We start from the raw sequence: 207,304 nt of genomic DNA, 5'->3' as shown, positions 1-207,304 counted from the left end.
CGTCAAGGACGCGCTCGGTTTCCAAGCATTATCAATAAGGTATCTACACCTGAATCCATAGGGTGTAAGAGGCGAACGCAGGGAACTGAAACATCTAAGTACCTGCAGGAAAGGACATCAACCGAGACTCCGCAAGTAGTGGCGAGCGAACGCGGACCAGGCCAGTGGCGATGATTGCTAAAGCAGAACGACTTGGAAAGGTCGGCCATAGTGGGTGATAGCCCCGTATGCGGTGATGCTTTTATCGTCCTAGAGTAAGGCGGGACACGTGAAATCCTGTCTGAACATGGGGAGACCACTCTCCAAGCCTAAGTACTCGTGCATGACCGATAGCGAACAAGTACCGTGAGGGAAAGGTGAAAAGCACCCCGACAAGGGGAGTGAAATAGAACCTGAAACCGGTTGCCTACAAACAGTCGGAGCCATTATTGGTGACGGCGTACCTTTTGTATAATGGGTCAACGACTTAGTGTGACATGCAAGCTTAAGCCGATAGGTGTAGGCGCAGCGAAAGCGAGTCTGAATAGGGCGTTTGAGTATGTCGCATTAGACCCGAAACCGAGTGATCTAGCCATGAGCAGGTTGAAGGTTGGGTAACACCAACTGGAGGACCGAACCCGCATCTGTTGCAATAGATTGGGATGACTTGTGGCTAGGGGTGAAAGGCCAATCAAACTCGGAGATAGCTGGTTCTCCGCGAAAACTATTTAGGTAGTGCGTCGAGCGAATACCTCAGGGGGTAGAGCACTGAATGGGCTATGGGGACTCACCGTCTTACTGATCCTAATCAAACTCCGAATACCTGAGAGTACTACTCGGCAGACACACGGCGGGTGCTAACGTCCGTCGTGAAGAGGGCAACAACCCTGACCTCCATCTAAGGTCCCCAAGTCATGGCTAAGTGGGAAAGGATGTGAGACTCCCAAAACAACCAGGATGTTGGCTTAGAAGCAGCCATCATTTAAAGAAAGCGTAACAGCTCACTGGTCTAATTAAGGGGTTTTGCGCCGAAAATGTAACGGGGCTAAAGCCATGCACCGAAGCTGAGGGTTCTGACGATCCTAACGGATCGCAGAGCGGTAGCGGAGCGTTCCGTAAGCCTGTGAAGGGAGACCCGTGAGGGCTCCTGGAGGTATCGGAAGTGCGAATGTTGACATGAGTAACGATAAAGAGGGTGAGAGACCCTCTCGCCGAAAGACCAAGGGTTCCTGCTTAAAGTTAATCTGAGCAGGGTTAGCCGGCCCCTAAGGCGAGGCGGAAACGCGTAGTCGATGGGAACCACGTTAATATTCGTGGGCCTGGTGGGAAGTGACGGATTGCGTAACTTGTTCTGACTTATTGGATTGTCAGGGCGGGGAAGCGGTTCCAGGAAATAGCCCCACCGTATAGACCGTACCCGAAACCGACACAGGTGGTCAGGTAGAGCATACCAAGGCGCTTGAGAGAACTATGCTGAAGGAACTCGGCAAATTGCACGCGTAACTTCGGAAGAAGCGTGACCCTTTTGTACGCAAGTATGATGGGGTGGCACAGACCAGGGGGTAGCGACTGTTTATCAAAAACACAGGGCTCTGCGAAGTCTTTAAGACGACGTATAGGGCCTGACGCCTGCCCGGTGCTGGAAGGTTAAAGGGAGAGGTGCAAGCTTTGAACTGAAGCCCCAGTAAACGGCGGCCGTAACTATAACGGTCCTAAGGTAGCGAAATTCCTTGTCGGGTAAGTTCCGACCTGCACGAATGGCGTAACGACTTCCCCGCTGTCTCCAGCATAGACTCAGTGAAATTGAATTCCCCGTGAAGATGCGGGGTTCCTGCGGTCAGACGGAAAGACCCCGTGCACCTTTACTATAGCTTTACACTGGCATTCGTGTCGGCATGTGTAGGATAGGTGGTAGGCTTTGAAGCTTGGACGCCAGTTCAGGTGGAGCCATCCTTGAAATACCACCCTTATCGTCATGGATGTCTAACCGCGGTCCGTTATCCGGATCCGGGACAGTGTATGGTGGGTAGTTTGACTGGGGCGGTCGCCTCCGAAAGAGTAACGGAGGCGCGCGATGGTGGGCTCAGAACGGTCGGAAATCGTTCGTCGAGTGCAATGGCATAAGCCCGCCTGACTGCGAGACTGACAAGTCGAGCAGAGACGAAAGTCGGTCATAGTGATCCGGTGGTCCCGCGTGGAAGGGCCATCGCTCAACGGATAAAAGGTACGCCGGGGATAACAGGCTGATGACCCCCAAGAGTCCATATCGACGGGGTTGTTTGGCACCTCGATGTCGGCTCATCGCATCCTGGGGCTGGAGCAGGTCCCAAGGGTTTGGCTGTTCGCCAATTAAAGCGGTACGTGAGCTGGGTTCAGAACGTCGTGAGACAGTTCGGTCCCTATCTGCCGTGGGTGTTGGAATATTGACAGGATCTGTCCCTAGTACGAGAGGACCGGGATGGACATATCTCTGGTGGACCTGTTGTCCTGCCAAGGGCATAGCAGGGTAGCTATATATGGACGGGATAACCGCTGAAGGCATCTAAGCGGGAAACCCCCCTGAAAACGAGTATTCCCTTGAGAACCGTGGAAGACGACCACGTTGATAGGCCGGGTGTGGACGTGCAGCAATGCATGAAGCTTACCGGTACTAATCGTTCGATCGAACTTGATCGTTCCCATTGCCCATGCTCATCGCAAGGTGAAGGCGAAAGCCTTCGCCGGTCGCCGCGAAGGCAAAGCCTTCGTCGGCTCGATCGCATGTTTTGTCCTCACGCTGTCGCGGCTTTGCCGCTTCGGCTCACGGACGGCGCGCCCAACGATGGGCGACGCGCCTTGCGCTTGCCAGACCACAGGGTCTGGGTCACAGGCGTCCGGCAAGCACTCCAAAGACGTGTTCAAATCCAGCGAAACAGACGCCACAGCAAAGTCATAACCGGCTCACTGCTTACAGCTCACCATTCGCCAACAAATCCAGCTTCTCATCGTTTGCCCTTAGCCGACCTGGTGGTTCTGGCGGGGTGGCCGCACCCGTTCCCATTCCGAACACGGCCGTGAAACGCCCCAGCGCCTATGGTACTTCGTCTTAAGACGCGGGAGAGTCGGTCGCTGCCAGGTCTGCTAAAGGCAAACATTATATCTTCTCCCACACACTCAGTCCCTTTCCCTTCCGCGGGGTGGAGCAGCCCGGTAGCTCGTCAGGCTCATAACCTGAAGGCCGCAGGTTCAAATCCTGCCCCCGCAACCACCGACACTTGTAACGCTTTCCAATCAGCCTCCGCCTCGGCGAGTACGGCAGTACGCATCCGAGGTGGGCCGCCTTGTAGGAGCTGTCGGATCTGGCACTGACTGTCCTTATTGACGTCAATATGGACAGTGCGGAATGGAACGACTTGAGATTGTCGATAGCGGGCGACGTCGTCGCTTCAGCAAAGAGATGAAGCTGCAGATTGTCGCCGAGAGCTATTCGGAACCTGGCTTGTGTGCGACGACGGCGCGGCGACATGGCATATCGCGCTCGCAGTTATATGAATGGCGCCGGCTCGCACGAGCGTGGCAACTGGATGTTGCGTCGCCTGTGAGCGGCTTTGTCCCCGCGCTGCTTGTCCCAGAGGTAGAGCCAGCAGCAGGGTCATTGCCCACCGTCGGCCGGATGGATGTTGTCAGCGCGAACGGTCGTCGCGTGATCGTGGACCGCGATGTCGACGTTGAGGCGCTGCTTCGGATCCTGCGCGGACTGGAGGCGCTGCGGTGAACCTTTTTCCGATGGGAACAGGCGTCAAGGTCTGGCTTTCGACTGGGTTCACGGACATGCGCTGTGGCTTTCCGTCGCTGGCGCTTCGGGTTCAGGAGGTTCTGAAGCACGATCCGTTGTCAGGGCATCTCTTCGTCTTCAGGGGGCGCAGATCGGATATTCTGAAGATCATCTGGCATGATGGTCTGGGTGCCTGTCTTTTTACCCGGCGGTTGGAGAAGGGCCGGTTTATCTGGCCGAATATGGAGGGCGGGGCGGTAGCGATCTCACCGGCGCAATTGTCCTATTTGTTGTCCGGGATCGACTGGCGCAATCCGCAGGAAACCTGGCGACCGACACGGGTCGGATAGCATTATTACATTGAAAATATTGAGTTAATCTGATCGAATGGCTTCATGACTTCGAAGCCTTTGGATCTTCCTGCGGACCTTGCGAGCGCCTATCTGGCGCTGCTTTCCGAGCGTGAAATATTGCAGGCTGAACATGATGGCGTTGTTGCCGAGCGCGATACTGTCGTCGCCGAGCGGGACATTGCGGTGGCGCAAGCCGCCAATGCCCAGGCGATGCTGTCCGACAGCGAGGCGTTGATCGCCAAACTGGAGCTGGCGATCGAAAAGCTGAGGCGGGAGCTTCGCGGAAAGCGTTCCGAACGCACCGCGCGATTGCTTGACCAGATGGAATTGCAGCTCGAGGAGCTGGTGATGGCCGCGACAGAGGACGAGGTTGCAGCGCAGGCTGCTGCCGCCAAGACCGCGAGCGTACGTTCGTTCACACGCAAGCGGCCGGTGCGAAAGCCTTGGCCGGAGGATGTAGAACGCAAGCGTGTGGTCATCGATCCTCCCAGCACTTGTGCATGCTGTGGCGGATCCCGGCTTTCCAAGCTGGGCGAGGATATGACCGAAACGCTGGAGGAGATCCCGCGCCGGTTTATTGTGATCGAAACCGTACGGGAAAAATTTACCTGCCGGGACTGCGAGGCGATCAGCCAGCCGCCGGCGCCGTTCCATGCCACGCCGCGTGGCTTCATCGGTCCTCATCTGCTGGCGACGATCTTGTTCGATAAGTTCGGCATGCATAGTCCGCTCAACCGGCAGAGCACCCGGTTCAAATGCGAGGGCATCGAGCTTTCGACCTCGACGTTGGCCGACCAGGTCGGGTATGGGACAGCCGCGCTGCTGCCGATCTTTGATCTGATCGAGGCGCATGTCTTCGCGGCCGAGCGCCTTTTTGGCGACGACACCACTATTCCCATTCAGGCCAAAGACAAATGCACGACCGGGCGAATATTGACCTACGTGTGCGATGACCGGCCCTACGGCGGCGCGGCTGCACCGGCGGCCATATACTATGCGTCGAGCGACCGGCGCGGCGAGCATCCGCAGAAGCACCTGGCCGGGTATGGCGGCATTCTGCAGAGTGATTGCTACAATGGCTTCGAACCGCTCAGTGTCGCCGAAAAGAAAGCCGTACCGATCACCTTCGCCTTTTGCCATGCGCACGCGCGGCGCAAATTCTTTGTGAGAGCGGCGGTGCAAAATTAGACCACGGTAGCGGCGGGATTGTCCCGCTTCGGGCGGCGTAAAAGTCGGCCACCTATTTCTCTTCTGCAATGAGCGCAGGAGGGCCTGGGGATCTATACCGTGGAATTATATCTGAAGGTTCGACTGGCTTGCTCGGAAGGCATGAGCCGGCGTCAGGCTGCAAAGCATTTCAACATATCGCGCGACAGCGTTTCCAAGATGCTGTCCTATTCGACGCCACCTGGCTATCAGCGACAATCACCGATCCGGCGGCCCAAGCTGGATGCGTTTGTCTCGACGATCGATCACTGGCTGGACGAAGACAGACAAGTGCCGCGCAAGCAGCGCCATACGGCCAAGCGGGTGTTTGACCGGCTTCGAGACGAATGCGGGTTCACTGGCGGCTATACGATCATCAAGGATTACATGCGCGAGCGGGATCAGCGCCGCCAGGAAGTGTTCGTGCCGCTGTCGCATCCGCCCGGCCATGCGCAGGCCGATTTCGGTGAGGCGATGGTGGTCATCGGCGGTGTCGAGCAGAAGGCGCATTTCTTCGTGCTCGACCTTCCGCACAGCGACGGCTGCTACGTGCGGGCCTATCCGGCGGCAGTGGCCGAGGCCTGGGTCGATGGCCATGTCCATGCGTTCGCTTTCTTCGGCGCCGTGCCGCAATCGATCGTCTACGACAACGACCGTTGCCTGGTGGCGAAGATTTTGCCTGACGGCACCCGCAAGCGCGCGACGTTGTTCAGCGGCTTCCTGTCCCACTACCTTATCCGGGATCGCTATGGCCGTCCCGGCAAGGGCAACGACAAGGGGAACGTCGAGGGTCTCGTCGGCTATGCCCGGCGCAACTTCATGGTACCGATCCCGCAGTTTGCGACATGGGAGGCGTTCAACACCTTTCTGGAGGAGCAGTGCCGGAAGCGCCAGCGCGACAGGCTGCGCGGCGAGAGCGAGACGATCGGCGAGCGCTTGCGGCGCGATCTGGCTGCCATGCGCGCCTTGCCAGCCTCGCCATTTGATGCCTGCGACCAGGCAAGTGCCAAGGTGACGGCGCAGTCGCTGGTGCGCTACAAGACCAACGACTATTCCGTCCCGGTCGCCTATGGCCATCAGGATGTGTGGGTGCGCGGCTATGTCAACGAAGTGGTCATTGGTGGCCGTGGCGAGATCATCGCCCGCCATCCTCGGTGCTGGGAACGGGAAGACGTCGTCTTCGATCCTGTCCATTACCTGCCGCTGATCGAGCAGAAGATCAATTCGCTGGATCAGGCAGCGCCCCTCCAGGGCTGGGACTTGCCGCAAGAGTTCGCTACGCTGCGCCGGTTGATGGAAGGCCGCATGGCCAAACACGGCCGGCGTGAGTACGTGCAGGTCCTCCGCCTGCTGGAGAGCTTCGAACTCGCCGATCTGCATGCGGCGGTGAAGCAGGCGATCCAGCTTGGCGCCATTGGCTTTGACGCCGTCAAGCATCTGATCCTGTGCCGGGTGGAACGCCGGCCGCCCAGACTGGACCTGTCCATCTACCCGTATTTGCCGAGGGCGACGGTCGAGACGACATCGGCGAAGGCGTATATGCGTCTCCTGTCGTCGGATGCGGGAGAAGTCGCATGAACACCCAAGCACCCGAGATCCTTCTCACCCATTATCTCAAAACCCTGAAGCTGCCGAGTTTCCAGCGCGAGTACCAGAAGCTGGCCCGGCTGTGCGCCACCGAAGGCGTCGATCATGTCGGATACCTCACCCGGCTTGCCGAGCGGGAGATGATCGAACGGGACCGTCGCAAGGTCGAGCGTCGCATCAAGGCGGCCAGGTTCCCGGTCGTCAAAAGCCTCGACAGTTTCGACTTCGCCGCCATCCCAAAGCTGAACAGGATGCAGGTGCTGGAACTGGCGCGCTGCGAATGGATCGAGCGCAGGGAGAACGTTATCGCTCTCGGCCCCAGCGGCACGGGCAAGACCCATGTGGCGCTCGGCCTCGGCCTGGCCGCCTGCCAGAAGGGCCTGTCCGTTGGGTTCACGACAGCGGCCGCACTGGTCAGCGAGATGATGGAGGCGCGCGACGAGCGGCGTCTCATCCGGTTCCAGAAGCAGATGGCCGCCTACCAGCTGTTGATCATCGATGAACTGGGCTTCGTGCCGCTGTCAAAGACCGGCGCGGAATTGCTGTTCGAGCTGATCTCGCAACGATACGAGCGAGGCGCGACCCTGATCACCAGCAACCTTCCTTTTGACGAATGGACGGAAACCTTGGGGTCCGAGCGCCTGACCGGCGCTTTGCTCGACCGCATCACCCATCACGTCAGCATCCTCGAGATGAACGGCGACAGCTATCGTCTCGCCCAAAGCCGCGCCCGAAAGGCCGGCTGACGCCCTTCGAAAATCGCAACGCGCGCATGAGACCCCCGCTCGGGCCTAAGCCCTCCCGGCGGTCTCATGCGCGCGCCACAAGTGGCCGACTTTTGCGCCGCCGCGTGGCAGGATTTTACTCCGCCGTTGACAAGAACACGGTGATCTCCATGTCCACGCTCATGCGACAGACCGGCATCATGATCCGGGTCAATCTTCTCAGCCTGCCACGCCGGCTCGCCATTTCCCTGTCGATGACTTTGTCCATCGCCTTGGTCGTCTGTGTGCTGGCGGGCTTTCTCGCTTCGGCCAAGGGTTTCGAAAGCGCCCTTGCCGGGGCAGGCTCGCCGATGGTTGCGGTCATCCTCGGTGGCGGCGCGCAGCAGGAAAACGGCTCGGATATTCCTCCCGACGTCATCCGCTCGCTGGAAGCGACGACGGGCGATATCGGCGCGATGCGCAATCGTGCGGGGCGGCTTGTCTCGTCGCGCGAGGTGATCGTCGCCGTCGATGTCGATATGGCCGACGATGATGCATTTCGCACGATTGCGATCCGCGGGATGGATGCTGCCGGAGCGTCGATGCGCGATCAGATCGCCGTGACGGAGGGCCGTTTTTTCACGCCGGGCGCGCGGGAGATCGTGATGGGTGACCAGCTTGCCACGACACTCGGCCTCACGGTCGGCCAAAGTGTGCGTCTCGGTGCTGTCGACTGGAGGGTCGTCGGGCGGTTTTCGGCCCATGGCAACGCGTTCGAATCCGAGGTCTGGGCCGATCTCGATGCGGTCCGCGCCGGGTTCGACCGGCAGAATACCGTGCAGAGCCTGCGGCTGCGGCTGATCGAGCCGGCTGGCCTGACGCGCTTGCAGGCCCGGCTTTCGACGCTCGGCACCGTGCCTCTCGTGGTGATGGCGGAGGCGGATCTTTATGCGGCGCAATCCGGCCGCACGGCGCGTCTCATCCGGCTGTTTGCCTGGCCGCTGGCGCTGCTGATGGCCATCGGCGCGACGGCCGGTGCGCTGAACACGATGATGAGTTCCGTTTCCGACAGGACGATCGAAATCGCGACGGTCCGGGCGCTGGGCTTCCAGCAGTTTGCCGCCTTTGTCGGAACCTGGGTCGAGGCTATGTGCCTTGCCGCGGTCGGCGTTGCCTTGGGTCTCGTCGTCTCCTGGCTCGGCTTTAATGGCTGGCAGGCGAGCACGATCGGGGCCAACAACGCGCGCCTGTCCTTCCAGCTATCGGTGACATACGATGTCGCGGTCGTCGCCGGCCTGCTCGGCCTTGCGATCGGTGCGCTCGGCGGCCTCATCCCGGCCTTCGTGGCCACGCGGTTGCCGCTGACCGCGGCGCTTCGGGCGCGGGGCTGAGGGACCGGTTTCCACTTATCCCTGACAAACTCCAGGCGCTATCACTTCCGCCGGAAGGTGATGACAGTCAGTTCCGAGGGGCGGCCGAGGCGCAGTGCGAAGCCGGGCCAGAGGCCGGTTCCGTTGTTGACGTAGAGTTGCAGGCCGCCGACCGTGTAAAGACCGGAGACGAAGCCGTTGTTCGGCCGCGCGAAGAGACGGTCGAGACCCAGAATCAGGCCGCCATGGGTGTGGCCCGAGAGCTGCAAGGCGACGCCGGCTGCGGCGGCGCGTGCCGCCTCGCGGGGCTGGTGGTCGAGAAGAATGATGGGCGCGTCTGCCGGCGCCCCCGTGAGGGCCTTTGCGAGATCGGGGCCGGGCAGGCCGTGGGCTCTCGCGGAAAGGTCGGTCACGCCGGCGATGGTGATCGCGGCATTGTCCCGCGTTACGGTGGTGTGCTGGTTTTCGAGCAGCTTCATACCAAGCGAGGCGAAGTGGGCCATCCATTCGGCATAGCCGAAAAAATATTCATGGTTGCCAGGGATGGCGATCACGCCGTCGCGAGCCTTCAGCTTTGCAAGCGGCGCGACATCGGCCCGGCGATCCTCAAGGCTGCCGTCGATCAGGTCGCCGGTGATGACGATCACGTCGGGCGCGAGTGCATTGGATCTCTCGACGACGGCCTCTGCCCAGGCTTGCGGGAACAGCCGGCTGATATGCATGTCGGTCAGCTGCAGCATCCGGTACCCGTCGAAGGATGGCGGCAGGTTGGGAATGGCGATCTCGATCGATTTCAGCGGGGGAACGCGGATGGCCTGGGAGACGCCGATGGCTGCCGCAGCCAGTGCCGTTGCGCCCATGGCATAGCGAATGCCGGGGGGAACCGTGATGAGACGGCCCTTGACGAGGGCGAGCAGCAGCGACACCAGATCGAGCGCGATCTGCAGGACCGCCAGCAGGGCGATGGCGCCGAAGAGAAGGTTGAAGCCGATGACCAGCCAGCGCGGGAACTCCGGCGAGAAGACGGAGCCCGAGGAGATGCGGCTGAAGAAATGGTACTGGGAGGCGAGCAGCAGCACGATCGCCAGCAGCGCCTTGGCCGACCAGAGCCATGGCAGCGGCTGGATAAAACGCACAAGAACGACCAGCCAGGGCAGTCCGAAGATGAGATGAAACATGCGGCGCCGGATGTGAGGATGAGGATGGGTCCGGTGTAGCATACGGCGCCCGAGAGGCTTTGGACTTTATGCGTTCGGACAAAGCCTGTGCCTTGATACGCGGGCAACGGTCTTCACGCGTGTCGATCAAGGGATTCCGCCTTACGGGATCGCGTTCCTTCGATCCCGCAGGCTAAGCATCGTTAGTCAATCGCAGCTTTACCGCCGTATTCCGCATCGGTCACCTTGTCGAGCCACGTCACGGCGCTGCCATCGAGGGTTTCGGCGACGGCGAAGTGGACCATGGGCGTGTCGGCGGCTGCGCCGTGCCAGTGCTTGACCAGCGGCGGGATCCAGACGACGTCTCCGGGACCGAAAGTTTCACGCGCAGCCCCTTCCTTCTGCACCCAACCCTTGCCGGAGACGAGGTAGAGCGTCTGCCCGAGCGGATGGGTGTGCCATGCGGTGCGGGCACCGGCGGGGAAGGAGACGGTGGCGCCGCTGATGCGCGCCGGGGCATCGCCCTTATACGGGGTCGAGATCTCAACCTTGCCGGTGAAATAGGCTTCGGGACCGCCTGTGGCGGCCGTGCCGGCACGGGTTAGGGTGATATCGGCTTTTTCGATCCGGTTTTCTTGGGGCATGGCTTCGGCTTTCTGTTCGTGACGGGTGGCGAGCACGCGCTCCAGGACGGGAACGGCTGACATGGCCCGGGGCCAGCCGGCGTAGAAACCGAGATGGGTCAGAACCTCCGCAGCTTCCGTCTCTGTTAACCCGTTGTCCATGGCCCTGTTGGCGTGAAATGGCAACTGTTCGGGCTGGCCGATGGCGACGAGGGCGGCCATGGTGACGAGGCTGCGGTCGCGGGGGCTCAGATCCGGTCGCGTCCAGAGGTCGCCGAAGAGGACCTTGTTCGTCAGTTCGGCAAGGGCAGGCGCTGTCGGCGCGACCGTGGTGTCCACCGTCCGGCGTCGTGTGGCCTCGGCTTTGGCATCGAGCACGACGCGCGCGGCCTCGCTGTCACGCACGGGGGCAATGTTACGGGCCTCGAACACGGTTTTTGCTTCGGTGACGGCGGATATGGCGTTCGGCCAGCCTGTGTAGAAAGCGAGATGGGTGATGAGTTCACCGATCTCGCGCGGCTCGACGCCGGTATCGAGCGCACGGCCGACATGGCTGCCGATCTGCGCTGTCTTGCCGGTGGCAACCAGCGCGGCAACGGTGACGAGGCTGCGATCGCGGGCGGCAAGCTGCGGGCGAAGCCAGACGTCGGCGAACAGCACGTCATCGGTAAAATGGCCGAGCCCCGGCGCGACATCGTTGACGGCTGCGGGCGCAACACGGGTTCGCCGGGTTTCCTCGGCTTCGACCCCGGTGGTGGCAAGGGCCGATAGGGCGATGGTGGCGGCTATGGTCTTCAAGAGAACCTCCTGTCGATCGTGCCGCACCGGGTGGATGGGAGGAAGGTACGGCATGAAGCAGGTAGGGTTCCGGGGGAAGAGGATTAGGCCATGGAAACCGCATGGACCTATCTGCTCTCGCCATGAATGCGCAGATGCGCGGAAACGACTTTGCCGCCTGTCGCCTTTGCGCCGCAAACACTTGTGACACTGGACGTCTGGATCTTGCGCCGGAGAGGCGATTGGTTCTATCGCGATCTCCCGCGGAACCGAACAGCGCGATACGGGTTCGGGATCGTGACCGAAAGCGGGGTGCCCGCTTGCGAGGCTGGTTCGATGATACCGGCATATGGAGGACATGACAGGATGACGAGGAACGGGTGGTGAGCGAGGAAACCGACATTTTCGACAAGGTTTTTCTCGTCGTTGAGGATGAATATCTGGTGGCTGCGGATATTCTGGACGTGCTGGGCCGGGCCGGGGCGGATGTCATCGGGCCGGTATCGAGCCTCGAAGGTGCCCTGAAGCTGGTGGACGAAGCGGAGCAGATCGATGCCGCCGTTCTCGACATTCATCTGCGCGGTGCGGAGGTCTATCCCGTGGCGGATGCATTGTCCCTGCGGAACGTGCCGTTTGCCTTCCTGACCGCCTATGACCGGGGCGACCTGCCGGAGCGTTTTCGCGAGGCGCCGTTTCTCCAGAAACCGGTCGATCCCGACGAACTGCTCCAACTCCTGAGCCGGTTGTAGATCGGCCCATAGACAGAGGACAAAGGCCATGACCTCTCATGACGCGCCTCGACCTCCGCTCCTTGCACCGGAGAGCGACGACCTGCTCCGTGTGGTCTTCGAAAGTGCCATCGATTTCGCGATCTTCTCGCTCGATCCCGAGGGGCGCGTGACGAGCTGGAACACCGGCGCCGAGCGCGTGCTCGGGTTCACGGAGGCCGATATTCTTGGACAGTCGGGTGACGTCATCTTCACCGCGGAAGACCGGGCGGCCGGCATGCCGGCGCTGGAGCGCGCGGATGCCATAGCCCATGGCCGGGCGGAGGACGAGCGTTGGCAGATGCGCAAGGATGGCACCTGCTTCTGGGCATCCGGGCTCACCATGCCGCTGAGCGACGGTTCGGGTTTCGTCAGGATCCTGCGCGACCGGACGGAATCGCATCTTGCCGGCCAGAGACTGACGGAGAACGAAGAGCGTTTTCGGTTGCTCGCCACCACTATTCCGCAGCTCGTCTTTCGCTGCGTGGCGGATGGGTCGCGCACATGGGGCAGCCCGCAATGGGTGGAATATTCCGGCTTCGACCAGCCGCAAAGCCTCGGGCTCGGCTGGCTGAATGCAGTGCACCCTGAAGATCGCGCCCTGACGCTTTCGGCTTGGCAGGCGGCGGCCGATACCGGTGAATGCTATGTCGAGCACCGCGTTCGCCGTGCCGCCGACGGCGCCTATCGCTGGCACCAGATGCGGGCGCTGCCCGTGCTGACGGCGTTCGGCGAGCAGACGGGCGACTGGATCGGTACCATGACCGACATTCACGAGCTGCGCGCGATGAAGGATCGGCAGGATGTGCTGGTGGCCGAACTCCAGCACCGCACGCGCAATCTTCTCGCCGTCGTCCAGTCGGTTGCCAGCCAGACGTTGCGCAGCAGCACCTCGATGGAATGTTTCGGTGCCGAGTTTTCGAGCCGGTTGCGGGCGCTCAGCCGGGTTCAGGGGATCGTGGCGCGGGTGGCGGAGACCATTTCGCTGCGAGACCTGATCGAGGGCGAGTTGCGGGCGCATGGTGCCGCGTCCCGCATGGAGGCGGTCCATGTGGAAGGGCCGCCGGTGACGATGCCGACGCCCGGCGTTCAGGCGCTCGGCCTCGCGCTGCATGAACTCGCGACAAACGCCACCAAATATGGCGCGCTCAGCCAGGAAAGCGGTGTGCTGCGCATTTCCTGGACGATCGAAGACCGTGGGGGAGAGCGGGCCGTGATGCTGGAATGGCGGGAAGAGGGGGTGAGCATGCCGAGGGATGACGCGCCCCGCCGCAAGGGCTACGGCCGCGAACTGATCGAGCGGGCGCTGCCGTATCAGCTGAATGCGAAAACCGAACTGCAGTTTCTCGACGACGGCATTCGCTGTCTGATCCGGATTCCTCTTCCATGATCCTGCAACGGCATGCTGGCGCTCTCGACCGAGAAGCGGGCGGGGATTGCCGAGCCGGGTGGTAGGCGGCGGATCGTGTTCACCCTGATAGGGCAAACGATCCGCCGCCTGCTTTTTCAAACTGAAGCGCCGATCAGACGATCAGGATATCGCCGTGATGAAGGTCCGCGATCTTCGTATCCGCCAGAACGACGCTGCCGCCGAGCCAGGAGAGGACCGCATCGGCGCCGGACTGCACGAAATGCGAAAGTGCCGCATCGGCTGTCTTGAAGAGCGAGGCGCTGAAGAGAAGCGTATCGTGCCCCTCCACCCCTTTGTTGAAGTCGGTGATGACATCACGGCCGGAGGCGATCTTCGAAAAGTCGAAGACATCGTTGCCCACCCCGCCGGACAAGCGGTCATTGCCCGCCCCGCCGGTCAGTGCATCGTTACCGATGCTGCCGAAAAGTTCGTCATCCCCGGCATCGCCGAAGAGCTGGTCGTTGCCGGTGCCGCCATGCAGAAGATCGTTGCCGCCGCCACCGCGAATGACGTCGTTGCCGGCGAGGCCGAAGATGCGGTCCACGCCTGCAGTTCCCGTGAGGGTGTTGTCACCCGCCGTACCCTCGACACGGGCGACATAGGTCTTGTCGGCGAAGAGCAGGGTATCGAGCTTGCTGTTCGTGACGGTGTAGCGCGTCGGGATGAGCGAGCCGAACTCGATCCGCTCGACCGACGTCATTTCCTTCAGGCCGTATTGTCCCGACAGGGCATGCATCACGAGCGTGCCGTCCGACAGGCGGATGGCCTCGTAATTGCCAATGGCGCCTGCCAGCTGCACCGTATCCGTGCCGTCGCCGCCGACAACCATGTCGTTGCCCGTGGACAGGCTGAAGCGATCGTTTCCGGCAAAGCCTTCAAGGAAATCGCTGGCCTTGCCATCGCGCAGCAGGTCAGCCTTTTCGGAGCCGAGAATGAAGGCCGGTGCCCCGAAATGGCTGGAGGTATCGCGTGCCACGTCCTCCACCCAGGTAACGGGGCGCAAGAGATCGCTCAGTTGCGAGACGACGATCGCGCTGTCCTGCTCCATGATGGATGCGAAGCTCGACTGGGCCATCGTCGCAAACGCGTCCGAGAACAGGTTGGTAACGTGCGAATTCCACCCGCCGACGACGTTGAAGACGCTTGTCGGTCCGAAAGGCGAGAGGGGGTTGGCGTAGAAGTCGTTGAAGAGGACGGTGTTGTCGTTCGAACTGCCGAACGCGCGGTCCTTGTGAACGAGCGCTTCGGTCACCCCTTCGATAATGCTGTCGGTCGATGTACCCAGCGAGCGGTAGACGAGGTCGTTCTCGCCGCCGAAGTTCATGATCTTCGCGCCGTTGTCGTAGATATTCGGCGAGTCGAACCCAAAGTAATTCGCGTTGTCATAGAAGCCGCCGGCGACGGCGGATGACCGCTCCGCCATGATGTTCGTCGCACCGCCGCCCAGGCTGTAGCCGGTGACGACGACATCCTCGCCTGTCAGCCCGTGGGCCGAGGCGAAGCGCGCGGCGGCTTCTAGGACGTAGACGAACTGCTCGAGATACTGACCCTTGGCCAGCGTGAGATAATCGGGCAAGTCGCCGATATCGCTGGTTCCGGCAAAGGAGATGCCGAGGCGCTCGATCGCTCCGCTGGCACCGGTATAGGCGAGGATCTTCACCTGCGCGCTGAGCGAGGTCGATCCATGGAAGAAGCCGAAACTATCGACGTCATTAGCCGATAGGTTCATATCCGCGGCTGTCAGGTCATGCCAGCCTGCCGGTGGCGAGAAATTGCCGCTCGTTCCCGTCAGCGTCGTCCCGAGCTCTCCCAAGGCTCCAAACGCTCGTAATTGTCCATAGCGCGCGAGGTTGAAGGCCTCCGATACCTCCGCGCTCGCATCTCTTCCCTTGTAGTCAAATAGTGCCATCGGTTCCTCCCGTTGACGTATACGTTAACGGAATTCAATTTACTCCTAATTCACGAACGGCGGAAGTGCCCTTGTCGTTGGCCGGGCGCGCTACGTACCAAGACTGCACGCCGGCTGGCTCGCCCTCCGGGCTGGAAGCCCCGGCTCGTCCGAGGCATGCTTGGCATCAGGTTCATCCCAGGTAGCGACAAGGCAATACCAAAAAAAACCAATTTACAAATTGCGGAATGTGCGCTTCAAAAGTTACAATTATTTATATATATCGATAATTCAACGTCTTAAGGCAGTCGTTAAAAATCACCTGCTAGGGGGCTGGACGATTGGCCTGTTTTTGGTATTGTCCGTTTCAAGGATAATACGCGGCCAGATACGGACCTATCGAAACCGCCGAACGATCCCGGGAAAAGGTCGATCAATGCGGTGGCAGGATGCCGGAATGGCCGGTTTACAATCCTGTATCGCAGCGTCGTTCGATCGTTCATGAAAATGAATTTCACGGTTGTTCATGAAGGCTGATTTTATGTTGACGAGATCGCTGATCTGACACAGGCTGCGAAAATAAATTACGAAAAAACGGGGAGCAGGCCGATATGAAGGTCGCCATTATCGGGCTTGGGTTTCGGCTGGGATATCTGGGCCGCATTTTCAGGGACATGGATCCGACGTTCGAGATCGTCGGCCATGTCGATCCGGCGCCGGCTGGTTTGCCGGGTCTTGACGAGGCGGGCATTTCTGCGGGCAAGGCCTATGCGACGCCGCAGGAGATGATCGCCTCGGAAACGTTCGATCTCCTGATGGTCGGTTCGCCGAACCACATGCATCTCGAGCATATCCGCATCGGGCTTGAGGCCGGGCTTACCGTCTTCACCGAGAAGCCGATCGTCGTCAGCATCCAGGAAAGCCTCGAACTGGCGCGTCTCCTTCATCGTTACGGTCATGACAGGCTGCTGGTCGGCCTCGTGTTGCGCTATTCGCCGCTCTACCGCGACCTGCGTCAGGCGCAGGCCGAGGGACGGCTCGGCGAGATCGTGTCGATCGAGGCGTCCGAGCATATCGAGCCTTATCACGGCGCCTTCTTCATGCGCGACTGGCGGCGTTACGGCCGCTATGCCGGCGGCTTCATGCTGGAGAAGTGCTGCCACGACCTCGACCTTTATAACGGCGTGGTCGGCGCGCGTCCGCGCTACGTTTCTTCCTTCGGCGGTCGCAAGAGCTTCATTCCGGCCAACGATCCGCGCAACGAAGGCGTCAACGACATGGACGTCTACCACCGCAAGCCGAGCGGCTGGGAAGGCTCCGACAAGGTGTTCGACAGCGATGGCGACCTGATCGATTATCAGACCGCGATCGTCGAATACGAGAACGGTGCGGCCATGACGTTCCACACCAATCTGAACGTTCCGGACCAGTTCCGTCGCTTCTGCGTCATCGGCTCCAAGGGCATGGCGGAAGGCGATTTCGTGCGCGGCTTTCTCGATGTGCACAATGCGCGCAACAACGAGAAGGTGGTCGCCAAGACCTACCAGGCGCCGTCCGAAACATCGCACCATTACGGTGCCGACGAGCAGATGGCCGAAGACGTGTTCAAGTTCATCACGGAGGGCCAGGCGCTGCCCGTGTCGGCGTTGAACGCCATCGAGGCGGGCATTCTGGCGCTGGCGATGGACGAGGCCCGGTTTGCCCGCAAGGTCGTCGATCTCGCGCCCGTCTGGGCCGAATACGATGCCTGCCTGCATGGCACAGCCGTTGCATCATCCGCACCGCAGACCAAGTCTGCTTGAGAGGTCAGGTCATGGAAGCCAAACGAAGCACCGTCCTCTTCGCCTGGCTCCTCATGGCGCCAGCCATTCTCTACGTCACCGTCATCGTGGCCTATCCGCTCGTGGATACGTTCATCCTCTCCTTCACGGATGCATCCCTGAAGAAGACGACGAACTGGGTCGGCTGGGCGAACTACAGTAAGATCTTCAACGCCACCTTCGCCGAAGTCATCATCCGGACCTTCGTCTGGACGTTTTTCTCGGTGTCGCTGAAGATGATCATCGGTACATTCGGCGCCTCCATGCTGAACGCGGCTGTGCCCGGCCGGGCGCTCTTCCGCGTGCTGACTATGCCGCCCTGGATCGTGCCCATGGCTATCGGCATCTTCATGTGGGGCTGGATGTATAATGGCCAGTTCGGCATGATTTCCGGGTTGCTCCAGCGCTTCGGTCTGTCCGACAGCCCGATCGCCTTCCTCGCGCAAGGCTCCACCGCCTTCTGGGCAACCGTCATCACCGACGTGTGGATCGGCGTTCCCATGGTCACGCTGTATATGCTGGCCGCCATGCAGTCGATCCCGCAGGATCTCTACGAGGCTGCCTGGACGGATGGTGCCGGCAGGTTCTACCGCTTCCGCCGCATCACTTTGCCGCTGCTGGTGCCGTCGATGATCACGATGTCGATGATCTCGCTGATCTCGACCTTCAACTCCTTCGACATCATCTGGATTCTCACGCGTGGCGGGCCGACCGGCGAGACGACGACGATGATCATCGACACCTACCGGACGGCGATCGGTTCCAACAAATACGGGGAAGGCGCGGCGCGGGCGGTTCTCATCTGCATCTTCCTGTCGATCTTCTGCGTCTTCTACTTCCGCATGACCAGCCGCCTTTCCTCCGGAGACAAGCGATGAAAGAGCCGTCCATCCTGATCAACCGCTATGCCTGGTACGAGATCATCGGGATCTATGCAGGCATCTTCGTCTTCCTCACCTTCCTGCTGGCGCCTTTCGTCGAAGGTTTTCTGGTGTCGCTGAAGCCGTTGAGCCAGCTGTTCTCATCGCCCTACCGCTTCATTCCGGAAAACGGGTCCTTCGAGGCTTACCGGACGATGTGGGTCAGCGTTCCCGGCTTCGCACGCTACATCTTCAATTCGCTGTTCATCTCCAGCGTCGTCACCATCGCCGTGCTGATCCTCGTGGTGCCCGCGGCCTATGCCTTTGCCCGCTTCGAGTTCAAGGGTTCCGGCCAGCTTCTCGGGGCCTTCCTTGCGGTCAACATGTTCTCCGGGGCCGTGCTGCTCATCCCTCTTTTCCGGCTGATGCGTTCGCTCGGTGTGCTCAATACCTATTTCGCGATGATCGTGCCGGGCGTCGCCTTCCTCATCCCCACGGCCATCTGGCTCTTGCGCACCTATATGATGCGCATCCCCAGGGAGCTGGACGAAGCGGCCTTCGTGGATGGCGCCAGCCATTTCTACACACTGCGCCGCGTCATCCTGCCGATTGCCATGCCCGGCATCGTGGTGGTGGCCATCACCACCTTCATCGGCTCCTATGCGCAGCAGTTTATCTATGCGCTCACCTTCAATTCCAAGTCTGAATATGCGCCGCTCCCCGTGGGACTGTTTGCCTATTTTGGACGTCAGGAAGTCGTCTGGAACGAGCTCATGGCGGCGAGCTTCGTCGGCATCGCGCCGGCCATGATCGTGATCTTCTTCCTGCAACGCTATCTCGTCAGCGGCCTGACCGCCGGCGCGGTGAAACAATAAGACCAACCACCAGAGACTGAACGGGAGCATAAACATGACATTTCACTTCAAAACCGGGCTGCTAGCCCTGTCGCTGCTCGGCTCGACCGCGCTCGGCATGCTCGGCACGGCTGTCACGGCACAGGCGGCCGATCAGGAAATCAGCTGGATCTATTGCGGCGACAAGATCGACCCGATCCACGAGAAGTACATCAAGGAATGGGAAGGCAAGAACGCGGGCTGGACCGTGAAGCCCGAACTGGTCGGCTGGGAGCAGTGCCAGGACAAGGCAACCACGTTGGCAGCCGCCGGGAACCCGGTCGGCATGGCCTATGTCGGCTCGCGCACGCTGAAGGAGTTCGCCGAGAACGACCTGATCGTTCCCGTGCCGATGACCGACGAAGAGAAGAAGAGCTACTACCCCAATATCGTCGATACCGTGACCTTCGACGACAACCAGTGGGGCGTGCCGGTCGCGTTTTCGACCAAGGCTCTCTACTGGAACAAGGACCTCTTCCAAAAGGCCGGCCTCGACCCGGAAACCCCGCCGAAGACCTGGGCCGAAGAGATCGCCTTCGCCAAGCAGATCAAGGAAAAGACCGGCATTGCAGGCTATGGTCTTCCGGCCAAGACCTTCGACAACACCATGCACCAGTTCATGCACTGGGTTTACACCAATAACGGCAAGGTTATCGATGGCGACAAGATTGTCATGGACAGCCCGGAAGTTCTGGCAGCCTTGCAGGCCGTCAAGGACATCACGCCCTATTCCGTCGAGGGTGCGACCGCCTACGAACAGAACGAAATCCGCGCCATCTTCCTCGACGGCAAGGCCGGCATGATCCAGTCCGCGTCCGGTGCCGCAGCCCTTCTCAAGAAGACCGACATGAAGTGGGGCGTTGCGCCGCTTCCGCTCGGCCCATCCGCCAAGGGCGAAGGCACGTTGTTGATCACGGACAGCCTGGCCGTCTTCAAGGGTACGGGCGTCGAGGATAAGGCGATCGAATTCGCCAAGTTCATCACCTCGCCGGGTCCGCAGGGCGAATACGAGTTGCAGGGCGGCGCTGGCCTCACCCCGCTGCGGCCTTCGGCCAAGGTTGACGAATTCGTCAAGGCCGATCCGTCGTGGAAGCCCTTCATTGACGGTATCGCCTTCGGCGGTCCCGAGCCCCTGTTCAAGGATTACAAGGGCTTCCAGAATGCCATCATCGAAATGGTGCAGTCGGTCGTGACCGGCAAGGCCGAACCGGCAGATGCTCTGAAGAAGGCCTCTGCGGCCATCGAAGAGTACAAATAAGCCAGTCCCTGCCTGCTGTCGCGGCGGCCTTTGCCGCTGCGACAGCACCTTCCCGGGAGCGGGTCCGGCCTTTGTCGTCGATCCGCCATCGCTTTTTCGTCCAGACCAACGCCGCCCGCTTCGGCGACCGGAGACCGATGTGATACAGCTCTTCCTCAACAAGGTGCAGAAGTTCTACGGCGACTTCGAAGTGCTCAAGGGCGTGCAGCTCGAGGTGATGAATGGCGAGTTCGTCGTCTTCGTCGGCCCGTCCGGCTGCGGCAAGTCCACGCTCCTGCGCATGATCGCAGGTCTCGATTCCACCACGAGCGGCGATATCGTCATCGACGGCGTGCGCGTGAACGACCTGCCGCCGGTCAAGCGCGGCATCGCCATGGTCTTCCAGTCCTACGCGCTCTACCCACACATGACCGTGTTCGAGAACATCGCCTTTCCGCTCCGCGTGGAAAAGATGGAGGAGAGCAAGCTGAAGGCCAAGGTCGAGAACGCCGCGCGCATCCTGCATCTCGAGCAGCGCCTCCAGCAGAAGCCGGGCCTGCTCTCGGGCGGCCAGCGCCAGCGCGTCGCCATCGGCCGCGCCATCGTGCGCGAACCGAAGATCTTCCTGTTCGACGAGCCCCTGTCGAACCTCGATGCCGCGCTTCGCGCCGACATGCGCATCGAGCTTGCCAAGCTCCATCGCGAACTCAAGGCAACCATGATCTACGTCACGCACGATCAGGTGGAAGCCATGACCATGGCCGACCGCATTGTCGTGCTGAATGCCGGCGATATCTCGCAGGTCGGCCCGCCGCTGGAGCTTTACCACAAGCCGAAAAACCTCTTCGTTGCCGGCTTCATCGGCAATCCGAAGATGAATTTTGTGCCGGTCACCTGCACGGCCGTCGGCCCTGCCGGCGTCACGGTGGACTATCAGGGGCAGACGGTCACGATCCCGGTAAACGGCCGCGCCGATCTCGTTGGGCAAACCCTGACACTCGGCATTCGCCCCGAACATACGATGCTGACGCCCGGCGACCTCAATATCGAGATCATTCCCTCCGTCATCGAGCGGCTGGGCATCAACACGGTTGGCTATTCCAGCCTTCCGGACGGCACGCCCTATTGCGTGCTTCTGCCCGGCTCCGCACCGCTCGCCGTCGAAAAGCCCGTCTCCACCGGCATCATGGCGGCGGATTGCCATCTGTTCGAGGCCAATGGCGAGGCGCTGGAGCGGACGGTGGACTGGCGCAACCTCGAGATCCCGGCGGCAATGACGGCGGCCTGAGGGTGTTTGGGGGTCGGTAAAGAAAGGCCCTCTCTGGCCTGCCGGCCATCTCCCCCACAAGGGGGGACACGACCCGGAGCAACGCCCCGCTACATAACTGATGGAAATGGGGAGGTGGCCACAAGTCTTCTCCCCCCTTGTGGGGGAGATGGCCGGCAGGCCAGAGAGGGTTTTGCTTTCTTAACCCCTCACCACACCAGCCCCCTCACCACACCAGGCCGCGCGCCGCGACATCCTCGACGCGCGTCGCCACCCCGTCGCGATGAAACGTCATGATATCGAACAGGTTCGACACCACGCAGGTGTGGTTCGGCACGATCATCACCTTGTCGCCGATCTCCGGCCGGGCGCCCGACACGCGTGACAGGTCCACCACGCCATGCTCTTCGGAGAGGCCCGTGATGACCGCATCGGGGTATTCGACGATCAGGCCGTAATCGGAAAATCCGAGCAGATCCGATGTCAGCGCCTTCGATCCCGCATCGAGGACGGCGCGGTCGGGTGTGGGCCGGGCGACGACGGTTGCCAGCACCTGCATGGCGCAGTCGGCGAGCGAGCAGTGGCCGGAGCGCGCCATGGCGCGGTCGTTGTAGACGTAGGTTCCGGCGCGATGTTCGGTGGCAGACGGCACGAGGTGAGCCGAGAACAGGCTCGGCGTTCCCCCGTGGCTTACAATCGGGCAGGGGATGCCGAGCGCCTTCAGGCTGGCAATGGCGCTTGAGAAGAAGGCTTCCACCGCCGCTTCGTCATGGGCCTTGGGATAGGTCAGCAGGCCGCCGAAAACGAGGCCGTCGGCAGCTGTGATCGCCTGCGCCAGGGCAACCGCTTCTGCCGGATCCTGAACGCCGCAGCGCCCGGCGCCGGTGTCGCATTCGACCAGCACGGTCAGCGGCTTCGCGCCTGCAAATCGCGTGGACAGGCCGGCAACCGTCACCGCGCTGTCGGCGACGACCTTGAGGCTGGCAACGCGCTCGTTCAGCGCCTTCAGCCGATCGAGTTTTTCGGGTCCCAGAATGTTGAAGGTGATCAGGATATCCTCGAAGCCCGCGTCCGCGAAAACCTCGGCCTCGGTGATCTTCTGGCAGTTGATGCCCCGCGCGCCGGCGGATTCCTGCGCCTTGGCGATAGCGGGGATCTTGTGGGTCTTGATGTGGGGCCGGAAGGCGAGGCCGTGGCTGTCGAGATAGGTCTGCACGCGGGCGATGTTCGCCGCCAGCCGGTCCTCGTCGATGAGGGGCAGCGGCGTCGATAGCGACAGGATGGGCTGGCCGACCTGCGGCCGGGGCGGGGTGGTCATCGGCGTCTCTCCCGGTGGTCTCGTTTTTGATAGTGCTGCTTCTTCTGCCGGTTGCCCGAGGTTTGCGCAACGGCCCCTCCGATCCGCAAGCGCCGCCTTATCCCTCATCCAACGCTAAAGTGACAAGGCGGTGCGGGTCCTCCGCGATCGGCCAGATCTCGCGCGAAGCGCGGCGGTAGGCGGTCTTTGCCGGATTGTTCGGGTAGGGCGATCCGGCCGAGCAGTAGAGGATCTCCGAGGCGATCTTCGAGAAGGCGGCATAGAAGTGATTGGTGGATTTGATCACCAGGATATGCTTTTCGCTCGGGTCGATGCCGAGCGCGGTGAAGAGCGACGGGTCGTAGCTCTGGACGCGCACCGAACTCAGGACGATGTCGATGCCATCGAGGTGGATGTGTGCGGCGTCGCCAAAGGGCGCAACGCTCTCGCCGAAGCGCATTTCGGCGTTGCGGACGACCCGCCTGACTGTGACCCGTCCATCGATCGGACTGCCGGTGCCGGGCGCGGATTTCGCGCCGAAACGCAGGGGAATTTCGGCACCGGTCCCGGCTGCCAGGCAGATCTGCACGGCGATCGGATCCCAGATCATGCCAATGGCGACGTTCCCGACGCCACGCGCGAGAAGCGCCGCGAGGATCACCGTCGCATCCCCGGCCGTGCCGCCGCCCGGATTGTCCCACATATCGGCGATGACGACGGGACCGCGCGGATTGGCCAGCGCTCGGTCGATCGCTTCCGCCTCGTCGATCTGCGGCATCATGAAGGTTCCGCGTTTGGAAAACAGTTCGAGGCCGAGTTGGCGCGTCAGCCGTTCGCCCTTTTCGGGCTGTCCGTCGGTGATGGCGATGGTCTTCGTGCCCATTTCCGGCACGTCGCCGGCCATGAAGCCGTGAATGACGGAGAGGGACAGGATCTCGGGATCATCAGCCTCCATCCGCATCAGCCGGTCCACGAAAGAGCGCATCGGCTCCCGCGAGGTCGGAAAGACGTCGATCATCCGGCAGTCGAACACGGACATGACCGGCGTCACGCGGCCCTCCAGCGTGTCCACCGCGATCCGCCAGAGATCTTCGGCGCGATCGACGAAGTCGGTATGCGGGAATTCCTTGAAGACGACGAAGAAATCAACGGCCGCGACACGCATTGCGGTGAGGTGGCTGTGGGGATCGATTTCCGCGCAGACGAGAATATCGGGGCCGACGATCTCGCGGATGCGTGTGAGAAGATCGCCTTCGGGATCGAGATAGCCATCCGCCACCATCGCGCCGTGCAGCCCCATGACCACACCATCGACCGGCATCGCGGCCTGCAGCTGGTCGAGGATCTCGTCGCGCAGGCTTTCATAGGCCTGCCGGTTGACGAGGCCGGCCGGGTCCGCCCAGGCGGCGGTGCCTTCGATCAGCGTCCAGCCTTTGTCCGCGCAGACCTTCCGTCCCACGGTGATCGGAGCAGTGCAGAGCGTCGGCGTCTCCGGGTGCTGGCCCGGAGGGGCGTAGAGGGACTCCTCGAAGGCGCGGCGGTCGATGCAGATCGGCGCGAAGGTGTTGGTTTCCGTGGCGAGGGCGGCAGTAAAAAGACGCAACGGGCTAGGCCTTCCGCAGGTTGGCAGGGCAAAGCGCGAATCTGCGCACCGCCCGATCGGGTGTCGCTCAGGCAGTCGGGTTCGGCAGATAGCCGGTGAAGCCGCAGATCTTCCAGCGGCCCTCATGCAGGCGGCAGGTATAGAGCGTCTGCCACTGCATCACGTCGAGGCTGCCATCGGTCCTGCGGATGCCGCCCTGAAACTTCTTGCGGGCAAGCGCTGTCTCGCCCTTCACCTCGATCTCTTCCAGCGTCGTCGTCGCGAAAATCGCCTGACGCGGGTCTTCGCCATAGGTCTGGCCCTGAAAGTCGCGAGCCTGCTTCAGCCATTCGTCGCGGTAGGTGTCGAGCGACGGAAAGGCGAGGCTCCAGTCGTCAGGGTTCGGTTTGTGATTGCCGCTGATGGCGAGAAAGCCCTCCTCGACGAAATCCCCCGCCACCATCGACCAGTCCGCAGCGAGAAAGGCATCGATGTCTCTGGGGACCAGCATCTCCCAGATGGAGTGGCGCGCGACGTCGCTTGCCGGAAAGGGGTTGGCATGAGGGTCACGCATGGAACGGCCTTCGGTCTAAATTATTTTCATGGAAGTTCGAAAACTCTGGCCAAGTTCGGTTTTCTATGGTCCATTGTCAATCATTGGCGAAAATAATTTGCACGAGGGCCGCAATGACCATCAAGCGATATGGCACGGAGAAAGCCGGTGCCGGGGGCCAGAGGCTGCCTTTCGCCCGCGCCGTGGAGGCTGCCGGCTGGCTGCATGTGTCCGGCCAGGTGGCCATGGAAGACGGCGAGATCATTGCCGGCGGCATCGTGGAACAGACGCACAAGACCATTGCCAATGTGCTCGCCATTCTGGATGAGGCCGGTTACGGCGTCGAGCATGTGGTGCGCTGCGGCGTCTGGCTGGACGATCCGCGCGATTTCTGGACCTTCAACAAGATCTACCAGTCATATTTTGGCGAGCATCCGCCGGCCCGCGCCTGCGTTCAGGCGTCCATGATGGTGGATTGCAAGGTCGAGATCGATTGCATCGCCTACAAGGCGCCGGTGTAAGGAACGCGGCAGGGCGCGGGTCACGTGGCTTCGGGGGAAGGCGGGATGGATATCTTCACGACGATCCAGGAGGGCCGGGCGCAGTTTTCGCCATCCGAGCAGCGGATCGCCGATATTCTCCTTGGCGACTTCGAGTTCGCGGTCAACGCCTCCATCATCGAGCTTGCCGAACGGGCGGAGGTCTCGCCGCCGACCGTCACCCGTTTCTGCCGCAATGTCGGCTGCCAGAGCTTTTCCGACTTCAAGGTAAACCTCGCAAAAACAGCCTTCATCGGCGTGCGCTACCTCAACCCGGAGGCCAAGAGCACCGAGCCGGCCGATGTGGCCGAGGATGTGATCACCAAGGCGCAGAACGCCCTGTTCAATATGCATCGCGCGCTCGATCCGGCCCTTTTGGACAAGGTGGCCGACCGTATGTCGCGTGCGGAGATGGTCTATAGCTTCGGTTCCGGCGGCAATTCCTCGATGATCGCAACCGAGATGCAGAACCGTCTGTTTCGCCTCGGCTCGCGCGTGACGGCCAGCAACGATCACAACATGCAGCTGATGCTGACGGCAGCGGCCCGCACAAACGATGTCATTTTCGGCTCGTCCTTCTCGGGCCGCAATCACGATCTTGCCCGCTGTTTCGCGCTCGCCCGCGAAAACGGCATCACCACCATCGCGCTGACGCAATCGGACAGCCCCGTGGCGCAGGCGGCCGAACTCGTCGTCGGCATCGACCTGCCGGAGGGCGTCAACATCTTCCGCCCCACCTCCACCCGCTTCGCCTTCCTCGCCGTCGTGGATGTCATCGCCAGCCTGGTTGCCTACCGAAACCGCAAGCTTTCCACCGTGACGCTGCGCCACATCAAGCAACAGCTGGTCGAGCACCGTGATGGTGACGACCGCCAGATCCTCGGAGACTGACCATGCCGCGCCTTTTTGCCCGTTCGAGCGAGACCTGCCGATGAGCCGCTCGGTCGCCGTCGTAACGGGAGCTGCCGGCGATATCGGTCGTGCGATTGCTGCTCGTCTGTCCGAAAGCCACGATGTGGTCGTTCTGGTCGATATCGATGCGTCGGCGGTCGAAGCGGCGGCCGACGCTCTTGGCCCCTCCGAGCGCTTTGCCACTGTTGTCTGCGACGTCACCGACGAGGCGAGCATTCGCGCGATGGCGAAGGAGGTGGCCGGCCATGGCCTCGTGCGGACGCTGGTCAACAATGCCGGTGCCGCCCGCGCCGTCAGCCTGCACGATACGGACGGCGCCATCTGGCGGGCCGATGCGGCGCTCAATCTGGAAGCCCCGTTTCTGGTGTTCCGCGCGCTGGAAGCGGCGCTGAAGGAGGCGCAGGGCGCGGTGGTGAATATCGCCTCCGTCAACGGCCTCGCCGTGTTCGGCCACCCGGCCTATAGCGCGGCCAAGGCCGGGCTGATCCATCTGACGCAGTCGATTGCGGTTGAATACGGCAAGTTCGGCATCCGAGCCAATGCGGTTGCGCCGGGCACGGTTCGCACGCAGGCGTGGGAGGCCCGGGCAAGCGCCAATCCGCAGGTGTTCGAGGATGTGAAGCGCTGGTATGCACTTCGCCGCATCGCGACGGCGGAGGATGTCGCCAATGCCGTCTTCTTCCTTGCCGGCGATCAGGCGCGCGCCATCACCGGCGTCTGCCTTGCCGTGGATTGCGGGCTGACGGCCGGGCAGGCCGAGCTGGCGCGGACCTTTTCGCAATCCGACCATTATTGAGATCACGACCGTCCAGAAGGGAAGCCACCATGGCAAACGCACAGGATTTCCGGCTTGAGAACAGCTGGCACCCGATTGCAGGAGAAGACTGCGGCGGCTTCGTCTTCACGCTGTTCAACCTGTCGGACGCGCCCATCTCAGGCTTCAAGCTGGCCTATACGTCGCTCACCCGTGTCATGGACAACCCGGCCTGCGACAACGCGACCTTCCTCATGCGGAACGCCAACTTCCACCAGTTCGCCCCGCCGGAAGGCTTCGTCCTGTCGCCCGGTGGCAGCTGGCGCTTCACCGTCTCCGGCCTCTGGCGTCCGGCAAAGCACCGGACGGACGGCGCGAAATCGGCCTATCTGACGCTCGATGACGGTCGCCATGTTCCTGTCGATGTGGACGACCTGCTTCTTGGCGGGCGCCCCGCCGAGCCGGCACCGGATCTGCTGCCGAAGGGGGAAGTGACGGAGCCGTTCTACCTGCTTCCCTGGCCGAAAGCCGCGAGCCTTGCGGCCGGGGAGACCGTGCCTGTCGCGCTCTACCCCGCCGAAGGCACGGGCGTCGAGGATCTCAAAGCGATCAGCACGGTCATCGCGCTCTACCGTCGCCTTTTCAAGGTGGGGCATGTGCCGCTGTCGCTCGCACCGGTCCATGAAGGACGCGCCTTGGAATTCCGGCAGGCCGCAGATCTCGGTGCTGAAGGCTACAGGCTGGACTTCGGCGATGTCGTCACGCTCACGCACGGCGGAACGGCCGGCCGGCAGTACGGGCTGACGGCTCTTGCCCAGATGCTGCACGGTGCGCGGACCGAAAAGGCCGTGTTCCGCTTTCCCTCGACCGGCGAGATCTCGGACGCGCCGCGCTATGTCTGGCGCGGTTGCCATCTCGATGTGTCGCGGCAGTTCTATCCGGTCGCCGATGTGAACAGGCTCATCGACATTCTCGCCTGGCACCGGATGAACGTGTTCCACTGGCATCTTTCGGATGACGAGGCGTGGCGTCTGGAGATCAAGGCTTATCCGACGCTGACGACGCTCGGCGTGCTGCGTGGTCCTGACGAGCCGATGCTGCCGCAACTGGGCAACGGTGCTGCACCTGTCGGCGGGTTCTATTCTCAGGAGGACGTGAAGGCGATCGTTGCGCATGCGCTGGCGCTGCATGTCGAGGTCGTGCCGGAGATCGATATTCCCGGCCACAGCACGGCAACGCTGGTGGCCCTGCCGGAGCTTGCCGACGGGCAGGAAGCGCCCGACAGCTATCGCTCCGTTCAGGGATTTCCCAACAATGCGCTGAACCCGGCGGTCGAGGAAACCTACGTGTTTCTCGGCAAGGTTTTCGATGAGATGGTTACGCTCTTCCCCTCGAAGCTTCTGCATATCGGGGGGGACGAGGTGGCGTCGAACACGTGGATGGCATCGCCGCTGGCGCGCAAGCTGATGACGGAGGAGTGCATCGAGGGCACGTTCGGGCTGCAGAGCTATTTCATGAAGCGTATCCAGCAGATGCTGTCGGAGCGTGGCCGCAGGCTTGCCGGCTGGGACGAGGTTTCCCATGGCGGTGGTGTCGACCCCAAGGGCACCCTGCTGATGGCGTGGCAGAAGCCGGAGGTCGGCGTAGAACTGGCGCGTCAGGGCTATGATGTCGTGATGACGCCGGGGCAGGCCTATTATCTGGACATGGTGCAGGACGAGGCCTTTCAGGAGCCGGGCGCAAGCTGGGCCGGCACTGTGCCGCCCGAGCACACCTATACCTATGAGGCGGTCGGAGATTTCCCGGAAGAACTGCAAGCCCGCATGCGCGGTGTTCAGGCCTGCATCTGGTCCGAGCACTTTCTCAACCGCGACTACTTCAACCACCTCGTTTTCCCCCGCCTCGCAGCGATTGCCGAAGCCGCTTGGACGCCACGGGAACGCAAGGACTGGCAGCGGTTTGCGGCGCTGGCGCCGTTGAGCCCGAAGCTTTAGAAAAAAACCCTCTCTGCCCTGCCGGGCATCTCCCCCACAAGGGGAGAGAAGACCTGGGGCGGGCCTCTCTTTCCTTCAGCAGGCGTTGAAGGGCGAAGTGGTGGGCCGACCGCGAGTCCTCTCCCCCCTTGTGGGGGAGATAGCCGGCAGGCCAGAGAGGGTTTTCCTTCCTTTCTTCTTTCTCCCGCCCAACCCGAAACCCATCCAAGGGCCAGACATCATGACCTTCCGTATCGCCGTCGGCGGCATCCATACCGAGTGCAGCACCTCTTCCCCGGTCCTGATGCGGCCCGAGGATTTTCGCGTTCTGCGCGGTTCCGATCTACTGTCGACGGAGTATTTTTCGTTCCTGCCCAATCCCGACGTCGAGGTGTTGCCGCTGCTTCATGCCCGTGCCGTGCCGGGCGGGCCGCTGGCGCGGGAGACCTATGAGGGCTTCAAGAGCGAATTCCTCGATTGTCTGAAAGCGTCGCTGCCGCTCGATGGCCTTTACCTTGCCATGCATGGCGCTATGAATGTCGAGGGCATGGACGACGCGGAGGGGGACTGGATCTCGGCGGCACGCAGTGTCGTTGGGGCTGATATTCCCGTGGCGGCGAGCTATGATCTGCATGGCAACGTCACGCAGCGCATCATCGATCAGCTGGATATGTTCGCGGCCTACCGCACCGCGCCGCATATCGATGTGCGCGAGACGATGGTCCGGGCTTGGTCGATGCTGGTGAAGGCGTTGCAGACCGGGGAGACGCCCGGTGTCGCCTGGGCGCCGGTGCCGGTGCTGTTGCCGGGTGAGCGCACCTCCACCGAGGACGAGCCGGCAAAGAGCCTCTATGACGCGTTGCCGAAGCATGATGCGGTGCCGGGGATCTGGGACGCGAACCTCATGGTCGGCTATGTCTGGGCGGACGAGCCGCGCGGAACCGCCTGCGCCGTCGTAACCGGAACGGACAAGGCGGCGGCGGAAGCTGTCGCCGCCGAGATCGCGAGATCCTACTGGAATGCCCGCGAGGCCTTCCGCTTCGGTCCTGTCACCGGACCGCTCGAGGAGATGCTCGATATTGCTCAGGGGACGGAGACGCGGCCGGTCATCCTCGCGGATTCCGGCGACAACCCGACGGGCGGCGGCGTGGGCGACCGGGCGGATGTGCTCAAGGCCCTGATCGCGCGCGATTTTCAAGGCGCCGTCATCGGCGGCATCACCGACCGGCCTGCGGTGGAGGCCTGCTTTGCGGCAGGTGAGGGCGCGACTCTGTCGCTGCGGATCGGCGGCGCGCTCGATCCCGCCAGCCCTTCGGCCGAGGTTTTCGCCATCGTCGTCCGGCTCGATGACACCGCTGGCGCAGAAGCTCGGCAGGCGGTCGTCACGGTCGGTGGCATCACGATCATTCTCGCGGCGCGCCGGCGGCCCTACCATGATATCGCCGACTTCACCCGCCACGGCATCGACCCCAAGGGCGTGCGGCTGCTCGTGGTCAAGTCCGGCTATCTCTCGCCCGAGCTTGCGCCCATCGCCCAGCCGAACCTCATGGCCCTGACGGACGGCGTCATCAATCAGGATATTGAGCGTCTGCCCAACAACCGTCGCCGGCGCCCGTCCTATCCTTTCGACCGGGATTTCGATTACGTGCCGGAGCCGCAGTCGTCCGCGCGCTGGAAGCACGCGTATCTCTGAAAGGCGTCATCTCTGAAAAATAGGCAACGGCGCCCTTTGGCCGTTGCACTTGGAGTGCGGGCGTATAAGATCGTCCGCATTCTTACATTTCCGGCGATTTTCCGCCTCTCTCTCCAGCTGGGCCGTTTCGCGCCCTGGTGTCCCCATGAGCCTATCGATCGCGACCGCCCTCCGGGACCCGTCGCTACGCGTCAGCGCGCTTGCCATCTTCTTCTTCGGGTTCTCCGGGGCGGCGACCCAGCCCTATCAGTCCATCATCGGCATCCGCGAACTCGGGTTGACCGATAGCGGCTATGCCACCCTGATGTTTGCAGCCGCTGCCGTCAGCGTCACGGCGAGCGTGCTCATGGGCATCTTCGCCGACCGGCTCGGCGATTACCGCACCTCGATCCTCTATGTCGCGCTGTTCGGCATCTCCGGCTTTGCGCTCGTTTACATCTCGGCAACGATCACGGCTTTCGTCATTGCCAAGCTCATCCTGCTGCCCGTCTTCGGCGCCCTGAACTCGCTGATCTTCGCCAATGTGCGCGCGGCCTCCGGCGGGCTGGCGCAATCGCAGCTCGTTGCGGTCAACGCGACGATGCGCGCCACCATCTCGCTTTCCTGGGTACTGGTGCCCGGCATCGTCGGCATCGCGCTGGCGGGCTCGCAGTCCATGCTGCCGGCCTATCTGATCGCGGCGCTGGCCGCCGGTGTCTGCTTCATCCTCGCGGCCTTCTACCTGCCGCGGCCTTTACCGCTTGGAACCCGTGACGATGTCGCGCGCTACCGGGTCCTTGCCTCGCTGCGTGAGGTCGTCTCTCCTCGGGTCGCGCTGCGGCTCCTTGCCATCGCGCTCATCTGCTCCATGCTGTTCGTCAACGATGCGGTGCGGTCGCTGATCATCACGGGCAAGGCCGGCGGCACGGTTCGCGATATCGGTATCGTCGTCGGCGTCGTGGCGCTTCTGGAAATCGTCTTCATCCTGTTCTGGAGTGCGGCCGAGCGGCGGATCACGTCGCTGCGCTCGCTGGTCATCGGCGCCACGCTCTATGCCATCTACATGGCGCTGCAGGGCATGGCGACGCAAACCTGGCACATCTACGCCCAGACGATCATCAGCGGCATCGCCGCCGCCGCCATCATCAGCCTGCCGATCACCTATTTGCAGGATTTGATCGCCGACCGCCCCGGCCTCGGCAGCTCCTTGATCGCGGTGAATATGTTTCTCAGTGCCGGCATCAGCGCCGTCGTCTTTGCCGCGGGTACGCGGCTTGGGGATTACAGTTTTACGTCCATCCTCGGCGGTGTTATCGGCCTCATGGGCGTCATCCTGCTGGTGGTTCTGGACGGGCGCAAGGGGCGGGCGAAGGCCTGAACTGCGGTTTGCACTGAGCCGCAACGAAAAACACCGGAGCGTCGATCGCTCCGGTGTGCTTCTTGACGCGGTTATGAGCGCTTTGGCTCAGGACGCCTTGGCGCCAGCCAGCACTTCCTCGCACCAGCTCGGGCCACCCGGCTGACGGCGGTCGCCGACGAGGCGAACCGATTTGATGATGTAATCGGAGGAGACTGTGAGCTGTACCGAGCAACTCAGATACTCGGTGCGAGCCGGCGACGTCTGCTTGCCGCGCGAGCCGTCCGCCTTCTTGGCGTAGGTCGCGGGAACCTTGCGGTTGCGGTAGCCGCCCTTCCACGAATAGAGCGTGTCGCCGCCGCTCTGCACATCGGCGATCGGCGGGCCAAACTGGGCGAAAAAGACGCCTGCCGGCTGTCCGGCCCAGCGGGCTTCGACCGCGTTCTGCTGCATTGGCGCAATGGTCGTGCATCCGGCAAGTACCAGCGCAAGGCCGGCAGCGGCGAAAACCCGCAAGGTCATATATCGTCCCCTTCGAAAGATCCTGAAACCGGACGCTTGGTCGCCTGTCGCCAGCCCCGTGCCGACATCGAGGCGCGCCGCCCGTTCGCTCACGCCTCTAGCGCCAATCGCGCCCGAAGAAAATCGGTCGGACGCTGCCGGTGCGCAATAATTTCCAAGCGTTGCCGAAAATCTCTATCACCCGCCACGGCACTCGGGCTCTGCAACATCATCCTGGCAAAAACTCACCCGAACCGATGATTTGCCGCTTGTGGAATGAAAAACGCTGTTCTATAGAAACGCCGCTGGTCACGGAGTGTAGCGCAGCCTGGTAGCGCACCACGTTCGGGACGTGGGGGTCGCAGGTTCAAATCCTGCCACTCCGACCAGCGAAATCAATGGCTTGCCCGAAGCCGACGTAATCTTTCCCAATGAACCGCACAGTTTGCGCACAGTTTCAGTAAGCGTTCGCTGCTTTCTGCTGAAACTGCGGGTCATTGTGCAGGTATGTCCGCTCGAACTCATCGGTGGTAATTCCGAGAGATGCTGCGGCTTCTTGGACGTCAATGCCGGCGTTCGCCAGCCATGTCGCGCGGGTGTGGCGCAAGATGTGAGGCGTGACGTCTTCGCCCAAACCGGCCTCTGTTCGGACCGCCCGAAAGGCTTTGTGAGGCTTGTTCACCTTGGCGCCATAGTAATTGATGACGTGAAGGCAGGGCTTGTCTTTGTCGATCGCCTTATCAGCTGCTCGCCAGTAGCGAAGCAGGTTGATCAGTCGCGGCGGGATCTTAACGGGCGTCTTGCGCTTGTTGTGCGCTACTCGCTCGCCCTGCGCTTTGCGATACAGAACGCCTTTTTCAAGGTCGATCCATCCGCCTGAAGTGTTTGGCATCCACTGCAGGCTGAGCATGGCGCCAAGGCGCGTCCCGGTATAAACACCAATCAGAACCAGTCTGGCGATATGGTCGCAGCGACTGAGCCTCCTGGCCGCCCGCACTATGCTTGCCACTTCGCTCCGTGTTAGCCAACGCTCACGCGGAAGGGACTTATCCGGTAGCGTAACCTTCGGCACGACGTCCAGCGTATATTCCCCGTGATAGTAGTTGATGGCGGCGCGCAAGACCTCAAGGTCGCGTCTCGCTCCAGAGTCCGTCTCTCGCTCGTCTGCAAACTCGCGGCAAAGCTTTCCTCGAATTTCCCCGACAGCTATCTCGCCGAAGAACTCATTCAGCCTTCCGATCCGGGCTTTCGTTTCCACTGGACGCGACGAGCCGTCGGCCTTCTCATCAAGGTAGACCAGCAGGACGTCGCCTACTGTTATCTCAGCGGCACGACCTCCGCGCTCGGGCTGGAATTTTTCCGCGAGATATTCTTGGAGCTTTCGGCCGGCTTCTTCAGCCTGAGCCTCAGCGCATCCTGTGCGGATATTGGTCGCGCCGTCTCTGATAATCCAGACTTTCCGGTCTCCGTCGTTTCGGAGGTAGAGCCTTGGCGGCTTTCGCTTCTGCGGCATTTTTCAATCATCCTGTTGACTCCGTTTCGCGTGACGAAGTCCTTATTGGCGATCCGGATGAGTTCCAGATTGCCTTTCGCGGCTTCAGTCCGCAGAGCGGACTTCGTCAGGCGGCCACGGAAGAACACTTTTGCGGCTTCGGCAAGTGGGATGGGCTCGTCGTCTCGGATATCCATGTCAGACACAGAAGAGGTCTCCTGGCTGAGAGGCAGGAACTTCCGAGATCAATCCGCTGGCATCAGCGTTGTAGATCCGCGAGATCGCGTTGGTGACTGCGATCCGCGCACCGTTGTGATCAACTTCAGATCTCTCGCTTGGGCTCGAATTGAATTTATCAGCCCTCATGGCATAGTGGATCTGGCAGCCGGCTATAATCATGTCCCCGATTGCCACGTACCAGTTCGTGCTGTTCCGATTGGTCTTGAGGCCGAGCGTTTGCTCAGCATCGACGACAGCATGAACCGTTCCGAAAACCGCCTTGTAGTTTTCACCGTCCGGCGCAAAGAACCACTGATCCGTGTTGATGAGATACTTCTGTCCGGCGCTGATCATGACGATACCTCCACATTGGAACGAGGGCGTGGGTTGCCTTCCCAATATTTGTGCGGTCGGGCCTCATGCCTGTAGAGCGGGGCATCGCGGTTCGGAATTGCATACATCAAGGCGGTGATGCGATGCGCAGTCGCAACATCAAGGCCGTCGCGGCAAGCTGTTGCCAGTGCGAAGACGGCGTCTTCTCTTACGTCTTCGAAAGTGCGGTTCACGGTCATGCCGCACCGCCGTTCGACTTGCCACTCGTTTGTTCTTGGGGCGGCAGGGTTCCGCGTAGCTTCGAGTAGGCGGCGATGACGCCTAGAGCCTGACCTTTCGCGTCATCAAGGGCGTTGTGAACCGTGCCAACGTCGGGTTGCTTTGTGTCGGTCAAGTCAAAGATCGTCCGGCAGTCGCGGTGTGTCCGGAAATGCCATGGCACGGGAAGGATGCACGCCCTGAAGGCCGCTTCGAGCAATACGAGATCGAAGGATGGGGGTTTGGCCCATACTCGACTGGCCGCTGCACTTCGGACAAATTCCGCGAACTCAATCAGGACCGGCGCCAAATGGCGCTCGCCGCAAAAGGCCGCACGGCGTGCGTCTTCCGATTGCTTCATCCACCACATCATCGTTGCGACGTCAGTGGTCAGCCCGGTTGCGACAGCGGTTTCAGGGTCAATTGCGGAATAGAACTCGTCTCCCAACTGACCTGTCTCGGCGTCAAACGTGACTGCGCCGATGCTCAAAATGACGCTTCCGGGGCGACTGCCCAGCGTCTCGATGTCAATCATAAGATCGCGCATCAAAGCGTCTCCTGCTGTTTCGTTTCGGGGGATGGGGAGAGCGCACCCTTTGCAATGGCTGACATCTCTTCGGCTATGCGGGCATAGTGTTCCCCACATGCGCTATCGACCGGCTTGCCGAAGGACCAATTGCTCTCGCTCGCGATCTTTTCCAGCGCAGCCTGCATCCGACGAACTTCCGCAACCTTCTGACATGGAAGCTCGCTAAGCCACGCTTCGATGATAGGCCCCACGTCCAGCCCGACCGCTTGATCATCAAGCGCCGCCTGTGCAGATTCATCTGCAGTGGTTTCAAACTCTCCGTCTCGCCACTTGCCTATCAAGGCCATATCGTCGGCCGGTTCCATGAACACATGATCGCTCTCGACAGTGCGGCCCGCGTACAGCTCGCAGATCGTATAGGTGCCGACCGCAATGGTCGGTTTGCTCCTCATTTCTGCCTGGGGTGATGGGGACCGGATCAAGTCGGTCTGGCGTTGAACGTCGAGCGCGGCTTGCGCGTAGCGCCGTGCCTCCTCCTGCCTTGCGGTCGTGCCGCCGGCGACCCAGGCTGGACGAAGGGTTCGGTCTGGGCCGTCGAAGGGCATCAGGTCGAAGATGCGTTCGGCGATGCCCTCGACGTCGGCGCGTGGGTACAACGGGCGTGCGGGCGTGCCGATAGACAGCATGACGGGCGGGTGCTGTTTGCCCAGCACGCAGAGAATGACCGGTGCTCCCGCGTTAAGCATTTCAAGTTCAAGCGGGCTTGCCGTCCATGCGCTTTCCATTGCCGGGGTGCCCGGACCGTTCACGGTGTCATTGAGAATGATGTCGCGCAGAGGAAGCCCGATATAGCCCTGCGACTCTCCGATGGTGCGCGTGCAGCCGTCAATGATTGCGATTTCCATGGGCTCGTCCTTTCGACGGTCAGACGTTGATGCCAGCGTCTCGCAACGCGGCGACGTGGATCGAAATGCGGGGGAGGGAGACGCGAGCGCGGACGATGCGGCGATTGTCGGACACAAGAGGATGGCGGAGCTGACGCTTCCAGTCTTCCTGGCGCACGGCAACGTAGCGGCGAACCGTTTCCGCGTGCGCATCGTACTTGATGGCCATATCGGCAAATGTCATGCCTGCGTGCCAGTCACGAAATACGATGCCTTCTTCCGGCATGCGGCGAGGCTTGAACAGCATCAGGCCTGCTCCTCGACAAGGATGGTCAGCTTGGCGGGGCGGCGCTGCCGTTCTTCCGCGATGGCGGCTTCGAGGTGTTCGGCCTCGTCGCTGACGAAATTGGAGCAGAGGGCTTCCGCCCGAAAGCCCGTTGCCTCGACAAGGCCGCGCAACCGCGCCTCGGTGGCATCATCAAGAAATATCGTGACGTGGGTCATGGCGGCATCCTGCGGTTTCAATGGCGGGGGATGCTCCCGGCGTCGCCGCCGGGAGTTTGGCGACGTCTGATCAGGCGGCCATTTCCGGATTGCCCTCGAAGGCCGGCAGCTCGGTTTCCTCCGATGCCTGATCCATATCGGAGCGCACCTGCTCGGTGATGTACTTGTCCGGCCGGTAAAGCTGGCAGCTCCACAAGAGCTTGCCGTCGCGCAGACGGTAGCGGAGGCGCACTGGCACGCGGGCGGTCTCGCCCATGAAGAACGGCGCGATATTGAGAATGAAGACGCCGGGCACGTTCAACGGATCACCGTTCGCAGTCTTGTGGTCTTCCTCGAACGTGATCTGCGATTCACCTGTCTGGAGCTTGATCGCCTGCTTCACGCGGGTTTCGGCGTGGATCTGAAGGCCGCGCGACAGACCGATGATCTCGTTGGGGAAGCCGACCTTGGCGGCAAACATGCCGCCGAAGTCTTCCTGCTCCTGCAGGTCGGGCGTCGAGAGATCGGCGATGTGGTCTTCGATGAACTCGGCGAAGGCTTCCTGCGTCATCGGCTTGTTGTCGATCGCCAGCCATGCGGCCCATTCTGCCGAAACGGGGAAGCGGTAAGCGATGCGGTGCTTGCCGTTATCCGGCGCGTCGGCAGAATGGTAGTCGATGACGGCGAGCAGGATCGGGTTCTTCCAGCTCGTGTCGGCGAAGATGACGCTATTTTCCTGCTTGTGCAGGTTGGTCAGCGCGATGAAGGATTCGAGCGTCTCCGCCTTGGCGACGCCGGCCTTGCGGGTGGGCTTCGTGCGGTACTTTTCGAACTGGTCGGCAAGGGCATGCACATGTCCGGTCTCGGCATTGAAGAGAACGGGAATGGACGATGGCACGCCCTTCATGTCGGACGGCGCGGTGACGTTCAACACTTGGCTGCCGGAGGCCTTGGCAAGTTTGGCGACGGCTTCGACGGCGCCCTGATCGAGGGTTTCCATAGGATATCCTTTTGAGTTTTGCAGGATGGATGACCGGGCGCGTTACTGCGCCTGGCGGTCGGGTGCGGAGACCTCGCGCGGGCCGAACATGTCGTGCTGGCGCGGGTGCTCGGTGGACAGTGCGCCGTCGTCGACAACCCAGAATACGGAGTTCTTGCGCGGGCGCTTGGGAACGACCGACTTGAAGTCGGTCTGGATGGTGACCATGCCGTCCTTGACGGCGAAGTCGAGCTTGAGCGTGGTCGATCCCTTGACGGTCGAGCCTTCCTTGCTTTCGGAAAGGTCGTAGAGGGCATTGAGGGTCGTGCTGATCTCGGACGACAGTGCCGGATTGAGCTGACCATTTTCCAGCAGACTGATGATCTGGCTAAAATCGCGAATTTTCTTCATGGCATGACGCCTTTCTAAAGCAGGCGCCACAAGGCCAAGGCGCCGATGACAGGGGTGAGGGCGATAATTGCGCCGCAGACTGCGCCCCGCATGAAGTCGGTTGCCTGCTCAGTGCGCTCGAACTGGCGAAGGCGCTGCGGCGTGTTTGCGTCGGGAAGGATGAAGCGGGGCGGCTGCATGGCGCGATCCGATCATGCGGCGCGCTGTGCGGCGACGCGCTGGCGGGTATGGTGCTCGGAGCGGTCGTTTGCCTCGACGCGGGCCTTGTTGCCGTAGCGGTCGAGGATGTCGTCCGAGAAGTGCGCGCTCAGCTGATCGCGCGTGCAGCCGTCGCCGTAGTGCAGCATCTTGTCTGCGATGGCCGACACGGTTTCTTTTTCGCTCATGAATTTCATCGTCACTTTCCTTCTGCTCGCTGACAAAATGAAGCTTGTCAGTTCAGGTGCAGGAAAGTGGTACACGATGCACCACCCGTGCGCAAGGCAGGTGGTGCATTTAATACCCTCGCGAGGGTATGCTTGATGACTCTCAACCAATTAGGCTGTTGGAATCGTGATGTGATTCGAAAAAATAAACCCGCCGAAGCGGGTCAGTTTACATGTTTATAATGGACCGTCTGACGCGACCTATGACGGTTACCGAACCTTGAAAATCTGGGGGTTCAATGTTTTCATCGTATGATGCGGGCTGAAACGGAGGAAGGTCGTTTGGCCGATAGCGCTTGTAGGTTGCTGCACCTGTCTCATCCGCTACTACATAACATCCATTGCTGACGAGGCGCCTGTCTCTACGGTTCGCAAAGATGATGGATTCAGGTGGGGAGATTTTGTTCATGGAATCCCCAACCACTCGAAGTGCTATCCAGTCACCCTCAGGAAGATCAATCGCTTGGATTGTCGGGAAATCCGAGAAGTCTGACAAACCATCCTGTTCGCCGAGCTGTCCGGCGCTAATCCACGAAATGAGTGGGACATCAACGACAGAAGGGATCTCTGGATCTATGTCTTCCGGAGTGCCCGTTCCGAAGAATAGCCAGTTCAGTGAAACCTTAAACGCCTTGGCATACTTTTTTGCATCAGTGATGCCGAACCCATTGCGGCCGGATTCGTGCGCTTTGTAATTGTTGACGTTCCATCCGAACGCAGCGCTGGTGAGTTTTACGCCGCCGATCTTTGCGCGCTTACGTGCTTCGACAAGCCGGGCGGCTCGCTCAGTTCTCTCAAATTGTTCTTGGTTGTGCTCCATGGTGCAAATTATACCCGCGCATGGGGGTGCAAATAATCTCCATACGCTTGACGGTCAGGGGGTATTAAGTGTACCGCCTCGCTATGACCCATGCAGATATCATCAATCTTTGGCCATCGTTGACGTTGTTCGCAGATGATCTCGGCGTTCCGTACGTCACTGCAAAGGCAATGCGGCGGCGGGCATCTATCCCTGCGCCCTACTGGATTCGTGCTGTCGAGGCGGCCTCTGTCCGTGGCTTGGTAGGCGTCTCGTTGCGGCGACTTGCTCTCTCTGTCGCGGTCGATGTTCCGGCTTCGAATGTCCCTCAGTTTTCGGAGGGAGCAGTTTCGTGAAAATGTTGGTGTTTCCTTTGTCACAAGGTCCTCCGGTGAGTTGATCTAACGAGCCGTTTTTCTTTCCTTTTTCGCATTCCCACTACGGGAATAACCCACCGGATTTCCCGGTTTGGGAATGCCTTTTTCTGTCTGGAGAATTCTCATGCAGGATAGCTTGTCGAACGCCTGGTTCTATCAGCTAAAGGCCGCCAATCGGCTGCTGATCAAGAAGAATGGTGGCATCGAAGCCGCCGCAGCCATCACGTCGCTGAGCAAGACGCAGATCGGCAGGTTCAACAACGACCGTGATACAGAGCTTATGCCCATTCCGGCAGTGTTGCGGCTGGAGGCGGAGTGCGGTGACCCGGCTGTCACTCGCGTGATGGCGACTTTGAACGGGTGCAAGCTCGTCGATCCGGAAAGCACGAAGCAGGAGGGGGCGTGTCTTTTGCGAGGCTCTCTGGAGGTTGGTGCCCGGGCTAACGAGTATCAGCGGAATGCATCGGTCGCGTATGCTGATCTGATCGTTTCGCGGTCTGAGGCCACACAGGGTATTCGTGATCTTGACTCGATTATCGAGAGCGCCGTCGAGCAGAAGCGTCGGTATGCAAATATCCTGAGTTCGGGTTCGGGCGAAACGCCTGCGCTAAAAATCGTCGGTGACGCATAATGGCCCGTCTCCAGCGCGGCCCGGCGATCACGGCACATATCGACGATTACCAGCGCGGCTTCCTGCGTCGGCTTTCCGAGCGGGACGGCAAAGAGGTTTTTTCCAAGGGAAGCCGGCAGCGGCTGGCGGGTGAGGCGCTGGTGCAGGCCGGGTATGCCCGGACGCATGCCATTTTCTCGCATGCGTTCGAGATCACACCAGCAGGTGATTACTACCTCGATCGATTGCTGGGGGTGCACTGATGGGCACGCTTTCGGCACAGCAGGCGGAGATTATCCGTGCGGCCTTGAAGGATGGTTCCTTCCGGGCCGAAACCGTTTTGGAGCGCCAGCGGATTCTTCGCATGCACGAGCGCGGGCTCGTGCGGCGGCACGAAACGGACATGGCCGTCTGCATGGCAACGGAGGAAGGCGCTGCGAAGCTGGCGGCGTTCGACGACGTCTCTCCCGCCCCGGTCGCGCAGATGCCCGCCATCATCGACACGTCAGGGCTAGTCAGGATGATCGAGAAGGCGCGTGCGCTTTTCGATGATGGCGACGTGGCTGCGGCGTCGATGCTCGCGACAGGCGCATATGATCAGTCCAAGGCTGCCGGCGGCTATGCGGCAAAATTTGGGGCTGCGGGAAAGCGGCTTGTGGCTAAGGCGCGGGAAATGCAGGGTGACGCGCTGCTGATCGAGACGCGGGCTAAGATCCGGCTTGCGGAAGAATACGACCGGGCGCAGGTGGACGGCCGGGCGCTGAAGGGTCGGCCGAAAAGTATTTCCGATGAAAATACTTTTACGCAGGAAGAGGCCGGGATCTCCGCCCAAGAAATTCACGCCGCCCGCAAGCTCGCCGCGGCCGAAGAGCGGGAGCCTGGGATTGTCGAGCGGGCGATCGCCGCACGCTTGGCGTCCGGACTGGAGCCGACCCGGACGAATATGCGCCACGCTGTTGGAACGCGTTCGGCCACGAAGGAAGAGCGCGGCGACAATCTGTATGAGACGCCTGCAGAGGCCGTGTTGACGCTGCTCGGGCTCGAACAGTTCGCGCCGGTCGTTTGGGAGCCTTCTTGCGGGCGCGGCGCGATCAGCCGGGTTTTGGAGGCGCGCGGGTTCGAGGTCCATATCTCGGATCTGATCGATTATGGCACCGTGACAGGCGAGGGGGTCTGTCAGGATGTTGGGAATTTCCTGACCAGCGAGGCGAGCGAAGGCGACATCGATATCGTCACCAACCCGCCATATGGGGACGTGCTCAACGCCTATGTCGCGCATGCGCTACGCGTGCACAAACCCCGCAAATTGGCGCTGTTGCTGAACGTCAATTTCTATGGCGGGTCGGAGAGCGCCGATCGAAAATTTGTACTCGACGGCTGCCCTCCGGCTCGGATGTACTGGTTTTCTCGGCGCTTGCCGATGATGCACCGGGATGGATGGGACGGCCCGAAGGCGTCGAGCCAGATGAATACGGCTTGGTTCGTGTGGGAGCGCCAGCCGGATGGCAGTTATGGCGACCAGACCGTGATCCGTCGTGTGGACTGGAAGGATTATCAGCCGGCGGCGCATGAAGCTGCGGATGATGCGGAAAGCGAGGCGGCATGACCGGGCCGCTGTCCGACCGCGACCGCGAAAAAGCGCGCCTTGTCCGTCATCGCGACATTGCGATGCGGTGCGAGGGCGACGCATGGTTGATGGAGGCGGACAGCGGCGGCGTGACGCTGATCACGCAGCGCAGTTCGGGTGAGAGCGTGGCCATTGCGCGCATCACCCTGGACGCGCTGCCCGACGAAATCGAGCTTCTGTCTGCAGCGCTCGACACCGTTCGGTTCTATGGGCCGCTGGTGCTGCGGGCGGCCGACACGGTGTTGCGCCTGCAAGGCATCGAGCGCCAAAAGGCCGACGATCAGCGGCGCCGCGACCCGGCGCAGCGGGCGGCGATTCTCTGCGGCGATGTCCGGTTCCACCGGTTTCTGGAGATGCGCTCGGGGCTGGGGCCTGTGCCCGACAAGGCCGCGGCGGATACGCGGCTGAAGTCCCTGCTCGCTATCTCCTCCAAGACAGAGCTTCGCGACGACGCAGATGCGCTCGCGCGGTTTCGCAAGCTCGATTCGGACTACGAACTGTGGTGGCGAGGTGCGCGGATATGAGCGTGCGCGATTTCCCCTCCGAACGGATCGACACCGACGCCCATAGCGGCGTTATCAACGCCTACCGCATGACCTGCGGGTGCGGCGCGGTCGCCTTTTACCCTTTCAAGCGCGGTGTCGTGCAGCGACCGCCTGAAGCCATCTATCGCCATTTTCGCAGCTACGGCTGGCATGTCGGGACGACGGACCGGAAGGACCGTTGCCCTGCCTGTCTGGCCCACGCGCCTTTGTCATCGGAGGAAGTTCCCATGCAGTCATCCCCTTCAAGCGCGCCGCCGAAGGCCGACCCGCCTCCCGAAATGTCGCGGGCTGATCGGCAGATCATTTTCGCGAAAATTTCCGACATCTGGGATGGTGAGCGGTATTGCGCCGGCTGGACCGACAAGCGGTTGGCGGCTGATCTCAATGTTCCCTCTGCCTGGGTAGGCGAGGTGCGCGACGGCTTTTTCGGGCCTGAGGGGTCCAACCCGCTTCTCGATCAGTACCTCGCCACGGCTGAAGAGATCCGCCGCGAGCAAGCGGGCATAGTGGAAATGCGCAAGACGGCGCTGGAGCAATCCGCAGCGCTGCGCAAGCGGTGTGATGAGCAGGAAAGTCGCATCCGGGCTGTCGAGGCTTTGTCGAAGCGCGTTGAAAAGGAGATCGGACGATGAATGAGCTTCGGCCCGAAATCGCTCTGCTGGCCTCGGCTGTGACAAATGGTGACCGCGCGCGGGCGCTGCTGGCAATGCCGTTCTCCGTGATGCTGACGTGCGAGTTCACGATCCGCAACCGGCTGATGATCGCCGGCTATCAGGATGGGTTGACCTATCTGGAAACGGAACTGACGGCTATGCGCGCACCACGCGTGGATTGCGGCATGCCTGCGAACTCCATGGCTGTCGCCGCCGCACGTGGGCGCCTTTACCGGGTCGCCCTTGACCAGCCGGCCGCATTGCCGGGCGAGGGTGCGGAATGACGCAGGAACCCACCATTCGTCGCGGCGTACGCAATGGGCGCTATGCTGCCATTCCCAACCATGTCTTCGAGGACACACGTCTTTCCATGGAAGCGCGGTGGTTGCTCGGCTATCTGCTGTCCAAGCCCGACAACTGGAGCATCATGGTCGGCGATATCATCAAGAAGGGGAATTGCGGGCGCGACAAGGGCCGCAAGATGATCGCCGAACTTGTCGAGCATGGCTATGCCGAGCGGGAGGAGCAGAACCGGGAGAACGGCAAGTTCTCCAACGCGAACCTCGTGATTTATGACGAGCCACGCGAGGGTGTGACATTTCTACCGCAGACGTGTTTACCGGCGACGGCTGCACCGTCGACGGTTCCGCCGTCGCCGGTAAAATCGGCACATAGTAATAACTCAGACTTATTAATTACTGAAAATAGCAATCTGAGAGAGGGCGTGCGCGAGCGCGAGGAAGATCAGATTGAGCCGGAAGCCCGGCGCAAGATCGAAGATGCGTTCTGGCGCGTCGTCAAGGGCTGGCCTGACGCGTTGGGCATGCCGAAGGACGAATGGTTGCGGCAGTGGATGCTGCTGACGCCGGAAGAGCGCGTCGACGCTGAGAAGCTGCGCGATGCCTGGCTGGCCTTGCTCGGCGCCAAGCGCAAACACATCCCTGTGCCGAAAACCTATTTCCGCGAAAAGCTCTGGAAGGAAGTGCCGGCCCTGCAGGAGGCGGCCAAGCCTTCCGCAGTGGTTGCGCCGCCGTTCGGCAAGCTCTGGGGCGGCACGCGACTGGCGGATCTCGCTGCCGGGCCAACGGGCCGTATCTCGCCGGTAACGCCCCTCGAAAAGAACCTGATCGAACGCGGCTCGACGACACTCGATCAGGTCGTTGCGGAAAAGCGTTTGAAGATGGGCTGGCCCTCGGTCAACCGGATGCATGAGCGTGCAAGGGACGGGCGCGGCGAGCTTTGCCCGCTTGCGCTGGAGGCGGCTGTTGCGAGCTTCCATGCCGTCCATCGTGAGGGTGCGCTGTATGCGGCGTGGAAGGCAGAGCACGTGCGTCGTGGGTGGCCTTTCCTCGACGATAGCCGGCCTATGGAGCGGGTGTACTTTCCGGCGATCGGTGAAGGGCGGACAGACTACGAGGCGGCGGTGTGCGATGCGCTCGACGGCTTCCTCGACGGGATTTCAGACTTCCTCAAGGCCAGGAGACAAGGCGATGATCATGCAGCGTGAGATCGGGTTGGGGGAGAAGGTCGATATGATGCGCGTGGTGCGCGTCATGCAGAGGACGGAAAGGGACGCACGAATCATGTGTAATCATCTGTGGGAGGCGTCGCGAGTGCGGGCGGCGAACGACGAATCGACACGTTGGTTTTGCCTGCATGTCGAGGCAGGCCGTGAGTTCGCTGTGCAAAACGTGCTCGTCGAGGCGGATATCGAAACTTTTGTCGCGACAGAAACAGCGTTCATGCGGGCACCTGGACGGTCATTCATGGTCGAGCAGGACAGGGCGTATCTGCCGGGATATGTGCTTGTCAGGTGCAGGCCTTCGGCTGAAGCCTTCGACGGATTGATCCGGGTTAAGCACGTGCTCGGCCTTGTTGGTGGTGCTCTTGAGCCTCATGTGATTCACGATGAAGAAGTGTTGCTGTTCAAGCGCATGGCTGACGGTACGGAAACACCTCGTGTGGCCACCGACAAGTCGATCTCGCAGGGATGTGAGGCCGATATCAACGGCGGCCCGTTCGGTGGGTTCCGATGCGTCGTACTTGCCGTGAAGTGGTGTAGACAGGCGCGTGCGCGTGTCCAGATCAAGGTTCGCGGTAACCCTTTCGAGATCGAGATGCCCGTTGCATTTCTGAAAAAGGTATGAGAGCAATCGGCTCACGGAAGATCCAGACAAGCGCACCCTCCGATCCCTCGGGCCTTTGAGCCCTTGGCAGAGCAGGCCTCAACAGCCTCAGGGACAGCGCCCCGGACCCACCGCCTGACAGCCTCAAGAGCGAGGCACCGATTCAGGCCCAGTGCTACCGCTATGGACAGATGAGAGGCGACCGAGAGGTCGCCTTTCGCTCGCCTATAGTATGGGCCGTCTCAAATCGCTTCCTCCCCGTCTAGCACCTGCAGCACCTCGCCTCGGCCGGTTGCCCGGTGATGAGACGGCCCGCCTTCAAGAGCGAGACAAGACCGTCTCTTGGCGCAAGCTCTACAAGACGGCTCGTTGGGAGAAGCTCAGGCGCGATGTCTTCGAGCGTGACCACTACACGTGCCGGCATACCGGCGTGATCTGTGCTGGGAAGCATCCTGCGCCAGACAGTCCAGTGTGTGACCACATCGTTCCGCATCGTGGCGATGAGGCGTTGTTCTGGGACAAGGGCAACCTTCAGACAGTGAGCAAGGCGTACCACGACAGCGAGAAGCAAAAGCAGGAGCGGGCCAAGCCCGGATGGTGAGATGGCAACAGCGAATGTCGATGCTGGTGCGGTGATGAGCGGCTTGACTCTGACCTTCACACTGACGCGCACCTATCGGGCTCGCATGTGGCTCGGCACTCGACTGATCCTCTTCGCGGGATTGGTCCTCGGCACGTCAATGGTCGTCGTCGAGGTGGGCGAGGCCCTGGACGAAGCCTGACGTCACCCCGTCGACCGGGAGGGGGGGGGTCGAAAGTCGCCAGCGGCGCTCCCTCCCGGACCCGCGTCACCCGCTTTCAGAGGTTTTTTTCCTGTGGCAGACCAAAATTCTGGCGACAAGCCTGATCTCGACATGTTTGGAAATAAGGTCCTGCCAATCCGGGATCGACGCGGCCGACCGTCTTTCAAAAAAGACAAGGATAATCAGGACTTTGTGGTGGTCCGTGTCGCGGCGGGATGGACGCATAAGCGGATTGCTGAAGACATGGGGGTCGATGAAAAGACGCTGCGGAAACATTTTTCCCGTGAGCTTGAAAACGGGGCCGTCTTCGTTGATGGCCTCATGCTCGATGTTCTGTTCAAGCGTGTTCGCGAAGGACACACCCCTTCCATCCGCCAGCTCCGCGAGCGACTGGCAGAGGCCGGGCCGATGGCGCCACGCAATAAGCCGGCCGAACTTGAAGACGACGAGGACGCCGAAGAGAAGGCAGCGCCGATCGGCAAGAAGGAGCAGCGGCTGCAGGACGCCCAGGTGATCCCGGATGACTACGGCGACATCTTCGCCAAGATGGGGCGGCGCCATTGACGGAGAACATTCCGTTTGCCTGCCCCGACTGGTTTGAAAAGCTTCAGGCAGGCAAGACACCGATCCCGCAACTGCCGCTTGACGAGGTGCGGGCGGAATGCGCGGTGGCCCTTTTCAATAAGCTCCGGGTTCCGGACATCCGGGGCATGCCGACCATGGGGCAGGCTGCTGGCGAGTGGATGCGCGATATCGTGCGGGTCGCCTTCGGGTCGATAGAGCCAAAAACCGGCAAGCGTTTTGTCGGTGAGATTTTCAATCTCGTGCCGAAGAAGAACGGCAAGACGACGAATGCTGCGGCGCTGGGCTTGATCGCGCTGATGATGAACACCCGTCCAAATATCGACGGCATGATTGTCGGGCCGACGCAGGAGGTGGCGGAAAAGTGCTTTGAGCAGGCCGTGGCCATGATCAAGGCCGACGAGTATCTTGATCGCCGCTTCAAGGTCATCGATCACAAAAAGACGATCGTCGACCAGCATGTTGATCCGGAAACTGGCGTTCGGATGAACGCGAAGCTGAAGATCAAGAGCTTTGACCCGAAGGTTGTCACAGGCTCGATCCCGGCATTCGCTATTTTGGACGAACTGCACGTCATGGCGCATGCCAGTTTCGCTAGCCGTGTCATCGGACAGATCCGCGGCGGGATGATCACCAACGAGGAAAGCTTGCTGATTATCATCACGACGCAGTCCGAGGTGCCGCCGTTCGGGGTGTTTAAAGACGAGTTGCAGTATGCGCGAGGGGTAAGGGACGGCCGGATCACAGAGGGCGTGCGAATGCTGCCGATCCTCTACGAGTTCCCCGAAGCAATGCAGATTGCGCCCGAGAAACCATGGCGAGATCCGGCCAACTGGCCTTTTGTGCTTCCGAACCTGGGGCGCTCGATCACCGTCGAGCGGCTGATGTCAGAGTGGCGCACGGCGCAGGATAAGGGTGAAGGTTCGGCACGCGAATGGGCCTCCCAGCATCTGAATATTCAGATCGGCCTTGCGATGCACTCCGACCGATGGGTCGGCTCCGACTATTGGGAGCAGGCCGGAGATAAGGCTCTTACTTATGAGTATATCAAGGCGAACAGCGATGTAGTGGTGGCTGGCGGCGATGTCGGCGGTCTTGATGACCTCTGGGGTCTCGCCATTCTTGGGCGTCACAAGGTCACGCGCCAATGGATGCTTTGGGTAAAGGCTTGGGCGCAGAAGATCCTGCTTACTCGCAACAAGGAAATCGTAGAAGCGCTCCGAGGGTTCGAGAAGGACCGGGATCTCGTCATCTGTGATCGCGTGACGCAGGATGCCGAAGAGGCAGCTGCCATCATCGTGGATCTCCGCAATGCCGGGCTTCTCCCGGAGAAAGGCGGCATTGGTCTTGACCCAGCTGGCGTGCCGGCTCTCCTCGAAGAGCTGGCGTCCTTCGGGATTGGGTCGCCTTGCACGCAGGCTGTGAGCCAAGGTTACAAGCTTTCATCCTCGATCTTCGGTGTCGAAAGAAAGCTTGCAGACGGGACGCTAAAGCATTGCGGGTCGCCTTTGCTGAACTGGTGCGTGGGTAATGTCGTGGCTGAGGCGCGAGGCAGCAATGTCTACCTCAACAAGCGCTCCAACAGCGCCAAGATTGACCCGTTGATGGCGGCATTCAATGCCGCCGAAATGATGAGCTACAACCCGGAAGCAGTCGGCCGCTCAGTCTATGAGACGCGCGGAATAAGGATGATTTAGCCGATGGGCATCATGGATTTGTTTCGAGGGAAGGCGGCTACTCCTGCATCAAGCGGTCGTGCAGAGGTTATGGCGTCCGGCGCTGGTTACGTGTCGCTTGACGATCCCCGGCTCATTGAATTTCTGCGCGACGGAATGATGACGGCAACCGGGTTCACGGTGAACCCGGAAACGGCACTTCGCAATCCGTCGATGTTCCGGGCCTGCAGCCTGATCTCCAATTCCATCGGCATGCTACCCTTGCAGCTCCTCGTGCAGGAGACAAAGCAGAAGGCGAAGGATCACTCGCTTTACCGGGTGCTCCATCGGCGCCCGAATGGCTTCCAGAGCGCCTTCGATTTTCGTGCGTCCATGCAAATGCGGGCGCTCGTTCATCGGAACGCCTTTGCACGTGTTGTGAAGTCGACTGATCTGCGGACGGGTAAGCCGAAAATCATCGGTCTCGTTCCGCTTGACTCGCGGCGGATGACGGTCAGTCTGAACGCCAGCTGGCGAATGGAGTACCTCTACGAGCCCCCTAACGGACCGAAGGTCCGCTATCAGGCGGAAGACATCTTTCATCTTCGTGGTGCATCGCTCGACGGTCTAAACGGGTTTTCCCTGATCGAGCAAGCGAAAGAGGCGATCGGGCTCGCCCTCAGCGCCGAACTTGCTGCCGGCCGCATGTTTAAGAACGGCACTTTGGTCGGCGGAGCACTCTCTCATAAGGGCACGCTTTCAGATGATGCCTTCGACCGGCTGAAGCAAAGTCTCGCGGAAAAAGAGGGCGCAGATAACGCCGGCAAGAACCTCATTCTCGAAGAGGGGATGGAGTGGAAAGCCTACGGGTCGAACGCCAAAGACTCCCAGATGACAGAGCTTCGTAAGCTTCAGATCGAAGAGATTGCCCGTGTCTCTGGCGTCCCGCGCCCTCTGCTTATGGTCGATGAAACCAGCTGGGGGTCCGGCATCGAAGCGCTGGGTCAGTTTTTTGTCGCATACGCGCTCAATCCTTGGTTCGAAGCATGGCAGCAGGCGATTGAGCGCTGCCTACTCGATGAAGATGAAGCCGAGATATACGAGGCAAAATTCAATCCCGGTGCCCTTCTCCGCGGCTCACTGAAAGAGCAGGGGGAATACCTTTCAAAAGCTCTGGGCTCAGGCGGCCATCAGCCTTGGATGCACTACGACGAGGCTCGCTCGACAATGGATCTGCCGGCACGCGAGAAGCCGATCAATCCGATGATGAACCACAACGGCGGGCCGCCCCTCGAAGAAGATCCTTCAACGCCCAAGCCGAAACAAAAGCCCGCACCGAAACAGGATGACGAAGATGACGAGTAAGCCGCTTCCCAAGCCGGTAAAGCCGGCTGCTGTCCAGATGGCAGAATCCGCGGTGAGCAAGCCGCCGCGCGGAGCGTTGACGAAGCCGCAGGCGAAGGGTCGTGCTGGCGCTCTGCCGGTGCCGGCGAACCGAGACGTTTCCGCCTACACCAAGCCGAATGTGTTCGACCGTTGGACGGACGACGCAGCCGGCATCCGGGCGCTGGAGATGGGCGACAACGTCATCACCATGTTCGACATTGTCGGCGAAGACTACTGGTCTGGCGGCGGCATCACTGCAAAGAAGGTGGCCGCGCAACTGAAGGCTATTGGGCCGAAGCCGATCGAGATCCAGATCAATAGCCCGGGCGGCGACATATTCGAGGGCATCACGATCTTCAATCTGCTGCGCGAGCATCCGCAGCCGATCACGGTCAAGGTCATGGGCATGGCAGCATCTGCCGCATCGGTGATCGCGATGGCCGGCGATACGATCGAGATCGGCGCCGCGTCGTTTCTCATGATCCACAACTGCTGGGTCTTGGCGCAGGGCAACCGCCACGACATGCGCGAGACGGCCGACTGGCTCGAGCCTTTCGATCAGGCGATGGTCGATCTCTACGCGGCCCGCTCCGGTCAGGATGCGAAGAAAATCGCGAAGTGGATGGACGACGAGACGTTCATGTCGGGATCACAGGCGATCAGCCAAGGCTTCGCCGATGCGCTGTTACCAGCCGACAGCATGAAGATTGATGACGAGGCCAAGGCTCGTGATCAGGACCTCAACGATATTCGGGCGATGGAGCTTTCCCTCGTCTCGGCGGGCATGACGCGCAGCGATGCGCGCGCCCGCCTTTCCAAGATCAAGGGCACGCCAGGCGCTGCCGTTGAAGCCACGCCCGGCGCTGGCGCTGAAGACTGGTCCGGTCTCTCCGGACTTCTTTCCACTCTCCGGTCAAAATAGGAGTTTCCCCCAATGACCATGCAATTCGCTCCGGGCGCTCTTGCGCTCGCGCGTCCGCGCGCCGTGCTGTCCATGCCCCGCGCTGACGCCAACGACCCCAAGGCCATGCTGGCCCAGATCAACGCAGCCTTCGAAGAGTTCAAGGCGGCCAACGAAAAGAGCCTGAAAGGCAAGGCTGACATCGTCCTCGCCGAGCAGGTCGAGCGCATCAACACCGACATCGGTACGATGCAGGCCAACATGCAGAAGGCCGTCGACGACCTCAATGCGAAGGTCATCGCGGGTGGCGGCGGCAACGTGATCGGCGACATTCCCAGCGACCCGGAATACGTCAACGCATTTAAGGCCCATATGCGGAAGGGCGATGTGTCCGCCGCCATGCAGAAGGGCACGGCCGAAGACGGCGGCTATCTCGCTCCGATCGAGTGGGACCGCACCATCACCGGCAAGCTCAAGCAGGTATCGCCGATCCGTGCGAACGCTCGCGTGATCACCATCTCCACGGCTGGCTTCAAGAAAAACTTTTCCGACCGCGCTGTCGGCTCCGGCTGGGTCGGTGAAACCGCATCGCGTCCGGCCACGTCCACGCCGCAGATCGGCCAGCTGGATTTCCCCCTCGGCGAAATCTATGCCAACCCCGGCATCTCCCAGCAGCTGCTGGACGACTCTGCGGTCGATCTGGAAGCGTGGCTCCGCGACGAGGTCGATACAGAGTTCTCGCGTCAGGAGGGTATCGCCTTCTTGTCCGGAAACGGCGTCAACAAGCCGCACGGCATCCTCACCTACGTCGAGGGCGCTGCGAACGCCGCGCGCCATCCCTGGGGCGCGATCGGCGTCGTGAAGTCCGGTGCAGCAGCAGGGCTCACGGCTGATGGCTTCATCGACCTGTTCTACTCCATCCCTTCGGAGTTCCGGGCCGGCGCGAAACTCTTCACCAATCGTCAGTCTCAGGGCGCCATGCGCAAACTGAAGGACGGCCAGGGCAATTACCTGTGGCAGCCGTCTTATGCTCTGGGTCAGCCGGCAACGCTGGCCGGCGAGGCGATCGTCGAGATCCCCGATATGCCGGCCGTCGCGGCAGACGCCATCGTCGCGCTCTACGGCAACATGGAAGCCACCTATCTGGTCGTTGACCGGGTTGGCATCCGCGTTCTGCGCGACCCCTTCACCAACAAGCCCTTCGTCCACTTCTACACGACGAAGCGCGTTGGTGGCGGTCTTCAGAACCCTGAGCCCATGCGCGCGCTCAAAGTAGGTCAGTAAACACCGAGCGGGCGGTTCTGCCGCCCGCCACCTCTGCCTCAGTTTCCGAAACCAAGGAGGTCATCATGACCAGCGAAAAGACCACGGCGGCCGCCGTAGCAAACCACAAGACCGAAAACGTCAAGGTCACCAACGGTGTTGGCGTTCCCTCGACTCCCGGTTCCGAGCCGGCCAACATTCAGGCGGCTACGGAGATCGATCCATCCGGGGCGCCGGTGCAGATCGTTCCCGGCGTCGATCTGGAGCATCCTGCTGTGGATGCAAACCCACGCGCCGGCACGACAGTTGCTCAGAACCAGATCGACTTCAACGATCCGAACCTGAGCGGCAGTGAGGCCGTCGCCAAGATGCTCCGCGCGCAGGGCGTGGAAATCATCGCCGATCCCGCCAACAGATAGGATCTTGCGATGGGCAACGTCGTCGTCACTGCCACCGGCCCGCTTTATACGCTGGAAGAAGTGAAGCTTCACCTCCACGTCGACGGCACGGACGACGACGTGGTTATCGCCGCATACATGGACGCGGCGGAGACCGCTATTTTGCAGTACTGCCATCTTGCGCTGGTGCCTGCAGGCAAGGAAACCGTCTTCAAGGTCGCCGCGCTCATGGCCGTCAGTGATCTCTATGAAAACCGAAGTGGCCTAGATGGGATTCCGCCGGCAAGCCGTGCGCTCATAAACCCGTACCGTTGGCTGCGCGTGTGATGTCCATCAAAAGTGGGGGCGAGCTTGATCGCCGGATCACGCTTCAGCGAGCGTCAACGGTTTTGAATGCGTTCAATGAAGAGATCAGCACTTGGCAGGATCTCGCCAGGGTCTGGGCGCGTAAACGTGATGCGTCCGATAGCCAGAAAATCGAGTTGCTGGCAGCGGGCCAAGTTGGCTCGTTTCGGGTCAGCCGTTTCACGGTTCGCTCCTCAATCCTGACACGGTCTATCACTCCGGTCGACCGCATCCTCCATGATGGAGTGGTTTGGCAGATCAACGGTGTGAAAGAGCTTGACGAAGGCCGTCATCGCTTCATCGAGATCACTGCTTCCCGGGATGCTGACAATGGCTAAGGTCACGATCAAGATCGAAGGGCTTAAGGAACTGGATCGGGCGCTGGGCCAGTTACCAAAGTCCACCGGCAAGGCCGTTCTCCGCAAGGTTTTGAAAGATGCAGGCGAGCCGGTCGCTCAAGCCGCGCGCGCGAACGCGCCCAAGCTCACGCTGCATCTGACAGAAACGACGGATGTCGGCACGAAGCTGACCCGGCGCCAGGCCTCGCTGCATAAGAAGCAGGCAAAAGATGATCGCGCCTTCTCGGAAGTCTTTATCGGCACGAGCGATCCTGCCGGCATGCAGGATGAGTTCGGCAATGAGCATCAGGCGGCCGAGCCGTGGTTGCGTCCAGCATGGGACGGCAAAAAAGAAGCCACGCTCGATCACATCAAGAACGCGCTTTGGGGTGAGATCGAGCGAGCCGCAGGACGACTGGCGCGCAGGGCCGGCAGGAGGCGTTGATGGAGGAGGCTATTATCGCGCTGCTCCTATCGGATGCAGACCTGATTGAGATCGTTGGTGGCAAGGTTCGTCCTGGCCGCGCAAGCCAGACTGATCTTGCGCCCTTCGTCGTCGTGCAGGTGATCGACAAGAACCGCTCCTACACGATGAAGGGCCATTCGGGCCTCGTCCGGAGCCGTGTGCAAATCGACGGGTATGCGGACACCTATGCTCAGGCGAAAGAGGTCTCTCGCATCATCGAGGCGCGCCTCAACGGTTACAAAGATGCGGCCTTCAAGGCGATCTTTCTGGAAGACCATCGAGACTTACCCGCAGCGGACGCGGGCGCGGTGACGACGAAGTTCCGCTCATCCCTCGACATCACAGTTCACTATGGAGAACCGCAATGACCAACGCCATGCTGGGTTATGGTACCGGCTATGAAATCTGGGACAGCACCCTGTCCACGCCTGGTTACGTTGACCTTGGGGAAGTGACAATGGTCACGCCCGGCTCGGCCACTGCCGACCGCGTCGAAGCCACGCACATGAAAAGCCCCGGGCGTCGTCGCGAATACATCGCCGGCCTGATCGACAGCGGGGAGGCGTCTTTCGAGATCAACTGGGTACCCGGAAGCCCGACGGACGAACTGATCCGCCGCGTCTTCGAGTCCGGCGAGACGGTGCTTCATCGCATCACTTTCCCGAACAAGCACCGTGTTGCCTACGACGCACAGATCACGGGCTACGAGAAAGATGTTCCGGTAGATGACAAGATGGCAGCTACGGTCACTGTCTCGGTATCCGGCGACGAAGATTGGGATGAGGCTCCCTGATGGCGAACAAAGAACGCGGCGAGGTCTCTTTCGAGGCCCTCGGCAAGTCCTGGACGATGAAGATCGGAACCGGCGCCATGTGTGAAATGGAGGATACTCTGGGCAAGGGTATCTCCGAGATCGGTCAGGAGCTGGCGGGCAAGTCCGTGAAGCTGTCGCTTCTCCGGACGATCTTCTGGGCATCGCTCCAGCGCCATCACTCCGGCACGACGGTGCAGGAGTGCGAGGACATCATAGACGAGATCGGCGTGGCTGAAGCTGGCCCGCTCATCGGCAAGGCGTTTCAGGCTGCTTTCCCCAAGAAAGAGCCGGGCACGCGCCCTCGGAAGGCGGCGGCAGCAGCTTAAGCTGGCCGTCGCGGGTATCCGAATGGGTCGCAATCGGTCAGCCCTACGAGTTGTTCTGGCAGCTCACGCTTCGCGAAATCAGCGTCATTCTCGCGGGCGAGCAGGAGCGGCAGACACGCGAGCGCAACGAGCGGATGAGCCTTGCCTGGCACATCGCCAAACTCGATCGCGTGAAGAAAATGCCGCCGCTGAAGGATATGCTGACCGTGAAGAAAACGCGGGTAAGGCAGACTCCTGAGGAGATCGAGGCTGTCACCCGGTCATGGCTTGGCGGCCGATCGAACAAGAAGAAGCGCGACGTCAGCGCTTCCGCCACTCCCAAGGCAGGGTAAACTTGCCTTGCCAGATGCCTGACATCGAAGCCTGCGCTGCAGCCTGATCTGCGGCAAAGGCGCCTTTCGAATAGCGGGGCCAGTCCAGCGCATGGCCATTGCGCACCATCCATGATGAGACGCTTTGGCCATCCGCCCGGTAGCAGTCGGCAACGAACCGCTTGTAGCGGTCTCTGCCGCGGGTCTCGCAGCGGGTGGGCCGGGATGCGGCAAGGTAGGCGTCAAGCGCATCGGCAGAAGCCCGGCCGCATCGGTAATCGACGCCATCTTTGTCAGAGCAAAGCTGCCTGCTTTCTGGAGCGTCGATCCCGTTGAACCGAATGCGCTCGCCCTGGATGTCGATGGTATCGCCATCGATGACGGAGGCACGACCGACAATCGAGGCGCCGGCAAAGACAGGGCTGCTCGCGATAAACGCCGATGCGAACAGAATGAAATGTATTGGCATCAGTATTGAAATCCGGGCTTCTTGGCCGCGGCGTTGGTTTCCTGATCGATGCATGTTGCCATGATCTGGTAGCTCCCGCCGATCGACGATGCGACAGTGTCACAGTATTCTGCGGCTCTTGATGGCAGCGTCGACCAGTTGGATTTAAGCCCGTTGTAAGCATCCTGTTCCTGCTCAATGCAGGTCTTCTCAATCTGAGAGGACCCACCAATCGAGTCTGCCACCCGTTTGCAGTACGTCTCCACGTCATACCTCGGAACTGACTGAGCTTGGGCGGCTGCAGTCATCATGGCGAAGGCTACTAAAGAGATTCTGAAAGTGAGCATAAGTTAGTCCACCGTCTTTTCGATCATGACTTCTTTGCCCTTGGTGAGAGCAACTATGAGCCCCAAAATCAAAGATCCAGTGAGCCAAATGAATAGTAGACCGCCGACAGCGATAGTTCCGCCGATTGCGGTTCCTGCCTGAAAGGCGGCGTCGGAGCTGCCTTGGTACTGTTTGCCGGTTGCAGTGATGCCTGCATACAAGCCGATAGCCATAAGAGCGTTAAAGGCCAAGAAAAGCCACCAGACGAGGGTCCCAAACAGACCCCTCTTACGTTTTGTTGTCCTAATAATTGTTGCCATGTTCCCCTCCTGGTTGAACTTGCAACTATCCTGAAAACAAATCCTTCGTAAAGGCCCCTCTGATGTCTAGTGCAGTAATTGGTGCGCTTAGGGTAAACCTTGGCATCGACACCGCTGAGTTCTGGGATGGTCTCGATAAGGCTCAGCGAGCGCTGGGCAAAGTCGGGAACTCCTTGAAGTCGGCTGGCTCGACCATGTCGACCTATGTGTCTGCGCCTCTCGCGGCAATGGGCGCCTTGACGCTGAAGACGGCTGGCGACTTCGAGGCGTCCATGAACCGGGTGCAGGCCGCAACCAACGCGTCGACATCCGATTTTGCCGCCATGCAGAAGATGGCGCTGGATCTCGGTGCGAACACGTCGAAGTCGGCATCCGAGTCCGCGGACATGATGGAGATGCTGGCCAAGAACGGCTTGACGGCGACGCAAATTCTTGATGGCGCTGCGGCGGCTTCCATCAAGTTGTCCGAGGCCACTGGTGGCGACCTTTCCACATCGGCAGACGTCGCAACCAACGTCATGGCGCAGTTCAAGATCGAGGCGAAAGACCTTGGTCGCGTCGTGGACGGGATCACGAATGTGACGCTTGCCTCGCAGTTCGGGTTCAACGACTACAAGGATGCTATCGCGCAGGCTGGCGGCGTCGCGGGCGCGCTGGGCGTAAGCTTCGAGGACTTCAACGCGGCGATCGCCGGCACGTCGTCGGTGTTCAACAGCGGCTCTGATGCGGGCACCTCATTCAAGACCTTCCTAACCACCCTGTCACCAAAGAGCAAAGCTGCAGCGGCGGCAATGAAGGATCTTGGCCTCGAGTTCTTCAACGCAGATGGATCGATGAAATCCATGGCTGCCGTGGCGGAAGAGCTGAAAACCAGTTTGTCCGGCCTGAGTGACGAGGCCAAGACCGATGCCGTGACGACGATATTCGGCTCCGATGCCATGCGAACGGCGCTGGCGCTTGCCGACCAGGGCGCGGCAGGTATCGACAAGCTCGCCGTCGCGATCGAGCGCAAGGGATCGGCCGACGCTCAGGCTGCGGCCCGGATGAAAGGCTTCAACGGTGAACTGGAGAAGCTTGGCGGCGCGCTCGAAACGTTGGCCATTAACATCGCCAACAGCGGATTGCTGGCTTTCGTTACGAGCCTCATCTCAAAGCTTGCAGAATTCGTCTCCAGTCTCTCGGAAACAAACCCTCAGCTGCTCAACTGGGGTGTAGTGGTCGCAGGCGTCGGCGCTGCACTCGGCCCGCTCCTTATCACCCTTGGCCTCGTCGCGACGGGCATTGCCGCTGTCGGCGCGCCAGTGGCTGCGGCGATCGCTGCCTTTGCCGCGCTGGCAGCCGGTGGCGTTGCGCTTTACCAGAACTGGGAACAGATCAAGACGTCGTTCCCGGCAACGGCGGCGATCATCGAAGGATCGATCTCCGTCATTCAGACGACGGCTGTCGGTTTGGCGACGCAGCTTGGCCTGGTCGGTCAATACCTCAGCCAGTTTCTTACCGGAGACCTGAAGGGTGCCGGTGATACAGCGCGGCTGATCTTCGAAAACCTCGGCACAATGTTCACCAACATTGCGAACGTCGTGTTCCCAGGCGCGCTCGATGCGATCAAGGCCAAGATTGGAGAGCTTGTTTCAAGCCTGAGCAGTTTTGCGGGGTCTATGCTGGCGACGTTTCAGGCGATCCCTGAGCAGATGAGGGCTATCGGGGAGGAGATCATCGCCGTGTTCGCCGCTCTGCCCGGTAGGATGCTGGAGATCGGCGGGCAAATCATTCAAGGGCTGATAGACGGCATCTCAGCGAAGTTTGAAGCGCTTAAGGCTAAGGTACTGAGCATCGGCAACATGCTGCCGTCATGGATCAAGGATCCGCTCGACATTAACTCCCCGTCTCGCGTCATGCACGAGATCGGTGGGCACGTCATCGACGGTTTGGCGAACGGGATAGCCGCGGCGACACCGCAGGCGAAAGCTGCGGCCGGCCGGGCAGCACAAGAGGTCGAGGCTACGCTTGGCGCGATCGGCAAGGGACCGAAAGGCGATCCATGGGCCGGCATGCGCGAGGTTACCACTGGAGCCAAAGACGAGATGACGGATATGGAGCAGGCCGGCCAGTCTCTCGCAAGCACTCTCAGCGGCGCCTTCTCTGGCCTGATTGATGGATCGAAGAAGTTCAAGGATGTGCTCAAAGATCTTGCGTCGCAGCTCGCTGAAACGTTTCTGCAAGACGGCTTCAAAGCGATCCTCGGCGCGTTCGGAATGGGCGGCACGTCCTCTGGAGGCGCCAGCATACTCGGTGGAATAGTGAGCGCCTTTACCGGCAATCTGAAGGGCTTCGCGTCAGGCGGCGAATTCAAGGTCGGCGGCGCTGGCGGCATTGACAGCCAGTTGGTGGCATTCAAGGCGAGCCCCAACGAGAAGGTTTCTATCACGAAGCCGGGGCAAGAGCGAGGCGGTGGGTTTGCGCCAACGTACAACATTGATGCGCGCGGGTCGTCGATGAGCAAGGCTGAGTTCAAAGCTATCCTGGAGCAGAACAATAGCCGGCAGATGGCTGAAGTTCGTGGCAGTGTGAGCAGCTGGGTCAGCGATGACGAAATGAGGCGCCTGTAATGGACTTCTCCGCTGCCATCGCCGCGCAGATTGCTGGCAACCGCGTATATTGCGACGTTCTTGTCGAAATGGATTTTGTGGATGGGATGCGCCGGCTTTACAACGGGTTCGGTCCTCTCACCACAAATGACGGCAAGACATGGGAAGGCATTGGAGGTCTTGGAAGCGTCAACGGCTTACGCCAGTCGATTGACGGCAAGGCCGAGCCGGTCGATCTGACGGTATCCGGTGTCGATCGCCACTTCGCTGCGCAAGCGAAGGGAAGTCGGGCGAACTGGTATATGCGATCCGTGGTCGTCTATCTCCAATTCTTTGGGGATGACTGGCAGCCGCTGGACATGCCTCTCGCTGTCGTCCTGGCTGACATGCGAACCCTTGAGATCAAGCGGGTCTCGACGGACGACGGCATGCTCTACACGGTATCTATCCGGAGCGAGGGCAAGTTCATCACCCGCAAGCGTCCACGCTACGGCTACTATTCCGACACAGACCAGCAGAAGCGCTCTCCCGGCGACAAGGGTTGTGAGCGCACGCGCGGCATCGAAAACCACATCATTCCATTTCCGGATAACTGATGAACGCAGATCTTGGCGCGTTTTTACGCGCACTGGCCGCCACCGAGTTCGCTTGGGGGACGAAGGACTGTGCGCTGGTCATAGCCGATTGGTGGGAAGCCAATCATGGATCTGACCCGGCATTCTATCTACGCGAGACATACAGTTCGCAGGCGGAGTGTCATGCTGTCCTGGAGCGTGAGGGTGGCCTAGGCAGGCTGGTTTCTCGTCTGGCTCGATCGGTCGGCGCTATTCGATCTTCTGGCGATAAAGCCGGGGACTTCGGCATCATTCGGCATGGTGGCCGACATCTTGCAGCCATCCGGACACAGTCCGGTAGGTGGGCTGTCAAAGGTGAAAAATGCGTGACGGCTCTGAAAAATCCAAAGGTTGTTGCTGCATGGCACGTTTGAAATCCCTGCTGATGGCGAGTGTCTTCCTGGGATGCCTGACGTCGCCTGTTATGGCCGATCCGGGCACGCTGATCGTAAGCTCCATTCTGGGCTCAGCAGCTGCGGCGGGAGCTATCGGCACTGCGTTGGCCGGCGTCATTAATATCGGCCTCGCATTTGGTCTCAGCTTGCTGGCACCTAAACCAGAGGCGCCCAAGCCTCAGGACGTGCAGAACGTCATCCGACAGTCCATGCCGCCGCGCACGCGGCACTACGGCCTGAAGCAGCTCGGTGGCTCGCAGCTTTTCATTGAGGCTCGGGATGGCAACGTCTGGCAAATTGTTGCTTTCGCAAGTCAGCGTTTCGATAGCGTCGTCGAATGGCTCGTCGATAGCCGGCATGTTGAGCTTGGAGCAGGCGGCGTCGTCACGACAGATCCTTACTATGAGCAGAAGGTGCGCATCACGTACCGGCCGGGCAATGTTGTTCAGACGGCATATGACGCGCTCATCGAGAAGTTCCCGACGATCTGGACGGAAGCTCATAGAGCTAACGGCATTGCGCACGCCCTGCTGGAAACGCGTGGTGTGCCGGACGAAAAGTTCTCAAAGATCTACCCGAACCGCATCGCTAAGCTGAACGGCGTGTTTCGCACGGCCCGCGTTTATGATCCACGATCGGCGGCAACCGCCTATAGCGCGAACCTGTCGCTCCACCTTCGCGACTACCTGCGGCATGAAGACGGCCTGCAGATCGAGCCTGAATACATCGACGATGCAGACTTCATCAAGGCTGCCAATGACAGCGACGTTTTGCTGCCGACAAAGTCGGGAGGAACGGTCCGGCGCTACCACGGCGCTCTCAGCTACAGTTTCGAGGCCGACCCTCAGTCGGTTCTCAACCGGTTCCTCACAGCGACGGACGGTCGCCTCTGCCTGAAATCGAATGGCAAAATCGGTTTCTCCGTTGGGGTGTGGGTCGAACCAACGGTCATCATCACTGATGATCACATCATCGATTTTTCCTTGTCAGATGGGGCCGGCCCGCTTCGGGAAAGCAACGAAATTCTCGTCAAGTATGAAGAGCCGCTGGCCGATTTCGCAGCCTCGGATGCGCAGCCTTGGCGGCAAGATGATGAGATCGCCGAGTATGGTGAGGTTCGATCCAAGACGATCGATGCCTACGAGATCCAGAACCATAATCATGCCCGCCGCATTGCGAAGATATTCGCTCACCGGGCTGCGCCTCGCTGGCAGGGGAAGATCACGACGACACTGTTCGGGATGCAGGCTTGGGACCAGCGCTGGGTGCGCGTGCAGATCCCCGACCTCGACACGGAAACGGATGTCTTCGACGAGACGATGGAGGTTTTGGATATCTCCCTCGATCACGAAAGCATGGTCGTGACGTTGCAGCTCGCAAGCTTTGGGCCGGAAGCCTACGCGTTCGATCCTGCGACCGAAGAGGGTACGGCGCCCGCTCTGCCTGATCGCCTCGAAGAGGGTTCGCTGCCCGCTATCGAGATGGCAACCGCTATCGGCACGCAGCGACAAATATCTGGAGGTGTGAAAGTGGCATTGATCAAGGCTTCCGTCGCTGCGCCCGAAGATCGTGACGACCTCCAGCTTGAGGTGGAATACACCCTAGCAGATCAAGAGAACTGGCAGGGAGCCTCGGTCGGAAAGGGTGCCTACGCCGTCGATATCGTCGGGCTCGAAGACAGTGCGCTGTATGATATCCGTTTCCGTTGGCGGGGTGGATCGGGAAGTGTTGGCCCTTATGCGCTGATCGAAAATATTCCGGCTGTAGCTGACCCGACGCCTCCCGGTCCGGTGTCGAACTTCGACGCCCTGCCTGGCCCAACGGCGGGAACGGTGGCTGTCGCATGGACGAACCCGAACAGTGAAAATTTTAAGGCTGCCCGCGTCTATCGCAACAGCACGACGAGTTTCGCAACGGCGACGGATCTGGAAGGGCCGATCTATGGTTCGCCGGGTACGGGCATGGTCTACGAAGACACACCGCCATCTGCCGGCACCTGGTACTATTGGGTTCTCGCTGAAAACGGGAGCGGCAAGCGTTCCGCAACAGTTGGTCCGGCATCGGAAGTCGTATGATGCTGAACTCAACTCGGCTTAGCGATGCCCGGCTATTTCAGCGAGCGCTTCAGAGCGTGAATACGTCGCTCGATGCGCGCTTTGAAGCCTTCAAGGCAGAGCAGACGGCGGCGATGGCTGCAGCGACGGCGCAGCTTCAGGCGCTCATCAACGAAGTGAAGGCTCGGCCTTACGCGGTGGTTGTTGGAGAGCGAAGCATAACCGTTGGCGCGCTGCTTTCCGTGACCCTAGCTGGCGTCAAGAAAACGACGATCGGCGCGGCCGGCGTTCGCCCTACAGACCACGCGATTTACCTGCAGCCTAAAGATCCGCCTCCGGATGGCTTTGGATTTCCGGGAGCGATCTGCAAGACGCCGGGCTTTATCGATGTGCGGATCACCACGCCGCAAATCGCCATCGGTGTTCAGCAGGTCATCACATTCACGGTTGTTGCCCTTCGCACGGAGGCCTCTCCATGACGATCACACAGTCGGCGGCCTTGACGCTTGTCTCCTGCAATCCGGAACTGCGTAACTTTGTTGCGTCAGGCGGGCGCACCGGGACAGGGCGTCAGCAGAACGTCTTCCGGGATGCCGGGTTCTGGGAGATAGGGGTCGCGTTTCGCACGAACAACAAAGCGTCGGTTCTCGCTTATCGGGCGATGATCGCCCGCCTGAGGCAAGGTGAGGATATCCTCGTCAGCCTTGTTGATCTTTACTGCCTTGAGGGCGAGGCGCCAAGCAAGATCCTGGCGCCTGCGGCACGTCGCGCGACGACAGTACAGGTTGAAGGGGTCGCGGCTGATTTGGAGCCGGGGCATCACATCACAATTCAGAACCGTCTGCATCGCGTGACAGAAGTTCTGGCGCAGACGGAAACGATCATTGGCACTGTTTTGGGTGCTCACGATGGTAGCACGTGGGCTGATGGATCGACATGGGTGGATGAGGGTGACTTTACGTCATCCATCAAATTTCTTCCGCCCTTGCGCGCGGCGATTGCCGCCAACACACTCGTCGAGTTCGACGACCTGAAATGCCTTTGTGTCCTCAAAGACATGGGCGATGGCGACCTTGATCTGGATCTCGGACGCTTTGGATCGCCTTCCCTGACCTTCATCGAGACAATCTAACACTCACGAGGCCAACGATGCCCATTGGAACCATCGCCAACGGCGAAGGCGGCGCAAGTGTGCGCGAAAAACTGAATGCTCTGGTCAGTCGAGCAAACGAGATTGATGGCCTCAAAGGCGCCAGTTCGTCCCTTGCGGCAGCTATCCAGGCGCTCATCAACACAGCCCTCAGCGGTTACGCGACAGATACCGAGCTTGCGGTGGCAGTCCAGAACATGGCGACTGATGCGGAGGTCGCAACAGCAATCGCAGCCGCGCTTTTGCCCTACGCGACAGACGCCGATCTTTCTGCTGCGATCGCAAATTTTGCGACCGATATCGATGTGGCCACAGCCATTTCTACTGCGCTCGGCCCTTACGCAACGGATGTAGAGGTCGCGGCTGCGCTTGCTCCACTTCAGAGTGCATTTGCGGCATCCAACAGCCTCTTAGGCCAAGCTTTTGCGCGTCCCGGTGATGCTCGTGCGCTGTTCTCATCTGCGCTAACTGGTTCCGCTCTGTCGCGCGCACCGATCACAGTTGGTCTGGTGGCTACGTCCGTGGATCTTGGATCCGTTCTGCGTATCCGAGGCGTGGATACGGATGACGTATCGGGCTATGTGGATGTGGCGCGCCGCATCGACTTCGCGATTGACGCAGGCCGGACCTATCTCGTCACGGCGACGATTGACCGGAACCTTGATCCAAGCGACCCGGCAAACAATGCTGTCGAAATCCGTTGGCAGAACCTGAACGCGAACAAGGCGAACGTCAGTAATGTACGGCTTGGCGGCATCCATCTACCAACGGTCGCAGGGGGTCCGCTTCGGCTATCGTTCGTCATCGGCAAGTCTGGCGCGCCTGGTGACATCGTATACACCATCCCGCCGAGCGCCCTCTATGGATTCCCACTCGTCCGGGTCTATGGAAACGGCGCGGAGACCGACATCGCGTCCATCGACGTGCGTGAGATTACGGATGACGTGACGGGCGACGTCGACATCAGTGAACTCTATGAAGCTGTCGCGAGTTTGCGGCAGGACACGATGAACGGCCTTGCGGAGGAAGCGGGTTTCCGACAGTCGTCGGATAACACGCTCACGCAGGGTGTGAACTCGGTAACGAGTGAAGTTGGCGCCGCGCGAGCAGGAGCATCCAGCCTTGCCGCCCGTATCGCGGCCGTTCTGCAGGCTGCATCTGATGGTATAGCGAACGAGGCGAGCCTGCGCCAAGCATCTGACAGCACACTCACCCAGGGCGTCAATTCAGTTACTTCCGAGGTGAATGCGGCGCGTGGGGCATCAGCGAGCCTTGCAGCCCGCATTGCCGTTGTTCTCCAAGCTGCTTCTGATGGCATTGCGGCAGAAGCGGGTTTCCGACAGTCGTCGGATAACACGCTCACGCAGGGTGTGAACTCGGTAACGAGTGAAGTTGGCGCCGCGCGAGCAGGAGCATCCAGCCTTGCCGCCCGTATCGCGGCCGTTCTGCAGGCTGCATCTGATGGTATAGCGAACGAGGCGAGCCTGCGCCAAGCATCTGACAGCACACTCACCCAGGGCGTCAATTCAGTTACTTCCGAGGTGAATGCGGCGCGTGGGGCATCAGCGAGCCTTGCAGCCCGCATTGCCGTTGTTCTCCAAGCTGCTTCTGATGGCATTGCGGCAGAAGCGGGTTTCCGACAGTCGTCGGATAACACGCTCACGCAGGGTGTGAACTCGGTAACGAGTGAAGTTGGCGCCGCGCGAGCAGGAGCATCCAGCCTTGCCGCCCGTATCGCGGCCGTTCTGCAGGCTGCATCTGATGGTATAGCGAACGAGGCGAGCCTGCGCCAAGCATCTGACAGCACACTCACCCAGGGCGTCAATTCAGTTACTTCCGAGGTGAATGCGGCGCGTGGGGCATCAGCGAGCCTTGCAGCCCGCATTGCCGTTGTTCTCCAAGCTGCTTCTGATGGCATTGCGGCAGAAGCGGGTTTCCGCCAATCTTCTGATAATACGCTTACGCAAGGTGTAAACCTTGTGACGTCCGAAGTTGTGGCAGCACGCGGAGTTTCCACTTCGCTTGCCGCGCGGATCGCTGCTGTTCTTCAGGCTGCGTCAGACGGCATCGCTGCGGAGGCTGGCTTTCGCCAGTCAACCGACAACGCCCTCACGACTGCTCAGAACCTCATTCTTGATCGCCTTGATCGGGTGGCTGATCGTCAGGTCATTGGCATTGCGGAAACGCCTGTCACTGGTACGACGGCGACTGACCAGACTTTCGTCCTTCCGCAGCCGGTCACGCGCGATGGTTATCTCGGCGGCTTGTTCCTGTTTGCCAAGGCGGCGGGCGTCGTGAAGGTCCGCCGTTATAAGAAGACCGGCGACAACTTCATTTCCATCGCGCAGGATTACCTCGTCCCGGTATCCGCGGGCTTGAACCTGTCGTCTGTGGATAATCTCGGCACGATCCCGGTCTTCGCCGGCGACTATCTGGGCATCTACGGCAATGGCATCCTTTGCTACCTGCTTGGGACGAACAGCGGTTTCTACGGCGCAGCCGGCGATCAGCCTTCCTTCGCGGATAACACGATCGATACGTCAGCCAAGCTTCAGGTGCAGTTCGTCGTCAACGCCGGAGCGGCGCCGGCTGCGCGCGGCTTTGTGTCGGACGCCGTCTCAGGATCTATTCAGACCATCGGCATCCGGAAGGCAGGCGTTACAGGCGATAGCCTGCCGCGCAACACCTGGGTGTTTAGCGAGCCCGTCGCCCGTGACAGCAAGCTGTCGGCCTTGCGTGCGTATGCGCATAGCGAAATCGTCGTGAAGCTTAAGCGCTTCGTCAAAGCCGGCAATTCGTTCAACCAGGTGGGCAAGGATTATCCGGTTCGTCTGCTCGGTGGGCCGAACACCCTCATCGAAGATGAAGTTGGCGCAATGGCGCTCAAGGCGGGGGAGTACATCGGGTTCTCCAACGATGGCGCGGGCTCGGATCTTGCCTTCCTCGTTGGCGCCGGCGTCGAGGCAGGATATTTCACGCCGCTGGTTGACGGCACGAACACGACGTTCCTGACAGATACGACGGCCGACTATGGCGCCCGCATCCAGATCGGCTTCGACCTTAAGGCCGACCCGATGAAGTTGGCGCAGCTGCCGGCTTCGGCTCCTCTGGCACTCGAGGAAACGATCCTCGATGCATCGATCTCCGCTGTCGTCGCGACCGGTCTGTCCATCACATGCCGTGCGCTTGTTGGCCGGTCCGGCATGGGGCTCTGGACGCCGTCTCAGACGATCGCGCTGGCTGCCACGGCATCGACGAACATCCGGTTTGATCTGCTCTACTACGATGTCTCCACCAAGCAGCTCGGCATCATTCAGGGCACGGAGCGTGCGGGCGATCCGGACGCTTTCATGCCGAAGCGTACTTCGCTCCGCCAACTGCCTATCGCGATGCTGCGCGTCTATCAGGCGACCGTGCAGTGGACGATGCTCTATGAGCTGGTCGATGGCGTCATGCCTCAGGCCAAGGCATGGCGGGACCAGATCCGCAGCGAGAACCGTCGTCGTGCAAAAACTCTGACGGCGCGTGCTGCCAGCCGGCAGGCGATCAAGCTGATCAGCTTCGGTGACAGCATCAATGCCCAGCATTCGTCCGTGCCGTCGTCCACAGCTCCGAACGGCACCATGCGTGACCGCTCCACAGCCGTCTATCTTGCTGAGGGCTACGGCTCCGACGTTCTGGCGACGATCCCGCTCTACACGGCTGTGCAGCTCGGCCGAGCCGACGACGGCGCAGGTGTCGTTCACACACGTGTAGGCATGGCCTGGGAAGTCGTATCAGCGCTCGAAAAGCAGGGCTATGTGCTCGGGCAGGATCTTGTCTACGACAACTGGTCCGTTGCCGGATGGTCCTCGGCAGATGCGGTTTCCGGTTCTACGCCTACGTCCTGGCTGACCAGTGCCGCCGCGTCCGGTGCGCATGCGGCCCTAGTGCCGCTTGGCATGAACGAACTCGGCAACCCCGACAGCGAAACGCGGCTGACCATCATCGGCCAGACCTTCCTTGCTGCCGGCATTCTGCCGATCTTCGTTGGAGTGGCCCGTCCGCGCACACTGGCGATCCACAACTGGGCATTCACGAACCGGCTGATCAAGCGTGTCGCGGATGCGCTCGATGTCCCGTTCGTGCCGGTCGATCACCTTTACGACGATCGCTTCATCGCAGCGTTGGGCGGCCTGACGACGCTCGATGTCTGCCCTTCTAATAAGATCAACCATCCGGGCCTCATCGAACTGCCGGCGATTGGCCGGGAGATCGTGGCAAACCTGCATCTCGGCATAGACGTGGTCGGATTGGGCGCCATGTCGGGTTCTACCTCGATCGGTCGCTCCTTGCTGAGAAGTGCTAGCCAGTCCGCTGCACGAACGGCCTTGGGTCTTGCCCCTGTCGCTTCATCGGGTTCTGCGGCTGATCTCACGGGGACAATCCTTGACGCTCAGCTACCTGACAGGCTTCGCTCCACAATCGTCAGTGTAACCAATTGGGACTTGGCGATTGAACCCGGTTTTTATACCGGGCTGGACACTGCGCTTAACTCGCCTGTGGCGCAATTTTGTTTTGGGATCGTTAAAGCGCGCGGCACTGCTCATTGTGAGCAGATACTCACAGAGATCGGTGGGACGCTGACGGACAGCAAAACATACCGTCGAATACGATCAAACAGCGGCGCTTTTTCGGTCTGGCAAAGAGTTCGCCAGACCGAGGAAGAACTGAACACGCTCTATGCCCGCTTATCCGCTGCCGTGTTCACCGGCCCGCCTCAACTGCCCCCTTACACCGTGGCAACACTCCCTGCCGCCAGCGCCACACCCCGTGGCAAGGCTTGGGCATCCAATGGCCGAGCATTCACCGGTCTCGGCATGCAGGAAGCGTCGGGTGCTGGAACCGGTGTCGAGGTCATCTCCAACGGGTCCGCATGGAAGATCAGCGGCACCAACGTCACCGTATCAGCCTAAGGAGTGCGATCATGGAAGTTTATGTGCATGAGTTTCTCTACCGAGGGCGCGCCTCCGATGAAAAGGAGCCATCTGCATTCCACGTCATTCTTGGAATGCGCTCTCCCAACCCGCATCGGCCGAGCGAAATGGTCACGAGTTTCAGCGACGCCTTGACTGCTGAGCAGGCGGAAGAGCTGGGCTTCCCGGCGTCGGTCCTTGTGAAGGGTGTGAACGATGCCGCCTTGGCGGAGGTAGCCGTTGCGCATGAGGCGGTGCAGGCTGCGATCGCCGATGCCAACGCCGAGCGCCAGGCACGCATAGCCGCTGAGGATCAAATCGCCGCGTTGCAGGCCGAGCTTGCGGCGCTGAATAATGCGGTCGTTTCCGACAGAGGCTTCTCAGTGGGCCCGGTCTTAGACGGCTCATGGGCCTAGAGAAGGAGACCTATGGAGGCGGATAATGCCTTCCAGCCGACCAACCACACAAACTGAAATCTAACGGAGAGGATTTTCCAAATGAGCAATGTCAACGAAACCATGATGCGCGCAGCCCAGAGCCTCGATCGCGAGGCCGAACAGTATGAGACCTATCTCGCGCATCTCAATTCCGAATTGGAAACGACGCAGGCGAAGCTGAAGCAGGCAAGAGATGACGCAGCGTCGATCCGCGAAAGCATCAGCGAATAGCTCACGGTAGTCGCGATTAATCGCGGTTATTGGATATCTAATCCGAGCTGCATCGCCCTCGCTATTACTAGGTCGCCCTAGACGCCTTACCCGACTAGGCCGAACGGAAGATCAGCACCTAGGGCCAGCAGCGCTGCGAAGCCTGCACATACCGCCACGACGGTCATACCGACAGCAACACCCTGGATGATCTTCAGCTGCCGTGTCCGCTTTCCATCCCAGTCATACGTCATCTGGCACTCCTGAAGTAGCTGGCGGCCGATAATATTGCTGCTCTAGCCAGCGGCGCCTTTCGAGCCGGATGCCCGCAGCCACCATTTTAGCCGCGTCCTTTTCGCCGCGCGTCATTTGCTCGGCGACGACGAACCACGCCATCCAGTTGATATCGTCTGAAGCCATCCCAGCCTCCTGATTGTCAGAAGGCCAGCCTACTCGTCTTCGCTGAAGCGAGGCTTGCGCACAACCACAGGAACATCATCATGAAGCACGCGACCTTCTTCGCGGGGGTGCGAACCTCTGCGCAGCTTTTCGACGGGCGCCTGACCCCAGGGCAGGTTGCCGGCATGGAGGAGATCCTGTCGGCATGGGAGGCGTCGGGGCTCACCGATCTCCGCTGGCTGGCCTACATGCTGGCCACGGCCTTCCACGAGACCGGCAGAGCCATGCAGCCGGTGGTCGAGAACTTGAACTATTCGGCGGCCGGTCTGCGCGCCACCTTCCCGAAATACTTCACGGCCGCTCAAGCTAACTCCTACGCGCGCAAGCCGGAGAAGATCGCCAATCGCGCCTACGCCAATCGGATCGGCAACGGCAGCGAGGCCAGCGGCGACGGCTGGCGCTATCGCGGGCGCGGCCTCGTGCAGATCACCGGCCGCGACAACTACCGGACCTACGGCATCGAGGGCGCGCCGGACACTGCCCTAGAGCCGAAGACTGCCGTCCGGATCATGTTCGACGGCATGGTCCATGGCCGCTTCACCGGCAAGAAGCTGAGCGACTACCTCAACAGCAAGTCGGCCGACTGGGTCGGCGCCCGTCGCATCATCAACGGCAATGACAAGGCCGAAGACATCGCCCGGCAGGCCTACGCCTTCCACGATGCCATCCTCGACGCCCACCGCTCGTGAAAGGAGCCTGAAATGAACATCACCAACTATCTCCCCATGATCTTGCGCTATGCGCTCGCGGCGATCGGCGCGGCGTTGGCCACGCGTGGTTGGATCGACGACGAGCAGAGCGCAATCCTCAGCCAGAACCTCGACGCGATCGTTGGCGGCGCCATCACGCTCGGGACAGTCGCCTGGGCGATCTACAGGCGTCCCTCGCAAAAGGGTCTCGACGCTGCCAAGGCCATCGACGAACAGCTGCCGAAGGATGCGCCGGTGGTGATCCAGACGCCGGCCAACCAGCCAGACATCATCGTTCAGTCGAAATAAGAGCAAGCCCGCATGCAGCCTGACCTCGTAAACGAAATCGCTCGCCCGTACCTGACAGAAGGCGTTCTCGGAACGAGCGTTCTCGTTCTCGCTTATGTGGTCATCAAGCTGTGGAATAAGCTCGAGGCGAAGGACACGGCCCATAAGGTCGAGCTGGCGGCGAAGGACGCGCTCATCAAGGAAATCTATGATGACCGGGTCACCGAGGCGAAGCTCGGCTATGAGTTCGCCAAGGACTACAAGAACCAGAACGACGCTCTGTTGGCCGCTGTCCGCGGAAAGGGAATGGCATGAGGCTCCTCAGGCAACTCTTCGGCGGGCACGTCGAACCGATAACGCATCTTAACGTCGCGGCAGCCGATCGCGACGAGTCCATTGAAGCCGAGATCAAACATCATCGGGCAAGAACAGCGGAGGTCGTCGTTGCGGCGGAACGCTCATCTTGGCAAATCCGCCAGCAGCTTGCCGGCAACGTCCTCAGCATCGTATCCGGAGAGCATCGATGATCCGCACCATCAGCCCGAACAAGGCCATCGTCATCACCGTACTGGCCGTTCTGGCCTATTGGATTCCGGCGATGTTCGTGCCGGCCATCATTCTACGGGATGTCTTCAACTCGCTGGCCTTCGGGACCGCTATTATCATCACGGCAACATGGTTCCCATCGGCAATGAAGTCGCTGAGGGACGGAGCCGATAGCGGCGAGTTGCAGCTCATCCTCGGCATTTTCATCGTTTGGTGCGTGCTTCTTTGCCAGAGGATTTACGTGATCCTATTCAACTATGCAGGGAGGCCCGTGTCGTGGTCAGAGAGCGCTATCTCTGGCTTCTGGCCATTTGCCTTCATGGTCTCGGGAATGCTCTTCCTGTCGGCTCCTGGCGTCAAGAACGACAAGATCGGAAGCAGGGCCATTTGGTCGATGGTTCTTGCTGTTGGGATCGGATCGCTGATCGCCGGCATCCTGATCGGAACATCGATCTCGGCAAGCTGAACGGTCCGTGCTACTGATTCTCCGCGGCGCGACCTGATCCACCCCGTGCGTGCGGTGCGCGGGGTGGGAGCGGTCACTCGACGGGGAATGTGCCGAACTCCGGCGTGCTGCTGTCGGACAAGGCCGGGTCATCCTCCGGGTCCGGATCTTCCTCATAGGCCAACGCCTTCGCCCCTGCGAGCTTCGCCAGAGCCTTAAAGATCGTCCGGTTATCCCAGCCGGCCTGAACCGCATCCTCGATCAGTTCCTGCACGGGTAGGTCTAACGCCTCCTCACATTCCAGCGCATAGTCCGGGTGGTCCTTGGTAAACTTGGGGCTGAAGATTTCTTCCATGACGGGTCTCCCTTTCGTGTGGACAACCATCAGTGTGGAGACTCGTTCCGCAGGGCTCAAAGTTCTCCGTTCTTCAGTCGCTCTTGCCAGTTCCATCCCGGCGGGTAGCTGGAAGCAGTGATAGGATGCAGGCCGGTAAATGCCTTCTTCTCGAACGTGAAGGCCGCAATCAGATCATCCGTGACCCGGCCGGTCAAAAATCTCTGAGCTTCTTCCCGCTTGTTGCCGTCCCGAATGACGGTCTCATAGGCGGCTTCTGGCGCGTATGCCTCCATTGTCGAGCAGATGACGCGTTCGAGATCAGCAACCGAGTGTGGGGCGAACGTCAGGGCATAGTCGAGCCGTGCGGCCATAGCCTTTGCCAGTTGCAGGATAACCCGTGGCTGCCTGCCTTTGCCGGGCTTTGACCCGCCGAATCCTCGCTTCTGGTATTGAGGCGAGAGCGAGTAGGCCATGCGGATCTCGAAGTAGACGTGATCGTGCGGTGTCTTCAGATCTCCCATCACCATGGCGTCAGTAGCTCATCTTCCGCTCGCCGTTCTCGTCGCGCGGGACGTGCTCACTGCACCACCAGTCGGTAACGCCTCGGCCCCGGTCATAGCCGAAGGAACCCCATGCGCGACATGAAGGCTCGACGCAGTAGTGCTCGTACATCTCCATCTTGGCGGTAGATGCCGTTCTGTTTTCGTCGCTCATGGTGGGACTCGCTGCCTGCTGACTGAGATTTCGTTCTCAGTATGTTCTCACAGCATTCCGAGTCAAGCTGCATGGGCTGATAGGGGCGTCTGGCGCAACTGAGTGAAACGCTGCCTTGAAAAGGCTCAGGGTTCTCGAAGCTTCCCAAGCTGTATATTGTTGTGGTGGTTACTGGGGTTCTACGAGCATAACTGAGTTGCTGAGGAGCCGAGTACGGAGTCCTTTCGAAAAATTTCCCCATACCTCACCGTGATGAGGGTTCTCCGGGAGTGGATCACTCCCCACTAACAGGCTTTCCGATCGAAGATATCCTGCAATGAAGCGAACCGCTCCAATGAAGGGAGGGTTGATGACGAAAATCCGCGGGTCGAGACCCGCCTCTAAAATCGACGTTTCGAGATCAACAGACATGCCGCCATTTATGCCGCTGGAACAACTGAAGGCCGCTGAGGACACGCGCATGCCTCCAACTTTCTCGTCCATCACAAGGTGATGTCGGGATATGCGGCGTATCACGCCATGTTCGTCAAGAACTTCTGGATGGTCGTGAGGTATGACCTGGCCCTGATCATCACGCGGCGGTGGTTCGAGCGGCAATTGCTGCCTCCATCTCACGCAGCCAATTGGCGACGAGAGAGAATTCATTCGTCAGCAATCGTTCTTCTATCTCACCATTGTGCACACGGCACGCGTGGACCCGAAATGGAGCCTCAACATGTAGCTCAATATCATATTCAAACGTATGCCATTCGACCTGAACGTCGCCATTGCCTGCAGGCACAATTGCGGGCGCCCTCGTCCCGTGAGGGCATGCCGAACCAAGCATCTTCATTACGAACGTAGCTAAGCCAAACCCAATTGCCGTACCCCCGTAGCCGTCCCAGTTGTAAGGCAGCCGCACGAGTTCCTCCAGCCTGGTAAGGATTAAACTTTCCCAGTCAGGTGCACGGGTCTGCAGTACCCTCTTGTTGAATGGGTCAGTTGGATATCGATGTGCGTGACTACTGGAGTAGGGTGTGTTAGTAGCGGCCTGTGCTGCCATCAGTATGTCCTGCCCCAAACTTCATGAGCATAATCTGTTGTGATCGCGGTAAACTCCTCAACGATCACTTCGTGTCCCAACTTAAGAAACCAAAGTACATCTTCAAGGCTGCCATCCGGCGGGTTGCCTCTTACGGTGAGCGACAAAACCACCATTCTCTGAAACGTTTGATTGTGAACGGCGGTTTTTGCCTCAACAATCAGACGTGCAAATGGATTTTCGCCGTTTGAAAGCACTCTTCTCATAATAAAAACGATGTCGTCTGGGTCAACGACACGTTCTAAATTCAGAACGTTTAGATAGTCAACATGTGTCGAACCAATGTCGCTATTGTTTAAGACAATATGATTGGTATATGTTATCTCAGCCTGATTGAATGTAATAGGTCGGCTTCCAATAGACGAGAAATACCTAGACAGCTCCGTGGCTTCCTCTGAAAACTTATCTAGAATGTTTTCAAATCGTGGGTATTTTACAGTGGGGGCGCCGTCCACCTGCCTCCAGTTATGCAAGAGGCGATCCTCTTGAAACTGTATCAGCTCTCGTCGGTCAGGCGTGAGAAACCAAAAGCGATCATGCTGCCCGCCGTTGACCATATTGAAGCCAAACTGCGGCGGTGCTGGTAACCCGAAGGTCTCAAACTGGGGAAGGAGAGGCGGGTGTTCTTCGTGTAGCGGGTATCGTTTCTTGAACAAAGACCACACTTCTCCGGCGCGAATCTGCGAGTATGTTTCCGCAGGATTGAACTGAACTCCGACAATCATCTCATTCAGCGGCGGGTTATCAAATTCCGGAAGATCCCGACTGCGCACTATCGCCCCCGCACATGCATTTAGTTGCCTACGCGTAAGACATGTGCCGTCGAATCGCAATGCCGAGGCTATCGAAATAATTTGCCGTCGTCTCTATCTTCCGGCTCGTTCGGGTATCCATCCAAGCAAGCCGTATTATAGATCCGTGTCGAACTGGTAGAGGTTGTGACGATCGGCCACCACCCGGCCGGAGTTCCGCGGGTTGGCATACGTGCCGAGAAACACATTGATGCTGCGCCAGCCGCCGGCATCCATCGCAGACTTGATATCTATTCCCATAGCAAGGGTATTATTCGCAAAAGCGTGCCGGCCGCATGTGTGTGACGGCTTGTAGGAAATCCCTGCGCGGGCACAGACGGCGGCAATACGCTCATTGACGGAATGCCGGTTGGTGTAGCGAAACACTCTTCCGTCAGGTGATGCATTCGGCGACGCTGCATAGAGCCGGGCGACGAGCTGGTCTGTCAAATGGCGCGTCGAGTTGTGATCCGTCTTGGTCTTGACCAGCAGCGCAGTGCGGCGCGCAAGGTCGACGTTTCGCCATTGAAGCGCGACGGCCTCTGATACGCGAGCGCCGGTTTGGCTCATGAAAAGAACGAGGTTGGCAAGATGCTCCAGGCGATCCATTGAGCACTGACGAACGAATGCGTGCAGCCATGCCTGCGACGCCGCTTTCTTTCTACGAGGCCGCTCCTCTTTCATGTTCTTGATACGGACGATGTCTCCCCATCCTCGATCGTAGGCGTGATTGAGGACGGCTCGGATCGGCGTGATCACGCATCTGTTTCGGGTGGAGTTTCGCTGCGTTGGCAAAAGCTCTTTTGCAAGTTCGCGGACATCGAACGGGTATATCGAGGTGACGTCCACATCACCAATGCGATCGATGACGTGCCGCAGATACTTCGCCTCGCCGCCATGCTCGATATAGCTGGATGCCGCTTCAGAAAATGTTTTGGGCAGTCTTACAAAGCGGGGGATCGGCGCTTGCAAAGGGCGCCTGAAGACCTCGTTCATAACCTCTCCCGTTCGATCTGCGGCGCGGCTTAGGTTGGCCGTTTTCGCACAGCTTCCGCACAGTTTTGCGGAACATGATTAGAACAAAGAGGGAAAGGTTTGCTCGCGAAAGCCCGGAGTTGCGGGCTTTCGCGAATACATACGTCGTTCGGGACGTGGGGGTCGCAGGTTCAAATCCTGCCACTCCGACCAGCGAAATCAATGGCTTTCCCGAAGCCGATCTTTTCTTTCACATTATGCGTATATTTTCACAAAATGCTTGTCGCCGGTTTGGCCAAACGCTTGCTCATGTGGTTGTTCAGATCACTGGCGCCGAGCGCAGGACTATCGGACTCGTCAGACCGTAGAGCGATCCGTCAGACCAAAAGTAGCACCGGGGCGGATACGGTAATGAGCGCAGCGCCGGCGGCGACGATAATCTTGAGGAGGCTCGCGTCGAAGGACATTTTCTGCTGATCGGTCATGCTTCACTCCCACCGCTGTCTTCTGATTTTTATGACGGGTTAACGCGTAAGGTCGGGAGAATGTTTCGAGGAATTGGTGTGTTCTGAAGCGATTGCTTGGCGTGCCGCAAAGGCGCTTTTCATGACCGAGCGCGCTACCTGTGTGAATTGCCGGCAGACAAGGCGCCAATAGCCCATGCAGAGCCTTTCTGGTAAAGTCCGGTTCACGGGAAAGGCGTCAGACCGCCTCCAGAATCCGCCGTTGAAGATCCACTGCACGCGGATCGGCCAACTCCCTGCGGGGACGGTCGAGGTCGATGTCGATGTCCAGCGCGACGGCGCCTTCGCGCAGCACGACGACGCGGTCGGCCAGCGCGACGGCTTCCGCGACGTCATGGGTGATCAGCACGGTGGTGAAACCGCGCGCGGTCCACAGCGTTTCGAGAAGCCGGTGCATCTCGATGCGCGTCAGGGCGTCGAGTGCACCGAAGGGCTCATCGAGCAGGAGGATGCGCGGCTGGCTGACGAGGGCGCGGGCGAGCGCTACGCGCTGTTTCTGCCCACCGGAGAGCACATGGGGCCAGTCGTTTTCCCGGCCTTCGAGGCCGACATCCCGCAGTGTGGTGCGGGCCGTTTCCTGCCATTGGGGACTGCGGGCGATGCCGACATTTTCCCCCACGCGCTGCCACGGCACCAGCCGGGCCTCCTGGAAGAGCAGGCGCACATCGGGATTGAGCCCTTCGACCGTCTCACCGCCGATGGCGACGGTGCCGGAGGTCGGCTTGTCCAGCCCGGCGATGAGGCGCATCAACGTGGACTTGCCGCCGCCCGAGCGCCCGACGACGGCGAGGAACCGGCCGGCGGGCACGTCCAGCGAGAACTTCTTGAGGACGCTCAGCGCACCGAAGCGCTTTTCCAGGTTCGACAGCGACAGAGGCAGTCCGTTGACCGGTGTTGCCGGCCGTCTCGTTTCCTGTTGCTGTGCGGTGTGGGAAGATTTCAGTGCGAGAGTCATGGCGTTCCCTTTTCCCGACCCTGATAGGCCGGATGCCAGGAGAGGACGCGCCGTTCGATGGCGCGCGTGGCGAGATCGGCGACCTTGCCGAGCAGGGCGTAGACGATGATGCCAAGCAGCACGACGTCGGTCTGCAGGAACTCGCGAGCGTTCATGGTCATGTAGCCGATGCCGTTAGTGGCCGAGATGGTTTCGGCAACGATCAGCGTCAGCCACATGAAGCCGAGTGCATAGCGCAGGCCCACGAGGATGGAGGGCAGGGCGCCGGGCAGGATGATGCGCAGGATCATGGCGCGGCGGTTGAGTCCGTAGACTTCGGCCATCTCGACGACCTGCGGGTCGATGGTGCGCACGCCGTAGAAGGTATTCATGTAGATCGGAAAGAACACGCCGACGGAGACGAGGAAGATCTTCGCCGTCTCGCCGATGCCGAACCAGAGGATGACGAGCGGGATGAGCGCCAGGTGCGGCACGTTGCGCACCATCTGGATCGTGCTGTCGAGGAAGGTTTCCGCCGGCCGCCACAGGCCGTTGATCACGCCCAGCGCAAAGCCGATGCCGCCGCCGATGAGGAGGCCGATCACCGCCCGCTGAGTAGAGGCGAGCGTGTGGTAGAGGAGCGAGCCGTCGAGCAGCAGCCGCCAGAAAGCGGCGGCGACGGCGGTCGGCGCGGGAATGAGACGAGCGGTGACGAGGCCGCTGCGCGAGGCGATCTCCCAGAGGACGAGGATCGCGACCGGCAATGCCCAGGGTGCGGCGCGCTGCCAGATGGCGGCGCCCGTACCGGGAGCGCGATCCGAGCGCGTTCGTTTCCGCGATGCGCCGGAGGCTTCGGTTCCGGAGCCGGCGAGCGAGGCTTCCGCCATCAGGCACCACCCTTGCGGACGTTGTCGGCAATGACGATCGGCGCGGGGATAAGGCCGAGCGTGTGGAAGGTGTCGGCGATCACCTGCTGCTGCGCGACGACCGCTTGGCTGAGCGGCGTGACGCCGAAGGACTGACGTCCGAGCGCGATGGCGAGGATATCGTTGGGAATGCCGACGATGGGGGCGAGTTCCTGTGCGGCCGTTGCGGTGTTTGCCTTTGCCCACTGGTCGATCTCGCCGATGGCGGTGATCGTCACGTCGAGCGCTTCGGCATGGGCGTCCACGAAGCTCTTCGTGCTTAGGTAGAACTGGTGGTTCGGCACGAGGTTTTCGCCGTTGCGCAAGGTGCGTGCGCCGATGGCGGCTTCGGCTGCGGCCTGAAAAGGATCCCAGATGACCCAGGCATCGACGGCGCCCTGTTCGAAGGCGGCGCGGGCATCGGCCGGCGGCAGGAACGAGGTCTTGATGTCTGTATAGGCAAGTCCCGCATCTTCCAGCGCCTTGACCAGCAGGAAGTGGACGTTCGAGCCCTTGTTCAGCGCGACGTTCTTGCCCTTGAGGTCGGCAACGGTCTTGATCGGGCTGTCGGCCGGCACGAGGATGGCCTCGCCACGGGGTGCAGGCGGCTCGTGGGCGACATAGACGAGGGGCGCGCCGGCAGCCTGCGCAAAGATCGGCGGCGTCTCGCCGGTCGAGCCGAAATCGACGGCGCCGACATTCAGCGCTTCCAGCAATTGCGGCCCCGCCGGGAATTCGGACCATTCGACGGTGTAGCCGATTTTCTCCAGCTTCTCCTCCAGAATGGCCTTGCCTTTCAGCAGCACCAGCGTGCCGTATTTTTGGTAGCCGACGCGGATAACCTTGTCGGCAGCGCGGGCGGGCAGGATGCCGAGAAGGGGAAGAAGCGCTGTGCCGGCCAAAGCGGCGGTGAGGGAACGTCTGGTGATCGGCATGATGTGCTCCGTCGCAGGTCGAAAGTCCCGAGGTCGCACCCGGGAAACTGAGTTGGTCTGTAGACTAAGCGTGGTGTTCGCCGATGACAGATATTGCATGCTCTTTTTCACGGTCTCCCGAGCATGTGTTTGTGCCGATGTGAGCGCTTACGCAAAGCTTCCACCATGATCGGCCATGAAACCTTCGGGGAGGAGCGGCGCAAACCGTCCTGCCGGCAGCATTTTGCCGGAAGGCCGCACTTGAGAAAGCGATTTCAAATATGCTCGAAAAAATAGTCTATTAAAACTGTGTATTTTTATGACTGCCTCTACGCTGTCTCCATAGGCACTCCGATACCCCTGATTTCCCCATCCCATCCGACCTCCCATGGAGACAACGTCATGACGATCCACCAACCACCAAACGTCGCTGAGCAGCAGTGTGTCGAGCATGGGCAGCCTCGGGCTTGCCCTTGGGCGCAGCGACCTTCAAGAGCCGGCATCCCGAAACGCTGGCGCTGCACGGGGGCAGCTTCCGGTTCGATCCAACGACCGGTGCCGTGGCGGTGCCGATCTACTAGACCTCGTCGTTTCAGATCTCCAACACAGAAACAGCCGATAAGCTCTTTGCGCTCGAAGCCCCGGCCCGCCATCAGCCCGCAAAACGCGTTCAACCTGATCCAGGGGCTGGAGACGCTGCCGCCGCGCCTACGCCAGCACAATGACAATGCGATCAAGGTGGCAGATTTCCTCCTGTCCCACCCGAAAGTGGACATAGTGATCTTCCCGAAGTTCCAGACGGGTCAGGCACGCGAAAGGCCGAGGCCTACTGTGTTCCGGGAAGCTATGGCGCGCTTGTGGGCTTCGAGCTGAAGAGGGGCCGCGAGGCGGGGCGCCGGTTCATCGATGCGCTGACGCTCTTCTATCATCTTGCGAATATCGGCGATGCCCGGTCGCTGGCCATCCATCCCTCGACCACGACGCACGCGCAACTGAGCACCGAGGACCAGCGGGCGGTAGGTGTGACCCCCAGCTATGTCAGTTTGTCGATCGGCATCGAGCACCCCGACGACATCATCGCCGATCTGCGCCAGGCGACCGACGCAGCCGTAAAATCAAGCAACCAACAGAGGTATATCGATGACCGAGACTGCCACGCACCGCTTCACGCCACCACCCGCCTCCCTATCGGCAAGGGTGGAATGGCCGACGGTTCTTCTCGCCGTCGGCATCCACGGCGGCTTTCTGGGCGTGACGTGGTGGTGGGCGCTGCTGCCGCTGCCGCTGGTGGTCGTCATCGGCGGTTTGCTGATCGCGTGGCACGCTTCGCTACAGCATGAGGTCATCCATCATCACCCGACGCGGAGCCGACGCATCAACGATACAATCGGCTTCGTGCCTCTGTCTCTGTGGCTGCCCTATCCTATCTACAAGGAGAGCCATCTCGACCATCACCGCGACGAATTCCTGACCGACCCGGTGGAAGATCCGGAATCCTCCTATTTCACGCAGGCCATGTGGCTGAGCCTCGGGCGGACGGGCAAGCGGCTGGCGCAGTGGAACCTGACGCTGCTCGGGCGCCTGACGATCGGTCCCGCGGTGATGCTGGCGAGCTTTTTGGCCGGCGAGGCGCGCCACGTGTGGCGCAACGAAGCCGGTCGCCGGCGCATCTGGGCGCTGCACGCGCTGGGGGTGGCGGTTGTCCTCACCTGGGTCGTCGCCATCTGCGGCATGCCGTTCTGGCTCTATTTCTTCGGCTTCGTCTATCCCGGCGCGGCCATCACCCGGCTGCGCTCCTATGCCGAGCACCGCTTTGCCGAGGCGGAGGCGGAGCGCACGGCGATTGTTGAGAACAGCCGCATCTTTGGGCCGGTTTTCCTGTTCAACAACCTGCATGTGCTGCATCACCGCAAGCCCGGCCTTCCCTGGTATCGCCTGCCGGCCATCTACCGGCGCGACCGGGAAGCCCTGGTGGCGGCGAATGGCGGTCTGGTCTACAACGGCTATCTCGATGTCGCCCGCCGCTTCTTGCTGCGCCCGCACGACCGCATCACGCATCCGCATCATTCCGTGTGAGGCGGGGATGACGTGAGCTCATTTCATTCGAAGGGAGTCTATGCCGCAGATTTCGAATGTCGCGCCGCGACTCGCCAGCCTTGCCATGTATGCGAACCCGGAGCCCGTGGCGGCGGCAACGGCAAAGCTCTGGCATTATCTCCGCGACAGGCTTCGTGCGGAGGGTCTCGCAGGCGTGCCCGAGGCGCTTTCGACACTGCCTTATGACGAAGCCTGGCTGCGACCGGATCTTCTGCTCGCGCAGACCTGCGGCTTTCCCTTCGTCAGCCGGCTGCGGGGCAAGGTGCGGCTGGTCGCGACGCCGGTCTATCGCCATCCCGGCTGCGACGGTCCTGACATGTGCAGCTTTCTCATCGTGCGCAGCGACAGCAAGGCGACAGAACTGATCGGCCTGAAAGGTGCCCGCGCTGCCATCAACCAGGCGGACAGCAATTCCGGTGCCAATCTCTTCCGCGCGATGGTCGCGCCGCTGGCGAGGGACGGCCGCTTTTTCGGTGCTTGCCTCCAGACCGGTAGCCACGCCGCCAGCATCGACGCGGTGCGCGAGGGTGCCGCGGATATCGCGGCCATCGATTGTATCACCTTCGCCAACATCCTCCGCTTCGACCCCCGACGCCTTTCCGGCATTCGGGTGCTTGGCGAGACGATGAAGGGGCCGGGACTGCCGCTGATCACCCGCCTGTCCGCGCCCGATGTGGAGGTCGCTCTTCTCCAACGGGTGCTCGATGCGGCCGCGGCCGATCCGGCTCTGGCGGAGGTTCGCGAGGATCTCGGCCTTGTCGGTTTTGCTTCGCTTGAGGATGTGGATTACGCGCCGCTGGCGGCTCTTGCCGATGGCGCGCGGGCGCTCGGCTATCCCGTGGCGGGCGCATGAGGTGGCGTGAAAACGTTGCACCTTCGGCTTGGCGGCCTATGTCAGAGCCTGACAATCGGCGGAGGTTCCGCCGATCCGCCGCGATGGCGGAGACAGGAAGGACGATGGCATGACAGACCTTACGAACACACGGATCACGCTGGCCCGCCGACCGCAGGGCGCGCCGGTCGCGGAGGATTTCCACGTCGAGCAGGTGGCCGTTCCCCAGCCATCCCGAGGGGAGTTGCTCCTGAAGATGCTCTATCTTTCGCTCGACCCCTATATGCGCGGGCGGATGAGCACGGCGAAGTCCTATGCCAAGCCGGTGGAGATCGGCGACGTGATGGAGGGCGGCACGGTGGCCGAGGTGATCGCCTCGAACCACGCCGATTTCAAGACCGGCGACATCGTCCTCTCCCATTCCGGCTGGCAGTCCTACGCGCTGTCCGACGGCAAGGGCCTGCGCAAGCTCGATCCGGATGCGGCGCCCGTCTCAACGGCCCTCGGCGTTCTCGGCATGCCCGGCTTTACCGCCTATGCCGGGCTGCTCACCATCGGCCAGCCGAAGCCGGGCGAGACGGTGGTGGTGGCCGCCGCGAGCGGTGCCGTCGGCTCCGTCGTCGGGCAAATCGCCCGGATCAAGGGTGCGCGCGCCGTGGGCATTGCCGGCGGGACGGACAAATGCACCTTCCTGCGCGACGAACTCGGCTTCGATGTCGCGGTGGATCACCGGGCACCCGATTTTGCCGAGCAGCTGAAGGCGGCATGCCCCGAGGGTATCGACGTTTATTTTGAGAATGTCGGCGGTCATGTCTTCGAGGCCGTATTCCCGCTTCTCAACACCTATGCGCGGGTGCCGGTCTGTGGCCTGATCGCGCAGTACAACCAGGGGGGAAAGGCGCCCTCCGGCCCGGACTGGTTGCCGGGCTTCATGCGCGAGGTTCTGAGCCGCAGCCTCCAGATCCGCGGCTTTATCCAATATGAATTTTCCGATCAGCGCGATACCTTCCTGAAAGAAGCCACCGGCTGGATCGCCGAGGGGCGGTTGCGCTATCGCGAGGACGTCGTCGAAGGACTGGAGAACGCCCCGCAGGCCTTCATCGGTTTGCTGGAAGGCCGCAACTTCGGCAAGCTGGTCGTCAAGGTCGCCTGAGTCTCAACCATCCCGCTCCCTCTCGCTCGATCGGAAGGTGGCTCCGCGATGGTGCGCACCGGCGGCCCGTCCTTCGTGTGACAGATCGGCCGGGCGACCGGGCGGCTCGTTCGGAGCCATTGTTACGGTATCGTCTAGTGATGGACAGACAAAGAAGAAGTTCGCGAAGATGCCCGGGGCTCTCTCAGGCCGTGGCCGGAATGGTGGCGGCAGGACGGCGGAGCGTGACCACGGCGAGAGCGGCGAGGATGCACATAAGGCCGGCCATCTGCAGCGCCGGCATGTAGCTCTCGTAGTCCGAGCGCAGCCAGCCCGCGCCGAAGGCGGCAGTCGCGGCACCCAGCTGGTGGCCGGTGAAGACCCAGCCGAAGACGAGCGGCGCCTTTTCGCGACCGAGGCTGTCGGCCGTCAGCTTGACGGTCGGGGGGACGGTCGCCACCCAGTCGAGGCCGTAGAAGATGGCGAAGACGGAGAGTTCGGTGAAGCCGAAACCGGAGATCGAGAGGTAGAGGAGCGACAGGCCGCGCAGGCCGTAGAACCAGAAGAGCAGCCAGCGATTGTCGTACCGGTCGGACAGCCAGCCGGCGCCGATGGTGCCGAGGAAATCGAACACGCCGATGACGCCCAGCGTGCCGGCCGCCGTGACCGCCGTCATGCCGAAGTCGCCGCAGATCGAGATCCAGTGGGTCTGGATGAGCCCGTTCGTGGAGAGGCCGCAGACGAAAAAGGTGCCGAAGAGCAGCCAGAACACCGGTCGGCCGCAGACCTCGTGCAGCGTCTTCAGGGGTGAGACGAGCGTGGTGAGGAAGGCCTGGTCCCGGCGCGGCGCGGGACCGGGCTGGGTGTCGCCGTAGGCGGGCAGGCCGAGGTCGGCCGGGCGGTCGCGCATGAGCAGCATGACGAACACCATGGCGACAACGAGAACGCCGGTGATGAAGGTCAGCGCCGTGCGCCAGCCATAGGCTTCCGACAGGGCTGCCAGCAGCGGCAGGAAAACGAGCTGTCCGGTGGCGTTGCTCGCCGTCATCAGGCCGATCACGAGGCCGCGGCGCTTGGAAAACCACCGCGTTGCAACGGTCGCGCCCAGCACCAGCGCAGTCATGCCCGTCCCCGTGCCGATGACGACGCCCCAGAGGAGCACGAGCTGCCAGACTTCCTGCATGAAGAAGGAGAGGACGATGCCGCTCATGATGAGGAGGAGCGCCGAACAGACGACCTGCCGCACCCCGAAATGCGTCATGAAGGCCGCGGCGAACGGCCCAAGCAGGCCGAACAGCACGAGGCGGACCGCCATGGCGAAGGAAATATCGGCGATATCCCAGCCGAATTCCTGATGCAGCGGCTGGATGAGGACGCCCGCCGAGCCCATCGCGCCCGCTGTCGCCAGCATGGTCAGAAAGGTCGTCACGACCACGACCCAACCATAATGGATGTTCCGGGCGGAAAGCCATGCCGAGACGCTGGTGGAGAGCATGGGAGGACCTTTGTGGGTGGCGGCGAATCGACGGCACGCAGGCGAACACGGCATATGCCTGACAAACGGCCTTGCGCTGTCAATCCATTCGTAATGGAGGATTGAAAGTGTGTAAATACACATCTATCTTTTACGCATGTCGACGTCAGAAGAATCTCGTCAGTGCCATTGCCTTGCTCTTCGCCGGGGCTCGCGGCATGTCACGCGGCTCTACGATGCCCATCTCGCGCCGCTCGGCCTGTCGATCTCGCAATATTCTCTCCTCAGCATCATCAATCGCCGGCCGGGTATCCGGATGACCGAACTCGGCGAGATCATGGTGATGGAGCGCACGACGCTGCTACGCGCGCTGAAGCCGCTGCTGGCCGGCGGCTGGATCGAGAACTCGCGAGCAAAAGGTGAGCAGGCCCATACCTATAGGCTAACGGACGAGGGCAGGCGGGTGCGGGACTGTGCGGTTCCCTTGTGGAAGGCGGCACAAGATGCGTTGGAGCGCTCCTTCGAGCCGGAACGCGCCGTTGATCTGCGCCGGGAGGCGCTTGCCTTGACGAAGGTCGATTTTCGCTGAGGCCGGTCGCTTTCCTGATCGCCGCAGTGAACAGGCTGTTTTTCAACGTCCCGTTATGCGCTAATCTCTAGGGCTGAACGAGGATCGACGCCATGTACACACCGCCCGCCTTCCGCCTTGACGATCGCAGCGCCTTGCTGGCAACGGTTCGGGCGGTGCGATTGGCGAATTTTGTCACCGCCACCGCTGACGGGCCGTTCGCCACCCCGCTGCCGCTTTTTCTGGACGAAAGCGAAGGAGAGCACGGCGTTCTCTACGGACATCTCGCCAAGGCCAATCCGCAATGGCGGACGCCGACCATCGGCGATGGGCTGGCGATTTTCATGGGGGCGGATGCTTATGTGACGCCGACTTGGTACGCAACAAAGCAGCAGACGGGAAAGGTCGTGCCGACCTGGAATTACGTGACGGTTCAGGCGCGCGGGCCGGTGGCATTCTTCGACGATGCCGAGCGTCTGCTGGATGTCGTGACACGGCTGACGACGCTGCATGAGGAGCCGAGGGCTGTTGCCTGGGCGGTGGACGACGCGCCGGCGGATTTCATCGCATCCCAGCTGCGCGGCATCGTCGGCCTGCGCATGCCGATCACGCATCTGGAGGGAAAGCGCAAGATGAGCCAGAACCGGAACGAGGCCGATCGCCTCGGCGTCGCCAACGGGCTTTCCGCGAGCGAGCGGCCGTCGGATCGAGACGTCGCCGCTCAAATTCCGGTCTGATCGGTTCGCCGCCTCGATATCGCGGATTACAGGTCCGGTTTGTGGAAGAAGGCTTCCAGCCGGTAGCCATCGGGGTCGATGACGAAGGCGGCGTAGTAGAAGGTGGCGTATTCCGGGCGCAGGCCCGGGGCGCCGTTGTCCTCTCCGCCATGGGCGACGGCGGCGGCGTGGAAGGCTTCGACGGCCTCTTCGCTGAAGGCCTTGAAGCAGAAATGCAGGCCGGAGCGGAGATCCGGGCGGACCGGATGTTCGGCCTGCGTCACCCAGAGCCCCACCTGCTCATCCCCGTAACCGAGCATCGTCGCGCCGCTCGTCAGCCGGCCATAGCCGAGCGGGGTGAGAGCGGCATCGTAGAAGATGCGCGACCGGTCGATGTCCCGGACGCCGATGGAAACGTGGTCGAACATGTGCATTCCCTCCTTGACCTGCTGCGGCAGACGGTGCCGTTTCCCAGTTGTCGCGCGCCCGCTCGGTTTTCGCAAGCGGCGGCGCACGTTCCGGCATGGGATGACAGGTCTCGGGCCGCATGGCCGTATGTAATGAGCGATTTGCCACCCTATATGCTGCAGGGTAGCAGCGGCTGTTCCAGCGCCGCGAATGTCTTCAGGAGATCGACATGGCTTCACCCAAACTCTTTTCGCCCATCGACGTCGGTGGCCTGACGTTGCGCAATCGCATCGTCATTGCGCCGATGTGCCAGTATTCCGCCGAAAACGGCGAAATGAGCGATTGGCACCTGACTCATCTCGGGATGCTTGCCCAATCGGGCGCGGGGCTTCTGACCATCGAGGCGACGGCGGTAACACCGGAAGGGCGCATCAGCTTCGGCGATGTCGGGCTGTGGAACGATGCCTGCGAAGCCGCGATGGCGCGTGTGCTGGAGGGCGTTCGTCGCTGGTCGGACATGCCGGTCGCGATCCAGCTCGGCCATGCCGGCCACAAGGCATCCACCGATCTGCCTTGGAAGGGCGGGGCGCAGCTGCCGCCCGATCATGCGCTCGGCTGGAAGACGGTGGCGCCTTCGGCGTCGGCGTTCAAGCCGTCCTATGATGCGCCGGAAGCGCTGGATGCCGACGGTCTGGAGCGGATCAGAAACGGGTTTGCCGATGCCGCCCGCAGGGCCGCGCGTCTCGGCATCGATGCCGTGCAGATCCATGGCGCCCATGGCTATCTTCTGCACCAGTTCCTCTCGCCGCTCTCCAACACCCGCCAAGACACTTATGGCGGCTCGCTTGAAAACCGCATGCGGTTTCCCCTCGAGGTGTTCGAGGCCGTCCGGCAGGCTTTTCCCGCGGAACGACCGGTCACCATGCGGGTGTCGGGAACGGACTGGGTCGAAGGCGGCTGGGACAGTGCGCAGACTGTTGCCTTCGCGCAGGCACTCGAGGCACGCGGTTGCGCGGCGATCCATGTTTCGAGCGGCGGGCTGAGCGACGCGCAGGCCATTCCCGTCGGCCCGAGCTATCAGGTGCCGCTGGCGCGCGATGTGAAGCAGGCCGTCTCCATCCCGGTCGTCGCCGTGGGGCTGATCACCGAGTTCGAGCAGGCCGAATCCATCATCGGTACGGGCGATGCCGACATGATCGCGCTTGCCCGGACGATTCTCTACGATCCCCGCTGGCCCTGGCATGCGGCCGCGCACTTGGGAGCAACGGTGCAAGCCGCTCCGCAATATCTCCGCTGCCAGCCCCGGCTATACAAGACGTTGTTCGACGAGGCTTCGTAACACCGGGCCGCTGGTGCAGGCCGGTCGCGATGACCGGCTTGCGCCTTGCGGTCTATGCGCCGGGGCAGCAAGCTGGATCCTACGGCAAAACGCAGAAAACCCCGGCGCGACGCCATGCGTCGTTCCGGGGTGTTTTCGAAGACCAGCCGCTCACGATCGGATACCGTCCGACGGCGCCGTTCGGATCTTAGCGGGTCACAACTTTTTTCTTCGGGCCGGGCAGGAGGCCTTCGCGCTGCAGCTGCTTGCGGGCGTTCTTGCGCTGGCGGGAAACAGCTTCAGCCTTCTGGCGAGCACGCTTCACGGAAGGCTTTTCATAGGCTTCGCGCATACGCATTTCGCGGAAGACGCCTTCGCGCTGAAGCTTCTTCTTGAGCACGCGCAGCGCCTGCTCAACATTGTTGTCTCGAACCAGAACCTGCATCTCGAACCTTGATCTCTGTCGCCCGCTGGGGCGGTGGTATGGTGACTTCGGCGCTCCTTATCTCACCACACGTCCGCCATGAAAAGGGGTTGGCTCGAAAAAATAGCGAAGAAAAGTGCCAAATCTCATTCTCTCCGGCGACTGACGGTCCCCGCAAGGGCGCCGGCCGGCAATAAGATGTGCACATCGGGAGCGTTACGCTCGACCCTACCATCGCATCCGTCTTGCCGCTTGACAAGATCTTCCCGCAACACCGATTGTCGCAGCGGTCATCGCGGTGACCATCACCCTGTTTTTGGATCTCCCCTTGCTCTGTCGTGTCGATCTCCGTCCGGCCCCGCCCTGGATAGGTCGTCCCAGTGATAAATGCCCCAGGAAGACATATGGCGCGCGTCCTTATTCTGTTTGCCCATCCCGGTCAGCGGCATTCGCGCCTCAACGTGCGCATGGCGCAGGAGGCGCGGCTGCTCGACGGGGTGACCTTCGTCGATCTCTACGCGGACTATCCCCGCTTCAACATCGATATCGATGCGGAACAGGCGCGGCTGTTGGCGCATGACGTCATCATCTTCCAGTTCCCGATCTACTGGTATTCCGTGCCGGCTCTCTTGAAAGAGTGGCAGGACCTCGTGCTGGAATACGGCTTTGCCTATGGGCAGAGCGGATCGAAGCTGGCGGGCAAGCTGTTTCTGCCGGTCGTGACCACCGGCGGTGCTCAGGATGCCTATCGCGAGGAGGGCTCCAACCATTTCCGGCTGCGCACGCTGCTGTCACCGCTGGAGCAGACCGCCTCGCTCTGCGGCATGCGCTTCCTGCCGCCGTTTGCCCTTTTCTCGGCGCATGATTCGGCAGCCGATGGCCGGGGGGATGCGCATATCTCAGCCTATCTCCGGCTGCTCTCGGCCCTGCGCGACAAGACGCTGGATCTCGATGCTGTCTCGAGGCTCGAGCTTCTCGACGACGATCTTCCGTTGATCGGCCCCTCGCACGCTCCGACGCTTTCCGACACGACGCCGTCTCCCACTGCCATCACCGCGAGGATCTCCGAATGAGCAGTTTTATGTTCCAGGCCTTCGTCTATCTCGCGGCCGCCGTCACATCCGTCATCATCGCGTCCCGGCTCGGCCTCGGTTCGGTGCTCGGCTATCTCATTGCCGGCATCGTCATCGGCCCCGTTTTCCACTTCGTCGGCAATGAAACGCAGGATCTACAGCATTTTGCCGAGTTCGGTGTCGTCATGATGCTGTTTCTGGTCGGGCTGGAGCTTCAGCCGCAGGCGCTCTGGGACATGCGCGCCCGGCTGCTCGGCCTCGGCGGCTTGCAGGTGGCGGGCTCGGCGGCTGTCGTCACGGGTATCGGGCTTGCCGCCGGGCTGCCCTGGCAGACGGCGGTGGCGGTCGGGCTCATTCTATCGCTTTCCTCCACCGCCATCGTTCTGCAAACGCTGAGCGAGAAGGGGCTTTTAAAGTCGCAGGGCGGGCGCTCCAGCTTTTCGGTGCTGCTGTTTCAGGATATCGCCGTTATTCCCATGCTGGCGGTCCTGCCGCTTCTGGCGCTTCCCACCCTGCAAGGCGGCGAGCATGCGGCCCATGGTGCCGGCAATTCGGCGACGCTCGTGTCCGACCTTCCCGGCTGGCAGGTGGCGCTGGTCACGCTTCTCGCCATCGCCTTTGTCGTGGTCGCCGGGCACTTCCTCTCACGCCCGATCTTCCGGCTGATCGCGGCCTCGCGGTTGCGTGAAATGTTCACCGCGGCCGCCCTGCTGCTCGTCGTTTCCACGGCCCTGCTAATGAGCATGGTCGGCCTTTCCCCTGCACTCGGGACGTTTCTCGCCGGTGTTGTGCTTGCCAACAGCGAATTCCGCCACGAGCTGGAAAGCGATATCGAACCGTTCAAGGGGCTGCTGCTCGGCCTGTTCTTCATCACGGTCGGGGCCGGTATCGACTTCTCGCTGCTTACGGCCAATCTCGGCCTCGTCCTGTTGCTGACGCTCGGCGTCATCGTCATCAAGGCGGCGGTGCTGTGGCCGATCGGATATCTCTACAGCCTGCGCGGTTCGGACCGCTGGCTGCTTGCGCTGGGGCTGGCGCAGGCCGGCGAGTTCGGCTTCGTGCTCGTCTCCTTCACCGTTCAGAATGCCGTGCTGCCCTCCGAGCTCGCGGCTATCCTCATGCTGGTCATCGCCTTTTCCATGCTGCTGACGCCGGCGCTCTTCATCCTGTTCGACAAGGTCATCGTGCCGCGTCTCGACCGGGGGCAGATGGAGGAGGCCGACGAGATCGGGGAGGAGGCCTCGGTCATCATCGCCGGGCTCGGCCGCTTCGGGCAGATCATCAACCGGATGCTGCTGGCGAACGGCCACAAGACCATCGTGCTCGACAGCCGCTCCGATGTCATTGACGGGCTGCGCAAGTTCGGCGTCCGCTCCTTTTTCGGCGATGCCGGCCGGCCGGATCTCCTGCATTCCGCCGGTCTGCGGCAGGCGCGGTTGCTGGTGGTGGCCATCGACGATATCGAGCGCGCCCTCAGCATCGTCCGGCACGCCAGGCACGAAAACCCCGATATCCACATCATCGCACGTGCCTATGACCGCAACCATGTCTACCAGCTCTACGAGGCCGGCGCCGACGACATCGTGCGCGAGGTGTTCGACAGTTCGGTCCGGGCGGCCGGGTATGCGCTGCAGAGCCTCGGCATGCATCCCTTCGACGTGGAAAAGAGCAAGGCCGTGTTCGTCAAGCAGGACAACTGGGGGCTGCGGCAGCTCGCGCCTCTCTGGAAGGACGGCGTGCCGGTGTTCGAGAACAAGGAATACATCGCCCGCGCCCGCGAGATCTCGGAGGTTCTCGAACAGGCCATGATGGGCGACCGCAGCGCGCTGCACGACAGAACCGAGCGCGGCTGGACACCGCCGGATATCGCGGCGCGCAAGCATGACATGGACGGGCAGGGCGAGGGGTAGCCCCGGGGAGGCGGCGGACGATCCAACCCGCGTCGCGCACGCGCGAGACTCTGCCCTCGCGATCAACACGGCCGCCGCTCCTGCGGTCCGGCCTGCGGAGAAGACCGTATGACATCGACCGCACTTTCCCGCGCTGTCCGCTTCATGCCCTGGCCCGCTTCGCCCGTCAGTCCGAAGGAGCGGCTTCGCTCGGCGGTCGGCGCCCTGTTCGGCCTGCTCGTCACGGGCCTCCTCGGCGCCTTGCTGACCGTGATATTTCCCCTTTCGCCGGCGCTGGTCGCGCCGATGGGTGCGTCAGCGGTTCTGCTTTTCGCCGTACCGTCCAGTCCGCTCGCCCAGCCCTGGTCGCTGATCGGCGGCAATCTGGTTGCGGCCTTCGTCGGGGTGACGGTGGCCAAGCTCGTGCCTGATCCCGTGTTCGCCGCAGCCTTGGCCGGGGCCGTTGCCATCGGCATCATGATGAGCCTGCGCTGCCTGCATCCCCCGAGCGGCGCGATCGCGCTGACCGCGGTTCTCGGCGGCCCCGCCATCCATGATCTCGGCTATGGTTTTCTGCTGTGGCCGGTGCTGGGAAACGCGCTGCTGCTGCTTGCCGCCGCACTGCTCTTCAACAACCTCACCGGCCGCCGCTATCCGCATGTCGCCGCGCCGGCGCTTGGGTCTCACCAGACGAAGGACCCGCCGCCGGTGGCCCGGATAGGCTTTGCCGCCGAGGATCTCGATGCCGTGCTGAAGGATTACGACCGCGTTCTCGACATCCAGCGCGACGAGCTTGTCACCATCCTCAAACGCACGGAGTTGCGCTCGTTCCAGCGCCGGTCCGGCCAGACGCCGTGCGGACAGATCATGTCGCGCGACGTGATCGCGATCGCGCCGGATGCCTCGCTGTCGGAGGCGCACGCGCTCCTGCGCGCCCACCACATCAAGGCCCTGCCGGTGACCGACGACAACGCCCGCATTATCGGCATTCTCACCCAGACCGATATTCTCGACCGGGCGGACTGGACCCGTGGCCGCCCGACCATCGGCCTCCGTCGCCGCTACCAGCTGGCCGTTTCCGGCTCCACGGCGCCGAACGGCACCGTAAAGGACATCATGACCAGCCCGGTGCGAAGCGTCTCACCCGAAAGCTCCCTTTCCGAAGCCATCCTCCTCTTCGCAGAGGGCGGCCTCCACCATCTGCCCGTCACCGACGCTGGAAACCGCCTTGTCGGCATCGTCTCGCAGTCGGATGTTCTGGTTGCGATGCTGGCGGAGGGGTGACGTCGAGGGAACGCAGCTTTACCGCCAGCCGAGCGCAGGTGCCACCTGCGTCAGAATGGCTTCGATGACGTGGGCGTTGTACGCGACGCCGAGCTGGTTGGGGACGGTGAGGAGGAGCGTATCGGCCTCTGTGATGGCTTCGTCCGTGCGCAGCTGTTCGATGAGGACGTCGGGTTCGGCAGCGTAGCCGCGGCCGAAGATGGCGCGTGTGTCGGCGTCGATGAAGCCGATCTTGTCGCCGGCTTCGCCCGAGCGGCCGAAATAGGCGCGGTCGAGGTCGCTGGTGATGGCGAAGATGCTGCGGCTGACGGAGACGCGCGGGGTGCGGGTGTGGCCGGCCGCCTTGAAGGCGGCACGGTAGGCGCGGATCTGGTCGGCCTGCTGCACGTGGAAGGGCTCGCCGGTCTCGTCGTCCTTGAGGGTGGAACTCTGCAGGTTCATACCGAGCTTTGCAGCCCAGATGGCGGTCGCGTTCGAGCTGGCACCCCACCAGATCCGGTCGCGCAGGCCCGGCGCGTGCGGCTCCAGACGCAAGAGGCCCGGCGGGTTCGGGAACATCGGGTTGGGGTTCGGCTCGGCAAAGCCTTCGCCGCGCAGCACGTCGTAGAAGACCTCTGCGTGGCGGCGGGCCATGTCGCCGCTGGTCTCGCCGTCGGCAGGCGCGTAGCCGAAATGACGCCAGCCATCGATGACCTGTTCGGGCGAGCCGCGGCTGATGCCGAGTTGCAGGCGTCCACTGGCGATGATGTCGGCAGCGCCCGCATCCTCGGCCATGTAGAGCGGATTTTCGTAGCGCATGTCAATGACGGCGGTGCCGATCTCGATCCGGCTGGTGCGCGCGCCGACGGCGGCCAGCAGCGGGAAGGGCGAAGCCAGCTGGCGGGCGAAATGGTGCACCCGGAAATAAGCGCCATCGGCGCCCAGCGCTTCGGCCGCAACGGCAAGGTCGATCGACTGCAGCAGCGTATCCGCCGCGCTGCGCGTCTGCGACTGGGTCGAGGGCGTCCAGTGGCCGAAGGAGAGAAAGCCGATTTTCTTCATGATATTTCCGTGCTCATCCGTGTGCGATGTCAGTCTGCGTGCGATGTTGGGGTTTTCGCATATTCGCGGTCGAAGGCACAGTCTCGCTTTCGCAGCACAGTGCGTTCGCCGTTCGGACCTTCCGCCCTTGCGTCTTGATCTTGCCGTGCCCTCGGGCGAAAACGCGTGCCACCACCGGTATCGATTTCGCGCAGTACGATCTCGATGCGCCGATCACCTATGGCGTGTCGAATGCCAGCCAGTCGGCGGTGGAGATTGCCCGTCAGGCAGGCTGGACGCGCCGGCGCATTTTGGAAGAGGCAGCGCTTGGCGGGCGCTATCCGGTGCTGGTGGGCACGGGGGCGGAGGTCGCCACGGCTCTTGGCCAGTGGATGGAGGAGGGCGAGATCGACGGCTTCAACATCACCCGCACCGTGGTGCCGGAAAGCTATGATGACGTGATCGACCATGTCGTGCCCGTTTTGCAGGAGCGCGGACTTTACAAAACGGCCTATGGCGAGGGCTCGTTCCGAAACCGCCTGTTCGGCCGGGGCGACCGGCTGCCCGACACGCATGTCGGGGCCTCGCATCGCTGGCCGAGCGGGATGTAAGCCGCTCGTTCCGGGTTTGGCGGCCTCTGCGGAAAAACAGTTTCCATGAGGCGCGTGCAACGCCAATTTATTTCTATCAAAATTATAGACTAAAGAATTTGATGGGAGCGCAGCCGGCATGCCGGTTCGCAGGCGGTCGCTTTTCCACACGACCGCTTGCGGCCCGGACCATTGCCCGGGGGCTGCGTTCGGCACCAACCCAGCGAGGTAAGAGCGATGATGGCCATCCTGAAATCCAGCATCGAGGCTTTTCGAAGCGTCGGCATCCCCGTCGTCGGGTCCGGTGTGGCACCGACCTGGCTATCGTCGAGCGAGCAGGAGACGTCCGAGCGGAGCTGGCAGGATGAGGGTGGCGACGAGCGGCGATCGTCGCATCGTTCCGAAGAGATGTTCTACTGGGGCATGGCTGGTGGGCCATGGTATTAAAGCGTTTCCGCGTTTCGCCGAATCGCAAAACCCTCTATTTCATTGTTCAAACGTAATTCCGGACGCGAAATCGCTGCGCACTTTTGCTGCAATTGCTAAAGGCGCCCGTTCCCGGGAAGGTGCCTGTTTCAGGCGGTATCCCGGGTGACGAGGGTCGAGAGCGCGGGTCCGATCTCGACCCTGACGCACGCGCCGGCCGGCGGTGCGGTCCCCACGCTGATCGTTCCCGGGCTTTTCGGGTCCGGCGAGGTCCACTGGCAGAGGGTCTGGCACGAGGACCGGCTGCAGACGCGCATGCTCCGGCAGACGGACTGGGAGCATCCGGATCTGGAAACCTGGCTTGCGGTAATGGAGGCGGTAGTCGAGGCCGGCGGCGAGACCTACATTATCGCCCATAGCCTCGGCTGCATGCTGACGGCGCGACAGCAGACGAGCAGCCGGCTTTCACTGAGCGATCCGCCGTGGACCGGTAACAGGGGCACCGCGCCGGATAGCCGCAGGCCTTCGGTCCCGGCTCGTCTTCCCTGATGCCGGGTCACGCGCTAGATCTGCGCCCATCCGATGTCGCGCTCCCGTCGATGTCGTGCGTCTCGATATGGCAGTGGTCTGCGATGCGAGAACGCAGAAAGAGGCAGACGATGAGGCATCTCGTGCAAACTTCCCGCAGCGCTGCATCGCACCGCTTTTGGTCCATGTGCTTTATGGGGCTTACGGCCGGCCTCGCTCTCGCTGCATCGCCGGCAGCGGCGCATGTCACCATCGCGGCGAAGGGCGTGAAGGCCGGGCAGACGGCGACCTTCGTGCTGAAGATTCCCCATGGGTGCGCCGGTGCGGAGACGACCGGGCTGCGGGTCGCGATGCCCGGCGTGCTTTCCGACATCGCGCCGCAGGACAAGGCCGGCTGGTCAGCGGTGGTAACGCCCGCCGCCGGAGACGTCGGTGCAAGTGCGAAACGGGCGCAGATCGCCTGGACGGGCGGCACGATCCCTGCGGCCGACCACGCGGAATTCGTTTTCACGGCAAAGGTTGCCGCGGATGCGAAGGGGCGGATCTATGTGCCGATCGTGCAGCAGTGCGGCGATGCACTGGAGCGCTGGATTGAAATTCCCGCAAGTCCCGCCGCCGGCGAACCCGACAAGCCAGCCCCGGCCTTCGAGGTGAAGCCCTGACTGCCGGTGTCGCCGGCGTCGCAGTGGGGAACAGCGCGTCACCGCCGCGCTCCGCTACAGGAGACATAAGCGAAATGGCCTCCACCAAGGCTGTGCCGGGCTGTTGCAGGCCGCTCGTGTTCCGCCGCGTCGCGCTCCTGACCTTGCTGCTGCTCCTGCTGGGCAGCGCGGGGGCCGCCTTTGCGCATGCGCAGCTCGTCGCGTCCGATCCTGCGGATGGGGCGGTTCTCGCGGCGGCGCCGGACGAAATCGTACTGACGTTTTCCGAGCCGGTCGATCCCCTCGTTTTCCGCCTGAGCGACCCGACAGGGCAGGTGGAGATACTGCCTGCGACCGGTTCCCGTTCCGGCGCGGCGTCGGGCACGACACGGCTTGTCGTCAAGCTGCCTATCGGGCTTGCTGTCGGAACGCATAGCCTGTCGTGGCGCGTCACCTCGGCGGACGGGCATCCGATTGGTGGGGGGCTGTTGTTCTCGATCGGGATTGCCAGTGCGCGCGCGCCGAACGGCGCTTCGGTAGCCAACCCGGTTACATCGGCCGGCCTCTGGGCATCCCGCCTGCTGGCCATGACCGGCCTCATCATCGGTGTCGGTGGGGCGGGTTGGGCCGCACTGCTGTTCCGCCAGCGTCATCTGCGCGGGCATGCCGGCTTGCGTGCTTCCGAAAAGGGTCTGGATCGCACCATGGGAGGTTTCCCGCTCGTTGCGCTCTCCCTCTGCATCGGCATTGCCGCCACGCCGGTCTGGATCGCGTTTCAGGGCTTGGATGCGCTCGGAGAGGCGGCGACCGGCTTGGCCTCGGCCGAGGTCTGGTCTGCCGGCCTCGCGGCTACCGCCTATGGTCGGGCGGCCGTGGTTGGCGCCGCGGCAATGGTCCTGGCCCTGGTGTCGCTCCGGGTCCGCCATCTTCGCTTCCGGTCGGGGCTCGCCGGGGTCGCCTTCGTGCTGGCCGGTCTCGCGACGGCGATGGCGGGGCATGCGGCAACCGCGCCGCCCCGTTTCGCCACCGCTCCCGCGATCACGCTCCATATGCTCGCCGCCATGACATGGATTGGCGGTCTCCTGCCGCTTTGGGAGGCGCTCTGCGCATCGAAGCAGCCGTCTGCCGCCCGTGATCCCGACATGGCGGCGCTTCTCCTGTTCTCGCGGCTCATTCCGTTCGTTCTTGCGGTGCTCGTCGCCTCGGGTCTGCTGCTGTCCATCGTGCAGGTGCAGACGCTGTCGAACCTGATGGCGACCGCTTACGGGTGGGTGCTGCTCGCCAAGCTCGCGATCGTCGCGCTCCTGATCCTTCTGGCCGCGGCCAACCGGTTCTTCTGGACCCGCCCCGCGGCAGGGGGGTCGCCTGATGAATTGCGTCGTCTCCGGCGCAGCATCCTCGCGGAAGTCGTGCTCGGCACGCTGGTGCTCGCGGTCCTCGGCCTCTGGCGCTTCACCCCGCCACCCCGGGCGCTGGCGGTTTCAGGTCCATCCGTTCACGAGCGGCAGGTCGAGGAACAGGGCCTGATGGCGGCGCTCTCGATCACGCCGGCGCGCACAGGCCCGGTTCGCATTTCCCTTCAGGAGCTGATGTTCAATGGTCAGCCGGTCGATCCGCTGTCGGTCACGGTGGCACTCGACAATCCCGCCAACGGCATCGGCCCCTTCACGCGCGTGGCGCGCCGCGGCGAAGACGGAGCGTTTCAGGCAGAAGGCTTGGTGCTGCCGGTCGCAGGTGCGTGGACCGTCCGCGTGACCGTGCTGGTCGATGATTTCACCTCCGTTACGATGACGAGCCGCTTCGACATCGCCGCGCCGTGAGTGTTCTATAAAAACATCAGCTTACCGAGCGTCCAGAATGAGATTGCGTGAGGCCTTGAGACTTTGGACCAAATTTCTCTCGCCGCGTTGATCGGCAGGCCATCCTTCGTTGCTTCATAAGGCAGCATTTGCAATTTTTAGGGGCACTCCCTAAAGAAAGCGTCCTCCTCCCAAGACCGAAAGCAGACCCGTCATGAAGAAAACCCTGGCCGCCCTTATCGAAAAGACCACCCTCACCCGGCGCGCCGGTCTGGCGCTTGCCGCATCGGCAGCGGTCGCCGCCTTTGTTTCCGCCGGGCCGGCACCGGTTCTCGCGCAAGACAAGACCTCGGTGAAGGTCGGCATCATGAGCGGCGAAGACGAGGATGTCTGGCGCGTCGTCGTTGCCGAGGCGGGTAAGAAGGGCCTGTCCGTCGAGACCGTCGTCTTCAACGACTACACCCAGCCGAACGAGGCTCTGGAGCGCGGCGAAATCGACGCCAACGCCTTCCAGCATCTTCCCTATCTCGAAAATCAGATCAAGCAACACGGCTACAAGATCACGCCCGCCGGCTTTACCGGCGTCTGGCCGATCGGCATCTATTCGCGCAAGGCGTCCAAGATCTCTGATCTTGCAGAGGGTGCCGTCGTCGGCGTGCCGAACGACCCATCGAACGAAGGTCGCGCGTTGCGCGTGCTCCAGAACGAGGGACTGATCAAGCTGAAGGAAGGCACGGGCATTCTCGCGACGATCACCGACATCGAGGAAAACCCTAGGAAGCTCGAGATCAAGGAGCTGGATGCCGGCATCCTCGGCCGCTCCATCGACGATCTCGACGCTGCCGTCGTCAACACGGACTGGGCGCTGAAGAGCGGCCTGACGCCGGAAAACCGGATTGCGCAGGAGCCCGTGGACGGCAACCCGTACCGCAACTTCATTGCGGTGAAGGAAGACCAGAAGGATGCGCCCTGGGTGAAGACGCTGGTCTCGTCCTACCAGAACGAGACGGTGAAGGCCGAGTTCGACCGTGTATACAAGGGAACGGGCATCAGCGCATACTAAGCCCATCGGCACAAAAGACAGGAGACGGCTCGCGGCCCCGGCTGCCGCGAGCCGTTCGCCGTTGCGGCGGGGAAGGACGTGAGAATGACAATGACTGCCAGCGCAATCGCCACGAGCGCCGTGGCTGACGCCGACCGCTCGGAGACGTCAGGTGTGGCGGATGTGCCGGTCGTGCGGCTCGATGGCGTCTTCCGTCATTTTGGCGAGACGGCGGCGCTGGACGGCATTTCGCTTTCGGTCCGCAAGGGTGAGGTCCTCGGCATCATCGGTCGCAGCGGCGCGGGCAAGTCGACGCTGATCCGCTGCCTGAACGGATTGGAGCGTCCCGATCGAGGGACGATCGAGATCGAAGGCCGCGACATTACGGGACTGTCCGAAGCCGAACTCCAGCCCGTGCGCCGCCGCATCGGCATGATCTTCCAGCACTTCAATCTGCTCTCGGCCAAGACCGTCGCCGAAAACGTCATGCTGCCGCTGAAGATCGAGGGCATGCCTCGGGCAGAACGGCGCAGACGCGCGGCGGAGCTGCTCGATCTCGTCGGGCTTTCGGCCAAGGCCGATGCCTATCCCTCGGCCCTCTCCGGCGGGCAGAAGCAGCGCGTCGGCATCGCCCGGGCGCTGGCGGCCCGCCCTGCGCTGCTGCTCTCCGACGAAGCGACGTCCGCACTCGATCCGGAAACGACGGCCTCGATCCTCGCGCTCCTGAAGGACATCAACACGCGCCTCGGCTTGACCATCCTTCTCATCACGCATGAGATGGAGGTCGTGCGAGGCATTGCAGACCGTGTGGCGGTCATCGATGCCGGCAGAATCGTCGAGGACGGGCCGGTCTGGTCCGTATTTTCGGATCCGAAGGCCGAGACCACGAAGAGCCTGCTCGGTGCCATCCGTCCCAGGCTGCCACCCGCCATCGGCGCAGAGCTTGCGGCGAGAGGCGAGATGGTTCTCACCGTCGATCTGGTCGGCCCGGAGGCGGCGACGCTGCTTCCCGCGCTGTCCATCGAACTCGGTGCGCCGGTTCGGCTGGTGCATGGCGGTATCGATCATATCCAGGGGCAGGCGGTCGGCCGCTTCTTCATCACACTTCCTGCCGGTGGCTCGCTGTCGCAGGCAATCGCTTTCCTGACGCGCCACGGCGCCCATGTGGAGACCACGGGTCATGTCGCCGATCATGTTTGATCTTCTGATGCGGTCTCTCTGGGAGACCGTATTGATGACGCTCGCCTCCGGCATCATCTCGCTGGTCGCCGGCCTGCCGCTCGGTCTTGCCCTCGTGATGACCGGCAAGGGCGGCATTTCGGAGAACCTGTGGGTCAACCGCCTGCTCGGCGCCGTCGTCAACGGCTTCCGCTCGGTGCCGTTCATCATTCTCCTCGTGGCGCTGATCCCCGTCACGCGCCTGATCGTCGGCAGCTCCATCGGCACCTGGGCGGCCATCGTGCCGCTGTCCATCGCCGCCACGCCCTATTATGCGCGCATCGCGGAGGTGTCGCTGCGCGAGGTGGATCGCGGGCTGATCGAGGCGGTGCGTTCCATGGGCGGCAATCGCTGGACGATCGTGCGCGAGGTGCTGCTGCCCGAAGCGCTGCCGGGCATCGTCGCCGGCTTTACCGTGACGCTCGTCACGCTGATCGGCGCTTCGGCCATGGCGGGCGCCATCGGTGCCGGGGGGCTCGGCGATCTCGCCATCCGCTACGGCTATCAGCGCTTCGAGACGACGGTTATGGTCGCGGTGGTCGTTGTGCTCATCGTGCTCGTCTGCGCGATCCAGTGGCTCGGCGACCGGCTGGTCGAGCGTCTGGACCATCGCTGACTCTCTCGTCGTTTTCGCTTCAAGGCCCGTGATCAGGTCACCGGGCGAACTCCAAGGAAGAGCCCATGTCCAAGCAGATGCATCTCGGCGCCTTCATGCGGCCTGTCAGCCTCCACACCGGCGCCTGGCGTTATCCCGGGTCCGCACCGGACGCAAATTTCAGCTTCAGGCATCTGAAGCACTTCGCCCAGACGCTGGAAGCGGCGAAGTTCGATGCCTTCTTCATGGCGGATCATCTGGCCGTGCTCAACATGCCGGTGGAGGCGTTGAAACGCAGCCATACGGTGACGTCATTCGAGCCCTTCACGCTGCTCTCGGCGCTGGCTGCCGTCACCGAGCGGATCGGCCTCGTTGCCACGGCCTCCACCACGTTCGATGCGCCCTATCATATCGCCCGGCGCTTCGCCTCGCTCGATCATATCAGCGATGGCCGGGCCGGCTGGAACATCGTCACCACCTCGAACCCCGATGCCGCGCTCAATTTCGGCTTGGACGAGCATGTGGAGCATGGCGAACGCTATCACCGGGCGCGCGAATTCTTCGATGTGGTCACCGGCCTCTGGGACAGTTTCGCGGATGACGCCTTCCTGCGCGATCAGGAGAGCGGACTGTTCTTCGATCCCGAACGCATGCATGTGCTCGACCATCACGGGCCGAGCCTCGACGTGCGCGGCCCGCTCAACATCGCCCGTCCGCCGCAGGGCTGGCCCGTCATCGTGCAGGCGGGGCAATCCGAGCCCGGCCGCCAGCTTGCCGCGGAAACGGCGGAGGTCATCTTCGCGGCGCCGCGCGATCTCGCCGGCGGGCAGGAGCTTTTCGCCGACATCAAGGGGCGGCTTCAAGCGCTCGGCCGGTCGCGGGACCATCTGAAGATCCTGCCGGCGGCCTTCATCGTCATCGGCGACACGATCGAGGAGGCGAGGGCCAAGCGCGCGCTGCTCGACAGTCTGGTGCATTTCGAAAGCGGCATCGCCTCCCTCTCCATCGCGCTCGGTCTCGATGCCTCGGGCTTCGATCTCGACGCCCCGCTGCCGCGCGACCTTCCCGAAACGAATGCCAGCAAGACGGGCCGCCAGCAGGTGTTGCGGCTTGCCGAGACCGAGATGCTGACCGTGCGGCAGCTGGCGCAGCGCTATGGCGGCTATTCCGGCCTTGCCTTTGTCGGCACACCGGAAAGCGTGGCCGACGAAATGGAGACATGGATCGATACGGAAGGATCGGATGGGTTTAACGTGGTCTTTCCCTACCTGCCGCAAGGGCTCGATGACGTGGCGCATCGGCTCGTTCCGGAACTCCAGCGGCGCGGCCGGTTCCGCAAGGAATATGATGGCACGACGCTACGCGACCATCTCGGCCTGCCACGGCCCGACAACAGGTTCTTTCCGACCGGCTGATCGGCGGCAGGACGGTCACGTTTCTTCTATGCGCCGCTGGTCATCGGGGAGAACGGCGAGTTCGCGCCAGTCGATCTCTTCGAGGAGCATATTGTACTCGTCGACATTCAGCCGGTTTCCGGTTCGCAGCCGCTCCAGCGCCTTGCGCTGGGCGTCGATCGCTTCCAGCGCCAGCGCGCGGTAGGTCTGCAACGCGTCGGCACCCTCGGTATCGGCCAGTGCCGCCCTTTCGATGGCGAACTTGTTGCGCACGAGTTCGGCTTCCGCTCCCGTCCGGTTGCCGATTCTGTCGAGCCCGGCCGATGCGATTTCCAGGCGGAAACCGGTCATGTCGCGGGCGCCCTGTTCGCGCTGGTCTAGGCGGAGCAGCCGGATGAGCGGCGCGAGCGTCAGCCCCTGAAGGACAAGGGTCGCGAGGACGACGGCGAAGGCGGCCAGCAGCACGAGATCCCTTTGAGGGAAATCGGCGGGTAGCGCGAAGGCCGTTGCCAGCGTAACAAGGCCGCGCATGCCGCACCATGCCGCAAGAACCGATTGGCGCACATTCGTCTGTTCCTCGCCGCTCAGGAGAGCATTGCGGACGCGGTTGAAGCCGATGCAGATGACGAAACGAACCACGATGACGGTCATGACGACGGCGGCGATGAAGCCGGACGCGTGGATCAATCTCTCGGTCGTCATGTTCCCGATGATATCGCGCACCTGCATGCCCATGAGCAGAAAGGCCATGACGTTGAGCACGAAGACGACGGCGCTCCAGACGGCATAGGACTGGACGCGCATGCGGGCAGAGGATCGGCTGGTGTTGCTGGCCGCAATCGTCATGGCGAAGGCGACGATGGCCAGCACCGCTGACAGGCCGAGATGTTCGGCGACGATCCAGAGCAGGAATGTCTGTACGAATTGCAAGAGGTTGCCGCCAAGCGTTCCCGCGACATAACCGGTGACACGCGAGGAAACCCAGGCCGTGGCCATGCCCAGCAGGATGCCACCCGGCGCGGCGATGGCGAAATGAAGGGCGACCGTCGGTCCGAGCCCGCCAGATGTCTGCACGGAAAGCGCCGCGCCGAAGATCAGCAGGGCGGCCGCGTCGTTGAAAAGGCTCTCGCCGCGCAGGACCGCGTCCGTGCTGCGGGGAATGGACATGCCAGAGAGAACGGCGGTTGCCGCTGCTGCATCCGGCGGCGCAACAATAGCGCCCAGCACCAGCGCGGCGGCGATCGGCAGGCCGGCATAGGACCAGCCGATGAAGGCGACGGCTGCGGCGGTTGCCACGACACCGCCGACGGCAAAGACGATCAGCGCCGCCCAGTAGCGCCGCGCGGTGTTGACCGGAAAGTCGAAGGCGGCATCCATGAGCGCCGGCGCGATAAACAGCGCAAGCGCGGTTTCCGGCTCCAGCGCGATATAGGGAACGCCCGGAACGAGCGCCGCCGCAACGCCGGCCATGGCCAGCATGGACGGATAGGGTACCGCGAGCCTTCGCGACACCTGTAAAAGGGCGATGGCGACGAGAAGGAGGACGAGGAGGCTCTCGAAGAAATTCATCGGTCTTGCATCCCCCTCATCGACCTTCCCCTTCTCCTCCGTGCCAAGGCCATATGCCGAGCATGACGGCAGGGTGGCGTTGCTCAGCGCCAGAACAATGCCATTAGGAGGCAATCAGGCGGAAGCCCTATCAGCTCGACTTTGCCTCAGCCGGCCACATCGGTCCAGAGGCGTATGGCGGGAATGGAGATTGGCGCGGGGCTTTCTAAAATTGGGGACGCTTACTTCATGAGGCCGGCGGCGCGGAGCGCGTTCTCGATGACATCCTTGACGCTTTCGGGTTTGCCCGAAGAGGAAGCAGAGGCTTGCGAAGAGGTGTTGTATCCGGCTGTCCCTGCCTCGACCTTTGCAGAACGCGTCTTCTTCTCGAAGGAGGGGATGATGCCCCAGTTGCGGGCGATGTGGACCGTAGAGGAAATACCGGCATCCAGCATGTAGGGGGCTGCTTCGCCGTAACCGCTCTGCGGATCGAGCGGCGTGCCATGGCCCAAGCCGCGCACGAGAAAGAGGTCCAGCACTTCGCGCCCGGCGCCGTCCACCCAGATGTGCCGTTCCTGACCATCGACGGTTTCGACCCGTTCCGGACGTGCAACGACACCGAGCGCGCCGCGCCATTGATCGATGAGCGCCCCGGCATTGGTGTCGGCAACCGTGCTGTCGGCCGTACCCTGCCAGATCGAGACGGTCGGCCAGGGGCCTTTGTGCGGGGATGCCGCGGAAAGCAGGGCTTGCAGCTTGTCCGCATCCGGCAGGCCATGGCCGCGCATGCGGTCGAAGGCTTCGGGAACGCTGCCGGCAACGCCGTGCGGCAGGCCCGCGATGATGGCGCCGCCCGCAAAGATTTCAGGATAGGCGGCGAGCAGCGAATTCGCCATGGCACCGCCCGCCGATAGCCCGGTCACGTAGACCCGGCGCGGATCGACCCCGTGATCCGCTATCATCGTGGCGATCATCTCGCGGATCGACAGGACCTCGCCGGATCCGCGCGTCACATCGGGTTTTGCAAACCAGTTGAAGCAGAGATTGCCGTTATTGGCGCGGCTCTGTTCGGGGAAGAGGACGGCGAAGCCGTAATCCTCCGCGAGCGCCGACCAGCCGGAGCCGCGATCGTAGCCGGCGGCATTCTGGGTGCAGCCGTGCAGCACGACGACCAGCGGCGGCGCGCCTTTCGTCTTTTCGGGCATGCTGTACCAGCCTGCGAGCGCGCCGGGATTGCTGCCGACGATCTCCAGTGGCCGCAGGGAGGCGGACCCGGAGGGCCGAAGACCTTCGGGCCGGGTTTTCAAGCGTGCCAGACGCTCGATCGTATCGGATAGTTTTCGCATGGGCCGTCTCCAGGCTCTGGGCCGGACCCGGAAAGGCAGGGTGGCGCATGGTGCAGTGCACAACAGATGGGATGCCATCATGGCGAGACAAGGGCGACGACAGATCCAAGATGGAATTTACGACAGTTCTAATACATTATCGATGACGCGAAGGAAGATGCGTGCGCCGCGCTCGATCAGCACATCCGGAAAATCATAGTCGGGATTGTGCAGCGCCGGATGCGCCTCGCCGCTGCCGAGGAACAGCATGGCCGATGGACCGCAGGCGGCGAAGCGGCCGAAATCCTCCGAAGCCCGCATGGGGAGAACCGTCGCGTCATGGCCGATGCCCTCGTCGCTCAGCGCCTGCCGCAGATGGGCGACCGCTTCGGGGGCGTTCTCGCAATGATGGAAAATGTCCTCGTAATGGTAGGAGAGAACCAGCCGCTCCTGCGCCGCCGTCTGCGAGATCAGGGCTTCGGCAAGGGCGCAGAGATCGGCCATGCCGGCATCGGTCAGGGTCCGCAGTGTCGCCCACACTTCTGCCCGCCCGGGCGCAATGCCGAACGCGGGTTCGCCGAGCACGGCATGGGTGAGCGTCACCATGGCGAAGTCCGCTGACGGGAAGATCCCCCGGCCGAGGTCCGTCAATTGCGGCATCAGGCGGGAGACGGCCCGCATGGGGGAGAGGCCGGTCTCGGGCATGGAGGCGTGCGCCGTCTTGCCGTCGAGAAGGATGCGCAGGCCGCGCGAGGCGCAGTTGACCGGGCCGGAGGCGAGCGCGACATGGCCGAGCGGCAGGCCGGGCAGGTTGTGCAGCGAGAAGGACAGATCCGGCCTGATCCCCGCGAAGGCGGGATCTGCGATGACGGCGGCTGCGCCCGCGCCGGTTTCCTCGGCCGGCTGGAACATCAGCACGACCCGTCCGCGTGCCGGGCGCCGACGGGCAAGGCCGCGACCGAGCGCCGCAATGATCGCCATATGCCCGTCATGCCCGCAGAGGTGGCCCTTGCCGGAGATTTCGGAGCGATGCGCGGCATCGGAGATTTCGGGGATCGGCAGGGCGTCGAGTTCGCAACGGAAGAGCAGCGTCGGCCCGGGTGCCGCGCCGGCAAACACCGCCGCCACGCCGTATCCGCCAAGGCCCGTGAAGATGCGATCGGGCTTCAGCGCCGCCAGATGCGCCTCGACCCGCGCGGCCGTTTCCCGCTCCTCGCCGGAAACTTCCGGATGGCGGTGCAGGTCGTGCCGAAACGCCACGAGATCGACCAGATCCTTCTCCGTCAGAAACATGCATGTCCTCCCGCTTGACGCCAGACCATCTTACTGTGTGCGCATCGCAGCACAATGCTGAGGCATACCGGCGCTCTGGAGCCTTTCCGCATTATCCGACGCCGGAGCGATTCCGCTCCGGCTGGAAATACTCTAGAGTTTGTCAGGGATAAGTGGAATCCGGTTATCCCGAAGAGACAAACGACCACTGGGGAAGCCAGAGTCTGGCTGGTTCAGAATGAACCTGACAGAGTCTACCCGATGTTCGCGATGCCGAAGCGGGAGGAGACCTCCGGCATATCCGTCTCGGGCGGCGCATCGGCGAAGTCGTCGAGGATCGGGCAGTCCGGGCGGTCGTCGCCGTGGCAGTTGCTGGCGAGATGGCGCAACGTTGCCGTCATCGCGGCGATGGCGGCGGCCTTGCGATCGAGTTCGGCGATGTGCTCAAGCGCGATGGCCTTCACGTCGCTGCTGGCTCGACCGCGATCCTGCCAGAGCGCCAGCAGGGTCTTCATCTGCTCGACCGAAAAGCCGAGATCGCGGGCGCGGCGGATGAAGCGCAGCGTGTGAATGTCGGCGTCTTCATAGGTCCGGTACTGTGCCTCGCTGCGGTGCGCCGGGGCGATCAGACCGATCTGCTCGTAGTAGCGGATCATCTTGGTGGAGACGCCGGAGGCCTTGGAGGCTTCGCCGATATTCATGATGGCGTCCTTTCCGGTTGGATTGCGGGTGAGAAGCGGCGCAGGCGCAGGGCATTGCCGAGAACGAAAACGCTGGAGAGACTCATGGCGCCGGCGGCAAGGACCGGGGACAGCAGCATGCCGTTGACGGGATAGAGAATGCCTGCGGCAACCGGCACGAGGCTGACATTATAGGCAAAGGCCCAGAACAGATTCTGGCGGATGTTGCGGATCGTCGCCGTGCTGATTGCGATGGCACGCGGCACGCCGGCGAGATCGCCCGACATCAGCACGACATCGGCACTTTCCATGGCGATGTCGGTTCCGGTGCCCAGGGCAATGCCGATATCGGCTTCCGACAAGGCGGGCGCATCGTTGATGCCGTCGCCGACGAAAGCGACACGGGCGTTTCGACGCAACGCCTTTACCGCATCGACCTTGCCGCCGGGCAGCACGTCTGCGACCACCTCGTCGATGCCGAGCGAGCGGGCAACGGCATGGGCGGTGCGGCTGTTGTCGCCGGTGATCATTGCGACCTTGAGGCCGCTGGCTTTCAGGGCCGCAATCGCCGACGCGCTGTTGGCCTTGACCGGATCGGACACGGCGATCATGGCTGCGAGCCTGCCGTCGATCGCGGCATAGAGCGGCGATTTGCCGGCATCGCCAAGCTCGGCTGCCTGCGTGGCAAGCGCGGAAACGTCGATGCCGTCGTCGCGCATGGCGCGGTTCGAACCGACCAAGACGACTTCTCCGTCGATGATGCCCTTGACGCCGGAGCCGGGAAGGGCCGCGACATCGGTAACGTTCATCAGGGTCAGCCCCTCACGCTCGGCCGCCGAGACGATGGCGGCGGCAATCGGATGCTCGGACCGCGCCTCGAGGCTTGCGACGCGCCGCAGCACATCGGCCCGCTCAAAGTCCCGCATCAGCACCAAGTCGGTCAGCTCCGGCTTGCCTTGCGTCAGCGTTCCCGTCTTGTCGAAGGCGACGACATCGACATCGCGCAGACCCTGCAGGGCGTCGCCCCTGCGGAAAAGGATGCCGAGTTCGGCGGCGCGCCCGGTGCCGACCATGATTGAGGTCGGTGTCGCCAGCCCCATGGCGCAAGGGCAGGCGATGATGAGGACGGCGACGGCGTTGATCGTCGCATGGGCGAGCGACGGCGTCGGCCCGAGGATCAGCCATGCCGCGAAGGTCAGCAGCGCGGCGGCAAGCACCGCAGGCACGAAGCGGGCGGTGATGCGGTCCACCGCCGCCTGAATGGGCAGCTTTGCCCCTTGCGCCGTCTCGACCATGCGGATGATCTGCGACAGCAGCGTGTCCGCTCCGGTCTTCGTCACCACGAAGGTGAAGGTGCCTGTGCCGTTGATCGTGCCGCCGACGACGGGCGCGCCTTCGGAGACAGCCACGGGCAGGGGCTCGCCCGTCATCATCGACTGATCGACCAGCGAGCGACCCTCCGTGACCTCGCCATCGACGGGGATTTTTTCGCCCGGGCGGATCAGCACGCGGTCGCCGCGCTTCACGGCGCTGACGGGAACCTCCACCACGCCCTCTGCCCGGATCACGCGCGCTGTCCGCGCCTGAAGGCCCATCAGCCGGCGGATCGCCTGACCGGTGCGGCCTTTCGCGCGGGCTTCCAGCATCCGGCCGAGCAGGATGAGCGTGACGATGACGGCGGCGGCTTCGAAATAGACGTTGTCGGTGCCCGGCGGCAGTATCGATGGGAGGAAGGTGGCCATGAGCGAATAGGACCAGGCCGCCATCGTGCCGAGCACGACCAGCGCGTTCATATCGGGCGCCAGCCGCAGCAGGTTTGGCACACCCTTGCGGAAGAAGGTGAGGCCGGGTCCGAAAAGAACCAGTGTCGCGAGCGCGAATTGCAGGCGGCGGCTCAGGTCCAGCCCGAGCGTCGCCATCACCCAGTGGTGGATGGCAGGCACGAGATGCGAGCCCATTTCGAGGAGGACGAGCGGCAAAGTGAGCGCAGCGGCGATGGCAAAGGCGCGGGCGAGCCGTGCGGCCTCGCGCGATTGGCGGTCGCCCGTTTCGTCGGCATCGGTCGCCATCCGATCTGCGGTCTGTGGACGCACGGCATAGCCTGCCTTTATCACGGAGGCTTCGATGGCGGCGATGTCGGCTCCCTCGATCAGCCTGACGGTCGCCGTTTCCGTTGCCAGATTGACGCTGGCCTCCTGCACGCCGGGCGCCGCCGACAGCGCCTTCTCCACACGCCCGACGCAGGATGCGCAGCTCATGCCCTCAATGGCAATCGCGTGGGTGGCAAGCCTTGGCGTATAGCCGGAGGCTTTAATCGCCTCGGCCATTCTGTTCGGCTCAAGGCCTGGGTCATGCGTCACGGTTGCCCGCTCGGTCGCGAGGTTGACGCTGGCGCCGATCACGCCCGGCACGGCGGCCAAGGCCTTCTCGACGCGTGCCACGCAGGCTGCGCAGCTCATGCCGTCGATGGCGAGCGTCGTCGTTTTCGAGGCGGTCAGAGGTGGTTGAAGCGGGGTATGGGCCGTCATGGGAACTATCCCTTCTGTCATCTGCCGATATAGGTAGTCCTTCCCATCATGGGAAGGTCAAGGGGCAGGATGGACATATCGCGGTGATCGACGGCGGTCGTCTTTTGCTGCCCGGCAACCCACCGATCAGCGGCACAGCATCAAAGGCATGTGCGGAGAGCGGGCGTGTATCCGGCCGCCTTGATGGCGCCGGCGATCTCTTCGGCTCTTGCGGCTGTTTCCACATCCGCTGTCTTTGCCGTGAGGTCGATGCCGACGCCGGCTTTGCCATCGACGCTGCGAATCGCTTTTTCCACCGTGCTCTTGCAGTGGGCGCAGGTCATATCGGGTATATCGAACGCAATCATGGGGACGTCTCCTTTCAGAAGCGTCCCCATGATAGGGCTTCCAACGATTGGAAGGTCAAGGCTTACCTTTTGGCTTTCCTCGGCATCAAAGTTTGTCAGGTTCATTCCGAACCTGCCAGACTCTGGATTCGCCTGTGGCCGTTTGTCAGGGATAACCGGATTCCGCTTATCCCTGACAAACTCTAGCCGTCGAGTTCGTCCAGCAGGTCCTGTGCGCGGGCAGCCGTGACGCGGCGGACTTCCAGTTCGTCACGATGGCCTGCAACGAGGTCGCTTGCGAGGATCCGGTCCGCGAGATCGGCGGGCAGGGAGAGGAGGACGCGGGTTTCCTCGGTATGGATGCCGCCCAGCGAAGAGCGCTTGCCCGTGATCATGCCGCCGGCCACCGTGTTGTTGGTGTCGGGGTCGATCAGGATGAAGGCGCCGGTCGTGCGGTTCTGCTCGTAGGCATCGAACATCGCCTGTTCGTCGAAGGCCAGATGCACCTTGCCGATGGCATTCATGGAGAGTGCCTCGGACGGCCCCCATTTGCCGCTCTTCAGGTCCAGCTGGCTGACCGGTTCGACGCTGACGCGCTGGCGGCGGGAGCCGCTTTTCAGCCAGTAGCGCTTGTTCGGCTGGATGCCGTCCGGTTGCAGGGCAACGATCTGCGCATCGAAGGCGACGCCGGTCTGGGGCTGGCTGTCGATGGCGACGATCATGTCGCCGCGCGAAACGTCCACCTGACGGTCGAGCACGAGCGTGATCGCGTCGCCGGCGACGGCCGCGTTGCGCACGAGGTCGAAGGTGACGATCTTGGTGACGTTGGCGACCATGCCCGAGGGCAGGATGACGACACTGTCGCCGGGCTTGACCGAGCCGCCGGCAACGGTGCCCTGATAGCCGCGGAAGCTTTCGCCCGGACGGGACACGCGCTGGACCGGAAGGCGGAAGCCGGTCGTCTGGCCGGAGCGGACAGTTGCCAGCTCCAGAACCTCGACCAGCGTCGGGCCGTCATACCAGGGCATGGAGGCGCTGCCGTCATAGACGACATTCTCGCCCTTCAGCGCAGACACCGGGATGGCCGTCACCTGACGCACGCCGAGCGACAGAGCGAGTTCGCGGAAATCATGGCTGATCGCGTCGAAGCGGGCGCGATCGTAGCCGGTCAGGTCGATCTTGTTGACCGCGAGCACGAACTGGCGAATGCCCATCAGCGTGGCGATGGTGGCATGGCGGCGCGTCTGTTCGAGCAGACCGACGCGGGCATCGACCAGCAGGATGGCGAGATCGGCCGTGGAGGCGCCAGTCGCCATGTTGCGGGTGTACTGCTCATGGCCGGGGGTATCGGCAACGATGAAGGAACGGTTCTCGGTCGCGAAATAGCGATAGGCGACATCGATCGTGATGCCCTGTTCGCGCTCGGCCTGGAGACCGTCGAGCAGCAGCGCGAAGTCCGGCAGGCCGAGATCGTTCTGCTTGCCGCTCGAATCGCGGGCGAGCGTTGCCGCCTGATCTTCCTTGACAGCCTTGGTGTCCCAGAGCAGCCGGCCGATCAGCGTCGACTTGCCGTCATCGACACTGCCGCAGGTGATGAGGCGCAGGGGACGGCTGTCGCGCGGCGCGCGTGCTTCAGACCCGGTGAAGGCAGTGACGTTGCCGCCGGAGACCTTGGTTTCCCCCAGGGCGTCACCCGTGCGGGCGGCGCTCTGGAGGGTGCCCTGGGTACCTGTAGAAGCGGAAACGGTCATCAGAAATATCCTTCGCGTTTTTTCTTCTCCATCGAACCGGACTGGTCCCGATCGATGGCGCGGCCCTGACGTTCGGAGACGGTCGCGGTCTCGAGTTCTGTGATGATGTCGTCGAGCGTGGTCGCGCTGGACCGGATCGCGCCGGTCAACGGGAAACAGCCGAGCGTGCGGAAACGGATCCGCTCCTGACGCCTGGCTTCGCCGGGCAGAAGCTCCAGCCGCGGATCTTCCGCAAGAATCATCATGCCGTCGCGCTCGACCACGGGACGTTCCGCCGCGAAGTACAAAGGCACGATCGGAATTTCCTCGGCCTGGATGTAGCGCCAGATATCGACCTCGGTCCAGTTCGACAGCGGGAATGCGCGCACGCTCTCGCCCTTGCGGATCATGCCGTTATAGACGTTCCAGAGTTCCGGGCGCTGGTTGCGGGGGTCCCAGCGGTGGTCGGGCGTGCGGAAGGAGTAGATCCGCTCCTTGGCGCGGCTGGCTTCCTCGTCGCGCCGGGCGCCGCCGAAGGCCGCGTCAAAGCCGCCGGCGTCCAGCGCCTGGCGCAGAGCCTCGGTCTTCATAATGTCGGTGTAGAGCGCCGAGCCATGGGTGAACGGCGTGACGTTCTCCGCCGCACCGCGCGGGTTCATGTGTTCGATCAGATCGAGGTCGTAGCGTTTAACGATCTCGTCGCGGAAGGCGATCATCTCGGCGAACTTCCAGCCGGTGTTCACATGCAGCAGCGGAAACGGTACGCGGCCAGGGTAGAAGGCCTTGCGCGCAAGGTGCAGGAGAACGGCACTGTCCTTGCCGACGGAATACAGCATGACGGGCTTTTCGAACTCGCCGGCCACTTCGCGGAAGATGTGGATGGCTTCGTTCTCAAGCGCCTTGAGATGCGGATCGAGCGGCGGACGGGCGCTCTGCGGATTGTGAAGTTCCGTTTCCGGAAGCGTCAGGGACATCGGGTCGTCTCCAGTCTCGTTCGGGCGGGGGCAGGCGGGGCGCGCGTCAGGCGGCGCTACCGGCCATGACCTTTTTCGTGTCGGGTATGGGCTGCGAAGCGGCTTCCGCCACGTGCAGCCCGCATTCGCGGGTTTCGTCGTTCTCCCACCACCAGCGTCCGGCGCGCTCCGGCTCGCCGGGCTTGATGGCCCGCGTACAGGGCTCGCAGCCGATCGAGGGATAACCGCGGGCGTGCAGTGGATTGACGGGGATCGCCTCGGCCACGACATATGCGCGGATCGTGTCGATATCCCAATCCGCCAGCGGATTGATCTTGATCAGGCCTCGCTCGAGATCGGCTTCGGCGAAGGGCGTATCGGCACGGTTGCCGGACTGACCGCGGCGCAGGCCGGTGATCCAGTAGGTGGCGCCCGCGAGCGCCCGCGCGAGCGGCTTCACCTTGCGAACGCCGCAACATGCGTGACGTGCCTCGATGCTTTCGTAGAAGCCGTTCAGGCCATAGCGCGCGGCATAGGCGTCTATATCGGCCTGCTCGGGATGAAAGCGCTTGATGAGGATGCCATAGGTCGCCTCGGTCGTGTCGATCAACGCGACGGTCTCGTTGAACAGGCGGCCGGTTTCGAGCGTGGACACCGCGATGTCGAGCTTCGCCGTGCCGATGGCCGCTGTGATGACCTGATCCTCGATGCCGAGGCTGGTGGTGAACACGGCACGCCCGTCGAGAGACGCGACCAGCGCCAGTCTCTCGCCGAGGGTGAGACATTCCAGCTGCCGGGCCAGCGCCGCAGCAGTTGTTTCAAGGGACGTGGATGTCATGGGTTATCCTGTATGGTTGCCGCCTTTATCGCAGCCTTCGGTGATCAAAGACAGAAAAACGGATTTCAAATGGCTGGGGATCGGAGCAAATATCACTCCGATGCGGTAAAATCGGAAAAAATCGGCCGTGACCGGTTGTCACACGGCACCCGTAAGGTCTGAGACCACATCGCCGTTCTTCATGACGGCCCCTGGAGCTCCTGTCACCGCGTCCTGCTCCGCGCAGGTCGTCCATACGAAAACGGCGGCGATCTTCCTTTTTAGAATAATCTAAATTTACTCAACGGTTCTCACCCGAATGGGGGAGGCGTGGGAGCGGAGCGGCGATTTAAGATCGCACGACATCCGTCTTCCGAATGTCAGTTTCGATGGAAGCATGAGCTGCCGTTAAATTTTCTCGGACGGCTTTTTATAGATCCCGCGTGAGGAATTTTAAATGAAATTGAAAAGTATTCAGGCAGTAAGAGCCATAGCCTGCTTATCTGTCGTCATTTATCACCTCTTCGCGTTGAGCAAGGACTATGCTGGCGGAGCGTTTTACCAGCCATTCCTTGCGATTGGCAAAGGCGGCGTCGATATCTTTTTCGTCGTGAGTGGCGTGGTAATGGTCGTCACTTCCTATGCCCGGTTCGGCGCCGATGGGAGCGCACGAGACTTTGCCATTGCGAGAATAGCCCGCATATATCCTCCATACTGGTTCTTGACGATCCTCCTGACGCTATACTGGCTGTACAACCCTGGTGGCGTGAACGCCGATCACGGTGGCGTCGACCTCTTCGCGTCCTATACCTTGCTTCCGTCCCATGCGCTTCCGCTGGTTCCCGTTGCATGGACGCTGTCCTACGAGATGATGTTCTATGTCGTGTTTTTTTCTTTGATGATACTTATACCCATCAAACGGCTTCCGGTCGCGCTTCTGGCGTGGGGCCTGCTGGTGACGATCGGAAATCTTCTCCTGAGCGGATTCCAGGTCGACAATCTCTATCTGAGCTTCATCGCAAATCTCTATGTCTTGGAGTTTATCGCCGGCTGCTTCATCGGTCTCGCCTACAAGACGGGACGCCTCAAAGCCGGGGCAATCCCGCTTATTGCCGCACTCATCTGGTTTTCCACCAGTGCTGTCCTGCTACAGATCAACGAGATCCTCGATGGTTTCCGTGGCTGGTCGCGCGTAGCATTCTACTCTGTTCCTTCCGTGCTCTTCGTCTACGGATTGCTTGCACTTGAGGTAACAGGCGTTTGGACCAGGATACCCAACTGGCTCGTTTCTGCCGGCAATGCTTCCTATTCTCTCTACTTGACGCATATCCTTTTCATTCATGTGGCATATCGGGTAGCTTTCAAATCCGTCTTCGCCAGCAACGGTTTTATCTTCCTTCCGTTCTGCATGATTGCCTCTTTCGTGGTTGGTGGTGTGTTCTATAGGTTGATCGAAATACCGACCACCGGTTTCGCAAGAGAAATGCTCTCGCGTTTACTCGCACAAAAGTCTGTACGGCCGCGTGTCGTATCGCCTTAGCACCGCTGTTCGCAAACAATAGTTCCGACGTGCCTTGAGATGTTTACAGGGCTAAAGAACACTGTATCGTTATCGATCACGACACTCCGAGCAAGTGTGATGACATCGTGGCAGGCATAACGTGCTTGAACGGCATACCCCGCCTTTCCTGGGTGGCGCCGGCTTGTCATCGAAAGACTACCAGATGTCATGCTGACCTGACGATTTAACGGTTAAGGGGCTGAATGACCATCATCAGCGGGATCTACGAAGCGGCCATGCTGCCGGAATACTGGCCGACGGCTCTGCAGTCGGCGGCAGATCACCTGGCCGTCGAAGGCTGTACGCTGATCACCATCGATACGTCTCCCCGTTGGGCGGCATCGACCCGGATGGAGACGCAATGCCGGAGTTACATGAAAAGCGAGTGGCATGGGAAAAATGAGCCGCTCCACCGGCTTCTGAAGAAACGGTTATACGGGTTCATTCGCGAGATCGACATTTTCAGTCGCGAGGAAATCGACAATCTGCCTATTATCAGAGATTACAAGCGGCCGGGTGGCTTCGGCTGGAGTGCTGCCATGGCGGCGCCCATGCCCGGCGGCGAGATGCTGCTCTTTTCCGTCGAGCAATTGTGGGATCGGGGGCCTATCCCCGATGGCACCATGGCGGAACTGGAACTGTTGCGCCCGCATATCTCACGCGCTGCCCTGCTGGCGGCAAAGCTGCAGCATCAGCGCGACGAAGTCGCCGTCCATAGCCTCGGCCTTATCGGCGTGGCGGCAGCTATCGTTACCTTGAAGGGCGTCGTCAGTGCTGCCAATGATCGCTTTCTGTCGCATGGCGAGAGATTGTCGATTTCGGCCTACAACCGACTGCGGATCGGCTTCGCTCCGGCCGCGAAACGGACGGAGGACGCCCTTGCCCGGCTGTCGGCCAATGCGCCGGAGGCCGCGCTGATGTCGATCGCGGTGCCGGGCGAAGAGGACGAGGCTCCGCTCGTCCTGCATATCCTGCCGGTCCAAGGCCAAGCCCGCGACATTTTCGGGGCAGCGACTGCGCTCATCGTGGCCACTTCCGCAGATAGGGGAACGAGACCGTCGGCTTCGCTGATCCGGGCACTTTTCGATCTGACGCCTGCCGAGGCCCGCGTCGCCGAAGCGATCGTTGCTGGCCGGGAGGAACCCCGTGCCCTGCAAGCGCTGGGGATGGGCTCGGAGACGGTGCGGACACACGTCAAGTCGATCTTCCGAAAGACCGGGTTGAACAGTCGGCTCGATCTCGTGCGACTTCTCAGTACGATCGGATTGCCAGGCTGAACGACGCCATATCGGTTACGTGCGCTGGCCGCCCGTTTCTGCGCGCGGGTTCACCCATGGCGCCTGGTTGGAACGCGGCAGGGGCTGCTTGCCGAGAATATGGTCCGCGGCCTTTTCTCCGGTCATGATGGAGGGGCCGTTGAGGTTGCCGTAGGTAACGTGCGGGAAGATGGAGCTGTCGGCGACGCGCAGGCCCTCGACGCCGATCACGCGCGTTTCCGGGTCCACGACTGTCATCGGATCGTTCGCGTCGCCCATGCGGCAGGTGCCGCAGGGATGATAGGCGCTCTCCAGATGCGCGCGCAGGAAGGCGTCGATATCCTCGTCGCTGGTGACGGTCTCGCCCGGCTGGATCTCCGGTCCGCGATAGGTGTCGAATGCCGGCTGCCGGAAGATCTCGCGGGTGAGGCGGACGCAGTGCCGAAACTTCTCCCAGTCTTCCGGATGGCTCATATAGTTGAAGCGGATGACGGGATCCGCTTTCGGATCGGAGGAGCGCAGGGTCACCGCCCCGCGCGATTTCGACAGGTTGTAGCCGACATGCACCTGAAAGCCATGGCTTTTGGCCGCCGCCTTGCCATCGTAAGAGATGGCGACGGGCAGGAAGTGATACTGGATATCGGGTTGTTTCAACCCCGGTGCGGACCGCAGGAAGGCGCAGGCCTCGAACTGGTTGGAGCTGCCGAGCCCCGTTCGCGTCATCAGCCATTGCGCACCGGCCACACCCTGCCAGAACCAGGGCAGCCAGGAATAGAGCGAGACCGGCTTGGTGGAGACCTGCTGGAAGTAGAACTCCATATGGTCCTGAAGGTTGGCGCCGACGCCGGGGCGGTCGGCCTTGACCTCGATGCCCAGTGACCGGAGATGCGCGCCCGGGCCGATGCCGGAGAGCATCAGCAGCTTCGGCGAATTGAACGACGAGGCCGAGACGACGACCTCGCGCTTCGCCCTGACGATCTCCACCGCGCCGCCACGCTCGATCTCCACGCCGGTGGCGCGACCGTTCTCGATGACGATGCGGCGTGCCAGCCCATGGACCAGCGAGACGTTGTCCCGCTTCAGGGCCGGACGGAGATAGGCATTGGCGGCCGACCAGCGGCGTCCGTTGTGAATCGTCTGCTCCATCAGGCCGAAGCCTTCCTGCTTGGAGCCGTTATAATCCTCCGTCATTTCGAAGCCGGCTTCGCTACCGGCCTTGATGAAGGCGTGGAAGAGGGGGTTCTTGACCGGTCCGCGCCGCACGTGAAGCGGGCCGTCATTGCCCCGCCATCCCGCTTCGCCGCCATGGGAATGCTCCATCCGCTTGAAGTAGGGCAGCACGTCGGCGTAAGCCCATCCGCGTGCGCCGAGCGCCTCCCAGCGATTGAAGTCCTCGGAATGGCCGCGCACATAGACCAGCCCGTTGATCGAGGACGAACCGCCGATCACCTTGCCGCGCGGCGCGCTGATGCGGCGATTGTCAAGGTTCGGCTCGGGTTCCGTGGAATACCCCCAATTGTATCGCTTCATGCTCATGGGCCAGGCGAGCGCCGCCGGCATCTGGATGAACGGCCCGATATCCGACCCGCCGGCCTCAATGACGATCACCGTGTTTTTGCCGTCTTCGGACAGGCGATAGGCGAGCGCGGAACCGGCGGAGCCGGAGCCGATGATGACGAAATCTGCTTCTGTCATGTTGCTGGCTCCATCAGAAGTTTATTATATAGCTTGGGGTTGCGAGGCGATTGAAAGCTCTGCTGGGGTACTGTATCGTTTGGTCATGACGCGTCGCTTATTCCAAGCAGGCCGAAAGTTATCTCAAGCGCGTTCAGCCCCGACGGCGAAAGGCGATCGTCGAGAAGATCGAGGCGTATGCTAGAGGCGAAAGCGTGGATGCGAAGCCGCTGAAGGGTGGCACTATGGTACGGATCCGCATCGGTGGGGATCGTGCAATCGTCGATTCTTTGACCGCGCTCGTTATCGTCGTCAAGGTCGGGCCACGCGGCGACGTCTACAAGGAGTGAACCATGGGAGCTTTCGATAAAACCGTGATTGACGGAAAGGCCTTCGTGCTGGTCCCAGAAGACGAGTTCGAGGACATGATCGATACGATCGAGGCAAACCGGATCATGGCGCGTATCAACGCGGGAGAGGAGACGTGGCCGGCCGAACTCGTTTACGAGTTGTTCGAGACCGACAGTCGTATACGAACCTTCCGCAAATATCGCGGCTTTTCCGTCTCCGATCTCGCCGCGGCAGCAGGCATCTCCGAACAAGAACTCTCTGACATCGAAAGTAACAGGAAGACCGTGTCGGTCGATGTGCTCAAGCGCATCGCCACGGCCTTGAAGCTGGATATCGACGACCTTGTGATGGAACGCGACGCCCATCAATAGGGCGCCTCGACTTTCCCCATCGCGACATAGACCGTCTTCAGCTCGGTGTAATGCTGGAGCGCCGCCACGGAGTTCTCGCGACCGAAGCCCGACTGCTTTGAGCCGCCGAAGGGGATTTCGACCGGGCAGAGATTGTAGGTGTTGATCCAGAGCGTGCCGGCTTCCAGCCGGTCCACCACGCGGTGGGCGCGCGCGATGTCGTTCGTGAAGACGCCTGCGGACAGGCCGAACTCGGTCGCATTGGCGCGGGCGATCACCTCGTCCTCGCCGTTGAAATCGAGCACGCACATGACCGGGCCGAAGATCTCCTCGCGGGCGATGGTCATCGTGTCGGTGACATCGGCAAAGACGGTCGGCTGGATGTAGGTACCCTCGGCCGGCACGTCGTTGGGGATGGCGCCGCCGGTGACGAGCCTTGCACCTTCCGTCTTGCCGGTCTCGATGTAGGCCAGCACCTTGTCCCGCTGAGCCCTTGAGACCATCGGCCCGAGCTGGGTCGCCTCGTCCATGGGGTCGCCGATCACGATCTTTTCCGTGCGTGCCTTCAGGCCTTCAAGGAAGCGATCCTTGATGCCCTTCTGCACGAAGACGCGCGTGCCGTTGGAGCAGACCTGGCCGGTCGAGTAGAAATTGCCAAGCATGGCGCCGCCGATGGCGCTGTCGAGGTCGGCATCCTCGAACACGATCAAAGGCGACTTGCCGCCGAGTTCCATTGTGACGTGCTTCAGCTGGCCGGCGGCAGCCGCCGCGACCTTGCGTCCGGTCGGCACCGAGCCGGTCAGCGATACCTTGCCGACATCGGGGTGGCCGACGAGCAGGGGGCCGGTGTCCCGGTCGCCCTGGATGACGTTGAACAGTCCCTTCGGCAGCCCCGCCTCAATGAGGATTTCGGCGATCTTCAAGGCGCCGAGCGGCGTGTTTTCCGATGGCTTGAACACCATCGCATTGCCCGAGACAAGCGCCGGCGCTGCCTTCCAGCAGGCGATCTGCTGGGGATAGTTCCAGGCGCCGATGCCGACGCAGACGCCGATGGGGACGCGCTTGGTGTAGGCGAAATCGGCCCCGAGCGGAATGTGCTCGCCGTTCAGCGCCGCTGGCGCCACGCCGCCGAAGAACTCGAAGCTGTCGGCGCCGGATGTGGGGTCGGCGACGATCGTCTCCTGGATCGGCTTGCCGGTGTCGAGCGTTTCCAGCTCCGACAGTTCGCGGTTGCGCACCCGCATGATGTCGGCCGCCTTTTTCAGGATCCGCCCGCGCGCCGTCGGGCTCATCGCCGCCCATTCCGGCTGCGCGCGCTTGGCCGCGGCCACAGCCCGCTCCACAATTTCAGGCGTCGCGGCATGAAGCTGTGCGATCACCTCACCCGTTGCAGGGTAGATGCTGTCGAACGGGGTACCCGCGGTGTCCTCGACATAGGCGCCATCGATGAAGTGGGACGCTTTCGGCTGGGCTCTCATGAGGTCTTGTCCTTCGGGATAGTCTTTGATGGGCGGGGCTTGGATGGAGCGGACGTTCTTTCCATCGCGTCGGCATGCGCCTCGAGAAAGCCGGCGAGCAGCTTCGGGCTGTGCGTCCATGCCGCCTGGAAGGTCGAGAGGTAGAGTTCCGCTTCCGTCTTGCTGCCCCAGGCGATCATCTGGTTTGTCGGGCGCTTCGGCCATTTACCCGTCCGGGCGGCGGTCAGCAGGAGAGGAAGTGCATGCGCATTGCTTGCCTCGACGCGGGCGATCTGCTCCGGGAACGACATCTTGCGACGGGTTGCGATGTCGATCAGCAGCCGGGTGGCGGTGAAGTCCAGCGATCCGTCCTCGGCGTAATCGGCAGCCAGGATGCGGCAATTGTCGTAATCGCCAGCCTCCGCAAAAAGTTGCAGGAGCAGCGAGCGGATGCCCTGATTGTCGTTGGGGTTCAGCGCCAGAAGACGCCGCAGGACGCCCACGGCTTCGTTTCGGTCTCCCGCCGCGATCAGCGCAAGACCGAGATTGTGCTGGGCACGCATCCACGGCCGCGTGCCGAGGAATCCCCACCAGCTCACGTCTTCGTCCCCGTCGCCGGTTGGGTCGTTCAGCATCGGCGCGAACAGGCGTTGACCGACGATGACGGCCTCACGGAACAGCGCGATGCGCTCTGCATGCGTCGCGGCATGGATGCCGAGAATATTGTAGGCGTCGATCGCGTCCAGATCGACATCCAGCGCCTGGCGCGCCAGCTTGATCCGCTGTGCCGGTGTCTCGGCATCCCAAGCGTCGTTGACGATCTCATCAGCCGGGCTATCGATAGCCGGACCGAAAATCTCGCTGGAGAAAACCGCCTTGCGCAGGCCCTCCGGTGCCGTCTTGGCTCTCGCTCTCGCCACCTCATTCTCCTCGTGGAAATCGTTTCGACTCTTCGAGATTATCGAGGTTCATGTGGTTGCGCATGTAGCGTTCGGAGGCTTTTTGCAGCGGCTGGTGGTCCCAGGGATAGTAGGCGCCGTTGCGCAGCGCCTCGTAGACCACCCATCGGCGGGCCTGGCTCTCGCGCACGGCGGCATCGAAGGCCGCCATGTCCCAGCGCGCGTCGCGCATCTGGCGGAAGGCCTCCAGCGTGGCGGCAATGGCGCTCGTCGGGGGCGCGAGAGCGAGGTTGTCCAACTCGAGCGGATCGGCTTCCAGATCGAACAGCTGGTCGGGATCTTCAGCGCAGTGGACGTATTTCCACTTGCCTTCACGAATGGCGACGAGCGGGGCGACCGATCCTTCCGCCGCATATTCCATCAGCACGGGCGAGACGCGTTCAGTGCCGTTGATGATCGGCAGCAGGCTTTCTCCGTCCGTCCATGGCATGATTTCATCCATCGAGATGCCGGCGAGGTCGCAGAGCGTGGGGGTGACGTCGAGGTTCGAGACGGGCGCCTCGTGCAGCGCGGGCGTCACGCCGGGGCCTGCGATCATCAGCGGCACGCGGGCGGAGCCCTCGAAGAAATTCATCTTGAACCAGAGGCCGCGTTCTCCCAGCATATCGCCATGGTCGGAGCAGAACAGGATCAGCGTATCGTCCAGCTGGCGCGTCCGCTCCAGCGTGTCCACGAGCCGGCCGACCTTCTCGTCGATATAGGAGATGTTGGCGAAATAGGCCTGCCGGGAACGGCGGATGTCTGTCTCGGTTACCGTGAAGCTGGCGTAGTCGCAGGCAGCGATCAGGCGCTCGGCGTGCGGGTCCTGCGTCTCCAGCATGCCGACCTCGGGCAGAAGATGGGCGCAGTCCTCGTAGAGATCCCAGAACCAGCGTCGGGCGACATAGGGGTCGTGGGGATGGGTGAAGGAGGCCGTCAGGCACCAGGGCCGGTGATCCGCGGTGCCGATGCCGCGCGCGAGCTGATAGATCTTCTGCTCGGCGAGAAACGCGACCTCGTCGTCATACTCCATCTGGTTGGTGATCTCGGCCACGCCGGCGCCCGTCACCGAGCCGAGATTGTGGTACCACCAGTCGATCCGCTCGCCCGGCTTGCGGTAGTCCGGCGTCCAGCCGAAATCGGCGGGGTAGATATCCGTCGTTAGCCGCTCCTCGAAGCCGTGCAACTGGTCGGGACCGACGAAATGCATCTTGCCGGAGAGCGCCGTGTAATAGCCGGCGCGGCGCAGATGATGGGCGAAGGTGGGGATGGAGGAGACGTATTCGGCCGCGTTATCGTAGACGCCGGTGCGGCTCGGCAGTTGCCCCGCCATGAAGGAGGCGCGAGCCGGCGCGCAGAGCGGCGAGGAGGTGTAATTGTTGGCAAAGCGGGCGGAGCGCGCGGCCAGCGCTTTGAGATTCGGCGCATGCAGCCACGCCGCCGGGCCATCCGGAAAAAGCTTTCCGTTGAGCTGATCGACCATGATGATCAGAATGTTGGGCTTCTTGCTCTCGGCGAGGCTCACGCGGCGGCTCCTTCGTCTGGGCGGGTTGCGAGGCGGGCAAGGGCGGCATCGACGGCGTCTTCCGCCAGCGCGATCGATCGCTCGGTCGTCAGAGGTGCGGCGCCCAATGCCCGGCGGATGTAGAGCCCGTCGATCAGCGCGGCCGTCGCCTCGGCGATGCGGCATGCCGCCTCTTTCGGGCAGAGCTGCGACAGACTTGCGGACAGGTTGGAGTGCAGCCGGCGGGCATAGAGCACCAGCAGGCGGCGCACTGCTTCGGAACGCTGCGCTTCGGTGTAGAAGGCAAGCCACGCCGCGACCGTTTCGGGCGCGAACTGGCCGGCGTGGAAACTGACGCGAATGATGGCCGACACGCGGGCGCGGGGGCCATCAGCACCGGCGAGGGCCGAAACGGTATCGCGCCGCAAGTCGCGCAGCAGAGAGCGCATGGTTTCCGTCAGCAACTGGTTCTTGCTGCCGAAGTAATGATGGGCGAGTGCCGGGGAGACGCCCGCGCGGCGGGCGATGTCTGACATGGTTACGGCAAGCGTACCCTGGTCTCCGATGGCGCTGATGGCGGCATCGACCAAAGCCTTTCGGCGCACCGGCTCCATTCCGACCTTCGGCATCCGCGTCTCCCGTCGTCGGAGGGAGCTTAATTTTGATTGATCCATCAATCAAGAAAAAAGAGATGCCACTGTCATGCTGTCGATGGCCGTTCCCCCAACCCTCGGCATGGACGCTGTCAATATGGACGCCAGCCGCCCCCTTTATCAGCGGGCCGGCGAAACCAGCGCGCTTGACTGTCCTCAGGCGCGGCCGAAAGCCTCGGTCACCCTGACGTCGCCGACATGCATGCCGTTCCAGTTGTGCATCGAGGTCGTTGCTTCGGCCAGAAGCACCGCCTCGATCTCGGGCTCATCCCGGAAGAAGCGGGCGAGCGTTGCGGCGATCATGGCTTCGGCGGCGCGGGTGGTGCCGTCCTCGCATTTGAGCGCAATGGCGATGCCCTGTTCGGGAATGGCCGCGCAGAACACGCCTTCCGCCCCGGTCTTTGCGAAGATGCGGCCCGGCGCGATCTGCATAAGACGTGTGCAGGCGCGCTTCGTTCCCGCGACGTAGAAGGGCTCGGCCATGCAGGCGTTGATCAGGCGGCGTGCGGCTTTGGCGCGCTTGAGCCCGAGGCCCGCGCCGGTCGCCATTTTCGCGAAACCGTGGGCAAGGCCCTTCAGCGACACGGCATAGGTGGGAATGGCGCAGCCGTCGATGCCGCAATTGTCGTGGCCGAGTGCCGCCCCCGTCAGGCTTTCCATCGCATCGCGGATCTCGCGCTGGATGAAGTGGTCGTAACCGATATAGCCTTCGGGCTCGACACCGGCGTGGCAGGCGGCGCAGATGAAGCCGGAATGCTTGCCGGAGCAGTTGTTGTGCAGTGCATTCGGTCTGTCCATCGCCCGCACCTGATCGATCAGGATCGGCTGCTGGAAGGACCAGTGCGCGCCGCATTCCAGCGTGGAGAGGTCGCGCCCGGCCAGCGCCAGCATATCGGCGGCAAGGGCGGCATGTTCCGGCTCGCCACTGTGGGAGGAGCAGGCGAGCGCGAGCATCCGCTGGTCGAGCCCATAGGCGTCGGCGGCGCCGGTTTCGATGAGGGGCAGAGCCTGCATCGCCTTGCAGGCGGAACGCGGGAAGATGGCGGCATCGACGTCGCCGAGGGAAAAGACGGTCCGGCCGTCGCCATCGACAGCGATTACCATGCCGCGATGCCGGCTTTCCACCAGAGCGCCGCGCGTCACCTCGACCAGTACCGGATTCGTCATGCCCAAAGCCTCTCGTCATCACATTTCGGTGCGGATCTTGCCATCCGTTCCCGGCACGACGATCTCTCACCAAAAGCCGCCGCTTTGCAGTCCCTGCCATAACCGATCGCGCCGCCGCGTCAAACCCGGACATTGCATGAATCTGATCCGTATTCTCCTGCTTGCCATCCTCGTCGTCTATCTCCTGCCAGCGCTCGCCTCCGCCGGGCTCTGGTATGCGAGGGAGCGTCCGGAAAGCTGGCGCAATGCCGACTGGTCCTCGTCCGGGGTACTGCCGAAGGCCACGGCGGACGGGGATGCGGCGATCTACGTGCTTTCGGCGGCCACGGGCGGCCTGAAAGGCGCGGTGGCCAGCCATGCCTGGATCGTGACGAAGGCGGCGGGGGACCGCGTCTACAATCGTTATGACAAGGTGGGTTGGGGTACGCCGATCCGTCGCAACATGCGCGAGGCCGATGGCGCCTGGTATTCCAACCGCCCGAATATCGTCGTCGCCATCACCGGCGCGGAGGCGGCACGGCTGATCCCGCAGGTCGAAGCGGCGATCCAGTCCTATCCCTATGCCACGCCCGGTGCCTATCGTATCTGGCCGGGTCCGAACTCCAACACCTTCGTCGCGCATGTGCTGCGCACCGTGCCGGATCTCGGCGCCGTGCTGCCACCAGATGCCGTCGGGCGCGACTACCTGCCGGAGGGCAGGCTGTTCTCGATCGATGCCGACGGTCGCGACATTCACGCAACGCTCTACGGCCTTCTGGGCATCTCCGCCGGCGTGCGCAGCGGGTTGGAACTGCATTTCATGGGTCTCGTCGCCGGCGTGGATTTCGCGCGGCCAGCCCTCAAGATCCCGGCCTTCGGGCGGGTCGGCATGTGAGCCTGCGCGATGACCCTCTGCCGATCGAGCGCGGCAGGCAGGTGTTGATCAAGGGTAGGGGATGGCAGGGATATGGGGCTGTCAATGACGCTTGCCGGGTTCCCACGGCGTATATCGGCATCCGACGGATCGCGTCGGCTTACTTTCAATCGTGCGGAAATGGTTGCCTGTTCTTCCGTATCAAAAATAGCGAAGGATATAGCGTTATTGTAGTTGAGGCCTTACCTTCCAAAAGCGCGGCACGCAATACGCCACACATTCCCACACCAAATCGCCAAAACGGAAAAAGGGCCGCGTTAGCGACCCTTTCCACGAAATACGGCCCGTAAACGGCCCGGACTGGCTGCTGGCTCAGTCCGTAGAAGGAAGGCTCAGAGCGAGGGCTGCCTCGTTTCCGCAACCATGCTTCCCGTGTCCGTTACGAGTACCGAAATCTCATTAGACATTGGACCACCTTCCTTTCATTACGTTGAACATGAGGAAAAGATAGGTGATTTTCCAAGAAGCGCAAGTCTTTCTTTCAGATAAGTCGGGGCTCCGTAATCACGAAGGATGACGTTTCATTGTGATGTCGTGAAGCGGCAGTTTCACGTCAGAGGGTCAGCACGATCTTTCCGATGTGGTCGCTCTCCTCCATCAGCCGGTGGGCCTCCGCAACATTGGCGAAGGGCAGGACGGCGCTCATGACGGGGGCGACGGTTCCCTCGTCGAGCAATGGCCAGACATTGTCTTCGAGATCGTCCCGGATCGCTTCCTTCTCCACCGCCGTGCGCGGGCGAAGCGCCGAGCCCATGACGCGAAGGCGTTTGGAGAGGATCGGCGCGATGTTGGCCTTTTCAACCTTGGCGCCGCCGAGGAAGGCAATGATGGACAGCCGGCCGTCTGTGGCCAGACATTCGAGGTTGCGCTCGAAATAGGATGCGCCGATCATGTCGAGAATGACGTCGACACCGCGCCCGCCGGTCTCCGAAAGAATGATCTCCTTGAAGTCCTCATCTTTGTAGTTGATGGCCCTGACGGCACCCAGCGACAGGCAGGCTTCGCATTTCGGCCCGCTGCCTGCGGTGACGTAGACCTGTGCCCCGAAGGCGCCGGCCAGCTGGATCGCCGTCGTGCCGATGCCGCTCGATCCGCCATGGATGAGGATGGATTCTCCCTCGACCAGATCCGCCATCTGAAACACATTCGCCCAGACGGTGAAGAAGGTTTCCGGCAGGGCGGCGGCGCGGGCGGCGTCGTAGCCGGTCGGCCAGCGCAGCGCCTGCGTGGCGGGCACGCTGCAATATTCGGCATAGCCGCCGCCATTGGCGAGCGCCGTCACGCGGTCCCCGACGGCAAAGCCTTCTGCGCCGTCACCGATGGCGACGATTTCACCCGCTACCTCCAGTCCAAGGATCGGGCTTGCACCGGGAGGAGCGGGATAGAGCCCCTTGCGCTGCATGACATCCGGCCGGTTGATGCCGGCGGCTTCCACGCGCACAAGCAGGTGGCCGGCGTCGAGTTCCGGCAGCGGGCCTTTGGCGAGCACCATGGCCTCCGGCCCGCCGGGCGAGGGCAGGTCGATAAGCGTCATTTCTGTCGGCAGCGGCATGGGAACTCCTGTGCTTGTTTGCTGCCAGAGCTAGCGCATCTCGCGGCAGGGTCAAAGGCGAGCGGCCTACAGAACCAGAAGCACGCCGCCGACGGCGATCAGGCCGATGCCGATCATGTGCAGGGCCGAGAGCTTTTCGCCGAGAAACAGGACGGCGAAGAGGGCGACGAGAACGACGCTCATCTTGTCCACCCGCGCCACCCGCGCGGCATCCCCGATCTTCAGCGCGCGAAAATAGCAGAGCCAGGATGCGCCGGTCGCAAGCCCCGAGAGGACGAGGAGCAGCCAGCTCTTCGGCGAGACGGTGACTGGCGACTGCCAGTGTCCCGTCACCGCAAGCAGGAGCCCGAGCGCCGCCAGAATGACCACGGTGCGCACGAAGGTCGCGAAGTCCGAATTGACGTTCTCGATGCCGATTTTGGCAAAGATGGCGGTGAGCGCGGCAAAGACCGCCGAGAGCACGGCCCAGGCCTGCCAGGAGAGGAAGAAAGATCGCATCGACGGGGCCTTTCTGGCGTTGCGGGCCGGCGTTGCGGGATTGTGGCGCGCGAGGCTCATGCGTGAAGGATCTCCAGCCCTGCCTCGCGATAAAGCGAGAGTGTCGTGTCCTCGATATCGCTGGGAACCACAAGCCCGGTCAGGTCGGCGATCGGCAGGATGCGATGCGGCGAGGCCGTGCCGAGCTTGTCGCCCGCCGCGAGAATGAAGGTTTCCGCAGACTGGAGGGCGATGGCGCGCTTGATCGCGGCCTCCTCGAAATCGCCCGTGGTGGCGCCGTGGGTGGGGTGAAGGGCGGTCGCGCCGAGGAAAAACAGGTCGAAGCGCATCGTTTCGATGGCGGCAAGGGCGGCCGATCCGGTGGCCACCATCGAATGCTTGTAGAGCCGCCCGCCGATCATGATCACGTCGGCATCGTGGCCGGCAAGCGCTGCGGCAATCGTCGGACTGTGGGTGGCGACGGTGATGCGCAGATCACGCGGCAAGGCCCGGGCCAGTGCCTCGTTCGTCGTACCGCCATCGAGGAAGACGAACTGGCCTGGGGCGATCCGCTCGACAGCCCGTAGCGCCAGCGCCTGCTTGGTCGCCTTGGCGATCTGGGTTCGGGCGCCGAGATCGGGCAGAGGCGGCGCCACCGGAAGAGCGCCGCCATGGACGCGCTGCAACTTGCCGGCGCTTGCCAGCTCCCGCAGATCGCGCCGGATCGTGTCCTCCGACAGACCGAGCTCGCCGGCAAGTGCGGTCGCGACGATCTGCCCGTCGCGGCGCAGGCGATCGAGGATGAGGGCGTGCCGCTGGCTGGTCAGCATCGAAATCTCCTTCTTGACTCTTCTTGATGTTACGTTATCAATCGAGTATTATCAAGAAAATACCAGAAAAACCATGAAGGCGTTTCCTATGTTGATTTTGATTGCCGGCCCTTACCGTTCCGGTACGAATGACGATCCTGCGAAGATGGCGGCCAATCTTAAGGTTCTGGAGGCACCGTCGCACTCGCTGTTTCGGGCAGGGCATGTACCGATGATCGGGGAATGGGTGGCGCTGCCGGTCTGGCATGCGGCTGGCGGCAAGGCGGTCGGAGATGCACTCTATGAGGAGATCTTCCACCCGGTCGCCGGACGGCTGCTCGCGCTCTGCGATGCCGTGCTTCGGCTTCCCGGCGTCTCGAAAGGGGCCGACAACGATGTGCGGATCGCGCGCGAGCGCGGTATTCCGGTCTATGAGAGGCTGGAGGATGTGCCGGGCTGCGCAGACTTCGCGACGCGCGCGATCACGGCCTGATCCCCGCAACGGCTCCCGCCCTTTAGGCGGGCTCGGCTTCGCGCACCCGCATCATCTCGCGGAACGCCGGGCGCGACTGGCAGCGCTCGATCCAGGCCTTGATACCGGGATGCCTGTCGAACAGGGCCGTCTGGCTCTGGGCGTAGCGGAAAACTTCCGCAAGGTTGAGGTCCGCCACCGTGAAACGGTCGCCGACGATGTGGGCATGCTGCGAAAGGCGGGCTTCCAGAACGCCGAAGTGCTTATCCAGCGCCTGTGTGGCGGTCTCCACGATAGCCCGGCCGCGCGCCGGGCCGTTCGGCTCGGCGTCATAGGCGAGCACGATCTTGACCGCGTGGGGCTCGATTTCCGTTGCGGCCCACAGCGTCCAGTCGAGGATCTGCCCGTCCTCGGCGGCATCCGCTCCGGCGAGCGGTCCGCCATATGTGCGCGCAAGATAGAGGTTGTTGGCAAGCGAATCCGCCAGCACCAGCCCGTCATCGTCGATCGCGGGGATCTTGCCCCGGGGATTGATAGCGAGGAAGGCCGGCGACTGCGTGTTGAGCGGCGCCGTCTCCGTCAGCGGGTCGACCAGCCGGCGCGCCTGGATGACCGGCACAGCGCGGAACGCTATGCCCAGTTCGCCGGCCATCCAGTAGTTGCGCGATGCCCGCGACCGATAGACCCCGTAGATGGTCAGCATGATATTCTCCAGACCTTGATGTTGTGCGCGAGCCTAACGTTTCGGCCGGGGGATGGAAGACCGGCGCGCTGATGCAAAGCATGAATGTTGCTGATGGTTCGTGGCCTCACACGCGGCGGTTTCCCGTCACCGTCAGATGCGGAAACGCATCCGTCGTTCCGTCCACGAGGTCGGCGCTGGCCTTCTCCGTCCAGCGGTAGCCGAGGATGGCGTCTCCGACGTTTTCGAAGAGATTGTCGGTGATGAGCGCCGTGCCGGCACCTTCCGCAACAGACACGCCACAACCGAGTTGGGCGACGCGGATGATGTTGCCGGTCACGGAAACGTTGCGCAGATAGGGACCCCAGCCCAGCACCAGCGCCCAGCGTGCCACCTGCTCGATGACGTTGCCGGTCACGACAGTGTCGGCCTCGGCCGAAATGCCGAAACCGAAGCCCGCGCCGTCGGAGACATAGGGGCCGATGCCGGTAATATTGCGGATGACGTTCTGCCCGACGGTCGCGAGCCTTCCGCCGACATCGAAGTTGACGATGGAAATGCCGTTGGCGGCGGTGTCGATAACGTTGCCGGTGACCATGGCGCCCTGAAAGCCGAATTCGGAGTAGATGGCGGTTTCGCCGGAGCGCAGGCACTGGTTGGTCGAGATCAGCACGTTGTTGGCGGCGTTGGCGCGGATGGCGGACAGGGCGCAATCGGACACGTGGTTGCCGGAGACGATGACGTCGCCCGCGCGAAAGATGTTGATGCCGTTGCCGTTCTGACCGGTCCCGCCATCGCGGGAAGCAATGCGGGAGACGCGATTGCCCAAGACGAGCGTTCCGTCGGGGCCGGCTTCCGACCTGTGGACGAGGATGCCGCCATTGCCGCAGTCTGCGACGGTGTTGCCCGTGATCGACAGGCCGCGGCTGTCGATGGCGAAGATGCCGACACCGTGGACGCCGGAGATGTCGTTGTCGCGGATGCGGCCACTGCTGCGCCTGAGGTTCAGGCCATGACCTGCCGTGCGGCCCGATATCACGCAATTGTCGATTGTCAGCCGCCCGATGCCGTCGAGGTCCACGAGGCCGCGTCCGGGGTCGCCCATCTGTCCATCACCGTCGAGCGTCAGTCCGGTCAACGTCAACCGGACGAGGTTTTCGGCTGTCAGGAGCGGGCCTGTACCCGAGGCGATCAGCCGCGTCGCGCCCGGCGTGCCCGCCAGCGTCAGTCCGTCGGGCAGGGTGATCCCGGACAGCCTGTAGTCGCCGGGCGGCAGCATGACGGGCATTCGGCGTTCGATGGCCTCGGCAAGGAGAGCCCGGAACGCTTTCGACTGATCGGCACGTTTGCCGGGCCGGACGCCGAAGTCGGCCGCGTCGAGCGCGCCGCGAAAGCCGTCCGGCAGCGACGCCGCGCGCGTCTGCGTGCTGGCGACGGAAACCGGCAGGCTCGCCAGGGCGAAAAGAAGGGTACGGCGGGTCATCATGTCGTGTTCGCTGAAGGGGTCTGGTGATCAGGCATCTTTAGGGAAGAATAACTTCTTTCCGTTAGCACTTCGTATCGGACAGCGCACGCCAATGACTGGCGGGAGAAAGCCTTGAGCAAAACGACCCAACGCGGACGCAGCACGATCTCCGAAAGTCCTTCGGGCGACGACCATACGCAGCGCCTGATCGAGGCGACGCGCCGGCTCGCCAATGAAGCCGCCCGCCTCTACGGCCCGCGCACCGACATCGCCGAACGCCATTACTGGCTCGAAACGATGGTCAATCACATTCCGGATTACATCTACGCCAAGGATCTGGAGGGTCGCTTTCTCATCGCCAACGAGGCGACGGTGCGGGACAACGGCTTTACCGAGATGCATCAGATCGTGGGACTGACCGACTTCGATCTGCACGACGACGCAATCGCTGCCCGGATCACCGAAGGCGAACGGCAGGTCATTACGAGCGGCGAGCCGATCATCGGCATGGAGGAGCGCGCGGCCGTCGAGAACGGTTGCGAGCGCTGGCTGATGACGTCGAAGGTGCCATTGCGCGACAAGCTCGGCCGGACGATCGGCACCGTCGGCGTCTCCCGTGATATCACCGACCGCAAGCGTGCCGAACAGCTGATGATCGGGCAGACGCGCGTGCTGGAGATGATCGCCAAGGATACGCCGCTGCCGGATCTCTTCCACGAACTGATCCTGATGATCGAGGCGCATGTGCCAGGTGTGCAGGGCGCCGTCTATATGCTGACGGAGGACGGACAGCGGCTCCTGAAGGGCGTGGCGCCCGGTCTTGATCCCATCTATGCGGCCGCGCTCGAAGGCTTTCCGATCGGACCGAACAACGGCTCCTGCGGTACGGCCGCCTTTCTCGGCGAGTCCGTCTTCGTCGGCGATATCCTGAACGATCCGCTATGGGCGTCCCATGTCGATTTCGTGAAGCCTTTCGGATATCGCGCCTGCTGGGCGGCGCCGCTTCTGTCGTTCCATGGCAAGGTGCTCGGCACCTTCGCGCTCTATGCGAAGACGGTCGGTTTGCCGGCAGATCCGGTCCGCGACCTCATCGCCATGGCCGCGCGTCTGGCCGGGATCGCCATCGAACGTCGCGAGGCGGCCGAACGCATCCATTTCATGGCGCATCACGATGCTTTGACCGGATTGCCGAACCGCATCATGCTCGACGGGCACATGGAAAAGGCTATGACGGATGCGCGGGAGAAGGGCGAGTGGGTGGCGCTTGCCTTCCTCGATCTCGACAATTTCAAGCTCGTCAATGACAGCCTCGGCCACAATGCCGGCGACGAACTGCTGCGCAACGTCGCGCAGCGCATGAGCCTGTGCGTGCGCAAGGGCGACATGATCATCCGTGTCGGCGGCGACGAGTTCATTATTCTCCTCACGGGCCTCCAGGCCGACCGGGAGGTCGTGCTTGCGCGCTTCGAAGGCATCCGCAGCGCCATCGCCCGTCCGATGACGCTTGCCGGGCAGACCTTGCAGGTCACCTGCAGCATGGGCGTCGTGTGCTATCCGGAGCAGGGGGAAAGCACCGGCGAGCTGCTCGCCAACGCGGATGCTGCGATGTATCGGGCCAAAGCGCTCGGGCGCAACAATCTCAAGCTCTTCTCGTCCGAGATGGCGGATGCCGCGCATGCGAAACTGCTGCGGGTCGAGGCCCTGCGCCAGGCGCTGGAACAGAACGAATTCGTGCTCCACTACCAGCCGCAGCTCAATCTCGCATCGGGCCGCATCTTCGCCGCCGAAGCGCTGCTGCGCTGGAACCATCCGCAACGGGGTCTGGTCTCTCCGTGCGAATTCGTACCGCTGGCGGAAGAGACGGGATTGATCGTCGAGATCGGCGAATGGGTGCTGGATGCCGCCTGTCGCCAGAACCGGGCATGGCAGGATGCCGGCCTGCCGCGCCTGATCGTCAGCGTCAACGTGTCGGCGCGTCAGTTCGCGGAGAAGGCCTGGGTCTCCCGCGTGGCCCGGACGCTGACAGAGACCGGCCTCGACCCGCAGTTCCTGGAGCTCGAGCTGACCGAAAGCCTGATCATGCAGGATGTGCCGCAGGCGATCGCCACCATGCATGAGCTGGAAGCGCTCGGCGTGCGGCTGGCCATCGACGATTTCGGCACCGGCTATTCCAGCCTCAGCGCGCTCAAGCGCTTTCCCGTCCGCCGCCTGAAGATCGACCGCTCCTTCGTCAAGGACATCCCGGATGACGAGGACGACATGGCGATCACGGCGGCGATCATCTCGCTGGCGCAGAAGCTCAAGCTCGATGTGATCGCCGAGGGCGTCGAGACGCAGGAACAGCTCGATTTCCTGCGAGATGCCGGCTGTAACGAGATCCAGGGCTACTGGGTCAGCCGTCCGCTGCCGCCGTCCGCCTTCGTGACGCAGCTCGACAGGGGCAGAGTTCTCGACGCAGTGAGTGCCTGATAGCGTAATCGGCCTGATGCTGGCTGCTCTTCTATGCTCCCGTCGCGCGGCAAGCCTCGCGCCAGCACGTCTCTGCCATAAAGGGCGACAACCGCCGGCAGCGGATGGATGCAAAGTTGCAACGGTCGTCAAAAACCCGTTGCAGCCTGCTTTTCCTGCGTTTGCCGCGCACTAGCTTGGCTGTTGTGCTCGTTGAAGCCGAATGCGCAGGCCCGTCCTCCCAACGGACCGGCGCGATCGGCAAAACGGATCATGATTGTCGCGTCAACCGGAAGTCCGCCCCCTTATGAGCCCGCTCAAGCCTCCGACGTCCCCTCTGTCTCGCCGTCAGTTTCTGAACCTGACCGGCGTGGCCGCTGCAACGGCTGCGCTGTCGGCCTGCAACAGCACTTCCAACACCCCCAGCTTCAATTCCGAAACCCGGCCCTATTTCCGCAACCCGGAATTCGACAACCGCTTTGCGCCCGCCAACGGCAGCTATCCGCCCTTCGGTCAGCCGCAGAACGCCGGCTACATGACCGGCCTGCCGCCGCGCTCGGCCTATGCCGCCAGCATTTACGGCCCGGTCGTCGATGGTGGCTACGCCATCCCGGCGGTGCCCTTTCAGGAGATCGATCCGCGCTTCTACCGCCAGGAGGTCGCCGATCCCTTCGGCGAAGCGCCGGGTACGATCATCGTGGATACGCAGGACCGGTTTCTCTATCTGACCGAGCCGGGCGGACGTGCCATGCGCTACGGCGTCGGCATCGGCCGCGAAGGCTTTGCCTGGTCCGGCCGCGGCGTCATCCAGTGGAAGCAGAAATGGCCGCGCTGGAAGCCGCCGAACGAGATGGTCGCGCGCCAGCCGCATCTCGCCGCCTATTCCATCGAGAACGGCGGCATGGAGCCGGGCCTATCGAACCCGCTCGGCGCGCGCGCCATGTACATCTTCAAGGACGGTCAGGACACGCTCTACCGCCTGCACGGCTCGCCGGAATGGCAGTCGATCGGCAAGGCGGTCTCCTCCGGCTGCGTTCGCCTGATCAATCAGGACGTCATCGATCTTTACGATCGCGTGCGGACAAAGTCGCCGATCCTCGTCGTCTGACATTCGACGGGTGTGTTGCGAAAGGCATGGCCGGCGGTCTCCGCCGGCTTTTTGCTGTGCGTCAGTGCTATATGTCAGTGCCGGCCCGTCTCGATAATTTCGGCCAGCGCCTTCAGATTGTCCGATGTCAGCGGCTTTTGGAAATAACGCTTCACGAAATCATACTGCAGCGCCTTGCGCCGGTCGGCGCCGAGGTGCGAGCTGGTAAGCATGACGACCAGCGGGACGGGGTCGCTGAACTGGCGGACGAAATCGCGAGCGTAGCTTTCGAGAAATTCGAAGCCATTCATGACCGGCATGTTGATGTCGAGAATGATCGCGTCCGGCCGTTCCCGGCGCAGCATATCCAAACCCTCGCGGCCGTTCATCGCCTGCACGATCTTGATGTCGGGGTCGAAGCGCTGGATGGTATAGCCGCAGATGAAGAGATCCGTCTCATCGTCGTCGATGATCAGGAGTGAGCCGATGGTCATGCGTCGTTCCTCTGGGGCAAGCGTATGACGAACCGGCTGCCCTTGTCGAGCCGGATGTAAGCCACGGTGCCGCCGAGATGCTCGACGCTCGTCTTCACGATGTACAGACCGAGGCCGCAGCCGTCGGCCTTTGACGGGTGGAAACGCTTGAACATCTGGAACAGGCCGGTCTCGTCGCCCTCTCCAAGACCGAGGCCATTGTCGGACACGCAGAGTTCCAGCCATCCGTCGCCGGTGAGCACAGCATCCACGGTCACGCGGCACGTCGCTTCGTCGGGATCGGCATATTTGATGGCGTTCGAGATGAGATTGTCGAGGATCATCCGGAGACGGGCCAGCTTGGTCCGGATGACGATTGCTTCGGGAATATCGACCACGAAGGAGACCTGCCGTTCCGGGTCGATGAAGCGCAGTCGCTCGATGGTCTCCTGCACCGTGGAGGCCAGAGGTACGGAGGTTGCGGCCTCGTCCAGCAGGCGGCTGCGTTTCAGCTGGATGATGTTTTCGATCAGCCCGTCGAGCTTCTGCAGCCCGCGTTCCAGCCGTCCGATGACCGGGACGAGCTGCGTCGTGGGGGCTTGCAGGCCAATCATGTCGCGCATGATCGCGGTGAGGCCGATGGAGGACGCGATCGGGGCGCGCAGGTCGTGGGAGGTGCGCCAGGCGAACGCCTCGAGTTCGGCATTGACATCCAGGATCTCCTGCTCGTGCTGCTTTCGCTGCGAGATATCGCGGATGATACCGCTGTAGAGCACGGTGCGGTCGAGCTCGATCCGGGCGACGGAGAGGTCGAGGGGAAAGCGGATGCCGTTGCGGCGCGTGCCCTCGACCTCTCGCGCGGTGCAGGCGATGTCCGTCGTGTGATCGTCGTTTCCCGCTGCCGGTAGAAGGTCCGGAATGAGCGTGCGGACGTCGCGTCCGAGCATGTCTTCGCTGCGATAGCCGAAGATCGTTTCCATGGCGTGGTTCGCTGAAAGAACCGTGCCGCGGGCATTGACGGTGACGATCCCGTCCGCCGCGGTGTCGATGATGGCGCTCATGCGCTCCTGGCTCTCGCGCAGCTGCAGAGCGATGGCGCGAGAGCGCTGTGCGCTGCGAAAAGCGTAGACGATGAGGCTGGCATAGACGATGCCGGAGACCACGAGCAGGCCGGCGAGGATCGCCTGCGATGCCGGCTTTCCGTCTGGATTGATGCTGACCGGGGGGCTGCTGCCCTCGAAGGCGTCCTGCAGGTCGAGCAGCGTGAGGGCCAGGAGCAGGAGATAGCTTGCGGCGCCGAGCATGGCGGCGATGGTCGAGGCGTCGTAGTCGAGCTCTTCCACGCGCAGGAAGATCAGGGGGAGGGCGAGTGCTGCGAAACAAAGGGCGGTGTGCGGCGACATGTGTCCGTAGCGCGGCCAGTCGCTTTCTGTGACGAGTTGCAGGCCATATCCGATCAGCGTGGCAGCGGCTGCCATGAACACGGTGGCGGCGAGAACGACGCGCAGAAGTGTCGGCCTGCCTGTCACGGCGCTGATGAGGATGCAGACCCCGATCAGAAGGAAGGAGAGCGCCGTGCCGCTTGCCAGATGCCCGGGATGGGGTCCCGTCTGGCGGAAGGGATCGATCAGCAGCGTGTCGAGCGGGTGCCCGGTGTGAATGAGCGGCTCCAGCAGGAAGGCGAGGCTGATGAGCATGACGGCGATCGCGAGGCCGGTTGCGATCCGGCCCGCACCGGAAAGGAGAGTGGCCACGGCAAGGCCGGACAGAACGAAGTTGATGGCGGTGTTGAACTGCATGCGGAAAAGAACGGGCAGCGTGTCGGCGACGTGCTCGGACTTCAGAAGCCAGAGACTGCCGATGCCTGTACCGACGAGGACGCAGAACCAGGCCGCCGCCATGCCAGCCTTGTGCCAGTTCACGCGGGCCAGCGGATCCAAGGCCCGTCGATCCGGCGTCGAACGAGATCGGTTTCCGTCGTGCGGGTGCGTGCCCTCGCTTTGTCGGGCCTCGCGTTCCTCCCTCGCGTGCGCGCGAACCATTTCCCTGGGGCACCCTCCGCTTCGTCCCTCTCGACCGAAGAGATCACGGCATACGGGTGGCGTCAACGGATCGTTGTGGAACGTGTTGTGCGCAGGAAGGGTATCAGCCGGCGTCTGCCGTCTCTTTTGGCTAGGAAAGCCCCGGTTGGGAAAGTCTCCGGGTCAGCGCTTCCAGCACGCGCCGCAACGCGCGCGCCTCATCGGTACTGCAGCCGATCGCGCTGCCGATGGCCGTTTGCACATGGCCAGCCTCCGCCTGCAGGGCCTCGCCCTTTTCGGTCAGGGAGATGTTGACCTGCCGCTCGTCCTTGCGGTCGCGGGTGCGACTGACGAGGCCGGCGGCATCCAGACGCTTGAGGAGAGGGGAGAGCGTGCCGGAATCGAGCCCCAACTGTTCCCCGATCTGCTTCACCGTCATCGTCCTGTGCTCCCACAATGCGAGAAGGACGAGATATTGCGGATATGTGAGACCGAAGCGGTCGAGCAGCGGCTTGTAGGTCCGGTTGAACGCGTGGGAGAGCGAATAGACCGCGAAGCAGAGCTGGTCGTCCACCGGCAAAGGGACGGCAAAGGGCACCACTTGTACCGCATCTCCGTTCGCCATCGCCTTCATCTTTTCCATGCCCGCATCCTACAGGTTTTGGCTAGAAATGCAATTTGCAAAATTCAGTTGCGTGCAATTAAATTTTACGCTACAAAGATGGGGAAGACAGTAGATCTTCTTCATGAAACGCGTCGAAAGCGACGACAGGAGACCCCAATGGCTATTCTCTACACCACCAAAGCTTCTGCCACCGGCGGCCGTGCAGGTCGCGCCGTGTCCGAGAACGGCGTGCTCGACGTCGTGCTGACCGTTCCAAAGGAACTCGGCGGCGATGGCGCCACGGGCACGAACCCCGAGCAGCTCTTCGCAGCCGGCTATTCCGCCTGCTTCCTCGGTGCCTTGAAGAATGTGGCGGGCAAGGAAAAGATCAAGGTTCCGGAAGAAACCAAGGTCACCGCGACGGTTGGCATCGGCCCGCGCGATGACGGCACCGGCTTCGGCATCGACGTGTCGCTCCTCGTCGACATTCCCGGCCTTGACCGCGAAACCGCGGAAAAGCTGGTTGCCGCCGCGCATATCGTCTGCCCCTATAGCCACGCCATGCGCACCTCGACGGAAGTACCGGTCAAGGTCGCCTGATAGGGCCGATCGGACTTATCGCCTGAGAGTGCTGAGGGTGGAGACGACGCGTTCGTCTCCACCTTTTTTATGCTTCCGATCCTTTTTTCCCGTCATGCGTGCGCATTTGATCGTGACTGTGAAGGATGGCATGATGTGCGCGAAAGACGACCATTGCAGGGAGGCAGGATGTCGGAAGAGCACGGAAAATTCATCTGGACGGAACTGATGACGACCGACAGGGCGGCGGCCGGTGCGTTCTACTGCGCCGTGGTCGGCTGGACGACGGTCGAGATGGCGGCCTTTGATTACACCGTCTTCGAAACCGCACGGCCCGAAGACGATGGCCGGGTCGGCATTGCCGGCATGATGTCCATCCCGCCGGAGTTGCTGGCGGAAAACGTGCCGCCGAACTGGACGGCCTATGTCTCCGTTTCCGATTGCGATGCCACGGTCGCCAGGGTCGAGGCTCTGGGCGGCGCAATCCGCCGGCCACCGGAGGACATTCCGGACATCGGCCGCTTCGCCGTCATCGCCGACCCGCATGGGGCGGTGCTCTGTATCATGACGCCGCTGCCGATGGACGTGCCGCCGCGCGCCGTTCCCGCCACGACGCCGGGACAGTTCGGCTGGTACGAGCTCTATGCCGACGACTGCGAGGCGGCTTTCGCCTTTTACGCGGACGTCTTCGGCTGGACGGTCGATCACGACATGGATATGGGCGACCTCGGCATCTACCGGATCTTCGCTTATGACGGGCAGGCGGTCGGCGGCATGATGGCGCGCCTGCCGCAGATGCCGAAGGCGCACTGGGCCACTTACATCACGGTCGACAGGCTCGACGATGCCATCTCCCGCCTCGTGGCCGGCGGCGGCAGCGTCGTCAACGGGCCGATGGAGGTTCCAGGGCCGGCTTACATCGTCAACGCCATCGATCCGCAGGGCGCATTCTTCTCGCTCGTGGCGTCGGCGCGTTAGGCTGCTTGCCGTCGTCTATCGCCGGGCCTCCGTTGCCATGCGCAGCGCAAGCCCGGCCAGCACCGTTCCCATGATCCAGCGTTGGACGGTCGCGAAGCTTGGTTTGGCGGTGAGGAATGTGGAGATCGAGCCGGCGGAGAAGGACATCATCGCGTTGACGGCAACGCTGACGACGATCTGAACCGATCCGAGCACGAGCGCCTGAACAAGCACGCTGCCATTGGCGGGATGAATGAATTGTGGCAGCAGCGAAAGGTACATGACCGCGATCTTCGGGTTGAGCACACTGGTTGCAAACCCCATAAGAAAGAGCTTGCGCGGGCTGTCCTTCGGCAGGTTGCGAACCTGAAAGGGCAAGCCGCCGCCGGGGCGCACGGCCTGCCATGCGAGCCAGAGCAGGTAGATGGCGCCGGCAAACCGCAACGCATCATAAGCATAGGGTACGGCGAGCATCAGGGCCGTGAGACCGAAGGCGGCGCAGAGCATATAGACGACGAAGCCGAGGGCGACGCCGCCGAGCGAGACGAGGCCGGCGGCTGGCCCCTGGCAGATCGACCGGGAGACGAGGTATACCATGTTCGGCCCCGGCGTCAGGGCCATGCCCAGAGCGATGAGCGTGAATCCGATCAGGCTGTTGATGTCCGGCATGGTCGGCTCCATTGTGAGAAAACTGGCTGTGTCCCGGTGCACCGTAGACGGGAAGCGTCTTCGAGAGAAGGTCTCCCGTTAGCTTCTCGCCTCGTGCTACCGTGCTTTCCGGGTTCGAGATAGCGAGAGACGAGACATGCCTGCAAGCGGCGCCATGTGGCGTGCGGAAATCGATGCCGTCGAGTTTCACGTCGATGGCGGATATCGCTTCGTGGTGCACCGGAACGTGTTCCGGACCCTGAGGGGACCGTCACCCACGCCCGAGATCTGTCTCGCCTTTGTGGAGGCGAATGCCGATGCGTTTCTGGTGGCCGCACGAACGCGCATCGCGGAGGCGATGTCTGCCTCCACGTCGGCCGCCACGATGGCGTTTCACCTCAACAGTCGGCAGGTGCGACGCGCGATGGCGGACGCGTTGCAGCGGGATGTCGTTCCTACAGAACCTGCGCGGCGCTGATGGAGGAGACGAACTGGCGGGTGCGCTGGTGTTGCGGCGTGTCGAAGACGGTGCGCGCGGGGCCTGCCTCGACGATATCGCCGGCCTGTAGAAAGATGACCTGATCGGCGAGCCTGGAGGCGAGGCGCAGGTCGTGCGTCGCCATGACCATGGTCGTGCCTTCACGCGCGAGCGTGCCGAGCACCTCCACCACTTCGGCGGCAAGCTCCGGATCGAGCGCAGAGGTGGGTTCGTCGCAGAGGAGAACGCGGGGCGAGGGGGCTAAGGCCCGGGCGATGGCCACGCGCTGCTGCTGCCCACCCGAGAGCGTGGCTGGCCATGCCGATGCCTTTTCCGCCATGCCGACCTTCGTCAACAGCTCCATTGCGCGGGCGCGGGCCTTGTCGGCCGGCCATTTCAGCACCGTCGTCAGGCTTTCCATCACGTTCTCGATGGCCGTACGATGCGGGAAGAGCTGGAAGTTCTGGAACACCATGCCGGTCTGCTGGCGGATCTTCTGGATGTCGTTCCAGCCGGGCTTTTTGCTCTTTGTGAACGTCGTCTCCTCGCTGCCGATACGGATGGTGCCGGCGCTCGGGATTTCCAGCAGGTTGATGCAGCGCAGCAGCGTGCTCTTGCCGCCGCCGGACGGGCCGATCAACGCGGTGACGCTGCCTTCGGGGATCGTGAGGTTGATGTCCTTGAGGATCACGGCATCCCCGAAGCGCTTTTCGATGTGGCGAAGCTCGATCATCGGTTGGCCTCCATCATGCCGCCATAGCGCGCGAACCGCCGCTCCAGCCGCACCTGCATCGAGGACAGGACGGAACTGAGCGCGAGGTAGATCAGCGCCGCCTCGATATAGAGGATCAGGGGCTCATAGGTCGTGGCGACGATCCGCTGGGCCGACTGGAACAGCTCGGGAACGGTGATGGCGGCCGCGAGCGATGTATCCTTCACGAGCGAAATGAACGTGTTCGACAGCGGCGGCACCGCGACGCGCGCTGCCTGCGGCAGGATGGTGCGCCGCATCGCCTGGTTCCACGTCATGCCGATCGAATAGGCCGCCTCCCACTGTCCCTTCGGCACGGAGGAAATGACGGCGCGGATGATTTCGGAACTGTAGGCGCCGACATTCAGCGTGAAGCCGATCAGTGCAGCGGAAAAAGCATCGAGCAGGATGCCGACGCTCGGCAGGCCGTAAAAGATCACGAAGAGCTGGACGAGAAGCGGCGTGCCGCGGATAACCCAGACATAGAACCGGGCGACCAGCGCCAGCGGCATCGGCCCGAACAGGCGCGTTACCGCTGTGATGAGACCGAGGATCGCACCGAGAGAGAAGGAGAGAAGCGTCAGGGGGACCGTGAACTTCGCTCCTGCCCATAACAGGGCCGGAAGCGAGTCGATCATGAGTTGCAGCCAGTGCGGCACGTTATCTCCTCAGCTTGTGCGATGCCAAAACAGAGCATCTGCCGTGAAACTCTATTCACCGCAAATACTCTGTCTTATCGTTACGACCGCATCATCCCACAGCGGCGCGCAGGTGTCCGCCTGGAAATGCTACTGCATTCAGCGCGATACGTCCTGGCCGAAATATTTGTCCGAGATCGTCTTGTAGGTGCCGTCGGCCTTGATGTCCGCCAAGGCCTTGTTGATCGCGGCCAGGAGTTCCGGTTCGCCCTTGCGGATGATGATACCGGAATAATCGGCATTGTCCTGCTCGGCGGCGATCTTCACCGGTGCATCCGGCTTCTGCTTCTTAAAGTCGAGGAAGGACAGGCTGTCGTTCACCGTTGCATCCGCCCGGCGCGTCAGCACCAGCTGGATCGACTGATCGAAGCCATCGGTGCCAACCAGTTCGGCGCCGGCGCTCTCAGCAATCTTGCCAAAGTTGCTGCTCAGCGACTGCGCCGAGGTCTTGCCCTTGAGATCGGCAAAGCCCTTGATGTCGTCATTGTCCTGCCGGACGATCAGCACGGCTTTGGAGGCGATGTAGGGCTCGGAGAAATCATACTTCTGCTTGCGCGCCTCGGTGATGCCGACCTGATTGATGACGGCATCGTAGCGGCCGGCATCGATGCCGGCGATCAGTCCGTCCCACTTGCCCTCGATGAACTCTGCCTTGACGCCCAGCTTGGCGGCGACGGCTTCGCCGATCTCGACGTCGAAGCCGACCAGCTTGCCGCCGGCATCATGGAAGGTGAAGGGCGCGTAGGTGCCCTCGGTGCCGATCTTCAGCACGCCGGCCGTGCTGATCGCCGACAGGTTCTCGCCGGCCAGAGCCGGTGCGATGGCGGCGGCGTGGAGGATGGCGGCAGTGGCGATGGTCTTGAGCCAGTTCATGGTCTTCTTGTCCTTTTGAAGCAGGGCGGGTCTGTCGGCATATCGGCCGGTCGGGATCTGTCATCGCAGGAAATAGGCGTCGAGGATTGGAAGAAAACTGCAAATGAAACGGGCAAATGCGAAAATCTTGCTCCTGTCCACAGCGTAAACCGTACGCAGGTAGCGAAGTTTCGCCATGTCTCTACGTTAGTCAAATCTTCCTTTACGTTTATGTCCGATTCTGACAATCCGCCGAACCAGCGCGGTCGGGACGGCACTTCGGAGAAGCACATGCGCAGTTTGTCTCAGTCTCTCGGATTCGATGCGAAGTCCGTTCTTCAGGCGATCAGCCAGTCGCAGGCGATCATCGAGTTCGACCTGACGGGCAGGATCCTCGACGCGAATGAAAACTTCTGCAAGGCGCTCGGCTACGACCTCTCCGAAGTCGTCGGCCGTCATCACAGCATGTTCGTGTCGCCACAGGAAGCCGCATCCCCGGAATACAAGGCCTTCTGGGCCGGGCTTTCAGGCGGCGCGTTTCAGCGCCAGCAGTACAAGCGCTTCGGCAAGGGTGGCCGCGAGGTCTGGATCGAGGCGTCCTACAATCCGGTCATGCGCAACGGCAAGCCTTACAAGGTGGTGAAGTTCGCGACCGATATCACCGCGAGCAAGATGCAGAGTGCGGAGGATGGCGGCAAGCTTCTGGCCTTGTCGCGGGCACAGGCCATCATCGAGTTTACGCCGCAGGGCGAGATCATCCGGGCGAATCACAATTTTCTGGCTGCCCTCGGCTATGATCTCGCCGAGATCGCCGGGCGGCATCATTCCATGTTCTGCGATCCGGCCTATGCGGCCTCGCCCGACTATCAGACCTTCTGGGATAACCTGCGCCAGGGCAAGTTCGTGACCGACCAGTTCATGCGCATCGGCAAGGGCGGCAAGCGGGTCTTCATCCAGGCCTCCTACAATCCGATCTTCGATGATGCAGGTCGCGTCTTCAAGGTGGTGAAGTTCGCGATCGACGTCACCGACCGGATGCACGCCGTCGAGGAACTGGGCGCCGCGCTTGAGCGCCTGTCCCAGTGCAATATCCGCATGTCGCTCGATGAACCCTTCGTCGGCGAGTTCGAAAGGCTTCGCCGCGATTTCAACACGTCGATTGCCGAGTTCCAGAAGACGCTGACGAACGTGCTCAGCCAGACCAGCGCGCTGAACGACAGCAGTCAGGAAATGCGCCAGGCGGCCGAGCAGCTGGCCGAGCGGTCGCAGCAGCAGGCGGCGGCGCTCGAAGAGACCTCGGCGGCGCTGGACGAGGTGACGGCGACCGTCAACTCCTCGACCGAGAACACCCAGGAGACGCGCACGCTCGTGCAGAACGCGCGCCTCTCGACCGGTGCGTCCGCCGCGGTCGTGGAGGAAACGGTGACGGCCATGCACCGGATCGAGCAGGCCTCTCGCGAGATCAGCCAGATCATCGGCGTGATTGACGAGATCGCCTTCCAGACCAATCTTCTGGCCCTCAATGCCGGCGTCGAGGCTGCACGGGCAGGGGAGGCCGGCAAGGGCTTCGCCGTCGTGGCGCAGGAGGTGCGCGAGCTTGCCCAGCGTTCGGCCAAGGCTGCAAAAGAGATCAAGGTGCTGATCACCAATTCCGGCAAGGAAGTCATGGAGGGTGTGCGCCTCGTCGGCAAGACGGGTGCGGCTCTGCAGGAGATCGACGTCTTCGTGCGCCGGATCGACCAGAACGTGGACGCGATCGCCACCGCGGCGAAGGAACAGTCGATCGGCCTGCGCGAGATCAACAAGGCAGTCAACGACCTCGACCGGATGACGCAGGAAAACGCCGCCATGAGCGAGCGGACGACGGATATCAGCCGGGCGCTGGCGGAAGGCGCGGACGCGCTGGCGGCGCTGGTCAGCCTGTTCAAGCTGAACCGGCGCACCGCCCCGCGCGGGCCGGACGCATCGGATCAGTCGCGCCATGCGCGCGTCGTGACCACGACCGGGCGGAGGAATTTTGCCGCCTGAGGCCCTGACGTCGGCGAATGTCGTTCTCCCGAACCGCTGCAGGGTTTCGGGCGACATGCTTCGGAGCAATGCCGCCCTCGGGCGGGAAAGGACATATCATGCAGGAAGACCGGCGCAGGACGGTGCTGTCACAGCGCCTCATTCCGCAAAACGAGATCGATCGTCTCGCCGCCGTCCGCTCCATCGGGATCCGTGCCATCGAAACGATGCCCGAACTGAAGGATCTCGCCTTTCTTGCCCGCGACGTGTTCGAGTGTGCTTTTGCCGCGGTCAATATCGTGGATCAGGATTGGCTGCGTTTCACCGCGCAGTCCGGCATCCACGTCGAAAAATGCTCGCGTGAGGAATCCATCTGCCAGTACGTCGTTCATGAGGGCAATGTTATCGTGGTTCCCGATCTAACGCTCGAGCCGGATATGGCGACCTTGCCCTACGTGGCGGGCGAGCCGCACCTTCGTTCCTATGCCGGTGCACCGATCGAGTTGGAGCCCGGTCTGACGGTCGGTTCGTTCTGCATCATGCATACGCATCCGCGCGATCTCGGTGACCGCGAGCGTCGTCAGCTCAGCGAGTTTGCACGGATCGCCAGCGCGCTTTTCCGTCTGCAGCGGTCCAATCTCCTGATGGTGAAGGGAGAAAAGGCGCTGCGGCTGGCGGCGATGACGGACCCGATGACCGGCTTCTACAATCGGCAGGCTCTGCCTGAACTCGTGGATAGCGAAATGCGCGAGACGCTTGCCGCGGGCCGTCCGTTCGGCGCGGCCTATCTCGACATGGACGGTTTCAAGGGGATCAACGACCGGCACGGGCACCAGACGGGAGACGAGGTGTTGCGGCAGGCGGCCCTGCGCATTCGCTCGGTCATCCGTTCCGGCGATATTCCGCTGCGCATGGGTGGAGACGAATTTGCGATTTTCTTCCCCGATTGCGGCTGCGAAAATTCCCTGACGACCATCGCCGCCCGCCTGGTCGATGCCTTTCGGGCGCCGTTCTCCGTCGGTGGCATCGAGGTGATGGCGCATCTGAGCGTCGGCGCGGCTGCCGCACCGGAGGGCGGCACCAGTCGGGAAAAGCTGCTGGAGACCGTCGACAGGGCGCTCTACGAGGCCAAGGCGAACGGACGAGACCGGTATGTCGTGCGGGTGGACGGCGACGTTCTCTAGATCCTATCCGTCAATGGCCGACGGAAGACGAGAAGGCTCGCGCTCAGCGTTTGCACGACAGCGCCATCCTGGTTCAGCGTCCGGCTGCGCATGACCACGATGCCGCGGTCGGGCTTTGATCTTGACGGGTTGATCTCGGCGATCTCGCCTTCCGCATGCAGCCGGTCGCCCGGACGGGTCGGGAGCGGCCAAGTGAGTTCGCAGCGCGTGCCGATCAGGCCGCCATCGAAAGGCAGGCTGTCCACGATCAGGCGCATGGTGAGGGCTGCGGTATGCCAGCCGCTGGCGGCCAGCCCGCCAAACAGCGTGGACCGTGCGGCCTCGTCATCGAGATGAAACGGCTGCGGATCGAACTGGCGGGCGAAACTGCAGATCTCGTCGGCAGTGATGTCCACAGTGCCGCTTTTGAACGGCATGCCGACGACGAGGTCGTCCAGAAACAGGCGCGTCTTCTGCTGGTCCATGTCCACCCTCCCAAGGCTCAGCGTCCGCATATGAGCGATCCCTATGGAAAGGCTACCAGCGCCGGGCGGCAAGGGCAATCCTCGACGCCCGGCGCGGGTTTCAGAGCTTCGGATCTGTGACCAATCCCGCATCAGGGGATCAGGCGCTCGCTCCGCAGCTCGTCGAACAGGCCGGTGAAGGCATCGTCGGTTGGCTGGTAGACGGTGAAACCCATGCGGCGGCTCTTCGACATGTCAGTGACGACCTCGATCGGCCGGCCGAGATCGGCATCGGTGTGCCAAGGCGAAATCAGCCGGTCGATGTCGTGCTCCACGAGGTTTTCGCGCTCGGCGATCTTGCGCCAGATCGCGGCGTCATCCGCCATCTGCTCCTCCAGCGGGCGAACCGTGCCATCGAAGGGCGCGGCCTCGATGCCGAAATAATCAGCGATGCGCTGCCACATCCAGCTCCAGCGGAAGATATCGCCGTTGACGACGTTAAAGGCTTCGTTCGCCGCTTCCGGCGTCGTGGAGGCCCACAGCATATGGTGGGCAAGCACGTTGGCGCTCGTCATGTCGGTCAGGCCGTTCCACTGGGTTTCCACGCCCGGGAACGTGAACGGGCGGCCGGTCTCGCGGCAGATCGCGGCGTAGACGGCCAGCGTCGTGCCCATGTTCATCGCATTGCCGACGGCCTTGCCGATGATGGTGTGGGGGCGATGGACACTCCAGTTGAAGCCATCACGGCTGGCGGCCGAGAAGACCTCGTCTTCCTGCGCATAGTAGAAGTTCTCGATGTCGAGGCGGTCCTGCTCCTCGCGAAACGGCGTCTGCGGTAGCGTACCCTTTCCGTAGGCCTCGAAGGGTCCGAGATAGTGCTTCAGCCCGGTGACGAGCGCGACGTGGCGCACGCTGGCGGCGGGGCGCAGGGCATCGAGCAGGTTGCGCACCATGGCGGCGTTGACGCGGATGTTCTCCGCCTCCGTCGACTGCCGCAGCCAGCTTGCGATGAAGACATGGGTCGGGGCGACATCCGCCAGCGCCGTGCCGAGCGAGGCGGGATCGAGAAGGTCGGCTGAAAGCGGCTTCACGTTCTCCTGCCGGCCCGGCTTGCGCGCCAGTCCCGTGACGTCCCAGCCGGCCCCTGCCAGCACACTCGCCGTGGCGCTGCCGACCACGCCGCTGGCGCCTACGATCAAAGCCTTGTTTTGCATTTGCATTCTCCTTGCGTTCATGGCGGACATAGGCATCCCTTACTTTCTGTCCACCCGCTCTATCTTGTGGGTCAGTGCGCCGGGACCGCGGCATGGGCGCATCGCGGGAACATTCCCCGCAGCGCTTGGTTAGCTGTCGTCCTGGACTTTGGCCGGGGCGCCGGGCGTCCTGTCCGTCAAACGCGTTTCTTCCTCAACCGTCGAGTTCCGGTGTTTTCATGACAATCAAAATTGCGATCATCGGGTCTGGTCCGACCGGCATCTACACGCTGCACGGACTTGTCGCCTCACCGCGTCCGCTCGACATTACCGTGTTCGAAAGCGAAGCCGATCCGGGGAAGGGAACGCCCTACCATCCCGATATCAACGATCAGGCCATGCTCGCCAATATCGCCAGCATCGAGCTGCCGCCGATCTATGAAACGCTCGTCACATGGCTGCGCCGCCAGCCCGATGCGGAGCTGGAGCGGATGAACGTCACGCGCAGCGCGATTGCCGAGCGCGCCTTCTATCCGCGCATCGTGCTGGGCGAGTTCTTCCAGGACCAGTTTCGCCAATGCGTCATCGAGGGCCGGAAGGCGGGGCATGTGATCGAGATCAAGGCGCTGCACCGGGTCGATGATATCGACCTCCATGCGAGCGACATCGCCGTGAAGGCCACGGGACCGGACGGGGAGAAACAGTACGCGTTCGACCACGTGGTCATGGCAACCGGCCATGACTGGCCGGAGACGACGGAAACGCGTCCGGGCTATTTCATGTCGCCCTGGCCGGCGCCGGTGCTGAAAACCATTCCGCCGGGCCGCGTCGGTATTCTCGGCACATCGCTCAGCGCTATCGATGCGCTGATCTCGGTCGCGACGGCTCACGGCGCCTTCTATCTCGATGCGGCGGGATCGCTCGAATATTTCCCGTCGCCCGGCAGCGAAGCCTTCACCGCGGCGCTGATGTCGCGCAAGGGCGTGTTGCCGGAGGCCGACTTCTATTGTCCCTATCCCTATCTGCCTCTCTCCATCTGCACGCCGGAAGCGGTGGACGCGCTGGTGGCCAGCGGCCGTGGCGATCTGCTCGATCCGATCTTCGACCTGTTCCGCGCCGAACTGCTCGCCGCCGATCCTGCCTATGCCGGGCGGATCGGGCTGGGGATGCTGACAGTGGAGACGCTGGCGCCGGCTTATTTCGCGGATCGCGAGGCGGCGGATGCCTTCGTCTGGGCGGCGGCGAACCTTGCGGAGGCTGAGAAAAACGAGCTTGAACAGCGCACCATTGGCTGGCGCTACGCCATCCTGCGGATGCACGAGGTCATCGCGCGGGCGGTGCCGCATTTCAACGAAGACGATCTCAAGCGGTTTCACAAGCACTTCAAAACCGTGTTCATCGACGATTACGCAACGGTGCCGCACCAGTCGATCCGGCGGTTGCTGGCTCTCCGGCGCGCGGGCAAGCTGGAGGTTCTGCGTCTTGGCCGGGATTCCGATATCGACAATGAGAGCGTCGCACGCGGGGCCGTCGTGATCTTCGACGGGCGGAAGGAGGTCTTCGACTCCTTCATCGACGCGACCGGGCAGCATACGTTGTCGGCCCGCGATATCCCGTTTCCGAGCCTCGTCAACCGCGGTTTCGTGCGCAAGGCGACGACACCCGTCTCATCCGTGCTGATTGACATGCCGGATGAGCCGGCAACGGTGCGTACCGGCGGCGTGGATCTCGACGATGCCTTCCGGCCGAAGTTCGAGGCACCGGTCACGCGCCGTCTCTATTGCGTGTCGATCGCGTTCCTGCTGCACAAGCTGCCCTTCATCCAGGGTATCACCAGCGCCCACGAACTCGGCGGCGTCGTCTCGTCCGCGATCCTGCGCGATATCGGCGGCGAGCGGTCCGATGGGATCATCGAGTTCGGCGTGAACGCCGCCTGATCGGCAGCGGTCAGGTCTCGATCCAGACCTCGTCGCCCAGAGAAATGCGACCCGGGGCGGCGATATCGGCGTATATGCCGAGGTTGCGCCGGTTGCCGCGCAGGATGCTGCGCAGCACATCCGGCTGCTCCGGCACACCCGGTTGCGAAATCATCGTCATCCCGCAACGCTTCGTTCCCTCGGTTGCGGTTATCTCCAGCGAGCCGATGACGATCCTGCGGCCGATCCAGTCGTTTTCCACGAAACCCGGTGGCGCCTCCGTTTCCACCAGAATATCCGGGCGGAACCGTCGCGAATCGAGCATCAGCGAAGGGTCGTTTGCGCCGATGGCATTCATCGATGCCGTCGTGAGCAGGTGGAGCGGGCTTGCGTCATAGCGCGGTGCGATCACGGGCCAGTTTCGTCCTGTTCCGCGCGTTTCGCCAAGCCCGACGGGAAAGCTGAAATGGGTGGAGAGGCGCTCTTCCACATCCGGCGCATCGACCGGCAGCCATGTGGCGTCGGGAAAACCGATCTCCGCCATGCCATCCGGCCGCAGCCGCGCAACGAGATGCAGCGCCTTGCGCCAGCGCTCAGCCGATTCCGGTGCCGCAGGCGCGCGCGTTTCCGGATCGAACAAAAGGAATGTTCGGTTGCCAGCGATACTGCTTCCGGCGGTGCCGGATTGCGCGATGTCGAGGTGATCGACCCTCTCCCCGCCGAGCGAGCTGACGGGGTAGCGCCAGAGCTCGGCAATACGTCCAAAGGATTTCAAGGAAGTCGTCTCCCGGCGGGGGTGGGGCTGATGCAGGGCAAGAGAGGCTTGCCAGTGGAAATACCAACATGGAATGCGTCTGTCTTCCGTAGGTTCCCTTTGCCATCGTCTCGCCGGAAGCTTCGAGCGGCGAATGGGCATGAGTATTTAAGTGTCATCTCATAAACTGCACAAACTTGCGGCGTCTGCATAAAGTTTAGACGGAACTATCGTTTTGTTTTCGTTCAACTTTCATTGCTATCTTCACGTTTTCGCGTCACGGTTCAGGGTACCTCAATGGTAAGCGCTTTAAGAGCATCCGCACGCCTGCCTTTGCAGACGGATGATTTCCGCATGTTGTTCCAGACCCATCCGTCGCCGATGTGGATCTACGACCCGCTGACCTACCGCTTTCTCATCGTCAACGATGCCGCCGTCGCGCTTTATGGCTACAGCCGCCGGGCCTACGAGCGGATGACCGTCCTCGACATCCGGCCCCCGTCGGAGCGCAGGCGGATGATCGAGGCCGTGACGCTGCGCAGCGATGTGGACCGGGCCGAGCGGTGGACGCATCTGAAGGCCGACGGGACGGCGCTCGATGTGCTCACCTATGGGCGCGAACTTCAGTTCGAGGGGCGGCAGGCGATTCTCGCGATCGTCCAGGACCGGACGGAGGTGAACGCCGCCCACCAGCAGGTCAGCGAAACCCAGACCCTGCTCGACAGCATTATCGAGAACCTGCCGGTAGCGGTTTTCGTGAAGGACATGGACGATGACGGCCGATATGTGCTGTTCAACGCCGCCTGCGGCGGCATCTTCGGCACAACGCCGGAGGAGATCGCCCATGGCACGGATCGGACGATGTTTCCTGCACGGCAAATGGAGTTGTTTCGTGAGCAGGACCAACGGGCGCTCGAAATGGATGGGACGTTCAGTTTCGAGGAAACGATCGAGGATCTCTCCGGCACGCGGCGCATCCTGCGCACGGCCAAGCGAGTGCTGCCGGCCCGCAATGGCGAGCGGCTGCGGTATATTCTCGGTATTTCCCAAGACGTGACGGAAGAGCGGGAATCAGAGGCGCGGTTTGCCTTCATGGCGATGCACGATGCACTGACGGGCCTCGCGAACCGGGCCTATTTCAGCGATCACATTCGGCGTGCGGCGCTTCTGGCGACCGAGGAGGCGCCGGTGGCGCTGCTATATCTCGATATCGACCACTTCAAGACCATCAATGACAGCAAGGGGCACGCGGCGGGCGATGCGCTGCTCTGCCAGGTCGGCGACCGGCTCCTCTCCATTGTGCGACAGGGCGACCTCGTGGCCCGGCTCGGCGGCGACGAGTTTGCCATCGTGCTGCAGCTTCAGGATGGACGCTCGGCGGAGGACGTGGCCGACCGGCTGCTGGCTGCCCTGCGTGTCCCGTTTGATCTCGACGGCATCGCCGAGCACGTGACCTGCAGCATCGGCATCGCGCGCGCTCCGGAGCATTCGACGGATGATGACGGGCTGATGCGGGATGCGGATCTCGCGCTCTACGCCGCGAAGGAAGGCGGCCGCTCGACCTTCCGGATCTATCGTCCCGAAATGCGCCTGGAAGCCGAGCGTCGCCACGAGATGAAGCTGGCATTGCACCATGCGCTCGAGGAGGGGCAGTTCGAGCTCTATTACCAGCCGATCTACCGGATCGACGGCCCGGACCTTGCGGGGTTCGAAGCGTTGATCCGCTGGAACCACCCGGAGCGCGGGCTGGTGGCCCCGCTCGACTTCATTCCCGTCGCCGAGGAAACCGGGCTTATCGTGCCGATCGGCGAGTGGGCGCTGAACGAGGCCTGCCGGATGGCTGCCCGGTGGCCTGCCCACCTGCGGATTGCCGTCAATCTCTCTGTCTCCCAGTTTCGCGATGCGGGCCTTCTGGATACGGTCCGCCGGGCGATCGAGAGCAACGGACTTGCGCCCGAGCGGCTGGAGATCGAGATCACGGAATCCGTGTTTCTCACCGATGTCGGCCAGAGCCTGCCGCTTCTGCGGGCGATGAAAGCGCTGGGCCTGCGGATCGCGATCGATGATTTCGGCACCGGCTATTCATCGCTGTCCTATCTGCGCTCCTTCGCGTTCGACAAGATCAAGCTCGACCAGAGCTTCGTCTCCGGCATCGAGACGGATGCGGGCAGCCTGGCCATCATCCGCGCGGTGGTGGGCATCGGCTCGGGCTTCAACGCCGCAACGCTGGCCGAGGGTGTGGAGACCGAGGAACAGCTGCAGGCGCTCCGTCGGGAAGGTTTCGCCGAGGTGCAGGGCTACCTTCTCGGCAGGCCCCGTCCGGTCGGTGATACCGAGGCGATGATCGCCGCATTGACGGATCCTCAGAGCGCGCCGTTCCGGTTGAGGGCGATCCCGTAGAGGCTTGTCGTTGCCGTGATGAACAGGCGGTGCCGGGCGCGGCCACCAAAGCAGAGATTGGAGGCTCGCTCCGGCAGCAGGATGCGCCCCATCAGATGGCCATCCGGTGCGATGCAGTGAACGCCGTCTCCGGCGGACGACCAGACATTGCCCTCGCTATCCAGCCGGATGCCGTCGGCCGCACCGGGCGAAATGACGTGGAAGACGTTGCCGCCGGAAAGCCGACCATCGTTTTCGACATCGAAGACGCGGATATGGCGAGGATCGTCGCTGTCCGGCAGGCCGGTATCGGCGACGTAGAGCCGGCGCTCGTCCGGGCTGAAGGCGAGGCCGTTCGGCGAACGGAAGTCGGTGAGCATCGCCTGGATCTTGCCCCAGGGGTCGACCCGGTAGACGTTGCAGGGCAGTTCCTGTTCGCCGCGATGTCCTTCATAGTCGCTGAAGATGCCGTAGATCGGATCGGTGAACCAGATGGCGCCGTCAGAGGCGACGATGACGTCGTTCGGGGAATTCAGTTGCTTGCCCTCGAAGCTGTCGGCGATGACGGTGATGGTGCCGTCATATTCCGTCCGCGTCACCCGGCGCGTGCCATGTTCGCAGGTGACGAGACGGCCCTGCCTGTCGCGGGTCTGGCCGTTGGAGAAGTTCGATGGCGCGCGGAAGGTGGAGAGCCCGCCATCCGGCGACCAGCGCAGGATGCGGTCGTTGGGGATATCGGAAAACAGAAGGCAGTTGAGGTCGCCGAACCAGACAGGCCCCTCGACCCAGTCGAAGCCGGTGGCCAGTTGTTTCACCGGCGCATTGCCAAGGACATAGGTCGAAAACACGGGATCGACGGCTTCGAAAAACGACATGGTGCTCTAACTCCTCTGGCACGTGGGCACGCTCTTTCTTTCGCCCCCGGCCGCGTCTCCCTATGTGGGGCGAAGAGGAGATTTGTCATGGCGAGCACGGAGCTTTCCCGACTGTATCGCGACTACATCGATTGTCTCAACCGGCAGGCCTTCGATGCGCTGGCGAATTTCGTCGGCGATGATGTCCGTCACAACGGCCGGCGGATCGGCGTGTCCGGCTATCGTGCCATGCTGGAGAAGGATTTTCGCGAGATCCCGGATCTCGCCTTCCGGATCGCCCTTGTCGTCGCGGACCCGCCCGTCATTGCCTGCCGGCTCTCGTTCGATTGCACGCCTGTCGGGGAATTCCTCGGACTGCCCGTCAACGGACGGAAGGTGCAGTTTACCGAAAACGTGTTCTATACCTATTGCGAGGGCAAGATACGGGACGTCTGGTCGGTGGTCGACAAGGCGGCGATCGAGGCGCAGCTTTAGCCGAAATCGCGCGATGAGGTGCTTGCGCCGGAGGCTGAACCGCAAGAGCGAACGTCTTTCCGATCAGGCTCCCGCGGCGCGAGTGCGACGAAGGGCGTCGAGCGCGATGAGGAGCAACAGAAGGCTTGCCACCAGAAGCAGCATGCCGCCCACCGACTGGTAGATCAGCACGCCCGCGACGCCGCCGCTGCCGAAGGCGACGATGGTATAGAGATGCAGGCGCAGCTTCGCGAGATTGCCGACCGCCTCTCCCGACACGTCGCGACCCCGAAGGATATCGATGGCCACGGCGATCTCGATGCCGATATCGGTCGCCATGCCGGAGACATGCGTGGTGCGGACGCGGGCATCGGAGATGCGCGTCACCGTCGCGTTCTGCAAGCCCATCAGGAAAGCGAGGCCGAGAACAAGGGTTTCGACGCGCCAGGGTGCCGTGACGAAAAGGTCGACGAGGCCGAGCGGTGCGAGCAGCAGCGCTTCGATAAGGATGCACCAGGCATAGATGCCGCCGATATCCCGCCTGCGGCCGGCATTGATGATCAGCGACGAAACCGTCGAACCCAGAATGAAGACGAGCACGATCGACAGGTAGAACAGGCTGGCCTGCCCCTGAAACGTGGCGAGGTGATCGGACAGGGCCGAGACGTTGCCGGTCATGTTCGCGGCAAAGAAGCCGATGGCGTAGAAGGCCGCCGCGTTGAGTGCGCCGGCGATGCCGGCCAGCCAGCAGGCGAGAAAGACATCGATACGTTCGTTGCGGGCCGCGCCCTGATGAATCAGCATGCGGAAGCTTATGCCTCCAGCACCTTGCGCGAAAGCGGCAAGGCCGCAGAGCGGGTGCAACCTTCCGCGTGCGCTGCGGCATTTTCCCGTTGTGCGGGGCCGTTCAAGCTGACACACTCCCGACATGAAGGCCCGGGCAGAGCTTCCGCAGGGGGGACGAGGACGATGCGTTTCGACACGAGCACAACCCGATGGATCCGTGCGATCCTCGGTGGCGCAGCCCTTTCCACGGCGCTGCTTTTCTCATCCGACGGCGCCTTTGCCGCCAAGACCTCGCTGGTGCTCGGCATGACGATCGAGCCGCAGGGACTGGATCCGACTGCCGCTGCGCCCGTTGCCATCGGTCAGGTCACCTGGCAGAACGTGTTCGAGGGGCTGGTCGCAATCGACCGCGAGGGCAAGGTGGTGCCGCAGCTTGCCCGCAGCTGGGAGATCTCGGCCGATGGGCTGACCTATACGTTCAAGCTGCAGGAAGGCGTGACCTTTCATGACGGCGAGGCCTTCGACAGCGGCGTTGCGAAATTCTCGCTCGATCGCGCCCGAGGGCCGGATTCGACCAACGGACAGAAGCGTTTCTTCGCCGCGATCGACACGATCGAGACGCCGGACAAGTCGACGCTGGTGCTGAAGCTGAAGAAGCCGCAGGGAAGCCTTATCTACTGGCTCGGCTGGCCGGCCTCCGTCATGGTCGGCACGAAGAGTGCCGCGGATGACAAGACCAAGCCCGTGGGAACCGGCCCCTTCACCTTTGTCAGCTGGACCAAGGGCGACCGGGTGGAGCTGGCTGCCAACCCGAACTACTGGAACAAGGACGCGAAGGTCCGGCTGGAGACCGTGACCTTCCGCTTCATCCCCGATGCGCAGGCGCAGGCCGCGGCGATCGCCACCGGCGGCGTCGATGCCTTTCCGGAGTTTGCAGCGCCCGAGCTGATCGAAAGTTTCAAGGACAAGCCGGACCTCGTCACCGTCATCGGCAACACCGAGCTGAAGGTCGTCGCCGGCATGAACAATGCCCGCAAGCCTTTCGACGACAAGCGTGTGCGGCAGGCGCTGATGATGGCCATCGACCGTCAGACCGTGATCGACGGCGCGTGGTCCGGCCTCGGCACGGCCATCGGCAGCCATTACACGCCGAACGACCGCGGTTATATCGACCTCACGGCCAAGCACCCCTACGACGTCGAAAAGGCCAAGGCGCTTCTGGCGGAGGCGGGTTATCCCCAAGGCTTCGCCTTCACCATCAAGACGCCGCAGATGGCTTACGCGCCGCGCAGCGCCGAGGTGATGCAGGCGATGCTGGCCGAGATCGGCGTGACCATGACCATCGAGCCGACCGAATTTCCCGCGAAATGGGTGCAGGACGTGCTGAAGGGCGCGAATTACGACATGACCATCGTCGCCCACGCCGAGCCGATGGACATCGATATCTACGCCCGCGATCCCTACTACTTCAACTACAAGAACCCGGCCTTCTCGGCGATCATCGACAAGGTGGAGGCGACGTCCGACCCGGCCGAGCAGGATGCGCTCTATCAGGATGCGCAGAAGATCCTTGCCGAGGACGTGCCGGCGCTGTTCCTGTTCGTCATGCCGAAGCTCGGCGTGTGGAACGCCAAGCTCAAGGGCCTCTGGGAGAACGAGCCGATCCCATCCAACGTTTTGAGCGAGGTCTATTGGGAGGAATGAGAGCGAGCGTGCCTTGCGCGATCATGTCGGTTGAGGTGAGGGGATGCTGTCGCCACAGGTCCCTTCTCCCCGTCCTGACGGGGAGAAGGTCGCGGCAGCGGGATGAGGGGCAGGCTTGCCGCATGCTCCGCGCTCCGTGGCGGCCCCTCACCCTGACCCTCTCCCCGCCTGCGGGGAGAGGGGACGCGGCCTGCTCGTCGTTCATGGGTATGGAGGGCGCGCGCCCCGGGTTCCTTCTCCTCATCTCGATGGGGAGAAGGTGGCGGCAGCCGGATGAGGGGCGGGCCACGGCCGCGAAGGTTGAGGTCGAACCGACGCTGTCATTCCACCGCGTTCGCTGTCGGCCGACATCATGACAGGCCTGCTTCTCCGCCGCTTCGCCAGCCTCTTCCTGACGCTCCTTGCCGTCTCCGCCCTGATCTTTCTCGTCATGGACGTGCTGCCGGGCGATCCCGCGGCGATCATGCTGGGGACGTCGGCGACGCCGGAGACGCTGGAGGCTTTGCGGCGGGAGCTCGGGCTCGATCAGCCGCTGGTGCTGCGATATCTCTCATGGCTCGCCGGCGTCGCGACCGGCGATCTCGGCATGTCCTTTACCTATGGCGTCCCCGTTGCCGGGTTGATCGCCGAGCGGCTGGCGGTGACGCTGCCGCTCGCCTTGATCGCCATCCTGCTTTCGGTCGCCATCGCCATTCCGCTCGGCGTTGCCTCAGCTGCCCGGCGGAATGGCGCGGTGGACTACGCGGCGGGCCTCCTGTCGCAGATGTTTATCGCCGTTCCCGGTTTCTGGGTGGGGCTGCTGCTGGTGCTGGTCTTTTCCGTCTCGCTCGGCTGGGTTCCCTCCGGCGGTTTTCCCGGCTGGCAGGCGGGCTTGATGCCGGCGCTCGGAGCGCTGGTGCTGCCCGCTATCGCGCTTGCGCTGCCGCAGGCCGGCGTTCTCACGCGGGTCACGCGCTCGGCCGTGATCGAGGTGATGAACGAGGATTTCGTGCGCACCGCGCGCGCCAAGGGCCTGCCACGCCGCAGGGCGCTGTGGCGGCATGCGGTGCCGAATGCGCTGGTGCCGGTGGTCACCATTCTCGGCCTCCAGTTCACCTTCCTGATCGCCGGCGCGGTGCTGGTCGAAAATGTGTTCAATCTGCCGGGGCTCGGGCGTCTGGCTCTTCAGGCATTGTCCCAGCGCGACATCATCGTCATGCAAGATGTCGTTCTCTTCTTCGCCGCGCTGGTCATCGTCATGAATTTTCTTGTCGATCTCTCCTATCTCGCGCTCGACCCGCGCCTACGGAAGCGCGCATGAGCGCGGTGACACCCTCCGGCACACGCCAAACCGCGCCGTCACGCGGGAAGTTGCGGCGGGCGGTATCGCGCAGCAATCTCGTGATCGGAGGCCTGCTGATCGGCCTCATCGGTGCGATCGCCCTGCTGTCGCTCGTCTGGACGCCGCTGCCGCCGGGCAAGCTGCACATCGTGCAGAAGCTGAAACCGCCGCTCGCGCAAGGGCTGCTCGGCACCGACCATCTCGGCCGTGACTTCGCCTCCATGTTGATGGCGGGCGCCTGGAACTCGCTGTCCATCGCGGTGCTGGCGGTGGCAATGGGCGCGCTCGCCGGCACGCTCGTCGGGGTCACGGTCGCGGCGCGGCGCGGCTGGTTTGAGGCGATCATGATGCGGGCGAACGACGTGATCTTCGCGCTGCCGCCCATCCTCTCGGCCATGATGCTCGGCGCGCTGCTCGGCACGGGCCGCCGCACCGCCATCATCGCCATTGCCGTGTTCATGGTGCCGGTCTTTGCGCGCGTGACGGCCGGTGCCGCGTTGCAGGTCTGGTCGCGGGATTACGTGCTGGCGGCGCGGGGCGCGGGCAAGGGCGGCATCCGCATCACGGTCGATCATGTCCTGCCCAACATCGCCAACCAGATCATCGTGCAGGTGACGATCCAGCTCGGTCTTGCGATCCTCACCGAGGCCGGCCTCAGCTTCCTCGGTCTCGGCATGGCGCCCCCGGCGCCGACATGGGGGCGGATGCTCGCCGATGCCCAGACCTATCTCGGTCGCGCGCCGTGGCTCGCCATCCTGCCCGGCCTTGCCATCGCGCTGACCGTGCTCGGTTTCAACATGCTCGGCGATGGCCTGCGCGATCTGCTCGACCCGCGCGAGAGGGGTCGCTGATGGTATCGCCGCTGCTCCAGATCGAAGACCTCGCCATCTCCATCGACGTGGCCGATGGCAGGCGACAGCCGATCCTGACCGATATCGATGCCACGCTTCATGCCGGTGAGACGCTGGGTATCGTCGGAGAGAGCGGCTCCGGCAAGTCGCTGCTGTCACTCGCCATCATGGGGCTTCTGCCACCGGCGGCGCATGCGACGGGCCGTATCCTGCTGAAGGGCCGCGACCTCCTGGCGATGGACGAGGATACGCTCTGCACTGTCCGCGGACGCAGCATCGGCATGATCTTTCAGGAGCCGCTGACGGCGCTCAATCCCGCGATGACGGTCGGCGACCAGATCGCCGAGGGGCTGGTGGTTCAGGAGGGGCTTTCCTGGCGGACGGCGCGGCGCGAGGCGATCACGCTTCTCGACCGCGTGCGGATGCCGGATGCCGCGCGGCTGTCGCGAGCCTATCCGCACGCGCTGTCCGGGGGGCAGCGACAGCGGGTCGGCATTGCCATCGCGCTCGCCATGAAGCCGGCCCTGATGATCGCGGACGAGCCGACGACGGCGCTCGACGTGACGGTACAGGCGGAGGTGCTGGATATCCTCGACGATCTCACCCGCGATGCCGGCATGGCGCTCATCCTCGTCAGCCACGATCTCGGCGTCATCGCCCGCATGTGCGCCCGCACCCTCGTGCTCTATGCCGGCCGGCGCATGGAGGCGGGGGAGACGCGCGACGTGCTGACGGCGCCGCTCAACCCCTATACGCGCGGGCTGCTGCGGGCCGTACCCCGGCGCCACGCGGCGGGCGGGCGGCTTCAGACCATTCCCGGCAGTGTGCCGTCTTTCGCGGCACTTCCGCCCGGCTGCTGCTTTTCCGATCGCTGTCCCGACGTCATAGCCGCCTGCCAGGCCGGCGAGCCGGCGTGGACGCTCGTCCGGCCCGGTCGCGGCGTGCGCTGCATCCGCGCGCATGAGGAGGTCGCGTCATGAGCGAGGTGCCGCTTCTCGATATCCGCAACCTGTCGCGCGATTATGCAAGCGGCGGCCTGTTCGGCGGCAAGCAAACGACCCGCGCGCTGAATGCGCTGAGCATGACCGTTGCGCCGGGAACGATCCATGGCATCGTCGGCGAGTCCGGCTGTGGCAAGTCGACACTTGCCCGTCTCGTCATGGCGCTCGACCGGCCCACATCGGGCAGCGTGTCGTTCGACGGTGAGGATCTGTTTCGCCTGTCGGAGCGGGACCTGAAGCGAAAGCGGCGCGACTTCCAGATGGTGTTCCAGGACCCGTTCGGCTCGCTCGATCCCCGCCATACGGTCGGTCGCATCGTCGCCGAACCGCTGCATGTGCTGAAGGTGAAGCCGGGCCGTGCGGAGCGCCGTGACCGGGTTGCCGCGATGCTGGAGGCCGTGGGTCTTTCGCCCGACCATGCGGCACGCTATCCGCATGCGTTTTCCGGCGGGCAACGCCAGCGCATCGCGATTGCCCGGGCGCTGATCACCGAGCCGAAGCTGGTCGTGGCCGACGAGGCGGTCTCCGCGCTCGATCTTTCGGTGCAGGCGCAGGTGCTGAACCTGTTGATGGACCTGCGCGACCGGCGCGGGGTGACGTTCCTGTTCATCACGCACAATCTCGCCGTCGTCGATGCCGTCGCCGACCGCGTGGGGGTGATGTATCGCGGGCGTCTGGTGGAGAGCGGCCCGGCGCAGGCCGTCTTTGCGCGTCCGCTGCATCCCTATACGAGGCTTCTCGCCGATGCCGAGCCGGATGTGACCCGCTTCGGCCGACCGGATCGCCCGCCGGTGACGGTGGCGGAGCCGATCGATTTCGGCGTGGGGTGCAGCTTCCGAAACCGCTGTCCGCTCGCCGTGGCGCGCTGTGCGACCGAGCGGCCGGAATTGCGCAGTCTCGAGGGCGGCCCGCAGATGCACGACCGCCAGACCGCCTGCCACCGTGCCGAGATGCTACGCGAAACGACCACACCGGGATGATGGAGACGATATGACCGAGCTTCTCGACACCACCATTCCGCAGCTGCGCGCCCGTTTCGCGGATCACTCTCTGTCGCCTTCCGAATATTGGCTGGCCGTCGAGGCGCGGATCGCGGCCTTTGAGCCCGCCGTGGCGGCGCTCTATGCCTATGACCCGGACGAGGCGCGCGTTCAGGCGGCAGCGTCCACCGCGCGCTGGCTGAGGGCCGAGCCGCTGGGGCCGCTCGACGGCATCCCCGTGACGCTGAAGGAGCTGATCGCCACGAAGGGTACGCCCGTGCCGCTCGGCACGGCGGCGACAGTCCTGAAACCCGCTGAGGCGGATTCTCCCGTTGCGGCCCGGATGCGGGAGGACGGCGCTGTCATCTTCGCCAAGACCACCTGTCCCGACTACGGCATGCTCTCCTCCGGCCTGTCGAGTTTTCACCCCTTGAGCCGCAACCCGTGGAATACGGCCATGAACCCCGGCGGATCGAGCGCGGGTGCCGCCGCGGCCGGGGCCGCGGGTTACGGGCCGCTGCATATCGGCACGGATATCGGTGGATCGGTTCGCCTGCCTGCCGGGTGGACGGGGCTCTTCGGCTTCAAGCCGAGCAATGGCCGTATACCGATCGATCCCTATTACGTCGGCCGTTGCGCCGGGCCGATGACGCGGACGGTCGAGGACGCGGCCTTCGCCATGTCGACGCTGTCGCGCCCGGACGAACGCGATGCCACGAGCCTGCCGCCGAACGCCATCGACTGGATGGCTCTCGACATCGACGTCAGAGGCATGCGCATCGGCCTGATGCTGGACGCTGGCTGCGGGCTGGACGCCGAACCGGAGGTAAAGGCGGCCGTCATCGCCGGCGCCCGGCAGTTCGAGGCGGCGGGCGCCGAGATTATCGAGGTCGGGCCGGTGATGACGCGGGCGATGCTGGACGGCCTCGACCATTTCTGGCGAGCGAAGTTCTGGGGCGACATCCGGGGCCTGACCGCCGAGCGCCGCGCAATGATCCTGCCCTATATCCATGCCTGGGCGGAAAAGGGTGCCGACGTGACCGGGGTTCAGGCCGTTGCAGGCTTCGGGCAGACGATGGAGATGCGCAGGGCGGCGGCGAAGCTCTTCTCGACGGTGGATGCCGTCCTCTCGCCCACCAATCCGGTCGTCTCCTACCCGGCCGACTGGGCCTCGCCGACGAACGATCCGGAACGGCCGTTCGAGCACATCGCCTTCACCGTGCCGTGGAACATGTCGGAACAGCCTGCGGCGTCGATCAATGCGGGCTTTTCCACCTCCGGCATGCCGATCGGCCTGCAGATCGTCGGTCCGCGCTTTGCGGATCTTACAGTGCTGAAACTGTCAAAACTGTTCGAGACCCTGACGGGCGGGATCCGCCGCTGGCCGCGCTCAAGCTGAGCAGCTCTATTCGGCGGCCACGATATCAGGGCGCTCGAGATTGACGGCGATGTGCGGCCAGAGCGGTTCGGTGTCGGCGATCAGCGCCGTCGTGCCGGCGGCGATCCACGGGATATCCGTGCCGGGTCGCGTGCCGATACGCACGTCCAGCCCCGCCTCGCGGGCGAGGACGGCGCCGCCGGCAATGTCCCACATCGTCGTGTACATCTGCAGATGGCCATCATAGGTGCCGCGCGCGGCAAAGAGCAGGCCGATGGAGGTCGAGCGGATCGACTGGACGACCCAGCCGGCATGGCGCAGGCCGACGGTGAGGGCCGCGACCTCTTCGGCCTCGTCCGGCGAAGCGTCGCCCAGCGACATCACGCGCACATCCTCGAACGGCACGATGCGCGCCAAAGGCTTGCCGTTGCACATCAGCCCCGTGCCGTCCGCTGCGGCATAGATTTCGCGGAACACCGGCATGGCGACGACGCCGAGATCCGGCCGGCCGTTGGTGACATGGCCGAGCGAAATGCCCCAGAGCGGTGAGCCTCGCAGGAAGTTCGCGGTGCCGTCGATCGGGTCGATGATCCAGTAGGCATCGCCGCCCACCCCGCCCATTTCCTCGCCGACCACAGCCTCGCCCGGAAAGGCCTCCGCCAGCCGCGCGCGCACCAGCCGCTCGACGCTCGTGTCGGCCTCGGTCACGAAATCCTGAAAACCCTTGCTTCCCGTGGCGATGGTGGCGCGGGCCTCAAAGAAGCCGAGCGCCATCTCCATCGCCGCCTCGATCACAGCAACGGCCTTCTCCAGTCGGGTCTGCGTCGTCGTCATGTCGATCATCCTTGATGTTTTGGGCCGCACGGCCTGTCGCCCCACGCCGCCGTCTCTATCGCGGCGCGTATGGGTTATGCAAGAACCACCTTATGAACGCACGTGATGCAGCGATGATTGACAGCACCGGAGCTGTTAACTACAGTTTACAGATGATCGAAGTCCGACAGACCGCTGTCTTTGCAAAATGGGTCGGCGACCTTCGCGATCACCATGCCGTAGCAAGGATCGTCATGCGCATTCGCAGGATTGAAACCGGCAATTTCGGCGATGTGAAGCCAGTCGGCGAGGGTATCAGCGAGTTGCGGATTCCCTACGGTCCCGGTTATCGCGTCTATTTCGTGCAACAAGGCCGTCAGGTCGTTATTCTCCTGTATGGCGACGACAAATCGAGCCAGGGCCGGGACATCGTTGAAGCCAGAAAACTGGCAAAGGAGATTTGAACATGCCCGTGGAAACGATGAAGTTCGATATTCAGGACCACCTTAAGAACGATGAACAGCGGCTTGCTTATCTTGAAGCTGCGCTTGAAGAAGGTGATGCGAAATTTGTGGCGGTGGCTCTGGGCGACATCGCCCGTGCAAAGGGTATGTCAGCGGTCGCCCGGGATAGCGGGCTTACGCGTGAAGCCCTGTATAAGGCGTTGAGTGAAAAGGGCGATCCCAAGCTTTCGACCCTGTTCAGTGTTGTAAAGGCTCTTGGACTGAAGGTTTCGATTACCGCATAGAGGACGGCGATCACTCTGTCGTCTGAACGTGTCGCGACGTGCAGATCTGCCTGAGCGGCGAGAGCGCGCAGCGCTGAAAATTAACCCTTTCAGAGGCATGAGCCGTATCGCAAAAGTCGCGTGCGTGAGAGCGGCGGTGCAAAATTAGACCACGGTAGCGGCGGGATTGTCCCGCTTCGGGCGGCGTAAAAGTCGGCCACCTATTTCTCTTCTGCAATGAGCGCAGGAGGGCCTGGGGATCTATACCGTGGAATTATATCTGAAGGTTCGACTGGCTTGCTCGGAAGGCATGAGCCGGCGTCAGGCTGCAAAGCATTTCAACATATCGCGCGACAGCGTTTCCAAGATGCTGTCCTATTCGACGCCACCTGGCTATCAGCGACAATCACCGATCCGGCGGCCCAAGCTGGATGCGTTTGTCTCGACGATCGATCACTGGCTGGACGAAGACAGACAAGTGCCGCGCAAGCAGCGCCATACGGCCAAGCGGGTGTTTGACCGGCTTCGAGACGAATGCGGGTTCACTGGCGGCTATACGATCATCAAGGATTACATGCGCGAGCGGGATCAGCGCCGCCAGGAAGTGTTCGTGCCGCTGTCGCATCCGCCCGGCCATGCGCAGGCCGATTTCGGTGAGGCGATGGTGGTCATCGGCGGTGTCGAGCAGAAGGCGCATTTCTTCGTGCTCGACCTTCCGCACAGCGACGGCTGCTACGTGCGGGCCTATCCGGCGGCAGTGGCCGAGGCCTGGGTCGATGGCCATGTCCATGCGTTCGCTTTCTTCGGCGCCGTGCCGCAATCGATCGTCTACGACAACGACCGTTGCCTGGTGGCGAAGATTTTGCCTGACGGCACCCGCAAGCGCGCGACGTTGTTCAGCGGCTTCCTGTCCCACTACCTTATCCGGGATCGCTATGGCCGTCCCGGCAAGGGCAACGACAAGGGGAACGTCGAGGGTCTCGTCGGCTATGCCCGGCGCAACTTCATGGTACCGATCCCGCAGTTTGCGACATGGGAGGCGTTCAACACCTTTCTGGAGGAGCAGTGCCGGAAGCGCCAGCGCGACAGGCTGCGCGGCGAGAGCGAGACGATCGGCGAGCGCTTGCGGCGCGATCTGGCTGCCATGCGCGCCTTGCCAGCCTCGCCATTTGATGCCTGCGACCAGGCAAGTGCCAAGGTGACGGCGCAGTCGCTGGTGCGCTACAAGACCAACGACTATTCCGTCCCGGTCGCCTATGGCCATCAGGATGTGTGGGTGCGCGGCTATGTCAACGAAGTGGTCATTGGTGGCCGTGGCGAGATCATCGCCCGCCATCCTCGGTGCTGGGAACGGGAAGACGTCGTCTTCGATCCTGTCCATTACCTGCCGCTGATCGAGCAGAAGATCAATTCGCTGGATCAGGCAGCGCCCCTCCAGGGCTGGGACTTGCCGCAAGAGTTCGCTACGCTGCGCCGGTTGATGGAAGGCCGCATGGCCAAACACGGCCGGCGTGAGTACGTGCAGGTCCTCCGCCTGCTGGAGAGCTTCGAACTCGCCGATCTGCATGCGGCGGTGAAGCAGGCGATCCAGCTTGGCGCCATTGGCTTTGACGCCGTCAAGCATCTGATCCTGTGCCGGGTGGAACGCCGGCCGCCCAGACTGGACCTGTCCATCTACCCGTATTTGCCGAGGGCGACGGTCGAGACGACATCGGCGAAGGCGTATATGCGTCTCCTGTCGTCGGATGCGGGAGAAGTCGCATGAACACCCAAGCACCCGAGATCCTTCTCACCCATTATCTCAAAACCCTGAAGCTGCCGAGTTTCCAGCGCGAGTACCAGAAGCTGGCCCGGCTGTGCGCCACCGAAGGCGTCGATCATGTCGGATACCTCACCCGGCTTGCCGAGCGGGAGATGATCGAACGGGACCGTCGCAAGGTCGAGCGTCGCATCAAGGCGGCCAGGTTCCCGGTCGTCAAAAGCCTCGACAGTTTCGACTTCGCCGCCATCCCAAAGCTGAACAGGATGCAGGTGCTGGAACTGGCGCGCTGCGAATGGATCGAGCGCAGGGAGAACGTTATCGCTCTCGGCCCCAGCGGCACGGGCAAGACCCATGTGGCGCTCGGCCTCGGCCTGGCCGCCTGCCAGAAGGGCCTGTCCGTTGGGTTCACGACAGCGGCCGCACTGGTCAGCGAGATGATGGAGGCGCGCGACGAGCGGCGTCTCATCCGGTTCCAGAAGCAGATGGCCGCCTACCAGCTGTTGATCATCGATGAACTGGGCTTCGTGCCGCTGTCAAAGACCGGCGCGGAATTGCTGTTCGAGCTGATCTCGCAACGATACGAGCGAGGCGCGACCCTGATCACCAGCAACCTTCCTTTTGACGAATGGACGGAAACCTTGGGGTCCGAGCGCCTGACCGGCGCTTTGCTCGACCGCATCACCCATCACGTCAGCATCCTCGAGATGAACGGCGACAGCTATCGTCTCGCCCAAAGCCGCGCCCGAAAGGCCGGCTGACGCCCTTCGAAAATCGCAACGCGCGCATGAGACCCCCGCTCGGGCCTAAGCCCTCCCGGCGGTCTCATGCGCGCGCCACAAGTGGCCGACTTTTGCGCCGCCGCGTGGCAGGATTTTACTCCGCCGTTGACACGCGTGCGCAAGGGTGTTGACAAAAACACCTGCATTTTCATAGGTTGGCGACATTCCGACGGGTGTCCTTTCGAGGGCTGAGATGGCGAGAGCCGAACCGTTATGAACCTGATCCGGGTCATACCGGCGTAGGAACGGAAACAGGTGTCCGCCCACGGCCCTTTCTCTCTTCTCCGCTCGCCTGGATCTCCGTCGCCACGTATGGAGATCGCACATGCCGTATGCTGTTCGTCCGCTTTCCCCGCCGCGCATGCGCTGCTGCTAGCCATGCGCGCCTTTCATGCGGCGCTCGGGCTCGGCGCGCTGGTTCTGTTGTGGCAAGCCGGAACGGCCGTGTTTTCGCCGCCGGCCTATCTGCTGCCGTCGCCGCTCGCGGTCGCTAGGGTGTTCCGGGATCAGTCGGCGTTTCTGCTGGCCCAGAGCCTCGTCACGCTGTCGGAAATCCTCATCGGCCTCGTGGCCGGTGCTGTGCTCGGGGCGGGAACGGCGTTCGTGCTGGCGGCGAGCCCGCGCATCGGGCCGTTCGTCTGGCCGACGATCCTCATCCTTCAGGTGCTGCCGGTCTTCGTGCTGGCCCCTGTTCTCGTCGTCTGGCTCGGTTTCGGCATGGCCTCCAAGGTCGCGATGACCGTGCTCATCATCTTCTTTCCCGTCGCCTCCGCCTTTGCCGACGGGCTGAACCGCACGGAGCGGGACATCGTGGACGCCGTGTCCCTGACGCAGGCCTCGCACTGGCAGGCGCTGGTGTCCGTGCGTGCGCCGCTGGCGCTTCCGAGCCTCGTTTCCGGCCTGCGTGTTGCCGCACCTCTGGCGCCGCTCGGCGCCGTGGTCGGCGAATGGGTCGGCGCGTCGGCCGGCCTCGGCTTCGTCATGGTGCAGGCCAATGCCCGCATGCAGACCGCGACCGTATTCGCCGCCATGGTCGTGCTCGCCGTCATGACGCTGCTCCTGCGCCTGCTGGTCGATCTGCTCACCGCCCGTCTTGCGCCCTGGGCGCGCGAGGGCGGCCGCTCGCATTCCGAACGTCGAACCCTTCAAACCGTCTCATCCTGGAGATCTCAATGATCCGTCTTCTCATCGCGACGATGCTTGGCCTGTCCAGCCTTTTCGCCACCATCTCCGCGCAGGCCGCCGACAAGCTGACCGTGCTGCTCGAATGGTTCGTCAACCCGGACCATGCGCCCATGGTGATCGCGCAGGAAAAGGGCCTCTTCGCCAAAGCGGGGCTCGACGTCACGCTCGTGCCGCCGGCGGATCCTTCCGTCGTGCCACGGCTCGTGGCGGCAAAACAGGCGGATATCGGCATCCACTATCAGCCCAATCTCTACCGCGACCATGAAGCGGGCCTGCCGCTCGTGCGCTTCGGCACGCTGGTGGAGACGCCGCTGAACACGGTGACGGTGCTGGCCGACGGGCCGATTAAGAGCCTGAAGGACCTGAAGGGCCGGAAGGTCGGTTATTCCGTCTCGGGCTTCGAGGATGTGCTGCTGGAGCGCATGCTGGCGTCCGAAGGCCTTTCGAAGGGCGATGTCGAACTCGTCAATGTCAACTTTTCACTGTCGCCGTCGCTGATCTCGGGCGCGGTCGATGCGACCATCGGCGGTTATCGCAATTTCGAGCTGACGCAGATGAAGCTCGAAGGACATCCCGGCCGGGCCTTCTTTCTGGAGGAGCATGGCATTCCCGTCTATGACGAACTGGTCTTCGTCACCCATCGCGACCTCGCGAACGACGATCGTCTGCCGCGCTTCCTCTCGGCCGTCGAGGAGGCCTCGATCTTTCTCACCAATCATCCTGACGAGGCCTGGGCGCTGTTTGCCAAGGCCTATCCGAACCTTGACGACGAGCTGAACCGCACCGCCTTCTTCGACACGCTGCCGCGCTTCGCCAAGCGCCCCTTTGCGCTCGATACCGGCCGCTACGCCCGGTTCGGTGCCTTCATGCAGGAGGAGGGGCTGATCGCGAAGGCGCCTGATGTCGCCGATATCGCCGTTGAGCTGAAATGAGCGACATCACACCGCAAACCGTCGCAGGCATGCTGGCGCGGGTGCGGCAGGCGCGGCCGCGCGTCCATTGCCTCATGAACAGCGTGGTGCAGAAGTTCACCGCCGACGGCATCACGGTCATCGGCGGAATGCCCTCTATGACCGGGTCGCTGGAGGAGGTGGAAAGCTTCGTCGGCCGCGCCGATGCGCTGACCGTCAATCTCGGCACGCTGGATGCGGAGCGCCGCGCGGCGATCCGGCTCGGTGTCGCGGTCGCGCGGGCTCAGGGTAAGCCGTGGATCGTCGATCCCGTGCACTGCGACTATTCGCCGTCGAGGCTGGCCTTTGCGCGTGAGTTGATCGCGCTGCAACCGACCGTCGTGCGCGGCAACCGCGCCGAAATGGCCCTGATCGGCGACATGCCCGGCATCCTGCGGATCGTCACCGGCCCGGTCGATCTGCTGCAAATGGGTTCGGCCTCCGTCGAGATCGGCAACGGGCATCCCTTCATGGCGCAGGTGACCGGCACCGGCTGCCTCTCGGGCGGCGTCATCGCCGCGTTTCTGGCCGTCGCGCCGGATGCGCTTGCGGCGGCTTCGGCAGCCCTGACGGTGACCGGGGTCGCCGCGGAACGGGCGGCGCCCCATGCGCGCGGTCCCGGCACGTTCGCGGCCGCCTTTCTCGATGCGCTGGCAGCCATCGATGACACCGACATTCTTTCCCTCGCAAGGATTCGACATGACCATCACGAACATTCGCAAGGTCGATGACCGCCTGAACGCAATCGTCGATGCATCGCTGGCGGAGATCGCGCCGCTGCCCGAACTGGCGCTGCTGGCCGCTCGCAATGGCGCAACGCTGATCCAGTACCGCGACAAGACGGCCTCCACGCGCGTCATGGTCGAGCGTGCGAGCGCAATCCGGGCGGCTCTTGCCGGCACGGGTGCCGCCTTCGTCGTCAACGACCGGGTTGACGTGGCGCTGGCGGCGGGCGCCGACGGCGTCCATCTCGGTGCCGACGACATGAATGCGGAGACGGCGCGGCGGTTGCTCGGCGATGCCGCAATCATCGGCCTGACCGTGAAAACGGCAGCGGATGCTGCGCGCGCGGGCCGGGCGCCGGTGGACTACGCCTGCATCGGCGGCGTGTTCGAAACGCTGTCCAAGGTCAATCCCGATCCGCCGGTCGGTCTTGAAGGCTTGCGCGCGCTGCGCGAGGCGATCCGCGTCCTTCGGCCGGAGATGCCCGTCAGCGCCATCGCCGGCATCGACCTGTCGCGCGTGCCGGCGGTGATCGCGGCGGGCGCGGATGGCGTGGCGGTGATCTCGGCTATCTTCCGGGCCGACGAGATCGCCGGGGCGACCCGCGCGTTCCGCACGGCCGTGGATGCCGCGCTGGAGGATCTGACATGACCGTGATCGCGCTTACCATTGCCGGCTCCGACAGCGGCGGCGGTGCCGGCATCCAGGCCGACATCAAGACGTTTTCCGCGCTGGAAACCTTCGCCACCAGCGTCGTCACCGCCGTGACGGCGCAGAACACGACGGGCGTGACGGCGGTCGAGGATATCTCGTGCCGCCTGATCGCCGCGCAGATGGCGGCGGTGTTTTCCGACATGGATGTCCGGGCGCTGAAGATCGGCATGGTGTCGCGCGCCGAGACCATCGAGACCATCGCCTCGGGCCTCCTGGCTTTTGCGGGACCTGTCGTGCTCGACCCGGTCATGGTCGCGACCTCGGGCGACCGGTTGCTCAGGGAGGAGGCGATCGAGGCGCTGCGGACCGTGCTCGTGCCGCGCGCTTCGGTGGTGACGCCGAACCTGCCGGAAGCAGCCCTTCTGACGGGGCTGCCGATCGCGCAGGACCGTGCCGGTGTGACGAAACAGGCGGAGGCGATCCTGAAAGCCGGCGCGGCGAGCGTGCTCATCAAGGGCGGGCACGGCGATGGGCCGGAGAGCATCGACCTGCTGTTCGACGGCGAGAGCGTGCGAACCTTCGCCGCACCGCGCATCGCCACGCGCAACGATCACGGCACGGGCTGCACGCTCGCCGCCGCCATCACCGCCCATCTCGCGCGGGGTTACGCGCTGGTCGAGGCCGTCAGCCTGTCGAAGACCTATCTTCATCAGGCGCTGGAAGCGGGGCGCGGTGTGGCGATCGGCAAGGGGCGGGGGCCTGTGCACCATTTCTACAGGTGGTGGAGGGCGTGACGGGCGCGGCGCGCCGAAGAGGTCTTGAGACCGGCTCCGGCCATATCGGCGCGCGTCGGCCGTTCGGGGCGCCGGCCCGCATTGCCGGTGCCGTGCTGCGCGGGCTCGACCGCATTCTCGGCACGCTGGCCGGGCTGGTTCTGGCGATCATGCTGGCGGTGGTGCTTGCCGGCGTCGTGCTGCGCTACGGGTTCGCAACCGGGCTGACGGGCGCGGAGGACCTCGGGATCTGGCTGCATATCGGGCTGATCGCGCTCGGTGCGCCCTTGGCATTGAGCGGCCCGCTCGCCATGCGGCTCGACATTCTGGTGTCGCGGCTGCCGCCCCTGCCGCGGCGGCTTGCCTTTATCGGCGCGGACGGCGTCTCGGTGCTTGCCGGGCTCGTGCTCGTCTTCGGCGGCGGAGCGGTCATGGAGATGGTCGGCGGCACATCGCCGACGCTCGGCGTGCCGGAAGCCCTGCGCTTCGGCCTGCCGATGCTGGGCGGCGCGGCCCTGCTGGTAACGCTGGTCCTCACCCGCATCGCCGAGGGGGACATGGTGCGTGGGGTTGCCGGGCCGATGCTTGGCGTGGCGGCGCATCTTCTCGCGAGCCATGTCGTCATCGAGACCTCCTGGCCGCCGAGCCTCTTTCTGGCGCTCGTCGCAGGGTTCGGGCTTCTCCTGTCGGCGCCGCTGGCGCATGCGTTTCTGGCGGCGGCCGCTTTCGCGATCACATTCGGCAGCAGCCTGCCGGAACCGGCGATCCTCTCGACGACCGTTGCCGGCCTGTCCAAGTTCCTGCTGCTCGCCGTGCCGTTTTTCCTGCTGACGGGGGCGCTGCTGACGGTGTCGGGTGCCGCCGACCGGCTGGTGCGGTTTGCGGCAAGCCTCGTCGGACACCGCCGCGCGGGTCTCGCGCAGACCGTGCTTCTGACCGGCGTGCTGTTTTCCGGCGCCTCCGGTTCGTCGGTCGCGAACGCCGCCTTCGGGGCGGCGACGTTCCAGCCGGAACTGGTGCGGCATGGCTACCCGCCGGCGCAGGCCGGGGCCATCGTCGCCGCCACCTCCGTGCTCGACAACGTCATCCCGCCCTCCATCGCCTTCCTGCTTCTGGCGGCCGCGACCAATCTGTCGATCGGCGCGCTGCTCACCGGCGGCTTCATCGCGGGCGGGCTGATGGCGCTGTGCCTTGCCGTCGCCATTGCGCTGACGGCGGGTGATCACGGGCGCATACCGCGCGTCGGGCGCGGCGTGCAGGCGCGGGCGGCGCTGTCGGCCGTCCCCGCCTTCGGGCTCGGGCTCATCGTCGTCTTCGGCATCCGCATCGGCATCGTCACCACGACGGAGGCGGCGGCTCTGGCGGCGGCCTACACGCTCGTTCTCGCTCTGGTGGCGCAGCGCGGCGTCCGCGGTCTTGCCGGTATCTTTCGGCAGGCCGCCGTGGAGGCGTCCGCCATCGGGCTGCTCATCGGCACGGCCGCGCCCTTCGCCTTTCTGCTCGCTGTCGATGACATCGCGGGTGCGATGCAATCCGTGGTGACGCTGCTCGGGGGCAGCGCGCTTGCGGTGCTTCTCATTTCCAATCTCGTCCTGCTGGCGCTGGGGCTGATCCTCGACATCGGCGCGGCAATCCTTCTGATCGGGCCGGTGCTGCTGCCGGCCGCTGTCGCTGCCGGCATCGATCCGGTGCATTTCGGGGTGATCCTCGTGGTCAACCTGATGATCCACGGGCTGACGCCGCCGCTCGGCCTGCTCGTCTATGTCGTCTCCGGCGTCACCGGCGTGCCGGCAGCCGCGCTGTTCCGGGCCGTGCTTCCCTATCTCGGCGCGCTTCTCGTCTCTCTCGTCATCCTGTCCGCGCTCGCGCTCGTTTTCCATCCCTGAGGAACCCCGAACCCATGTCCACCACCCGCCGCACCTTTCTGACATCCACCCTGGCTGCCGGTTTTTTCACCCCGGCGCTCATCCGCCCGGCTTCCGCGCAAACCACGAGCATTACGGTTGCCTCGTTGCTCGGGGAGGACAAGCCGGAAACGAGGATCTGGCGGCACATCGCCGAGCGGGTGGAAAGCCGCATGCCCGGCCGCTTCCGGTTCAACATCGTCGCCAACGGCGCTCTGGGCGGGGAGAAGGAAGTGGCTGAGGCAACGCGGCTCGGTGCCGTGCAGGCGAGCCTCTCCACCGTCTCGTCGCTCTCCGGCTGGGTGCCGGAGCTGCAGGTTCTCGACCTGCCGTTTCTCTACCGCGATGCCGCGCATATGGCGCGCGTCGTCAACGGCGAGGTCGGCGCCGACCTTCAGGCCAAGCTCGAGGCCCAGAACTTCGTCGCCACCGGCTTCATCGACTACGGCGCACGGCATCTTTTGGCCAAGGAGCCGATCCTGCGTCCGCAGGATATGGCGGGGCGGAAGATCCGGGTGATCCAGAGCCCGCTGCACACCAAGCTCTGGTCCGGCTTCGGCGCCGTGCCGGTCGGCATTCCCATCACGGAAACCTACAATGCGCTATCGACCGGCGTTGCCGATGCGATGGACCTGACGAAGTCGGCCTATGCCGGCTTTAAGCTCTATGAAGTGGTGCCGGTGATGATGCTGACGGGCCATATCCGGGCCTCCGGCGTCGTCTATTTCGCCGGCAGCTTCTGGAACGGGCTTTCGCCGGAAGAGCAACAGGTGTTGAAGGAGGCCTCGAAGGAAGGCGCCACCGCGTTCGATGCGCTGATCGTTGCCGACGAGGAGAAGAGCGTGGCAACGGCGCTGTCCCATGGCGGACAGGTGCTGGACGTGCCGGATATTGCGGCCTGGCGGCAAGGCGCGCGGGGCGTTTGGGAGGCCTTCGCGCCCACCGTCGGCGGGCAGGCGCGCATCGATGCGGTAGAGGCGATCTGAAGCGCGTCAGGCGACCGGCTGCGTCGGGCCGGGGGCCGGCTCGGTAAACCATTTCGGCCCCGTCTCGGTCATGTAGATATGGTCCTCAAGCCGGATGCCGAAACGGTCGGGGAAGACGACCATCGGCTCGTTGGAAAACACCATGCCGGCGCGCAGCGGCAGGGTATTGCCGCGCACGATGTAAGGGTGCTCGTGGATCTCCAGCCCGAGGCCGTGGCCGGCGCGGTGGGGCAGGCCGGGCAGCGTATAGTCGGGGCCTATGCCGTGGCGGACGAGCACCGCACGGGCGGCATCGTCGAGGCTGTGGCAGGGCGCGCCGATGCGGGCGGCGTCGAACACGGCCTGCTGCGCCTCCCGCTCGATATGCCAGGCACGGGCGAAATCCGGCGTCGCTTCGCCCAGCATATAGGTGCGGGTGAGGTCCGAGTGATAGCCGTCGATCCGCGTACCCGTGTCCACGAGAATCGCATCGCCTTCCGAGAGAACCTGATCGCCATCCGCACCGTGGGGCAGGGAGGTCGCTGTGCCGAAGGAGACGATGCAGAAGGTGGAGCCGGAGCCGGCGAGCGCCCGATGCTCACGGTCGATGAATCGCACGATATCGGAGGCCCGCACGCCCGGCGCCATTTGCGCATGCGCGCGCTTGTGCACCTCCAGCGTGATGTTCATGGCGTGCTGGATGATAGCGATTTCGGCCGCCGATTTGACGATCCGGATGTCGCGAATAACAGGGCCGCCATCCACGAGGCGCTCTGGCCCGAATGCCGTTGCCAGCGGATGATAGATGGCGAGAGGCAGGGCATCGTCGAGCGCCAGCGTGCCTTGAGCGCCGAGGATGCGGCGGACGAGGTCGGCGGGGCTCTCTTCCTCCTGCCAGACCGCGATCTCGCCCGGCAGATGCGGCAGCGTCTCGACGCGGCTCTGCTCGAAGCCGGGGACGATGTAGTGGAGTGCCGTCGGCGTGACCAGTGCGCCCAGCAGCCGCTCGCTCGCATGCCAGTGAAGGCCGGTGAAATATTGCAGGCTCTTCGACGAACCCAGCAGCAGGCCGGCAAGGCCCCGGGCATCGAGGCTCGCGCGCAGGCGGTCCAGACGCTCCCGCCGCTCGGTATCGGAAATGAAGAGGGCAAGACCAAGGTCGGAGGGGGACATCATATGCTTTCTGTCTGTGTGGCGCGGTGAGGGGGCCAGCATTGGCCGTCGCTCAGAGGTTCTGGATGGCGGTCGCCTTGCCCATGTCGCGGGCGACGTATTCCTGGATCTGCCGCACGATCTGCGCGGCGTGAGCAATGGCAAGCCGGTCGCACTCCTCCACGTCGCCCGCCTCGATCGCGGCGATGAACGCTTCGTGCTCATCGACATATTGCCGGGGAAGACGATCATCGAAGGTCGAGTAATAGAGCCGCAGGATGCGCCGTCCCTCGTCCAGCAGGCGGCTGAAGAAGGTGACGTAATAGGGATTGCCGCCGAGCACGGCGATGGCGACGTGAAATTCGCGGTTGGCCTCGATCATGCCATAGGCATCATGCGCTTTGACCGCGTCGGCAAAGGCGCGTTGATGCCGGCGGATCTCGGCCATCTGCGCGGTATCGCGGCGGGCAGCGGCAGCACGGGTCGTGACGCGGTACATGAGGGTCAGCGCATCGAAATAGGTGGGAAGTGCTGCAAAATCGATGGTGGCGACGATGGTGTTGCGGTTCGGAAGCGTCGTGACCAGGCCGTCGGCGGACAGGCGCAGCAGCGCCTCGCGGATCGGCGTTCGCGACATGCCGAAACGCTCGGACAGCCGGACCTCATCGAGCGGACTGCCGGGTGGCAGCGCCATGGAGAGGATTTCTGCCCTGAGAGCCGCATAGACGCTCTGGGTTCCCGAGCCGCGAGCGCGAACCGTTTCCGGGGAGATGGCTTCCGTCATGAGACCCCTTTGTGCATTCCGATGCGCCCTTCGTCACAAGGGCCTGTTCCAGTTCTATCACGGGGTAATACAGGCTGTCGACATGGGGTGTCTGCGGCGCGACGAAAAACGGCGCGGCATATCTGCCGCGCCGCTGGGGCTGACCGGTGACGGGAAGCCGGTCAGAGATCGACCTTGGCGTTTTCGCCCATGTCGGGCTTCGTGTTGGAAACGGCCGCTGCTGCCATCTTGATGTAGCTGATGACGGTGCCGGGGCTGTCCCAGTATTCCGCAAAGGACGGGGTTACGCGCAGGATGCGGATTTTCGGATCATCCGGGCTGTCCCACCAGGCCTTGGCCGGTGTGCCCCAAAGCTCCTTGATCTTCTCGCGGTTGTTCTCGATGGAGGCGGTGCCGGACAACGAAACGTATTTCTGGCCCTTGGTATCGGCGAAAGCCAGGCAGACGTTCGGGTGCGCCTCAACCTCGTCGTCCTTATGACTATCGGCATCCGTCAGAAAATATACGGAATTTTCCATGCGCTCCACATAGGCTGCCATCGGCCGGGCGCGAATATCGTTGCCCGTCTCGGTCGCCAGCATGCAGAAGCCGATCTTGTCGATCAGATCCCAGACCTTCGTCGTGTCATCGGTATGCGCCATGTGTGTCTCCTTGGGTTCGTTTCGGGAGGAGAACAGCGGAGGGCGGCTTTCTGTTCCCTGCGTCGTCGCGTGCTGCGCCCGAACGCAAGCCCGTTCCGCAACCCGTTCCTCAGGCCCGTTCCGCTCAGGCTATGTCCAGCAAGCCCCGCGCAGCCGCCTCGTCGGTAATCAGCGTGTGACAGCCGGTGCGAGCCATGGTGGCGCGGATGGCCGCGACGCGCTTGCGGCCGCCCGACGCGATGACGACGTGCCGGGCCTTGGCGACGGCGGAGAGGCCCACGGACATGACGCGCCGGTTCAGCGGATGATCGACGCTGTTTCCGGCCGCATCCAGAAAATGACAGAGCGTATCGCAGACCGTGCCGGCGGCCAGCAGGGCCTTCAGATCCTCCGGCAACAGGAAACCGGGGGAGAGCGACGAGCCATGAGCGCTGAAATCGCCGCAACTGACGACCGCGATATCGAGCATTTCGGCCGTCGCGAAGAGCCGGTCCAGTCCGCAGCGCTCGATCAGGCGCGCCTTGGTTTCCTCCGAATCCACGATCAGCGGCGCCAGCATCAGCATGCAGTCCGCGCCGAGCGCGCTCGCGAGCCGCCAGGAATAATCGACCGGATTGAGCGTAGATGTCTCCACCAATCCGCCCAGCAGCGAGACGATCTTGGCGTTTTCCATGCGTGGCGGCCGAAACGTCTGGAGGGAGGCACTGAGCGTGCGGCCCCAGCCGACGCCGACGACATTGCCGTCGCGGATCACCTCCGACAGGAAGGTGCCGAGCGCCGCCCCGACATCGCGGGCGGTCTCATCCACATCGCCTTCGCCCGGCACGACGATCGCCTCGTCCAGGCCCAGCTTCTCCTCGAGACGCAGCGCGAGTCCCGTGCAGTCCTCCGGCGTCTCGTTGATCCAGATCTGCACTTCCGCACGCTTCACGGCCTCGTCCAGCATGCGGATGACGGTCGCTCGGCTGATACCGAGGTTCTCGGCGATGTCCTTCTGCGTCAGCCCCCTGTTGTAATAGAGCCAGGCTGCCCGCAGGCGCAGCGAGCGCGTGTCGAGCAGGATGTTGGGGTTGGTGCGGTCCAGTCTGGCCAAGGCGTCTTCCTTCCGCGGATCGCGGTCTGAGGTGCCTCCCCGATAGACGATTTCCTACCGGAATTCTCGCAGGAGAGGCACAACTTTTGAATAAACGATTTGACAAAAGTCATCAAGCTACTCATATCGGGACATGCCGGAGGCGGAACCCGATGCTCGTTTTCCCGTTCGGTCTCATGATCCGTCGCGCCGCGGCGGAGGTCCTATCGAGGGCAGCAGTGACGCGCCGCAGAGGCCGCATGCAAGACCCTCCGACGAAAGATGACGAAAGGCGAAGATGATGTCCAAGCTGGAACAATTACGCGGCATCACGACCGTTGTGGCCGACACCGGTGATATCGAGGCGGTTGCCCGCCTCAAGCCGGTGGATTGCACGACCAATCCGACTATCGTGCTGAAGGCTTTGGGAACACCGCTGTTCGACGAGATCAATGCGGAAGCCGTGACCTGGGCGAAGACCCAGTCGATGGATCATGAAGACCTGGTGCGTGCCGTCGCCGACCGTCTGGCCGTTTCCGTCGGCGCCGAGCTTGCCAAGCTGGTCCCCGGCCGGGTTTCGACCGAGGTCGATGCCGACCTTTCCTTCGATACCGAAGCGTCGATCGATAAGGGCCGCAAGATCATCGCCGCCTACAAGGAACGCGGGATCGAACGCGACCGTATCCTGATCAAGCTGGCTTCCACCTGGGAAGGTATCCGCGCGGCCGAAGTGCTGCAAAAGGAAGGCATCGACTGCAATCTGACGCTGCTCTTCAGCATGGCCCAGGCGGTTGCCTGCGCCGATGCCAACGCTTTCCTGATTTCGCCGTTCGTCGGCCGAATCCTCGACTGGTACGTCAAGTCCACCGGCGAAAAGTACACCTCGGAAACCGATCCGGGCGTCGTCTCCGTGCGCGAGATCTACAACTATTACAAGGCCAACGACATCAAGACCGTCGTCATGGGCGCCTCGTTTCGCAATATCGGCGAGATCGAAGCCCTTGCCGGTTGCGACCGCCTGACGATCAGCCCGGCGCTGCTCGAAGAACTGTCCAAGGACGAAGGCAAGCTCGAGCGCAAGCTTTCGCCCGAGAACGTCACGCCGGTGGACAAGATCCGCATGGACGAAAAGACGTTCCGCTGGATGCTGAACGAAGACGCGATGGCGACCGAGAAGCTCTCCGAAGGCATCCGCGCTTTCGCCAAGGATCTGCAAGCGCTGCGGGGCCAGGTTTCCAAGCGTCTCGCTGTCTAAGCAGGCGATAACGCTGATCGATGTTGAAGAAGGCCGGTGCATTGATGCATCGGCTTTCTTGCTGTCATGCTCCGGTGGCAATCTGTACCGGCTCCCGCAGGCCATAGGACGTCCATGCGGAAAACCAAAAGTTCCCTGTTTACAAAAGTATTACAATATGATTTTTCTGTCCGCACCGTTCGCGGAACGGCATTCTTCGGGAGGGGAATCAGGATATCGGTGCATGCGCGATCGGCGGGCTGTCACGGCTGCGCGGGTCGCGTCATGCACGGTGGGCGTTGTCGGTTCCAGAGGTCGAGCCGCATCGTACATGACGTCTCTGCTGCGATCCCAGCGCGTGTCGGCACGACGCGTTGCGGTCGCAGCAGTCCGTGACATCTCGGCTGGCTGACATTCGCATTTTTCTGGAGCTTTCATGTTCACTCTCGGTATCGACTACGGCACCAACTCGGTTCGCGCCCTCATCGTGCGCGCGTCCGACGGCAAGGAATACGGCACGGGCGTCGTGGATTACCCGAGCGGGACGCAGGGCGTGCTGCTCGATCCCCGCGACCACAATGTCGCCCGCCAGAGCCCGGCCGATTATCTCTACGGTCTTCAGGAAAGCGTGGCGCGGGCGTTGGAGCAGGCCGTTTCGCAACCGGATTTCGACGTGTCGAAGGTCGCCGGCATCGGTGTCGACAGCACGGGATCAAGCCCGCTTCCGGTGGATGCGAGCAATCAGGCGCTCGGCATGCTGCCGGAGTTCCAGTCCAACCCGAATGCGCAGTGCTGGTTGTGGAAGGACCATACGAGCTGGCGCGAGGCGGCCCGCATCACGGAACTCGCCGGCGAACATCGCCCGCAATATATCGCGATGGTCGGCTCGACCTATTCCTCGGAATGGTGGTGGTCGAAGATCTGGCGCTGCCTGACGGTCGCCCCCGACGTGTTCGCAGCGGCGCATTCCTGGGTGGAGCTGGCCGATTGGGTCCCATCCGTATTGGCTGGCGTCGAGAACCCCCGCGACATCGTGCGCGGCGTTTGCGCGGCGGGTCACAAGGCGCTCTACAACACGGCGTGGAACGGGCTGCCGGACAAGGAATTCCTGGCGATGCTCGCTCCTGAGATCGCCGAACTGCGCGACCGGCTCTACGACAAGGCCTATGACGCCGCGACCCCGGCGGGTGCGCTGTCCGCAGAATGGGCCGGTAAGCTGGGTCTCCCCGCGGGCATCCCGATCGCCGTCGGTGCGTTCGACGTTCATTACGGCGCCATCGGCTGCGGCGTCGAGGAAGGCACGCTGGTCAAGGTCATCGGCACCTCCACCTGCGACTGCGCCGTCGTGCCGGTGAAGACGCAGCCGGGCGATATTCCTGGCATCTGCGGCATCGTGGAAGGCTCGATCCTGCCCGGCTTCTTCGGCGTCGAGGCCGGACAGTCGGCCGTGGGCGATATCTTCAAATGGTGGGTCGAGGGCGTCTGCGGCGGCTCCGGCGCGCTGCATGGCGAACTGACGGCGGAAGCCGAACAGCTGAAGCCCGGCCAGACCGGCCTGCTGGCGCTCGACTGGAACAACGGCAACCGCACCATCCTCGTTGATCAGCGCCTGTCGGGCCTGATCCTCGGGCAGACGCTCTACACGACCCGCGCCGAGATCTATCGCGCGCTGGTCGAAGCGACGGCCTTCGGCGCGCGCGCCATCATCGAGCGCATCCGGGAATATGGTGTAGCGGTCGACCGCGTCGTCTGCACCGGCGGCATTGCCGAAAAGAACCCGATGCTGATGCAGATCTATGCCGACGTGACCGGCTGCACCATGCTGGTGGCCGGTTCCAGCCAGACCTGCGCGCTCGGTGGCGCCATCGCGGCGTCGGTTCTTGCCGGCGGGCATGCCGATTTCGAAACCGCGCAGTCTGCCATGACGTCGCTGCGCGAGGAGCGCTACACGCCGATCGCCGAAAACGAGTCCGTCTATAATGACCTCTACAGGCTCTACCGCGAACTGCATGACAGCTTCGGCGGTCTGAACAAGCAGGCCGACCTCTCGGGCCTGATGAAGAGCCTTATCGACATCAAATACGCCGCCAACAGCTGATAATTCCGCGCCTCTCGGGTGCGACAGGATAGACAACAAGGACTGATACGATGTTTGGTTTGAAGCCCGCTAAAATCTGGTTCGTCTGCGGATCGCAGCATCTCTATGGCCCGGAAGCGCTGCAGCAGGTCACGGCGCATGCCGAGGAAATTGCAAAGGCGCTCCACGATACCGGCAATTTCCCGCTGGACATCGTCTGCCGCCCGATCGTAACGACGCCAGAACAGGCCGCTGATCTTTGCATCGAAGCCAATGCCGATGCGGAATGCGCCGGTCTCATCCTCTGGATGCACACTTTCTCGCCTGCCAAGATGTGGATTCGTGGCCTTGCGCAGCTGAACAAGCCGTTCCTGCATCTCCACACCCAGTACGATCGCGAACTGCCCTGGGCGACGATCGACATGGACTACATGAACCTGAACCAGTCGGCGCATGGCGACCGCGAAGCCGGTTTCCTGCACACCCGCCTGCGCCTCGGCCGCAAGGTCGTCGTCGGCCACTGGACGGACCCGGAAGTCCACCAGCGCATCGACGCCTGGATCCGTGCCGTTCGCGCCTGGCATGACTGGCAGGGCGCCCGCTTCTGCCGCTTCGGCGACAACATGCGCTTCGTTTCCGTCACCGATGGCGACAAGGTTTCGGCTGAAATGGCCTTCGGCTTCTCGGTCAACACCTACGGCATCGGCGATCTCGCCGCCCGCATGAACGCCGTCAGCGACGAGGACGTGAAGGCGCTCGCTGCCGAATACGTCAAGGTCTACAACGTCGTGCCGGAGCTTGACGAAGGTGGCGCCCGTCACGAATCGCTGCTTTACAATGCGCGTCAGGAACTCGGCATCCGCGCCTTCCTTGAAGAAGGCGGCTTCAAGGGCTTCACCACCACCTTCGAAGACCTGCACGGCCTGACCCAGCTTCCCGGCATGGCGCCGCAACGCCTGATGGCAGACGGCTACGGCTTTGCCGGCGAAGGCGACTGGAAAACGTCCGCGCTCCTGCGCGCGCTGAAGGTCATGGGCGAAGGCCTGACCGGCGCGACTTCCTTCATGGAAGACTACACCTACCATATGGCGCCCGGCTCCGAGCAGGTTCTCGGCTCGCACATGCTGGAAATCTGCCCGACGATTGCCAGCGGCACGCCGTCCGTCGAGATCCACGCGCTCGGCATCGGCGGCAAGGACGATCCGGTCCGTCTCGTGTTCGACGCCATCAAAGGCCCGGCGCTGAACGCATCGCTGATCGATCTCGGCAACCGCTTCCGCCTGCTGGTCAACGAAGTCACGTCCGTCGAGCATCCCGATCTGCCGAAGCTGCCGGTCGCCCGTGCCGTCTGGGAGTGCAAGCCGGACTTCAAGACGGCGTGCACCTCGTGGATTCTCGCCGGCGGCGCGCACCACACGGTCTACAGCTATGACGTGACCACGGAAATGCTGGAGGATTTCGCCACCATCGCCGGCATCGAGCTTGCCGTCATCAACGACGACACGACGCTGCCTGCCTTCAAGCAGGACCTGCGCAACAACGAGGTGTACTACCACTTCGCCCGCGGCATCCGGGGCTGAGGGCGTCATGTCGGTCTATACGGAACTGAAGCGCGAAGCTTACGAGGCAAATGTTTCGCTGCCGCGCCACGGCCTGATCAACCTGACCTTCGGCAATGCGAGCGCGGTCGACCGCGCTCGCGGCGTCTTCGCGATCAAGCCGAGCGGCGTCGATTATACCGCGATGACGGTTGAGGACATGGTGATCGTCGACTTCGACGGCAAGCGGGTGGAGGGGACGCTCAACCCGTCCTCCGACACGCCGACACATCGCCGCCTGCTGATGGCTTTCGAGGAAATCGGCGGCGTGGTGCACACGCATTCCTCGCACGCCACCGCCTTCGCGCAGGCCGGCATGCCGATCCCCATCTTCGGGACGACGCATGCCGACTACTTCAACGGCGATATCCCGGTGACCCGTAAGATGACGGCCGAAGAGATCGGCACGGCCTATGAGTGGGAGACCGGCAACGTCATTGTGGAGTGCTTTGGCAATGCCGATCCGCTCGATTTTCCGGGCGTCCTCGTCAATCGCCACGCGCCGTTCACCTGGGGTAAGACGGTGGCGAAGGCGGTGGAAGTCGCGGTCGCCGTCGAGTGCATCGCGCATATGGCGATGATGTCCTTGCAACTCGCGCCGAAGCTGCCACAGATCGAGCCGGAACTGCTCGCCAAGCACTTCAAGCGTAAGCACGGGCCTGGTGCCTATTACGGCCAGAGCGACAGCAAAACCAAGTCCTAAGCCATTGAATATACATCACCCGCGTCTCACGACGCGGGTGTTTTTGCATGCGCCGGGGGAAGTCGAATGGTGCGTAAAAACGTGCGTGAAAAATGTCGGATGGTTGCATTTTGACGCACGCATCCACTTTACAAAAGTCATATTGTATGACTATATACGGCCATCGCTGAGGAGCGATTTTTGGGAGGAAATCATGAAGTTTGTTAAGGCACTTAGCTGTGCAACAGTTCTCGCTGGCTGCGTTTTCTCGAGCGTATCCGCTGCCGACATGACGGTCGGCTTTTCGCAGATCGGTTCGGAGTCCGGCTGGCGCGCGGCAGAAACCACGGTGACGAAGCAGGAAGCCGAAAAGCGCGGCATCGACCTGAAGTTCGCCGATGCCCAGCAGAAGCAGGAAAACCAGATCAAGGCGCTTCGCTCGTTCATCGCACAGGGCGTCGATGCGATCTTCGTGGCGCCCGTCGTCGCGACCGGCTGGGACGAAGTCCTCGGCGAAGCCAAGGATGCCGAAATTCCGGTCATCCTGCTCGACCGTACCGTCGATGCCGACAAGAGCCTCTACATGACGGCCGTCACGTCGGATCTCGTGCATGAAGGCAATGTCGCCGGCAAGTGGCTGGTCGATACGACCGCCGGCAAGCCGTGCAATGTCGTCGAGCTTCAGGGCACGACAGGATCGTCGCCGGCCATCGACCGCAAGAAGGGCTTCGAAGAAGCGCTGAAGGGGCACGACAATCTCAAGATCGTGCGCTCGCAGACCGGCGACTTTACCCGCACCAAGGGCAAGGAAGTCATGGAAAGCTTCCTGAAGGCTGAGAACGGCGGCAAGAATATCTGCGCACTCTACGCCCACAATGACGACATGGCCGTCGGTGCGATCCAGGCCATCAAGGAAGCCGGCCTGAAGCCCGGCACCGACATTCTCGTCGTCTCCATCGACGCCGTGCCGGATATCTTCCAGGCCATGGCCGCCGGCGAAGCCAATGCGACGGTCGAGCTGACCCCGAACATGGCCGGCCCGGCCTTCGACGCTCTCGCCGCCTTCAAGAAGGACGGCAAGGAGCCGCCGAAGTGGATCCAGACGGAATCCAAGCTCTACACCCAGGCCGACGAGCCGCAGAAGGTGTACGAAGCCAAGAAGGGCCTCGGTTACTAAGACATCTCCCAAGCCCGGATTCTCACATCCGGGCGAAGGGTTCCAGCATGCGACCGGCGGGAGCGGAGGCCTCCGCCGGTTCATTTCTGCCGGTCGGCAATGACGCGCTTCGTTCCAGTGCGCCCGGCCGCCGTCGCACCGTATATCCGGCTTTTCCCAATGCGTATGTCGGAGGGGCAGGCCCGAACGGGCGATACAGCATCCACTGACAGCATTGGAGCGATCCCGGCGCATGAACGCCGATGGGCGCTCCGGGAGGGATCATGCAGCCAGATCCGGATACCGTTCTATCCGCCAACCGCATCGACAAGGTGTTTCCGGGTGCCAAGGCGCTCAGCCAGGTCGATTTCACGCTCCGGCGCGGCGAGGTGCATGCGCTTCTCGGCGAAAACGGCGCGGGCAAGTCCACGCTGGTGAAGTGCCTGACGGGTGCCTACCACCGCGACGGCGGCACGATCCTGCTCGATGGCACGGAAATCGACCCCCGCGATACGCTCGACGCACAGCGGCTTGGTATCGGCACCGTCTATCAGGAGGTCAACCTCCTGCCCAATCTGAGCGTCGCCGAAAACCTCTTCCTCGGACGTCAGCCCCGCCGGTTCGGCCTGATCGATACGGGCGCCGTCAACCGCAAGGCGCGGACGCTGCTGGCCGACTACGAGCTCGACATCGATGTGACCGCCGGTCTCGATAGTTTTTCCGTCGCCATCCAGCAGGTGATCGCCATTGCCCGCGCCGTCGATGTTTCGGGCAAGGTCCTGATCCTCGACGAACCCACCGCCAGCCTCGATGCCCACGAAGTCGCCATGCTGTTTCGCGTCGTGCGGCGGCTGAAGGCGAGGGGGCTCGGCATCATTTTCATCACCCACTTCCTTGAGCAGGTCTACGAGATCACCGACCGCGTCACCATCCTGCGCAACGGCCAGCTGGTCGGCACGCGCGACACGGCAAGCCTCGAGCGGCGCGAGCTGATCGCCATGATGCTCGGCCGCGAACTGGCCGCAGAGGTGCATGACGAGGCAGGCGCCGCAAAGGTCGCCGATGGTCCGGTGCGCTTCCAGTTCCGTGACTTCGGCCGCAAGGGGCGCATCAATCCGTTCGATCTCGACGTCAAGGCGGGCGAGGTCATCGGCATTGCCGGGCTGCTCGGCTCCGGTCGCACCGAAACGGCTGAGGTCATGTTCGGCGCCCGACGTGCCGACAGCGGCACCGCCACGATCGACGGCAAGGCGGCGGATCTGTCGTCACCGCGTGCCGCCATCCGCCAGAAGTTCGGCTTCTGCCCCGAGGATCGCAAGACCGATGGGATCATCGGCGACCTCTCGGTGCGTGAGAACATCGCGCTGGCCCTTCAGGCCCGGCGTGGCTGGGCGCGACCCATCGCGCGGGCCGAACAGGACCGTTTGGCGGCCGAATACATCAAGGCGCTCGATATCCGCACGACCGACGCGGAAAAGCCCATCCGACTTCTTTCCGGCGGCAACCAGCAGAAGGCGATCCTTGCCCGCTGGCTCGCAACCAACCCTGAATTCCTCATTCTCGACGAGCCGACGCGTGGCATCGATGTCGGTGCCCATGCCGAAATCATCCGGCTCATCGAAACGCTCTGCGAGAAAGGCATGTCGCTCATCGTGATCTCGTCTGAAATCGAGGAACTGGTGGTCTACAGCCACCGCGTGATCGTGCTGCGCGACCAGCAGCATGTGGCCGAGCTGACGGGTGCCGAGATTACCACGGACAGCATCGTCAATACGATTGCCGGACCGGCGAAGACGCCGGCTCAGATATCTACCGCAGCCGGGGAGATCGCGTAATGTCCATGCTCGGCCTTTACGGCAAGCGGCTTCTGCCGCAGTTCATCGCACTCGCCATCATCCTTGGCCTCGTGTCGATCGCCTTTCCCGGCTTCTTCAATCTCCAGGTCCAGAACGGTCGGCTTTACGGCTCGCTGATCGATATCCTCAATCGCGGCGCGCCGGTGGCGCTCCTGGCGATCGGCATGACTGTGGTTATCGCCACCAAGGGCATCGACCTTTCCGTCGGTGCCGTCATGGCGATCTGCGGGGCTGTTGCGGCCTCTGCCATCACCTCCGGCTATTCGCTGCCGGCCACGCTGCTGGTCACGGTCGGCGTCGGTGTCTTGTGCGGCCTTTGGAACGGCATCCTCGTCGCCATCCTCGATATCCAGCCGATCATTGCCACGCTGGTGCTGATGGTGGCCGGGCGTGGCATCGCGCAGATGGTGACCAATGGCGCCATCCTGACTTTCAACGACGAAGGCCTGATCTTCATCGGCAGCGGCTCTCTGTTTGGCCTACCCATGCCGATCGTCATCTGGATCACGGCCGGCATTCTCGTCGCTCTCCTGGTGCGGCGCACCGCGCTCGGCATGCTGATCGAGGCCGTCGGCGTCAATCGCCGGGCGAGCACGCTTGCGGGGGTCTCGACCCCTGTGCTGCTGATCGCGGCCTATGTCCTTTCGGGCCTCTGCGCCTCCGTTGCCGGCATCATCGCGGCCGCCGATATTCGCGGTGCCGATGCCAACAATGCCGGGCTCTGGCTCGAACTCGACGCGATCCTTGCGGTCGTCATCGGCGGCACATCGCTGCTTGGCGGCCGGTTCTCCATCGCGGCCTCGCTGCTCGGCGCCATGATCATCCAGTCGATCAATACCGGCATTCTGCTCTCGGGCTTCCCGCCGGAGTTCAACCTGATCATCAAGGCGGCGATCATCGTCTTCATTCTGGTTCTGCAATCGCCCAAGCTGCAAGGTACGCTTGCCTTCTTCTCCCGGTCGAATGCCGCCACCAAGCCTGCGGAGAGCAAAGCGAAATGAAAGCCAAACATCTCCCTCTGGCTGCGACGATCCTCATCTTCGTGCTGTCCTACGCGCTCTGCGCCGTCCAGTACCCCAACATCCTATCGACGCGCGTCATCGGCAACCTGCTGACGGACAATGCCTTCCTCGGCATCGCAGCGGTCGGCATGACCTTCGTCATCCTGTCGGGCGGCATCGACCTGTCGATCGGCTCGGTCATCGCCTTTACCGGCGTCTTCCTCGCAGTGATGATGGAGAACACGTCCATCCATCCGCTGGCCGCCTTCGTTCTGGTGCTGATCATAACCACCAGCTTCGGCGCACTGATGGGCGCGATCATCCATCATCTGGAGATGCCCGCCTTCATCGTCACGCTGGCCGGCATGTTTCTCGCCCGCGGCATGGCCTTCGTGCTGTCCATCGATAGCATCCCGATCCGCCATCCGTTCTATGCGACGATGAAGAGCTTCTATCTGAAACTTCCCGGCGGGGGACGGCTGACGCTGATCGGCGGCGTCATGTTGCTAGTCTTTGCGCTCGGCATTCTCATTGCCCACCGCACCCGCTTCGGCACGAACGTCTACGCACTCGGTGGCGGCGCCCAGACGGCGCGGCTGATGGGGGTTCCCACGGGCCTGACGACGATCATGATCTATGCGCTTTCGGGCCTGCTTGCCGGCCTCTCGGGCATCGTTTTTTCGCTCTACACCTCGGCCGGGTATTCATTAGCAACCGTCGGCGTCGAGCTGGATGCGATTGCGGCCGTGGTCATCGGGGGAACACTTTTGTCCGGCGGATCGGGCTTTGTGGCGGGAACGCTGATCGGCATCCTCATCCAAGGGCTGATCCAGACCTACATCACCTTCGACGGGTCGCTCTCGAGTTGGTGGACGAAGATCCTGATCGGCTTCCTCCTCTTTGCCTTCATCCTGCTGCAGAAGGGTATTTTGTACCTGTCGCGCAACAACCGCGCGCTGGCCTGATACGAAACGGCCCCGTTCACATCTGACGGGGCCGCTTTGCCTTGCTCTCTATGGGGCCTCAGGATGCCTTGCCGGGGTCGCCGGCGCTGGCATCGCGCTCCTTGTAGTTCAGGTCGAAGTCCTTGCTCCCACGCTTGCTCCCGCCCGGGCCACTGTTGACGGTGCTGTCGTCGGAGCCGGTGATTACGGTGGGCTTTGCGCTCGTGACGCCATTGTTGTCGCGACCGATGGTCGGACGCGTGAAGGCACCCTTGGCATCGGTTTCGGCTGCGGGTTTCTGATCCTTGGCCATGATAGTCTCCTCTTCGCGTTTGTCCCGTGTCGAACGTCTTTCAGACGATATGATCCGTGGTCTTCCAGTGCTCGGCGATCTCGATGAACGCTGCCTTGATCTCCTCGCGGGTCCAGCCGGCATGCATGGCGGCTTCCGTCACCTGCTGGACCTTCGCTCCAATCGCCTCGCGGCAGTCGAGCGCGCGGTCGGCATAATCGTCTTTTTCCCTTGGTTCCTTGATGGGCTGCATGGCGGTTCCTTTTTTCCTGCATCGGTCAGCCCCGCCGTCCCGACGGATGGTTTCCCGTTGCGTCGGCTCTCGATGGGCCGGCTCTGACAAGAGAACCACGGGCTGCGGGATAGGTTCCTGCGGAGGCTAAACGGCCCGGCCTCGCACGAGAGGTTGCCCACAGGGGACGTTGCACATGTGGGAAGTTGCCCGCGTGGGAAGTTGCCCGCGTGGGAAGTTGATGGCGTCGCGGAACCGGCATGGCCTGAGGCCGTTGCTGTTATTCCCGCCTCTGGAGCTTCCGATATGTCCAACGTGCCCAAGATCACGACCTACACCGCGCCTGCCGGCGGATGGGGATCGGTCAAGTCGCTGATACGCCAAGCGCGGCAGAGCAAACGGCCGGTTTCGATCCTGCCGGGGCTGACCAAGCAGAACAAGCCGGATGGATTTGCCTGCGTCAGCTGCGCATGGGCAAAGCCGGCCAAGCCCCATCCGGCCGAGTTCTGCGAAAACGGTGCCAAGGCGACGTTCTGGGAGTTGACGGCCGACCGTGCGACGCCCGCGCTGTTTGCGCGCCATACCCTGACCGAAATGAAGGGCTGGGACGACTTTAAGCTCGAATCCACCGGCCGGCTGACGCATCCGATGCGCTACGACGCGGCAAGCGACCGCTATGTCGAAACCACGTGGGAAGACGCCTATGCCGCCATCGGCGCGGAGATGAAGGCGATCCAGGCGGAGGATCCGAAGCGCACCGTGTTCTACGCATCCGGCCGCGCCTCGCTCGAAACGTCCTATATGTATGCCCTGCTGGCGAGGCTCTACGGCAACAACAACCTGCCGGACAGTTCCAATATGTGCCATGAATCCACCTCCGTCGGGTTGCTGGAAAGCATAGGGCAACCGGTCGGCACCGTGCGGCTGGATGATTTCGAGGCGGCGGATGCGATGTTCTTTTTCGGGCAGAACCCGGGGTCGAACAGCCCGCGCATGCTGCACCAGTTGCAGGAGGCCGTGCAGCGCGGCGCGCGGATCGTGACGTTCAATCCGCTGAAGGAGCGGGGTCTGGAACGGTTCGTCAATCCACAGGACCCGGTGCAGATGCTGACGCAGAATGCGACCCAGATCTCCTGCCAGTATCATCAGGTGAAAGCCGGGGGCGACATCGCCGTCATCGTCGGCATGGCAAAGGCACTGCTTGAGGCCGACGATGCCGACCTGAAGCGTGGCGGTAAGGGCGTGCTTGACCGCGAATTTCTCGCCGAGCACACCACGGGTGCCGAAGACTTCATTGCCTATGTCAGGGCGCAGGACTGGCTGGCGCTGGAGCGGGAATCGGGTCTCAGCCGCAGCGCAATCACGGAAGCCGCAGGCGTCTATATGAGCGCCAAGAGCGTCATGGGCATCTATGGCATGGGCCTGACCCAGCACAAGCTCGGGGTTCAGACGGTGCAGGTCCTCGTCAACCTGCTGCTGCTGCGCGGCAATTTCGGTCGGCCGGGTGCCGGTATCTGTCCCGTGCGCGGCCATTCCAACGTGCAGGGCCAGCGCACCGTCGGGATTTCGGAAAAGCCGGAACTGGTGCCGCTCGACAAGCTTCGGGAACTCTATGGCTTCGAGCCTCCGCGCGAGGAGGGTCTTGCGACCGTTGATGCTTGCAAAGGCATCATCGAGGGAACGGTGGATGCCTTCATCGGTCTCGGCGGCAACTTTCTGCGGGCGGTGCCGGAACAGGGACTGATGGAAGAGGCGTGGCCGCGCATGAGGCTGACGGTGCAGATCGCGACCAAGCTCAACCGTGGCCACCTGTTCAACGGTCGTGTTGCGTATCTCCTTCCGTGCCTCGGACGTACGGAAATCGACGAGCAGTCGAGCGGGCCGCAAACCGTGACGATGGAGGACAGCACGTCCTGCTTCCACGGATCGAAGGGGTTCCATGCGCCGGCCGCCGATACGCTTCGGTCGGAAATCCGCATTGTCGCCGAGTTGGCGAAGGCCTCGCTTGCGCCGAACCCCCGCGTTCCCTGGGACCGTTGGGTGGACGATTACGCCACGGTGCGCGATGCGATCGAGGCGACCTATCCCGATCTCTTCAAGGACTTCAACAAGCGGATGCATACGCCGGGCGGCATGGAGAAGCCCTTGCCGGTGCGCGACAGGATCTGGAAGACGGAGAGCGGGAAAGCCGAGTTCAAGCTGCCGAAGTCGCTGTCGGCAAGCTTCGCCAGTGACGGTCCCGACGTGCTGCGCCTGATGACGCTGCGCTCGAACGATCAGTTCAACACCACCGTCTACGGCTACGACGACCGTTTTCGCGGGGTTGATGGCACGCGGATGGTGTTGTTTTTGAACAAAAAGGAAATGGCGCGGATCGGCGCGCGGGCCGGCGAGACGATCGCGCTCGAAACCGTTGCCGACGACGGTGTGGCGCGCCGCATCGACGGGCTGCAGATCGTCCCCTATGACATCCCGGATGGGTGCTGCGGCGCCTATTACCCCGAATGCAACGTGCTGATCCCGCTCTGGCAGCATGCCGAGCGGAGCAAGGTGCCAGCGGCGAAATCAGTGCCGGTGCGGATCGTGCGGTAGCCTTGCTGAGATGCCGAAAGCCCGCTTGCTGAAACGGCAGGCGGGCTTTTTTCTGTGGTCTGAAGCCTTACTGCGGTGGCTGCCCGTTGGAGGCGGAGAGGCCACCATCGACGGCGATATTGGCGCCGGTGATGAAGCTGGCGTCGGGGCTGGCGAGAAAAGCGATGACGGCGGCCACCTCTTCCGGCTCGCAGACGCGGCCGAGCGGGATGCGCTCATAGAAGGTCTGGAGCAATGGTTCGTCGTCCATCATGTCCTCGGTCATGCCGGTGCGGGTAAGGCTCGGGCAGACCGCGTTGACGCGAATGCCGCGTTTGCCAAGATCCATGGCGAGCGCGCGGGTAAAGTTGACGACGGCGCCCTTAGCGGCATTGTAGGGGCTCATGCCCCAGTCGCCGCCCATGCCGGAGACGGAGGCCGTGTTGATGATAGAGCCGCCCGTCTTTTCGAGATGCGGGATGGCGGCGCGGCAGCCGTAGAAGACGCCGTCCGCATCCGTCGCCATGACCTTACGCCAGGCATCGTCGGTAATGTCCTCCGGCTTGCCGTTCTCGGCCGTTCCCGCATTGTTGACGAGCACATCGATCTGCCCGAAGCGATGAACGGCGGTTTCCACCAGCGCATCCACGGAGGTGGATTGGGACACGTCGGCCACCTGCACCAGCGTACGATCCCTCGGGAAGGTCTGCGCGGTTGTGGTCAGCATCTCCCCATCCTTGTCGACCATGACGACGCGGGCGCCTTCGTCGGAAAAGCGACGGGCGGTGGCCGCGCCAATGCCGGAGGCCGCGCCGGTGACGATGACGACCTTGTCTTCGAAGCGATTCATGCGATTTTCCTTCATGTCAGTCTTTGCCGCAGCGTCGAGACGCTGCGGCACGCATTATGTCGTCGCTGCCTTATCCGGCAGCAACGGGACAGCGAGCGCCGGGCTCGCGTACGGGTACGGGATTGCGTTCCGAGCGGAAGGCAGCCGATGAATCGTAGGCCTGACGACGCATGCGCATAATGGAGCCGAGCGGCTGATGCGCGACGATGCCGTTCCAGGGGCGGAAGGACAGGCCGTCATCGATGCGTTTCTGCTTTTCCTCCGTCCAGGAATCCTGCGGCAGCACAGTCAGCCGTGCCACGGGAATGAACGGGCTTTGGTCTTCATCCCACAGCGCGGAGGCGTCCTCGACCGGCATGGTTTCGAGATCCGTGCAGAGTTGCACCCGCAGGTCCCATGTCGCGGTCTCGCCGCCGAAAAAGCTGCGAACCGCGTTTCTCAGCGCGTTCTCGTCCTTATCGGCGTCGATTGGCTGGTCCTTAAGGGTTTTCAGGTTCTCGGTGACCGGCACCAGCGCGAATTTGGCGATATAGTCGCCGTAGCGGTGCGGCAGCTGGGTGAAGAAGCTCTCGCCAAGAATATGGGTCTCGGGATGGCCACCGAGGCTCTTCAGCGTGGCACTTTCAGCCCCGAACGTCTCCAGCGCACTTTCCACGACGCGGAACACCTTCGATGCCACCTCCTTGGTCCGCTCCATGCGGTCGGTGGTGAGCGCGAGGCCCTTGAGGTTCGTCAGGAAGGCTTTGGCGCTCGGGGAGTTGAAGACCTTGCCGTTGACCATCAGGAAATCCTGGCTGGTCGAGCCCTCCAGCCCACCGGGCAGGCGTTCGCCTTCGATATCGAGGATCTTCAGCGAGAAGCCGCGTGGGGTGGACACGCTGTCATGGAGGATATCGCCCGGAGACGTGGACAGGCGGATGACCGCCTTGTGCCGGCCGGGCTTGGAGAAGATGCCCTGCGCAAGCGGCTCCGGCAGACCGGGCAGAATGTCCAGCTCGCCATCGAGCAGGCCATGGCTCTTTGCATGCACGCTGCGCACCGCATGGCCGCCATTACGCCAGGTGGTGTGGGCGATGGACAGCAGGGTTTCGGCCAGCGCGCGGGATGTCTCCGGCTCGTCCTTTTCGATAGTCTCGACATCGGGTCGATAGCGTTCGAGTGTCGTGGGGAGCTGGGTCATGCGCGCTTCAATTCGCTTTCGAGGATCTTGTCGATCGTGATGGGGAAATGGCGGAAACGCGTGCCCGTCGCGTGGTAGATCGCGTTGGCGACGGCCGCGGCGACGCCGACGATGCCGATTTCGCCGAGGCCCTTCACGCCGATCGGGCTTGCCTTGTCGTCATGCTCATCGACGAAAATGACCTCCAGATCGGAAATGTCGGCGTGCGCCGGCACGTGATATTCGGCGAGATTGTGGTTCATAATGCGGCCGGTGCGGTGGTCGATCATGCTTTCCTCATGCAGCGCCATGCCGATGCCCATGACGATACCGCCCAGGATCTGGCTGCGGGCCGTCTTGGGGTTGAGGATGCGGCCGGCGCCGATGGCGCTGACGACGCGGGTGACCCTGATGACGCCCAGCTGCTCGTCGATCTTGACCTCCACGAAGACAGCGGAGTGGGTGTAGCTGACGAACTTGCGCATCTGAAGCATGTCCGGCCCGGCCTTGCCCGGCTCCTCGACGAAGGACAGTTGCCTGGAGGCGAGGATATCCGACAAAGCGATCCCCACCTGGCTGTTGACGTCCAGCACGAGACGGCCGTCGCGGATCACGACCTCCTCGGGCTTTGCATCGGCGAGCGGCGAGTTCTTCATATCCTGCGCCATGTCGAGCAGCGTGGCCTTGACCGCTTCCGCCGCAATTTGCACCGCGGAGCCCGTGGAGGCCGCCGTCCAGGATCCGCCTTCCACGCCTGTCGTCGGCAAGGTCGAATCCGCTATTGCGACGCGGACGGCTTCGATCGGCACATCGAAGGCTTCGGCTCCCAGCTGGGCGAGGATCGTGTAGGTGCCGGTGCCGATATCGGTTGCAGCGGCGGACACCGTGACCTTGCCGTCGATCGCGTAGCATACCTTTGCCTCCGCCTGCGCCATGCCGGCCTCCCAAAAGCCGGTTGCCATGCCCCAGCCCACGAGATCGTACCCGTCGCGCATGGAGCGAGGCGCCGCCGATCGCTGGTTCCAACCGAACGCTTCAGCGCCCTTGCGGTAGCAGGAATGCAGAGCCTTCGACGTCAGCTGCTTGTCGCCGTTCTGGTCGAAGTGGATGAAGTTCTTCACCCTCAGTTCCAGCGGGTCCATGCCGATCTCGGTGGCAAGCTCGTCCATTGCGGATTCGAGGGCCAGAACGCCGGTGGCCGCTCCCGGTGCGCGCATATCGCCGGGGGTCGACATGTCGACCTGGGCAAGTTCGTAGGTCAGCTTGGCATTGTCGCACTTGTAGGCAAGACCCGACCAGTTGACGACGGTCTCCTGATAATCCTCGTAGCGCGACGTCGCCTGCACGGCGTGGTGCATGACCGATTGCAGCATACCATCCGCGTCGGCTGCCAGCGACACCGTCTGTATGGAAGAGGGTCGCCATGTCAGGGCGAACATTTCCTGACGCGACATTTCCACCTTCACCGAACGCTTCAGGTCGAGGCTTGCCATGACGGCGAGAAAGAGCTGGTGCTTGGGCCGCAGGCCTTGTCCGAAAGCGCCGCCGACATAGGCGTTCTTGACGACGACATCGTCAGGATCGAGCCCGAAGATGTTGCAGATATAGTCGCGCGAGGCCTGCGATCCCTGCGTCTTGTCGTGCACCGTCAGCTGCTTTTCGTTCTCCCAGAGAACCGTGGTGGCGAACAGTTCCATCGGATTGTGGTGCTCGCCCTCCATCACGTATTCCGCGGAAATCCTGTAGGCCGTACCCGCGAAAGCCTCTTCCGGTTTGCCGCGCGGCTTCGGCGGCGGCTGAATGCCGGAGCGCTTCTTCTTCGGCTCGTAGGCGTTCGGGTAGACGGTGTGCAGGTTCGTCTCCGGTGTCTCCGCCTTGTATTCCACCGTCACGAGCGACGCCGCATCGCGCGCGGCCTCGTAGGTTTCCGCGATGACGAGCGCCACCGGCTGCCCATCGAACTGAATGAGCGGCTTTTCGAGCGGGCGAAACGGGCTGCCGGGTGGGGCCACGCTGTCCTGCCACTTACTGTCCCACCAGGCCGCACTCGGCCGGTTCTCGTGTGTGTAGATCTTGACGATACCGGGGAGGCCCTCGGCCTTCGACGTGTCGATGCTGCGGATCTTGCCGGTGGCGATGGTGGATAAGACCACCGCACCATGCAGCATCCCGGGCTCGTAGTGTTCGGCCGCGTAAGGTGCGGTGCCGGAGACCTTCAGCGGGCCATCAATCCGGGAGACCGAAAGCCCTACGATTTTGGACGGGTTGAACATGGAATTCTCCTAGCGAATGGCTTTTGCAGACTGCACCTGCGGCGTGCCGCTGGCGGCCTGCGTCAGAGCGCGGATGATTGTCCGCTCAGCCATCGGGATCTTGAAGTCGTTGCCGCCCTGTCCCTGCGCGCCGGCAAGAAGCCGCTGCGCCAGCTGGCGAAACGTAGCCTCGTCCGCGGGCTTGCCGGCACATTCGGCCTCCGCGAGGGGGTCCCGCCACGGCTTGTGCGCAACGCCGCCGAGTGCCACCCGGATATCGACGATCCGACCGTCCTTCATGTCGATCGCAGCGGCGACCGAGACGAGGGCAAAGGCGTAGGACAGGCGGTCGCGGATTTTCAGATAGCTGTGGTTTGCGGCGAAGTGATCCGGACGCAAGCGGATGGCGACGACCATTTCGTCGGGCGCCAGCGTGTTGTCATATTGCGGCTCGTCACCGGGAAGACGGTGGAAATCGAGGAAGGTGATATCGCGGCGGCCGTCCGGACCCTCCACCTCGACCACGGCATCGAGCGCGGCGAGTGCGACGCACATGTCAGAGGGGTGCGTAGCGATGCAGGAGGCGCTTGCGCCGAGGATTGCATGAATGCGGTTTACGCCGCCGATCGCGCCGCAGCCGGAACGCGGCTCGCGCTTGTTGCAAGGGCTCGAAGAGTCGTAGAAATAGTAGCAGCGGGTGCGCTGAAGCAGGTTGCCGCCCGTGGTCGCGGCGTTGCGCAGCTGCGGGGAGGCGCCGGCCAAAACGGCGCTGGCAAGCAGCGGGAAGCGTTCGATGACGGTTGGGTCATAGGCAAGCGCCGCATTGCTGACGAGAGCGCCGATCCTCAAGGAACCGTCCTCAAGCGTCTCGATGTCTTTCAGCGGCAGGCGGTTGATGTCGATAACGGTGGCGGGGCTCATGACGTCGTACTTCATGAGATCGACCAGGTTGGTACCGCCGGCAAGAAGCCGGGCCTGCGGATCTGCGGACAGAGCCGCCACGGCGCCGGCGACATCTTCGGCGCGGATATAGGAAAACTGTTTCATTACTCAGCCGCATCCTTGTAGCTCTTGCCGGATTTCAGGCCCATCACCTGTTCGATTGCATCCGCAATGTTGGTGTAGGCCCCGCATCGACAGAGATTGCCGCTCATCAGTTCGCGGATTTCTTCGCGGGAGTGCGCATGGCCTTCGTTCATGAGACCAGCGGCGGAACAGATCTGTCCCGGCGTGCAGTAGCCGCACTGGTAGGCGTCGCGATCGATGAAAGCCTGCTGGAGCGCGTGAAGATTGCCGGGCTGGCCGAGGCCTTCGATCGTGGTGATGTCGGCGCCGTCGAGCGTGACAGCGAGTTTCAGGCAGGAATTGACCCGCTGTCCGTCAATGAGGACGGTGCAGGCGCCGCACTGGCCATGGTCGCAACCTTTTTTGGTGCCCGGCAGTTCCATCGGGCCGCGCAGCAGGTCGAGCAGCGTGACCCAAGGGGCAAGGTTCAGCCGCTCCTGCCTCCCGTTCAGCGTGATCACGATCGGAATGGCCATTCGTTCGGCATCGGCGTGAAGCATAGCAAACCCTTTCTTGCTCTAAATCTGGCTGGCCCTGAATTTGGAGACGAATCTGAACTGTATGCGGGTCAGAATGTTCCGATCGGAACCTCTGCCCGGTCATTCCGTTTGGTTCGCACACAGTCGGCAAAAGAGTGGTCAGGACGCAGCGAATGGCACGACGGGCGAGTTGGAAAGGCGCGTTGAAATTGCGGGATCTCACCTGTGCGGTCGGGCTTTACACGGCCATTTCCTCCTCTGAAAAGATCTCGTTCAACATCATCAACCGCAAGACCGGCCACCGGGTCGAGCGGCAGTTCGTGGACAGCGAGACGGGCAAGCCCGTCGAGCGGGACGACCAGATCAAGGGCTATCCGCTCGACAATGGCGACTATATCGCGATCGAAGGCGACGAACTGGCGGCGTTGATGCCCGACAGTGACAAGGTGTTGAAGGTCACACGATTCATCGCGCTCGATGTCATCGACACGCTCTATTTCGACAAGCCCTATCACCTGGCGCCTGTCGAGGATCACGACGCGGAAACGCTGGCGCTGCTTGCGCGCAACATGCGGGATGAAAATGTTGCGGCGATTGCGGAGGCCATCCTCTTCCGGCGCAATCGCACCGTCCTGATCCGCCCGCAGGACAACACGTTGATCGCGACGACGCTCAACTTCGACTACGAGGTCCGCTCGGCCAAGACGGCTTTCAAGTCCGTCCCGGAGATCGAATTCGACGAGGAAATGCTGGAGCTGGCCGGGCATATTATCGGTACGAAATCCGGCACCTTCGAACCCGAGAGTTACACCGACCGCTATAATGATGCACTGGCTGAACTGGTGAAGGCGAAGATCGAGGGGCGGACCATCGAGAAGAAGGCGCCGCCGAAGCACGACAATGTCGTCGATCTCAAGGAGGCCCTTCGTCAGAGCCTCGGCGGTCCGGGCTCCAAGGGCAAATCGACAGGTAAGGCCAAGGCTACGGGTTCTCGACAGAAGAAGGCGAGCTGAGGATGAGTCTCGACACCTATAATGCCAAGCGGCGCTTCGATGCGACGCCAGAGCCGAAAGGCGAGGCCGGGAAAGCTGCAAAGCGCAAGGCTGCCACTGATAGCGCGAGCTTCGTCATCCAGAAGCATGACGCGACGCGGCTGCATTATGATTTCCGGCTTGAAATGGATGGTGTGCTGAAAAGCTGGGCTGTGACCAAGGGGCCGAGCCTCAACCCCGAGGACAAGCGGCTGGCGGTGCATGTCGAGGACCATCCGCTGTCCTATGGCGATTTCGAGGGCGTAATCCCCAAGGGCCAATATGGCGGCGGCACCGTCATCGTCTGGGATCGCGGCACATGGAAGCCGATCGGCGATCTCGCCAAGGCCTACGCCAAGGGGCATCTGGAATTTACCCTGGACGGCGAGAAGCTCCAGGGTCGCTGGCATCTGGTGCGCATGCATGGCAAGCCGGGCGAGACGCGCGAGAACTGGCTGCTGATCAAGGGCGATGACGAGGCGGCACGGCACGACAGCTTCGACATCCTGAAGGAGCGACCGGAATCCGTGAAGTCTGGGCGCGACCTGAAAGACATCGCCCAGCATCCCGGCGATACCTGGAACTCGAAGAGCACGTCGAAGACGAGCAACGCTAAACGCAGCAAACCCGCCAAAGTGACGACGGCCACCGAGGGACAGGTGCATGCCTGGCCGAAGGGCGCGAGGAAGGCGGTTCTTCCGGATTTCGTAGAGCCGGCGCTGGCGACGCTGAAGCCGAAGGCGCCGTCGGGCGACCGGTGGGTGCACGAGATCAAGTTCGACGGCTATCGCCTTCAGGCGCGTATCGAGAAAGGCAAGGTCCGGCTGCTGACCCGCAGCGGGCTCGACTGGACGGAGCGGTTTGGCGATCAGGTCGCTGCCGCCTTCGCGGGCCTACCGGTTGAGACGGCGCTGATCGATGGCGAAATCGTTGTTCATAAGGACAATGGCGCCTCGGATTTCTCCGCTCTGCAGGAGGATCTGAGCCTCGGGCGCAGCGACCGGTTCATCTATTACGCTTTCGACATCCTTCATCTCGACGGGCATGACCTGACGAAGGCAACGCTGATCGACCGTAAGAACCTGTTGCAGAAGCTCATCCTTGCCGACAGTCCCACCGTTCGCTTCAGCGAGCATTTCGAGGACAATGGCGATCTCGTGCTGACGCATGCCTGCCGGTTGAGTCTGGAAGGCGTGGTTTCAAAGGAGCGTTCCGGCCCCTATGTCTCGGGCCGCAAGGGGAGTTGGGTCAAGTCGAAGTGCTCCGAACGGCAGGAGTTCGTGATCGGTGGCTATGCGCCGTCCTCCACCTCGGAGCACGCGATCGGCGCGCTGGCGCTCGGGGTCTACGAGGACGGCGCGTTGCGCCATGTCGGCCGTGTCGGCACCGGGTTCAGCCATGCGACAGCGGACAAGCTGTTCGATGCGCTGTCGGCTATCGAGCGCTCCGACAGCCCGTTCCGCGACAAGCTGACGGTGGAAGCGCGGCGCGGCCTGCGGTATGTGGAGCCGACGCTGGTCGCGGAGGTCGAGTTTCGAGCGTGGTCGGCGGATGGCAACCTGCGGCATGCCTCGTTCCGGGGCGTGCGAGAGGACAAGCCGGCAAGTAAGGTGCGGCAGGAAAGCCCGGCCGCGGAAAACGGCCGGACCTCGCCAACTCTTCCCAAGGCCGCGGTCACGTTGACGCATCCCGACAGGGTCTACTGGCCGAAGGAGGGCGTGACGAAGCAGGGACTTGCCGAATATTATGCGCAGGTCTGGTCGTTCATGGCACCCTATGTGGTCGATCGGCCGCTCTCGCTGCTGCGCTGCCCGCATGGCATCGATGGCAAGCAGCGCTTCTTCCAGAAACACGCCTGGCGCGGGATCAACAAGGCAATCGATCAGATCAAGGATCCGAAGGACAAGGCGGGCGAGGCGTCCTTGCGCATCACGGATTTCGACGGGCTCATTGCGCTGGTCCAGTCCGCGGCACTCGAAATCCACCCTTGGGGTACGACGACGCGAAACTGGGAAAAGCCCGACATGATCACCATGGACCTAGACCCCGGCGAGGATGTGAGCTGGGCCGAGATCATCGAGGCCGCTCTTCTGCTGAAGGGAGAGATCGAGGCGAAAGGGCTTGATGCCTTCGTCAAGACATCCGGCGGCAAGGGTCTGCATGTCGTCGTTCCCCTGAAGCCCTCCGCAGGGTGGCCGGCGGTCAAGGCCTTTGCCAAAGGGCTGGCGACGGATGCCGCCAAGCAGGACCCGGACCGGTATCTGGCGGTCGCGACCAAGGCGAAGCGCCGCGGGCGGATCTTCATCGACTATCTTCGCAACGGGCACGGGGCGACGGCGGTTGCGCCATACTCCACGCGCGCGCGGCCGGGTGCTGCCGTCTCTGCGCCGCTCGAATGGTCGGAACTGTCGGAGGCCATCGGACCCGATTATTTCACCGTGGACAATATGCCGGCCCGGCTCGCGTCGTTGAAGAAGGATCCGTGGGACGGGTTCTTCGCAGCGGCCAAGGTACTGCCGAAGGCTTGAGGTATCGAATATCGGGGCGAGGGCTTAGCCGCTCTTCTCTTGCTGCAGGCTCTTCTTCAGCGCATCCATGATGTTGATGACGTTGCCCGATGACGTGACGGGTGCGCGCGACGTCTTCGCCTGCTTGCCGTCCTTTTTCTGGCGGCTCTTGATGAAGGCCTTGATCTTCTTCTGCACGGGGTCTTGGACCAGCGTCGGGCTCCATACGCCCTTGTCCTTCTCGACCAGCTTTGCGAGGGCCGCCATTTCCGCCTTGCCGCCCTTGGCCTTCATGTCGAGGTCGGCGACGGCCTCGCGGACATCTTCGCCGTAGTGCAGCGTCCAGAGCACGATACCCTTGCCGTTCGGCACGAGCAGCACGGCGCGCTCGCGGCGATAGAGGACGAGGCGGGCGATGCCGACAACGTTGTTGCGGGTCATGGCCTCGCGAATGACGCAGAAGGCCTCTGCGCCAACCTTGTCCTCGGGAACGAGGAAATGCGGCTTGTCGTACCAGATCCAGTCGATGGAATCGCGCGGCACAAAGGTGGAGATGTCGATCGTGCGCGTGCTCTCCAGCCCGACGCTTTCAATCTCCTCGTCCTCCAGCAGAACGTAATCGTCCTCACCTTTGGGGAAGCCCTTCACCTGATCCTTGTCCGCGACCTTCTTGTGCGTCACGCTGTCGATGTAGCGACTTTCGACCCGGTTCTTCGTGGCGCGGTTCAGAACATGGAAACGCACCTTCTCTCTCTCGGTGGTCGCCGGCGTCAGCGAAACAGACGCCGTGACGAGCGAGAGCCGGAGGTAGCCTTTCCAGAAGCTGTTGCGGGCCATGTCAGTGTCTTGTCCTTGCTGCGAGGTGGCGGATCATCAACCCGCCACCTCCGAAAAGGTTGCCGAAACGTCCGCCAGCGATCAGCCCTGACGCGCCAGCTTCAGGATCGCCGACGTTCCCTCTTTCGGGTTCTCGGTGACAGCGTAGATTGCACCGTCGGGGCCGATCTTCACGTCGCGGATGCGAGCTTCGAGCGGAACGCGTTCCTCGTGGGAGACCTTGTCGCCGTCCATGTGCAGCACGACGAGGCCGGTGGAGACGAGGCCGCCGATGAGGGCCGCGCCGTCCCATTCCGGAAACTCGGTGCCGCTGTAGAACACCATGCCGGAGGGACCGATGACCGGATCCCAGTAGTAGACAGGCTGCTCCATACCATCCTTGGCGGTGATGCCGTCGCCGATCGCCGATCCGCTATAATCGATGCCATAGGTAATGACCGGCCAGCCGTAGTTGAGGCCTGCCTGTGGCATGTTCAGTTCGTCGCCGCCCTTCGGTCCATGCTCGACGGTCCAGAGCCGCCCCTTGGCGTCGAGTGCCGCCGATTGGAGGTTGCGGTGGCCGTAGCTCCAGATTTCCGGCTGGGCAAGGCCCTTGCCGGCAAACGGGTTGTCGGCAAGGGCCTTGCCGGAGGTGTCGATGCGGAAGACCTTGCCGAAGCCGCTCTTCAGATCCTGCGCAAAGACGCGGGTCTCGCGGTCGGAGCGCTCGCCGACGGTCACGTAAAGCTCGCCATTGTTGCCGAAAACGAGGCGGGAGCCGTAATGCTTGGTGTTGTCGTAGCCGGGCATCTGGCGGAAGATGACCTTGACGTCCTCCAGCGCCGCACCGCCTTGATCGTCCGCTACCAGTTTGGCGGAGGCGACGGAGGTGCCGTTGCCTTCTTCACGCGGCTCGGAAAAGGAGAAAAAGATGCGGTTCGAGGTGGCGAAATCCGGCGCGATCGCGACGTCGAGCAGGCCGGCCTGACCGTCGGAGATCACGGCCGGCACGCCTTTCAGCGCCGTGCTCGGCTTGCCGTCCGCACCGACGATATGCATGGAGCCCTTCTTGGCGGCGACGAGCATGCGGCCATCCGGCAGGAACTCCATTGACCAGAGCTGCGGCAGGCCTTCGGCGACGGCCTGATGGGTCACGGTCGGCATCTTGTCCGGCTGCGGCGCGCGGGTCTGGTTTTCGAAGGCAGGCTTTTGGTCGGGTGCGTTCGCCGCTTCCGTCTCGACCGGCTTTCCGGCGGCTTTCACCTCGCCGGTTGCGGGCGGCTGACCTTCGACATGGTCGATGGGCGAGGTGTCGCCCGTGGACTGGGCCATCAGAGGGCTCGCGGTCAGGACTGCAGTCAGGACGGTTCCGGCAAGGAGGCAAGCACGCGTTTTCATCGATGTTCCTGTCTTGATGACGGCGTCGGGCGACGCATTGACGATGGAAACGATGTAGAGCGTCGGTTTCGGATTGCTCATCGCGCAGCGTTCAAGAATATTTTATCGCCGTGTCGGCAAGGTTGCGGCGATCGGTTGACACGTACATTCCGTCTCCAAGTAGAAGCATTTGGAAGCCGGGGCAGGGATGGTGTAGATCAGGGCGCATGAAGATCGCATTCTACGCTCCCCTCAAGTCTCCCCGTCACCCGGTACCCTCGGGCGACCGGCTGATGTCGCGGCTGATGATGCAGGCGCTCGAGCTTGCCGGCCATCAGGTCGCGCTCGTCTCGGAATTGCGTAGCTTCGCACTGACGCCGGAGGCAATGGGGGATATCGAGCCGCTGGCAGCTGCGGAGCGTGATCGCATCGCGGCGGACTGGCAGGCGCATGGCGTGCCCGATTGCTGGTTCTGCTATCACCCATATTACAAGGCGCCGGACCTCCTCGGGCCGTCACTCTCGGGCACTCACGGCATCGGCTACGTCACGGTCGAGGCCTCTTATTCGGCACGGCGCGACAAGGACGGTTGGGCGGCGGCGCAGGCGGCGCTTTTGGAAACCCTGACGGCGGCGTCGGTCAATATCTGCATGACCGAGCGCGACAAGGTCGGCATTCTCGACGGGGCGCCGTATGCGCGCGTCGAGCGCTTGCAGCCGTTCATCGATCCCGCGCTCTTCCTTGCCAGCGATCCTGCGCCGCATCCCGGCCGTCTCGTGGCCGTGGCGATGATGCGTCCGGGCGACAAGATGGACAGTTACCGGATGCTGGCCGACGCGCTCTCGCGCCTGCTGCATTTACCTTTCACGCTATCAATCGTGGGAGATGGCAAGGCTCGTTCCGAGGTGGAGGCCCTGTTCGCACCGCTCGGGTCTGGCCGGGTGGTGTGGTGCGGCGAGCGAAGTGCGCAAGAGGTGGCGACGCTGTTGTCGACGTCCGTGCTTTATGTCTGGCCCGGCTGCGGCGAGGCCTACGGGCTTGCCTATCTTGAGGCGCAGGCGGCAGGCCTGCCCGTGGTGGCGCAGGCCATCGCCGGCGTTCCCGAGGTGGTGGAGCACGGGCGCACGGGCGTGCTGACGCCGGCGGGCGATGTCGAAGCCTATGCGGAGGCCATTGCCGGCTTTCTCAAGGATGAGACGCGACGGCAGGCCATGGGAGCAGAGGCTCGATTGTTTGCGGGGACGGAGCGTGGACTGGCGCCCGCCGCATCCCGGCTCGGTGATATTCTCGACCGCCATGTAAACCTGAAGCGGGAGCCGCGGCCATGAACATCGATATCACCACCGTTCTCGACCGCTTTCAGGAGGCGGGACGTGTCGCCCGCTTCTGGCTGCGCGACGATGACGCCATCGAGCCGACGCCGGCGCTTGATCGGCTGCTGGAGCTCACGGAGGCCCACGATGTTCCCCTGACGCTCGCGGTGATCCCAGAACCGACGGGCGAGGCGCTTGCCGAGCGGTTGGCACGCGCGCGCCATGTCAGCGTGACGGTGCACGGTTGGCGGCACGCCAATTATGCGGCGGAGACGTCCAAGAAGCGGGAACTCGGAGCCGATCGTCCCGCGGATGTCGTTCTCAGGGAGCTTTCGGCGGGCTTTCTCAAGCTTGCAGACCTGTATGGCGACCGGTTCCAGCCGGTGCTGGTGCCGCCGTGGAACCGGATCGACTCCGGCCTTCTGCCCCGTCTCCCCGGCTTGGGCTTCCGGGCCTTCTCGGTTTATGGGCCGGAGAAGCCCGCCGCACTGCCGATGATCAATACGCATGTGGATGTGATGGACTGGCACGGCACGCGCGGTTGCCGCGACAGCGATGCTTTGCGGCGCGAGATCGTCGCACGGCTGACCGTCTGCCTGGAAGGCGGCGGCAGCATCGGCCTGCTCACGCATCATCTCGTTCATGATGAGGCCGTGTGGCCGTTTCTTGGCGATCTGTTCGAGGCGACGGCCGCGCATCCTGCCTGCCGCTGGGTGGGACTTGTTGAGCTTGTCGAAGAGACCGCTGCCGATCAGAACCTGTAGCTGACGCCGAAGCCGAGCGAGAGGCTTTTCACGTCCGTGCGCGCCGTGACGCCGGAATTGGTCAGGACCTGTGTGGGGGGTAGGACCAGCCGTATTTCGGTGTTGGCAAACCACTTTTCGGTCATCTGCACATCCAAGCCGGCGCGGATCATCGGCGAGATCTGGCGTTCCACACTGAAGTCCTTGACGAGCGGGCTCGCGGGCTTTGCGCCCTTGTACCACGTCGCAACGGCGCCGAGACCGATATAGGGGTTGATGCGGGCCTCCGGCAGCAGGTGATAATCCGCCGACAGCGCCAGCGGCAGCGTCCAGATGGAGCCGACGTCGATATCGCCATAGAGGCTGTCGCGGATCTTGAACCGCGTCTTCAGCGCGCCGGTCTGGCCCGTAATGGCGATGTGATCGGTGAGGAAATAGCTGATATCCACATCCGGCAGCACCATGCGGGGAACCTCGATCGTGCCGCCGATCAGGTCGATGCGCGCGTGCAGATCGTAGGGCAACACGCCGGAGATACGCGTGCGTATCAGAAGATCGCCAGCGCTGAGACCGGAGATGGGGTCGGCGCTCGTCTCATGGTTTCCAGCTGTGCCCCGTGCGGCATCCTGAGCCGATGCGGATTGTCCCGGGGCCAGAAGGCCGAGGATTCCCGACAGGAGGATCCCGAAGCGCATGGCGTGGCACGCCACCTGTCTGTCGTCTCCCGATGGCTGTGAGAGAACCCGGTCGTCCAGTCCGCAGAGCCTGCCCATCGTCGTCATTGAACTTCCAAACCACGTATTAATCTAATATCTATTTTTCTGTTTAAGATTTAGTGATCATACATAACCGCGTGTTTTGAAGGAAGGATTCCGGGGGGCTTTCGCCGGAAAATGAAAGGGTGTTTATGGTAGACGTGCAGACGCTGCTCGTCTCGAGCGTTACGACACGTGCGGGTTTTCTTCTGGTCTTCCTGCTCTATAGTTTTCGCCCGGGTGCGACGAACGCCTACCGGTTCTGGACGCTGAGCATCCTCTGTTCCGCGCTGGGCATCTGGCTGAACTACCAAGACGCCGGCTATCCGAACTTCAGCGCGGAAAAAGGCGCTCTGGTCTACTTCGTTGTCGGTCTGAGCGTCGTGTCGGTGGAGGCGGGGGCAAAGTCCTTCTTCGGCTTGCCGCTCGATCGCGTCAAATTTGTCGCGACGTGGATCGCGCCGGGGCTGACCTACTGGACGGCCGCAAGCATTGGCCTTTCCCCGAGTTACGTGCTGGCGTTGACCATGAGCACGCTCGTCTACATCCTCACCACGGCATCATCGAGCTTCCTCAAGGGGCGCCGGCAGAAGCGCCTGCCATCCCAGATCCTGATCAGTTCGTCGCTCGCCCTCTATGCCGTTGCTCTCGTGGGAACGATCACATCGCTGATCGTCGGCGATCTCTTCGGTTATGAAGGCCTCGGTCCGAGCAGTAGCAACATCTACCTCTCCGTGTTCATCGACCAGACCGTTAGCGTCCTCATCTATGTGGGGTTGGTGGCCATGACTCTCGAGGAAGCGCAGCGCCAGATGCAGATTGCCGCGACCACGGACCCGTTGACGCGTCTTGCCAATCGACGGGGGCTGGAGGAGCGGACGCTTGCGATCATCGGCGCCGGACGACGGCTGAAACGGCCGATGGCGGTGCTGATCGCGGATATCGACCACTTCAAATCGATCAACGACTGCTACGGCCATGCCCAGGGGGACCTGGTGCTGCAACAGTTTGCCGAGCGATTGCCCGTCGTCGTCAAGCGCCAGCAGGATGTGCTTGCCCGCTGGGGCGGGGAAGAGTTCGTCGCCGTTCTTCACGGTGCGTCGCTGGAGGATGCCACGCATCTTGCAGAGCTGCTCTGCCGGACGATCGGGGAAAGGCCGTTCGACGTCGGCGGAACGAAGGTCACGGTGACCACCAGCATCGGCGTTGCGGCCTTCGGTGGCGAAGAGCCGCGGCTGGAACAGGCAATCCACATTGCCGACGCCGCGCTCTACGAAGCCAAGCGTACCGGACGTAATCGGGTTTGCGTCAGCACCGGGACGCAGGATCTGGTGGCAGAAGCCGCTGGCTGATCAAAGATCGGCGCTCTCGCTTTGTCGGTCGATCAGAGGTCGACGACCTGCCCGTCGAACGCAGAAAAGGCGCCGGGGAAGAGGATCTTGGCCTGTCTCTCCACGGCATCGAGCGCGTCGTCGGTGCGGAACGGGGCGTGATGCATGAAGGCAACGCGCTTGGCGCCGGCGGCCTTGGCAAGACGGATGCCCTGTTCCCAGGAGGAGTGGCCGTAGCCGACATGCCGTTCCATCTCGGCATCGTCATACATGGCGTCATAGATGAAGAGGTCGCAGCCTTCGATCAGTTCGAGCACGGCGGGATCGAGCTTTCCGGGGTGATGTTCCGTATCGGTGATGAGCGCGCAGGCGCGTCCGCCCCATTCGACGCGGTAGCCGACGGCACCGCCCGGATGGTTGAGGCTACCGGTGCGGATCTCGACGCCGCGGACGGGGGTGAGAAGATCGCCAGCGCGGAAGTCGCGGGCATCCAGCGCCGCGCGGCAGATATCGGGCTCGACCGGAAACCAGGGCGGCCGCATGAATTCGCCGATCATCTGGCGCGTCGACATGCGCCCGGCGAGATGCCCCGACCAGAGCGTCACGTCGGCGGAATGGTCATAAAGCGGCGGGAAGAACGGCAGGCCGATGATGTGGTCGTAATGACAGTGGGTGAAGAACAGGTTGAACGCGGAGACACCTTCGGCCTTGAGCGCGACGCCAGCCGGCATCAGGCCCGAGCCTGCATCGAAGATCAGGCGTTCGCTACCGCATTGCATCTCGATGCACACGGTCCGGCCACCATAGCGCTGGAACTCGGCCCCCGCCACCGGCAGGCTTCCCCGAACGCCCCAGAAACGTACGCGAAACAGATTGTCGTTCACACTTTGCTTCAGTTTCGACCCGCCCCTTTTCGGTGGCTCGCCAACACTGTCCCTCTGCTGTTGCGTGGGTCAGGATCGACCCCGCCGGCTTCTGTGTCCGGCCGTATTTTTGACATGTTATCCAAACTGTCCACATGAAGCGAGACGGGCATTCGCTTTTTCTTGCTTCTCGTGTCAGAGACAGGGGAACGCTATCCGATCCCGCTTTCGAAACCGTTGCTTTTGCCATGTCTTTCAAGGAATTTCCGCCGATCGCCGTGATCGCCGACGCTCATATACACGATCCCGCCGCTGATTTCGGTTTTCCCGGTGCGGTCCAGACGGGCGGGCTGTCCGTTCGGCCGCTGGCGGAGGCGGCGCGGTCCACGCGTGTGTTCAACGAGAGCCTGCAGGCTTTTCGCACGGCGCTCGACGATGTCGCGTCCCGCGGCATCCGGCATGTTGTTCTGCTGGGCGATTATACAGATGACGGGCAGGTTGCGACCACGTCGGCGGTTGCCGTGATCCTCAAGGACTACGGTGAGCGGCACGGCATAGCGTTCTTCGCCTTGCCTGGGAACCACGATATCTTCGCCGATGCCGGCCGTCATCGTACCAAGCGGTTTTTGGAGGCAGATGGCTCGAGTGCGGTGGTGACGAGCCATCCGGTGACACCTTCAGGTGCCCCCCTGCCGCCGGGGATCCCGCGCGATATTCCGGTGACGGTGTCGCCCGGGATGTTCTGCCCCGGTTATCCCGACGGGCTGATGGCGGTCGCGGAGCACGGCTATTTCCCGCAGCCATCCTATCTGCACTGGGAGACGCCTTTCGGTCTGCAGGGTGATAGTGAGAAGCGGATGTTCACCGCAATCTCATCGAGCGGAGCCACGCGACGGCCGCTGGTGGAGGCCTCCTATCTGGTGGAGCCAGTCGATGGGCTGTGGCTGCTGATGATCGACGCGAACGTGTTCGTGCCGATCGATGGATCGGACGACTGGGTCGACAGCACGTCGGCCGGCTGGAATGCGATGCTTTTGCACAAGCGCCATGTGATCGACTGGATGGCCGATGTCGGTGTGCGGGCCACGCGTCTCGGCAAGCGTCTCGTTGCCTTTTCCCATTATCCCGCGCTCGATCCGCTGGATGGAACCCGGGCGGCGGAGATCGCGCTGCTTGGACCCACGGCGACATCGGGCCGCATTCCCGGCGACGCGGTCGGAGAGGCATTCATCGCGGCAGGGATACCCCTGCATTTCAGCGGACATCTTCATGTCAACGACACGGCGCGGATGCGGCGCGGGGAGGGGAGCTTTGTGAACGTCGCCGTCCCCTCGCTCGTCGGCTTTCCCCCGGCATACAAGATCCTGACGCTGCGTGAAGGCACTGCCGAGATCGAGACGGTGTCGCTTAGCGATATGCCGATGGATGGGGCGATCGCAGCGCTCTATGCCGCCGAAGTGGGGCGCACCGGCGTGAAGACCGGGGGAATGGCGGAGGCGACCCGGTATGGCGACTTCCTTTCGGCCCATATCGGTCATCTCGCCTGGCGGCGGCACCTGAAGCGAGAATGGCCGTCAGCGCTCGGCGCTTTGTTACGTGCGGCCACGCTCGGCGATCTCGCGCGGTTAGCTGCTCGACCCGTGGCGCCGATAGAGGATGCGGTGGCCATGCTTCCGGTCGCGCGCGATCGGATGAACACTTCCGACGAGGGCGCTCCGGAGACGTTGTCGGCGATCGCGTTCCTCGGCGACTGGTATCGCCTGAGGATGGGGAGCGATCTGGGGCTGGCTTCGGTCTCTTCACGGCGCGTGCGGTTCTACGACAAGCTTTCGGCATTTTATCTTGCGCAGCCCTGGCCTCCGGGCTCGGCACAAGGCGGCATCGCGGCGATGCTCTCCCTATTCGAGGCCTATCGCCATGGCTTGCCCTCGAAGGATTTCCGGATCGATCTGCAGACAGGCGACATCACGGCGTGTTGAGGATGCCCCCGCTGCCAAAGCCTATTCGAGTTCGCGCACGCGGCTGCGGGCTTCCGTCAACTCGCTGGTCGTGTGACTCAGGCGGTCGGCCAGCACGCGCATGATCTCGATGGTGATTTCGGGAAAATCGGTGAGGAGCTTGATGAAGTGGTCCTTGCGGATGCGCAGGGCCTCGACCGCCGTCGTCGTCTTCACGGTTGCCGTTCGCGAGACGTCGCAGAGGATGGCGATCTCGCCGACGATCGAATTGCGCTCGACTTCGGCCACGCGAATCGGG

General features: G+C 62.8%; 204 protein-coding genes, 2 tRNA genes, 2 rRNA genes, 2 pseudogenes and 1 riboswitch (2 of these 211 running past the window's edge). Of the genes and pseudogenes, 126 read left to right on the top strand and 84 right to left on the bottom strand.

The window, feature by feature from the left end; translation table 11 throughout:
• The 10 genes and pseudogenes from GA0004734_RS16250 to GA0004734_RS16205 all read left to right on the top strand — a co-directional run.
• Nucleotides 1-2,655, top strand: a 23S ribosomal RNA gene (locus GA0004734_RS16250); it begins 241 nt to the left of the window's first position.
• Nucleotides 2,648-2,914 carry a hypothetical protein gene (locus GA0004734_RS16245; RefSeq protein ID WP_139056217.1) on the top strand — a complete coding sequence of 89 codons (267 nt, stop codon included), beginning with the start codon at nt 2,648-2,650 and terminating at the stop codon, nt 2,912-2,914. The genes GA0004734_RS16250 and GA0004734_RS16245 overlap by 8 nt, the downstream gene beginning before the upstream one ends.
• A 67-nt stretch (nt 2,915-2,981) precedes the next feature.
• Nucleotides 2,982-3,096, top strand: a 5S ribosomal RNA gene (gene rrf / locus GA0004734_RS16240).
• Between the two features lie 53 nt (nt 3,097-3,149).
• Nucleotides 3,150-3,226, top strand: a tRNA-Met gene (locus tag GA0004734_RS16235).
• Nucleotides 3,227-3,361: 135 nt separating this feature from the next.
• The gene (locus tag GA0004734_RS16230) at nt 3,362-3,733 is read left to right on the top strand and encodes an IS66-like element accessory protein TnpA (RefSeq protein ID WP_092930189.1); all 372 of its coding nucleotides are present in this window, start codon (nt 3,362-3,364) and stop codon (nt 3,731-3,733) included.
• Between the two features lie 11 nt (nt 3,734-3,744).
• Entirely contained in the window at nt 3,745-4,083 is a 339-nt protein-coding gene (tnpB, locus tag GA0004734_RS16225; RefSeq protein ID WP_092935686.1) for an IS66 family insertion sequence element accessory protein TnpB, read from the top strand.
• Nucleotides 4,084-4,128: 45 nt separating this feature from the next.
• Nucleotides 4,129-5,337: pseudogene (locus tag GA0004734_RS16220) on the top strand (IS66 family transposase); the annotation flags it as partial.
• Between the two features lie 36 nt (nt 5,338-5,373).
• A complete protein-coding gene (gene istA / locus GA0004734_RS16215) occupies nt 5,374-6,870 on the top strand; it encodes an IS21 family transposase (protein ID WP_139056207.1) in 1,497 nt (498 codons plus the stop codon).
• A complete protein-coding gene (gene istB, locus GA0004734_RS16210; RefSeq protein ID WP_092930036.1) occupies nt 6,867-7,625 on the top strand; it encodes an IS21-like element helper ATPase IstB in 759 nt (252 codons plus the stop codon). Before istA (GA0004734_RS16215) ends, istB (GA0004734_RS16210) begins: the two co-directional genes overlap by 4 nt.
• 149 nt (nt 7,626-7,774) lie before the next feature.
• Entirely contained in the window at nt 7,775-8,974 is a 1,200-nt protein-coding gene (locus GA0004734_RS16205; RefSeq protein WP_092936368.1) for an ABC transporter permease, read from the top strand.
• Between the two features lie 41 nt (nt 8,975-9,015).
• Here GA0004734_RS16205 and GA0004734_RS16200 read toward each other — a convergent pair whose 3' ends face one another.
• Nucleotides 9,016-10,131, bottom strand: a complete 1,116-nt coding sequence (locus GA0004734_RS16200; RefSeq protein WP_092935341.1) for a metallophosphoesterase — start codon at nt 10,129-10,131, stop codon at nt 9,016-9,018.
• Nucleotides 10,132-10,313: 182 nt separating this feature from the next.
• Nucleotides 10,314-11,531: a (R)-mandelonitrile lyase gene (locus tag GA0004734_RS16195; RefSeq protein ID WP_092935339.1), complete on the bottom strand. Its 1,218-nt coding sequence runs from the start codon at nt 11,529-11,531 to the stop codon at nt 10,314-10,316.
• A gap of 362 nt (nt 11,532-11,893) precedes the next feature.
• On the opposite strand from GA0004734_RS16195, the gene GA0004734_RS16190 reads away from it, so the two are divergent.
• Both GA0004734_RS16190 and GA0004734_RS16185 read left to right on the top strand, forming a co-directional pair.
• Nucleotides 11,894-12,259: a response regulator gene (locus GA0004734_RS16190; protein WP_245292443.1), complete on the top strand. Its 366-nt coding sequence runs from the start codon at nt 11,894-11,896 to the stop codon at nt 12,257-12,259.
• Between the two features lie 28 nt (nt 12,260-12,287).
• On the top strand, nt 12,288-13,667 hold the full coding sequence (locus GA0004734_RS16185) for a sensor histidine kinase (protein ID WP_092935337.1): 1,380 nt from the start codon (nt 12,288-12,290) through the stop codon (nt 13,665-13,667).
• 133 nt (nt 13,668-13,800) lie between these two features.
• Here GA0004734_RS16185 and GA0004734_RS16180 read toward each other — a convergent pair whose 3' ends face one another.
• Nucleotides 13,801-15,597 (bottom strand): hypothetical protein, encoded by a 1,797-nt coding sequence (locus tag GA0004734_RS16180; protein ID WP_092935335.1) that lies wholly within the window; start codon nt 15,595-15,597, stop codon nt 13,801-13,803.
• Nucleotides 15,598-16,187: 590 nt separating this feature from the next.
• Here GA0004734_RS16180 and GA0004734_RS16175 point away from each other — a divergent pair.
• From GA0004734_RS16175 to ugpC, 5 genes are all read left to right on the top strand, one after another.
• A complete protein-coding gene (locus GA0004734_RS16175) occupies nt 16,188-17,378 on the top strand; it encodes a Gfo/Idh/MocA family protein (protein ID WP_092935333.1) in 1,191 nt (396 codons plus the stop codon).
• 11 nt (nt 17,379-17,389) lie between these two features.
• Nucleotides 17,390-18,274, top strand: a complete 885-nt coding sequence (locus GA0004734_RS16170) for a carbohydrate ABC transporter permease (RefSeq protein WP_092935331.1) — start codon at nt 17,390-17,392, stop codon at nt 18,272-18,274.
• Nucleotides 18,271-19,131: a carbohydrate ABC transporter permease gene (locus GA0004734_RS16165; RefSeq protein WP_092935329.1), complete on the top strand. Its 861-nt coding sequence runs from the start codon at nt 18,271-18,273 to the stop codon at nt 19,129-19,131. The genes GA0004734_RS16170 and GA0004734_RS16165 overlap by 4 nt, the downstream gene beginning before the upstream one ends.
• A 34-nt stretch (nt 19,132-19,165) precedes the next feature.
• Entirely contained in the window at nt 19,166-20,407 is a 1,242-nt protein-coding gene (locus GA0004734_RS16160) for an extracellular solute-binding protein (protein ID WP_092935327.1), read from the top strand.
• A gap of 139 nt (nt 20,408-20,546) precedes the next feature.
• A complete protein-coding gene (gene ugpC / locus GA0004734_RS16155; protein WP_092935325.1) occupies nt 20,547-21,674 on the top strand; it encodes an ABC transporter ATP-binding protein in 1,128 nt (375 codons plus the stop codon).
• A gap of 205 nt (nt 21,675-21,879) precedes the next feature.
• On the opposite strand, the gene GA0004734_RS16145 is transcribed toward ugpC, so the two are convergent.
• From GA0004734_RS16145 to GA0004734_RS16135, 3 genes are all read right to left on the bottom strand, one after another.
• A complete protein-coding gene (locus GA0004734_RS16145) occupies nt 21,880-22,971 on the bottom strand; it encodes a D-TA family PLP-dependent enzyme (RefSeq protein ID WP_092935323.1) in 1,092 nt (363 codons plus the stop codon).
• A gap of 97 nt (nt 22,972-23,068) precedes the next feature.
• A complete protein-coding gene (locus tag GA0004734_RS16140; RefSeq protein ID WP_092935321.1) occupies nt 23,069-24,553 on the bottom strand; it encodes a M81 family metallopeptidase in 1,485 nt (494 codons plus the stop codon).
• A gap of 67 nt (nt 24,554-24,620) precedes the next feature.
• The gene (locus tag GA0004734_RS16135) at nt 24,621-25,106 is read right to left on the bottom strand and encodes a hypothetical protein (protein ID WP_092935319.1); all 486 of its coding nucleotides are present in this window, start codon (nt 25,104-25,106) and stop codon (nt 24,621-24,623) included.
• Between the two features lie 113 nt (nt 25,107-25,219).
• Here GA0004734_RS16135 and GA0004734_RS16130 point away from each other — a divergent pair, with 113 nt between their 5' ends.
• The 6 genes from GA0004734_RS16130 (at nt 25,220) to GA0004734_RS16105 (ending at nt 32,313) form a co-directional block, all read left to right on the top strand.
• Nucleotides 25,220-25,606 (top strand): RidA family protein, encoded by a 387-nt coding sequence (locus GA0004734_RS16130; protein WP_092935317.1) that lies wholly within the window; start codon nt 25,220-25,222, stop codon nt 25,604-25,606.
• 45 nt (nt 25,607-25,651) lie between these two features.
• The gene (locus GA0004734_RS16125; protein ID WP_092935315.1) at nt 25,652-26,515 is read left to right on the top strand and encodes a MurR/RpiR family transcriptional regulator; all 864 of its coding nucleotides are present in this window, start codon (nt 25,652-25,654) and stop codon (nt 26,513-26,515) included.
• A gap of 40 nt (nt 26,516-26,555) precedes the next feature.
• Nucleotides 26,556-27,332 (top strand): SDR family oxidoreductase, encoded by a 777-nt coding sequence (locus tag GA0004734_RS16120; protein WP_092935313.1) that lies wholly within the window; start codon nt 26,556-26,558, stop codon nt 27,330-27,332.
• Between the two features lie 29 nt (nt 27,333-27,361).
• Nucleotides 27,362-29,284, top strand: a complete 1,923-nt coding sequence (locus GA0004734_RS16115) for a beta-N-acetylhexosaminidase (RefSeq protein ID WP_092935311.1) — start codon at nt 27,362-27,364, stop codon at nt 29,282-29,284.
• Nucleotides 29,285-29,504: 220 nt separating this feature from the next.
• Entirely contained in the window at nt 29,505-30,956 is a 1,452-nt protein-coding gene (locus tag GA0004734_RS16110; RefSeq protein WP_092935309.1) for a M81 family metallopeptidase, read from the top strand.
• Nucleotides 30,957-31,101: 145 nt separating this feature from the next.
• Nucleotides 31,102-32,313, top strand: coding sequence for an MFS transporter (locus GA0004734_RS16105; protein WP_092935307.1), 1,212 nt, complete (start codon nt 31,102-31,104; stop codon nt 32,311-32,313).
• Between the two features lie 87 nt (nt 32,314-32,400).
• Here the strand turns inward: GA0004734_RS16105 and GA0004734_RS16100 are convergent, their stop codons facing one another.
• A complete protein-coding gene (locus tag GA0004734_RS16100; protein WP_092935305.1) occupies nt 32,401-32,814 on the bottom strand; it encodes a hypothetical protein in 414 nt (137 codons plus the stop codon).
• Nucleotides 32,815-33,105: 291 nt separating this feature from the next.
• On the opposite strand from GA0004734_RS16100, the gene GA0004734_RS16095 reads away from it, so the two are divergent.
• Nucleotides 33,106-33,182: transfer RNA gene (locus tag GA0004734_RS16095), tRNA-Pro, on the top strand.
• A 68-nt stretch (nt 33,183-33,250) separates the two neighbouring features.
• On the opposite strand, the gene GA0004734_RS16090 is transcribed toward GA0004734_RS16095, so the two are convergent.
• The 11 genes from GA0004734_RS16090 to GA0004734_RS16035 form a co-directional block, all read right to left on the bottom strand.
• Nucleotides 33,251-34,306, bottom strand: a complete 1,056-nt coding sequence (locus GA0004734_RS16090; protein ID WP_092935303.1) for a tyrosine-type recombinase/integrase — start codon at nt 34,304-34,306, stop codon at nt 33,251-33,253.
• A gap of 177 nt (nt 34,307-34,483) precedes the next feature.
• The gene (locus tag GA0004734_RS16080) at nt 34,484-34,858 is read right to left on the bottom strand and encodes a hypothetical protein (RefSeq protein WP_092935301.1); all 375 of its coding nucleotides are present in this window, start codon (nt 34,856-34,858) and stop codon (nt 34,484-34,486) included.
• A gap of 214 nt (nt 34,859-35,072) precedes the next feature.
• The gene (locus tag GA0004734_RS16070) at nt 35,073-35,642 is read right to left on the bottom strand and encodes a 3'-5' exonuclease (protein ID WP_175386429.1); all 570 of its coding nucleotides are present in this window, start codon (nt 35,640-35,642) and stop codon (nt 35,073-35,075) included.
• Nucleotides 35,642-36,529, bottom strand: a complete 888-nt coding sequence (locus GA0004734_RS26045; RefSeq protein ID WP_175386427.1) for a hypothetical protein — start codon at nt 36,527-36,529, stop codon at nt 35,642-35,644. Before GA0004734_RS26045 ends, GA0004734_RS16070 begins: the two co-directional genes overlap by 1 nt.
• 19 nt (nt 36,530-36,548) lie before the next feature.
• On the bottom strand, nt 36,549-36,815 hold the full coding sequence (locus GA0004734_RS16060) for a hypothetical protein (protein ID WP_092935299.1): 267 nt from the start codon (nt 36,813-36,815) through the stop codon (nt 36,549-36,551).
• Nucleotides 36,815-37,012: a hypothetical protein gene (locus GA0004734_RS16055; RefSeq protein ID WP_092935297.1), complete on the bottom strand. Its 198-nt coding sequence runs from the start codon at nt 37,010-37,012 to the stop codon at nt 36,815-36,817. The genes GA0004734_RS16060 and GA0004734_RS16055 overlap by 1 nt, the downstream gene beginning before the upstream one ends.
• Before the next feature lie 70 nt (nt 37,013-37,082).
• Nucleotides 37,083-37,991: a DUF2303 family protein gene (locus tag GA0004734_RS16050; protein WP_092935295.1), complete on the bottom strand. Its 909-nt coding sequence runs from the start codon at nt 37,989-37,991 to the stop codon at nt 37,083-37,085.
• Between the two features lie 42 nt (nt 37,992-38,033).
• Nucleotides 38,034-38,381, bottom strand: a complete 348-nt coding sequence (locus tag GA0004734_RS16045; RefSeq protein ID WP_092935293.1) for a hypothetical protein — start codon at nt 38,379-38,381, stop codon at nt 38,034-38,036.
• Nucleotides 38,382-38,395: 14 nt separating this feature from the next.
• Complete coding sequence (locus GA0004734_RS26040) at nt 38,396-38,560, bottom strand: hypothetical protein (RefSeq protein WP_175386425.1); 165 nt, start codon at nt 38,558-38,560, stop codon at nt 38,396-38,398.
• Nucleotides 38,561-38,572: 12 nt separating this feature from the next.
• Entirely contained in the window at nt 38,573-38,767 is a 195-nt protein-coding gene (locus GA0004734_RS16040; RefSeq protein WP_139056286.1) for a hypothetical protein, read from the bottom strand.
• Between the two features lie 208 nt (nt 38,768-38,975).
• Nucleotides 38,976-39,626: a S24 family peptidase gene (locus GA0004734_RS16035; RefSeq protein ID WP_092935289.1), complete on the bottom strand. Its 651-nt coding sequence runs from the start codon at nt 39,624-39,626 to the stop codon at nt 38,976-38,978.
• A 480-nt stretch (nt 39,627-40,106) separates the two neighbouring features.
• On the opposite strand from GA0004734_RS16035, the gene GA0004734_RS16030 reads away from it, so the two are divergent.
• The 22 genes from GA0004734_RS16030 to GA0004734_RS15920 all read left to right on the top strand — a co-directional run bounded on the left by GA0004734_RS16030 (nt 40,107) and on the right by GA0004734_RS15920 (nt 55,152).
• Complete coding sequence (locus tag GA0004734_RS16030) at nt 40,107-40,613, top strand: hypothetical protein (protein WP_092935287.1); 507 nt, start codon at nt 40,107-40,109, stop codon at nt 40,611-40,613.
• Nucleotides 40,613-40,855, top strand: coding sequence for a hypothetical protein (locus GA0004734_RS16025; protein ID WP_092935285.1), 243 nt, complete (start codon nt 40,613-40,615; stop codon nt 40,853-40,855). Before GA0004734_RS16030 ends, GA0004734_RS16025 begins: the two co-directional genes overlap by 1 nt.
• 221 nt (nt 40,856-41,076) lie before the next feature.
• A complete protein-coding gene (locus GA0004734_RS16020) occupies nt 41,077-42,198 on the top strand; it encodes an SAM-dependent methyltransferase (protein WP_092936364.1) in 1,122 nt (373 codons plus the stop codon).
• A complete protein-coding gene (locus GA0004734_RS16015; RefSeq protein WP_092935283.1) occupies nt 42,195-42,743 on the top strand; it encodes a hypothetical protein in 549 nt (182 codons plus the stop codon). Before GA0004734_RS16020 ends, GA0004734_RS16015 begins: the two co-directional genes overlap by 4 nt.
• Entirely contained in the window at nt 42,740-43,396 is a 657-nt protein-coding gene (locus GA0004734_RS16010) for a hypothetical protein (protein WP_139056285.1), read from the top strand. Before GA0004734_RS16015 ends, GA0004734_RS16010 begins: the two co-directional genes overlap by 4 nt.
• The gene (locus tag GA0004734_RS16005; RefSeq protein ID WP_092935279.1) at nt 43,393-43,701 is read left to right on the top strand and encodes a hypothetical protein; all 309 of its coding nucleotides are present in this window, start codon (nt 43,393-43,395) and stop codon (nt 43,699-43,701) included. The genes GA0004734_RS16010 and GA0004734_RS16005 overlap by 4 nt, the downstream gene beginning before the upstream one ends.
• Nucleotides 43,698-44,924, top strand: a complete 1,227-nt coding sequence (locus tag GA0004734_RS16000; protein WP_092935277.1) for a hypothetical protein — start codon at nt 43,698-43,700, stop codon at nt 44,922-44,924. The genes GA0004734_RS16005 and GA0004734_RS16000 overlap by 4 nt, the downstream gene beginning before the upstream one ends.
• On the top strand, nt 44,908-45,564 hold the full coding sequence (locus GA0004734_RS15995) for a transcription termination/antitermination protein NusG (RefSeq protein WP_245292442.1): 657 nt from the start codon (nt 44,908-44,910) through the stop codon (nt 45,562-45,564). Before GA0004734_RS16000 ends, GA0004734_RS15995 begins: the two co-directional genes overlap by 17 nt.
• Before the next feature lie 581 nt (nt 45,565-46,145).
• A complete protein-coding gene (locus GA0004734_RS15985) occupies nt 46,146-46,325 on the top strand; it encodes a hypothetical protein (protein WP_092935273.1) in 180 nt (59 codons plus the stop codon).
• A 93-nt stretch (nt 46,326-46,418) separates the two neighbouring features.
• Nucleotides 46,419-46,910, top strand: coding sequence for a hypothetical protein (locus GA0004734_RS15980; protein WP_175386421.1), 492 nt, complete (start codon nt 46,419-46,421; stop codon nt 46,908-46,910).
• Nucleotides 46,907-48,625: a terminase large subunit gene (locus GA0004734_RS15975; RefSeq protein ID WP_092935269.1), complete on the top strand. Its 1,719-nt coding sequence runs from the start codon at nt 46,907-46,909 to the stop codon at nt 48,623-48,625. Before GA0004734_RS15980 ends, GA0004734_RS15975 begins: the two co-directional genes overlap by 4 nt.
• 3 nt (nt 48,626-48,628) lie before the next feature.
• Complete coding sequence (locus tag GA0004734_RS15970; protein ID WP_245292441.1) at nt 48,629-49,948, top strand: phage portal protein; 1,320 nt, start codon at nt 48,629-48,631, stop codon at nt 49,946-49,948.
• The gene (locus GA0004734_RS15965; RefSeq protein WP_245292440.1) at nt 49,938-50,891 is read left to right on the top strand and encodes a head maturation protease, ClpP-related; all 954 of its coding nucleotides are present in this window, start codon (nt 49,938-49,940) and stop codon (nt 50,889-50,891) included. The genes GA0004734_RS15970 and GA0004734_RS15965 overlap by 11 nt, the downstream gene beginning before the upstream one ends.
• A 12-nt stretch (nt 50,892-50,903) precedes the next feature.
• A complete protein-coding gene (locus GA0004734_RS15960) occupies nt 50,904-52,154 on the top strand; it encodes a phage major capsid protein (RefSeq protein ID WP_092935265.1) in 1,251 nt (416 codons plus the stop codon).
• Nucleotides 52,155-52,219: 65 nt separating this feature from the next.
• Nucleotides 52,220-52,552 (top strand): hypothetical protein, encoded by a 333-nt coding sequence (locus GA0004734_RS15955; protein WP_175386420.1) that lies wholly within the window; start codon nt 52,220-52,222, stop codon nt 52,550-52,552.
• Nucleotides 52,553-52,561: 9 nt separating this feature from the next.
• Nucleotides 52,562-52,858, top strand: a complete 297-nt coding sequence (locus tag GA0004734_RS15950; RefSeq protein ID WP_092935263.1) for a head-tail connector protein — start codon at nt 52,562-52,564, stop codon at nt 52,856-52,858.
• The gene (locus GA0004734_RS15945) at nt 52,858-53,214 is read left to right on the top strand and encodes a head-tail adaptor protein (protein ID WP_245292439.1); all 357 of its coding nucleotides are present in this window, start codon (nt 52,858-52,860) and stop codon (nt 53,212-53,214) included. The genes GA0004734_RS15950 and GA0004734_RS15945 overlap by 1 nt, the downstream gene beginning before the upstream one ends.
• On the top strand, nt 53,207-53,659 hold the full coding sequence (locus GA0004734_RS15940; RefSeq protein ID WP_092935261.1) for an HK97 gp10 family phage protein: 453 nt from the start codon (nt 53,207-53,209) through the stop codon (nt 53,657-53,659). The genes GA0004734_RS15945 and GA0004734_RS15940 overlap by 8 nt, the downstream gene beginning before the upstream one ends.
• Nucleotides 53,659-54,048 carry a tail completion protein gp17 gene (locus GA0004734_RS15935; protein ID WP_092935259.1) on the top strand — a complete coding sequence of 130 codons (390 nt, stop codon included), beginning with the start codon at nt 53,659-53,661 and terminating at the stop codon, nt 54,046-54,048. The genes GA0004734_RS15940 and GA0004734_RS15935 overlap by 1 nt, the downstream gene beginning before the upstream one ends.
• A complete protein-coding gene (locus tag GA0004734_RS15930; protein WP_092935257.1) occupies nt 54,045-54,473 on the top strand; it encodes a phage tail tube protein in 429 nt (142 codons plus the stop codon). Before GA0004734_RS15935 ends, GA0004734_RS15930 begins: the two co-directional genes overlap by 4 nt.
• Entirely contained in the window at nt 54,473-54,820 is a 348-nt protein-coding gene (locus GA0004734_RS15925) for a hypothetical protein (protein ID WP_092935255.1), read from the top strand. Before GA0004734_RS15930 ends, GA0004734_RS15925 begins: the two co-directional genes overlap by 1 nt.
• A gap of 50 nt (nt 54,821-54,870) precedes the next feature.
• A complete protein-coding gene (locus GA0004734_RS15920; RefSeq protein WP_092935253.1) occupies nt 54,871-55,152 on the top strand; it encodes a hypothetical protein in 282 nt (93 codons plus the stop codon).
• Here the strand turns inward: GA0004734_RS15920 and GA0004734_RS15915 are convergent.
• From GA0004734_RS15915 to GA0004734_RS15905, 3 genes are read right to left on the bottom strand one after another with little or no spacing between them, the layout of a single operon-like run.
• Nucleotides 55,121-55,600 (bottom strand): thermonuclease family protein, encoded by a 480-nt coding sequence (locus GA0004734_RS15915; protein ID WP_092935251.1) that lies wholly within the window; start codon nt 55,598-55,600, stop codon nt 55,121-55,123. The two genes, GA0004734_RS15920 and GA0004734_RS15915, sit on opposite strands and share 32 nt — an antisense overlap.
• Nucleotides 55,600-55,926 carry a hypothetical protein gene (locus GA0004734_RS15910; RefSeq protein WP_092935249.1) on the bottom strand — a complete coding sequence of 109 codons (327 nt, stop codon included), beginning with the start codon at nt 55,924-55,926 and terminating at the stop codon, nt 55,600-55,602. The genes GA0004734_RS15915 and GA0004734_RS15910 overlap by 1 nt, the downstream gene beginning before the upstream one ends.
• A gap of 3 nt (nt 55,927-55,929) precedes the next feature.
• On the bottom strand, nt 55,930-56,226 hold the full coding sequence (locus tag GA0004734_RS15905) for a hypothetical protein (RefSeq protein WP_092935247.1): 297 nt from the start codon (nt 56,224-56,226) through the stop codon (nt 55,930-55,932).
• Nucleotides 56,227-56,420: 194 nt separating this feature from the next.
• On the opposite strand from GA0004734_RS15905, the gene GA0004734_RS15900 reads away from it, so the two are divergent.
• From GA0004734_RS15900 to GA0004734_RS26035, 9 genes are all read left to right on the top strand, one after another.
• Nucleotides 56,421-58,835 (top strand): phage tail tape measure protein, encoded by a 2,415-nt coding sequence (locus GA0004734_RS15900; RefSeq protein ID WP_175386418.1) that lies wholly within the window; start codon nt 56,421-56,423, stop codon nt 58,833-58,835.
• On the top strand, nt 58,835-59,410 hold the full coding sequence (locus tag GA0004734_RS15895) for a hypothetical protein (RefSeq protein WP_092935244.1): 576 nt from the start codon (nt 58,835-58,837) through the stop codon (nt 59,408-59,410). The genes GA0004734_RS15900 and GA0004734_RS15895 overlap by 1 nt, the downstream gene beginning before the upstream one ends.
• Nucleotides 59,410-59,802 carry a DUF6950 family protein gene (locus GA0004734_RS15890; RefSeq protein ID WP_139056283.1) on the top strand — a complete coding sequence of 131 codons (393 nt, stop codon included), beginning with the start codon at nt 59,410-59,412 and terminating at the stop codon, nt 59,800-59,802. Before GA0004734_RS15895 ends, GA0004734_RS15890 begins: the two co-directional genes overlap by 1 nt.
• Nucleotides 59,790-61,898, top strand: coding sequence for a hypothetical protein (locus GA0004734_RS15885; RefSeq protein WP_092935242.1), 2,109 nt, complete (start codon nt 59,790-59,792; stop codon nt 61,896-61,898). Before GA0004734_RS15890 ends, GA0004734_RS15885 begins: the two co-directional genes overlap by 13 nt.
• On the top strand, nt 61,895-62,356 hold the full coding sequence (locus GA0004734_RS15880) for a hypothetical protein (protein WP_092935240.1): 462 nt from the start codon (nt 61,895-61,897) through the stop codon (nt 62,354-62,356). The genes GA0004734_RS15885 and GA0004734_RS15880 overlap by 4 nt, the downstream gene beginning before the upstream one ends.
• Entirely contained in the window at nt 62,353-63,009 is a 657-nt protein-coding gene (locus GA0004734_RS15875; protein WP_092935239.1) for a hypothetical protein, read from the top strand. The genes GA0004734_RS15880 and GA0004734_RS15875 overlap by 4 nt, the downstream gene beginning before the upstream one ends.
• 17 nt (nt 63,010-63,026) lie before the next feature.
• On the top strand, nt 63,027-67,982 hold the full coding sequence (locus GA0004734_RS15870; RefSeq protein WP_092935237.1) for a pyocin knob domain-containing protein: 4,956 nt from the start codon (nt 63,027-63,029) through the stop codon (nt 67,980-67,982).
• 11 nt (nt 67,983-67,993) lie between these two features.
• Nucleotides 67,994-68,398 carry a hypothetical protein gene (locus tag GA0004734_RS15865; RefSeq protein WP_092935235.1) on the top strand — a complete coding sequence of 135 codons (405 nt, stop codon included), beginning with the start codon at nt 67,994-67,996 and terminating at the stop codon, nt 68,396-68,398.
• An 81-nt stretch (nt 68,399-68,479) separates the two neighbouring features.
• On the top strand, nt 68,480-68,650 hold the full coding sequence (locus GA0004734_RS26035; protein ID WP_175386415.1) for a hypothetical protein: 171 nt from the start codon (nt 68,480-68,482) through the stop codon (nt 68,648-68,650).
• A gap of 222 nt (nt 68,651-68,872) precedes the next feature.
• Here GA0004734_RS26035 and GA0004734_RS26030 read toward each other — a convergent pair whose 3' ends face one another.
• Nucleotides 68,873-69,049 carry a hypothetical protein gene (locus GA0004734_RS26030; protein ID WP_175386413.1) on the bottom strand — a complete coding sequence of 59 codons (177 nt, stop codon included), beginning with the start codon at nt 69,047-69,049 and terminating at the stop codon, nt 68,873-68,875.
• A gap of 80 nt (nt 69,050-69,129) precedes the next feature.
• Here GA0004734_RS26030 and GA0004734_RS15860 point away from each other — a divergent pair, with 80 nt between their 5' ends.
• From GA0004734_RS15860 to GA0004734_RS15840, 5 genes are read left to right on the top strand one after another with little or no spacing between them, the layout of a single operon-like run.
• On the top strand, nt 69,130-69,777 hold the full coding sequence (locus GA0004734_RS15860; protein WP_092935233.1) for a hypothetical protein: 648 nt from the start codon (nt 69,130-69,132) through the stop codon (nt 69,775-69,777).
• A 12-nt stretch (nt 69,778-69,789) separates the two neighbouring features.
• Nucleotides 69,790-70,086, top strand: a complete 297-nt coding sequence (locus GA0004734_RS15855; RefSeq protein ID WP_092935231.1) for a Pam3-gp28 family putative phage holin — start codon at nt 69,790-69,792, stop codon at nt 70,084-70,086.
• A gap of 12 nt (nt 70,087-70,098) precedes the next feature.
• Nucleotides 70,099-70,380, top strand: a complete 282-nt coding sequence (locus GA0004734_RS15850; protein WP_092935229.1) for a hypothetical protein — start codon at nt 70,099-70,101, stop codon at nt 70,378-70,380.
• The gene (locus tag GA0004734_RS15845) at nt 70,377-70,592 is read left to right on the top strand and encodes a hypothetical protein (protein WP_092935227.1); all 216 of its coding nucleotides are present in this window, start codon (nt 70,377-70,379) and stop codon (nt 70,590-70,592) included. Before GA0004734_RS15850 ends, GA0004734_RS15845 begins: the two co-directional genes overlap by 4 nt.
• Nucleotides 70,589-71,077, top strand: a complete 489-nt coding sequence (locus GA0004734_RS15840; RefSeq protein WP_092935225.1) for a hypothetical protein — start codon at nt 70,589-70,591, stop codon at nt 71,075-71,077. The genes GA0004734_RS15845 and GA0004734_RS15840 overlap by 4 nt, the downstream gene beginning before the upstream one ends.
• A 73-nt stretch (nt 71,078-71,150) precedes the next feature.
• On the opposite strand, the gene GA0004734_RS15835 is transcribed toward GA0004734_RS15840, so the two are convergent.
• The 9 genes from GA0004734_RS15835 to GA0004734_RS26025 all read right to left on the bottom strand — a co-directional run bounded on the left by GA0004734_RS15835 (nt 71,151) and on the right by GA0004734_RS26025 (nt 78,684).
• A complete protein-coding gene (locus tag GA0004734_RS15835) occupies nt 71,151-71,411 on the bottom strand; it encodes a hypothetical protein (protein ID WP_139056282.1) in 261 nt (86 codons plus the stop codon).
• Nucleotides 71,412-71,467: 56 nt separating this feature from the next.
• The gene (locus GA0004734_RS15830; RefSeq protein WP_092935221.1) at nt 71,468-71,920 is read right to left on the bottom strand and encodes a hypothetical protein; all 453 of its coding nucleotides are present in this window, start codon (nt 71,918-71,920) and stop codon (nt 71,468-71,470) included.
• Between the two features lie 4 nt (nt 71,921-71,924).
• The gene (locus GA0004734_RS15825; RefSeq protein ID WP_092935219.1) at nt 71,925-72,107 is read right to left on the bottom strand and encodes a hypothetical protein; all 183 of its coding nucleotides are present in this window, start codon (nt 72,105-72,107) and stop codon (nt 71,925-71,927) included.
• A gap of 1,041 nt (nt 72,108-73,148) precedes the next feature.
• Nucleotides 73,149-73,961 (bottom strand): TIGR04255 family protein, encoded by an 813-nt coding sequence (locus tag GA0004734_RS15820; protein ID WP_139056281.1) that lies wholly within the window; start codon nt 73,959-73,961, stop codon nt 73,149-73,151.
• 135 nt (nt 73,962-74,096) lie between these two features.
• The gene (locus GA0004734_RS15815; RefSeq protein ID WP_092935213.1) at nt 74,097-74,975 is read right to left on the bottom strand and encodes a tyrosine-type recombinase/integrase; all 879 of its coding nucleotides are present in this window, start codon (nt 74,973-74,975) and stop codon (nt 74,097-74,099) included.
• Nucleotides 74,976-75,656: 681 nt separating this feature from the next.
• Nucleotides 75,657-76,433 (bottom strand): ABC transporter ATP-binding protein, encoded by a 777-nt coding sequence (locus GA0004734_RS15810; protein ID WP_092935211.1) that lies wholly within the window; start codon nt 76,431-76,433, stop codon nt 75,657-75,659.
• Complete coding sequence (locus GA0004734_RS15805; RefSeq protein ID WP_092935209.1) at nt 76,430-77,299, bottom strand: ABC transporter permease subunit; 870 nt, start codon at nt 77,297-77,299, stop codon at nt 76,430-76,432. Before GA0004734_RS15805 ends, GA0004734_RS15810 begins: the two co-directional genes overlap by 4 nt.
• On the bottom strand, nt 77,299-78,252 hold the full coding sequence (locus GA0004734_RS15800; protein ID WP_092935207.1) for a sulfonate ABC transporter substrate-binding protein: 954 nt from the start codon (nt 78,250-78,252) through the stop codon (nt 77,299-77,301). The genes GA0004734_RS15805 and GA0004734_RS15800 overlap by 1 nt, the downstream gene beginning before the upstream one ends.
• 147 nt (nt 78,253-78,399) lie before the next feature.
• Nucleotides 78,400-78,684, bottom strand: a complete 285-nt coding sequence (locus GA0004734_RS26025; RefSeq protein WP_175386129.1) for a hypothetical protein — start codon at nt 78,682-78,684, stop codon at nt 78,400-78,402.
• A 195-nt stretch (nt 78,685-78,879) separates the two neighbouring features.
• On the opposite strand from GA0004734_RS26025, the pseudogene GA0004734_RS15795 reads away from it, so the two are divergent.
• The 4 genes and pseudogenes from GA0004734_RS15795 to GA0004734_RS15780 form a co-directional block, all read left to right on the top strand.
• A pseudogene (locus GA0004734_RS15795) lies at nt 78,880-79,337 on the top strand (PLP-dependent transferase); the annotation flags it as partial.
• 34 nt (nt 79,338-79,371) lie between these two features.
• Nucleotides 79,372-80,307 (top strand): fatty acid desaturase, encoded by a 936-nt coding sequence (locus GA0004734_RS15790; protein WP_092935205.1) that lies wholly within the window; start codon nt 79,372-79,374, stop codon nt 80,305-80,307.
• Between the two features lie 40 nt (nt 80,308-80,347).
• On the top strand, nt 80,348-81,181 hold the full coding sequence (locus tag GA0004734_RS15785; RefSeq protein WP_092935203.1) for a phosphate/phosphite/phosphonate ABC transporter substrate-binding protein: 834 nt from the start codon (nt 80,348-80,350) through the stop codon (nt 81,179-81,181).
• A 109-nt stretch (nt 81,182-81,290) separates the two neighbouring features.
• Complete coding sequence (locus tag GA0004734_RS15780; RefSeq protein WP_092935201.1) at nt 81,291-82,313, top strand: NADP-dependent oxidoreductase; 1,023 nt, start codon at nt 81,291-81,293, stop codon at nt 82,311-82,313.
• Between the two features lie 184 nt (nt 82,314-82,497).
• On the opposite strand, the gene GA0004734_RS15775 is transcribed toward GA0004734_RS15780, so the two are convergent.
• Nucleotides 82,498-83,787 carry an MFS transporter gene (locus GA0004734_RS15775; RefSeq protein ID WP_092935199.1) on the bottom strand — a complete coding sequence of 430 codons (1,290 nt, stop codon included), beginning with the start codon at nt 83,785-83,787 and terminating at the stop codon, nt 82,498-82,500.
• A gap of 136 nt (nt 83,788-83,923) precedes the next feature.
• Here GA0004734_RS15775 and GA0004734_RS15770 point away from each other — a divergent pair, with 136 nt between their 5' ends.
• Both GA0004734_RS15770 and GA0004734_RS15765 read left to right on the top strand, forming a co-directional pair.
• Nucleotides 83,924-84,355, top strand: a complete 432-nt coding sequence (locus tag GA0004734_RS15770) for a MarR family winged helix-turn-helix transcriptional regulator (protein WP_092935197.1) — start codon at nt 83,924-83,926, stop codon at nt 84,353-84,355.
• A gap of 92 nt (nt 84,356-84,447) precedes the next feature.
• A complete protein-coding gene (locus tag GA0004734_RS15765; protein ID WP_092935195.1) occupies nt 84,448-85,071 on the top strand; it encodes an FMN-binding negative transcriptional regulator in 624 nt (207 codons plus the stop codon).
• 26 nt (nt 85,072-85,097) lie between these two features.
• Here the strand turns inward: GA0004734_RS15765 and GA0004734_RS15760 are convergent, their stop codons facing one another.
• Nucleotides 85,098-85,478, bottom strand: coding sequence for a VOC family protein (locus tag GA0004734_RS15760; RefSeq protein ID WP_092936360.1), 381 nt, complete (start codon nt 85,476-85,478; stop codon nt 85,098-85,100).
• Nucleotides 85,479-85,687: 209 nt separating this feature from the next.
• On the opposite strand from GA0004734_RS15760, the gene GA0004734_RS15755 reads away from it, so the two are divergent.
• On the top strand, nt 85,688-86,797 hold the full coding sequence (locus GA0004734_RS15755) for an NADH:flavin oxidoreductase/NADH oxidase (protein ID WP_092935193.1): 1,110 nt from the start codon (nt 85,688-85,690) through the stop codon (nt 86,795-86,797).
• Nucleotides 86,798-86,984: 187 nt separating this feature from the next.
• Here GA0004734_RS15755 and rpsU read toward each other — a convergent pair whose 3' ends face one another.
• On the bottom strand, nt 86,985-87,221 hold the full coding sequence (rpsU, locus tag GA0004734_RS15750) for a 30S ribosomal protein S21 (protein WP_092935191.1): 237 nt from the start codon (nt 87,219-87,221) through the stop codon (nt 86,985-86,987).
• A 383-nt stretch (nt 87,222-87,604) separates the two neighbouring features.
• Between rpsU and GA0004734_RS15745 the strand changes: the two genes are divergently transcribed.
• The 3 genes from GA0004734_RS15745 to GA0004734_RS15735 all read left to right on the top strand — a co-directional run bounded on the left by GA0004734_RS15745 (nt 87,605) and on the right by GA0004734_RS15735 (nt 91,446).
• Entirely contained in the window at nt 87,605-88,273 is a 669-nt protein-coding gene (locus GA0004734_RS15745) for an NAD(P)H-dependent oxidoreductase (RefSeq protein ID WP_092935189.1), read from the top strand.
• Nucleotides 88,270-90,183 carry a monovalent cation:proton antiporter-2 (CPA2) family protein gene (locus GA0004734_RS15740; protein ID WP_092935187.1) on the top strand — a complete coding sequence of 638 codons (1,914 nt, stop codon included), beginning with the start codon at nt 88,270-88,272 and terminating at the stop codon, nt 90,181-90,183. The genes GA0004734_RS15745 and GA0004734_RS15740 overlap by 4 nt, the downstream gene beginning before the upstream one ends.
• A 108-nt stretch (nt 90,184-90,291) precedes the next feature.
• Nucleotides 90,292-91,446, top strand: coding sequence for an HPP family protein (locus GA0004734_RS15735; protein ID WP_092935185.1), 1,155 nt, complete (start codon nt 90,292-90,294; stop codon nt 91,444-91,446).
• Nucleotides 91,447-91,464: 18 nt separating this feature from the next.
• Here the strand turns inward: GA0004734_RS15735 and GA0004734_RS15730 are convergent, their stop codons facing one another.
• Entirely contained in the window at nt 91,465-92,487 is a 1,023-nt protein-coding gene (locus GA0004734_RS15730) for an LLM class flavin-dependent oxidoreductase (protein ID WP_092935183.1), read from the bottom strand.
• A gap of 134 nt (nt 92,488-92,621) precedes the next feature.
• Here GA0004734_RS15730 and GA0004734_RS15725 point away from each other — a divergent pair, with 134 nt between their 5' ends.
• From GA0004734_RS15725 to GA0004734_RS15685, 9 genes are all read left to right on the top strand, one after another.
• The gene (locus GA0004734_RS15725; RefSeq protein WP_092935181.1) at nt 92,622-93,077 is read left to right on the top strand and encodes a hypothetical protein; all 456 of its coding nucleotides are present in this window, start codon (nt 92,622-92,624) and stop codon (nt 93,075-93,077) included.
• 216 nt (nt 93,078-93,293) lie between these two features.
• Entirely contained in the window at nt 93,294-93,503 is a 210-nt protein-coding gene (locus GA0004734_RS15720) for a hypothetical protein (RefSeq protein ID WP_092935179.1), read from the top strand.
• A gap of 144 nt (nt 93,504-93,647) precedes the next feature.
• Nucleotides 93,648-94,031 carry an RBBP9/YdeN family alpha/beta hydrolase gene (locus GA0004734_RS15715; RefSeq protein ID WP_175386411.1) on the top strand — a complete coding sequence of 128 codons (384 nt, stop codon included), beginning with the start codon at nt 93,648-93,650 and terminating at the stop codon, nt 94,029-94,031.
• 173 nt (nt 94,032-94,204) lie between these two features.
• Nucleotides 94,205-94,672 (top strand): DUF1775 domain-containing protein, encoded by a 468-nt coding sequence (locus GA0004734_RS15710; protein ID WP_175386409.1) that lies wholly within the window; start codon nt 94,205-94,207, stop codon nt 94,670-94,672.
• A 74-nt stretch (nt 94,673-94,746) separates the two neighbouring features.
• On the top strand, nt 94,747-96,471 hold the full coding sequence (locus GA0004734_RS15705; protein ID WP_092935172.1) for a copper resistance CopC/CopD family protein: 1,725 nt from the start codon (nt 94,747-94,749) through the stop codon (nt 96,469-96,471).
• 193 nt (nt 96,472-96,664) lie between these two features.
• On the top strand, nt 96,665-97,513 hold the full coding sequence (locus GA0004734_RS15700; RefSeq protein ID WP_092935170.1) for a MetQ/NlpA family lipoprotein: 849 nt from the start codon (nt 96,665-96,667) through the stop codon (nt 97,511-97,513).
• Nucleotides 97,514-97,597: 84 nt separating this feature from the next.
• Nucleotides 97,598-98,692: a methionine ABC transporter ATP-binding protein gene (locus GA0004734_RS15695; RefSeq protein ID WP_245292438.1), complete on the top strand. Its 1,095-nt coding sequence runs from the start codon at nt 97,598-97,600 to the stop codon at nt 98,690-98,692.
• Nucleotides 98,673-99,326: a methionine ABC transporter permease gene (locus GA0004734_RS15690; RefSeq protein ID WP_092935166.1), complete on the top strand. Its 654-nt coding sequence runs from the start codon at nt 98,673-98,675 to the stop codon at nt 99,324-99,326. The genes GA0004734_RS15695 and GA0004734_RS15690 overlap by 20 nt, the downstream gene beginning before the upstream one ends.
• A gap of 65 nt (nt 99,327-99,391) precedes the next feature.
• Entirely contained in the window at nt 99,392-100,720 is a 1,329-nt protein-coding gene (locus tag GA0004734_RS15685) for an LLM class flavin-dependent oxidoreductase (protein WP_092935164.1), read from the top strand.
• Between the two features lie 15 nt (nt 100,721-100,735).
• Here GA0004734_RS15685 and GA0004734_RS15680 read toward each other — a convergent pair whose 3' ends face one another.
• The 9 genes from GA0004734_RS15680 to GA0004734_RS15640 form a co-directional block, all read right to left on the bottom strand.
• On the bottom strand, nt 100,736-102,268 hold the full coding sequence (locus GA0004734_RS15680; RefSeq protein ID WP_092935162.1) for a cation:proton antiporter: 1,533 nt from the start codon (nt 102,266-102,268) through the stop codon (nt 100,736-100,738).
• Between the two features lie 221 nt (nt 102,269-102,489).
• Nucleotides 102,490-103,593, bottom strand: coding sequence for an extracellular catalytic domain type 1 short-chain-length polyhydroxyalkanoate depolymerase (locus tag GA0004734_RS15675; RefSeq protein WP_092935160.1), 1,104 nt, complete (start codon nt 103,591-103,593; stop codon nt 102,490-102,492).
• A 117-nt stretch (nt 103,594-103,710) separates the two neighbouring features.
• Nucleotides 103,711-104,865 carry an amidohydrolase gene (locus GA0004734_RS15670; protein WP_092935158.1) on the bottom strand — a complete coding sequence of 385 codons (1,155 nt, stop codon included), beginning with the start codon at nt 104,863-104,865 and terminating at the stop codon, nt 103,711-103,713.
• Between the two features lie 233 nt (nt 104,866-105,098).
• On the bottom strand, nt 105,099-105,545 hold the full coding sequence (gene cueR, locus GA0004734_RS15665) for a Cu(I)-responsive transcriptional regulator (RefSeq protein WP_092935156.1): 447 nt from the start codon (nt 105,543-105,545) through the stop codon (nt 105,099-105,101).
• Nucleotides 105,542-108,052: a heavy metal translocating P-type ATPase gene (locus GA0004734_RS15660; protein ID WP_092935154.1), complete on the bottom strand. Its 2,511-nt coding sequence runs from the start codon at nt 108,050-108,052 to the stop codon at nt 105,542-105,544. The genes cueR and GA0004734_RS15660 overlap by 4 nt, the downstream gene beginning before the upstream one ends.
• Before the next feature lie 140 nt (nt 108,053-108,192).
• On the bottom strand, nt 108,193-108,399 hold the full coding sequence (locus GA0004734_RS15655; RefSeq protein ID WP_092935152.1) for a heavy-metal-associated domain-containing protein: 207 nt from the start codon (nt 108,397-108,399) through the stop codon (nt 108,193-108,195).
• Nucleotides 108,400-108,581: 182 nt separating this feature from the next.
• Nucleotides 108,582-110,129 carry a sulfate adenylyltransferase subunit CysN gene (cysN, locus tag GA0004734_RS15650; RefSeq protein ID WP_092935150.1) on the bottom strand — a complete coding sequence of 516 codons (1,548 nt, stop codon included), beginning with the start codon at nt 110,127-110,129 and terminating at the stop codon, nt 108,582-108,584.
• The gene (gene cysD, locus GA0004734_RS15645; protein WP_092935148.1) at nt 110,129-111,082 is read right to left on the bottom strand and encodes a sulfate adenylyltransferase subunit CysD; all 954 of its coding nucleotides are present in this window, start codon (nt 111,080-111,082) and stop codon (nt 110,129-110,131) included. The genes cysN and cysD overlap by 1 nt, the downstream gene beginning before the upstream one ends.
• A gap of 46 nt (nt 111,083-111,128) precedes the next feature.
• Nucleotides 111,129-111,899: a phosphoadenylyl-sulfate reductase gene (locus GA0004734_RS15640; RefSeq protein ID WP_092935146.1), complete on the bottom strand. Its 771-nt coding sequence runs from the start codon at nt 111,897-111,899 to the stop codon at nt 111,129-111,131.
• A 436-nt stretch (nt 111,900-112,335) separates the two neighbouring features.
• Here GA0004734_RS15640 and GA0004734_RS15635 point away from each other — a divergent pair, with 436 nt between their 5' ends.
• Together GA0004734_RS15635 and GA0004734_RS15630 are read left to right on the top strand one after the other, a co-directional pair.
• Nucleotides 112,336-113,418 carry an acyltransferase family protein gene (locus GA0004734_RS15635; protein WP_092935144.1) on the top strand — a complete coding sequence of 361 codons (1,083 nt, stop codon included), beginning with the start codon at nt 112,336-112,338 and terminating at the stop codon, nt 113,416-113,418.
• A gap of 224 nt (nt 113,419-113,642) precedes the next feature.
• Complete coding sequence (locus GA0004734_RS15630) at nt 113,643-114,716, top strand: helix-turn-helix transcriptional regulator (RefSeq protein ID WP_092935142.1); 1,074 nt, start codon at nt 113,643-113,645, stop codon at nt 114,714-114,716.
• Between the two features lie 15 nt (nt 114,717-114,731).
• Here the strand turns inward: GA0004734_RS15630 and betA are convergent, their stop codons facing one another.
• Entirely contained in the window at nt 114,732-116,390 is a 1,659-nt protein-coding gene (gene betA / locus GA0004734_RS15625; RefSeq protein ID WP_092935140.1) for a choline dehydrogenase, read from the bottom strand.
• A gap of 332 nt (nt 116,391-116,722) precedes the next feature.
• Here betA and GA0004734_RS15615 point away from each other — a divergent pair, with 332 nt between their 5' ends.
• On the top strand, nt 116,723-117,091 hold the full coding sequence (locus tag GA0004734_RS15615; RefSeq protein WP_092935138.1) for a helix-turn-helix domain-containing protein: 369 nt from the start codon (nt 116,723-116,725) through the stop codon (nt 117,089-117,091).
• Here GA0004734_RS15615 and betB read toward each other — a convergent pair.
• The 5 genes from betB to GA0004734_RS15590 all read right to left on the bottom strand — a co-directional run bounded on the left by betB (nt 117,085) and on the right by GA0004734_RS15590 (nt 122,789).
• Nucleotides 117,085-118,548, bottom strand: coding sequence for a betaine-aldehyde dehydrogenase (gene betB, locus GA0004734_RS15610; protein WP_092935136.1), 1,464 nt, complete (start codon nt 118,546-118,548; stop codon nt 117,085-117,087). The genes GA0004734_RS15615 and betB overlap by 7 nt on opposite strands.
• Nucleotides 118,545-119,447, bottom strand: a complete 903-nt coding sequence (locus GA0004734_RS15605; RefSeq protein ID WP_092935134.1) for a hypothetical protein — start codon at nt 119,445-119,447, stop codon at nt 118,545-118,547. The genes betB and GA0004734_RS15605 overlap by 4 nt, the downstream gene beginning before the upstream one ends.
• A 1-nt stretch (nt 119,448) precedes the next feature.
• The gene (gene betC, locus GA0004734_RS15600; protein WP_280949504.1) at nt 119,449-120,990 is read right to left on the bottom strand and encodes a choline-sulfatase; all 1,542 of its coding nucleotides are present in this window, start codon (nt 120,988-120,990) and stop codon (nt 119,449-119,451) included.
• On the bottom strand, nt 120,987-121,598 hold the full coding sequence (gene betI, locus GA0004734_RS15595; protein WP_092935132.1) for a transcriptional regulator BetI: 612 nt from the start codon (nt 121,596-121,598) through the stop codon (nt 120,987-120,989). The genes betC and betI overlap by 4 nt, the downstream gene beginning before the upstream one ends.
• A 180-nt stretch (nt 121,599-121,778) precedes the next feature.
• Nucleotides 121,779-122,789: an asparaginase gene (locus tag GA0004734_RS15590; protein ID WP_092935130.1), complete on the bottom strand. Its 1,011-nt coding sequence runs from the start codon at nt 122,787-122,789 to the stop codon at nt 121,779-121,781.
• A gap of 136 nt (nt 122,790-122,925) precedes the next feature.
• On the opposite strand from GA0004734_RS15590, the gene GA0004734_RS15585 reads away from it, so the two are divergent.
• On the top strand, nt 122,926-123,663 hold the full coding sequence (locus GA0004734_RS15585; RefSeq protein ID WP_092935128.1) for a DUF3750 domain-containing protein: 738 nt from the start codon (nt 122,926-122,928) through the stop codon (nt 123,661-123,663).
• Between the two features lie 592 nt (nt 123,664-124,255).
• Here the strand turns inward: GA0004734_RS15585 and GA0004734_RS15580 are convergent.
• From GA0004734_RS15580 to GA0004734_RS15570, 3 genes are all read right to left on the bottom strand, one after another.
• A complete protein-coding gene (locus GA0004734_RS15580) occupies nt 124,256-125,254 on the bottom strand; it encodes an NAD(P)H-quinone oxidoreductase (RefSeq protein WP_092935126.1) in 999 nt (332 codons plus the stop codon).
• A 66-nt stretch (nt 125,255-125,320) separates the two neighbouring features.
• Complete coding sequence (locus tag GA0004734_RS15575; RefSeq protein WP_092936358.1) at nt 125,321-125,752, bottom strand: EamA family transporter; 432 nt, start codon at nt 125,750-125,752, stop codon at nt 125,321-125,323.
• Between the two features lie 56 nt (nt 125,753-125,808).
• Nucleotides 125,809-126,561 (bottom strand): DeoR/GlpR family DNA-binding transcription regulator, encoded by a 753-nt coding sequence (locus tag GA0004734_RS15570; protein WP_092935124.1) that lies wholly within the window; start codon nt 126,559-126,561, stop codon nt 125,809-125,811.
• A gap of 88 nt (nt 126,562-126,649) precedes the next feature.
• On the opposite strand from GA0004734_RS15570, the gene GA0004734_RS15565 reads away from it, so the two are divergent.
• Nucleotides 126,650-127,033 carry a DUF4406 domain-containing protein gene (locus tag GA0004734_RS15565; protein WP_092935122.1) on the top strand — a complete coding sequence of 128 codons (384 nt, stop codon included), beginning with the start codon at nt 126,650-126,652 and terminating at the stop codon, nt 127,031-127,033.
• A 22-nt stretch (nt 127,034-127,055) separates the two neighbouring features.
• Here GA0004734_RS15565 and GA0004734_RS15560 read toward each other — a convergent pair whose 3' ends face one another.
• Together GA0004734_RS15560 and GA0004734_RS15555 are read right to left on the bottom strand one after the other, a co-directional pair.
• The gene (locus GA0004734_RS15560; RefSeq protein ID WP_092935120.1) at nt 127,056-127,715 is read right to left on the bottom strand and encodes a glutathione S-transferase family protein; all 660 of its coding nucleotides are present in this window, start codon (nt 127,713-127,715) and stop codon (nt 127,056-127,058) included.
• Between the two features lie 106 nt (nt 127,716-127,821).
• Nucleotides 127,822-129,180 carry a TIGR03808 family TAT-translocated repetitive protein gene (locus tag GA0004734_RS15555; RefSeq protein ID WP_092935118.1) on the bottom strand — a complete coding sequence of 453 codons (1,359 nt, stop codon included), beginning with the start codon at nt 129,178-129,180 and terminating at the stop codon, nt 127,822-127,824.
• A gap of 144 nt (nt 129,181-129,324) precedes the next feature.
• Between GA0004734_RS15555 and GA0004734_RS15550 the strand changes: the two genes are divergently transcribed.
• Both GA0004734_RS15550 and GA0004734_RS15545 read left to right on the top strand, forming a co-directional pair.
• Nucleotides 129,325-131,628 (top strand): EAL domain-containing protein, encoded by a 2,304-nt coding sequence (locus GA0004734_RS15550; RefSeq protein ID WP_348626097.1) that lies wholly within the window; start codon nt 129,325-129,327, stop codon nt 131,626-131,628.
• A 286-nt stretch (nt 131,629-131,914) separates the two neighbouring features.
• The gene (locus GA0004734_RS15545; protein ID WP_092935114.1) at nt 131,915-132,715 is read left to right on the top strand and encodes a L,D-transpeptidase; all 801 of its coding nucleotides are present in this window, start codon (nt 131,915-131,917) and stop codon (nt 132,713-132,715) included.
• A gap of 74 nt (nt 132,716-132,789) precedes the next feature.
• Here the strand turns inward: GA0004734_RS15545 and GA0004734_RS15540 are convergent, their stop codons facing one another.
• The 3 genes from GA0004734_RS15540 to GA0004734_RS15530 form a co-directional block, all read right to left on the bottom strand.
• On the bottom strand, nt 132,790-133,188 hold the full coding sequence (locus GA0004734_RS15540) for a response regulator (protein WP_092935112.1): 399 nt from the start codon (nt 133,186-133,188) through the stop codon (nt 132,790-132,792).
• The gene (locus GA0004734_RS15535) at nt 133,185-135,107 is read right to left on the bottom strand and encodes a sensor histidine kinase (protein ID WP_175386407.1); all 1,923 of its coding nucleotides are present in this window, start codon (nt 135,105-135,107) and stop codon (nt 133,185-133,187) included. Before GA0004734_RS15535 ends, GA0004734_RS15540 begins: the two co-directional genes overlap by 4 nt.
• A gap of 232 nt (nt 135,108-135,339) precedes the next feature.
• The gene (locus GA0004734_RS15530; RefSeq protein ID WP_092936357.1) at nt 135,340-135,813 is read right to left on the bottom strand and encodes a MarR family winged helix-turn-helix transcriptional regulator; all 474 of its coding nucleotides are present in this window, start codon (nt 135,811-135,813) and stop codon (nt 135,340-135,342) included.
• Nucleotides 135,814-135,969: 156 nt separating this feature from the next.
• Between GA0004734_RS15530 and GA0004734_RS15525 the strand changes: the two genes are divergently transcribed.
• Both GA0004734_RS15525 and GA0004734_RS15520 read left to right on the top strand, forming a co-directional pair.
• Nucleotides 135,970-136,392: an organic hydroperoxide resistance protein gene (locus GA0004734_RS15525; protein ID WP_092935108.1), complete on the top strand. Its 423-nt coding sequence runs from the start codon at nt 135,970-135,972 to the stop codon at nt 136,390-136,392.
• Nucleotides 136,393-136,560: 168 nt separating this feature from the next.
• Nucleotides 136,561-137,349 carry a VOC family protein gene (locus GA0004734_RS15520; protein ID WP_092935106.1) on the top strand — a complete coding sequence of 263 codons (789 nt, stop codon included), beginning with the start codon at nt 136,561-136,563 and terminating at the stop codon, nt 137,347-137,349.
• Between the two features lie 15 nt (nt 137,350-137,364).
• On the opposite strand, the gene GA0004734_RS15515 is transcribed toward GA0004734_RS15520, so the two are convergent.
• Entirely contained in the window at nt 137,365-137,997 is a 633-nt protein-coding gene (locus GA0004734_RS15515) for a LysE family translocator (RefSeq protein WP_092936356.1), read from the bottom strand.
• A gap of 136 nt (nt 137,998-138,133) precedes the next feature.
• On the opposite strand from GA0004734_RS15515, the gene GA0004734_RS15510 reads away from it, so the two are divergent.
• Nucleotides 138,134-138,454 carry a hypothetical protein gene (locus GA0004734_RS15510; RefSeq protein WP_245292437.1) on the top strand — a complete coding sequence of 107 codons (321 nt, stop codon included), beginning with the start codon at nt 138,134-138,136 and terminating at the stop codon, nt 138,452-138,454.
• On the opposite strand, the gene GA0004734_RS15505 is transcribed toward GA0004734_RS15510, so the two are convergent.
• From GA0004734_RS15505 to GA0004734_RS15495, 3 genes are all read right to left on the bottom strand, one after another.
• Complete coding sequence (locus GA0004734_RS15505; RefSeq protein ID WP_092935104.1) at nt 138,432-139,187, bottom strand: amino acid ABC transporter ATP-binding protein; 756 nt, start codon at nt 139,185-139,187, stop codon at nt 138,432-138,434. The genes GA0004734_RS15510 and GA0004734_RS15505 overlap by 23 nt on opposite strands.
• On the bottom strand, nt 139,184-139,864 hold the full coding sequence (locus GA0004734_RS15500; protein ID WP_092935102.1) for an amino acid ABC transporter permease: 681 nt from the start codon (nt 139,862-139,864) through the stop codon (nt 139,184-139,186). Before GA0004734_RS15500 ends, GA0004734_RS15505 begins: the two co-directional genes overlap by 4 nt.
• 138 nt (nt 139,865-140,002) lie before the next feature.
• A complete protein-coding gene (locus GA0004734_RS15495; RefSeq protein WP_092935100.1) occupies nt 140,003-140,776 on the bottom strand; it encodes an amino acid ABC transporter substrate-binding protein in 774 nt (257 codons plus the stop codon).
• Nucleotides 140,777-141,046: 270 nt separating this feature from the next.
• On the opposite strand from GA0004734_RS15495, the gene GA0004734_RS15490 reads away from it, so the two are divergent.
• Nucleotides 141,047-142,783 (top strand): methyl-accepting chemotaxis protein, encoded by a 1,737-nt coding sequence (locus GA0004734_RS15490; RefSeq protein ID WP_092935098.1) that lies wholly within the window; start codon nt 141,047-141,049, stop codon nt 142,781-142,783.
• A gap of 125 nt (nt 142,784-142,908) precedes the next feature.
• On the top strand, nt 142,909-143,946 hold the full coding sequence (locus GA0004734_RS15485) for a GGDEF domain-containing protein (RefSeq protein WP_092936354.1): 1,038 nt from the start codon (nt 142,909-142,911) through the stop codon (nt 143,944-143,946).
• Here GA0004734_RS15485 and GA0004734_RS15480 read toward each other — a convergent pair.
• Together GA0004734_RS15480 and GA0004734_RS15475 are read right to left on the bottom strand one after the other, a co-directional pair.
• Nucleotides 143,943-144,410 (bottom strand): MaoC family dehydratase, encoded by a 468-nt coding sequence (locus GA0004734_RS15480; RefSeq protein WP_092935096.1) that lies wholly within the window; start codon nt 144,408-144,410, stop codon nt 143,943-143,945. The two genes, GA0004734_RS15485 and GA0004734_RS15480, sit on opposite strands and share 4 nt — an antisense overlap.
• Nucleotides 144,411-144,541: 131 nt before the next feature.
• Nucleotides 144,542-145,603, bottom strand: coding sequence for an SDR family oxidoreductase (locus tag GA0004734_RS15475; protein WP_092935094.1), 1,062 nt, complete (start codon nt 145,601-145,603; stop codon nt 144,542-144,544).
• A gap of 218 nt (nt 145,604-145,821) precedes the next feature.
• Between GA0004734_RS15475 and GA0004734_RS15470 the strand changes: the two genes are divergently transcribed.
• Nucleotides 145,822-147,519 (top strand): FAD/NAD(P)-binding protein, encoded by a 1,698-nt coding sequence (locus GA0004734_RS15470; RefSeq protein ID WP_092935092.1) that lies wholly within the window; start codon nt 145,822-145,824, stop codon nt 147,517-147,519.
• A gap of 10 nt (nt 147,520-147,529) precedes the next feature.
• Here the strand turns inward: GA0004734_RS15470 and GA0004734_RS15465 are convergent, their stop codons facing one another.
• Nucleotides 147,530-148,273 carry an MOSC domain-containing protein gene (locus GA0004734_RS15465; protein WP_245292436.1) on the bottom strand — a complete coding sequence of 248 codons (744 nt, stop codon included), beginning with the start codon at nt 148,271-148,273 and terminating at the stop codon, nt 147,530-147,532.
• A gap of 333 nt (nt 148,274-148,606) precedes the next feature.
• On the opposite strand from GA0004734_RS15465, the gene GA0004734_RS15460 reads away from it, so the two are divergent.
• Complete coding sequence (locus GA0004734_RS15460) at nt 148,607-150,652, top strand: putative bifunctional diguanylate cyclase/phosphodiesterase (protein ID WP_245292435.1); 2,046 nt, start codon at nt 148,607-148,609, stop codon at nt 150,650-150,652.
• Here the strand turns inward: GA0004734_RS15460 and GA0004734_RS15455 are convergent.
• Nucleotides 150,616-151,506, bottom strand: coding sequence for an SMP-30/gluconolactonase/LRE family protein (locus GA0004734_RS15455; RefSeq protein ID WP_092935086.1), 891 nt, complete (start codon nt 151,504-151,506; stop codon nt 150,616-150,618). The two genes, GA0004734_RS15460 and GA0004734_RS15455, sit on opposite strands and share 37 nt — an antisense overlap.
• A gap of 87 nt (nt 151,507-151,593) precedes the next feature.
• On the opposite strand from GA0004734_RS15455, the gene GA0004734_RS15450 reads away from it, so the two are divergent.
• The gene (locus tag GA0004734_RS15450) at nt 151,594-151,980 is read left to right on the top strand and encodes an ester cyclase (protein ID WP_092935084.1); all 387 of its coding nucleotides are present in this window, start codon (nt 151,594-151,596) and stop codon (nt 151,978-151,980) included.
• Between the two features lie 63 nt (nt 151,981-152,043).
• Here the strand turns inward: GA0004734_RS15450 and GA0004734_RS15445 are convergent, their stop codons facing one another.
• Nucleotides 152,044-152,763 carry a YoaK family protein gene (locus tag GA0004734_RS15445; protein WP_092935082.1) on the bottom strand — a complete coding sequence of 240 codons (720 nt, stop codon included), beginning with the start codon at nt 152,761-152,763 and terminating at the stop codon, nt 152,044-152,046.
• A gap of 165 nt (nt 152,764-152,928) precedes the next feature.
• Between GA0004734_RS15445 and GA0004734_RS15440 the strand changes: the two genes are divergently transcribed.
• The 6 genes from GA0004734_RS15440 (at nt 152,929) to GA0004734_RS15410 (ending at nt 160,001) form a co-directional block, all read left to right on the top strand.
• Nucleotides 152,929-154,449, top strand: coding sequence for an ABC transporter substrate-binding protein (locus GA0004734_RS15440; protein WP_092935080.1), 1,521 nt, complete (start codon nt 152,929-152,931; stop codon nt 154,447-154,449).
• Between the two features lie 352 nt (nt 154,450-154,801).
• On the top strand, nt 154,802-155,749 hold the full coding sequence (locus GA0004734_RS15430) for an ABC transporter permease (protein ID WP_092935076.1): 948 nt from the start codon (nt 154,802-154,804) through the stop codon (nt 155,747-155,749).
• Complete coding sequence (locus tag GA0004734_RS15425) at nt 155,746-156,621, top strand: ABC transporter permease (protein ID WP_092935074.1); 876 nt, start codon at nt 155,746-155,748, stop codon at nt 156,619-156,621. The genes GA0004734_RS15430 and GA0004734_RS15425 overlap by 4 nt, the downstream gene beginning before the upstream one ends.
• The gene (locus tag GA0004734_RS15420) at nt 156,621-157,601 is read left to right on the top strand and encodes an ABC transporter ATP-binding protein (protein ID WP_175386405.1); all 981 of its coding nucleotides are present in this window, start codon (nt 156,621-156,623) and stop codon (nt 157,599-157,601) included. The genes GA0004734_RS15425 and GA0004734_RS15420 overlap by 1 nt, the downstream gene beginning before the upstream one ends.
• Nucleotides 157,598-158,602 (top strand): ABC transporter ATP-binding protein, encoded by a 1,005-nt coding sequence (locus tag GA0004734_RS15415; RefSeq protein WP_092935072.1) that lies wholly within the window; start codon nt 157,598-157,600, stop codon nt 158,600-158,602. The genes GA0004734_RS15420 and GA0004734_RS15415 overlap by 4 nt, the downstream gene beginning before the upstream one ends.
• A 10-nt stretch (nt 158,603-158,612) precedes the next feature.
• Nucleotides 158,613-160,001 (top strand): amidase, encoded by a 1,389-nt coding sequence (locus GA0004734_RS15410; protein ID WP_092935070.1) that lies wholly within the window; start codon nt 158,613-158,615, stop codon nt 159,999-160,001.
• Between the two features lie 6 nt (nt 160,002-160,007).
• Here the strand turns inward: GA0004734_RS15410 and GA0004734_RS15405 are convergent, their stop codons facing one another.
• Complete coding sequence (locus tag GA0004734_RS15405; RefSeq protein ID WP_092936352.1) at nt 160,008-160,814, bottom strand: inositol monophosphatase family protein; 807 nt, start codon at nt 160,812-160,814, stop codon at nt 160,008-160,010.
• 152 nt (nt 160,815-160,966) lie between these two features.
• Here GA0004734_RS15405 and GA0004734_RS15400 point away from each other — a divergent pair, with 152 nt between their 5' ends.
• The 11 genes from GA0004734_RS15400 to GA0004734_RS15350 all read left to right on the top strand — a co-directional run bounded on the left by GA0004734_RS15400 (nt 160,967) and on the right by GA0004734_RS15350 (nt 171,236).
• The gene (locus GA0004734_RS15400; RefSeq protein WP_092935068.1) at nt 160,967-161,257 is read left to right on the top strand and encodes a type II toxin-antitoxin system RelE/ParE family toxin; all 291 of its coding nucleotides are present in this window, start codon (nt 160,967-160,969) and stop codon (nt 161,255-161,257) included.
• A 2-nt stretch (nt 161,258-161,259) separates the two neighbouring features.
• Nucleotides 161,260-161,541 carry an addiction module antidote protein gene (locus tag GA0004734_RS15395; protein ID WP_092935066.1) on the top strand — a complete coding sequence of 94 codons (282 nt, stop codon included), beginning with the start codon at nt 161,260-161,262 and terminating at the stop codon, nt 161,539-161,541.
• A 247-nt stretch (nt 161,542-161,788) separates the two neighbouring features.
• Entirely contained in the window at nt 161,789-163,285 is a 1,497-nt protein-coding gene (istA, locus tag GA0004734_RS15390) for an IS21 family transposase (protein WP_139056207.1), read from the top strand.
• A complete protein-coding gene (gene istB / locus GA0004734_RS15385; protein ID WP_092930036.1) occupies nt 163,282-164,040 on the top strand; it encodes an IS21-like element helper ATPase IstB in 759 nt (252 codons plus the stop codon). The genes istA (GA0004734_RS15390) and istB (GA0004734_RS15385) overlap by 4 nt, the downstream gene beginning before the upstream one ends.
• A 180-nt stretch (nt 164,041-164,220) precedes the next feature.
• Nucleotides 164,221-164,324, top strand: a riboswitch (TPP riboswitch).
• A 115-nt stretch (nt 164,325-164,439) separates the two neighbouring features.
• The gene (locus tag GA0004734_RS15380; protein ID WP_092936351.1) at nt 164,440-165,237 is read left to right on the top strand and encodes an ABC transporter permease; all 798 of its coding nucleotides are present in this window, start codon (nt 164,440-164,442) and stop codon (nt 165,235-165,237) included.
• On the top strand, nt 165,234-166,178 hold the full coding sequence (locus GA0004734_RS15375) for an ABC transporter substrate-binding protein (RefSeq protein WP_175386403.1): 945 nt from the start codon (nt 165,234-165,236) through the stop codon (nt 166,176-166,178). The genes GA0004734_RS15380 and GA0004734_RS15375 overlap by 4 nt, the downstream gene beginning before the upstream one ends.
• Nucleotides 166,175-166,927 carry a hydroxyethylthiazole kinase gene (locus GA0004734_RS15370; protein ID WP_092935064.1) on the top strand — a complete coding sequence of 251 codons (753 nt, stop codon included), beginning with the start codon at nt 166,175-166,177 and terminating at the stop codon, nt 166,925-166,927. Before GA0004734_RS15375 ends, GA0004734_RS15370 begins: the two co-directional genes overlap by 4 nt.
• Nucleotides 166,911-167,570: a thiamine phosphate synthase gene (thiE, locus tag GA0004734_RS15365; protein WP_092936349.1), complete on the top strand. Its 660-nt coding sequence runs from the start codon at nt 166,911-166,913 to the stop codon at nt 167,568-167,570. The genes GA0004734_RS15370 and thiE overlap by 17 nt, the downstream gene beginning before the upstream one ends.
• Nucleotides 167,567-168,367 (top strand): bifunctional hydroxymethylpyrimidine kinase/phosphomethylpyrimidine kinase, encoded by an 801-nt coding sequence (gene thiD, locus GA0004734_RS15360; protein ID WP_092935062.1) that lies wholly within the window; start codon nt 167,567-167,569, stop codon nt 168,365-168,367. The genes thiE and thiD overlap by 4 nt, the downstream gene beginning before the upstream one ends.
• 44 nt (nt 168,368-168,411) lie before the next feature.
• Entirely contained in the window at nt 168,412-170,232 is a 1,821-nt protein-coding gene (locus GA0004734_RS15355; protein WP_245292526.1) for a TRAP transporter large permease, read from the top strand.
• A gap of 14 nt (nt 170,233-170,246) precedes the next feature.
• Nucleotides 170,247-171,236 carry a TRAP transporter substrate-binding protein gene (locus tag GA0004734_RS15350; RefSeq protein ID WP_092935060.1) on the top strand — a complete coding sequence of 330 codons (990 nt, stop codon included), beginning with the start codon at nt 170,247-170,249 and terminating at the stop codon, nt 171,234-171,236.
• Between the two features lie 6 nt (nt 171,237-171,242).
• Here GA0004734_RS15350 and GA0004734_RS15345 read toward each other — a convergent pair whose 3' ends face one another.
• The 4 genes from GA0004734_RS15345 to GA0004734_RS15330 form a co-directional block, all read right to left on the bottom strand.
• Nucleotides 171,243-172,388: a M24 family metallopeptidase gene (locus GA0004734_RS15345; RefSeq protein ID WP_092936347.1), complete on the bottom strand. Its 1,146-nt coding sequence runs from the start codon at nt 172,386-172,388 to the stop codon at nt 171,243-171,245.
• A gap of 52 nt (nt 172,389-172,440) precedes the next feature.
• Entirely contained in the window at nt 172,441-173,151 is a 711-nt protein-coding gene (locus GA0004734_RS15340) for a GntR family transcriptional regulator (protein WP_092935058.1), read from the bottom strand.
• 161 nt (nt 173,152-173,312) lie between these two features.
• Nucleotides 173,313-173,792, bottom strand: a complete 480-nt coding sequence (locus GA0004734_RS15335) for a pyridoxamine 5'-phosphate oxidase family protein (protein WP_092935056.1) — start codon at nt 173,790-173,792, stop codon at nt 173,313-173,315.
• Between the two features lie 124 nt (nt 173,793-173,916).
• Nucleotides 173,917-174,885: a sugar-binding transcriptional regulator gene (locus GA0004734_RS15330; RefSeq protein WP_092935054.1), complete on the bottom strand. Its 969-nt coding sequence runs from the start codon at nt 174,883-174,885 to the stop codon at nt 173,917-173,919.
• A 277-nt stretch (nt 174,886-175,162) separates the two neighbouring features.
• Here GA0004734_RS15330 and tal point away from each other — a divergent pair, with 277 nt between their 5' ends.
• From tal to yjfF, 8 genes are all read left to right on the top strand, one after another.
• Complete coding sequence (tal, locus tag GA0004734_RS15325; protein ID WP_092935052.1) at nt 175,163-176,119, top strand: transaldolase; 957 nt, start codon at nt 175,163-175,165, stop codon at nt 176,117-176,119.
• A 415-nt stretch (nt 176,120-176,534) separates the two neighbouring features.
• On the top strand, nt 176,535-178,196 hold the full coding sequence (locus tag GA0004734_RS15320) for a ribulokinase (RefSeq protein WP_092935050.1): 1,662 nt from the start codon (nt 176,535-176,537) through the stop codon (nt 178,194-178,196).
• Nucleotides 178,197-178,246: 50 nt separating this feature from the next.
• A complete protein-coding gene (araA, locus tag GA0004734_RS15315) occupies nt 178,247-179,755 on the top strand; it encodes an L-arabinose isomerase (protein WP_092935048.1) in 1,509 nt (502 codons plus the stop codon).
• Nucleotides 179,756-179,762: 7 nt separating this feature from the next.
• Complete coding sequence (gene araD, locus GA0004734_RS15310) at nt 179,763-180,476, top strand: L-ribulose-5-phosphate 4-epimerase AraD (RefSeq protein WP_092935046.1); 714 nt, start codon at nt 179,763-179,765, stop codon at nt 180,474-180,476.
• 193 nt (nt 180,477-180,669) lie between these two features.
• Nucleotides 180,670-181,632: a galactofuranose ABC transporter, galactofuranose-binding protein YtfQ gene (gene ytfQ, locus GA0004734_RS15305; RefSeq protein ID WP_092935044.1), complete on the top strand. Its 963-nt coding sequence runs from the start codon at nt 180,670-180,672 to the stop codon at nt 181,630-181,632.
• Between the two features lie 263 nt (nt 181,633-181,895).
• A complete protein-coding gene (gene ytfR, locus GA0004734_RS15300) occupies nt 181,896-183,446 on the top strand; it encodes a galactofuranose ABC transporter, ATP-binding protein YtfR (RefSeq protein ID WP_092935042.1) in 1,551 nt (516 codons plus the stop codon).
• Nucleotides 183,446-184,468, top strand: a complete 1,023-nt coding sequence (locus GA0004734_RS15295) for an ABC transporter permease (RefSeq protein ID WP_092935040.1) — start codon at nt 183,446-183,448, stop codon at nt 184,466-184,468. The genes ytfR and GA0004734_RS15295 overlap by 1 nt, the downstream gene beginning before the upstream one ends.
• Nucleotides 184,465-185,433 carry a galactofuranose ABC transporter, permease protein YjfF gene (yjfF, locus tag GA0004734_RS15290; RefSeq protein WP_092935038.1) on the top strand — a complete coding sequence of 323 codons (969 nt, stop codon included), beginning with the start codon at nt 184,465-184,467 and terminating at the stop codon, nt 185,431-185,433. The genes GA0004734_RS15295 and yjfF overlap by 4 nt, the downstream gene beginning before the upstream one ends.
• Before the next feature lie 58 nt (nt 185,434-185,491).
• Here the strand turns inward: yjfF and GA0004734_RS15285 are convergent, their stop codons facing one another.
• Entirely contained in the window at nt 185,492-185,725 is a 234-nt protein-coding gene (locus GA0004734_RS15285) for a hypothetical protein (RefSeq protein WP_092935036.1), read from the bottom strand.
• Between the two features lie 40 nt (nt 185,726-185,765).
• Nucleotides 185,766-185,957: a hypothetical protein gene (locus tag GA0004734_RS15280; RefSeq protein ID WP_092935034.1), complete on the bottom strand. Its 192-nt coding sequence runs from the start codon at nt 185,955-185,957 to the stop codon at nt 185,766-185,768.
• Between the two features lie 285 nt (nt 185,958-186,242).
• Between GA0004734_RS15280 and GA0004734_RS15275 the strand changes: the two genes are divergently transcribed.
• Nucleotides 186,243-188,528, top strand: a complete 2,286-nt coding sequence (locus tag GA0004734_RS15275) for an FdhF/YdeP family oxidoreductase (protein WP_175386401.1) — start codon at nt 186,243-186,245, stop codon at nt 188,526-188,528.
• A 67-nt stretch (nt 188,529-188,595) separates the two neighbouring features.
• Here the strand turns inward: GA0004734_RS15275 and GA0004734_RS15270 are convergent, their stop codons facing one another.
• From GA0004734_RS15270 to GA0004734_RS15250, 5 genes are all read right to left on the bottom strand, one after another.
• A complete protein-coding gene (locus tag GA0004734_RS15270) occupies nt 188,596-189,357 on the bottom strand; it encodes an SDR family NAD(P)-dependent oxidoreductase (protein WP_210173750.1) in 762 nt (253 codons plus the stop codon).
• A gap of 70 nt (nt 189,358-189,427) precedes the next feature.
• Nucleotides 189,428-190,537: a catalase family protein gene (locus GA0004734_RS15265; protein WP_092935032.1), complete on the bottom strand. Its 1,110-nt coding sequence runs from the start codon at nt 190,535-190,537 to the stop codon at nt 189,428-189,430.
• The gene (locus tag GA0004734_RS15260; protein ID WP_092935030.1) at nt 190,534-192,789 is read right to left on the bottom strand and encodes a xanthine dehydrogenase family protein molybdopterin-binding subunit; all 2,256 of its coding nucleotides are present in this window, start codon (nt 192,787-192,789) and stop codon (nt 190,534-190,536) included. The genes GA0004734_RS15265 and GA0004734_RS15260 overlap by 4 nt, the downstream gene beginning before the upstream one ends.
• Before the next feature lie 9 nt (nt 192,790-192,798).
• Nucleotides 192,799-193,815, bottom strand: a complete 1,017-nt coding sequence (locus tag GA0004734_RS15255) for an FAD binding domain-containing protein (protein WP_092935028.1) — start codon at nt 193,813-193,815, stop codon at nt 192,799-192,801.
• Nucleotides 193,815-194,333 carry a (2Fe-2S)-binding protein gene (locus GA0004734_RS15250; protein WP_092935026.1) on the bottom strand — a complete coding sequence of 173 codons (519 nt, stop codon included), beginning with the start codon at nt 194,331-194,333 and terminating at the stop codon, nt 193,815-193,817. Before GA0004734_RS15250 ends, GA0004734_RS15255 begins: the two co-directional genes overlap by 1 nt.
• A 152-nt stretch (nt 194,334-194,485) precedes the next feature.
• Between GA0004734_RS15250 and GA0004734_RS15245 the strand changes: the two genes are divergently transcribed.
• Both GA0004734_RS15245 and ligD read left to right on the top strand, forming a co-directional pair.
• Nucleotides 194,486-195,325, top strand: coding sequence for a non-homologous end joining protein Ku (locus GA0004734_RS15245; protein WP_092935024.1), 840 nt, complete (start codon nt 194,486-194,488; stop codon nt 195,323-195,325).
• 2 nt (nt 195,326-195,327) lie between these two features.
• Nucleotides 195,328-197,871, top strand: coding sequence for a DNA ligase D (gene ligD, locus GA0004734_RS15240; RefSeq protein ID WP_092935022.1), 2,544 nt, complete (start codon nt 195,328-195,330; stop codon nt 197,869-197,871).
• Between the two features lie 24 nt (nt 197,872-197,895).
• On the opposite strand, the gene GA0004734_RS15235 is transcribed toward ligD, so the two are convergent.
• Nucleotides 197,896-198,687 carry a non-homologous end joining protein Ku gene (locus GA0004734_RS15235; protein WP_092935020.1) on the bottom strand — a complete coding sequence of 264 codons (792 nt, stop codon included), beginning with the start codon at nt 198,685-198,687 and terminating at the stop codon, nt 197,896-197,898.
• 81 nt (nt 198,688-198,768) lie between these two features.
• The gene (locus GA0004734_RS15230) at nt 198,769-200,064 is read right to left on the bottom strand and encodes a PQQ-dependent sugar dehydrogenase (RefSeq protein WP_092936344.1); all 1,296 of its coding nucleotides are present in this window, start codon (nt 200,062-200,064) and stop codon (nt 198,769-198,771) included.
• A 206-nt stretch (nt 200,065-200,270) separates the two neighbouring features.
• On the opposite strand from GA0004734_RS15230, the gene GA0004734_RS15225 reads away from it, so the two are divergent.
• Nucleotides 200,271-201,371, top strand: coding sequence for a glycosyltransferase family 4 protein (locus GA0004734_RS15225; protein ID WP_092935018.1), 1,101 nt, complete (start codon nt 200,271-200,273; stop codon nt 201,369-201,371).
• The gene (locus GA0004734_RS15220; protein ID WP_092935016.1) at nt 201,368-202,120 is read left to right on the top strand and encodes a polysaccharide deacetylase family protein; all 753 of its coding nucleotides are present in this window, start codon (nt 201,368-201,370) and stop codon (nt 202,118-202,120) included. The genes GA0004734_RS15225 and GA0004734_RS15220 overlap by 4 nt, the downstream gene beginning before the upstream one ends.
• Here the strand turns inward: GA0004734_RS15220 and GA0004734_RS15215 are convergent.
• Nucleotides 202,108-202,881, bottom strand: a complete 774-nt coding sequence (locus GA0004734_RS15215; RefSeq protein ID WP_092935014.1) for an OmpW/AlkL family protein — start codon at nt 202,879-202,881, stop codon at nt 202,108-202,110. The two genes, GA0004734_RS15220 and GA0004734_RS15215, sit on opposite strands and share 13 nt — an antisense overlap.
• Before the next feature lie 125 nt (nt 202,882-203,006).
• On the opposite strand from GA0004734_RS15215, the gene GA0004734_RS15210 reads away from it, so the two are divergent.
• On the top strand, nt 203,007-204,206 hold the full coding sequence (locus GA0004734_RS15210; RefSeq protein ID WP_092935012.1) for a GGDEF domain-containing protein: 1,200 nt from the start codon (nt 203,007-203,009) through the stop codon (nt 204,204-204,206).
• A 32-nt stretch (nt 204,207-204,238) separates the two neighbouring features.
• Here GA0004734_RS15210 and GA0004734_RS15205 read toward each other — a convergent pair whose 3' ends face one another.
• Entirely contained in the window at nt 204,239-205,069 is an 831-nt protein-coding gene (locus GA0004734_RS15205; protein ID WP_092935010.1) for an MBL fold metallo-hydrolase, read from the bottom strand.
• A gap of 227 nt (nt 205,070-205,296) precedes the next feature.
• Here GA0004734_RS15205 and GA0004734_RS15200 point away from each other — a divergent pair, with 227 nt between their 5' ends.
• Entirely contained in the window at nt 205,297-207,027 is a 1,731-nt protein-coding gene (locus tag GA0004734_RS15200) for a metallophosphoesterase family protein (RefSeq protein WP_175386399.1), read from the top strand.
• A 21-nt stretch (nt 207,028-207,048) separates the two neighbouring features.
• On the opposite strand, the gene GA0004734_RS15195 is transcribed toward GA0004734_RS15200, so the two are convergent.
• Nucleotides 207,049-207,304 carry the 3' portion of a cyclic nucleotide-binding domain-containing protein gene (locus tag GA0004734_RS15195; protein WP_092935006.1) on the bottom strand. It continues 206 nt past the right edge of the window, so the window shows 256 of its 462 coding nt (coding positions 207-462); its start codon lies beyond the right edge, outside the window; it ends in the stop codon at nt 207,049-207,051.

Origin of the sequence: Rhizobium sp. 9140, assembly GCF_900067135.1 — a bacterium.
In the GTDB taxonomy this organism is placed as follows: domain Bacteria; phylum Pseudomonadota; class Alphaproteobacteria; order Rhizobiales; family Rhizobiaceae; genus Ferranicluibacter.
Note: the sequence above shows the minus strand (reverse complement) of the source record. Positions and strands in the feature narration are given on the sequence as shown.

Excerpts from the sequence above, each read along its gene's own strand:
- thiD (WP_092935062.1), top strand. The coding sequence starts at position 167,567 with ATGACCGTGATCGCGCTTACCATTGCCGGCTCCGACAGCGGCGGCGGT.
- araA (WP_092935048.1), top strand. The coding sequence starts at position 178,247 with ATGTTTGGTTTGAAGCCCGCTAAAATCTGGTTCGTCTGCGGATCGCAG.
- araD (WP_092935046.1), top strand. The coding sequence starts at position 179,763 with ATGTCGGTCTATACGGAACTGAAGCGCGAAGCTTACGAGGCAAATGTT.
- GA0004734_RS15400 (WP_092935068.1), top strand. The coding sequence starts at position 160,967 with ATGATCGAAGTCCGACAGACCGCTGTCTTTGCAAAATGGGTCGGCGAC.
- GA0004734_RS15275 (WP_175386401.1), top strand. The coding sequence starts at position 186,243 with ATGTCCAACGTGCCCAAGATCACGACCTACACCGCGCCTGCCGGCGGA.
- GA0004734_RS15260 (WP_092935030.1), bottom strand. The coding sequence starts at position 192,789 with ATGTTCAACCCGTCCAAAATCGTAGGGCTTTCGGTCTCCCGGATTGAT.
- GA0004734_RS15510 (WP_245292437.1), top strand. The coding sequence starts at position 138,134 with ATGCCTGCAAGCGGCGCCATGTGGCGTGCGGAAATCGATGCCGTCGAG.
- GA0004734_RS15460 (WP_245292435.1), top strand. The coding sequence starts at position 148,607 with ATGTTGTTCCAGACCCATCCGTCGCCGATGTGGATCTACGACCCGCTG.
- GA0004734_RS15880 (WP_092935240.1), top strand. The coding sequence starts at position 61,895 with ATGATGCTGAACTCAACTCGGCTTAGCGATGCCCGGCTATTTCAGCGA.
- GA0004734_RS15490 (WP_092935098.1), top strand. The coding sequence starts at position 141,047 with ATGCGCAGTTTGTCTCAGTCTCTCGGATTCGATGCGAAGTCCGTTCTT.
- GA0004734_RS26040 (WP_175386425.1), bottom strand. The coding sequence starts at position 38,560 with ATGCAGCCGCCCCGCTTCATCCTTCCCGACGCAAACACGCCGCAGCGC.
- GA0004734_RS15570 (WP_092935124.1), bottom strand. The coding sequence starts at position 126,561 with ATGCTGACCAGCCAGCGGCACGCCCTCATCCTCGATCGCCTGCGCCGC.
- GA0004734_RS15445 (WP_092935082.1), bottom strand. The coding sequence starts at position 152,763 with ATGCTGATTCATCAGGGCGCGGCCCGCAACGAACGTATCGATGTCTTT.
- GA0004734_RS15815 (WP_092935213.1), bottom strand. The coding sequence starts at position 74,975 with ATGAACGAGGTCTTCAGGCGCCCTTTGCAAGCGCCGATCCCCCGCTTT.
- GA0004734_RS16115 (WP_092935311.1), top strand. The coding sequence starts at position 27,362 with ATGGCAAACGCACAGGATTTCCGGCTTGAGAACAGCTGGCACCCGATT.
- GA0004734_RS15640 (WP_092935146.1), bottom strand. The coding sequence starts at position 111,899 with ATGACATCCACGTCCCTTGAAACAACTGCTGCGGCGCTGGCCCGGCAG.
- istB (WP_092930036.1), top strand. The coding sequence starts at position 6,867 with ATGAACACCCAAGCACCCGAGATCCTTCTCACCCATTATCTCAAAACC.
- GA0004734_RS15800 (WP_092935207.1), bottom strand. The coding sequence starts at position 78,252 with ATGCCGATCACCAGACGTTCCCTCACCGCCGCTTTGGCCGGCACAGCG.
- GA0004734_RS15850 (WP_092935229.1), top strand. The coding sequence starts at position 70,099 with ATGCAGCCTGACCTCGTAAACGAAATCGCTCGCCCGTACCTGACAGAA.
- GA0004734_RS16120 (WP_092935313.1), top strand. The coding sequence starts at position 26,556 with ATGAGCCGCTCGGTCGCCGTCGTAACGGGAGCTGCCGGCGATATCGGT.
- GA0004734_RS15955 (WP_175386420.1), top strand. The coding sequence starts at position 52,220 with ATGACCAGCGAAAAGACCACGGCGGCCGCCGTAGCAAACCACAAGACC.
- GA0004734_RS15405 (WP_092936352.1), bottom strand. The coding sequence starts at position 160,814 with ATGACGACGACGCAGACCCGACTGGAGAAGGCCGTTGCTGTGATCGAG.
- GA0004734_RS15785 (WP_092935203.1), top strand. The coding sequence starts at position 80,348 with ATGCCGCAGATTTCGAATGTCGCGCCGCGACTCGCCAGCCTTGCCATG.
- betB (WP_092935136.1), bottom strand. The coding sequence starts at position 118,548 with ATGAGAGCCCAGCCGAAAGCGTCCCACTTCATCGATGGCGCCTATGTC.
- GA0004734_RS15515 (WP_092936356.1), bottom strand. The coding sequence starts at position 137,997 with ATGCCGGACATCAACAGCCTGATCGGATTCACGCTCATCGCTCTGGGC.
- GA0004734_RS15935 (WP_092935259.1), top strand. The coding sequence starts at position 53,659 with ATGGAGGAGGCTATTATCGCGCTGCTCCTATCGGATGCAGACCTGATT.
- GA0004734_RS15350 (WP_092935060.1), top strand. The coding sequence starts at position 170,247 with ATGTCCACCACCCGCCGCACCTTTCTGACATCCACCCTGGCTGCCGGT.
- GA0004734_RS15740 (WP_092935187.1), top strand. The coding sequence starts at position 88,270 with ATGAGCAGTTTTATGTTCCAGGCCTTCGTCTATCTCGCGGCCGCCGTC.
- GA0004734_RS15905 (WP_092935247.1), bottom strand. The coding sequence starts at position 56,226 with ATGGCAACAATTATTAGGACAACAAAACGTAAGAGGGGTCTGTTTGGG.
- GA0004734_RS16135 (WP_092935319.1), bottom strand. The coding sequence starts at position 25,106 with ATGCGTGACCCTCATGCCAACCCCTTTCCGGCAAGCGACGTCGCGCGC.
- GA0004734_RS15730 (WP_092935183.1), bottom strand. The coding sequence starts at position 92,487 with ATGAAGAAAATCGGCTTTCTCTCCTTCGGCCACTGGACGCCCTCGACC.
- GA0004734_RS16230 (WP_092930189.1), top strand. The coding sequence starts at position 3,362 with ATGGAACGACTTGAGATTGTCGATAGCGGGCGACGTCGTCGCTTCAGC.
- GA0004734_RS15540 (WP_092935112.1), bottom strand. The coding sequence starts at position 133,188 with ATGACCATCGGCTCACTCCTGATCATCGACGACGATGAGACGGATCTC.
- GA0004734_RS15245 (WP_092935024.1), top strand. The coding sequence starts at position 194,486 with ATGGCACGACGGGCGAGTTGGAAAGGCGCGTTGAAATTGCGGGATCTC.
- GA0004734_RS16185 (WP_092935337.1), top strand. The coding sequence starts at position 12,288 with ATGACCTCTCATGACGCGCCTCGACCTCCGCTCCTTGCACCGGAGAGC.
- GA0004734_RS16020 (WP_092936364.1), top strand. The coding sequence starts at position 41,077 with ATGCCCGCCATCATCGACACGTCAGGGCTAGTCAGGATGATCGAGAAG.
- GA0004734_RS16070 (WP_175386429.1), bottom strand. The coding sequence starts at position 35,642 with ATGCGCGATCTTATGATTGACATCGAGACGCTGGGCAGTCGCCCCGGA.
- GA0004734_RS15295 (WP_092935040.1), top strand. The coding sequence starts at position 183,446 with ATGTCCATGCTCGGCCTTTACGGCAAGCGGCTTCTGCCGCAGTTCATC.
- GA0004734_RS15755 (WP_092935193.1), top strand. The coding sequence starts at position 85,688 with ATGGCTTCACCCAAACTCTTTTCGCCCATCGACGTCGGTGGCCTGACG.
- GA0004734_RS16015 (WP_092935283.1), top strand. The coding sequence starts at position 42,195 with ATGACCGGGCCGCTGTCCGACCGCGACCGCGAAAAAGCGCGCCTTGTC.
- GA0004734_RS15745 (WP_092935189.1), top strand. The coding sequence starts at position 87,605 with ATGGCGCGCGTCCTTATTCTGTTTGCCCATCCCGGTCAGCGGCATTCG.
- GA0004734_RS15950 (WP_092935263.1), top strand. The coding sequence starts at position 52,562 with ATGGGCAACGTCGTCGTCACTGCCACCGGCCCGCTTTATACGCTGGAA.
- GA0004734_RS15840 (WP_092935225.1), top strand. The coding sequence starts at position 70,589 with ATGATCCGCACCATCAGCCCGAACAAGGCCATCGTCATCACCGTACTG.
- GA0004734_RS15835 (WP_139056282.1), bottom strand. The coding sequence starts at position 71,411 with ATGGAAGAAATCTTCAGCCCCAAGTTTACCAAGGACCACCCGGACTAT.
- GA0004734_RS15265 (WP_092935032.1), bottom strand. The coding sequence starts at position 190,537 with ATGACCCAGCTCCCCACGACACTCGAACGCTATCGACCCGATGTCGAG.
- GA0004734_RS15685 (WP_092935164.1), top strand. The coding sequence starts at position 99,392 with ATGTCCAAGCAGATGCATCTCGGCGCCTTCATGCGGCCTGTCAGCCTC.
- GA0004734_RS16060 (WP_092935299.1), bottom strand. The coding sequence starts at position 36,815 with ATGCTGTTCAAGCCTCGCCGCATGCCGGAAGAAGGCATCGTATTTCGT.
- GA0004734_RS16100 (WP_092935305.1), bottom strand. The coding sequence starts at position 32,814 with ATGACCTTGCGGGTTTTCGCCGCTGCCGGCCTTGCGCTGGTACTTGCC.
- GA0004734_RS15590 (WP_092935130.1), bottom strand. The coding sequence starts at position 122,789 with ATGACGAATCCGGTACTGGTCGAGGTGACGCGCGGCGCTCTGGTGGAA.
- GA0004734_RS15380 (WP_092936351.1), top strand. The coding sequence starts at position 164,440 with ATGCGCGCCTTTCATGCGGCGCTCGGGCTCGGCGCGCTGGTTCTGTTG.
- GA0004734_RS15250 (WP_092935026.1), bottom strand. The coding sequence starts at position 194,333 with ATGCTTCACGCCGATGCCGAACGAATGGCCATTCCGATCGTGATCACG.
- GA0004734_RS15450 (WP_092935084.1), top strand. The coding sequence starts at position 151,594 with ATGGCGAGCACGGAGCTTTCCCGACTGTATCGCGACTACATCGATTGT.
- GA0004734_RS16205 (WP_092936368.1), top strand. The coding sequence starts at position 7,775 with ATGTCCACGCTCATGCGACAGACCGGCATCATGATCCGGGTCAATCTT.
- GA0004734_RS15255 (WP_092935028.1), bottom strand. The coding sequence starts at position 193,815 with ATGAAACAGTTTTCCTATATCCGCGCCGAAGATGTCGCCGGCGCCGTG.
- GA0004734_RS16010 (WP_139056285.1), top strand. The coding sequence starts at position 42,740 with ATGAGCGTGCGCGATTTCCCCTCCGAACGGATCGACACCGACGCCCAT.
- GA0004734_RS16105 (WP_092935307.1), top strand. The coding sequence starts at position 31,102 with ATGAGCCTATCGATCGCGACCGCCCTCCGGGACCCGTCGCTACGCGTC.
- tnpB (WP_092935686.1), top strand. The coding sequence starts at position 3,745 with ATGGGAACAGGCGTCAAGGTCTGGCTTTCGACTGGGTTCACGGACATG.
- GA0004734_RS16055 (WP_092935297.1), bottom strand. The coding sequence starts at position 37,012 with ATGACCCACGTCACGATATTTCTTGATGATGCCACCGAGGCGCGGTTG.
- GA0004734_RS15220 (WP_092935016.1), top strand. The coding sequence starts at position 201,368 with ATGAACATCGATATCACCACCGTTCTCGACCGCTTTCAGGAGGCGGGA.
- GA0004734_RS15805 (WP_092935209.1), bottom strand. The coding sequence starts at position 77,299 with ATGGCGGAAGCCTCGCTCGCCGGCTCCGGAACCGAAGCCTCCGGCGCA.
- rpsU (WP_092935191.1), bottom strand. The coding sequence starts at position 87,221 with ATGCAGGTTCTGGTTCGAGACAACAATGTTGAGCAGGCGCTGCGCGTG.
- GA0004734_RS15940 (WP_092935261.1), top strand. The coding sequence starts at position 53,207 with ATGGCTAAGGTCACGATCAAGATCGAAGGGCTTAAGGAACTGGATCGG.
- GA0004734_RS26025 (WP_175386129.1), bottom strand. The coding sequence starts at position 78,684 with ATGCTCGACACACTGCTGCTCAGCGACGTTTGGTGGTTGGTGGATCGT.
- GA0004734_RS15235 (WP_092935020.1), bottom strand. The coding sequence starts at position 198,687 with ATGGCCCGCAACAGCTTCTGGAAAGGCTACCTCCGGCTCTCGCTCGTC.
- GA0004734_RS15735 (WP_092935185.1), top strand. The coding sequence starts at position 90,292 with ATGACATCGACCGCACTTTCCCGCGCTGTCCGCTTCATGCCCTGGCCC.
- GA0004734_RS15475 (WP_092935094.1), bottom strand. The coding sequence starts at position 145,603 with ATGCAAAACAAGGCTTTGATCGTAGGCGCCAGCGGCGTGGTCGGCAGC.
- GA0004734_RS15655 (WP_092935152.1), bottom strand. The coding sequence starts at position 108,399 with ATGATTGCGTTCGATATACCCGATATGACCTGCGCCCACTGCAAGAGC.
- GA0004734_RS15765 (WP_092935195.1), top strand. The coding sequence starts at position 84,448 with ATGTACACACCGCCCGCCTTCCGCCTTGACGATCGCAGCGCCTTGCTG.
- GA0004734_RS15985 (WP_092935273.1), top strand. The coding sequence starts at position 46,146 with ATGGCAACAGCGAATGTCGATGCTGGTGCGGTGATGAGCGGCTTGACT.
- GA0004734_RS16005 (WP_092935279.1), top strand. The coding sequence starts at position 43,393 with ATGAATGAGCTTCGGCCCGAAATCGCTCTGCTGGCCTCGGCTGTGACA.
- GA0004734_RS15890 (WP_139056283.1), top strand. The coding sequence starts at position 59,410 with ATGAACGCAGATCTTGGCGCGTTTTTACGCGCACTGGCCGCCACCGAG.
- betA (WP_092935140.1), bottom strand. The coding sequence starts at position 116,390 with ATGACAGAAGCAGATTTCGTCATCATCGGCTCCGGCTCCGCCGGTTCC.
- GA0004734_RS15860 (WP_092935233.1), top strand. The coding sequence starts at position 69,130 with ATGAAGCACGCGACCTTCTTCGCGGGGGTGCGAACCTCTGCGCAGCTT.
- GA0004734_RS15455 (WP_092935086.1), bottom strand. The coding sequence starts at position 151,506 with ATGTCGTTTTTCGAAGCCGTCGATCCCGTGTTTTCGACCTATGTCCTT.
- GA0004734_RS15700 (WP_092935170.1), top strand. The coding sequence starts at position 96,665 with ATGAAGAAAACCCTGGCCGCCCTTATCGAAAAGACCACCCTCACCCGG.
- GA0004734_RS15630 (WP_092935142.1), top strand. The coding sequence starts at position 113,643 with ATGACCATCATCAGCGGGATCTACGAAGCGGCCATGCTGCCGGAATAC.
- GA0004734_RS15395 (WP_092935066.1), top strand. The coding sequence starts at position 161,260 with ATGCCCGTGGAAACGATGAAGTTCGATATTCAGGACCACCTTAAGAAC.
- GA0004734_RS16180 (WP_092935335.1), bottom strand. The coding sequence starts at position 15,597 with ATGGCACTATTTGACTACAAGGGAAGAGATGCGAGCGCGGAGGTATCG.
- GA0004734_RS15900 (WP_175386418.1), top strand. The coding sequence starts at position 56,421 with ATGTCGACCTATGTGTCTGCGCCTCTCGCGGCAATGGGCGCCTTGACG.
- tal (WP_092935052.1), top strand. The coding sequence starts at position 175,163 with ATGATGTCCAAGCTGGAACAATTACGCGGCATCACGACCGTTGTGGCC.
- GA0004734_RS15375 (WP_175386403.1), top strand. The coding sequence starts at position 165,234 with ATGATCCGTCTTCTCATCGCGACGATGCTTGGCCTGTCCAGCCTTTTC.
- GA0004734_RS26045 (WP_175386427.1), bottom strand. The coding sequence starts at position 36,529 with ATGGAAATCGCAATCATTGACGGCTGCACGCGCACCATCGGAGAGTCG.
- GA0004734_RS15855 (WP_092935231.1), top strand. The coding sequence starts at position 69,790 with ATGAACATCACCAACTATCTCCCCATGATCTTGCGCTATGCGCTCGCG.
- GA0004734_RS16165 (WP_092935329.1), top strand. The coding sequence starts at position 18,271 with ATGAAAGAGCCGTCCATCCTGATCAACCGCTATGCCTGGTACGAGATC.
- ytfQ (WP_092935044.1), top strand. The coding sequence starts at position 180,670 with ATGAAGTTTGTTAAGGCACTTAGCTGTGCAACAGTTCTCGCTGGCTGC.
- GA0004734_RS15480 (WP_092935096.1), bottom strand. The coding sequence starts at position 144,410 with ATGGACCAGCAGAAGACGCGCCTGTTTCTGGACGACCTCGTCGTCGGC.
- GA0004734_RS15285 (WP_092935036.1), bottom strand. The coding sequence starts at position 185,725 with ATGGCCAAGGATCAGAAACCCGCAGCCGAAACCGATGCCAAGGGTGCC.
- GA0004734_RS15720 (WP_092935179.1), top strand. The coding sequence starts at position 93,294 with ATGATGGCCATCCTGAAATCCAGCATCGAGGCTTTTCGAAGCGTCGGC.
- cysD (WP_092935148.1), bottom strand. The coding sequence starts at position 111,082 with ATGTCCCTGACGCTTCCGGAAACGGAACTTCACAATCCGCAGAGCGCC.
- GA0004734_RS15425 (WP_092935074.1), top strand. The coding sequence starts at position 155,746 with ATGAGCGCGGTGACACCCTCCGGCACACGCCAAACCGCGCCGTCACGC.
- GA0004734_RS15495 (WP_092935100.1), bottom strand. The coding sequence starts at position 140,776 with ATGAACTGGCTCAAGACCATCGCCACTGCCGCCATCCTCCACGCCGCC.
- GA0004734_RS15210 (WP_092935012.1), top strand. The coding sequence starts at position 203,007 with ATGGTAGACGTGCAGACGCTGCTCGTCTCGAGCGTTACGACACGTGCG.
- GA0004734_RS16130 (WP_092935317.1), top strand. The coding sequence starts at position 25,220 with ATGACCATCAAGCGATATGGCACGGAGAAAGCCGGTGCCGGGGGCCAG.
- GA0004734_RS16200 (WP_092935341.1), bottom strand. The coding sequence starts at position 10,131 with ATGTTTCATCTCATCTTCGGACTGCCCTGGCTGGTCGTTCTTGTGCGT.
- GA0004734_RS15865 (WP_092935235.1), top strand. The coding sequence starts at position 67,994 with ATGGAAGTTTATGTGCATGAGTTTCTCTACCGAGGGCGCGCCTCCGAT.
- GA0004734_RS15675 (WP_092935160.1), bottom strand. The coding sequence starts at position 103,593 with ATGCGAAAACTATCCGATACGATCGAGCGTCTGGCACGCTTGAAAACC.
- GA0004734_RS26030 (WP_175386413.1), bottom strand. The coding sequence starts at position 69,049 with ATGGCTTCAGACGATATCAACTGGATGGCGTGGTTCGTCGTCGCCGAG.
- GA0004734_RS15370 (WP_092935064.1), top strand. The coding sequence starts at position 166,175 with ATGAGCGACATCACACCGCAAACCGTCGCAGGCATGCTGGCGCGGGTG.
- GA0004734_RS15530 (WP_092936357.1), bottom strand. The coding sequence starts at position 135,813 with ATGGCGAACGGAGATGCGGTACAAGTGGTGCCCTTTGCCGTCCCTTTG.
- GA0004734_RS15580 (WP_092935126.1), bottom strand. The coding sequence starts at position 125,254 with ATGCCGCTGCCGACAGAAATGACGCTTATCGACCTGCCCTCGCCCGGC.
- GA0004734_RS15280 (WP_092935034.1), bottom strand. The coding sequence starts at position 185,957 with ATGCAGCCCATCAAGGAACCAAGGGAAAAAGACGATTATGCCGACCGC.
- GA0004734_RS15470 (WP_092935092.1), top strand. The coding sequence starts at position 145,822 with ATGACAATCAAAATTGCGATCATCGGGTCTGGTCCGACCGGCATCTAC.
- GA0004734_RS15925 (WP_092935255.1), top strand. The coding sequence starts at position 54,473 with ATGGCGAACAAAGAACGCGGCGAGGTCTCTTTCGAGGCCCTCGGCAAG.
- GA0004734_RS16145 (WP_092935323.1), bottom strand. The coding sequence starts at position 22,971 with ATGACCACCCCGCCCCGGCCGCAGGTCGGCCAGCCCATCCTGTCGCTA.
- GA0004734_RS15810 (WP_092935211.1), bottom strand. The coding sequence starts at position 76,433 with ATGACTCTCGCACTGAAATCTTCCCACACCGCACAGCAACAGGAAACG.
- GA0004734_RS15415 (WP_092935072.1), top strand. The coding sequence starts at position 157,598 with ATGAGCGAGGTGCCGCTTCTCGATATCCGCAACCTGTCGCGCGATTAT.
- GA0004734_RS15270 (WP_210173750.1), bottom strand. The coding sequence starts at position 189,357 with ATGAATCGCTTCGAAGACAAGGTCGTCATCGTCACCGGCGCGGCCTCC.
- GA0004734_RS15870 (WP_092935237.1), top strand. The coding sequence starts at position 63,027 with ATGCCCATTGGAACCATCGCCAACGGCGAAGGCGGCGCAAGTGTGCGC.
- GA0004734_RS16025 (WP_092935285.1), top strand. The coding sequence starts at position 40,613 with ATGGCCCGTCTCCAGCGCGGCCCGGCGATCACGGCACATATCGACGAT.
- GA0004734_RS15885 (WP_092935242.1), top strand. The coding sequence starts at position 59,790 with ATGGCACGTTTGAAATCCCTGCTGATGGCGAGTGTCTTCCTGGGATGC.
- GA0004734_RS15960 (WP_092935265.1), top strand. The coding sequence starts at position 50,904 with ATGACCATGCAATTCGCTCCGGGCGCTCTTGCGCTCGCGCGTCCGCGC.
- GA0004734_RS15340 (WP_092935058.1), bottom strand. The coding sequence starts at position 173,151 with ATGACGGAAGCCATCTCCCCGGAAACGGTTCGCGCTCGCGGCTCGGGA.
- GA0004734_RS15670 (WP_092935158.1), bottom strand. The coding sequence starts at position 104,865 with ATGTTTCTGACGGAGAAGGATCTGGTCGATCTCGTGGCGTTTCGGCAC.
- GA0004734_RS15695 (WP_245292438.1), top strand. The coding sequence starts at position 97,598 with ATGACAATGACTGCCAGCGCAATCGCCACGAGCGCCGTGGCTGACGCC.
- GA0004734_RS15895 (WP_092935244.1), top strand. The coding sequence starts at position 58,835 with ATGGACTTCTCCGCTGCCATCGCCGCGCAGATTGCTGGCAACCGCGTA.
- GA0004734_RS16035 (WP_092935289.1), bottom strand. The coding sequence starts at position 39,626 with ATGGAGCACAACCAAGAACAATTTGAGAGAACTGAGCGAGCCGCCCGG.
- GA0004734_RS15410 (WP_092935070.1), top strand. The coding sequence starts at position 158,613 with ATGACCGAGCTTCTCGACACCACCATTCCGCAGCTGCGCGCCCGTTTC.
- istB (WP_092930036.1), top strand. The coding sequence starts at position 163,282 with ATGAACACCCAAGCACCCGAGATCCTTCTCACCCATTATCTCAAAACC.
- GA0004734_RS15585 (WP_092935128.1), top strand. The coding sequence starts at position 122,926 with ATGAATCTGATCCGTATTCTCCTGCTTGCCATCCTCGTCGTCTATCTC.
- GA0004734_RS16080 (WP_092935301.1), bottom strand. The coding sequence starts at position 34,858 with ATGATCAGCGCCGGACAGAAGTATCTCATCAACACGGATCAGTGGTTC.
- GA0004734_RS15660 (WP_092935154.1), bottom strand. The coding sequence starts at position 108,052 with ATGACGGCCCATACCCCGCTTCAACCACCTCTGACCGCCTCGAAAACG.
- GA0004734_RS15965 (WP_245292440.1), top strand. The coding sequence starts at position 49,938 with ATGACGAGTAAGCCGCTTCCCAAGCCGGTAAAGCCGGCTGCTGTCCAG.
- GA0004734_RS15555 (WP_092935118.1), bottom strand. The coding sequence starts at position 129,180 with ATGATGACCCGCCGTACCCTTCTTTTCGCCCTGGCGAGCCTGCCGGTT.
- GA0004734_RS16160 (WP_092935327.1), top strand. The coding sequence starts at position 19,166 with ATGACATTTCACTTCAAAACCGGGCTGCTAGCCCTGTCGCTGCTCGGC.
- GA0004734_RS15525 (WP_092935108.1), top strand. The coding sequence starts at position 135,970 with ATGGCTATTCTCTACACCACCAAAGCTTCTGCCACCGGCGGCCGTGCA.
- GA0004734_RS15440 (WP_092935080.1), top strand. The coding sequence starts at position 152,929 with ATGCGTTTCGACACGAGCACAACCCGATGGATCCGTGCGATCCTCGGT.
- GA0004734_RS16050 (WP_092935295.1), bottom strand. The coding sequence starts at position 37,991 with ATGGAAACCCTCGATCAGGGCGCCGTCGAAGCCGTCGCCAAACTTGCC.
- GA0004734_RS15320 (WP_092935050.1), top strand. The coding sequence starts at position 176,535 with ATGTTCACTCTCGGTATCGACTACGGCACCAACTCGGTTCGCGCCCTC.
- GA0004734_RS15710 (WP_175386409.1), top strand. The coding sequence starts at position 94,205 with ATGGGGCTTACGGCCGGCCTCGCTCTCGCTGCATCGCCGGCAGCGGCG.
- GA0004734_RS15230 (WP_092936344.1), bottom strand. The coding sequence starts at position 200,064 with ATGAAAACGCGTGCTTGCCTCCTTGCCGGAACCGTCCTGACTGCAGTC.
- GA0004734_RS16045 (WP_092935293.1), bottom strand. The coding sequence starts at position 38,381 with ATGAAGAAAATTCGCGATTTTAGCCAGATCATCAGTCTGCTGGAAAAT.
- GA0004734_RS16110 (WP_092935309.1), top strand. The coding sequence starts at position 29,505 with ATGACCTTCCGTATCGCCGTCGGCGGCATCCATACCGAGTGCAGCACC.
- GA0004734_RS15875 (WP_092935239.1), top strand. The coding sequence starts at position 62,353 with ATGACGATCACACAGTCGGCGGCCTTGACGCTTGTCTCCTGCAATCCG.
- GA0004734_RS15545 (WP_092935114.1), top strand. The coding sequence starts at position 131,915 with ATGAGCCCGCTCAAGCCTCCGACGTCCCCTCTGTCTCGCCGTCAGTTT.
- GA0004734_RS16090 (WP_092935303.1), bottom strand. The coding sequence starts at position 34,306 with ATGCCGCAGAAGCGAAAGCCGCCAAGGCTCTACCTCCGAAACGACGGA.
- GA0004734_RS15705 (WP_092935172.1), top strand. The coding sequence starts at position 94,747 with ATGGCCTCCACCAAGGCTGTGCCGGGCTGTTGCAGGCCGCTCGTGTTC.
- GA0004734_RS15680 (WP_092935162.1), bottom strand. The coding sequence starts at position 102,268 with ATGAATTTCTTCGAGAGCCTCCTCGTCCTCCTTCTCGTCGCCATCGCC.
- GA0004734_RS15565 (WP_092935122.1), top strand. The coding sequence starts at position 126,650 with ATGTTGATTTTGATTGCCGGCCCTTACCGTTCCGGTACGAATGACGAT.
- GA0004734_RS15690 (WP_092935166.1), top strand. The coding sequence starts at position 98,673 with ATGTCGCCGATCATGTTTGATCTTCTGATGCGGTCTCTCTGGGAGACC.
- GA0004734_RS15775 (WP_092935199.1), bottom strand. The coding sequence starts at position 83,787 with ATGCTCTCCACCAGCGTCTCGGCATGGCTTTCCGCCCGGAACATCCAT.
- GA0004734_RS15780 (WP_092935201.1), top strand. The coding sequence starts at position 81,291 with ATGACAGACCTTACGAACACACGGATCACGCTGGCCCGCCGACCGCAG.
- GA0004734_RS15575 (WP_092936358.1), bottom strand. The coding sequence starts at position 125,752 with ATGCGATCTTTCTTCCTCTCCTGGCAGGCCTGGGCCGTGCTCTCGGCG.
- yjfF (WP_092935038.1), top strand. The coding sequence starts at position 184,465 with ATGAAAGCCAAACATCTCCCTCTGGCTGCGACGATCCTCATCTTCGTG.
- ytfR (WP_092935042.1), top strand. The coding sequence starts at position 181,896 with ATGCAGCCAGATCCGGATACCGTTCTATCCGCCAACCGCATCGACAAG.
- GA0004734_RS15560 (WP_092935120.1), bottom strand. The coding sequence starts at position 127,715 with ATGCTGACCATCTACGGGGTCTATCGGTCGCGGGCATCGCGCAACTAC.
- GA0004734_RS15995 (WP_245292442.1), top strand. The coding sequence starts at position 44,908 with ATGATCATGCAGCGTGAGATCGGGTTGGGGGAGAAGGTCGATATGATG.
- cueR (WP_092935156.1), bottom strand. The coding sequence starts at position 105,545 with ATGAATATCGGCGAAGCCTCCAAGGCCTCCGGCGTCTCCACCAAGATG.
- GA0004734_RS15915 (WP_092935251.1), bottom strand. The coding sequence starts at position 55,600 with ATGCCAATACATTTCATTCTGTTCGCATCGGCGTTTATCGCGAGCAGC.
- betI (WP_092935132.1), bottom strand. The coding sequence starts at position 121,598 with ATGCCGAAGGTCGGAATGGAGCCGGTGCGCCGAAAGGCTTTGGTCGAT.
- GA0004734_RS16175 (WP_092935333.1), top strand. The coding sequence starts at position 16,188 with ATGAAGGTCGCCATTATCGGGCTTGGGTTTCGGCTGGGATATCTGGGC.
- ligD (WP_092935022.1), top strand. The coding sequence starts at position 195,328 with ATGAGTCTCGACACCTATAATGCCAAGCGGCGCTTCGATGCGACGCCA.
- GA0004734_RS15335 (WP_092935056.1), bottom strand. The coding sequence starts at position 173,792 with ATGGCGCATACCGATGACACGACGAAGGTCTGGGATCTGATCGACAAG.
- GA0004734_RS15970 (WP_245292441.1), top strand. The coding sequence starts at position 48,629 with ATGGGCATCATGGATTTGTTTCGAGGGAAGGCGGCTACTCCTGCATCA.
- GA0004734_RS15845 (WP_092935227.1), top strand. The coding sequence starts at position 70,377 with ATGAGGCTCCTCAGGCAACTCTTCGGCGGGCACGTCGAACCGATAACG.
- GA0004734_RS15520 (WP_092935106.1), top strand. The coding sequence starts at position 136,561 with ATGTCGGAAGAGCACGGAAAATTCATCTGGACGGAACTGATGACGACC.
- GA0004734_RS16000 (WP_092935277.1), top strand. The coding sequence starts at position 43,698 with ATGACGCAGGAACCCACCATTCGTCGCGGCGTACGCAATGGGCGCTAT.
- GA0004734_RS15505 (WP_092935104.1), bottom strand. The coding sequence starts at position 139,187 with ATGATCGAGCTTCGCCACATCGAAAAGCGCTTCGGGGATGCCGTGATC.
- GA0004734_RS15345 (WP_092936347.1), bottom strand. The coding sequence starts at position 172,388 with ATGTCCCCCTCCGACCTTGGTCTTGCCCTCTTCATTTCCGATACCGAG.
- GA0004734_RS15430 (WP_092935076.1), top strand. The coding sequence starts at position 154,802 with ATGACAGGCCTGCTTCTCCGCCGCTTCGCCAGCCTCTTCCTGACGCTC.
- GA0004734_RS15790 (WP_092935205.1), top strand. The coding sequence starts at position 79,372 with ATGACCGAGACTGCCACGCACCGCTTCACGCCACCACCCGCCTCCCTA.
- GA0004734_RS15825 (WP_092935219.1), bottom strand. The coding sequence starts at position 72,107 with ATGAGCGACGAAAACAGAACGGCATCTACCGCCAAGATGGAGATGTAC.
- GA0004734_RS15200 (WP_175386399.1), top strand. The coding sequence starts at position 205,297 with ATGTCTTTCAAGGAATTTCCGCCGATCGCCGTGATCGCCGACGCTCAT.
- GA0004734_RS16125 (WP_092935315.1), top strand. The coding sequence starts at position 25,652 with ATGGATATCTTCACGACGATCCAGGAGGGCCGGGCGCAGTTTTCGCCA.
- cysN (WP_092935150.1), bottom strand. The coding sequence starts at position 110,129 with ATGACCGTTTCCGCTTCTACAGGTACCCAGGGCACCCTCCAGAGCGCC.
- GA0004734_RS15420 (WP_175386405.1), top strand. The coding sequence starts at position 156,621 with ATGGTATCGCCGCTGCTCCAGATCGAAGACCTCGCCATCTCCATCGAC.
- GA0004734_RS15945 (WP_245292439.1), top strand. The coding sequence starts at position 52,858 with ATGTCCATCAAAAGTGGGGGCGAGCTTGATCGCCGGATCACGCTTCAG.
- GA0004734_RS15910 (WP_092935249.1), bottom strand. The coding sequence starts at position 55,926 with ATGCTCACTTTCAGAATCTCTTTAGTAGCCTTCGCCATGATGACTGCA.
- GA0004734_RS15215 (WP_092935014.1), bottom strand. The coding sequence starts at position 202,881 with ATGACGACGATGGGCAGGCTCTGCGGACTGGACGACCGGGTTCTCTCA.
- GA0004734_RS15615 (WP_092935138.1), top strand. The coding sequence starts at position 116,723 with ATGGGAGCTTTCGATAAAACCGTGATTGACGGAAAGGCCTTCGTGCTG.
- GA0004734_RS16030 (WP_092935287.1), top strand. The coding sequence starts at position 40,107 with ATGCAGGATAGCTTGTCGAACGCCTGGTTCTATCAGCTAAAGGCCGCC.
- GA0004734_RS15760 (WP_092936360.1), bottom strand. The coding sequence starts at position 85,478 with ATGTTCGACCACGTTTCCATCGGCGTCCGGGACATCGACCGGTCGCGC.
- GA0004734_RS15830 (WP_092935221.1), bottom strand. The coding sequence starts at position 71,920 with ATGGTGATGGGAGATCTGAAGACACCGCACGATCACGTCTACTTCGAG.
- GA0004734_RS15635 (WP_092935144.1), top strand. The coding sequence starts at position 112,336 with ATGAAATTGAAAAGTATTCAGGCAGTAAGAGCCATAGCCTGCTTATCT.
- GA0004734_RS15930 (WP_092935257.1), top strand. The coding sequence starts at position 54,045 with ATGACCAACGCCATGCTGGGTTATGGTACCGGCTATGAAATCTGGGAC.
- GA0004734_RS26035 (WP_175386415.1), top strand. The coding sequence starts at position 68,480 with ATGAGCAATGTCAACGAAACCATGATGCGCGCAGCCCAGAGCCTCGAT.
- GA0004734_RS16170 (WP_092935331.1), top strand. The coding sequence starts at position 17,390 with ATGGAAGCCAAACGAAGCACCGTCCTCTTCGCCTGGCTCCTCATGGCG.
- GA0004734_RS16040 (WP_139056286.1), bottom strand. The coding sequence starts at position 38,767 with ATGAGCGAAAAAGAAACCGTGTCGGCCATCGCAGACAAGATGCTGCAC.
- GA0004734_RS15225 (WP_092935018.1), top strand. The coding sequence starts at position 200,271 with ATGAAGATCGCATTCTACGCTCCCCTCAAGTCTCCCCGTCACCCGGTA.
- GA0004734_RS15770 (WP_092935197.1), top strand. The coding sequence starts at position 83,924 with ATGTCGACGTCAGAAGAATCTCGTCAGTGCCATTGCCTTGCTCTTCGC.